The following is a 205499-nucleotide window of genomic DNA, read 5'->3' on the forward strand; positions in this document are numbered from 1 at the left end:
ATTCCTTGGCAATTCGCTGCTGCTGTTCACCATTCTGCTGGGCTTTTCTGGCTGGGCCAGCATTGCGCGCGTCACCCGTGGTCTCGCCATCTCGTTCAGTGAGCATGGTTTCGCCAATGCGGTAGGCGATCTGGGTGCATCGCCGTGGCGCATCTATATGCGCCACATCCTGCCCAACATCGCCTCGACGCTGGTCGTTTCGCTGACGCTGAATTTCCCCGAGGTCATCTTGCTTGAGGCTGGCCTGTCCTTCCTCGGCTTAGGTATCCAGCCTCCGATGACCTCGCTTGGTAGCATGGTGGGATATGCCCGCGATTATCTGCATACCGCGCCTTGGATTTTGCTGGCACCGGCTTTGGTGATCGTCGTCACAACCCTAAGCATGTCGCTGGTCGGAGACTGGCTGCGTGACCGTCTTGACCCAGCTCTCAGATAACAAACTCACCTCATCCATAGGGGCGGTTTTGCCCCGAAGATCGACCAAATAAAGGACCGTGCTTCAATGACTGCCTGCATCACTAGCGTTGGTTTCAACGCAGCTTCAACCGACGGTGAATTCGCCAGCTATGAGCTGGAAATGCGCAACCTCGCCGAAATTGGCGCTGAAGTTGTAGAGATGTGTGTGACGTCCCTCGACCTCATAGCCAACGGTCGCATCATGCCAGAGCGTATGGCCCGCCTAGAGAAGGTCGCGCGCAACTACAAGTTCAAGTATACCGTGCATGGTCTGGTTTCGTCCGATTTCATGGATCCGGATACGCTTGATCGCCAGTTGAAGGTCGCCAAGGCTGTCGTAGAGATCTGTGATCGCATCGACGCTCGCGTGCTGGTGCAGCACAGCGGACGTGTTCGGGCCGACACTCCGCTCAACCGTGCCGGCGCGGACCAGCGCGAAGCTGACGCGTTCTACGAGCTCGCCGAGTTCGCAAAGCCTTACGGCGTTCGCATTGCCGTTGAAAACTGCTTCCTCACCAGCCAGGGCGAATATCGCCGGTTGCCGTCCGAGATCGCGGGGATGCTGCGCGAGATCAACCATCCTAACTTGGTTGGTACGCTCGACTTTGGCCACGCTTACATTGACTGCACCCATCGCGGACTCGACTTCATGACCGAATTGCGTGCCATGGCGCCGGTCACGGGCCATCTCCACGTTCACGACTCCTACGGCAATATGCGCGGCGCGACGCCGTTCTATTATCCGCAGGATGGCGTCGCTCTCGGCTTGGGTGACCTGCACCTGCCGCTCGGCTGGGGTGATATCAATTGGGAAGAGATTTTCTCGGAACTAACCTTCCTGCCCGATACAGCCCTGATGATGGAAGTCAGCAATCGGCGTTTTGGTGCTGAACAGCCGGCAAGCTTGGCGCGTGCCCGTCAGTTGCAGGCGCTGGTCAATAATCGGGTCTAACCCAATAGTGTCAAATGCGCCGGGTAGACCGGCGCGGTGAGGTTAAGAATTGCCCTTGTATCACGCGCTTTTGCAGCTTGGTGGCGCCATCATGATGCTGCTTTGGGCCATCCGCATGTTGCGCAGTGGTGTCGAGCGTGGGCACGGAGCACTGCTGTTGCGCCTCACCAATAACCCTAAGGGCGGATGGCCAACATCCGCCCTCACAGGGCTGCTGACCGCAGCCCTATTGCAAAGCTCCACTGCTGTTGCACTTCTCGTCTCAGCAATTGCAGCAACCGGAACACTACCCTTGGCGTCTGCTCTTGCCATGGTGCTCGGGGCCGATGTCGGATCCGCATTGATCCTGCAAGTGCTTGCAACTGATCTGTCATGGCTTGCTGCTCTTTTGGGCTTGGTCGGCGGAGCCCTGTACCTAGGAGCCTCCAGCCGCAAATGGCGTCAGACTGGTCGGATTGGTCTGTCAATTGCACTGGTCATGATCTCCTTGGGGCTGATTGGGGACGCCACAGAGCCGCTCAGGGATGCACCCATGCTTGTTCCGGCGGTCCAATATCTCAACAGCGACGTACTGACGGCATTTGTAGTGGGTGCTGTTTTTACCTGGCTGGTCCATTCCAGCATCGCTTCGATCCTGCTTATCGCCACCTTCATGGGGCAGGGGATCATTCCATTTGAGTTGGCTGTCGTCTTGGTCTTTGGGGCCAATGTTGGCGGCGGCCTCATTGCCGTCGGGTTGACGCTGAAAGCTGATATTGCTGCCCGCCGCATTGCTTTGGGCAATTTCCTCTTCAAGCTGGTCTTTGCCGTAGCGGCTCTCGCCATCGTTTATCCGTCAGGCTTTGCGGTCGTCGGCTGGTTCTCCAGTCCCACTGGCATCGTGCAGTTGCACCTGTTGTTCAATATCGCGATGCTGGTCCTCGGGCTGCCGATGGTGGGCGTGGTTTCCTCACTAATCCAGCGACTGGTGCCGGATGCTCGCACCACCAACGCCGACGCTGGCGAAAATTCGCGTCTTGATCCGCGTCTGCTCCAAGACCCACGCAGCGCTGAAACTTGCGTAAAGCGTGAGATGTTGGCTATGGCGCGTCATGTCGAGGAAATGCTCCATCCCGTTGCGGAACTGTTCAAGTACCCCGATCAAGAGAAGATCCAGAAGATCAAACAGCTTGAGAGCGAGGTGGACCGACGCCATACGGAGATAAAGCATTACCTCGCCCGCATTGTTTATGACGATGACCAATCGGACAGGGCATGGCGTTGCTTTGCGCTTGCGGACTTTGCCGTGAACTTGGAATTTGCTGCCGATACGATCTCTGGACGCCTCGTAAAGCTGGCGCGCGCATATTCCCGCCAGCCGGATGTGTTTCGTGCCGCAGATTGGGACGAATTGTTCGAAATCCACCAGCGCGTAAGCGAGAACCTGCAATTATCGTTGAACGTCATGTTGAGCGAAGATCATTTGTCGGCGCAACGTTTGCTTGGCACCAAGGAGAAAATGGCCCTCGCCGAGCGCGCCAATGTCATCAACCACATCCAAAGGCTGCGGGCCGATGCCACTCAGTCCAACCGGGCGGGTGACATCCACCTTGAAACCATGCGCGCCATGCGGCAAATCAATTCGATGGTTGCCAGCATCGCTCTACCGTTTGTCGATGACGCTCATCACGGACACCTACGGTTGGACCCCTAATTATTCTCCGGATGGCAAGATTGGATTTCGTCACGACAGAAGCGCGACGGGAGTTATTGCGATAGATCAAACTTGCACCGTACTTTTGCCCTTTCCTGCGAAAGACGCTGAAGGTGAGGTCGGGCTTTGATCAGTGCGGCAGTGGTTCAACGGACATTATCCGGCAACGTTGAGAATATGGTCCATGCGTTGTGTCTGGACGCAACAAGCTGGGTGAGGGGGCCACAAGCGCGGCAGTTGAACAACATTCACCAACGCTGTCTGAACGGTCCTCGCTAATTGTCGGGCGCTTGCAGTGGCACCGAGTATCCGCCGTCAGGTGCTTTGGCGTCGATTGGCGCTACTAGTGGCGTTGAGCATGGCATGTTGTTCCTGTGGTGTATTGCGGCCATCCACCGGTAGAACAAGTTTAAGTTTTGGAATGCATGCCGTTGAGGACTTGCGGCCACTCGTGTGACGGCAAATCTGTGCCTAGCATGGCTGTTCGGCATCAGCACCTGTGTCTCAGAAATGGGTTTGCGATTTAAGGAGAGTTCTGGTCTCGTCTGAGTGACGAAAGACCCAGAATGACGACGAAAACAACGAAGACGAAATCATCCGCAGAGCAGGTTGTGAAGGACATTCGCCGCGCGACACGACGACACTTTTCGGCCGAGGACAAGATCCGGATCGTGCTCGATGGATTGCGTGGCGAGGACAGCATTGCTGAGCTGTGCCGACGTGAAGGCATCGCCCAGAGCGTCTATTACTCTTGGTCAAAGGAGTTCATGGAAGCTGGCAAGCGACGTTTGGCTGGTGACACAACTCGTGCCGCCACCAATGATGAGGTTCTGGATTTACGCAGGGAAGCAAGCGCGCTCAAGGAATGCGTTGCGGATCTGACGCTCGAGAACCGCCTGCTTAAAAAAAGCATGATCGGGGATGGGGAGGATATCGAATGAGATATCCCGCATCTGAAAAGCTCGAGATTATCCGGCTGGTTGAGCAATCGCATCTCCCCACCAAACAGACGCTGGACCGGTTGGGTATTCCGCGGCGAACCTTTTATCGTTGGTACGATCGCTACTTGAACGGTGGCCCTGAGGCGCTGGAGGATCAATCCTCGGCACCAAGCCGGGTCTGGAACCGTATCCCGACCGGTATCCAAGACCAAGTCATCGAGATGGCTCTGGAGCACTCCGAGCTGAGCCCGCGCGAACTGGCGGTTCGCTTCACCGATGAGAGGGGCTATTTTATCTCAGAAGCCAGCGTTTACAGGCTTCTCAAGGCCCATGATCTCATCACCAGCCCCGCTTACGTAGTGATCAAGGCGGCCAATGAGTTCCACACCAAGACCAGCCGTCCCAACCAGATGTGGCAGACCGATTTTACCTATTTCAAGATCATCGGCTGGGGCTGGATGTATCTCTCCACGGTGCTGGACGACTATTCCCGCTACATCATTGCCTGGAAACTGTGCACGACCATGCGGGCTCAGGATGTCACCGACACTCTGGACTTGGCATTAGCAGCTTCAGGCTGCGATCAGGCGCGTGTGCAGCATCGGCCGCGCTTGCTGAGTGACAATGGACCCAGTTACATCGCCCAGGAGCTTGCCGACTATATCGCAGCCAATGACATGGATCATGTCCGAGGCGCTCCGCTTCATCCCCAGACACAGGGCAAGATCGAGCGCTGGCACCAGACGCTGAAAAACCGGATCCTTCTAGAGAACTACTTCCTGCCCGGTGACCTCGAAAGCCAGATCGAGGCCTTCATTGAGCACTACAATCATAAGCGCTATCACGAGAGCCTCGACAATGTGACACCCGCAGATGCCTACTTCGGCAGAGCACCTGCCATCATCAAAAGGCGTGAAAACATCAAGCGCAAAACAATCCAGCATCGACGCTTGATGCACCATAGGCTTGCAGCATAACATCAACCGAACGACGAGCAGTGCTCTCCGCTAATCAAGGCGCAGATCTGAGCCAAAGCATCTGACGACGGACACGCGCCAATGAAGCCATCGACTTCAACCTGACCAGCAACTACCCGGCCTTCATTGCCCGGGCAGAGTTGACCATCCGCGATGCTCAGGACGAAGTCATTGCCACTTTGCCTGCTGTGGCTAATGGCACGGTCACTTGGACCATGCCTGCGGACGGATCGGGTGAGTATTCCTACGTCGCCCGTGTCTATGATGCGCAAGGCCGGTTTGACGAAACCGCGCCCCTGAAATTGGCGCGCACCGAGAACACCGCTCCTTCGGAAACTGCAGACGATGCGATTTCGGTGGGTTGGGGCGAAGATCGTGCCGCGATCCGCACCATTCCTCTGGCTGGCGGCGCTGTTACCATTTTTGGTCGCGATGCCAAGCCGGGCACGCAGGTCGTGGTCCTAGGCGAAACCGTTCCCGTCGATATCAGCGGTTCGTTCGTTATTGATCGTATCCTGCCTGCCGGGCAGCATGAGGTCGACGTCACTATTGCCGATCCGGCCGCGGACACTCTCAAGTTCCGCCGTTCGGTCGCGGTGCCGGACAGCGATTGGTTCTACGTTGCGCTTGCTGACTTGACCCTTGGTGCCCGCTCGCCGAGCGCTCGTCTTGAGCCGGTGACAGGTGGTGAGTTTAGCCAGACCTATGCAAAGGGTCAGGCGCAGTTCTACCTCAAAGGCAAGATCAAGGGCGAATACCTGCTGACCGCGTCGGGCGATACGGGCGAAGGCCCGCTGGAAGACATGTTCCAGGGTGTTTTGTCCAAGGACCCACGTGCCGTTCTCTCGCGTATCGACCCGAATGACTTCTATCCGGTCTATGGCGACGATTCCGAACTGGTGGAAGACGCCCCTACACGCGGCAAGCTCTACGTTCGGCTCGAGCGCGGCAATAGCAATGTCATGTGGGGCACGTTCCGCACGGAAATCGCGAACAGCAAATTCTATAGCGATAATCGCGTGCTCTATGGCGCGTCGGCAACCTATAAGTCTGAGGATGTAACCACTCAGGGTGCGCACAAAACTCAAGTCAATGTGCATGCTGCCTACCCGGGAACACTCTCACAGCGCGACGTGCTGCGTGGGTCGGGGTGGCTCTGCCTATTTCATGCACCGTCAAGATCTGTTGCCGGACAGCGAAACGCTGGCCGTGGAGCTGCGCGACGGCGTAACCGGCGTTGTGCGGTCTCGCAAGACCCTGGTGAAGGGCACTGACTACCGCATCAATTACATGCAGGGCGTTGTCATTCTGACGACACCCCTCAGCTCATCGTCCAGCGCCTCTGGCGTTGCGTCGTCCATCGCTGATACGCAGTATTTGGTCGTGCAGTATGAGTTCACCCCGGCCGCTTCGTCGGGCGATGACTACGCTTTGGCCGGTGCTGCACAATCTTGGATCAACGATCACATCTCCATCGGCGCGACGGCTGTGGGTGAAGATGTTGATGGTGAAAAGACCACTCTGCTCGGCGCTAATGCCCGCCTTCAGGCCGATGAAAACAGCTTCATTGAAGCCGAGGTCATGCGCTCTGAGGGCACGGGCAGCAGCTCATGGGTCTCGCTTGATGGTGGTCTGACCTTCGTTGAAGACAGCGTCGCCAAGCGTATTGATCCAGCCTACGCCATTCGTGTTGCTGCCGAAACCGATCTTGAAGGCCTTGGCCTTGATGGTCGTGTGGGCGCCAGCGTTGAAAAGCGTCAAGCCGGATTTGCCGCAACTGGCTCGTCGACCAAGTACGACCAGCTGTTGGTCAGCACATTTGCTGACATCGCCATCACCGAAAGCACGACGGCAAGCGCCACTGTCGACATCGCCGATCAGGGTGCGCAGGGCTACACGCGCGCCTATGGCGCTGAAGTTGAACACCAACTTTCGCCAGACCTGACCCTACGCGGCGGTATCAACCATATCGATATTGCGTCCACCAGCCAGAACGGACGCCGGACGGATCTGGGGCTAGGCATTGCCTATGTTCTCAATGAAGATCTTGAAGTCAGCGCCTATGGCCGCAAGACCGTCGATAAGGTGGGGACTCTCACTGACGCTGATCGTGTCGGCGTCGGCATCGACTATCGCATCAACGACGCCCTCAGCCTTGAAGGCGAAGTGTCCTACGGCTCCACCGGTGTTGGTGGTCTCATTGGTTTGGTGCATCAGCCGACAGCCGATGAACGCAATTATATCGGTTATCGTGTCAACGCCCCCGACAGCGCAAGCTTAGCATCGTCGGCACGCACCGGTCTGGTTGTGGGCACCGAACGCAAGGTCAACGAAATCGTCGCCCTGCATTCGGAAGCCATTTACAACACCTTCGATCGCAACCGCACGCTGACCCAGACCTATGGCATCACCCTGACGCCGGACGAGTTCTGGACACTGAACGGCGCGTTCGAACGCGGCACGATCTACGATAAGAATGATGAAGATCTGCAGCGCACCGCACTCTCGCTCGGCGCAGGCTATGTGTCGGATGGCCTGACCGGGACAGTGCGTGGTGAAGTGCGCGATGAGAAGTCGACCACTGGAGCGAAGGACGGCCAGTCCTATCTCTTTGGCTCGTCCATGTCTTGGCGTACCGATGATGACTGGCGCCTGATCGGCAGCTTTGATGCTCTGCTCTCGCAGTACAATAACAAGGCCATCTTGGACGGCGACTATGTCGAAGCCAGCATTGGCTATGCCTACCGTCCAGTCGACAACGAACGCTTTAACGCGCTCGCCCGCTATACCTTCCTCTACGACCTTCCCGGCGTACAGCAGGTGACGGCAAACGGCAGTGCCAATGGTCCAGCGCAGCGCAGCCACATCTTCTCCATTGATGGCAATTACGACATCAACGAGTGGCTGACCGTGGGCGCAAAATATGGCGCGCGTATCGGGGAAATCTCCGAAAACCGCGATCCATCGGGGTGGACACGCTCGTCCGCACACTTGGGCATTATTCGCGTTGACGCAGAAGTCGCCAAGGATTGGGATATCCTGCTCGAAGCGCGGGCTATGGCCTTGCCTGAGGCAAAGACGCTCGACCTCGGCGCATTGGCTGCGGTCTACTATAGCGTGGATGACCATGTGAAGGTCGGTGTCGGCTATAATTTTGCTGGGTTCTCGGATGATCTGCGTGATTTGGAACGCGATCACCAAGGCATCTTCTTCAACATTATGGCGAAGTACTAAGTCTGCCCATAAATGCGAACTCAACTGGGCGGAGCCACACTCCGCCCAGTCAGCACGTCAGAGCGGCGCGACGGATATGCCCTCTCTGTCCGACAGTTCCCTCTCAACATCCAACATGACTGAGCCCACCCCACGTGATAGTGACAAACGTCGCTGCCGTAGGACTGGGTTTTGGTGAGGGCGTGATGAGGGTTTTGGTTACGGGCAATGCCGGATTTATCGGCTATCACGTGGCGCGCCGACTTCTGGAGCGCGGCGATGCTGTCGTCGGTTTTGACGTCGTTAATGCCTATTATGATCCCAGCCTGAAAGAAGCGCGCCTTGCGCAGCTAGAGGCGGTGAGCGCCCAGCTCGGCGGTGATTATTCCTTTGTTCGTGGCGACCTGGCAGACCGCGCAGCGGTTGAAAGCCTATTTGCCGACCAAGGCTTTGATCGCGTCATCCACTTAGCGGCACAGGCGGGTATTCGCTTTAGCCTTGAGGACCCGCACTCTTATGTGCAGTCGAACGTGGTTGGCTTTACCCATATTCTGGAGGCCTGCCGCCACCACAAGATTGGGCATTTAACCTATGCCTCCACGTCGTCTGTCTATGGCGGCAATGCCAAAATGCCGTTTTCCGAACACGACGGGGCGGACCATCCGCTTCAGATCTATGCGGCCACCAAGCGCGCCAATGAGCTGATGGCGCATTCCTACGCGCATCTCTTTGGCCTCCCGACAACTGGGCTACGGTTCTTCACCGTCTATGGCCCTTGGGGGCGGCCAGATATGGCGCTGTTCAAGTTCACCCGTAATATTCTGGCAGGCGAGCCGATCGACGTTTACAATTTTGGCAATCACACGCGCGATTTCACCTATATCGATGACATCGTTGAGGGCGTCATTCGCTCTTCAGATACACCCGCGCAACCCAATCCCGATTGGCGCGCTGATGATCCCGATCCGGCCAGCTCAAACGCGCCCTATCGTCTTTTCAACATCGGCAATTCCGAGCCAGTAAAACTCGCGGGCTATATCGATGCGCTTGAAGCGGCGCTGGGTAAGAAGGCCATTCGGAACCTGCTGCCCCTGCAGTCAGGCGACATGGCGGACACATCCTCCGATACCTCTGAGTTGACCAAGGCAACAGGCTACGCCCCACAAATGCCGGTGACTGAAGGTGTTCGCCGCTTTGTCGAGTGGTATCGCGACTTCTATCGCGTTTGAACGTCCCACGTGCAGACGAAAAACCCCGCCACAGCAGTGACGAGGTTCTTATGGTCGGCAGTTACTTCATCGTCGGCATTTGAAACTCTGCGCCGTCTTTAATGCCGCTCGGCCAACGGGCTGTGACGGTCTTGGTGCGCGTCCAAAACTTGATCGAATCCATGCCGTGCTGATTGAGGTCGCCAAAGGCGCTCGCCTTCCAGCCACCAAAACTGTGGTAGGCCAGCGGCACCGGCACTGGCACGTTGATGCCGACCATGCCGATATTGACCCGTGCCGCAAAATCGCGGGCCGCATCACCATCGCGGGTAAAGATCGCCGTGCCATTGCCATAGGGATTGTCGACGACAAGCTGGAGCGCATCTGCATAGCTTGGGGAGCGGACGACACTCAGCACCGGCCCAAAGATCTCTTCCTTATAAATGTCCATCTCGGGCGTGACGCGGTCAAACAGGGTTGGACCGACGAAATAGCCATTTTCATAGCCCTGCAATGACAGGCCACGACCATCGACGACGAGCTCTGCGCCTTGCTCGACACCGGAGGTGATCAACGACTTGATACGGTCCTGCGAGGCTTTGGTGATCACCGGGCCCATTTCGCTTGATGCGTCAGTGGCCGGACCAACCTTGAGCTTTTCGATCCGTGGCTTGAGCGCCTTGATGATGGCGTCGGCGGTGCCGTCACCAACCGGAACCGCCACCGAAACAGCCATGCAGCGTTCGCCTGCCGAGCCGTAGCCTGCACCCATCAGCGCGTCTGCGGCCTTATCCATGTCAGCGTCTGGCATAATGACCATGTGGTTCTTAGCGCCACCAAAGGCCTGCACGCGCTTACCATTGCTTGCCGCCGTGCCGTAGACATAGCGCGCGATCGGGGTGGAGCCGACAAAGCTAATCGCTTCAATCTTTTCATGCGCCAGAATGCCATCCACAACGGACTTGCCACCATGCACAACGTTCAGAATGCCCTTGGGTAGGCCCGCTTCAATCGCGAGCTGCGCAAGACGCACTGGCACAGACGGGTCGCGCTCCGAGGGCTTGAGGATAAAGGCGTTGCCAGCGGCAATGGCTGGTGAAAGCATCCAGAGCGGGATCATCGCCGGGAAGTTAAAGGGCGTGATGCCCGCGCCAATGCCCACTGGCTGGCGCATGGAATACATGTCGATGGCCGGGCCAGCGCCGTCCGTAAACTCGCCCTTGAGCAGATGCGGTGCACCAGCGACGAACTCAGCGACTTCAAGGCCGCGCTGCACGTCACCCTTGGCGTCTTCAACCGTCTTGCCGTGCTCCGCGCTCAGCAGCTCTGCCAGCTCCTGCATATTCTGGTTGATCAGCGCCACATAATTGAAAAACACCCGAGCGCGGCGCTGCGGATTGGTTGCAGCCCATTTGCCCTGCGCGGCAGCAGCAGAAGCGACAGCGGCTTCCAGATCCGCTGGGGTCGCCAGCGCAACGCGGGCCTGCACTTCGCCGGTTGCAGGGTTGAAAACGTCCTGAAATTCGGTGCTGGTGCCTGTGGTTTCGACGCCGTCGATAAAGTGGCCAATAGTGCGCATGAGGCAGGTTCCCTTGTTTTGTAGCCTAGTTGCCGCTACGAAGGGTGAATAGCAACGCCAAGTTTTCGGCATCCGTTGTGCAGAAATTGTAGCTCAAGATGAACTGGGACGACGTTCGTATCTTTCTGGCCGTGGCGCGTACGGGACAGATTTTGGGTGCAGCCCGCAGCTTGGGGCTCAATCACGCCACCGTCGCACGTCGCCTCAGTGCACTTGAAGATCAGCTCGGCAGCAAACTCTTCACCCGTAAAACCAATGGCTCCGAGCTTTCCAGCCATGGCGAACGCCTGCTCCCCCACGCCGAGCGTATGGAAAGCGCCATGCTGGCAGCGCAAGAAGCAGCTGGTGCTGATAGCACGGTGGAGGGCACGGTGCGCGTTGGTGCGCCCGATGGTTTTGGTGTGGGTTTTCTCGCCCCCCGTTTGGGTGAATTGCTGCGCCGTCATCCGGGATTGCGCATTGAATTGGTGCCCGTGCCGCGCTCCTTCTCGCTCTCGCGCCGCGAGGCTGATGTGGCGGTGACGCTGGAGCAACCGCGCGAGGGACGGCTGGTGGCGCGTCGCCTCACCAATTACTCTCTCGGACTATATGCTTCCCCGACCTATCTGAGTGAATTTGGGGTGCCGCAAACGCTTGCCGATTTGGAACGCCATCAATTGGTCGGCTATGTCGACGATCTCTTGTTCACCTCATCGCTCGATTACACGGCAGAATATCTCAAGAGCTGGCGGTCAAGCCTGGCCGTCTCTACGGCAATCGGACAGACAGAGGCAGTGCGGGCCGGGGCAGGGATCGGTATCCTCCACGCCTTTATGGCGCATAACAGCGCCGATCTCGTGCCGGTTCTACCTCAGCATATCCTAAGCCGCGCCTATTGGACGGTGATGCACGAAGACCTGCGCAGCATTCGTCGTGTTGCGCTGGTGTCCGATTTTCTCAGCGAGATTGTGTCCCGCGATCGAAAGCTATTTACTCCTCACGCATAACCTAAGAACACCGCCGTATCGGGATCAATCGGAACGCCATGCTCGGCGCGGTGCGCGGCTTCCGCCCATTCCCGATCGCCCGGAGCCATAATTTGACCGCCCCCTTCGCGCGCAGGCGCACCGCGCAGCGCCGATAGATAGGTCAGCATGGCTTGGCCAAAAGCCTGCGCTCCAACGAACTTTGCCGGATCGATCACCATGACGAAATGGCCCATATTGCGGGGCGTACTAATGTCTTCGCCGCCATACATGGGGATGAAGTTGGGGTCGAGCGTCGTCCCGGTGAGAAGAGCGGAAAACAGTGTCGCGACCCCAGCGAGCCCCGCGCCTTTAAAGCCATAGCTCGCGCCGCCCAAGGGAAGTAGCATTTCCGCCTCATGCGGATTGGTGGTTTCCACCCCGTTCTTATCCGCAGCAACCCCGGGCGGCAGGGGCTCATCGAGTGAACGATGCAGCAGCACTCGGTTCATCGGAATGGACGATGTCGCCATGTCCAAAAACCATGGGCGTGCATTGGGGACTGGCGCGGCAAAGGCGAGCGGGTTCGTGCCGTGGAACCGTTGCGCGCCGTCGTAAAGCGCCACCATGGCGTCGGTATTGGTCGTCACAAAGGTCACAAAACCCTGCTCCGCACCGGCGATGGCATAAGCGCCCGTTGCGCCAAGATGGGATGACTGTTCAATCCCGACCCCAGCGACGCCATGTTCGCGGGCGATCTCGATCCCCGCCTTCACAGCCTCATAGGCCGAGTAGTGGCCCAAACCATTGTCGGCATCAAGGATTGCGGACGAACTCGCCGTGCGGCGCAGGGTGATGTTTGGCGCTTTGTTGATGCGCCCACCCGCCATCATTTTACAATAGTGCTCGGTGAGCCGAACACCGTGGCTATCAATGCCAACCATGGAGGCATGCAGCAGCGCGCGGGTTGTTGCATCCGCCGCAGCAGCAATCGCCCCTGCGTCCACCAGTGCCTTGCGGACACGCGCTTCGACGTCTTTTGCTGCAACCAATATTTGCTTGTCGCTGTGCATGTTTCCCCCCGGCCACTCATCAGCAGTTTCCTGATGGTTACGCGCGCAGGCGGTGAGTGCAAGTCGGATTAGGGCGTTTTGGTCTGGCTTTGCGTACGGCGCATGTCGACAGTGCGGGTAAGGACGTAAGCCAAGAGCCACAGCGCAAAGATACCGCTGCCCAGCATCAGCCCGTCAATCAGCACCGTATCGGTGATGCCTTCTTTCGAAAGCCATGCCTTCACGGCCTGCAAGGCGATGCTCAATACTGTGCCGGTAGCAAAGACTGCCAGCCCCTGCCGTCCCATAATGCGCAAGGGGACGGCCAGACGCGAGGACGCAATCACGCGCATCTGCGGGATCGACGCAAAAACATAAAACACCGCCAACGCGTGCAAGAGACGCGGCAGGCTCAGGAAGGTCTTGTCAAACCAGGTGATGTAGAAGGGCGCGCCCATTTTGCTGATCGCGCTGAGCCCGGCCCGAAACGCTTCCCCAGCCGGTGGATATTTCATCACCACTATGGTGGCGATCAGATAGGCCAAGGCCAGCACGAAAGCGACAGGATGGGCGGGAATGAACTGCTTGCCCTGCTTCATTGCCATGCCACTCAGCACCCCAATGACGAACAGCAATTGCCACGAGAACGGGTTGAAAAACCAGCCGCCGCTATTGGGGAAGTTGGGCAGATTCAAGCGGAATTGACCGGCGATAACCCAGAGCAAGATCGAGCCCGCCAGAACCCAATAGGGGAACTTGCGTCCCAGTAAAATGATTGCGGGAGTAGACACAAGCAGCACAGCATAAAGGGGCAGAATATTGAGATAGCCGAGCTGGTGGGTCAGCAGCGGAATGCCGATCATCGTCGCCAGCGGATCGGCGAACAGCGCCTTGATGTTGTTCTTGGTCAGCAGCTCCGCCAAATCAAAATAGCGCGCTGCGCAGGCGACAATGGCAAGGCAGATGACAGTGATGCTTAGATGCACGAAATAGAGATAGCGCGCCCGTGCCCATGGGCGTGATACGGCCAACCACAGATTATTGCCGGGAGCGAATGCCGATGAATAGGCCAAGCCCGCCGCAAGGCCGGACATAAAAACGAAGGCCTCTGCCGCGTCCGAAAAGCCGAAGTTTCTGTTGGTTACATATTCGTAGACTGTGCCGGGCACGTGATTGATGAAAATCATCACGAGGGCCAGCCCCCGAAAAAAGTCGAGGCGATGGTCGCGCTGTCCGGGGACAAGCCCGACAGGCGCTGGCTTGGTCGCGCCGAGATGTGACGAAACCGGCACGCCCCGCAGCAGTCGTTTATGCATTTTCAGCAGTCAGTTCGAGCACCGCAGGCGCGACCGACACTGGTTGCGGCTTGCTCCACTGTTGCAGGATGCGCTTATTCTCCGCGATCACCGGCACCACTTGGCGCTCCGTGACGATGGAGAAAATGTTCTTCATCAGCGGGCTCGAAGCCGAATGCGAGGTCAGGCGAATAATCAGCGGCGCCAAAACGGCCGGAACGGTTACCGGTAAGAGCCACAGCACAAACGCTGGCGCTTCGACCATCGTGAAACCGATGGTGATGATACCCACCAGCATGATCCACCAACTCGCGCCGATAGCCGTTTTCATAGGAACCACTTGCGCGTCGCGCTCGGTTGCTGGCCAACCACCGTCGAGGCCGAGGAAAATCTGGATAACCGCACGGGTTTGAAACGCCAGCAGGATTGGCGCCATGATTGTCGAGATGACGATCTCACCCAAGGTCGAGAGCAAAACGCGCGCGGTGCCGCCAAACTGAGCATTAGTGCCGTCAAACGCCCCGCGTAATGCGATGGCCAGTTTTGGCAGGAGCAAAACTGCAGCAACGCCAACGCCCAAAATCCACGGTGCAAACTGCAAGCGTTCGCCCGGCGAGTCTGGATAGGCAGTCGCCAGAAGACTGGTGATCATCAACGCCAGCCAGATCGGGGAGGCGAGGTACGCCATAATGCCCTGCAACAGCGTGAAGCGGTTCCAAAACTTCAGCTTTGGTGCCGCGAGCACTTTGTGGTGCTGCAGATTGCCCTGACACCAGCGACGGTCGCGTTTGGCGTATTCAATCAGGTTTTCGGGGCCATGTTCGTAAGAGCCGGGAATGGCTGGGTCCATACGGACTTTCCAGCCACCACGCGACAGCAATGCCGCCTCGACATAGTCATGGCTCAGAATATGCCCACCCCAAGGTGGACGGCCAGACAACACTGGTAGGCCGCAGCATTGCGCAAAGGCGCGGACACGCACGATGGCATTGTGGCCCCAATACGGCCCCTCATCGCCCTGCGCCAAAGCCGCGCCACGAGCAAAGAAGGGCGATAGATAGGCGGCGGAGAACGCCATCATGCGGCCAAAGAGGCTGTCGGCATTGATCACGGTCGGCACGGTCTGCAACAGACCCAAGCGCGGATCATTGTCCATGCGCTCGGCCAGCGCGATCAGCGTCTTGCCTTCCATCAGACTGTCCGCATCCAGGATCACAGCATAATCATATGCCGCGCCAGAATTGCGCACAAAGTCTTCGATATTGCCCGCTTTGCGGCCCGTATTACGCTCGCGGCGGCGATAGAAAATGCGCGCTTCCGCTTCTGGCTCGCGCGTCAACAGCTCGAACGCGTCGATCTCTTGGGCCGCGACCTCAAGATTGGTCGTGTCCGAAAGGATTGCAAAGTCAAAACGGCTGGCGACGCCGAGCGCCACGATCTCGCGGTTCATCGCCGCAATACGTGCGAAGGTCTCGACCGGGTCCTCATTGTAAATGGGAATGAGAACCACGGTTTTGCCGGTTGGCAGCGTTGGCACGCAGGTGATCATGGTTTTGGACGCAAACGCGCCAATCACGCCGACGAGCCCACCAAACACCAACCAAAAAGTGGCGATAAACAGCAAGCCGGCGCGCAAAAAGTCGAGCCAGTTTGGTTCGTCACCACCAATGATGTGCAGGAACGACCAACCTGCGGCAATGGCCGAAACACTGGCAATAACCAGTGAGAAAGCGCGCATAATAGCGGCTCGGCGCGACGCCTGCATTCCAGCCATTAGATTGTCCACCTATCAGCCGCGCTGCCGACCGAGAAACAGGTCAACCAGAACATTGACCAGAGAGCGATCGCGTTCGAGGCGCTGCTTTGGCATCGCCATGGGGGCATCGGGTAGGCCGAAATTTGAAGAAAAAGCGTGTCGTTTCATTCTATTCCTCGCCACTGGTAGATCCACGTTTCCGTAATCGGCTCATTTCCGAGCGCTATGCTGGCTTTAAGCTCGATCAGCGGTTGGTCCGCGGTGTCGATGTCTATGACAAGACGCCAATGTTCATTGGCATCGATGCGAGAAAAAGTAGTCGAAACTATGCTCCCCGCTGAGTTCGTAACCAGAACGTTAAATTCCGTGTCTGGTTCCAGATCGGGAAGGCGACCGCCTGCGAAGTCGATCACAAATTTCCTAAGGGCCGTCGCGTTTTCAACGCCAGAAACGCCGCCCATGCCTGCGCGCGTCTCCGCGACATAGGCCAGAGTTGAGTGCTCTTCGGCGTTCAGATCACCCCAAGTGAGGCGATAGCTAAACTCGCGCGAGCTCCCGGCGGTAATGGCGCCAGCGGGGATCCAGAAGGCGCCAATATTGTCGTCCGCTTCATAGCGAGCGGGGATCTCGATTAGGCGAATAGTGCCTTCGCCCCAATTGCTGATGGGCTCAACCTTGAGTGAAGGGCGGCGCTCATAATGGGCGCCAGCATCTTGATAGGTTTCAAAGTCGCGACCGCGCTGATAGAGGCCAAAGGAGCGAATAGCCTTGTCCGCGAGATAGGTATTGCCCAAAGTTTTGGTGTTGTTCAGCGGCCGCCAGATGACTGTGCCGTCGGATGGTTCAACCAATAGGCCGGTGCTGTCATGGACCTGCGGGCGATAGTCATCAAAGCTGATGTGGTTGGCCGCGCCAAACAAGAACATCGATGTTAAAGGCGCAATGCCCAACTCGGCAATATCGGCGCGGAAGTAGAGCCGCGCGGTCACTTCCATCACGGTCTCTTGCCGATTTTCGCCCGCGGGGCGGATGATAAAGCGATAAGCTCCGGCAACGCTTTGGCTTTCGAGGGCCGCGTATATGGTGATGCTGTCCGAGTTCTGCGGGCGTTCGAGATAGAACTCGCTAAAGCGCGGAAATTCCTCTGGTCCATCGCGCCAGGAATTGATCAGCAAGCCACGGGCACTCAAGCCATAGATATTGTCGCGGCCGAGGGCGCGGAAATAGCTCGCGCCAAGGAAAGAGACCAGCTCGTCGGCACGGTCCTTATCATTGATCGGATGATTGAGCCGGAAGCCTGCTACGCCCGGGAACTCAGCATTCTCGGCTTGGCTCTTCTGGTCTTCGTCAAAATAGAAGTTGAAGTCCGCGCCGGTGAAATTCATTGGGCGCGCTTGCCCGTCATTCACCTCGAACAGGCTCACCGTCTCTTTAAACAGCCAGCCCGGCGGGAAGACATGAACCTGATAGCCATGGTCCTGCTCGGCCCAAACAGCGCGTTTGGTATTAAACTGCACGCGGCGATGACCATCATAATCCAGCCCTTCATAAAAGGCGGATGAGATCAGCTTTGGTGGCGCATAGGGTGCAGCGGCCACATCGCGCATGCGCGCAGAGAAACTGTCATAATTAAATGCGAAGCTATCCGTCCCATCTGCAGCTACAGCGGGAGTAAGGCTTGTGGATGATAGCAAAACAGCGGAGGCGATCACCCCTTGGAGGAGGGAGCGTCGTGAAATTGTGTGGGGCGTTTGAATCTTCATCTTCGGCGCGGTCGGCGTCTGCCCGTTATCCATCAATTAAAAGGAACGTCGCCAAGGCCATAAAGTTGAGTCATGGGTGTTATGCGTAAAACGCATGGCCCATGGCGCGCCGTTGCGACCAAAACTGGGGCCGTGTAACGCGCTTGATTTGGGGCGAAATGATGGTGCACCAACCCAGTTAGCCCGTGATTTTTTTACGGCCAGTTGTTTCAATCGATCGTGGTGCATCGGCTGTGTGCCTATAGTTGTGCACACCTAGAATGTTTGATTATGCAACCGAAAAGCCCGCCGACGATTAAGTCGCAATAATCGATGGTAGGCCTATGAGAACTAACGGTAAGCGCATCCTGATTGTTGAGGATGATCAAACACTAGCAATCACTCTAAGAGATGCCTTCCAGGCAGAGGGAGCAGTGGTCCTTGGGCCTGCTCCGACAGTATTCTGTGCCAGACATCTGATCGGACGGCGCGGGATAGACTGTGCGGTTATCAGTTCCGATCTTCCCGGAGATGAGGGCGAGCATTTTGTCACCCAGTTGGCGTCTTCTGGCACGCCGATCATAACACTCTCGCGCCATGCAAATGCGCATGCCCGGGTTCAAAAAGCCCTCGTGCGCCCGGTGGAAGCCAGCGCTGTGGTTGATTCTGTTGCGGCGCTCCTCACAGTGTACCCAGACGATAACAACCCTATTGAGCTCAAGAGTGAGCGGGCCGTGAAGGCTTTGGGGTTAGACGACAACCCGCATATGCGGGTTGTGCGTATCTGGACCGAGGCTATGCGGCGCCAAGCCGATGAGCAAACGCAGGAGTTCCTGTGAGATAGGCGGGTGAAAACCCGCCAACCGCTTTCAATCCGCCAATATCAGTGAGTGCCACGCGCGATCCTTGCGTTGAGATCAATTTGCGTCGTCGCAATTCTTGCAGTGTCCGGTTCACATGCACGGCGGACAAGCCAAGATAGTGCCCCAGCTCTGCTTGGGTCAGGCTGAAGGTGAACTGGTGGTTCTCTGACAGGCCCATGCGCCCGAGGCGATAGTCGATCTCGCAGAGGAAATGCGCCATCCGCTCGAGCGCGCTGCGGCAGCCGAGCGACAACACCAGTTCCTCGGTCATCGCATTATCAATTGTTAAGTGTGCGAGAAGCGCTGAGAGGATCCGGGGGCGTAGCTCTATCAGCGCCGTCAGTCGGTCGAGGTCTGTGGTCAACACCGTCGAGCGCACCATCGCCACCTGTGTTGTCATCGGCTTGAGGCCGGTGACAAGGCTATAATTACACACATCTCCGGGCAGGATCATGCCCAACAGCTGCCGACGCCCTTCCGGGGTGCGGTTCTCGCGGCAAAGAATGCCCGCTGCGACAATGCTAAAGGACTGATTGTCTTCAAACCTGTCGTGAGGGGCAAGACTCTGCTTGCTCCACGGCAGTTGCGCTAAAGCCAGAGTATCAGTGCGGTCCAAAAGGCCGGTGCTGGTAAAACGACGAAAGAGCGGGGGATCTTTCGGGCGGGTGTTAATCTCAGAGGCGGAGAGCCCCATCATGCTAATCCTTCCGGGACTTTCGCGTGTTGATCCAGTCCCTGATTGTCTAAGTGGCAAGGCCTAACGAGCGATCACATGCTGCGTTGGCGTGAGGGTCCTGCGCTACCGGCCCATCCCTTCCCAAGGGGCTGGTGAGGCAGGTGCTTTAAAAGTGGGCGTGCAGGTGTGCGATGTCAGTTGTGGGAGCGATCCGCAGGCCGCGCGGTTCCGCGCCACAGACGCTGCAAAGCGTTCCGCATCGTGGCAGAAGTTGGCGACATCTTGCGCCAAGCCGTCTCGGTGGGAGGGTAAACGCAGTACCATGCTCTCACTTTCGCTTGTTGTTTCAGCGCCAATGCGCTGAGAAACAACGGCAATCAGTGGGAGTAGTTCCTGCTGTTTGGGTAGATTAAGTCATCGCGCGCCAAGTTGAATTGGCGCGCTGGCTTAAGTGTCTGACAGGGTGGAAATTGGAATTTCTACCAGGATTGGATGCGTATAACTTTTACCACGAGAACGCGGGGCCGTTTGTTCTTGCGCCGAGCAGGAACACGTCGGACATCAGGCGCAGCGGGGCCGCGTCGACATCGCTTTCGTGCTGATCCAACAGATCAGCAAAGCGATCATAAATTCCGGCATACTCAGCGTCGCCATGCTCCAAGATCAACTGGCCATTGACGATCAATCGTCGCCCGCCGCCTTCAAGCTTGATGTCATTGCCAGTGCCAGTAACGACATGGACCGTCCAAATCTCACCGCTCTCTTCGAGCCAATTGAACCCAGCGCTCAGCGCAGGCTTGTGCGCTTGGCCCGATTTGAAGCCGATTTCAACATCGACAGGGGTCATCTTATTGGCCGGGAAGGTGAGGTTGGCGCTCTCGACGAACACGGGGAAGGGCATGATCTTGGTGAAAATCGAAAAGGCATTGATGCCCGGATCGCAGACACCAAACCCGCCTGGCTCCCAAACCCAATCCTGACCAGGGTGCCACTTGCGCACGCTTTCGCGCCAATCGATGCGCACGGACTTTACGCCCTGCTCCGCCAACAGCGCTTTGGTCCGATCAACGGCAGCATTGTATTGGCTGTGCCAGGTTTGAAACAACACGCGATCGAGCCGCTTAGCGTGGGCGATGAGATCATCAAGCTCGGAAATCGTCGTGGTCGGCGGCTTTTCCATCATCACGTCTTTGCCCGCGTCGAGCGCTTCGCGCACCAGCGTGTGGCGAACGCCCGGTGGCGTGCAAATCGAGACCAGGCCAATTTCGGGCATGGCGGCATAGAGCTCGGCTGCCGTGCGGAACACCGGCAATCCGTTATGGGAAACGCCGCGTGAGGATACGGTTGCGGCAAGTTCAAAGTCTTCGGATGCGTCGATCACCGGCAAATGCTGATCGATTGCAATCTTCCCCACACCGATAACGGCGATCTTGCGCTTGCCCATAATGAAACTCCTCTCAGCAGCGCTGGCTATAGAGCAGAGGTCCGCACACCCTGCCAAGCAAAAATCAGCAAAAGTATGATTTTCTTTGCCTATCGAATAAGGATGGCGCGGAAATCATTCACATTGGTGCCCGTTGGCCCGGTGACGAACAAATCGCCTATGGCTTCAAAGGCCGTATAGGCGTCGTTATTGGCGAGATAGGCCAGAGGATCGATGCCCGCCGCGCGCATGCGGCTGGCGCTGGTTCCGTCGACAAATGCCCCGGCATTGTCCTCGGAGCCGTCGATACCGTCCGTATCCGCCGCCAAGGCCGTGACGCCTGCAACGCCATCAAGTTCAATCGCCAGCGAGAGCAGGAACTCGCCATTCCGTCCGCCGCGGCCCTTGCCGCGCAGAGTGACAGTAGTCTCCCCGCCGGAGAGCAAAATCACCGGCTTATTAAATGGCCGATTGCGCACCGCGACTTCTTTGGCCAGTGCTGCATGAACCCGCGCCACCTCGCGCGCCTCACCTTCAATGGCGTCGGACAAAATTGCGCTTTCTACCCCGCGCTGTCGCGCCAATGCCGCCGCAGCCTCAAGTGATAATGCGGCAGACGCAATGGTAGCGCTGGTGTTGCGCGCAAAAACTGCCTCGTCCGGTTGTGGTGCTAGATTCTCGTCCGACGCCAAAAGCGTTGTCGCTGCCGCCGGGAGGTCGAGCCGATACAGCTCCACGAGCCGACGCGCATCGGCTCGGGTGCCTTTGAGGGGGAGCGTCGGCCCTGAGGCAACGAGCGCCGGATCATCACCCGGCACATCCGAGACGACAAGCGTGACCACTTTTGCTGGATAGGCTGCCTGTGCAAGTCGCCCGCCTTTTATGGTCGAGAACTGATTGCGCACCAAATTCATCACCCCGATCGGCGCCCCTGATGCCAGCAGCTGCCGATTGATTTCTTGCTCGTCTTCAAAGCTCAGCCCCTCCGCTGGGGCCGGGAGGAGCGAGGAACCGCCGCCGGAAATCAGCGCGATCACCAAATCATCCGCGCTCAGGCCAGCCACCATATCGACAATCCGCTTGGCCGCTGCGAGCCCTGCTGCATCCGGCACGGGATGCGCCGCCTCAACAATCTCGATGCGTTCACAGGCTTGCCCATAGCCATAACGGGTCACCACCAAACCTTCGATTGGTCCCGTCCAAGCCTTCTCCAGCGCTGCCGCCATTTGCGCTGAAGCCTTTCCGGCCCCAATCACCAAAGTGCGCCCCTTGGGCTGAGCGGGCAAAAAGCGGGTCACCGCCAGTTCCGGCTGCGCTTTGGCGACAGCCTCATCGAACAGGGCGTTAAGCAAGGCACGGTGCATGGGGGATAACTTTTTAAATCGAAGGACAGAAGGGAAAGTGTTGGTCGAATACTGCGCGAAATATTCGACCAGTGCATTCGACTTGTCAAAGCCCGGTCACATAGGTGCAATATTGCGCCGCAAGGAGTTTCGATGGCGCAAAGATTCGCACTGTATTACGCCCCGGCCGTGACCTCCCCGCTGTGGGAGCGTGCTGCGATTTGGTTAGGGCGCGATGCCGCCAATGGCAGTCTCTATGATGGCGCAGTGGCAGGTATCCCGCGCGATCGCCTTCTCAACGTCACCCAATCTGCCGGTCGATATGGGTTTCACGCCACCATCAAAGCGCCTATGGCTTTGGCCGAAGGTAAAAGCGAAACGCAACTGCGCGACGCTCTGGCCGCGTTTTGCGACAACCGGGAGGCCATTGATCTTGGACCTCTCAGGGTCTCAAACCATTTTGGCGTTTTGGCTCTAACGCCGGTCAATCCGACCGCTGCTCAGGAATTCGCTGCGGAACTGGTTGAGCATTTCGAGCCCTTTCGCGCGCCGCTGACCGCGCGCGACAGAGCGCGCCGCCTACCGGGTCTTTCGCCAGTCCATGTCGAACTGCTTGATCGCTATGGCTATCCCCATGTGCTCGATCAATTCAAATTCCACATGACCCTGAGCGACCGTCTCCCGTCCGATGAGCTTGAGGAAATGGCGGTGGCGGCGGAACAATGGTTCGCTCCTGTGCTGGCCACCCCTATGCGGCTCGACCGCATGTCGATCTTTATTGAGCCCGATAATGGCCTAGCCTTCCGGCGTCATACCGATTGCGAGTTCACCGGCTGATGGTGTCTCGCGCCTCAACCAACAGCGGAGGGAAACACCCTTGAACCATCGTCCTCCCGGCGTTTTGGTGCTTGTCATTGGGCCGTCGGGCGTTGGCAAAGACACGCTCATTGCTGGCGCACGCAAAGCGCTGAAGGAAGATCGGCGCTTTAGCTTTGTGCGCCGTGTTGTGTCTCGGCCAGCGGACGCTGAGCGCGACGACTACACCGGCATGGATCCCGAGGATTTCTACGCTGCCGAACAAGCGGGCCGTTTCGCCCTCACATGGCCTGCTCATGATCTGAGCTACGGCCTCCCCATCAGCGTTGACACAGACCTTGCCTTGGGGCGCGTCGTCGTGTGCTCGATTTCCCGCCACGCGGTGCCGCAGGCCATTGCGCGTTATCCCATGTGCCGAATTGTGCAAATTTCTGCGGAGATATCACTGCGCGCTGACCGGCTCGCCAAGCAGGGTCGTGAACATCGCGATCAAATCGTGGCGCGTCTCGCTCGCGTTGGCACGCGCTTACCGGCTGATGTCACGCCAATTGTCATTGATAATTCAAATTCTATCAGTATCGGCATCCACGCGTTTCTCATGTCACTCCGCCAAATCGCCGGCGAGTGAACCTATCGCGCTGTCTTGCGTTAACCGGGCTGGTTTGGACAAGGAGTCTGCGGTGTCCCGGAACGGCCTATATTTTCTCGTTGCGCTTTTGCTTATCGCCTTGGTTGGCTTTGGAATTTACACCTACCAACAAGAGCAAGCCCGTCCAGGTATCGAGGTTCGCGTTGATGAACAGGGGATTTCGATCGATGGAAACGGCTAACCCACGTTACGACGACCGCCATGAAATGATTGCATCGGCAATCGATACCGAAATTGATCGGCAGGCGAAGTCGGGTGCTAACCGCATAGACGTCAACGCACTGGCAGAAGCGGTTGAAGACGCGATTGCGCCCACCAAGCCGAGCTTGGACGGCAAATCGCCCGGCGAACTCAACGCAACGAACGACGATTGATCTAGTAATGCCGAATGCTCATTGAGCCGGTGGCCAAGCCACCGGCCTTTATGCGTTCAGGCCTTCACTCACAGCCTTAACCGCCGCGCTACGTGCCAATTCGACCGTTGGGAACAAATGCCCATCGATAGCGAAGGCGGGTAGCTTCACCGCGACAAACTTGAAGCCTTCTGAAACCGGCACGACAACGCCCTGCGGTTCACCAGAAACCTCTATAACGATTGGCTTGAGCCGAACGGCTCTTGAAAGACTATTTTCCTGCATTGTGGAATCTCCACCTGCGTGCCGTTTCCCCGGCGCATGATCAAAAGATCTGCACCAAGACAAGCTACGCGGGTTCTATCGAAGGTTTGAGACGAGTGTGTGACGGATGATCACATTCGTTTCGAGCGACAGGACCCTTGCCAGCGTTTGGCTACATGTTTGCAGGTTACTACGGTCGTAAACACGGCGCGGATAGTGAAGGTCATCGATGTCGGCATCGTCGTTCCTCTCCTAGCGAGTGTTGGACACGGCTATCGTCCGCTAATGCGGCGCAGTGAAGGCAATTTAGGCTAGGCCTATTAATTTTCCTAGTACTGCTTTGTGCGGATATGGCCAAAAACATAAAAAACCATACCAAAGCAATGAGATTACTGAGGGATTCGGCCTCAACAACGCGTCAGCTCCATCAGATTGCTTGCGCGCTTGGTCACAATCTGGTGTTCTCAGCGTCCGCCGCAATGTCCATTGCTGTTCGACCATTAAGAGGTTCATTTCGTGTCAGATGACGACCAAGCGCCAGTTGCTCGCAGCAAGCGCGGCGTAAAGCCCAGCGGCAAACCGACACTCAAAACCATCGCCGAAATGACTGGCCTGGCCGTCACCACCATTTCGCGGGCGCTCAACAATGCCCCAGAGTTGGCGCAGGATACGCGCGAGCGCGTGCAAAAAATTGCTGCCGAAATTGGCTATCTGCCAGACCGGGCAGCACTTCGTTTGAAGACGGGGCGTACCAATGTCGTCGCGCTGATTTTGGAGCCGGAAGAGACCATTTATGGTTTCGGCACAAACTTGGTTTCAGGCATTACTGAAGCCTTGCGCGACACGCCCTATCATCTCGTCATCACGCCTTTATTCCGCAATGTCGATCCGATCGTTCCGGTGCAGCATATCGTGCGCAACCGTATGGCCGACGGGGTGATCTTTTCGCGGGCAGAGCCCAACGATGAGCGCATTCGCTACCTAATGGAGGAGAACTTCCCCTTTGCCGTCCACGGCCGCAGCGCCTTTTCCGAGCCTCACCCCTTCGTCGATTTCGACAACGAGGCCTATGCCTATCACGCCACCAAGCGCTTGGCGGCGAAGGGCTGTAAAAAGGTGTCGATCGTCCTTCCAGACAGTGCGCTGACCTATACTGAACACCTTAAATCCGGTGTTCTGCGCGGCGCTCAAGAAGCCGGTATCGAGGCTGAGTTCGCGGCTGACGTGAACCTGAGCAGTCATTCCGATGCCATGCGCAGCTATATTATCAAGCGTGCGCAGCGCCCGAACCCACCCGATGGCTATGTTTGCGCTTCTGAGCTCTCAGCGCTTGCCATTATTGGTGGATTGACCGACGCCGGCCACACGCTTGGCGATGACGTTCACGTCGTCACCAAGCAGTCCTCATTCATGTTTATGCAGTTCCAGCCGCAGGCCGAAACCGTGCCGGAGGACTTTGTCCACGCGGGTCGCGAGCTCGGTCAGATCCTCCTGCGCCGTATCAACGGGGAGCAGGAGAACCTGACGCATCTGCAAGAGCTGCGTATTCCCTGGCTTTAGCCTTCGATTTCCTCGCGCAGCATTTCAAGCTCCAGCCATTGCTCTTCGGCCTTGGCCTTCTTGGTTTCCAGCGCTGCTAGGGCGTTGGTCTGGCTGGCAAAACCATTTGGGTCGCGCACGTAGAAATTGGCGTCAGCGAGCTTCGCATTGACTGCTTTGATCTCAGCGTCGAGCTTTTCGATATCCTTGGGCAAGGTTTCGAGCGCGTGCTTTTCCTTAAAGCTCATCTTGCGCTTGGCGGGCTGGGCAGCTGCGGCTGCGGCTTCAGCCTTGCGCTTTTCGGCCTTGGACGCTTTTTCGACGACGCGGGCTGAAACCCCTGCGCCGCGCTGACTGACCATGTCCGAATAGCCACCGGCATATTCAGTCCAGTCGCCGTTACCCTCGGCCATAATGACGGAGGTGGCGACGCGATCGAGGAAGTCACGGTCGTGGCTCACAACCACCACGGTCCCGGCATAGTCCGAAACCATTTCTTCTAAGAGATCGAGCGTTTCGAGATCGAGATCGTTGGTCGGTTCGTCGAGCACGAGGAAGTTTGAGGGCAGGGACAACGCACGCGCTAGGGCAACGCGGGCGCGTTCGCCACCCGAGAGCTTGCCGATTGGCGTATTGGCCTGTTCCGGGGTGAACAGAAAGTCTTTCATATAGCCAACCACGTGCTTGGGTTCGCCATTGATATGGATGGTGTCGCTGCCGCCGCCGGTCAGCGCATCGCGCAGACGCGTTTCGGGCTCGAGCTTGGCGCGGCCCTGATCGAGCATTGCCAGCTCAATGGCGGAGCCAAGTTTGATCGTGCCGGTATCAGGCTCAAGCAAGCCGGTCAGCATTTTGATCAGCGTCGTCTTGCCCGCGCCATTCGGCCCAACAATACCCACGCGATCACCACGCAGAACGCGTGTCGAGAACTCTCGCACTACCGTGCGCTCGCCAAAGCTCTTGCTCACCATGTCGGCTTCGGCAACCAAAGCGCCAGAGGTGCGGCCTTCGCTCACGGCCAGGGTCACGCTGCCCTGCACCTTGCGCTGATCGCGACGATCCTGGCGCAGGCCGGAGAGGCGTTCAAGGCGACCCACATTGCGCTTGCGGCGCGCGGTCACGCCATAGCGCAGCCAATGCTCTTCGCGGACAATCTGGCGGTCGAGCTTGTGACGCTCTTTTTCTTCGTTTTCGAGCACTTCGTCGCGCCAGCCTTCAAAGGCCGAAAAGCCCTTTTCAATGCGGCGCGTGAGACCACGGTCAAGCCAAACAGTGGAGCGGGTGAGGTCCGAAAGGAAACGACGGTCGTGGCTGATCAAGACGAGGGCCGAGCGCATTGAGCTCAACTCATCCTGCAGCCATTCGATCACTGGCAGGTCCAAATGGTTGGTTGGTTCGTCCAGCAGCAGCACATCGGGCTGGGGTGCCAAGACGCGCGCAAGCGCGGCGCGACGGCCTTCGCCCCCGGACAGCGTGCTGGGGTCTTCTTGGCCGGTCATGCCGAGCGCATCGAGCAAATATTGCGCGCGATAGGAATCATCGCCCGGCGCAAGACCAGCTTCAACATAAGCCAGCGTCGTCGCATAACCTTTGAGGTCCGGCTCCTGCGCCAAATAGCGAATGGTGGCGCTTGGCTCTGCAAAGCGCTTGCCGCCGTCGTGCTGAATAAGACCCGCTGCGATTTTCAAGAGTGTCGACTTGCCCGAACCATTGCGGCCGACAAGCGCGATCCTCTGGCCTGGGGACACAATCAGCTCTGCACTTTCTAGCAGTTGCGTACCGCCAAAAGTGAGGGAGATGTCCTGAAGCGAGAGAAGGGGAGGCTGGGCCATTGTGTCGTCCGGTATTGTTCAATCGCGCATAGACCACAGGGCCGATGGCTAATCAATCACGCTAAAAAGGAAAAGGCCGGTCAGGACGTTGAGGATCCTAACCGGCCGAGGAGACGGCAGCAGCAAGCCCCGTCATTTTGGCGCTGCCCCAAGGCCCCAAGGGGGAGCGCCATGCCCCCAATCAACCATGCATAAACATGATTGTCAAACTCATATTTGATTTTCAGATCATTCCGCCGGAATAGCGTTGACGATTTCGCCGTCTTCCGTGGCGTTCACAGCCTCTGTCGTTGAAAGGCCAAGTCGTTCGCGAATAGAGCGTTTACGCGCTGCCAGGTTGGCGATTGTGTGCTTGTCCAAAACGTCAAAGAAGGCGCCAAGGGCTTCCCGCAATGCGCCATTGAGATCGCATTCGCCGATCAGCGGGCAATCCGCGCCTTCCTCGAAGCATTCCGCCAGTGCGAAATTTTCTTCGGTCAGACGAATGGTCTGCAGCAGGGTGATTTGATCCGCTGGTTTGCCCAGCTTAATGCCGCCGTGACGACCGCGCACGGTCTGCAGCAGTCCTGCTTCGACCAATGGCTTGATCAGTTTGAACAGGAACAGCTCAGAAATTCCATATGCACGAGCTATTTCTGCAACCCTACTGAGGCCTGGCTCGTTAACCGCACAGTAAACGAGTGTGCGAATGGCGTAGTTGGATTGGCGGGTAAGTCTCACGGATGGTCTTCCTTAGGGTCTACCTCTGGCGTCGAGGTGTAACACTCCACCCAGATTATAACCATTCTAAGAAATGTCAACATTTGTTGAGCGGGTTCGTCAGGATAAAAAACCACTGATAGGGCTTTTTTAACGCAACCAAAATGCCGTCACGCACGTTTATATTCGTAACAGGAACTTAAATGCCTTAGGAGGTATGAGTGGAAAAGACGGTTACGCGAGCTCTGCTCAGCGATCGCGCTGTCCAAGCAACGGGTTGCTCCCGTCAGGACGCCAGCACTTTGGTTGATCGCCTTCTTGAAATCGTGGGTGAAGAGCTCAGCATTGGCGAGACCGTCAAGTTGACCGGCTTCGGTACGCTGCAGGTGCGTTCGCGTGCCGAGCGCGTTGGTCGCAATCCGCGCACGGGGGTTGAGCATCCAATTGCTCCCCACCAGACAGTCGTGTTTATTCCGAGCGCGCGCTTGCGCGACGCGTTGGATGATCTTGCCGGTGAGAAATCCTAACTCTTAGAAATATCGTCTATAGAGAGCCAGTTCAGCGGCGCCTATTGCGGAAGCAAGGGCGCCGTTTTTGCCTGCGCTGACGCGCGGCGGTACAAAGCGACGAACCGGCAGGCTCTCGAGACATGTTTGTACCTCGGTTGCCAGTCTCTGGCTCAGTTCGCGGCTGAGTGAGCTATCAATGATCACCAAAGGCGTTTCCAACACGGTCACCGTGTTGAAGATGACGCTCGCCATGGCGCGCGCGCTGGCGGCGATCCAGGTGTTGAGCTGCTCTTCATATCCTTCACCGGTCCACTCAGGCGGGAAGGGTGCAAAAATCTCATTGCCACCAATGGTTTTGCGCAAAGCCAGAAGCGAGGCGGTATAGTGGGCCTCAAGTGGTCCGCCGCCTTCTGGATGCACGAGCATCGAGCCTAAATCGGCACCATGTCCCGTCGGGCCTTCCCAAAGTTCGCCATCCCCGACAATGCCGGCGGCGAGAAAGTCGCTGGCGAGCAGGTAGACAATGCTGGCCGGGCGTGGCGTCGACAGCGCGATCAGTTCGCTCCAGCACGCAGCATTGCCGTCATTAAAGACCGTTATGTCCAAAGGGGTTTTGCGCGCCAGCTCAGCCTTGGGGTTGATCTCGCGCCAGAGCGCGATTTGCTCTTCCGGTGCATAAAGCTCGCTCATCCCCCCACCCAAATCGGCGGGGATCGCGAGGCCAACATCGAGCACTTTCTTTCGCCGTTGCGGCGGCAGCGCCCCGAGGGTTTCCTTAATGCGCTCGCCAATCCAATCGAGCAGGCTATGCGCATCGGGATAGGCGTAGGTCAGAGAATGGCTCTGCACCACCTCGGCATGCAGGTTGAGCAGCAGCACCTCGGCGCGGGTCCAGCTAATCTCAACCCCAATCGCCAATCCCCCATGGGGATGGAGCGAAATAGGGGTGGCCGGTTGCCCACGCTTGCCGCGTACAGCGTCCCCCCGCATGATTAGGCCATTGTCTTCCAAGTCGAGCAGAATGGCCGAGACAGTTTGCGGGGCGAGCCCTGAAATGCGTGAAATCCCAGCGTTAGAAACCCCTGGGTTAAACCCAATAGCGCGCATGACCGTTTTGGAATTGGCCTTGCGCAGAGTGTTGTGACGCATTCCGAGCTTGGCCGGAGCAAAAACGTCACGAGTGTGTTGCTGCGATTTAAACATAAATGAGCTCGCGGAAGCGACAGAAACACCCAGCGTCTATCAAATTGGATATGGAGTTATTTCTGTAAAATACTGATTCGTAATGAAAGTTTGCCATCCTCGCAAAGCAGAGCTTTGGCCGCAAGGCCATCATTGCCCTGCTTTATCAAGGAGCTGGTGTTGATCTGTTGTTAACGTCAGTGTTGCGCCGCGGACGAGGCTGGCGAGCTGCCTAATTGTTGTCGCCGATGCTATAGGAGCAGTCACTCGGGGCTGGGCGACGAGCCAGGCAATCGCGACTTCGGCGGGTGTCGCGTCTTGTTCTGCCGCCACTTGATCGAGCGCCGCCAAAACCGCCAATCCCTTGTCATTGAGATACTGAGCCATGCCGCCGCCGCGAGCGGATTGGCCGAAATCGGATGCCTTGCGATACTTTCCGGTCAAAAATCCCGCCGCCAGCCCATAATAGACCACAGCGCCCACATTGCGCTCCAGCAGATAGGGGCGCAGTCCTTCAAACTCAGCGCGGTCATAAAGATTGTAACGCGTCTGACACACTTCATAGCGTGGAACGGCGAGGGACTTTGCGCGCTCTTCGGCGTCCGCAAACATGTCTCTGGAATAGTTGGACGCACCAATGGTGCGCACTTTGCCCGCCCCAATCAGGCGATCATAGGCCTCCAGCGTTTCATCGTGAGGCGTGTCCGCATCGGGCCAATGGCTAAAGTAGAGGTCAATATAGTCGGTCTGCAGGCGCTGCAGCGACGCCTCAACCCCTGCCATAATAGCATCGCGCTTCAAACCGCCCGGCTGGCGGGCCGAATTGACCTTGGTGAAAAGATGGATCTGGTCGCGTCCACCTCTTGCGCTGAGCCACTTGCCAATAATGGTCTCGCTCAGGCCTGGCGGATTGCCCGGCACCCAATTGGGATAGCCTTCTGCGGTGTCGATGGCGGAAAACCCCGCATCGACAAAGGCATCTAATATTGAAAAGGCGGTGGCCTCATCGACGGTCCACCCAAAAACATTGCTGCCTAAAACCAGTGGCATAATAGAAATGCCGCTGCGGCCTAAGTCACGCGCACTCATGCTGCCCTCCCGTTGGACTTGAGGCTCAGTCCACCAGCGTTTTGTCTATCCTGCTTTCAGATAGTTGGCGCGTATGTGTCATGATAATTTCTGTCGTGGCAAGGCGCTGCCGCAAGCTTATCGGTCACAAGGGTCATTGCGCAGCAAGACGATCGATCACGATGACTCGTCCCCAGACGCAATTGCGTGTTTGGAAACGGGCCAAAGGGCTGTGACAAGTGGTAGCAGGCGCGGGAATGCCTGTGATTTTTACGACAGTAACGCACACGTGATTATTGGGGATTTAGACCGCAATATCAGGCGTTTAAGCGATTAAGTGTCGTTGCAATTTTCGTGCAAATGCAGATTTGACCAATTGGTCAGTAATTGGCGTTGCACTTGGGTTTATTCTGAGGTTTTTTATGGCAATGTCCTTTGATTGTACCATCGGACGTCCACTCCCCGGGAGACGCTCTCATGAAATTGATGAAAACCCTGATGGTCGCGACGGCCATGACGGCTGTTGTCGTCGGCACGGCGCAGGCTAAGCAATTGGTCTACTGCTCGGAAGCCTCGCCTTCGCACTTTGACCCTGGTCCGCAGACCGGTGGTAACGATTTCGACGCCTCGGCGCACACCATTTACGACCGCCTGGTTGAGTTCGCTCCCGGCAGCACCGAAGTCGTGCCTGGATTGGCCGAGTCGTGGGAAATTTCGGCTGATGGTCTTGAGTACACGTTCAAGCTCCGTCCGGGCGTGAAGTTCCACACCCAGCCATATTTCACCCCGACCCGCGACATGAACGCTGACGACGTGATCTTCTCGTTCGAGCGCCAGTGGAAGCAGGACAATCCTTGGTACGAATATCTCCCAGGCATGACTTGGGACTATTTCCAGGGCATGGACATGCCTGGCGCGATCAAGTCGCTTGAAAAAGTCGATGACCTGACCGTCAAGCTGACCCTGAACGAAGCCAATGCGCCAATGCTGGCAAACTTGGCGATGCAGTTCGCATCGGTCGTCTCGAAGGAATATGCTGACCAGCTCGCCGCTTCCGGCGACATGGCCTCCTTCTCGACCCAGCCCGTCGGCACCGGCCCGTTCCAGCTGGTTGATTACCAGCTCGATTCCGTCATCCGTTACCAGGCTTTCCCTGACTACTTCGCAGGCAAGCAGCCGATTGACGATCTGATCTTCGCGATCACCACCGATGCGTCGGTGCGCGCTCAGCGTCTGATCGCTGGCGAATGCGATATCATGCCATACCCAGCGCCAGCTGACATTCCGACCCTTCAGGGCAATGACAAGCTGACCGTTCTTGAAGCCGAAGGCCTCAACATCGGCTACATGGCTTACAACACCACCGAAGCACCGTTTGACAACGTCAACGTGCGTAAGGCGCTGTCGATGGCTGTCGACAAGCAGGCAATCGTAGACGCTGTCTACGAAGGCGCAGGTCAGGTTGCTAAGAACCTCATCCCGCCAACCATGTGGTCGTATAACGACGCGGTTGTTGATCACGTCTACGATCCAGAAGCGGCCAAGAAGCTGCTCGAGGAAGCTGGCGTCTCCGGCCTGACCACCGATCTGTGGGCAATGCCTGTTTCGCGTCCATACAACCCGAATGCTCAGCGCGTTGCTGAACTCATTCAGGCTGACTGGGCTGCGATCGGCGTCACCGCCAACATCGTCTCCTACGAGTGGACCGAATACCGCGAACGCGGCAAGCAGGAAGATCGTAAGGGGCCATTCCAGATTGGTTGGAGCGGCGACAATGGCGATCCGGACAATTTCTTCGGCACTCTGTTCTCCTGCGCGGCAATTGGCGTGTCCAACTATGCGTCATGGTGTAACGAAGAGTTCGAAGCTCTGATCCAGAAGGCCAAGGCCACGACCGATCAGGCAGAGCGCACCGCGCTCTACGAACAGGCTCAGGTTCTCTTCAAGCAGGAAGAACCAGTCCTCACCCTTGCTCACTCCAAGGTGTTTATGCCGATGAATAAAAAGGTGCTCAACTACACCATGAGCCCTCTCGGCACGCACTCCTTCGTGGGCGTCGACGTCGCAGAATAAGCCTGCCTCGTTACCTATCAACGGGCTTCGGGGGTAATACCCCGAAGCCTTTCTGCATCATGCCACGTCAAAGCTTTGTTATCTGACCGACGCTTAGCTGAGCTGGAAACAGCGGTCTTTCCAATCAGCAGAGTCATCAAGCTGTGGCCAAGAGAACCCGCATATGCTGAACTATATCCTGCGCAAGTTAGCGCTGATAATTCCGACCTTGATCGGCATTTCCATCTGCGCCTTTGCTTTCGTCCGCGTTCTGCCCGGCGATCCAATCCTGGCCATGGCCGGTCAACACGGCGTCACCCCTGAGCGATATGAAATCCTCAAGGAGCAGTTCGGCTACAACCTGCCGATCTGGCAGCAGTATTTCAACTATGTCGGTGGCCTGCTGCAAGGCGACTTCGGCGTCTCTCTGGCCACCAAGCGCCCCGTGCTGAATGAGTTCTTCACCCTGTTCCCGGCAACGGTTGAACTGGCGCTGATGGCCATGCTCTTCGCCGTCGTGATTGGTGTGCCCTTCGGTGTTCTCGCAGCCGTCAAGCGCGGCTCCTGGATTGATCAGCTCTCGATGAGCGTCGCGCTCGCTGGCTATTCCATGCCCATCTTCTGGTGGGGGCTGCTGCTGATGATGTTCTTCTCCGCCTACTTGGGGTGGACGCCAGTCTCTGGCCGCATCGCGCTCAGCTTCTTCCTCAAGCCCATCACCGGCTTTATGCTCATCGATACGCTGCTGCACGGCAATTGGCCGGCCTTCGTCTCGGCGCTGCGCCATCTTATTCTGCCCGCCATTGTGCTCGGCACCATCCCGCTTGCGGTTATCGCGCGCCAGACGCGTTCGGCCATGCTCGAAGTTCTGGGCGAAGACTATGTCCGCACCGCCAAGGCCAAGGGCCTATCGAGCCGTCGCGTGGTCAACGTCCACGCCCTGCGCAATGCCATGATCCCGGTCATCACCACCATCGGCCTGCAGGTTGGCTTGCTGCTCGGTGGCGCGATCCTCACCGAAACCATCTTCTCCTGGCCCGGCATTGGCAAATGGATGATCGATTCCATTTCCAAGCGTGACTATGTCGCCGTGCAGTCTGGTCTCTTCCTCATCGCCTGTATCGTCATGGTCGTGAACCTTATCGTTGACGTGCTCTATGCCGTCATTAACCCGCGTATCAGGGTGAAATAATATGGCAGCCACACAGAGTTCCCCGACAACCATTAAGCAGCCGAACGCTTTCGCTGAGTTTTGGTTTTACTTCTCGGTCAATCGCGGCGCTGTCATTGGTTTGGCGGTGTTCGCAATACTGATCCTGGTTGCACTCTTTGCGCCTTGGATTGCCCCTTATGCGCCCGAACAGCAGTTCCGCGCTTTCATGAAGGTCCCACCAGCTTTTGCTGGCGGCACCATGCAATTCCCGCTCGGCACGGACGAGCTGGGTCGCGACATCCTCTCGCGCCTCATTCACGGCGCGCGCTATTCGCTCTCGATCGGCCTGATCGTTGTCACCATCGCAGCCAGCGTCGGCATTATTCTGGGCGTTCTGGCGGGCTATTTCGGTGGCTGGGTCGATAACGTCATCATGCGCGTCATGGACATTATCCTCGCCTTCCCATCCTTGCTGCTCGCCCTCGTGCTGGTCGCAATTCTGGGCCCAGGCCTGCTCAATGCGATGCTGGCGATCTCTCTGGTCTTGCAGCCGCACTTTGCGCGTCTCGTTCGCGCAGCGGTCATGGCTGAGAAGGATCGTGAATATGTGGTGTCGGCAAAAATGGCAGGCGCAGGCCACATTCGCCTGATGTTCAAGACCATCCTGCCAAACTGCCTTGGTCCGTTGATTGTTCAGGCAACGCTGAGCTTCTCGAATGCCATTCTCGACGCGGCCGCTCTCGGCTTCCTCGGCATGGGTGCGCAGGCACCAACCCCTGAATGGGGCACCATGCTCGCCAAGGCACGCGAATTCATTTCCAGCGATCCGTGGATCGTCACCTTGCCGGGTCTGGCCATTCTGATCACCGTTCTGGCGATCAATCTGGTGGGTGATGGCCTGCGTGACGCTCTCGATCCAAAACTCAAGCGGAGCTGACCCCAATGTCCCTGCTCGAGATCAAAAATCTCACTGTCGCCTTTGATACCTCCAATGGTCTGTTTAAGGCCGTCGATGGTATCGATATTTCGGTCGATGAACGCGAAGTACTGGCCATCGTCGGCGAGTCTGGTTCGGGGAAATCCGTTGCCATGCTCGCGACCATGGGCCTGCTCCCCGCGTCGGCCCATGTCAGCGCCGACAGCATGACCTTTGCGGGTCGTAATCTCTTGGCCATGTCGGCGGCCGAAAAGCGCAAGATCATTGGCAAGGACATTGCCATGATCTTTCAGGAGCCTATCGCTAGCCTCAATCCATGCTTCACGGTTGGTTTCCAGATCAGCGAAGTGCTGCAAAAGCACCTCGGTCTTTCGGGCCGGGCAGCGCGGACCCGCGCGTTGGAACTGCTGAACCTCGTCGGCATTCGCGATGCGGAAGACAAGCTCAATGCCTTCCCCCACCAGATGTCGGGTGGTCAGTGCCAGCGCGTCATGATTGCGATGGCGATTTCCTGTAATCCGAAGCTGCTGATCGCTGACGAGCCAACCACGGCGCTCGACGTGACCATTCAGAAGCAAATTCTGGATCTGCTCGTGCGTCTGCAGGCTGAAACCGGCATGGCGCTGATCATGATCACCCACGATATGGGTGTCGTGGCCGAAACCGCCGACCGTGTTGTGGTCCAGTACAAGGGCCATAAGATGGAAGAAGCCGACGTGCTCTCCCTCTTTGAAAACCCTCAGTCAAACTACACCCGCGCTCTGCTCTCGGCACTGCCTGAGAACGCCGTTGGCGATCGTCTGCCGACCGTTTCCGACATGCTGTTTGAAGCTGCACCAGGAGTTCGCAAATGAGCACTCCAGTCCTCGAAGTCCGCGATCTTAAGCGCGATTACGTGTCCTCGGGTGGCCTCTTCCGCCCGGCCAAGGTCAACCATGCGGTCAAGGGCGTGTCCTTCTCGCTCGAAAAGGGCAAGACCCTCGCTGTGGTTGGTGAAAGCGGCTGCGGCAAGTCCACTCTTGCCCGCATGATCACGCTGATCGACGAACCAACCGCTGGTGACATCCTCATCGACGGTCACGAGGTATCGGCCGAGAACGTCTCCAAGGAACTGCGCCAAAAAGTGCAGATCGTCTTCCAGAACCCTTATGGCTCGCTCAACCCGCGCCAGAAGATCGGTGAAGTGCTTGCCGAGCCTCTGCTCCTCAACACCAGTTTGAGTGCGGCCGAGCGGCGCGAGAAGGCTATGGCCATGCTGATCAAAGTTGGCCTGCAGTCAGAACACTTCAACCGCTACCCGCACATGTTCTCGGGCGGTCAGCGTCAGCGTATCGCTATTGCGCGCGCGCTCATGCTCAACCCAAGCTTCTTGGTTCTAGACGAGCCCGTCTCTGCGCTCGACCTGTCGGTTCAGGCGCAGATCCTCAATCTCCTCAAGGATCTTCAGGAAGAGTTCGGCCTCACCTATGTCTTCATCAGCCATGACCTCTCGGTCGTGCGCTACATCGCTGACGAGGTGATGGTGATGTATTTTGGTGATGTGGTTGAGCGTGGCACGCGTGAAGACGTCTTCACCAACCCACAGCACGACTACACCAAGACCCTCTTTGCCGCGACCCCGCGCTCCGATGTCGATCACATCAAGGCGCGTCTCGCCCGCAAGAAGGCCGCCGCCTAATCCGGCGTCAAATCGAAGTTTGAAAAAGGGCCTCTCGCATCATGCGGGAGGCCCTTCTTGTTTTCTTATAGAGAGACCTTCGCACCTGCTTTCCCTGAAGCGATCAGAGCATCGATCAGCCGATGGACGTGCAGCGCGCTATGGCCGGTTGAAACCGGCTGACGATCCTCCAAAATAGCATCGGCGAAATCGGCGATCTGCGCCGCATGCCAATCAAATGGGAAAGCCATCGGGTCGGCGCCTCCGCCGCTGACCGCCGGTTCGCCCACACTCTCCACGCGTCCATCATGATAGGAGAGTGTCAGAGTGCCGCCAGAGAGCGTCGCTGTCGCCTTATCAAAGGCCAGCGTTAGGCTTTCCGCCCCGCCGGGATAACAGGCCGTGGTGGCCATGAGCGAGCCCCCAGCGCCACTTTCAAATTCTAGCCCAGCGCTGACAAAATCCTCGGTCTCCATGGTGTGGATTCCCGTCGTCGCGACAAGCGCATTCACCGACTTCACCGGCCCCGTCAGACTGAGCATTAGATCCAGCGCATGAATGGCCTGCGTGATCAGCACGCCCCCGCCATCCTGCGCAAAAGTCCCGCGCCCCGGCTTGTCGTAATACCCTTCTTGTGGCCGCCACCACGGCACGGTCAGATGCACCATCTGCAGCCTGCCCAATTCGCCGCTTTTGACCTTTGACGTTAGCGCCTTGGAGGCCGCGCGGAACCGGTGCTGGAAGATGATCCCCAGTTTTACCCCAGCCGCGTCCGCCAGCGCGACGATTTCCTCTGCCGCCGCCAGCGTCCGCTCAATCGGCTTTTCGCTCAGGATATGCTTGCCTGCCTTGGCCGCCTTCTCGACAATCTCCAACCGCGCATTGGGTGTTGTTACGAGCAACACGGCATCCACCCGTGGATCAGCAATCAACGCATCCAAATCTGTCGCTGCGGGCAGGGCATAGCTGTCGCAGAATTCTTTGAGCTGCGCCTGATCGCGCCGGTAAACGCCAACAACGTCAATCTTGTCTTTAAGAGAGTTGAGCGCCAGCGCGTGTGGTTTGGCCCCCATGCCAGCCCCAATCAGCGCAAGACCAATTTTCCTCTGTTCATCCGCCATTCAGGGCACTCCTTCTATCCCTTAGTTGCGCCATGTTCGCGGCGCAATCTGCCATACCACTTTGCTCGCAGGGGGATTAGCATGAATTTCGGAATTGTCTTGGGTGCAGTTGTCCTCGCCGCTGGCATCGCTGGGGCAGGCTACCTCGTTGGCGATAGCCTCATCACCAGCAAACAGCCTTTGCGGACGGTGACTGTGAAGGGGCTTTCGGAACGCGCCGTCGAAGCCAACCTTGGCTTCTGGCCCATTCGTTTCGTCGCCACCGGCGCAACGCTCGAACAGGCCCGCACCAGCCTCGAAACATCGGAAACAGCGGTCAATCGCTTCCTCGAAGAGCGAGGCTTTGCCGCGGAAGAAATTCAGGTCCAGAACGTTCTCGTTGAGGATCGCGCTGCGGGCTATAACGCCGGCTCCATTCAGGATGAATACCGCTTCGTTCTGACCGAAGATCTGCTCGTCACCACGGATAAGGTGCAAGATCTTGCCGCCGCCTCCCGCGAGGTCGCTGATCTCTTGCGTCAGGGCGTGGTGTTCTCCGCCGACGCCTATAGCGCCGGGGCGAGCTTTGTCTTTACCGGCATCAATGACCTCAAGAGTGAAATGCTCACCGAGGCCACACAGCGCGCCAAAGACACAGCGGCCCAATTCGCCACCGAATCCGGCGCCAATGTCGGCACGATCCAAAGCGCCAATCAGGGTGTGTTTGAGATCCTGCCTGCGGTCGAAATCCCCAACGACCGTCCGGAAAAGCAGATTGATAAGAAGGTTCGCGTGGTGACAACCATCACCTATTCGCTGGTCAATTAAGCCTGCGACGCGCCTTCCACGTCCTCATCGAAGCCATTGTTGACCAGCTCGACAATGGCTTCGAGTGCTTCGCGCGCCTGCTTGCCGGTGGCCTGCACCAAAATATTCGAGCCCGGTCCAGCCCCCAACATCATCAGGCCCATAATGGAATCGCCCGCAACTGAAGTGCCGTCTTTAATGACGGTGATGGTCGCGTCAAAGCATTCCGCTGTCCGCACGAAGCGTGCGGAAGCCCGCGCGTGTAACCCTTTAAGGTTCACGATGGTCAGTTGTTGCGCCAGCGCTCTGCCAGCACCACCAGTTCCGTCCATAGATTAGGATCCGCCGAGGATTGAGTTTGCGACGGTAATATACTTACGGCCCGCTTCCTGCGCTAGAGCCACCGCTTCTGCGACAGGCAAATCGCCCCGCACGCGGCCCAGCTTCACCAGCATGGGCAGGTTAACCCCCGCGATCACTTCCACTTGGCGCGTCTGCATCACAGAGATCGCCAGATTGGACGGCGTGCCGCCAAACATGTCGGTGAGAATGATGACGCCTGCGCCGGTGTCGGCGCGGTCGATGGCAGAAAGAATGTCCTCGCGCCGGGTTTCAGCGTTGTCTTCAGGACCAATCGCTATCGTTTCGATATATTCCTGCGGACCAACAACATGCTCCATGGCCAACTTAAATTCGTCAGCCAGTGCCCCGTGGGTCACCAGAACCAAACCAATCATAGACAATCCCCAGTCGGCGGCTGCTCGCGTGATGACCTGCGAGACATCGCTTCTGCCCCTTGGCCGAACCGATCCAAGATCGGTCGAATAAGAGCCCGCAGTCTTGCCCTCGCACACCCTAGTTGCAAGGGAAATATTATGAGGCTTGTTACACCTTAGCGCTTGCGCGAAGCGCTTCGAGCACCAGAAGCTCTTGGTGGCCAAGACTAATCTGATTGGCCGTCGGCACTGGCGCGCGCGGGAATTGATAGCCCGCAAGCTCCGTCACCAGCTCATCTTCCTCCACCATGCGGATCAATTCCGGCACAAGGTCGATAATCACAGTGAGTCGCGCCCGTTCCGCATGGGGGCGCTGAACAATGCCCCGCCCGCGCAATTCAATAAGGCCTGCCAAGCTTTTGGGTGCCAGCATGATAAGGCCGTTGCCGTCGTCGCTGATATCAATCCGATCGTCAGCAACCAGACGCGCCTCAAGCCCACGACCGTCGAAGCGTTCGAGCAGAGCGAGCGCGAGTACCGATTTGCCAGCACCAGATGGACCGCGCAGCAGGACGCCTGCGCCATCGAGAATCAAACCGGTGCCGTGGATATTGAGTGCTGTCGTCATGCCCCCAATCTACTTTTTGGCGCGCGGTAACACAATGGTGAACACAGCCCCGGAACGATCGGTCCGGTTATGGGCCTTAATCGTCCCCTTATGGGCGTCGACAATTTGTTTCGATATCGAAAGCCCGAGGCCCGAGTGATTGCCAAAGCTCTCGGTTTCCGGTCTGTCGGTATAGAACCGCTGGAAAATCCGAGTGACGTCGCCGGTGATCCCCGGTCCCTCATCGCTCACCGTAATGGTGATCTCGTCCGCATCGGTGCTCACCGCGACGGTCACTGTGCCGTCCTTAGGCGAGAACGACACCGCATTATCGATGAGATTGGCGAAGACCTGCGCTAGGCGGCTTTCATGGCCGCTGATCGTGGTGGTGCCGCGCCCGGTGCGCTTGCCCAGCACAACATTAACATCGCGTCCCGCCGCCATGTCCCGCTGTATAGCCACCATGGCTGTCGCCAATTGCTCGACGTCGACCAGTTCCACGCTTTCGCGCGCCAGTTCAGCGTCGAGGCGGCTGGCACTCGAAATATCGGTAATGAGACGATCAAGACGCCGAATGTCGTGTTGAATAATCTCGTTAAGGCGCTGCTTGTCTTCCTCGCGCTTGGCCAGCGGCAAGGTCTCAACCGCCGAACGAAGCGAGGTGAGCGGGTTTTTAAGCTCATGCGCCACGTCCGCTGCAAAGCGCTCAATCGCCTCAATACGGTTGTAGAGTGCGTCCGTCATCCGGCGCAGCGCATAGGACAAGTGCCCGATCTCGTCCGGACGTTCGCTGAAATCGGGGATTTCCGCGCGCGCGTCACCAGCAGTTTGCACGCGTTCTGCAGCGGCCGCGAGGCGACGCATTGGTCCTGCAATGGTCCCGGCGAGCAATAACGAAAGGACGATTTGAACGCCCGCCGCAATCCCTGCGATCCGCAAGAGGCTCCACCGCTCCTGCGCCACCACAGAGTCGATATCGCCCGGCGCGGTCGAGAGCAGAATAGCGCCCACATAGGCGCGCATGCGCTGCACTGGCACTGCCACCGAAACGACGAGTTGATTGTGAGCGTCTACACGTACGAAATCGGCCGGCGCGCCGAGCAGCGCCGAGGCGACCTCGGGATAGCGCTGCCCTTCATCTGCACCATATTCTTGGTAAGTCGGGTAATTGTCGCCCGGCGACCAGTTGAGCAGCGCATTCCACCAGCTGAGGAGGAAGAACTCCTCGTGGCTCTCGGTGCTGATCGAGGGGCGCAGGACTTCGCCCTTGGTATAGATATTGTCGCTGTCGAGAATGAGCAGGCCCTGCTGATCATAGATGCGCGCGCGCGTGCGCGTCGGCATGATCAGATTGCGCAGCACCGGTGCGATCCGTTGCGGATCAATCGGGAATTCCAGCGAAGGGTCATAATAGGAGAGGGGGGAGACATTGCCCGCCTGACTGTCGAGCAGACGGTCAGGATTGATCTGAATGATGTCGCTATCCACCGTCGCCGATGAGGCGATGGCGGCAGAGATGATTTCCCCCTGCACGCGCAGCGATTGCACGCGCGCGTCGATCAGCCCGGCGCGCCATTGGTTGAGATACAAAATCCCCACCACCAGCACCAGCAGCCCCGCCATGTTCAGCACGACAATGCGGCGTGTCAGGCTCGAGAAGATCGTGAGATCGAGAAAACGCTGAATACCGCTGATCAGCTTGATCAGCGGCACAAAGATCATGCGCCAACCCTTGTTCGATGAGCGCTTAGAGCTCTCAACATGGTCAGGGTTTGCGACGTTCGGTTCTGAAAGGGGCCCCTCGCTCGACACAGAGGTCTTATTGCTCCTTGAAGCGATAGCCGACGCCATAGAGCGTTTCGATCATCTCGAAATCATCGTCAGTAGCTTTGAACTTCTTGCGCAGACGTTTGATGTGGCTGTCGATGGTGCGGTCGTCGACATAGACCTGATCATCGTAGGCAGCATCCATCAACGCATTACGCGACTTCACCACGCCGGGACGCAGCGCCAGCGCTTGCAAAATGAGGAATTCGGTCACGGTCAGCGTCACGCGCTGGCCCTTCCAGGTGCAGGTGTGGCGTTCTTCGTCCATCACCAGCGAGCCGCGCTCAATCAGTGCCTTGCTTGGTGTAGGTTCGCCACCGGCAACGCCAGGTGCGCCGGGCTCGCGCGGGGCCGAACGGCGCAGAATGGCTTTCACTCGTTCTACCAAGAGACGCTGGCTGAAGGGCTTGGTGATGAAGTCATCCGCACCCATCTTGAGGCCAAACAACTCGTCGATTTCCTCATCCTTGGAGGTGAGGAAGATCACCGGCACATCCGATTTCTGGCGCAGGCGGCGCAGCAGTTCCATGCCATCCATACGGGGCATTTTAATATCGAGAATCGCTAGATCAGGCTTGTCCGTGGTCAGGCCTTCAAGCCCGGACACGCCATCAGTGTAGGTCGCCACGGTGTAGCCTTCAGCCTCAAGCGTCAAAGACACCGAGGTCAGAATATTGCGGTCGTCGTCTACCAAGGCGATCTTGGGCATGAGCTGCCTTTCTTCTCGTGGTGCAAGCGAGTCCGTAAACCCGAACTTTATCTACAACTGCCGTTGCAAGCGACAATTACGCATTAAATAAGGCGCATGACCGTCTAATACCAGTGTTCTCCCGAAAACTTCCACTCTCCGACTTCCGTCGTACGACCCATTGCCCGATGGTTTGTGCCGGTCAGAAAGCCGTATTTTCCGCTCCAGACGGCACTCATCGGAGTGTCGGAAAGGAGACGAACAATGTCTGGCTTCGATCACGTCGCCCTGAGAGATGAACTTGTTACTTCTGCCGCTTCTGTCAGCGACAATGCTATTGCGCCCCAGTTGGTCGCAGCATCTCTCGCCAACGGTTATGGCCGCTTGACCGCGCATGGCGCGCTGTCGGTGGAAACGGGCGCCTTTACCGGCCGTTCCCCAAAGGACAAGTTTATCGTTCGCGACGCGCTCACTGCCGACAGCGTTTGGTGGGATAACTCAGGCGCGCTATCGCCAGAGCATTTTGATGTGCTCTTGGGCGATGTGAAAGCCCATCTGGCCGGTCAGGACATGTTCCGTCAGGACCTGCTCGCTGGCGCCGATTCTGAACACCAATATGCCGTCACCGTGCTCACCCCGAGCGCTTGGCATGCCCTGTTCATTCGCAATCTGCTCATCCGTAAGGGTGAAGGTATTGCCGATGGCGACGCCGCAATGGCTGTCACCATCGTTCATGCGCCGAACTTCAAGGCCGATCCGGCCCGCCACGGTTCGCGCACCGATACTGTCATTGCCCTCGATATGAGCCGCAATCTCGTGGTCATCGCGGGCACGCTCTACGCTGGCGAAATCAAGAAGAGCGTCTTCTCGCTGTTCAACTTCCACGCGCCTCGCCACAATGTTCTGCCGATGCACTGCTCGGCAAATCTTGGCCCTGAAGGCGAAGCAGCGCTGTTCTTTGGTCTCTCCGGCACCGGCAAGACCACGCTGTCGAACGACCCGAACCGTCCGCTCATTGGCGACGACGAGCACGGTTGGTCCGATCGCGGCGTCTTCAATCTTGAAGGCGGCTGCTACGCCAAGACCGTAAAGCTCTCGGCCACGGCAGAGCCTGAAATTTACGCGGCAACGCGCGAATTCGGCACCGTGCTGGAAAACGTCATTCTCGATGATCAGCACGTTCCTGAATTCGACGATATCTCGCTGACCGAAAACACTCGTGCGGCCTATCCAATCCATGTCCTGCCATCACTGGCCAAGGGCAGTGTTGGTGGCACGCCAAAGACCGTCGTGTTCCTCACCGCCGACGCCTTTGGTGTTCTGCCGCCGCTCGCCAAGCTGACCCCCGAGCAGGCTGTCTACCACTTCCTGTCTGGCTACACCGCTAAGGTCGCTGGCACCGAGCGTGGCGTCACCGAACCACAGGCAACCTTCTCAGCCTGCTTCGGCGCGCCGTTCATGCCACTGCACCCAACCGTTTACGGCGAAATGCTGGCGGACCGTCTGCGTTCGAGCGGCGCTCAAGCGTGGCTGCTGAACACCGGCTGGACCGGCGGCGGCTACGGCACTGGCAAGCGTATCGACATTGCCTCGACCCGTTGTCTGCTCACTGCAGCGCTTGACGGCTCGCTCGATGATGTTGAGTTCCGTCTCGACCCAATGTTCGGCTTCGCGGTGCCAACCGCTCTCGAGGGCATCGACTCCAAGCTGCTCGACCCACGCCAGACCTGGGCCGACACCGACGCTTACGACACGCAGGCCACCAAGCTTGTGGCCTTGTTCCAGAAGAACTTTGAAAAGTTCGGTGCCGAAGCCGATGTCGGCGCTGGCCCCCAGATGGCCATGGCAGCTGAATAAGCGTCACCAGTCACAGAATATAAAAAGGGCGCCCCGTGCGCCCTTTTTTATTGTCTGGGTTTTGACGCATGCCCAAAAACCGACACCCTCTTTACCTCTCCCTTAGGGGGAGAGGTCGACCGCAGGCCGGGTGAGGGGGCCTTTTTACTTCCACCGACCAAATCCCTCCACAACACCGCTCTACCTCCCTCCCCTTGAGGGGGGACTGTTCATTTGGGACTCCTTATGAGGTGTCTGTTGAAGAACAGATTGAGCGTAATCTCGAGCATCTGCACTGTTTTGGAGACGCGCTTTGTCCGCCGATTGAACCGCGCAAGATTGTCCCTGATTGAGGAATTGGAGGACTCAATCAGGTGGGTTTGCGCCTTTGTTTCCAGATGTGGCACGGTCACGCCATTGCGCTTGAAAGCGAGTGCGTAACAAGAGTTGGCATCGGTAAAGATGGCCCCGATCTCACCCACAGCCTGAAGGGCCAAGCGATAGGCCGTGATCGCACTTTCTACGCCTTTGTCACCGATGTGGTGGGCAACAACGCGGCGCTGTCTTCGGCTATAAACGGTCCAGATAACCGCTCGCTGCTGTTTTTTTGGACGTAGGTATAGATCTCGTCCATCTCAATAATATCGGGCCCGCTCGCTGGCGTACCGCGCTGAGCCGCAATCCGCTCTTGCAAGATGTCGTGCTCCTTGCGGATCCATTTAAGGACCGCGGCTGGGGAGGCCGAAAGGACGCGCCCAATGGCCCTAATGCCGGTGCCGTTGAGATACATCTGAACGGCCTGCGCTTTTGTCTCAGCGCTGAATTTAGGGGCGCGATCAGTAAAGTACCGACCACACTGCTTACAGCTAAATCGCTGGTAACCCGCCTTGAGGCCGCGCTTGACCGTGGCAGTGCTAGAACAATCTGGACAATCCATCTCAAACCCTCCGGCAAATCACCCCCAAGCAGTCAAACTAGAATCCCAAATGAGCAAGTTGTAAACAGTCCCCCTTGAGGGGGAGGGATTGAGGGGGGGGATTGAACGCTGACTTTGGATGAAATCGCGCCGCCCAAAGCTCCACGCCTTCGCCCGCACTGCACCCGAGCCCGAGCGCTCTCTCCCCTGAGCCACCATCCCTCCACAACACCGCTCTACCTCCCTTCCCTTGAGGGGGAGGGAGGTGGGGTGATGGCTAGGCACCAGCACGCGCGTTTTGCCGAACAGCCCCACAAACCCCCAACAAAAAAGGCGCTCAAGGCGCCTCTTTCAAATCCCAATTCTAACTCGCCTCAGTTTGGCGCGTAGAAAATATGGCTATCCACCGCTGCCACCTGATGGAAGGTGTTTGCCCAAGATGGGCGCACGGCAGTGGTGTGGTAGTAGAGTGTCTTGCCCGGAACCGCGCCGATCTCTTTGCCGATGGCAAATTTCTTATAGATGGTCTGGGCAAGATCCTGCGAGTTCGCCCATGCGCGGCGTTCGGTTGGGGTATCGTCACGACCATCGCAAGCGAAGGTGAACTGGCAACGATAAAGACCCTTGTTGGCGTTCTGATAGATCACGCCGCACAGCGAACCCGGGAACTTGCCCGAACGCGCGCGGTTGACGATCACATTGGCCACAGCCTGCTGGCCGCTTGCGGTTTCGCCACGGGCTTCGTGGTAAATCGCCTGTGCGAGGCATTCGCGTTCCGCATTGGCAGTCGCCAGACGCTTCTCGGTCGGCTGATAGCCATTTTCGAGATAGGACGCGAGGATGTCGCTCGAAACGGTGTTCTTGGACACTGGCACCGGAGCGGTAAAGCTCGCGATGGCCGAAAGCGCGGTGTGGGGCTCGCCGACAGAGCCGCGCGAAATATAGCCCATCAGCACGTCATCGGTCAGCTCAGCCTGTGGGCCAGCCAGTGTTACCGAAACGGAGCGCAGCTCTTGCTGGCGCTTGGCATAATTGGCAACGAGCGCTTCGGTCAGCGGCTGTTCACCCGGACGGATGTTCAGCGTCGCGCCCAGAGCGGGTTGCTGGCGCAGCTCGGTCAATGCTTCAGGAATGGCGTGCGGAAGGGTAACTGCGGTCTCGGCGCGGGCCGGCGAAAAGGTAACGAGCAAAGTGAGCGCAAAGGCGCCAACGGCGAGAGCGGCTGAAAACGCTCGGGTCGAATTTTGCTGCCAGCTTTTCTTCAAAGCCCCGTCCTTATCCCTGAGCCCAGCCGGTCGTTGCCGGTGAGCCTTCTCCGTGTCCGCCTAAGCGGCCATCGGTCGTTGTCCTTACACTAGCCAAGGATGGCGCCCGATGGAAGTCGAAATTTACGGCTGCTTAACCATAGCAATTAGCAACTTAAGCTATAGTTAAAGGCCCGAAGGCCTTATGGAAACCTTTGATTTCGCTGAGTTTTAGGGATGCTGAATGAGGGCTTACGCTATTCGATAAAGATTTATCTATTACCGAAAATGGTTAATCCGGGCGACGCCCGGATTCCCCTTATTCGCCGTGGAATGCCGCACGATGAACGTGGTTTAGGCTTTCCATCACAGACACACCCAGCCTGTGGATATGTTCATCGGGGCCGACCATGTCCGGCACCATAATCGTCTGCATACCGGCTGCGTGGGCCGCGCGGACGCCAACATTGCTGTCTTCGAGCGCCAGGCACAGCGTCGGATCGACACCAAGGCGCTTGGCTGCAAGCAGATAGGGTTCTGGGTCGGGCTTGGGGTTCATGACATCGTCGCGGGTGACGATGGTATCAAACAGATCAATCAGCCCCGAGCTCGCCAAATGGTGGTGCGCATGCTTGCGCGATGAGGAGGTCGCGACCGCTGTTGGAATGCCGCGCTCGCGAATCTCACGGAGAAACTCGATTGCACCGGCCTTCACCGGCACCCCATCCGCGCCCATGACATCGATCATCTCAAGGCATCGGTTGTTGAAGGTCTCGTAAGAGAATTCCTTCCCATACGAGTGCTGCAACCACAGCTTGGTGTGCTCGTTGCTCGATCCAACCATGCCGCGATGGATATCATGGGTCATGACATAGCCAAGCTCATCGGCCACTTCATAGACGATGGTCTTAAAGAACATCTCGGTGTCGAGCAGGGTGCCGTCCATGTCGAAGATGGCGGCTTGAAAGGGCGTCAGGCGAATACTATCGAGATCAGGCATCATAGATTGCGCTATATGCTGAAATTTGCCGATACGGAAGCGACAGCTGTGCAAGCCCGACCTGCGTGTCGAACTCAACCCCTCGTGCGAGCATTGGTAGAGCATGACCCAGTTTAGACCCGTGCAAACGCACCAGGCCCTTGGCAATGCCTTCTTTGATCGCGTCGCTCCTGCCGATTTTCCAAAAACCATTCTGCGCCACCGCGATCAGCGGTGGGCCGAACGCATTGGCTTGGACGCACTCAGTGATTCCAAATGGTTAGATCATTTTGGTCGGTTTGAGCCGTTTGAAGGATCGTTTCCCGAACCCTTGGCGCTGCGCTATCACGGCCATCAGTTCCGGTCATACAACACCGATCTCGGCGACGGGCGGGGGTTTTTGTTTGCCCAATGCATCGATCCGGTTGATGGGCGCCTTCTCGATTTCGGCACCAAAGGCTCGGGCAAAACCCCATGGTCGCGCGGCGGCGATGGTCGCCTGACGCTCAAGGGGGGAGTGCGCGAAGTGCTCGCTACCGAGATGCTCGAAGCCCTGGGCGTCTATACGTCAAAAAGTTTCTCGCTGGTCGAGACGGGCGAGCAATTGCATCGCGGCGATGAGCCGTCCCCGACGCGCTCGGCAGTGCTGACACGCCTCAGCCACAGCCATATTCGCCTCGGCACCTTCCAGCGCTTTGCCTATTTCGACGATAAGGAAAATCTCCAGCGTTTGGTGGATCACACCATCGCCCACTATTATCCAGACCTCGCCGAGGCTGAAGATCGCGCGGCGGCATTGCTCGAACGCGTCGTCGCCGAAGTCGCGCGCCTTGGTGCGCAATGGACCGCCGCCGGCTTTGTCCATGGCGTTCTCAATACCGACAATATCAACATCACCGGCGAAAGCTTTGACTACGGCCCGTGGCGGTTCATTCCAACCTATGACCCCACCTTCACCGCTGCCTATTTCGACGAAACTGGGCTTTATGCCTTTGGTCGCCAGCCCGACACGCTCGCCTGGAATTTGACCCGTCTCGCCGAATGCCTCGTCCCGCTGTCGTCGATCGAAAAGCTAGAGCCCGCGCTCAACACCATCTGGCCGCAGTTCCGCGACCAACTGGGCCGTCAGGTGCTCCGCCGCCTCGGCCTAAAACCGCGTGACGTGGACGACGGCACTGCCTTCGTTGCCGCCATGTTCGCCTTCCTCACGGCCAGCAAAGCACCATATGAGCAATTCTTCTTTGATTGGCGCGGTGGCGTCTTGAGCTTTGATCGCGCCGCGGCCAGCCCCAGTGCAGATCTTTACGCCAGCGAGGCCTTCCGCCCGTTCGCCGATCTTTTGGAGCGCTATGGGCCATCGGATGATGTGAACCTCGGTCACGCCTATTTTGCCCAGAAAAAGCCGCGCACCATGCTCATCGATGAGGTGGAAGCCATCTGGGCCCCCATTGCGCAGAGCGATGACTGGTCACTCTTTCATCAAACGCTGCAAGACATTGCCCAGATGCGCGCCGCCTACAACGTCATCGTTTAGATCTGCGACGTACAAGCCCTTGTTGCGTCTTCCCGGACCTGCATAATGTGGTCAGGGAGGACTACAACAATGCCGATTTATGCACTTGATGGCGTCGCGCCCAAAATCGACCCTGAGGTCGCCTGGATCGCGCCAACTGCTGTTCTGGTGGGCGATATTGTTGTCGGGGCCGATGTCGGCATTTGGTTCGGCGTTGCCGCCCGCGGCGACATTGAGCGCATCACCATTGGTCGGCGCACCAATATTCAAGAGAATAGCGTTCTGCATACCGATACCGGTCATCCGCTGGTGATCGGCGAGAATGTCACCATTGGCCACGCTGCCATTGTTCATGGCTGCACCATTGGCGACAATTCACTCATTGGCATGGGCGCAACCGTGCTCAATGGTGCGGTCATTGGCAAAAACTGTCTCATCGGCGCCAATGCCCTCATCACCGAGGGTAAGATTATCCCTGACAATTCCATGGTTTTGGGCGCGCCGGGCAAAGTCGTTCGCGACATCGATGCCGAAGGCGTCGCCGCGCTCGCCGCATCGGCCGAGCGCTATGTGCAAAATGCACGGCGCTACGCCCAAGGGTGCCGCCCAATTTCACCCGACGAACCAAACTTCGAGCCCGCTTGACGTAAAGGGCAAGGGGGCTTGCCGCAAACGCATCAGTTCGCCGCTTGGGACCTGACCTTGGAGAGGTCTATGCTCAAGCAAATAGTTTTATTGCCGGAAGAGGAGCCAGCATGAAGACCCACGAAGTACGCACCTATAAATCGGCTGAGCATCTTCCTCGCGAGGACCAATTGGCGTGGAAGCTCGCCAGTGTTGCCACCGACCCGGTCGCCCTCGACGCCGATGTCATTGAGATGATCGGCAATCGTATCATCGACAACGCTTCTGTGGCCGCCGCCTCGATTGCGCGCGGTCCCATTCGTTCGGCCCGGGCTCAGGCCTTGGGTCACCAATCCCCGCGCGGCGCGCAGGTTTTTGGTCTGCCCGAAAATGTCAAAGTCTCGCCCGAATGGGCCGCTTACGCCAATGGCGTGGCCGTGCGCGAACTCGACTTCCACGACACCTTCCTCGCCGCTGACTATTCCCACCCCGGCGATAATATCCCGCCCATTCTCGCGGTGGCGCAGGCGAAGGGTCTCGATGGACAGGCTCTGCTGCGCGGCATTGCGGCGGGCTATGAAATTCAGGTCGATCTCGTAAAGGGCATCTGCCTGCACGAACACAAGATCGACCATATCGCTCACCTTGGCCCTTCGGCTGCTGGTGGCATTGGTGCGCTTCTGGGGCTCTCGACGGAAATCACCTATCAGGCGATCCAGCAGGCGCTCCACACCACCACCACCACGCGCCAGTCGCGTAAGGGCGAGATTTCCACGTGGAAGGCTTACGCCCCTGCCTTTGCAGGCAAAATGGCCATTGAGGCGGTGGACCGTGTCATGCGCGGCGAAGGCGCACCTTCTCCAGCCTATGAAGGGGAAGACGGCTTTATCGCCTACCTCCTCTCCGGCCCATCTGCGCGTTACTACGTGCCGCTGCCGGAAAAGGGCGAAGCCAAGCGCGCCATCATGGATACCTACACCAAGGAATATTCGGCTGAATATCAGAGCCAGGCGCTTATCGATCTGGCCAAGCGCATGGGCGCCAAGATTGCCGACTTCTCCAAGATCAAATCGATCCTGATCAAGACCAGCCATCACACCCACTATGTCATCGGCACGGGTGCGAACGATCCGCAGAAGATGGACCCGAAGGCGAGCCGCGAAACGCTCGACCACTCCATCATGTATATCTTTGCGGTGGCGCTCGAAGATCGCGGTTGGCACCACGTCAAGAGCTACGCTCCCGAACGCGCCAACCGTCCGGAAACCGTCGCTCTCTGGCACAAGATCACCACCGAAGAAGACCCGATCTGGACCAAGCGTTATCACGCCAAGGGCGAAGACATGGCCTATGGTGGTCAGGTCATCATCACCATGGAAGATGGCACAACGCTCGTTGATGAGCTTGGCGTCGCGGATGCGCACCCCAATGGCGCACGTCCCTTTAGCCGCCCGAACTACATCGAAAAGTTCCGCACTCTCTGCGAAGGCATCGTCTCGAAAGAGGAGCAGGATCGCTTCCTCGCTCTTGTCGAGCGTCTGCCGAGCCTTACCGCCGCAGAAGTGCGCCAGCTCAACTTTGTGGTGACGACGGACCAGCTCGGTCCTGAAGCTCCTGCCGGCATTTTCTGAGGGAGGACGTCATGGAAACGACGTTCAAACCGAAGAAATCCGTTGCTCTCTCAGGTGTTGCCGCTGGCAACACCGCCCTGTGCACCGTTGGGCGCACAGGCAACGATCTTCATTATCGCGGCTATGACATTCTCGACCTCGCAGAAACCTGCGAGTTCGAGGAGGTGGCGCACCTTCTGGTCCACGGCACTCTGCCAACGGTCTCTCAGCTCGCCGCCTATAAAACGCGTTTGAAGGCCATGCGTGGACTGCCTCTGGCCGTCCGCCAATCGCTCGAAGCCCTGCCAGCGGGTGCCCATCCCATGGATGTCATGCGCACCGGCGTATCGGTCATGGGCTGCACTCTGCCAGAGCCGAGCGATCACAACACGGCCGACGCTCGCACCATTGCCGATCGCCTGATGGCCAACCTCGGCTCGATCCTTCTCTATTGGTATCACTACGCCAATAATGGTCGCCGCATTGAGGTCGAAACCGACGACGACAGCATTGGTGGCCATTTTTTACACCTCTTGCATGGAAAAACTCCAAGCCAAGAGTGGGTAAAAGCCATGCATGTCTCGCTCATTCTCTACGCCGAGCATGAGTTCAATGCCTCGACCTTCACCGCCCGCGTCATCGCGGGCACGGGCTCAGACATGTATTCCTCCATCGCTGGGGCAATCGGCGCGCTGCGCGGTCCAAAACATGGCGGGGCCAACGAAGTCGCCTTCCAAATTCAAGAGCGCTACGCCTCGGCCGATGAAGCCGAAGCCGATATCCGCAAGCGCGTTGAGAATAAGGAAGTCATCATCGGCTTTGGTCACCCGGTCTACACCGTCTCCGATCCGCGCAATGTCGTCATCAAGCGCGTCTCCAAAGCACTCGCCGAGCAAGCTGGGGCGAAACGCCAGTTCGACATCGCCGAGCGTATTGAAACGGTGATGATGGACGCCAAGAAAATGTTCCCGAACCTCGATTGGTTCTCGGCCGTTTCTTACAATCTCATGGGCGTCCCAACGGCCATGTTCACCCCGCTCTTTGTCATCGCGCGCACCTCCGGCTGGTCCGCTCACGTCATCGAGCAGCGTCAGGACGGCAAGATCATTCGCCCTTCGGCCAACTACATCGGCCCCGAAGATCTCAAGTTCGTGCCGCTCAAAGATCGCAAGGAGGCTTGAACCATGCCTTATCTCATCAGTGCTGAACTCCCGCGCGAAAGCGCGGGGTCTCGCTTCCGCGCCCTCCTGGATCGTCCGCAGATCCTGCAGCTTCCCGGCGCACACAATGGCCAAGCCGCCATTCAGGCCCGTAACGCGGGCTTTGAAGGGCTCTATCTTTCGGGCGCGGCCATGACCGCGTCGATGGGTATTCCCGATCTCGGCATCATCACCGTCGATGAAGTCTCCTTCTTCATTCGCCAGATTGCTCGGGCCTCCGGCCTGCCGCTCTTGGTCGACGGCGACACGGGCTATGGCGAAGCGCTCAACGTCATGCACATGGTCCGCTCTTTTGAAGAAGCTGGGGCAGGGGCAGTCCACCTCGAAGACCAGCTGCTGCCGAAAAAATGCGGCCACCTCAACGATAAAAAACTTGCCGATGCCCATGACATGGCGGCCAAGGTCGCCGCTGCTGCCAAGGCGCGCCGCGATATGGTCATCATCGCCCGCACCGACGCCGCGGGCAGCGAAGGCCTTGATGGTGCCATCGCCCGCGCCAAGCTTTACGTCGAAGCCGGGGCCGATGCGATTTTCCCCGAAGCGCTCACCACCATCGACATGTTCCGCGACTTCGCCAAGGCGATGCCGGGCGTTAAGCTTCTGGCCAACATGACCGAATTTGGCCGTACGCCCTATCAGACTGCATCTGAATTTGAGGCTCTGGGCTATTCCATGGTCATCTGGCCGGTGTCGTCTTTGCGCGTCGCCAACAAGGCGCAGGAAAAGCTCTACGCCACCATCAAACGCGATGGCGGCACCAAGGCGATGCTGTCCGAAATGCAGACGCGTCAAGAACTCTACGACGTCATTGGCCTGCATGATTATGAAGCGCTCGACGCCTCAATTGTTAAAACCATCGTCCCGACAGCGCTCTAAGACCAGATGTGGTCCCGAGTTAAGTCAAAAATCCTTTGAATCTATTAATCTGATGATGACCTAATTCCCCACGTCGCTTTAAGCGGGGTGGGGAAATCTCAAGCAAAACCGGAATGAAATATTCCCGGAAGCTGATTGGTTGGCATCGCATTGTTGTGGTGCCGATCCTTATTGCTCTGGCACTTCTTGCTGTCTTTGCGTTTCTTATTGAACAGCAAAATCAACAGATTGCCGAAACGCGTATGCGCGCGGAATATATTTCAAAGCTCTCGGTCATTCGCACCAAGCTGGAAAGCAATATTCAGAGCAATCTCCAACTGCTCAAAGGCATGGCCTCCGCCATTGCAGCCGATGTTGAGCTGGACGAAAGCCGCTTTCGGCAATTGGCAGCGGCGACGCTCGACGGCAATAGCCAAATCCGCGCGGTTACCTTAGCCCCTGACATGGTGGTGCGCTGGGCCTATCCGCGCACGGGCAATGAAGACTCCATCGGCTTTGATTACCGCACCTCGCCCGAGCAATGGCCTGCGGTTCAGCGCATGCTCACCAGCGGTGAGTCCCATTTTGTCGGCCCCCTGGCTTTGGTGCAAGGCGGCGTTGGTTTCGTCGCTCGTTACCCCATTTTTGATCCCAATACGGCGCGTCTGTGGGGCATTGTCTCGGCGGTCGTTGATGGTCCAAGGCTGCTCATGGCGAGCGGTATTATCGAAAACCGCGACTTCGACCTCTCCCTCACGCTCTACACGCGCGAGCAGCCGAGCGGGCAGCGCATCTTTGGCCAGGACCTCTCCCCGCGCAATCCGGTCTATGCCGATGTAAACCTCACCGACGGCCAGTGGCGCTTTGCCGTCGTTCCCAAAAATGGCTGGGTTCCAAACCTTGCTGCCACATGGGCCTTGCGCTTCATGCTGGGCCTTGCTGGCGCGCTGATTTTGCTGCCCATTCTCCTCACCGGTCGCATGGTGCAACAGCGCCAAAACCATATTCGCGAAATCGCCGACCACGCCCAAGAGCTTGACGCCCTGACGCGTCGCTTCCACTTGGCCTTGGATGTGTCAAAGGTTGGCGTCTGGGAGATTGATCTCGAAACCGGGCTCGAGACCTGGGATGCCCGCACCAATTACCTCTATGGCACGCCCCATGATGGCAAGCCGCGACGTAATGAGGATTGGCTCGCGGCGGTTCACCCAGAAGACCGCGAGCGCGCCAGCAGTGATTTTAAGGACATGGTCTCCGAGGGGCGATCAGAGTCCACCTACCGCGTGATCCGGCCGGATGGCGACATTCGCTACGTTCGCTCGGTTGGCGCCTTCTTCCGCGAAGAAGGCCGGTCCGACGCGATTATCGGGGTGAATTTTGACATCACCGCCGACGTCGAAATGCATCAGGCGCTGCTCAACGCCAAGAGTCTCACCGAGGCGCGCAATAAGGATCTCGAAGCGGCGCGTATTTCCATCGAACACAACGCGCTCCACGATAGTCTCACCGGCCTGCCGAACCGTCGTTATCTCGATGACATGCTCAAGCAACATCAGCAGGACGGCTATTATGGCGCCGGCTCGATTGCGCTCCTCCATATCGATCTCGATCGCTTCAAGCAGATCAACGACACCCTTGGCCATGCCGCCGGCGATGCCATGCTGGTCCACGCCGCCGAAGTGCTGCGCTTCAACTGCCACGATACCGATTTTGTTGCCCGCATTGGCGGGGACGAATTTGTCATCGTCTCCAGCGCTGGCGCGAGCGATGATCGCCTCACCGCCATGGCTGACAAGATCGTGCACGAAATGCGCAAGCCGGTGCTGCATGAAGGGCACGAATGCCGCTTTGGTGTGAGCGTCGGGCTTGCCGTCAGCCGCTCAGCAAATACCGATGTGAAACAGCTGCTGATCAATGCCGACATCGCCCTCTATCGGGCTAAGGCGCGCGGGCGCAATCGCTATGAGTTCTTCACCCAGGAGCTACAGAGCGAGGTCATCAGTTCCAAGCGCATCGCCGACGAGATCCTGAGCGGCCTCGAAAACCACGAGTTTATCGCCTTCTATCAGCCGCAGTTCGATGCCCGTACTTTGGCCGTCACTGGTGTTGAAGCTCTGGTGCGGTGGCATCACCCCACCGAAGGCCTGTTAACGCCGGATCGTTTTATGCGCATCGCCGATGAACTCAATGTTGTCAGCGCGCTGGATTCTCTGGTGCTGCGTCAGGTGCTGGCAGATCTCAAGCGCTGGGACGCTATCGGGCTACACGTGCCCCATGCTTCGGTGAACGTCTCTTTGCGTCGCCTCAATGATGAGACCTTGGGCGATAGCCTCAAGGCGCTGGACATCGAGCCGGGGCGCATTGCCTTCGAGCTGGTGGAATCCATCTATCTCGATGAAAGCGACAGCGTCGTCTCGTTCAATATCGAGCGCATCAAGCAGCTCGGTATCGATATTGAAAGCGATGACTTCGGCACCGGATACGCCTCCATCGTCTCCTTGCAAAAGCTGCGTCCGCGCCGCCTCAAAATCGACCGACAATTGGTCGCCCCCATCGTCGACAGCCTGAGCCAGCGCCGCCTTGTTGACTCCATCGTCGACATCGGCAAATCCATGGACATCGATATCGTCGCTGAAGGCGTTGAGACCATGGAACACGCTGCGGTCTTGCGAGACCTCGGTTGCGATATTCTTCAGGGCTATGCCCTAGGCCGCCCAATGTCGCGCGAAATGCTGGAGAGCTTCCTGCGCACACCAGCGCTGCGCCACACTGGATAACGCCCGGCCTATGTCGGGATATAAACAAATCTTTATATCCCGATTGATCCGTGCCTTTCCATTCCGTATAGGAATGACAAAACCTTTCTCCTGTGGAGCCGACCCATGACAAACCCAGCGACTGAATATTCGGTCAAGGACATCTCTCTTGCAGATTTCGGCCGCAAGGAGCTCAGCATTGCCGAGATCGAAATGCCGGGCCTGATGGCCATTCGCTCTGAATATGCTGCTGCTCAGCCGCTCAAGGGCGCGCGCATTGCGGGCTCGCTGCACATGACCATTCAGACCGGTGTGCTGATCGAGACCCTCGTTGCTCTCGGCGCAGACGTACGTTGGGTGTCGTGCAATATCTTCTCGACCCAGGATCATGCTGCTGCCGCCATCGCCGCTGCTGGCATTCCTGTGTTCGCGCACAAGGGCGAAACCCTCGAAGAATACTGGGAATTCACCGACCGCATGATGGATTGGGGCAATGGCGAAACCCCAAATATGATCCTCGACGACGGTGGCGACGCGACCATGTACGTGCTCGTTGGCGCCAAGGCTGAAAAGGACATTTCTGTTCTCGACAAGCCAGGTTCGGAAGAAGAAGAAATCTTCTTCGCCACCATCCGCAAGCGCCTCGCCAAGTCCCCGGGCTTCTTCTCCAAGATCCGCGATGCCATCCGTGGCGTTTCGGAAGAAACCACCACAGGCGTTCTGCGTCTCAATCAGCTGGCCGCTAAGGGCGAACTGCCGTTCCCAGCGATCAACGTCAATGACTCGGTTACCAAGTCCAAGTTCGACAACAAGTACGGCACTCGTGAATCGCTCGTTGACGCGATCCGTCGCGGCACCGACGTGATGCTCGCAGGCAAGGTCGCCATCGTTTGCGGCTATGGCGATGTGGGCAAGGGTTCGGCTGAATCCCTGCGTGGCGCTGGCGCCCGCGTGCTCGTCACCGAAGTCGATCCGATCTGCGCGCTGCAGGCGGCTATGGAAGGCTTTGAAGTCGTCACCCTCGAAGACGCTGCGCACCGCGCCGACATCGTCGTCACCGCCACTGGCAATCGTGACGTCTTGATGGTCGATGACATGCGCAAGCTCAAGGACATGGCCATTGTCTGCAACATCGGCCACTTCGACAACGAAATCGACGTGCTCGGTCTGCGCAACTTCAAGTGGACCAATGTTAAGCCACAGGTCGATCTGATCGAGAAGCCAGATGGCAGCCGCCTGATCCTTCTCTCCGAAGGGCGCTTGGTAAACCTTGGCAACGCCACCGGTCACCCAAGCTTTGTGATGTCGGCATCCTTTGCCAACCAGACCCTGGCTCAGGTCGAACTCTGGACCAAGGGCGAAACCATGGCCAAGGCCGTTCACGTGCTGCCAAAGCACCTCGACGAGAAGGTCGCTGAATTGCACTTGGCCAAGCTCGGCGCAAAGCTCACCAAGCTCAACAAAACCCAGGCTGACTACATCGGCGTCGATGTCGACGGCCCATTCAAGTCCGGCGAATACCGCTACTAATTGTCGGTTCTGCCACCAGATATGAGAAAGCCCGCTTCGGCGGGCTTTTTTATGGGTAAGACATGGTAAACCTTATCTAAATTTTAAGCCGCAGTTGAAATGTCTGAGTGAGCGTAAGCCCCACCCGCCTCTCTCCCTGAGACTATCCATGTTCGATCGCCTTCTCGGCAGCATCTCGCGCCGAATGTATATCCTTCTTGCCCTGTTCATCGTTGGCTTTGTCGGCGTAATCGGGTTCCAGCTCAGCCACACCCGCACAAACCTCACCGAACTCAAGAAAACCGAAATTCGCAGCGTCGTTGAAGCGGCTGTTTCAGTGCTCGGCTCCTATGAAGCCCGCGTTCAGTCTGGCGAGATGACGCTCGAAGACGCGCAGGCGGAAGCGCTGCGCTCGGTGAGCGCCATGCTCTATTCCGGCGACGATTATGTCTTCGTGGTCAGCCATGACTACGTCATGTTGGCCAACTCCAATCCCAATGTCGTCAACACCAATATGCGCGACCGTACAGATTCGCGCGGCAAGCGCTTCATCGAGGAATATACCGATGGTGCGCGCCTCCAAGGCTCGATCTTCACCACTTTTGGCTTCAATCCAAACGATGAAGAAGGCGCAGAAGTCGATAAGCTGACCTATGTTCAGAACTTCGCGCCTTGGGGCTGGGCCGCCGGTACCGGCGTGCTCCAGACGGATATTGAAGAGCTTTATTGGCAAGAAGTCATCAGCAGCACAACCATCGCCCTAGCGCTGATTGCCGCCTCGACAGTGCTCGGCTGGTTGATCGCACGTAGCCTTACCCGTCCAATCAATCGCCTGTCTGAGCAGATGGTTGAGATGACCGATGGCAAGTTCGATCTGGTCATTGAAGGCGTGACGCGTCACGACGAGATCGGCGCTATGGCTCGCTCGGTGGAAGTGTTCCGCCAGAACGGCCTAAAAGTCTCGCAAATGACCGAAGCGGAGGCCGCGCGCATTATTCGCGATCAGGCTGCGCGTCAGTCGATGATGAGCGACCTGCAAATTGCCTTCGGCGAAGTTGTCGACGCAGCGGTGGACGGTGATTTCACGCGTCGTGTTGCGGCGAACTTCCCGGATCATGAGCTCAACATGTTGGCCGCCTCGGTCAATACGCTGGTTGAAAGCGTTGAACGCGGCGTCGTCGAAACCGGCGAAGTTCTCGCCGCTCTGGCCAACACCGATCTCACCTCGCGTATGCGCGGCGAACATCGCGGTGCTTTTGCCAAGCTCAAGAACGACGTCAACGAAGTGGCCGATAAGCTCACCATGATCGTCACGCAACTGCGCGGCACATCGGGCACCCTCAAGTCGGCGACCAGCGAAATCCTCGCGGGCGCTAATGATCTGTCTGAGCGCACCACCCGTCAGGCAGCGACGATTGAACAGACTTCTGCGGCCATGGAACAATTGGCACAGACGGTCACCGAAAACGCCACCAAGGCACATGACGCAAGCGCTAAGGCTGGCACGGTTTCTGTCGCCGCCGAACAGGGCGGTGCGGTTATGGGCGATGCCAATGAGGCCATGGCCCGCATCACCGAGTCCTCGGCCAAGATTTCCAACATCATTGGCATGATCGACGACATCGCATTCCAGACCAATCTTCTGGCACTCAACGCTTCGGTTGAAGCCGCGCGTGCTGGCGAAGCTGGTAAGGGCTTTGCTGTTGTCGCGGTTGAGGTTCGCCGCTTGGCCCAGAGCGCTGCAACCGCGTCTGCAGATGTCAAGGTGCTCATCGACCAGAGTGCCGCCCAGGTCTCCACCGGCACACGCCTTGTCTCCGATGCTGCCGCTAAGCTTGTCGGTATTCTCGATGGCGTTCGCGCCAACACAGTCCTGCTCGATGCCATTGCGCGTGCCAGCGGCGAACAGGCTTCGGCCATCGCCGAGGTCAACACCGCAGTGCGTCAGATGGATGAGATGACCCAGCACAATGCGGCGCTGGTTGAAGAGATCAACGCCTCGATTGAGCAGACCGAAGAACAGGCCAATGAGCTTGATCGGATCGTCGATGTCTTCCAGGTAGCCGGTGCAGACCCGGCGCGAAAGGCCGCGATGAACTATCTCGGTCATGCGGTTGAGCCGCGCGCGGCCCGTCCAAAGATTGCGACAAAACACACACAACGCGAAGCAACGAACGACTGGACCGCGTTCTGAACTCAGCTATAAACGCTGGTAGATCTCAGATTTTCCGGCGCTTAGCTCGAAAAATACATGTGAAAGCCCGGGTGATTTGCCCGGGCTTTTACGTTTCGTAAAGGTTTCTGTTTCGTTCACAGTCAAGTGCATTCCTTGCCATTTGCCCGCTCCTCACAGGCAGGAAGACTCTTTTGCCCGATTCCGACCACGGCTAATGTCAGGGTGATTCGGATACTTTGATTTTAAGTGTTCGGATCAGCGAGCGGCAGGAGAGCCATTCTCCGCGTAGGCCGCCGCCAAAGCAGTAAATGCATACTGGCCCCTGTGGGTCGGACCTTGGCGCAACGAACACATGAGGCTTGGCATGGTGCCGGAACGATTCCGGAAACACTTGGGATTCGCAGCACTTAGCGCTGCCCCTCTGTCTCTGCTCGCCGCAGCTCCGGCTGTCGCTCAGAGCGGTGTTCCGGTCAGTCTCGGCGGCATTGCGCCGGTGGCCGTTGTGCTCGGCGCGGGCGCTTTCTCGCTCATCGCCATGGCCGTTGTGCGCTCGATTTTGGTCGACACGCGCGCCGCGCGTCGTCGCGCCTCCTCGCAAATCGCTGACTTGCGCAACATGGTCGATGAATATGAGAGCCTGATCGCGGGCTCGCGTGAGTTGACCGTCTTGTGGACCGACGAGAGCGCGACCCCAGCCGAACCCCGCATTCTGGGCGATGCTTCGGCCGTTCTGCCCGTGGGCCGTCAGCCTCATAGCGTTCTTAATCTGCGCAGCTGGCTCGGTCCTGCAGAAGCCAATCGCCTGCAAGAGCTGCTCGACAATCTGAAGATGCATGGTCATCGCTTCTCATCGAGCCTTAAAACGCTCGATGGTCGTCAGGTCCGTTGCTCGGGTTGGGTCATGGGCGGCGCTATCGCCATGCGCTTGCGCCCCGCCTATTTAGAGCCGGGTGAGGCTGCAAGTGTTGCCGTGGTTGAAGCGGCCGATTGGCAATGCGCTCAGGCCATTATCACCCATATGCCCGAGCCCGCTTTCCTGCGCCTCGAAGATGGCAAGCTCGATTTTGCCAATCCAGCCTTGGTCAATCTGGCGCAAACGCGCGGTAAGTCGGTCGAGAACCTTGATCTCGATGCGCTGGCCGCAGCGGTCAATTGTTATGTGGTTGAGTTTGACGTGCCCGGTGGCATTGGTGGCTATCTGGCGCCACGCAAGTCCATCTCCAATCCAGCGCCGATCCCTGAGGCAGCAGTTGCCCCGATCTCCGGCCTGATCGACAACCTCGGCACCCCGATTGCCATCTTCAACGCCAAGCGCCAGCTGGTGCAGTACAACGAGGCCTATATCAAGCTTTGGGGCTTGGATCGTCTGTTCCTCACCCCCGGCACCGATGAGCGCGCTGTCCTCGATAAGCTGCGCACCGAAGGGCGTCTGCCCAATTCCGTTGACTACCACACCTGGCGTGCCAACCATCTCAAGAGCTACGAGCGCACCGAGCCGTTTGAGGCCGATCCTTGGCATCTGCCGGATGGTCGCACGGTCAAGGTCATTTCCGCGCCCGCCGGCGCTGAAGGCGGCGTCATCTATGTCTTTGAAGACATGACCGAATGGTTGAACATGGCGTCAACCAACAAGGCCTTCACCAACGTGCAGCGCGAAACCATCAATGCGCTGTCTGAAGCTGTGGCTGTGTTCGGCACCAATGGCCGCCTGACCTTGTGGAATCCGCGCTTTGAAGAGCTCTGGTCGCAGGTCAAGTCTGAGCTCGAAACCGCGCCCCATATCGACCAGATCGCCAGCCGCTGCGTGCAAGCGCTGCCCCATGATGGCGCCACCATCTGGCGTGATCTCAAGCGCGCCATCATCGATCTTAATCCGACCCGCACGGACCAGAAGGGCCGCATCACGCGCTCGGATGGCAAGCTCATTGATTTCTCGATCACCCGTCTGCCCGATGGTCAGTCGATGATGACCTTTATCGACGTCACCGAAAGCGCCAGCTATTCCAAGGTGCTCAAGGAGCGTAACGATGCGCTGGTTGCCGCTGATCGTCTCAAGGACGCCTTCGTTGAAAACGTCTCCTATGAGCTGCGCTCGCCGCTGACCTCCATCATCGGCTTTGCCGAAGTTTTGGCCGCCGACGAAAGCTCTCCGCTCACCGCGCAGCAGCGCGATTATATCTCCTATATCCGCGCCTCTTCGGTCAGCCTTGGCGTGCTCATCGACAATATTCTCGATCTGGCGTCTGTCGACGCGGGCATTGCCGAGCTCAATCCTGAGCGTCTCGATGTTCACGCGCTCATCGAAAAGGCCCGTGCGGGCATTTCGGCGACCATGCCCGAAGTCTCTGGCGTCCCGGCAAAGCTGGTGGTTGATATCGAGCCCAACCTGCCGTCTCTTATTGCTGACGGGACGCGCCTTGTGCAGGTGCTCTACAATCTTCTCTCGAACGCGGCGCGTTTTGCCCCGCCCGGCAGCGAGATCCGCTTGGCCGTCACCAGCCGCGACAATCGCATGCTTTTCGTCATTGAAGATGAAGGCCCAGGCCTCACCGACGAGCTGAAGTCGGCGATCCTGACCCGTCTGGATACGCCTGCCGCTGGCGGTCGTCAGCGCGGCGCCGGGCTTGGCCTTTCCATCGTGCGCACCTTTGTGAACCTGCATGGCGGCACCATCTCGGCCGAACGCCGCGAGCCCAAGGGCAGCCGGATCATCGTCAATCTGCCGCGTGATAGCGCCATGGCGGGTGTGGCCGAATAATGGACCTTTTCCTTCCTGACGACGCGGCTACGGCAGAATTTGGCGCAACCCTTGCGGCCGAGCTGCAACCGGGCACCATCGTGCGTCTTGAAGGCGACCTCGGCGCTGGCAAAACCGCTCTTGCCCGCGCCATTATCCGCGCTCTGGCGGGCGATCCGGAGTTGGAGGTCCCATCCCCCACCTTCGCCATTATCCAGCCCTATGACACGCCCAAGGGGCCTGTCCTGCATGCGGATCTTTATCGCCTCGCCGATGAAAGCGAAGCCGATGAATTGGGGCTGCTCGACGATCCCAGCGCTATCGTCTTGGTCGAATGGGCCGAGCGCGCCCCCGATATTGCCAAAGCGGCAAATCTCACGGTCACGCTCACCATTCCCAAGGGTGGGGACGGGCGCTTGGTGCGCCTCACGCTCTGATCAGAGCGCTTCTTGCGTCTCGATCCCGCTGGTGGGGTTGCGCACCACCATAATCCGCCGAAATTCGGAGCCACCATATTTGCGGCGTGGATCATTGCGATCCACCAGTTCGATCCGCCGCCTGTCTGGCCCAAAATATTTGGACGTCTGCACATACATCAGCCGGTGGTTCAGCTGAGCATTGAGCTTGGCGCGCATGAAGTCGACGCTGTCGACGAGGAACAGCACCTCGTCAAACCCCATCTCCACCAGCGGCACCACCTGATGCCGCGGCCCACCGGAGAGCAGGCACACCACTGGCGCAAACCGACGCATCACATCGGGGTGCGAGCGCAGGGCCCGAATAAGCCTGAACTTATTGGCGTCCGGGATCGATCCGTGCACAAGGACGAAATTGAGCCCCTTGGCCTCATTCTCGGCAAAGCGCGGATAATCAATAGTTTCTTGAAATCCGATCTTCTTGCCAAATTCGCGCATCAATTCGCTTGTCGCCTGACCGGCCGCAAAGGTCACAGCGTTGCATTGGGCAATTGTGTCGTCAGTCACTGTCATGATGACGTCCGTTCTCATCAAAAATCAATCAGTGCCCCAGATGGATACTGTATAATTTCTGAATAAAGAGACAGTGTTACGTGAATTTGTTGTTAAGCAGGTGTGATCATCTGCACAACTTGCGCCATTATGGTTGCTTTTGTGTCGTTTTTTCAACAGCGCGAAGCAGCAATGAAGGCAAAAGGCCTGAACAGCTGTCTATGCTGCCCAGGCCTTTTCAATGCTCAATAGGACTGTGCGCTTAGTGCGCCTCGTCCCAGTTCTTGGCTGCGTGCGCGTCCACTTGGATCGGCACGGTCAGGCGCACGGCGGGCTCCGAAGCGGTTTCCATCACCCGCTTGATCACCGGGATAGCCTTATCCTCAGTGCCCTCTGGAACTTCAAAGATCAGTTCGTCATGCACCTGCAGCAGCATGTCGGCCTCGATCCCGGCCTTGGCCAGTTCTGGCTCCATACGGATCATGGCGCGACGGATAATGTCAGCCGCCGAGCCCTGAATGGGCGCGTTGATCGACGCGCGCTCGACAAAGGCGCGTTCGGATGGATTACCCGATTTCGCATTGGGGAACTGGATTTTCCGGCCAAAGATCGTTGTCACATACCCGTCGGTTTTGACGCGCATCTTCTGGGCTTCCATATAGTCCTTGATGCCCGGGAAGCGCTCGAAATAGGTCTTGATATAGTCGCCCGCTTCGCCGCGCCCGATACCCAGCTGATTGGCGAGACCAAAAGCTGAAATCCCGTAGATAATGCCAAAGTTGATCGCCTTGGCGCGACGGCGCACGTCGCTCGGCATGCCTTCCACCGGCACGCCAAACATTTCCGAAGCCGTCATCGCGTGAATATCGAGACCTTCCTCGAACGCGTCCTTGAGCGATCCAATATTGGCGATATGGGCCAAAACGCGCAGCTCGATCTGGCTATAGTCGGCCGAGATCAGTGTCTTGCCTTCGGGCGCGACAAAGGCCTGACGGATCTTGCGGCCGTTCGCCGTACGCACGGGAATATTTTGCAGGTTCGGCTCGTTCGACGACAAGCGCCCCGTAAGCACGGAAGCCTGCTGATAGGAGGTGTGAACGCGGCCCGTCCGGCGATTGATAAAATTCGGTAGAGCATCGGTATAGGTGCTCTTGAGCTTGGAGAGCTGACGCCAATCCACGATGGTGCGGGCCAGCGGAATGCCCTTGGCGGCGAGATCTTCGAGCACATCCGCGCCGGTCGACCAAGCGCCAGTCTTGGTCTTGGTGCCGCCTTCGAGGCCCATTTTATCAAAGAGGATTTCGCCAAGCTGTTTTGGTGAGCCAAGATTAAAGCTCTGCCCGGCCAGCTCATAGGCTTCGGCTTCAAACGCGGCCGCGCGCTGGGAGAAATCGCCCGAAAGGCGCGCCAGCATTTGCCGGTCAACGCTCACCCCACGCGCTTCCATGCGCGCCAGAACCGGCGCCAGCGGGCGCTCCAGCGTTTCATAAACCGTCGTGGCGTTTTCTGCTGCTAGACGTGGCTTGAGCACATGCCAGAGGCGCAGCGTTACGTCGGCATCTTCGGCGGCGTAGCGCGCTGCGGCAGCAATCTCGAGCTGATCAAAGGTCTTCTGGTTCTTGCCGGTCCCCGCCAGCTCACCAAAGGTAATGGTTTTGTGCTCGAGCCAATGATCGGCCAACACATCCATGCCGTTATAGCGCGGACCATCGAGCGCATAAGAGATGAGCATGGTGTCATCAATCGGGGCCATAGCGATCCCGAGATTGGCCAAGATCTCCATATCGTATTTGCAGTTCTGCCCGATCTTGAGAATGGCAGGGTTTTCCAGAACCGGCTTGAGCATGTCGAGCACGGTGCGGATCGGCAATTGCCCATCAACAAGGCCGCCGCCTTCCAACAGGTCGCCAGCCTTGCTGTGACCAACCGGAATATAGATGCCCTCACCAATTTCGGTCGATAGACAGACGCCCACCAAATCCGCCGATTGCGGATCAAGCCCGGTAGTCTCGGTGTCGATCGAGACGAGCCCCTTGTCGATGATTTTTTCGATCATCGCGGCGAGCTCAGCTTCGGTGTTGATGATGCGATAGGCATCATAATTGACCGGAATGGCTTTTACCCGCGCATGCTCTTCAGCGGCGTGTCGCGCAGGGCCGGTGCCCGGAACCACATTTGCCGCAAGCTTGGCCTTGGCGACGGAGAGGGATTTGGATTTTTCTGGCACGCCTTCCAGCGGCGTGTCGCCGCCAGCCCGGAGCTCAGGGTCGGCCTCAAAATCATCTGGGTTGGCATCGAGATGGGCTGCCAAACGCTTGGTGATGGTGGCAAATTCCATCGCCTTGAGGAAAGGGAAGAGGTTGCTCGGCTCCATCGGCTGACGCACCAAGGCGTCGATGTCGAGTTCCACCGGCACGTCCTGCGAGAGCGTCACGAGGCGCTTGGAGATACGGGCCAGTTCGGCATTGTCGATCAGCTTCTGGCGACGCGCAGTTTGCTTAATTTCGCCAGCCTTCTCCAGCAGCGTTTCGAGATCGCCATAGGTATTGATCAGCTCTGCAGCCGTCTTCTGCCCAATGCCCGGCACACCGGGCACGTTGTCGACCGTGTCGCCACACAGCGCCTGCACGTCGATAACCTTGTCCGGGGTCACGCCAAACTTGGTGAACACTTCATCGGGGCCAATCCAGCGCAGCGGCGGCTGGCCGGGGCGGGCGATAGTGTCGAGCAAGCGGATCGAACCATCGGGCTCAACCAGCTGCATCAGATCCTTGTCCGACGAAACGATCGTGACCTTAAAGCCCTGCTCGCGGCCCATGCGGGCATAGGTCGCCAAAATGTCGTCGGCTTCCCAGCCTTCCATTTCAATGGAGGGGATGGAGAAAGCGCGGGTCGCCGAACGGGTCAGCGGAAACTGCGGCACCAGCTCTTCAGGTGCAGGCGGGCGCTGCGCTTTATACTGATCATAAATCTGGTCGCGGAAGGTCTTGCCCTTGGCGTCAAAGATTACGGCCATATGGGTGGGGCGATCGTCCCCCTCCATATCCTGGGTGAGCTTGAACAGCATATTGCAGAACCCCTGCACGCAGCCGACAGGCAGTCCGTCAGATTTGCGGTTCAGCTGGGGTAGGGCGAAGAAGGCACGGAAGATGTAGCCCGAGCCATCAACGAGCAAAAGATGCATGAGACGATTCCCGTTTCGAGATTGGGTCCAGTTTAACCGCGGACGCCTGACTTGGCACTGCTAAATGCCTAACCGTGTCAGTAAGCCCTATCACGTTGTAAAACAGGATGATTTTCCCATAGACGAAGAGCTCGGCCTCTCATAGGCTATAGGTCAGTGTGTTAGCCCTAATGCGCCGCAAGAGCGCGCATGGCTGAGGAGGGGGCGTTCACCTATGACGACGACTGTGGGGCAGGCTACAATTTTGGTGGCCGATGATGATGCATTGATCACCATGAATACGGTGGATCTGCTTGCCGAACTTGGGCACATCGCAATTGAGGCTTATTCTGGCGCCGAGGCGCTGAAGCTGCTCGAAGAACGCGCTGACATCAGTGTTCTGATGACAGACTATTCGATGCCCGGCATTACAGGCATCGAATTGGCGGAAGCCGCGCAAAAGCTCCGCCCGGGCCTGAAGGTTCTTTTGGTCACCGGTTATGCCGAGCTGCCGCACAACCAATCCAGCGATCTACCGCGCTTGGAAAAGCCCTACCAGCTCGACGAACTCGACACTATTCTCAATAAACTCTTGGGCCGCGAGGGCTAAACTTAACGCAGGCCAGCCTTTTCAACGAGGCCGAGACGCTTGGCGTCGTAGTAATAGCCCCGTGCATAATATTGCACCGACCGGTCAGGATCGCCACCAGCGGTCATGTAAGCCCCAGCCAGATAGCGCACGGCATAACGCATATTGGTTTCGGCATCCAATAGGCCTGCGGGTTCGCCTCGGTAGCCCATGCCGCGCGCGGTTGCGTGGCTAATCTGCATAAGGCCGTAATAGGGGCCATTGCGCGCTGCCGGATTATAGGTGCTTTCGCGCACGATCACGCGGTGGATCAGGCTTTCAGGCACGTTGTACTGGGCCGCGTAATGGGTCACCAGCGCATTGATCTTGCCGCGTGTGTCGGCATAGGCCATCACCACATCGGCAGGTGCTGTTGGAACCGCCGCCGCTTTCGGCACATGGCCGGCCGGCGTTGGCGTTGCCACAGCCTGCTCGAGTGCAGCAGCTGCAGTTTGTCCCGCTCGGTTCCCCGCCATTGGCTTAATGCCAGCAAAGGAGCACCCCGCCAGTACAGTGGCTAGGATCAAGGTGGCGGTGATGGTAAGCGGCCGTGCCGTCATTCGCATTCCCAGATTACCCGTCTGTAAAAATGCCGTATGCGCAAAACGCGGCGGCTTTGGGGCGGAGCCACGCGAGCGCAGCAAGTGTGATCGGACCGAGCATTCGGGCGCTTCTTGCGGCCACGATCTCGCCCAGAGTCTTGGATATGGCCAGTAAACCCTAATGGGTTTCATCGTTGCGAGCCATTGAACCTGCCCCGCCCTCTAGGGCCTTAGGCTTAAAGAGGGGTTAAGCGATAGGCCGCGACAGTCCTAAACGTTCCAGCCCGTCTGGAAACACTATACCGAAAGGCCGATCCATGAGCACACCTCAGACCGGCGATATCATTCGCATTCATTACACCGGGCGCTTTCCCGATGGGACTGTGTTTGACAGTTCCGAGGGGCGTGAACCTTTGGAGTTCACCCACGGGGTAGGTCAGGTTATTCCGGGGCTAGATCGTCACGTCGCGCAGATGCGCGTCGGTGATAAGTCCACCGTCACCATTCCGGCGGCCGATGCCTACGGTCCCCATCACGACGAAGCCGTTCAGGTAATGAGCCGCAACTTCGTCCCCGCTGGCATCCCCCTGGAGCTCGGCACGCAGCTGCAGGCCCGTGGTCCCGATGGCAGCCTCGTGACGATTACCGTGATCGATATGGATGATGAGACCATCACGGTCGACGCCAACCATCCGATGGCTGGCAAAGACCTCATTTTCGACGTCGAGCTGGTCGAAGTGCGCGCGCAGGCCTAATTAGGCTTGCCCAAAAGGCGGCGTCGAGCCGCCTTTATTGTCTCTGCGGTGGCAAAAACGCGGCGCGGGCCGCAGCTGCCTTTGCGCGGGTCACGCAGCCTTCATGATGGTCATTGACCAGCCCCATCGCCTGCATAAAGGCGAAGACCGTGGTCGGCCCGACAAACTTCCAGCCGCGTTTCTTGAGCGCCTTTGAAAGGGCAATCGCCTCAGCCGATGTCGTCTGGCTCTGCGGTGGGCTAAGCGTTTTCGCCTCATACTGCCAAACAAAGCCTGCAATCGAGCCGGCCTCTTTGATCAACTCCTGCGCCCGCTGCGCATTGTTGATCACCGCCTCGATCTTTCCCCGGTGTCGAACAATGCCGCTATTCTGCAAAAGGCGCTCGACATCGTCTTGGGTGAACTGGGCGACCGCGTCGATTTCAAAATTGGCAAAGCCGAGCCGAAAGTTTTCGCGCTTATTCAGGATCGTCCGCCAGGAGAGGCCCGACTGAAACCCTTCAAGGCTGATCTTCTCGAACAGCCTGCGGTCATCGACAACGGGGAAACCCCATTCATGGTCGTGATAGGGAAAGAATTCGGCGATTTCCCCGCACCAGCCACAGCGCGGCGCACCATCAGGGCCTGTCACTAGGCTCATCGCTTCCCTCGCATTCCATAAACACCTTGGTCATACTGCAGAAATTGGCACAAGCTGTCAGTAGGTTTTGGGGCACGTGGCCCGTGCTCGGCCATTCCGGGGCCAAGGCTCAGGCCCATAAAGGCCAGCCAAGTGCCAGAGATATGCCCCTCGGCGCCACGAGGTGTGGAGAGAACCCAAGGGGCCACATCGCTGGTTGCGAAAGCGCCATAGTTCCATTAGTTTGCCGCTCATTCATCGGGGTCTACCCCCCGATTCCGGCCTGCACCCGTAGCTCAGCTGGATAGAGCGCTGCCCTCCGAAGGCAGAGGTCACAAGTTCGAATCTTGTCGGGTGCGCCAACACAATCAAGCGGTTAGCTGATTTTCTCTGATCTCTATCTGCGGCAGTGTCACCACAGAGTCACCGTCAGCATGCGCGTGTTGAGCCGGGTCCGACGGATAGTTTTGCCGATGCAGGACGGGTGACGGGGGTAACGCGGTAGGGGATCGCGCGCGCAACAGCGCCTTGCAGCCAGCCCCGCGCTGCTTTCCAGACTTTGGAAGACGACCTTTTATTGCCGCCTACCAGCCCGGACATTGATGTTACCGCCGGCTCTGCCGCTAGGCCTAGAAGGCCGCCTCGGGAAAGTCGCCGGGCAGATAGCATTCTTCCGGTTGCGCAAAGCGGGTCCGTATTTCATCGATCATCAGCCGCCAGCGCACATAAAGCGGCGCCTTGCGACCATCGAGCGGCACGCCAAAGAGCCAGCTGACGGCATTGGAGCCGCCACCCACATGGGTGCTCAGCACTTGCGCGTCGGGCAGGCCGCCGCGGAATAGCAAAGTGCCAATCGCAACCTGCTCATTGTCCCACATGCCCGCGGGCGACCATTCTTGCTCGACCATGAAATCCATTCGATCGGACAGTTCTTCGGCATAGTCGCGCGCGACGATGAAATCGGCCGCGCTCATCATGGCCAAGCTGGTTCCCACCATGCGGCGCGGGAACTTGCCGATGCGCATGCGCTGGCTCAGATGATAGGTGGCGTAGAGACCGAATTTAATGCCGTCCAGATCGGCCGCCGTCACCTTGATCGTGCCATCGCCCAAGTCCTGGATCATCCGGCAGTGCCCGGCATCGATACAGATTAGATAATCTGCATCGGTTTCGTCGGTCGCACGCTTCATCATCTCAAGCTTGGACACGGAGCGCTTGATATGTTGACCAAAATCAGGGCCTTAGCACGCTAGCGCGATCCTTCCTCGCACTACTCATCGATCAGTAACATCGAAGGTGGGCCGAGGAGGCGATTGCAGTTAGTCCCGGTCCTTGTGCAGCAGCCAGGAATCGGGTGTCGGTGGCAGGGACTTGAGGCGGCGCCCGCTGGGTTTGTGCACGACAGGTGGACGGGCCCGGCCGCGGTTGCCGATTGGACGGGGTTGATCAATGGGTCTTGCCGGCGTCAGTGGCTCGGCCTTTGGCAGGACGACGGAGGCTTCAATCCAGGCCTCAATGTCCTCCGGGCGATAGAGGCATTTATCGGTCGGCTTGTAATAGCGCGGCCCCTTTCCGGTGGACGCCAATTTGGCCAGCGTGTGCGGCGAAATGGGGTAATGTTCGGCAACCTGTGTGCGCGTGAGATAGGTGATTGCCACTGACTGCTCCAAAGTCGACTCCATGACTCAAGAGTGGTCGAGACTGGGTCAGATGGCAATATTAAGCGGCTTCACACCGGCCCATTTTCATCGCATCGGCGTTGCGCTGCTGGGCCATTCGAAACCAAAGGATCCGAACGGCCTCGCCGAAACAATCTCAGTCGAACTGTGAAGGCTCCATACTCATCCAGCGTGAAGCTTCTGCATCGACTTCCGGCGGCGACAAGTCCGCCTTCGCGAGCCCCGGATGAGGTCGGTCCGGGGTGCGCACCGTACGCGCTGCTTCAACCGCCACGAGCGCCATGCTGCCCTTGCGGCCCTGCTGCCGAGAGCCATAGCGCTTTTGCGTTGCAGTGCTGGCATGACCGAGTACCATCGCGATGGCTTCTTTCGCATCGCCCCAAAGGTGCTTCAGTTGAGAGGCCAGATAGTGTCTTGCAATATACGCGCAGATGGGCGGCAAACCAGCTTTCTTCGAGGCCGCTGCCATATTCGCGTGAAACGTGCGTGGCTGACGCCTGACCTGCAGGATTCCGCCCTTTCGTGACGCTATTCTCCAAAGCTGACCTGCAAGAGGGGACATGTCGATGTCATAAGTTAGCTTGCGCCAGGGCTGGCCATTGGTGTCGGTGATCTTTGCACCACTGATAAAGATGCTTAGGTGCCGATCATCCACGACACTCACGGTCACACCCATGCCCAGCTCCTCGGGGCGACATCCAGACAGCAGCGACACCAAAACCGCGGGAAGGGCGGCGGTGATCGTATTGTCAGCAACGCTCTTCTGCCAATCCGCAGGGAGCTTTCCAATGCTCGCACGTTTGGATTGCCCTTTGCGGGTGAAAGCGTCCTTCGGCGGCTCTCGGTCAGCGCATCAGCTGATGCCTGCATCAGACCTGCGATCATCTGCCGATTGGCACTGAGGATCTTCTGAATGATAAACTTCCACAGCCCGTGAATTGTCGCCGACCGCGTCAACACGAACTGCCCGGGCGCGGTGAGCGCGACGTAGTCGATATACTCGACGATCCTCAACCCGGACTGGTTTATCAATTTCCATATCCTTCTATAGCGGTCCAGGGTGTTGGCCTTTTTCGGCTTGGCCAGATAATCTTTTGCTTCGCCGAAAATTCGCTTGATTTCGTGTGCCATTTCACTTCTCCGCTTGCTCCTGACCAAGCTAAGCGGAGTGCATGAAAACCGGAAAAGCGGCTGCCGAAAGGTGAGTTTGATGGCCTTCAAGATTGAGATGCTCTTGAGCGCTTCGCCTGGTCATGGCCGCCCGTCGCCGCTGACGCGGGCAGGGCGGCAGGGTCTGACGACCCATGACCACTCAAAGCGACGAATGCTCCTTTCGGCCCCCCTTCGCCCCATGAAGTGGGGCAGGGGGGCAAGCTCTCTTCGCGAGCCGAAAGGACCCTTCGTGGCAGCAGATCGAAAACGATCTCCTGCCTGCCTGCTGGTCAAAACCGACGCCCCCTCAATCCAAGTGGATCAGGGGCGCAAGCTCGCTTTGCTCGTCGATGTTCGCCAACAGGCCCTATTTCCGGAACCGCATGAAGCGCATCCGGAAATAGGAAAAGAGCATCTTACCCGACTGGGGCGAGGCCATCTTATTCGACAGGTGAGGAGCGGTTGGATTAGGATATCCGGAAATTTGAAACAAGCAGCGTAGGCCAACAGCAATTTCGCTTGGTGTCCGGTTAGTAGCGCTGCATCGTCTCATCAGAAGCTTTGTTGGGCTTTGGCACGAACGGAATTTGATGGATTAGTGGGAGTCCGCAGCAATCGCGAAATCAAATGAGAAAGGATAGCTGCATCGGTGAGTCACAGAGCCACGCAAAACCTTATCGACCCTCGCACATTCGTGCCATGTTTTTGGGCAGGATGCTGCTAAGTCCGGTGGCCGGAACATGGATCCGTCACCATGGCAGGAGGCGCTGCGGCAGCGACATGGCCACATCAGTACATCGGTTTCGGCATCGTAATTGATGACCACGAACTTGGGCACCGTAGGCAAATATGATCAGAGACAAGCGGGGAGATGAATGCACCGGGAACAAGCCGCCCGCTATTGCCCAGCACATTCCCCTGAAGTAGGCATATCTACGAGGTGGGCACAGCACCGTGGCAACGGCGGCTCTGATGCGCGTCTCCAGGCGGAAGGGGACCTTAAAGCGAATAGGCCCGCCGGTCATTTGATGCCTTTGGTTCTTGCACGTGCAACGGCGAAGCAACTCGTCCCAATTTTGACAGTCCCTCCCCGGGATATCCGTCTCGCCTCGCGGCTTAGAGACCGCCCAAGCAGCCTGCCGATAAAATTGTCAGGCAATTTGTGCTCGCTTGCCGACTGACGGGCGCGACCCGCCTTAAGGGCGCTAAGCCTGCCCATCAGCGTGCGGACGATGAAAAGCGGAGCCACCAGCGCCGAGAACAGATAGGATTGATACTGTATCTCAAAGCCCGCCTCGCGGAGGACCCTGGCGAGGCTCGCTCTGGTATAGCGGCGATAGTGACCGGCATCCACATCCTCGGGTGACCACAGCCATCTATAGGCTGGAACGGTCAGGTAGAGGTGTCCACCTGGGCGCAGCAACGCGTGTATCTGGGCCAGGGTAGCGCCATCCTCCTCGATGTGCTCGAGGACATCGAACATGCCTACAGCGTCGAGCGAGCCATTCTCGAGATCAAGGTCCTGCAGTGTCGCCTCTATGACGGGCACCTTGCGCCTAACGCATATCGCCGCCGCTGCGGGCCCCGGCTCGACGACGATCGTCGGGAACCCGGCATCGAGCAGCGCCATTGCAACCAAGCCGTTACCGCCGCCGACATCGAGGATCGGACCGGTGGACGAAAATCTCCCCACCGCGTCCGAAAGCACGCGATTGCGATGGCCGAACCAGTAGGAATGGGACTCGATCTCGGCAAGGCTTTCGTGCTGATCGAGGGGAAACGAGACGCTGGCTGCGCTCGGTGTCTTCTAGTGACCGGGACCGACCTGACGAAGCCCTGGAATTCGTGCACACCACGCGTCAAGGTCGCCAGCATCGGTTCGATCGTACATATGTCCTCGCTGCTCCGTCCCTTGCCTATCTATGGTGTTCTACCGCGACGCGCAATAAGCGCGCGGTGGCGCCTCCCTGGATCTCAATAGCACTTGCTTCCCCTAATAGAGCAACGTAGTGAACCGTGCTGTCCTGAACGACTGTGCTTAATGCCGGGTATTTTCCATGACGACTCTTTCCGACCCCGGGCCCCGTTCTCGTTCGATCGCGCTGATCGATGCACTCCATGTAGCCATGGTTGTCACGACAGGACTGCTGATTGCGCTCCTCGCCACCGGAACACCCATACTGCTTTCGATCCAAGTAACGCTCTACAGCGGATTACGAATTCCTCGGTCCGGTAGACTGGAATGACGACGCTATTAACGGCGGACTGAGCTTTCATTTGTTATCCTGAGTGCAGGCAATTGGCGGGCGGACCACATTTGTGTCACGCGACCCAGCACCGCCACCAGGCAGCCTCTGGAGCCATGTGCACGTATAATCTCGCCAGGGTCGACACCATGAACAGTGGCCATCTCTTTCAGAGTTCGCAGGGTGAATCAATTTATTCGCACTACGAAGCTAACGCGATCGCCTGTCAAAGCGGTACTGCTGTGCATGTCGACAATCGCCCGCCGCCACGCCACGGTGGCGATGGACGAACTGCTGTGGCTGTCGGCGCAGGGCTGGCGGGTACCATTGGCAGTAAGCGTCAGGGACGACGAGTGGTATAGATGCTTTCTCCGCCTGCGGCAGCGGAAACCTTCGTCTGCGTGCCGAGCATATTGTTGAGTTAGAAAAACCAGCGAGCTACTCAAATTTAACATTTGTGCAGTCCGCGCAACGGCCTCGAGACGGAAATAGAGCGGCAATTTTGCCTAGTCTTGAGCTCTTGACAAGCGGTTCCCCTGGGCTCGTTGAACTAAAAGATGATGGGTCGGCAGGCCATTGACCAGCTGCAGGGCGACAAAATTGCTCACTACTGCCTGTCTGACTTCACAGATGGATTTGCTGACTCGTCAGGGCTGGACGCGGCGGTGGAGATTTTGTCGCCAGAGCCCGCGCCGCGAGCGGTCTGAAGGATGATCTTGAAGTCGAGCAGCAGCGATTGCAGTTGCAGATATTCGTGGTCGCAGGTGGCCAGTCCTGCCGGGTCGCTCATGTCGATGCCTCGGACTTGAGCAAGGCCGGTAATGCCAGGCTTGATCTCGAATACGCGCCGGGCGCGGCGCTCGATGATCATGTTCGCCTGGTTGGGCAGACAGGGCCGTGGCCCGACCAGACTCATGTCGTTTCGCAGGATGTTGATTACCTGGGGCAGTTCGTCGAGCTTGGTACGCCGTAGAAAATGGCCCAGCGGCGTCACAGCTGCGGCGGGCACTTCATGAGTGCCAACATTGGGCGCTGAGACATACATCGTGCGGAATTTGAGGCAGGTAAAAACCTGTTCGTTGCGGCCGATGCGATCCTGCAGGAAAATGCCGGGACCAGGCGACTGCAACCTAATGGCCGCCCAAATGATCAGCATGGCCCACCACAGCAGCACGATGATCGACAGAGAAAATACTATGTCTATGAAGCGCTTGGCCGTTCTGTAAACGTTGTTGGCACTCTGGTCATCGGCAACGATGACCAGAGTGATTGCCGGGTTCTCGGTCTCTGGAAGGTCGAGAATAGTCTCAGTGATGCGAGCGATACTAACTGTCGGCTTGAGCGACCTCAGGCTGAGCAAGGCGAGTTCTTGTAAAAAGCCAGGCAATCGGCTTACCAACGCCAGTCTGCCCGCTAGTTCGCCACCAACGACCGCGGGCAGGTAGAGCCCCCACTTTTCGATGCCGGAAATGTCGGAAAGTCGCTCAACGGCCAGGCGCTTGGATGTGGCATAGTCAGAGCGGTTGGAATGGTCCAACGCATGGATCGAGGATACGAAAATGAACCGGCGTATACCAAGTGCGCGTGCCTGGCGGCAAAGGTCGACCGGCATGTCGACATTGACGCGCTGAATTTCAGTCGGATCGGCAGCCTGATCATTGTTGATGACCGCCAGATGAAGGAGACTGTCAAAGTCGGCTGCAGCACTCAAATCGGTATAACTGACCACGTTGCACTGCGGAAACGCCCGGCGTAGCGCTTCTGGGTCTCGACCGATCAGTAGGATCTCTACACCCTTATTCCGCAGCAACGGCACGAGTTGCCGCCCGACGAAGCCGCTCGCCCCAGTTATCGCAATTCGCATGCCGGTTGACCCTATGTTTGTTGATACCGGTCGCTCTTTGCGACCATGTCGAACAGGATATGCCGTGCGGCGCTTTCGTCAGTTCGGTCGAGCGCATCGCGCATCTGGATCAGCGCGTCATCCAGCGTTGCGACTGTCGAATTGGTCGAACGCATGATCTTCGGGTGACTTGTTCCCATGGCAGTTGTATCGTCGTAGAACAACTCTTCATACATTTTCTCGCCCGGCCTCTTGCCGATCACCACGATGTCAATATCTCCATCAGGGTTGTTGGTGGTGCGGACCTGGAGACCGGCTAGGCGAACCATATTTTCGGCCAAGTCGGCAACAAGTACTGGCTCGCCCATATCCAACAAGAATACGTCGCCCCCTTCTGAGAGCGAGCCGGCCTGAACGATCAATTCGGCGGCTTCTTTGATCGACATGAAGTATCGCGTCATGGCGCGGTCGGTCAGTGTCACAGGACCTCCCATAGCGATCTGTTCCTTGAACAGAGGGACTACTGATCCATTGGACCCGAGAACGTTGCCAAAGCGGACGGAGCAGAAACGTTGGTCAGTTTGAGCTTCAGCCGCCTTATTAGCGTTGTGCTGGACGATCAGTTCAGCCCACCTCTTGGTGGCGCCCATGACATTAGTTGGGCGGACGGCCTTGTCGGAGGAGATCAGAACAAAATTCTGGACGCCGAGGCGGAAAGCTGTATCGGCCACGATTTTGGTGCCAAAGATATTGTTCTTAATGCCCTCGAGAGCATTGGCTTCCACCAACGGCACGTGCTTATAGGCTGCAGCGTGGAATACAACGTCCACGGAATGTTCGACAATAGCATGCGCAACGCTCGCTTCGTCGGTTACCGACGCTAGAATGGGAACTATTGATAGATCGCCGCCCCTTAATTCGCGCTCGACACTGTAAAGAGCAAATTCATTGGCCTCAAATAGCACCAGTCGCTGCGGATGCCACTGCGCGATCTTGCGGCACAGCTCAGAGCCAATCGATCCGCCCGCGCCAGTCACCATTATGGTCCGACCGACGATCATGCTGCGGATCAACTCAAGGTCGGGGGGCACTGGTGAGCGCCCGAGCAGGTCATCAATCTCAATTTGACGAACTTGACTGACCAAATAATTGCCGGTGACTAAGTCCGTCATGGCAGGCAGAGATTGAACGCTAACGCCTACGCTCATGTTGCTGATCGCGGCAACGATTTCCTTGCGGCGGGAAGAATTGATGGCGGGCATGCAAAGGATAACCTGCTTTACGCCATAGTCTCGGACCAGCGCAGGAAGGTGACCTGGCGGGTGGACGCGCAGGCCGGCTACTTCACGTCGGTGTAGTCCCGGATTGTCATCAAGGAAGCCGGCGATCAAATGTGTCCCGCGTAGGGAAGTCGCCAATTGCATGCCAGCTTCGCCAGCGCCATAAACTACTACGGCAGGCAGGGTGCTGTTTACTGGCACACCGAGGATGCGCTTTGCAGCAAATCGGCTGCCAACAATGCAGACGCAGGCAAGTGCCCAATATATTATTGGAACGGAACGTGGTGTGACGTTGCGGCTGATAAACTGTAATAGAAAAGCGGCTACAACCCACAGTAGGACCGCGAAGGTCACTGCACCCAACATAGTCCAGAGTGCTCGCTCTGGAAGGTAGCGTACCACGGCACGGTAAAGACCCATCCGTACAAAGACCGGAATGGCAACGACTGGCCCGGCCAGAATGATCATCAGTGCTTCAAGGTTATGAGGCAGAGCCCAACGATCAAGACGAAGCGAAAAGCTAGCCCATAGACACAAAGCAAGAACAGCGAAGTCTGCAAAAATCAAAATTGCACGCTTCCACCCGCGTGGCAGTTCGATAAGATTAGATCTTACTTTTTTGATCATGTGGATTCTATGTGGTCCCCTCTTGCCCTGCGTTCTCATGAAACCGCCGTTGGGTCAATATAATTGTATCGCATTTGTCTTTGGTCCCGGAGGCATGGAGTGGATCCCCTTTCGCCGTACGTCGCCAGTTGGGCGACGGGCCTTAGGCATAGGAACTCCCGGGTGAGAGGAACTTGAGCCTGGAGTGCGGGTGAAGTCACAATATGGTACTTCGGATGACGCACGCGCTTTTTCAGCTCCGGAGCATCATAGTAGACTAGACCGCCGCATGCATGTCCTAACGAGCACAGAGGCGCCATCGGCGGTTACCTCCGCCTCGCACTGAAATGGCTTTTCTCTGGCCTCGGCCAAGCGAGGAACAGCTGTGCTGGCGCGTCGCAGGGATAGCAGTAATCCTCAGCCTTGCCGTTTGGCTTTCGGGCCGTCGCTGATAAATCGTCGTTCAGCTTTGTTGACCTCGAGGGGTGTTTTGGACATATACGTGGTCTGCTGATCCCGCGCTGTTGACAGTCTGGGTTGCGTTGTAGTCCCGCCCCCCAAAAGCGCTGTGGGCTCGCGAGAGGTGCTGCAGACTAAACAAGGGACGTTCATGCCCTCGATTTAGAGAATTGACAACCTGGGCTTATTCAAGTGCTTGTCTGGCCGTACTTAGTCGACTATCCATTCCGACCTAGAAGGTGGCTCTCAGCGCTTGGTGCCCAAGCAATGACTTTACAGCCGCCGCAGCGATCTTGGTCGCCTCAAACCATGGAATTAAAACAAGCATGTTCGAGGGAAAAACGCTTCTCATAACTGGTGGCACCGGATCGTTCGGCACCACTGTGCTGCGCCAGATGCTTGATACCGGCATCCGCGAGATCCGGGTGTTCAGCCGCGACGAGAAGAAGCAGGACGACCAGCGCAAGAAGTTTGCGAGCGACAAGCTAAAATTCTACATCGGGGACGTGCGCGACTACACCAGCGTGCTGTCGGCGACGCGCGGGGTCGACTACATCTTCCACGCGGCGGCGCTAAAGCAGGTGCCGTCATGCGAATTCCATCCCATGGAAGCGGTCAAGACCAATGTGATGGGCACCGAAAACGTGCTCGAGGCGGCGATCCAGAACCGTGTCGGCCGCGTCGTCTGCCTGTCCACCGACAAGGCCGTCTATCCGATCAATGCCATGGGGATTTCCAAGGCGCTGATGGAAAAGGTCATGGTCGCCAAGTCTCGCGACTTGGTCGGCACCGATACGGTGATCTGCGGCACGCGCTATGGCAATGTCATGGCCTCACGCGGCTCGGTCATTCCCCTGTTGGCCCAGCAGATTGCTAGCGGCAAGTCGCTGACGCTGACCGATCCGAAAATGACGCGCTTCATGATGACGCTGGGCGATGCTGTGGACCTTGTGATGTTCGCCTTCGCCCATGGCAGCAATGGCGACATCTTCGTGCAGAAGGCGCCCGCCGCGACGATCGGCACGCTGGCTGAGGCCATGTGCCAGGCGCTGCACGTGCCCGATCATCCGATCGAGGTGATCGGCACGCGGCACGGCGAAAAGCTCTACGAGACGCTGCTGAGCCGCGAGGAAATGGTCAATGCCGTGGATATGGGCGACTATTACCGCGTCCCGCCCGACCTGCGCGATCTGAACTACGCCAAATATGTCGAGCAGGGCGAAACGACCATTTCGCGCGCCGAGGACTATAATTCGCACAACACCCACCGCCTCGACGTCGCCGGCATGGGCGAACTGCTGATGAAGCTCGATTTCATGCGCGACCTGGTGGCTGGCCGTGCGCCCAGTCTGGAGGATTGATGACCAGGGTTGGCGTTACCGGAGCCAATGGCTTCATCGGCAAGAATGTCATGGTTCGGCTGCGCGAGGCGGGGCATGACCCCGTTGCCTTGCCGCATGATGCGGATGCGGCCGGCCTTGCCGCCTTGATGGACGGGGTGGAGCGCGTCATCCACCTCGCCGGCGTCAACCGGCCGCAGAACGAGGCCGAGTTCGACAGAGGCAATATTGGTATGACGCAGCGCCTAATCGAGGCTTTGACCGCAACCGGGCAGACGATGCCCCTGGTCTATGCCTCCTCGACCCAGGCCGAATTCGACAATCCCTATGGCCGCAGCAAGCGCGCGGCCGAGGATGCGCTGCGCGCGTTCGGCACCGCGTCGGGTTCGGCAGTGCACATCTGGCGCCTGCCCAATGTGTTCGGCAAATGGTGCCGGCCCAATTACAATTCGGTGGTTGCCACCTTCTGCCACAATATCGCGCGCGGCCTGCCGATCAGCATCAGCGATCCCGCAGCGCAGTTGAAGCTGGTCTATGTGGATGAGGTGGCTACGGCCCTGCTGGCCTTCGTGGCAGGCGACGCGCCGGACGAAGCCATTGCGGTGCAGCCGGTCTATTCTATCACACTGGGTGAACTGGCCGAGCGCATCCAGAGTTTCAAGGACAGCCGGGCCTCGCTGATGACCGGGCCCGTCGGCACCGGCCTGCCGCGGGCGCTGCACGCGACCTATCTGAGCTGTCTCCACCCGGCGGACTTCGCCTATGACCTGGTCGCCCATAGCGATCCGCGCGGCAGCTTTGCCGAAATGCTGCGCACGCCGGATGCCGGCCAGTTTTCCTTTTTCACGGCCCATCCTGGCATCACAAGGGGCGGGCACTACCACCATTCCAAGACCGAGAAATTCCTCGTGGTCAAAGGCCGGGCCCGCTTCGGCTTCCGCCACATCCTGACCGACGAGACCTTCGTTCTCGAAACCTCCGATGCCACGCCGAGGGTGGTCGAGACGGTGCCGGGCTGGTCGCACGACATTACGAATATCGGCGATGACACCATGGTGGTGATGCTGTGGGCCAACGAGGTCTTTGACCGCGACAAGCCCGATACGATAGCTGCAAAGGTACTGACCACATGACGACGCGCCTAAAGGTCATGACCGTCGTCGGCACGCGGCCGGAAATCATCCGCCTGTCGCGCGTGCTCTCGGCGCTGGACGAGCATTGCGAACACCTGCTGGTGCACACCGGCCAGAATTACGACTACGAACTCAACGAGATATTCTTCAACGATCTGGGCGTGCGCCGTCCGGACATTTTCCTCGATGCGGCCGGCGATACGGCTGCGCAGACCATCGGAAATATCATCGGCGGGTTTGACATTGTGCTCGCCAAACACAAGCCGGAAGCGCTGCTTGTGCTGGGCGATACAAACAGTTGCCTCGCCGTCATTCCGGCCAAGCGCCGCAAGGTGCCGATCTTCCACATGGAGGCGGGCAATCGCTGCTTTGACATGCGTGTCCCCGAGGAGATCAACCGGCGCATCGTCGATCATACCGCCGATATCAACCTGACCTATTCCGACATTGCGCGCGAATATCTGCTGCGCGAGGGCCTGCCGCCCGACCGGGTGATCAAGACCGGCTCGCCCATGTTCGAGGTGATCAATCACTATAGCGCGGCAATTCAAGAGTCAGACGTGCGTCAGCGCCTTGGCCTGACCGACGGTGCCTACACCGTGGTCAGCGCACATCGCGAGGAGAATGTCGATTCCGAGGTCAATTTCACCAAGCTGGTGGCGGTGCTCAATGGCGTCGCCGAGCAGTTCGACCAGCCAGTGATCGTCTCAACCCATCCGCGCACCAAGAAGCGGATCGAGGCCGCCGGCGTCAGCTTCCATCCCGAGGTGCAGCTGCTCAAGCCGCTCGGCTTTTTCGACTATGTCAATCTGCAGATGAATGCGCGCGTCGTGCTGTCCGATAGCGGCACTATCACCGAGGAATCGTCAATCCTCAATTTCCCGGCGATCAACCTGCGCGAGGCCCATGAGCGGCCCGAGGGCATGGAAGAGGCGTCGGTCATGCTGACCGGGCTCGATCTGGCGCGCGTGCTGCAGGCACTCTCCCTGCTTGATACCCAGAAGCGCGGCACTGAACGCACCTTGCGGCCGGTGGCGGATTATTCGATGCCCAATGTGTCCGATAAAGTGGTGCGGATCATCCACAGCTATCGCGACTATGTCATGCGCACCGTCTGGAAGCAGGATCCCTGATCATGCGGATCCTCGTCGTCTCGCAGTATTTCTGGCCGGAAAGCTTTCGTATCAACGATCTGGTCGTTGAACTGGTGGCGCGCGGACATGAGGTGACCGTGCTGACCGGCCAGCCGAACTATCCGAGCGGCACGCTCGATGCCGCATTCGCCAGACAGCCGGAAGACTTCGACCGCTATGGTGGCGCCGATGTCGTGCGCGTTCCCCATGTGCTACGCGGCGGCCGCGGGGTTCAACTGATGCTCAATTATCTGACCTTTGCCCTGTCGGCCTCGGTCATCGGTGCTTTCAAGCTGCGGGGCCGCCCGTTCGACGCGGTCTTCGCCTTCGAGCCGTCGCCAATCACCATCGGCATACCGGCCATCGTGCTGAAATGGATCAAGCGCGCACCCATGGCTCTGTGGGTGCTCGATCTGTGGCCACAGACGCTGCAAGCCGTTGGCGCGGTCCGCTCTCCCCTCGTGTTGGGGTCGGTAGATAGCCTAGTCCGAATGATCTATCGGCATTGCGACGCGATTCTGGCGCAATCCCGGAGCTTTATCCGCACCATCCAGAGCCAAGTGAGAGAGCGCGACCACGCCAAGATCATCTATTTTCCCTCTTGGGCCGAGCCCGCGGAGCAGGTGGACTCCGTTCAGCCGGCCGCCGAAATCGCAAGCCGTCCCGATCTTTTTACTGTGCTTTTCACCGGCAACGTGGGCGAGGCACAGGGCTTTGAGGCCGTGCTAGCAGCCGCCGTGCTACTGCGCGATAAACCGGTGCGCTGGGTCATTATCGGGGACGGCCGCCGGTCGGACTGGCTGCGTTCAGAAGTGATCAGGCTTGGCCTGAGCGCGCAAGTGATGATGTTGGGGCGCTTCCCGCTCGAGCGCATGTCTTCATTCATGGCGCATGCCGATGCGCTTTTAGTCTGCCTGCGCGATGAGCCGGTCTTTGCACTGACAATTCCAGGAAAGGTCCAGTCCTATCTGATGGCTGGACGGCCAGTACTGGCAATGCTGAATGGTGAGGGCGCAAACGTCGTTGCAGAGTCCGGCGCCGGCATTGCTGTTGCTGCTGGCGACGCTCTGGGTCTGTCTAATGCAATAACACAAATGTTGACGGCCACCGAGACCGAGCGTGCCGTTATGGGACGGGCTGGGTTAGCATATAGCGAGGCAAATTTCGATCGATCCACGCTTATCAGCCAGCTTGAGCACATACTCTCAAACCTAGCTTACACCGCAATAGCACCGGCCAACTTCTAGCTGGACACCCGCAAAAACTGGGTCGTTGAGTATGCCTCCACGGTGACGGTCGGCCGATGTCAGCGTTTGGTCGATTTTCGGCCCGTGTTTGACCTTCTGCGGTGCCCGGAAAGGGCGTTTTTCCCGTTTCCGGGCAGACACATGGCGTGACCGCGCGCTTCTCGTGGAAGACAAGGCGGTCGAAGTTGTAGGCCAGATTGGCCAGCGTCAGGTTCGCCTCGGCCCGGGCAATGCCGATGGTGCGGCTGAACAGACCGAACCGGGTCTTCTGATGCGCGAAGACATGCTCGACCTTGGCCCGGATCGATGATTTGACGGCATTGGCCCGCGCTGTGGCGATCGGCATCGCCTTGCCCTTGCCCTTGGGCTTGCGCCGATGGATCCGGCTGGTCAGCATGCTATCCCCCAGCCAGGCCTCGTTGCTCTGCGACCGGTAGGCGCTGTCGGCCCAGACCTCGCTGCCGGTGTTTTCCCGATCAATGACCTGGCGCAGCATCCGGCCATCGGGATGGGAAGCCGAAGTCACCGCCGCGGCGCGAATGAAGCCATAGCGCCGGTCGATGCTGATATGGCTTCTGTAGCCGAACACCGCGGTGGCAATCATGGGCAGCGGCTTGCCGTCTGACCGGTATCGCACCTTGCCGCCGATCTTGAGGGTCCAGCGCGTATCGGTATCCTTCTGTGCCGCTTTGGCTGGTTCGTCTGGCCATATCTCCTGAGCCGACTTGCCAGCCTTGATGGCCTCCCGCTCACCGTCGGTATTGCGCTGCTTGGGCGCAGGGACCAGTGAGGCATCAATGATCTGGCCCGACATCGGAATGTAGCCCTTCTTGTGCAATTGCCAGTCGAAGGCCTTCATCACCCGCTTGAGCGTGCCGGTCTCGGTCATGCGGTTGCGGAAATGACGAATGGTGTTCTCATCGGGCGTACGATCGCCAAGCGAGAACCCCAGGAAGCGCATCCAACTCAGGCGATCACGGACCATGAACTCGGTGCGGGCATCGGAGAGATTGTGCTGGGCCTGCAGGAGCAGGATCTTGAACATGGCCACTGGATCGAATGGCGGCCGGCCACCCTTGCTGCCATCGCTATATCTCAGACCCTCAACCAGCCAGGACCGGAAATACTCAAAAATCCACCGTCTGCCCCAAAACCTCGAGTGGATCGCGATGCTGGCTCAAAGCTTCAAGGTGATCGTTCAGGCTGAAAAGCGAATGCTGGTCCATGATGACGCTCCATGATCGGGCACCATCAGTGAATCATGACTGCACCAAAGGTGCGAGGGTTTTTGCGGGTGTCCAGCTAATTTTGCGGTACGCAATCTACGCGCATCTCAACAACACCAATATGCAATCCATTGCTGGTGTCGAGATGCCGAAGGGGCTGATAACGGCTGTGCAGGCCTAACTCGGCTTGTTCCGAATGCGCCCTAACTGTCGGTCGAATTTGCAGCAGAAATTCTGAGTGCGATTGGCCGATCCGGCGGGTTTCTAAAGGCCGCAACCAGGAGGCCAACCAAGACTAAAATCAAGACATATCCAGCTCTATTGGCTGTTATCGTCGGCCCTCCAACCGAGGCCAACACAGAGAACGCAATAAGAAATAGACTGAGAAACCTCGCCTCCCCAGTGAGATGGCGAAAAGAAATCCAAATAAAGAAAGCAAAAAACAGCAAATATCCCGCTAGGGCAAGAAGTCCACCTTGATAGGCATACTCCAAGAATCCGCTGTCAAGCGGCATTTTTGAACCTAATCCAAAGCCCAACAAAACGTTGCTCCAGCCAGCACTAGCCAACTCAGCCGCCATCTCGGAATTGCCTGCTTGTTCAACACCAAAGCGGCCCGCTGAAACGGCAGCTATTGGCCCGCCAGCGTTCAATAGCGCCAGCAACGACTTGAAGTACGAGCCTGAGGGATTCAAAAATAAAGACGATGCACCAATCCAGATCGCAGACGAACTGAGAATTAGAAGGGCCAGCCATCGCCTAGCAAAAAATGCATAAATCATCGCCAATCCAACGCCAAGTACAAAAGTTTTGGAAAGAGAAACACTTCCTCCAATTAAAGAAACAACGAGAAACAATGATGCGATCGTTATATTTTGATTTCGTTCCCTAAATTTATAAACAAAGATAATTGCTGTTATTCCAAAAAATAATCCGGCCTCCAACGGTTGATTGAAAATACCGGGCTGACGTCCGACTGCTCGGCTAGCGCCCCAAACACCGTCCTCCATGACGAACGGATGCAGAAAATGAGCTACAGGCGAAAAAATACTGAGTACCGATATTCCTCCTATGATCGCTGACGTCGTGGCTACAGCGTCTGCTAAGCGCGTCAGCTTTATGTCTTCCCTAGAAATAATGAAAACAAAGGACAAAAAAAGTAACGGAGCCAGAAATATCCGAACGAACATATTTACAATGCCCGCTTCCGCACCCGCCGTACTGAACATCGACGAAGAGATAACTGTCGCCACCACGCCACCTGCGAGGCTGGCCACTGGAATTAGGGTAGTGCGAGATGGTTTTTTTGTTTGCCATATGTATCTTAGCGAAAATACTGAAAAAAGAATCGCCAAAATATGCTCTGCCCTAAATCCATATGGAAAATAGGGAAGAAATGGAACAGTCAGCAGTGCGAATAGGACGCAGTCACCGTTGAGAGTGCGCTGAGAATGACTGGTTTCTTCTATCACCAAAAGATGGTTCCTTTTGAGTTTTTTCCAGAATGGCCGTTTCAATAAGGAAGAAGGCCAGCAACCATAGCTTCATAGATTTTATTCGAGGCGGGATGAAATCACGGCCTGATAAGCGCATAATCCCGGAAACAGTCTCATCAATAGAAAATCTCTTTGCCTTGGCTTTGCATTTGTTACCAATCTCATTTGCCAAATTAAAGTCACTTAGTACTTGCGCGATGCACATTTGCATCTCTAATTTGTTATATTCGTCAATATATTCGTTGTAGGACAGCCCAGGAACATCGCATAGAAATCCATATGTTTGCGGCTGTGCGATGGATTCTATGCCGATCAGCGCGGGGATGCCTAGCGACGCCGCCTCGAGCAGCGCCGTCCCGCTGCCAACAAAAACCGACGCCTCCCCCACGACATCATTGAACTCTGCATAAGGTATCAGTCCCTTGATTTGAACCTGTTTGCTCACATCAAGCTCGCGGATAAGGCTTTCTAGCCGATCATGAGTCTGGCCGGTGCCGTATATGTGGTAGGAAATGTCCGGAAATTGGACGCGTAGAGAAGCTACGATCCTTATAACGTGCTCATTGTAGGTCTTGAAGTCGACCAGATTGCCAACCGAAACAATTCGGAATGGTTTGCGTCTGGCCGACGGCGTGTGGTTTTGTATATCGATACCAATCGGGACGACCGCAGCTTCCGAATAGTCTTTTGAAAAAAAACGCTCGTAGTTTTCCTTGGTGCTTTCGTTGAAAAACACAATGTTCCTGCTTGGCACATCTCGGAAAATGCGCTGCGCTTCTCTAGGGAAGAGGCGTCCCTTAGAGTCATAGAGAAATTCGTTCTGGTGATAGACCCCCACGCTGAGAGTCGGGGTCCTGACGACCTTGCCAAATAGTCTATAGGCGAACATTAGGCCAAATACGCCCATCACATGGACATGCTCGGAGTACTGATCTAGATCGGCAAGGAGCTTGCGCCATTTGATCGGTCCAAAGGTCTGTAGTCGCGAAGGCAGGACTTTGCCGAAACTTGGGACATATTTCCAGAGATAGAAGACTGTGGCATGCTTCTTGAGCTCCTCGTGCAGTTCTTGATCCATATCGTCAAACATCACGAGAACAGCCGGGCGTTTCCCTAGGGTATGCATACGGCGGCAGATTCGCGTCAGGAAGGTGGTGCCGCCATTCATAGATAGCACGTTCGCGATAAATATCACTGGAGTTGGCTCCGGTTCAAAAATGCTGTCCCGCAAATGAAAAAGAAATAGACAAAATACGCTGTGGCGTAAAACCCGCTGAGTGTGTGCAAGTCTGTTCGAGTTGCAACGGCAATATAGCCAGAAACGACCCATAGAGCCATCTGCACAATTTCAGCGGTAATATAGAGGCGAGACTTACCTTTTGCCACAAACAGAAAGCCAACTATGTAGGATGCTAATCTAAAGCCGTCGCCAACAAGCTGAAATGCCAAGATATCGGAAAGTGGTAGGAATTCCTCCGAGAGCAGCGCCTGCAACACCATATCGCGTAACAGAAACAGTGCGACGCAAAACAACAAAAAAGCCGGTAGGGATACCGCCAATTGGCGTAGCATGACTTTGGCTATTCCGGAGCCATAAGTGCGCGCGAGCAGGGGCAGATAGCGGGCCGCCAGATAGACGTTGAAAAATCCGAGATAGGCGGACGAGAGTCGCGTAAGCGCCTGCCACAGGCCGGCCGTTTCAATACCCATGGTCTCGGTGACTTTTGCACGAAGCATTGTTTCCGCCACCGGAAAAGCAACGGCCGAAGCCAAGAGCATCAAGCTGTATTTCGCTAGATTGGAGAAGTCCGCAGCGGTGGATTTGGTCCCAAGGATTTGGACAAAGACGCCCTGCCTGTGCAGGACAAACAGTGCGGGGATGCCCGTTGCCGTCACCGAAAGCCCTAGTGACAGTGCGGCGCCGGGAAGTCCGAAATTAGCCACGAGCCCGAAGGCAATCGGCATCATCACCAAATAGGTGGGGATGGTGATTACGCCGAGCAGGTCAATCCGGCGCAGGCCGTTAGCGATTCCTACCGCGATAACGCCAAGCGAGCCGGCAATCTGGAGGAAGCCTATGATCGGCACGAGCCACCAGTAATCCGGTGAGCCGAAGATCAGTCCGGCCAATGGGACGGCAAGGACGACGCTGGCCAGCAGGATGATCGTCGCAAAGGCGAGGCCATAGACGCTTGCGGCGCGCAGGAAGCTGTTGAGGCGCGCTTTGTCATCGCTGAACTCGGCAACGAACTTGGTCACGCCATTGGCAATGCCGCCGCCGGCCAATATGGCCATGGCGCTAGTAATGCTCATGAAGTTGCCAAGCTGTCCGAGCCCAGCCGTACCCAGATGCACTGCGATGGCCTTGATGATGACAAGGCTGAGGAGCATTCGCAGGCCATGCGAGGACATGATGACCAGCGTCGCAGCTCCCGCCCGAAGCAGACGCGCGACTATACTGTTCCCTGCCGGGAACCTAGCGCCTGGCGTCATAGAACTTTATGACGTGATCGGTGACGTATTCGGTTTCTACCGCTGTCATTCCTGCGAAGAGGGGCAACCTGAGCAGGCGATCTGTATAGCGTTGGCTGTTGGTCAGGGCCTGTCTGGTGTGCAGCGATGAGAAGTAGCGGCTCACTTCAAGCGACAGATAATGCGTTGCCGACTGAATGCCCTGGGCCTTGAGATGCTGCATCAAATCCGTACGTTCGTCTTCGCTCCTACAGACCAAGTAGAACATGTGGGCATTGTTGGTGGCCCAATGCGGAATATGGGGCAGGGCGACTCCGTGGAGCGTCTCTGCGGCGGAGAACCTGTCATAATAATGGTTCCAGGCACTGATGCGCTTGCCCTGGATCGCATCGACATTCTCGAGTTGTGCCAACAAGTAGGCGGCGATCAGTTCGGAGGGAAGAAAGGATGAGCCGACTTCTACCCAGCCGTATTTGTCGACTTCGCCGCGAATGAATTCCGAACGGTTGGTGCCCTTTTCACGGATGATTTCGGCGCGTTTGAAGTCATCAACGTTGTTGATGATAATGGCGCCCCCCTCCCCGGACACAATGTTTTTGGTCTCGTGGAATGAGAAACATCCAAACTGGCCGATACTGCCCAGCGGCCGGCCCTTGAAATAGGAGTCGATGGCTTGAGCGGCGTCTTCAACTACTGGAATGGTATGCGCGTTTGCCAGTGCCATAATGGCATCCATGTCGCAGGCTGTGCCGGCATAGTGCACGACGACAATGGCGCGGGTTCGCGGCGTGATCAGCCGAGCAATGTCGTCGGGATCCACATTGGGATTGTCGGCGCCCGAATCGGCAAAGACCAGTTTGGCACCGCGTAGCGCAAAAGCATTGGCGGATGAAACGAAGGTATAGGATGGGACGATGACCTCGTCACCTGGAGCTATTCCCAGCAAAAGGGCAGAAAGCTCAAGCGCATCCGTGCATGAAGTGGTCAGCAAGACCTTTTTGAACGCGTAGCGATCGACGAGCAGCGCCTGGCATTTCGCCGTGAATGGACCGTCGCCGGATAGCTTGCCTGCAGAAACGGAAGCGGCGAGATAATCCATTTCCCTGCCCGTCAGATAAATTTTGTTGAAGGGAACTTTCAAAGCCGGTTCCTCTGTTGTTCAAGGTATTTTTGTTCCAGCATGAGCAGGTCCTTTTTTCGGTCTTTCAGCCGCCGGGCGGGGACGCCAGCGTAGATGCCCCAAGGCGTGGTGCTCTTGTTGACAAGGGACATGGCTCCCAGTGCCGTCCCTTCGGCGAGCTTCACGCCGGGCAGCACAGTCGAGCCGGCGCCCATGATGACTTGACGCCCCGCATGCACGGGCAGAAAAATCTCCCTCTTAAACTCACGGTCAACCATGGAGTTGACCATGGTTTCGCCGCTGTAGTCATCGGACTGGGCGAAAATCTTCACGCCATAGGCCAGGGTGCAGAAGTGATCGAGGAACACACCCGGTATGCCACCGGCAATTAAGCACATGGCTGTGATGTGGGAATAGTCGCCAATCGTGACAAGTCCTGAGATGACGCAGAAATCGTCGACCCGGCTGTGGTTGCCGATAGAAATCTTTTCAGGATTGTAGATGCAGGCCTTGTCGCTGATCAGCACGCCGGTGCCGACACTCTTCAGCCCTAGCCCAAGAACCTGTTGCTCGGACAAATAAGCCATGTCAGACCGCGAAGCCGCCAACCAAACTCAACATGTACTGGCCATAGTCATTGTTCTTCATTACAAGCGCCGACCTGCGCATCTGCTCGGCCGAGATCCAGCCTTTGTTGAAGGCGATTTCTTCGAGGCAGGCTATCTTATAGCCCTGACGGTGCTGGATCGTCTGGACGAAGGTCCCAGCCTCGATCAGGCTTTCTACGGTGCCGGTATCGAGCCAGGCATAGCCCCGCCCGAGCAGTTCTACTTCAAGCCGGTTTTGCTCAATATAGATCTGGTTGACCGTGGTTATCTCAAGTTCGCCACGCGCCGATGGCTTGATCGACTTGGCGATCTCGACGACCGAGTTGTCGTAAAAATAAAGGCCGGTCACGGCGAAGTTTGATTTCGGTTCGGCGGGCTTTTCCTCGATGGATACGGCGCGCTGGTTTTGGTCGAATTCTACAACGCCAAACCGCTCCGGGTCCTTTACAGAATAGCCGAACACCACGGCGCCCGAAGTTAGAGCGCTGGCATTAGTGACCTTGGCGGTGAGACCCTCACCATGAAAGATGTTATCGCCCAGAATCAGGCAGACCGAGTCATTGCCGATGAATTCCTCGCCGATGATAAAGGCCTGAGCCAATCCGTCGGGAGATGGCTGTTGGGCATAGACCAAGTTTAGGCCGAAGCGGCTACCGTCGCCGAGCAAACGGTGGAAAGAGGTTGCGTCCTCTGGCGTGGTGATGATCATGATATCCTGGATGCCTGCCAGCATCAGGACCGACAGCGGATAATAGATCATCGGCTTGTCGTAGATCGGCAGGAGTTGCTTGGATGTCCCCTGCGTCAGGGGCAACAACCTGCTGCCGGCACCGCCGGCCAGTACGATACCCTTCACTTTGCCACTCTCGCGTTTTGGTCCGCACCAACAATGCCCGCCTGAATCGTAGCACACCAGTCCAGATTGTCGATGTACCAGCGAACCGTCATTGCCAAGCCGGTCTCGAAGGTCTCCTTCGGATGCCACCCGAGTTCAGAGCATATCTTGCTGGGATCAATCGCATAGCGCCTATCGTGCCCGGGACGGTCGCGAACGAAGTGAATCAGGCTTGCATAGCCATCGGCAGGCGCCCGATGGGGCGCCTGCAGTGAAAGCTGGGCGCAGATCGCGTTGACGATGTCTATATTGGTCCTTTCGCACTCGGCTCCGACGGCGTACGTCTGCCCGACCGCACCAGTCCGCAGCACTCGGACCAGCGCGCTGGCATGGTCTTCGACATACAGCCAGTCGCGAATATTTTTACCGTCGCCGTAGACAGGAAGCTGCTGGCCGTTCAGCGCGCGAGAGATGGTTAGCGGAATGAGCTTCTCGGGGTGCTGGCGTGGCCCGTAATTGTTCGAGCAGTTGGTGATGAGGATGGGTAGCCCATAGGTGCGGTGCCAGGCGCGAACCAGATGGTCCGAACCGGCCTTGCTCGCCGAGTAGGGCGAACTCGGTTGGTAACTGCTGTCCTCGTCAAAGCGAGGGTCGCCCGGCTCAAGGTCGCCGAACACTTCGTCGGTCGAGACGTGCAGAAACCTGAAGGCTGATTTCCGTTCCGGGTCCAATGTAGACCAGTAGGACCGGGTTGCCTCTAGCAGGTTTGCGGTGCCCACCAGATTAGTCTGGATGAAAGCCAGAGGTCCATCGATCGAGCGATCGACATGCGATTCTGCGGCTAGATGCATGACGGCACTGGGTGAATGGGTTTCGAAAATGCGAGTAAGGGCAGCGCGGTCGCAAATGTCATGGTGTTCGAACACGTAGCGGCCGGTGGAGGTCAAGCCTTCTACAGAAGCGACGCTGGCGGCGTAAGTTAGTGCATCAATGTTAACGACTGATATTTCGGGGTCAGCTAATAGCTCACGAATGGTTGCAGAGCCAATGAAGCCTGCGCCCCCAGTCACCAATACAGTTCTCGTTGTCATTAAACTACCAGGCCTAAAATTCCAGAGTCCACAATTCTGGTATGAAAGTCCCCAACCGAGATCCACCAGACTGCCAGAGATTAACATCTCGGTCGCAACCTTTAACCCGGGGCGATTTTGCGAGCAATAGCGCCAGCCACCGAAAAGGCAGCTACCGGAAAGGCGCGAAGCGCGGGGCGAAAGCACCGATGACTTTGAAGGGAAGGATTCAGCTTGGTCAGAGACCGCGAGTGGGAGACAGCGCCACCTATTTCGCGATGCTTCTCTGAAGTTTTTGCGAGCAAACTTCTATAAACTGTTCGCCCTCAGTCCGGCCACTGCATCCCTCCTCAAATGCCGCTGACTTTGCACCCGACCCGCTAATGCTGGGCCGGGGAACCAATATTGCGATCGCTGCGCTGCGCGCGCATTGGAGAAGGGAGCCTGGCGGCGGCCTTGACCCAGAAGCAGGCCGCGGACGCCTTCGGCGTTGCCCCAGCGCCGAAGGCCCTGGGGGGGTAATGATACGCGGCCTGTTTCTGCGTCAACCTCGTGCTCGGTTGTCTGGATAAGGACAAAGGGCTTTCCACCACGCGTCCTAATTCGCCTTCTTCTCTGCCCCTCCCTTACGGTCATTGAAAAGAGACGCCCCTTGGGCGGCCACTCACTTGGCGGAGCACTTAACCCGAGCTCTAGCGAGCGGAGTAAGTGGCCGCCAGCATGGCTGGAACTCGGAGGGGACGCCATGCCTCGCTTCTTTTCGACTAGGCGCGGCTTGCTTGCAAACGCATCTTCGGGCCGAACTTCGGGGCCTTCATCAGCAGCCGGCGCCCGAGCCAGGGGTAGAGTGCCGCGATCATCCCGGCATACAGGCGGAGCAGAGGGCGCACCTTGTCCGTGCTGGTGAGCAGGGCATTGAGACGCGCCATAGTGGTAGCGTCCACCGCCGCCTTGATCGACGGCAGAGTGCTGAACACCATCAGCACCAGCGGCGCCCAGTGCAGAGCGTGGCGGCTGGCCAGCAGCGGGCCGAGCCGGCGCTGCAGCTCGCGTTCGATGCTGGGACGCGAGCCAGACTGGTGGGTGATGAAGACCTCCACCTGCGCTACGAAAGCCAGCACCTTGCCGACATCGCTGGCGATGGCGCCGTCGATGCCGGGCCCGCGGATAAAGCGCGCCAGGCGCGTCCAATGTAGACCGACGGGCGCCATACCATGATCCATCGCCGCGGCCTGGCAAATGGCCTGGCGCTCGGCGCTCAGGCTGGCACTGACCTGGGCCGCGAGTTCACGGCGATACCGGCGCTCCCCTTCTGCCCTGCGCAGATTGGGGGGGCATCATGATGACGTCGGTCCCGACCGGCGCCGCCTCCCAGATGTTGTGGATCGGCCGGTCTTTGACTGTCCGTCGTCAGATGTTTTGGCTCAGATTTGCGCTTTAATTAGCGGAGAGCACTGCTCGTCGTTCGGTTGATGTTATGCGGCAAGCCTATGGTGCATCAAGCGTCGATGCTGGATTGTTTTGCGCTTGATGTTTTCACGCCTTTTGATGATGGCAGGTGCTCTGCCGAAGTAGCATCTGCGGGTGTCACATTGTCGAGGCTTTCGTGATAGCGCTTATGATTGTAGTGCTCAACGAAGGCCTCGATCTGGCTTTCGAGGTCCTCGGGCATGAAGTAGTTCTCGAGTAGAATGCGGTTCTTGAGCGTCTGGTGCCAGCGCTCGATCTTGCCCTGTGTCTGGGGATGAAGCGGCGCGCCTCGCACATGCTCCATGTCATTGGCTGCGATATAGTCGGCTAGATCCTGGGCGATGTAGCTGGGGCCATTGTCACTCAGCAAGCGCGGCCGGTGCCGCACATGCGCCTGATCACACCCTGAAGCTGCTAATGCTAAGTCCAGAGTGTCGGTGACATCCTGAGCCCGCATGGTCGTGCACAGTTTCCAGGCAATGATGTAGCGGGAGTAATCGTCCAGCACCGTGGAGAGATACATCCAGCCCCAGCCGATGATCTTGAAATAGGTAAAATCGGTCTGCCACATCTGGTTGGGACGGCTGGTCTTGGTGTGGAACTCATTGGCCCCCTTGATCACTACGTAAGCGGGGCTGGTGATGAGATCATGGGCCTTGAGAAGCCTGTAAACGCTGGCTTCTGAGATAAAATAGCCCCTCTCATCGGTGAAGCGAACCGCCAGTTCGCGCGGGCTCAGCTCGGAGTGCTCCAGAGCCATCTCGATGACTTGGTCTTGGATACCGGTCGGGATACGGTTCCAGACCCGGCTTGGTGCCGAGGATTGATCCTCCAGCGCCTCAGGGCCACCGTTCAAGTAGCGATCGTACCAACGATAAAAGGTTCGCCGCGGAATACCCAACCGGTCCAGCGTCTGTTTGGTGGGGAGATGCGATTGCTCAACCAGTCGGATAATCTCGAGCTTTTCTGAGGCTGGATATCTCATTCGATATCCTCCCCATCCCCGATCATGCTTTTTTTAAGCAGGCGGTTCTCGAGCGTCAGATCCGCAACGCATTCCTTGAGCGCGCTTGCTTCCCTGCGTAAATCCCGAACCTCATCATTGGTGGCGGCACGAGTTGTGTCACCAGCCAAACGTCGCTTGCCAGCTTCCATGAACTCCTTTGACCAAGAGTAATAGACGCTCTGGGCGATGCCTTCACGTCGGCACAGCTCAGCAATGCTGTCCTCGCCACGCAATCCGTCGAGCACGATCCGGATCTTGTCCTCGGCGGAAAAGTGTCGTCGTGTCGCGCGGCGAATGTCCTTCACAACCTGCTCTGCGGATGATTTCGTCTTCGTTGTTTTCGTCGTCATTCTGGGTCTTTCGTCACTCAGACGAGACCAGAACTCTCCTCAAATCGCAAACCCATTTCTGAGACACAGGTGCTGATGCCGAACAATGCGATGACTGTCCGCGCCAAACTGCAATGCGACGTGTTTCGAACACGATTGCGCGGAGCTGGCGGTATTTTGGCAAGCAGCCAGTAAGTCGCCCGAAAATAGGCGAAGACGACTGTCAGGTCGACAGAACTCGCTATTCTCTTGCGACAGGTCAAGCAAGTCGTCCGGGCGGTGACGGGCGCACCGGTGTCGAACAGCCGACCCAAGGTCTGATGGTCCATCGTCGACGGTTGGTGGGTATGGAGTGTACGGATTTTCGGTCTGACCGATTGTGCCATCACATTGTTGCAACGCTCCTGTAGGTGATCGAGTGCCGTGCCTTAGTGATAGGCATGGCCGCTGGGCATGCCAGCTCGCTTAATGAACCTAGTTTGGCGAGACTGTTCTTGCAGCCTGTTGCTGAAAAGGGTTTTGCATACAGGCCTACGAGTGGTGCGTGTGCACGAAAGATTGCGCGCACCGAGAACTTGCAGCGCTGCTCGGCAAGCTGCGGCCACATCTGTTCTGGATGTTTATATGACGTTTTTCTTGGTCGCCTAAGCTTTCAGTACCAAGTCGCGAGAATTGGTCGGCCCTGATTCTAGATTCTATTTATTATGAGTGCCGTAATTACGCATTTCGTATGGGCGCGTGTGCATGATTGGCAGTGGATGTCGTTTGGCTTGTTGTTTTGTCATTTAGGCGCCCATGTCCATGCGGATTTATGCATCGGCAGATCTTACTGGATGTTGCCTAAACGCACCTAAGTTCAGTAAGTTATTCTGACCGACTAACTTTAGACTCTCCTTTTACTTGCTTACTATTTCGTTCTGTCTAAGTTAACGCCCTGTTAACCGCGAACTAGCGGCAGCGGTAATCGGGGGATTGCCTTCCACCCTGGGACGAAGTGGAGGCAAGGAGAGAGACAATGAATCGCTATGCATTAATGGCTGGCGTGGCAGTCGTTGCCTTGGGCGCAACCGGTGCTCTGGCGCAGGACGCTACGTCCAACAACGCTTTCGTCGCGCAACGCGACTTTAGTAACTTTGCCTACCTTGCGCAGGTCGCACTGAATAATGCCGAGGGCAACGACGGCTTTGTGTATCAATATGGTACTCGTAACGTTTTCATGCCGCTGACGAGTAGTAACCTCTCTGAGCCCGGTGTGGCGCAGGATGGCAGCAACACCCTCGGTGTGATGCAGTTCGGCCACGAAAACTTCATCGGTGGTAACTTCATTCAGCAAGGCTCCGATCAGGTCGCGGGTCTGGCCCAGTTTGGCAACCGCAATTTCGTCGGCAACTTCGTTCAGGCGGGCTCAGGTCCTCAACGGGCCTCAATTTTTCAGGGTGGCCACGCCAATGCTGCGAGCAGTACGCAAATCGGCGGTGCTAACAACGACGCTGGCATCTTGCAGGTCAACGGCAATAACAACGCTTTAGGCAATATTGCATTCAACACCCAAATCGACGCCAATGGCTCCAATGCGGGCATAATGCAGGGCGGCTCGAAGAACCTTGCACTCAACGCGCAGATTGACACGGTTAACAGCGACGCGATGGTGTTGCAGCTCGGCTCGGACAATCTGGGAGTGAATAGCCAAAAGGTCTCCGACGTCTACCCGGTCGTGGATAGTGAGGCGTCTATCCTACAAGTTGGCAGTGAAAATAAAGCGTTTAACTTACAAGCCGGTGCTGCCAATAGCGAAGCGTCAATCGCGCAGTTTGGCGTAGACAATAAGGCCACAAACTCCCAAACGGCGCCCACTGATGCAGTGGCCACCATTGTTCAACTTGGACGCGGCAACGACGCGACCAATACGCAAGTGAGAGGTGGCTATACTGGGCACGGCAACGAGGCTTCAATCTTCCAGGCCGGTGTCGAAAATGTCGCCCAAAATAATCAGACAGACGGTGCGCCAAATCAGGCTGCCATAGCGCAGCTGGGCGTTCGGAATGAAGCTATCAACACCCAGGCGGACGGTGGTGCCGATAGCGCAGAAATTTTCCAGGCAGGCCTGGGCAATATCGCCTCCAATAGCCAGAATTCGGGCTACAATCCGGCTGGTCCGCTGAGCGGTGGACCTGGCTCTCAAAACTCCGCCAATATTCTCCAGCTGGGCGTCGAGAACGAGGCGCACAACACACAGGCTGGTGGGACAAAAAATCTTGCAAATGCTGCACAATTCGGCAGCGAAAACTACGCCTCCAACTCGCAGGTCGGCGGCAGCACCAGCGCTGGCAACATTCTGCAGGTCGGCGCTGACAACGACGCGGAAAATTGGCAGCAACAGGTCTTCTACTCAAATGCCAGTATTGCTCAGCTCGGCATTGAAAACACTGCTAAAAATATTCAGGACGATGGCTCAAACTTGGACGCATCCGTGTTCCAGGCGGGCGCATTCAACACGGCTGAAAACAAGCAGGTCGGCACGTTCCACGGTGGAGATTACAACGCTGGAAGCGAAGCAAGCATCACTCAGCTTGGCATTGGCAATCGGGCCAAGAACACACAGGACGATACTGTTGATCAGCTAAGCAACATCTCTCAGTTTGGTGTGGCCAACACGGCTGATAACCGGTCTGAGTGCGGGACCAATATTACAAAGGATATCACGCAAATCGGTGTCGGGAACGACGCGGCCAACTACTCTTTGCAGGGCGGACGTAGCGATCCAGACAAACGAAACACCGCTGACATCACTCAAATTGGTGCGTTTAATACCGCCGATAACGTTCAGCGGGACGAATTTGGCAGTGAGGCTTCTATTGCCCAGTTTGGTGCATTTAACACGGCGATCAACACACAAGACGGCGACAACGAGCCCACGAACAACACGGCGGCAACTTTGCAGATTGGCGTTGGCAACAGCGGCACCAACGCGCAAACCGGTGTTGAGAACAGTGTTGCGACTATTGCTCAGATCGGTCTGGGCAATACGGGCCGGAATACCCAGGACGCCAACTCGACCGAGGCAACCGCAACTATTCTGCAGGTTGGCGCTTCTAACAACGGAACAAACTCGCAGAATAATGTCGATCCGACCTCCGCGACCATTGCCCAGTTCGGTTTCAGCAATGCGGCCTTGAACGCTCAAAGCAATGTCAACGACACCGATGCGTCCATTCTACAGGTCGGTGCCAACAATTTTGCCGTCAACAATCAGCAGAATGTCGGAGCCGAAGTTGAAGGCCTTGATGCGTCGATCATCCAGCTTGGCCTCGACAATTTTGCCGCGAATAGTCAGGTCTCGGCAGAAGGAGCATCAGCGTCGGTGCTTCAAGCTGGAGCCGGCAACTTCGCTGGCAACTTCCAGGAAGGCGCGAACCTCGAAGCCGGGATTCTTCAGGTTGGTGTCTCGAACTTTGCTGGCAATTTGCAGACGTCTAACGATGTAGAAGCCAATATTGCTCAGTTCGGTGAGATGAATGTCGCTGGCAATACACAGAACGACGCGGCAGGCAGTTCGGCGGGCATCCTGCAGGTTGGTTCCTCTAACTGGGGCTTCAACAGTCAGGACGATGTCAGCGACGCTACCGGCCTGATCGCCCAGTTCGGCGTGGGCAACTTCGCCAGTAATCTCCAGCAGTACGAGAGCTCGGGTGTTCTCGCAGGCATCGTTCAGGTTGGTAACGGCAACCGCGCATTCAACGTCCAGGGTGAAGAGCAACATGTTTCGTACACCCTACGGGAGGGGGTGGTTTCAACCGGGAATATCCGTTGGACCGATTGGAAGGGTGAAGTAGCATACGAGTTCGTTGCAGCGGGTACCGACAGCGCTCCTGCTGTATCGTCCGCGGCTGCTGCCTTTCAGGTCGGCAATCAAAATTTGGCAGTAAACTCACAGACAGGAAAGGTTATCGTTGCTGAAGGAATGCAGGTCACGGCTGACACCGAAGTTGTGATCCGTCGCCGGGATAACGGGCAAGTTGTGAACAGGTCCACCTTGAGCAATGGCAGCAAGGTTGCGTATGATGTAGCGAAGGGCGTTTTGGGGCTGGGTGTCAACGCGGTTGTTTCTCCTCTTCTCCTCGTTGCCAATGCGGTGGCCGAGAGTACGCCTGCGTTTGTAATCCCCACTGCCGCTTCTGCTGCCGGTATTGTTCAAATCGGCGATGAGAACTTCGCCGTTAACTCTCAGACCGGCGCCACAGCCTCGCTCGCTCTGGACGTCCAGGTCGGCGACGGCAATTTTGGCATGGTTTCCCAAGAGCTGACCGTCGGCACCATTGGTGCCAATGTGCAGTTTGGTGACGACAACGGTGCCATCGTTCGTCAGGACGCAGCTCTTGCCTCCGCTGCTGGCAACATCCAGGTCGGCGACGGCAACTTCGCTCTGACCAGCCAAACCGGCAATCTTGATCTGACCGAGGTTAGGAGCCTTGAAGATCTGGCTGATCTAACCATTGTCGCCGGGAACCTCGCCCTCACCGCTCAGATCGGCAACGAAAACTTTGCCGTGACGACCCAGACGGCGTCGTTCAGCACTGCAGTGACCATCCAGGCTGGCAATGAAAACTGGGCCGTTACGTCACAGTCTAGCGAAGGCAACAACTCGCTGATCGTCCAGGCGGCCAATAACTCTGGGGCACTGATCCTCCAGGGTGGCACAGGGGGGCACGCGTCCAATGTTGCCCAGTTCGGCGACTACTCGAACGCCTGGATTGTACAGGGTGGCGAGAGCAACGCGTCGAGCGTGATCCAGAACGGCACGGGTGCTGGTTCGGCTCGTAACCATGCCTTCGTTGCTCAGTCGGGAATGAACAACAATTCGCTCATCCTCCAGGCTGGTCGCGGCAACATGGCAGCCGTTGTCCAGTCGAACTAACCGAACTTCTGCGGGGCGTCGCTTCGGCGCCCCGTACACTTCGGAGGACGCAATGTGCGGCCTTGCCCTCGTTCTCCTGACAATCCTCGTTTCCACCAGCACAAGCGAAGCTTCGATGAGTGACCGCATCATAGAAGGTGACATCCTCGACCCGCGCATCTCCGCATGTGGCGTGGCGGTAAATCTCGGCTCCATGGCCTCCTTGAGGTCATTCATCGAAACCTCGTCGGCGCTGTCCGGCACAGTGCGGCTTAGGATTGCGAAACGCTCGGCCAGTGGCGCCAGCCAGACAAGCCAGAGCTGGGGTTTCTCCAGCGGCACACTCGGCACGTCCCGGGTCGACGTCGATCTGCCAGCTCGCTTGTTCCTGCAACTCGATGTCGCCGACAGCGCTGGGCACAGCCTGTGCCGTCTCGAGCAGGAATTGGTGCTCGACATGAATTCCATGCCTGCCTGACACCAAGAATGGGGATGAAAACCATGGTGAAAAAAATTCTGCGTACGCTAGGCGGTGCTGCCCTGATGACGAGCGTTGCGCTTGTTGCGGTTCAGGCCGAACCGCTGACGACAGCGGCTATCGTTGGAATGCCTAACGGGATCTATCCCGAAGGCAGCCAGTATCTAAGTACTGACCCTTCGGTCATCGGTCCTCTCCTTCTTCCAGTCCAGGCTCTTCGCCCGGACACTGTCGGGTCAACGACCATGATTTCCCAAATTGGCGAAAACAACTTTGCCAATGCCGCGATTGCTGGCGCCAACAATGCGGCGATCATCGCTCAGTCAGGGAGCAATAACCGCGCAATACAGGCCATTCAGGGCTCGAACTCGGCCATGTTGCTGGTGCAGTCGGGCAGCGGCAACAACGTGCTGCAGGCGAGCGTGGGTACCAACAATACCCAGTTACTTGGCGTCAGCGGTACACGAAACGACGTGGCGTTCCTCCAAGTTGGCGATGATCTCGGTGGCGCAATGTCCGTCGGCGGCCAGAATTCAGCGGTCGTCGCGCTGCAGGCTGGCGGCCACAACTACATGATGCCAACCGGCATTAATGGTCTGAAAAATCAGGTGGTCGTGATCGTTCCCGGCCGCATGTACGTCTTTAACAAGCCAAATTAGTGTTCAGGAGTTCAATCATGTCGCGACTGATCAAAACAATCGGTCTTGCTGCAATGGTCGCGCTGGTCGCGACGCAATATTCCGCTGCTTCACAATTGATCTATCGACCAATAAATCCCTCGCTTGGGGGAGATCCCATTAATGGGAACTGGCTGCTTGCTTACGGTCAGGGCCAGCGCAAAGGTGGCAGCGATAGCCCTGGGTTCTCAATCGATTTTCCGGATTTTGGTGACCTAGGTCAGGATTGGTGTCACAGATCCTGACGTGCTGCCGCCGGCCGATCAGGTCGGTCAGTAGCTCCAGTGTAGTGGTGGTGTCCTTCGCGGACGCCACCATGTTACCGCTGCGAGATGATCGCAACGTTGCCGATACCTTGCTGCGCAACAAAGGCACTGTGGTTGTTGCCCATCTGGCTAACAGAGGCCATGTTGCGATAGCCGCTCTGCAGTACCATTGCGCTATTGCCTGATCCCTTTTGCAACAGGTTGACGTTATTCATCATGCCCGTCTGCATGACTATGCCGAGATTACCCGCGCCGGTCTGATGGAAGTCAGCACGATTATCGTCGCCGTTTTGCACCAGCAGAGAAGCAGATGACGTCGTATTGCGAAACTGGCTGCGTACACTGCGCATAGAGTTCGCAGCGCCGGTAGCCACGTCACTAACATCCTCTATCGACACCATCTGGTTGCTCGATAGTGGCAGGAGATTTTGGCCAAGTTGATCGACAAAAATGTCAGATGCAGCATGAGCCGAACCAAAAACAAGACTGAAGGCTGTAGCGTATACGGCGAGCTTGTTATTCATCAGTGTCCCCATATGCAGCATCAGTGCTGCTCTCTTGTAAGTGACACTGGCAAGGAAAAAATAACGTCTAGATAAGGCGTTAGGACAATTTAATTTAGAAAATTTCGATAAAATTTTATCTTTTTTGCTTGAGCTCTGCCCTTCATGCGTTAGCGGGATGGTTCACCAATTTTGTAGCGCCACGTCGTTTCATACGCTTGAGCCCACCGGCCGTTTCGGCTCTGTAAAGTGGTGGCCAGTCTTACCAAGTGTTGTCTATGTGAGCTATGACGTCCGCCCTCCTGACTTGTCTGCGCGCGCCGTGCACGTCCTGCCGTCCAAGCGTGTCACGACAGTGTCACGCTTCCGGTGCTACAGTGGGTGCGTGCGCGGTTTCCTCACTGCCGCCTGCCTTTAAAACCGTTGATATCACGGCGGTCAGCCGCGCTGGATCGAATTTTCACGCGCTTTTTTGGAGTAGTCTGGATCAAGTTTTTGATCCGCCCGCGAGAGCAAAATGGCCTCGTGAGAATCTATGCATGATTGGATTTCAATAGAATTATCAGAGGGTTGTTCGGAGAATTCCCACTTTTTCGGTCCATTGCTCAGACTTGAAAATCCGGTGTCCAGCAGAGAAAACCTAGTCGGCCGCTTCAGGTTAACGTTTTGTCAATACCCTCGGGGGTGAGGCCAAGACGATATTGCAGAACATGGCATGCGCTAACGTGCGATAATTCCCCTCAGGCTTTGTCATAGCCGATGAGAGGAATATCGACATGCGTCGCACGTCATCCATTGGTGCAGCAACAATTGCTGCTATCGCACTTTCCCTGACCGGTGTTCTCGGCGCCGCTGCTCAGGACGCTGCTATTTCGGGTACCACGCTCACCGTGTACACCCCGAATGAAGAAGGCATGCTGGAAAGCCTGATCCCTGTCTTTGAAGAAAAGTCCGGTGTTCAGGTCCAGATCATCACCGCAGGGACCGGCGAACTCTACCAGCGTATCCGTTCGGAAGCGTCGAACCCACAGGGCGACGTGCTGTTCGGCGGCGGCGCAGCTCAGGCTGCGGCCCACACTGAATTCTGGGCCGAATATGTTTCGCCAAACAATGAATTCATGGTTGAAGCTGGCAAGAACGCAACCGGCTTCTTCACCCCATACCAGGCTGACGGTTCGAACCTTCTGGTCAACACCGAAGCGACCGCTGCTGCGGGCATCGAAATCAAGTCCTATGCAGACCTGTTGCAGCCAGAGCTGAAGGGCAAGATTGCCTTCGGCGACCCAACTGCATCCTCGTCGGCCTTTGCTCAGCTCACCAACATGCTCAAGGCTGTTGGCGGCGACTACGAATCCGACGCTTCGTGGGATTTTGTTGGCAAGCTTGTTACCCAGCTCAACGGCATCACCATCGGTTCGTCCAGCCAGGTGGCTAAGGACGTTGCTGCAGGCGAATATCTCGTTGGCCTCACCTACGAACCGCTTTCGCTCAACTTCGTCCTCTCGGGCGCGCCGGTCGAAATCGTTTACCCGTCTGAAGGCGCAGCCTTCCTGCCGGCAACGCTCCAGGTCATCAAGGGTGCACCAAACGAAGCTGCCGCCAAGGCCTTCGTGGACTTCATCATCTCTGAAGAAGGTCAGACCATTCTGGCGGAACAGACCGCCGGTCGTCCGCTGCGTGATGGTGTTGTCAAGCCAGGCCTGCCAGCGCTGGCCGACATCCCGACCATTCAGGAAGATGGCGCCTACGTAGCGGCGAACCGCGATGCGATCGTTGCGAAGTACCGCACGATCCTCGAAGCTAATTTCTAAGAACGTTTAACAACCAATAGGAGCAGCCCGGTGACCAGCATCGCGCTGCGCTCTCTGCGCAAAGAGTACAACGGCCAGGTCGCGATCCCAAATCTCGACCTGGACATTCATGAAGGTGAATTCTTCACGCTTCTTGGCCCCTCAGGCTGCGGCAAGACAACCTTGCTGCGCATGATCGCCGGTTTCAATTCCATTGAATCCGGGACGATCTCTTTTGACGATGTCGTCATCAATGATCGTTCGCCAGCGGCGCGAAACATCGGCATGGTGTTCCAGAGTTATGCCCTTTTTCCGCAGATGACTGCGGCGAAGAATGTTGCCTTCGGGCTGCAGACTCGCAAAGTCGAGAAGGCGGAGGCCGCTGAGCGTGTCTCCGTCGCCCTCAAGCAGGTCCACATGGACCATCTTGCGGATCGTCTGCCGGGCCAAATGTCGGGTGGTCAGCAACAGCGTGTGGCGCTTGCCCGTGCTCTGGTGATCAAGCCCGCCGTTCTGCTGATGGACGAACCGCTGTCCAACCTTGACGCCAAGCTGCGCGTTGAGATGCGTGACACTATTCGGGAAGCGCAGCGCGCTTCCAAGATCACCACCGTTTACGTCACCCACGACCAGGAAGAAGCCATGGCCGTGTCGGATCGTATCGCGGTGATGAACCAGGGTGTGGTGCAGCAGTGCGATACGCCTGCAGAAATCTACCGCAACCCGGCAAATCGGTTCGTTGCTGAGTTCATCGGCAAGACCAACCTTATCGAGCGCGAAATTGAAAAGCGCGGTGATCAGACCGTTGTCGATCTCGGCGACGGCGTTGTGCTTGACGTGACCAATCGTATCCAGCCAACGGCAACGGGCAAGGTGCAGATTTCTGTACGTCCAGAAGCCGTGCATGTTGGCGAAAACGGTCTGCCAGCTGAGGTCGTTGAAGAAACGTTCCTCGGCTCCCATTCGCAAATCCGCGCGCGTCTGAGCACTGGCGAAACCGTAGAATTCCTTGAATTCTCGATCCGTGACGCGCTCTGGCAGCGTGGCGACAAGGTATCCTTGGTCTTCAAGGACGACGTTTTGACCTATTTTGATGCCGTCACCGGCGTTTCGATCACGCGGAGCAAGTCCAAGTGAGCGCAACTCGGCAAAAGTTCGACGGTTGGACCACGGTCGCCGTCGTTCTCACCGCTGGCTATTTGTTGATGGTGATCTGGCCGTTGATGACGGTCATGTTCAACAGCTTCAGCGCCGACGGTGAGTTTTCGCTGGCGGGCTTTGAGAAGTTCTTCTCTTCGCGCCTTTACTATTCCACCCTGTGGAACAGCGTTCTCGTCACGGTCTGCGTGACGGTTCTGGCGCTCGCCGTGGCTTTCCCGCTCGCCTATTTCATGACCATGTTCCGCGTCCGCGGTTCGGGCATCATCCAGATCCTTATTCTGGCCTCCATGATGTCGCCGCCGTTCATCGGCGCTTATTCTTGGATCCTCATGCTGGGCAACAACGGCATGGTGACCCAGCTCATCCAGGATGTATTCGGCGTCAAACCACCGAGCATCTATGGCTTCCCGGGCATCATTCTCGTGCTGACCCTGCAGCTTGTGCCGCTGATCTTCACCTATCTCATGGGTGCTTGGCGCACGGTCGACGTGTCGCTGCTCGAGGCGGCTGAAAGCATGGGTGTTACGGGGCTCCGTCGCGCCGTCCAAGTTATTGCGCCGCTGCTCTGGCCAACGGTTCTCGCGGGCTCGCTCTTGGTTTTCGTGCGTGCCTTTGCCGATTTCGGCACGCCAATGCTGATCGGGCAGGGCTTCCGGACGGTTCCAGTGTTGATCTATTCGTCCTTCGTCGGTGAAGTTTCGACCGACCAGAGCTTTGCCGCTTCGGTCGCCGTCATCGTCATCCTCGTGACCATGTCGATCTTTCTGTTCCAGAAATATCTGGCCAGCCGTCAGAAATTCTCGATGACGGCGATGCGCACCATCGAGCCAAAGCAGATCAAGGGTTGGGCAAACTTTGGCGTTCACGCCTATGTCTATTCCTTCCTCTTCCTCGCGCTCGCACCTTTGGTGGTGGTGGTCATTTCCTCCTTCCGCAACACCCTATACGGCCAGTTCGTCGATGGGTGGGGCTTTAAGAACTATGTCGGCTCGCAGCGGGATATCTGGCGCTACATCGGCAACACTTTTGGCATTGGCCTCACCGCCCTCGCCATTCTGGTGGTGATCGCTGTTCTGGTTGCCTATCTCGTTGTGCGTCGTAAAGGCTGGCTCAGCAATGTGCTCGATACCATGACCATGGTGCCTTATGTGGTGCCGGGCTTGGTTATCGGTATCGCGCTGATCACTGCGTTCTCGACCGGCCCGCTGATCCTCACCGGTTCGGCGCTGATCATGGTGCTGTCACTGACCATCCGTCGATTGCCCTATTCGGTGCGCTCGACGACCGCGCTCATGGGCCAGCTCAACCCAGCCATTGAAGAAGCGGCGATGAGCCTAGGCGCGTCCAAGTGGACAACCCTCACGCGCATCATCGTTCCGGCGCTCGGCCCGGGCATTCTCTCGGGCGCGGTTCTGAGCTGGGTGACCATCATTACTGAGCTTTCGACAACGCTCTTCCTTTACAACACCAGCACCCAGACCTTGGCGCTCGGCATCTATGCTGAGGTGATCCGTGGTCAGTTGGGCACGGCCGCAGCGCTCTCGACCATTCTACTGGTCCTGACCATGGCCTCACTCTTCCTGCTGATGAAGCTGGGGAATAAGGACATCAAGATCTAAGCCAAACGCTTATCGAGACTACAAAAACAAACCGGACCATCGCGAGGTGGCCCGGTTTTTTCTTGCGTCGATGCAGAGGGAATTAATCCCAAACGTCGGTCATAGCTTGCGCGACATAGTCGAGATGCGCCGTCATCGCGGCGCGTGCAGCGTCCGCATTCCCGGCCAAAACGGCATCTGCAATAGACACGTGGTCGGAAAGAATATGCGCTCGAACGGCGTCGATATCGCCAAGGTGCCGGTGAAACTGCTCGTCGACCGCTCCCGTCCGCGAGGCCCAAAGACCTTCCAGCGTTTCGCGCAAAACGCTATTGCCGGAAGCTTCAGCCAGCGTCATGTGCAAAGTACGGTCGCTGTCGGACGACCATTGCCCGGATGCTGTCTCTTCGCCCATGCGGATGAGCGTTTGCTTGAGACGTTCCCGACCGGCAGGAGAGATGCCTTGGCTGGCCAAGGCCGCCGCTTCCGGCTCTAAAAGACGTCGCACGGCCATAATTTCAACGGGCGATGCGCTCTGCTCGGGAAGATCGGTTTCGCGGGCCAAAGGCCCTTTAACGAAAGCGCCGACGCCAACACGCACCTCGACCAAACCGGCGACTTCCAGCGCGATCAGCGCTTCCCGCACTGTCGGGCGCGATACGCCCAGGCTTTGGGCCAAGTCGCGCTCTGAAGGCAGCTGTACGCCGGGCGCGACCGCGCCAGCCGCGATCTGATCGCGGATCTGATCGGCAATCTGGATATATAGTTTTCGGTTTGAAACGGCCTGTAGTTTCATGACCACCTCCACAACACACCATAGGTATTACCGGTCAACCTGTCTACTGGTCAGACCACTTGACAGGCGTACTAACATGTTACTATGGTCGGGGCAGGGATAGCTGAGGAGCCTCCCTGAGGAGGACATCACTGTGGCGCAAAATCCGGCTGGGAACGTGAACGCGACGCTTGTGCCGCTGGTCGAGATGACCGGTGTCGACAAGTCGTTTCCCGGCGTCCGCGCTCTCTCCAATGCGCAGTTTCAACTCTTGCCCGGTGAGGTTCATGCTCTCATGGGAGAGAATGGCGCGGGCAAGTCCACGCTGATGAAAATCCTTTCTGGCGTCTATTCTCGCGACGCTGGCAGCGTGCTTGTTAACGGCGCTCACACTAACATCAGCTCGCCGCGCGAGGCCCAGGCGAACGGCATTTCCATCATTCACCAAGAGCTGGCACTGATGCGCGATCTCACTGCTGCGCAAAACATTTTCATCGGTCGCGAGCCGCGCAAGTTCGGCATTCTGGACGAAGCCAAGCTCAATCGCGATGCGGCCGAAATTTTCGCGCAGATGAATTTGAAGCTTGAGCCAACGGTGAAGGTCGAAACCCTTACCATCGCCAAGCAACAGATGATCGAAATCGCCAAAGCGCTGTCTTATCGCAGCCGTGTCCTCATTATGGACGAGCCGACCGCAGCGCTCAACGACGCCGAAATCGCCGAGCTGTTCGCCATCATCAATCGCCTTAAGGCGGACGGTGTTGGCATTGTTTACATCTCTCACAAGATGGACGAAATCAAACGCATTTCCGATCGCGTTACCATTATGCGCGACGGCGAATACGTCGGCACTGTTCCGGCTGCCGACACGCCCATCGAGACCATTATCTCGATGATGGTGGGGCGCGCGTTGACCAATGAGGCGTTGGTCATTCCGGACACGTCAAACGCGCCAGTGGCGCTCGATGTCCGAAACTTCTCTCGTGGTTGCGAAATCCGCGATGTCAGCTTTACCGTTCGCAAGGGCGAAATTCTCGGCTTTGCCGGGCTGATGGGCGCTGGCCGCACCGAGGTTGCACGCGCGATTTTCGGCGCGGATCGTCGTGACGGCGGCGAGGTATATATCAACGGCAAGCGCATCACCATTAATTCTCCCAAGGACGCTGTCGAAGCGGGCATTGGGTATCTCTCTGAAGACAGAAAGCTCTTCGGTCTCGCCACCGGCATGGATGTGCGCAACAACATCGCCCTTGCCAGTCTCCAGCGCTTTACGCGTGCGGGCGGCGTGCTCGATGAGGGCGGCATGGCGGAAGCGGCCAAGGGCTACATTCGCCAGCTCGCCATCAAAACACCGAGCGACGGGCAAGAAGCGCGTCTGCTCTCGGGGGGTAATCAGCAAAAAGTGGTCATCGCCAAATGGCTGCTGCGCGATTGCGATGTGCTGATTTTTGACGAGCCGACGCGCGGCATCGACGTCGGTGCGAAATCTGAAATCTATAAATTACTCAATGCTTTGGCGGCTGAGGGGAAGGCGATCATCGTGATTTCCTCCGAGCTGCCGGAAATACTGCGCTTGGCTCATCGGATCGCTGTCATGTGTGAAGGTCGCCTCACGGGCATCCTTCCCGGTGGCGCGAGCCAAGAAGAAATCATGCGCCTGGCAACCATGCGCGACGGCATGGAGCTCAAGCGCGCGGGCTAAGCCTCCGCGCCAATTGAGGGGGAGAGAAAAACTATGACAGACGCCGCCGTACCCGCACAGAAGTCAGGCATTCGCATTTCGGGCGCCTTCCATCGACTGCTCGCCTTCTCAGGGCTTCTTGCGCTGATCATTGTCTTCTCTTTGGCCTCGCCCAATTTCATGCAGACCCAGAATATTCTGGCCATTCTGCAAGCGACTTCGGTCAATGGTGTTCTCGCCATCGCGGCGACGCTGGTCATCATCACGGGCGGCATCGACCTCTCGGTCGGAACGCTCATGACCTTCTGTGCCGTCATCGCAGGCGTTTTGCTCACCTATCTCGGCTTGCCCCTGCCCGTTGGTGTGGTTGGCGCCATTCTCGCTGGCACCTGCGCCGGTCTTGTTTCCGGCACGGTCATTGCCAAGCTCAAAGTACCACCCTTCATCGCCACTCTTGGCATGATGCTGATCCTAAAGGGCCTGTCGCTGGTCATTTCTGGCACGCGTCCAATCTATTTCAACGATACGCCCGGTTTTACGCAAATCGCGCAGGGCTCATTGGTGGGCGCAGTCATTCCTGCACTGCCCATTCCCAATGGTGTGCTCGTGCTGTTCGCTGTTGCGATCGTGGCTGCCTTCGTGCTGAGCAAAACGGCCCTTGGTCGCTACACTTTTGCTTTGGGCTCGAACGAAGAAGCTGTGCGCCTCTCCGGCGTTAACGTTGATCGCTGGAAGATTGCCGTTTACGCCACGGCAGGTTCGATCTGTGGCGTTGCAGGCATTCTCATTGCCTCGCGCCTCAACTCAGCGCAGCCCGCTTTGGGGCAGGGTTATGAGCTCGACGCGATTGCGGCGGTGGTTATTGGGGGCACTTCGCTGTCTGGCGGCCGCGGCACCGTGCTCGGCACGCTCATCGGCGCGCTTATCATTTCAGTTTTGGCCAATGGCCTGCGCATCCTTTCGGTGGCGCAGGAATGGCAGACGGTTGTCACCGGCTGCATCATCATCTTGGCCGTCTATGCCGACATACTGCGCCGCCGCACCCTTTAGTGGCGACGCTTGTATCGCGCCCCCATCTGGGCGCTGACGACCGGCTCATGTGAGCCAAGACGTGAACACTTGGGAGGAGAAACCCTATGCTTAGACGTACTCTGCTCGGCGCCATCAGCGCACTCGCACTTGTCAGCGCTTCCGGCGTGACCCTTGCGCAGGATCAATATGACATCGCGCTGGTCTCGAAAGGTTTCCAGCATCAGTTCTGGCAGGCCGTAAAGGCTGGCGCAGAAAAGGCTGGTGCAGAGCTTGGCGCGACCATCACCTTTGAAGGCCCAGAAAGCGAAAGCCAGGTTGACCGTCAGCTCGATCAGCTGGCTGCAGCCCTATCGCGTAGCCCAGACGCTATCGGCTTTGCCGCTCTCGACAGCCAGGCCGCCGTGCCACTGCTCGAACAGGCTAAGGCCGCCAACATTCCGATCATCGCTTTTGACTCTGGCGTCGATAGCGACATCCCGCTGACCACTGCCACCACTGATAACCTTGCCGCTGCCGCTCTGGCTGCCGACAAGATGTCCGAACTCATCGGCGGCGAAGGCAAGATTGCTGTTGTTGGTCACGACCAGACCAGCGGCACCGGCATTCAGCGCGTTGAAGGCTTCGTCAACCGCATCAAGGAAGCCCATCCAAAGATCGAAATCGTCACCGTTCAATACGGCGGTGGTGACCATCTGCAGTCGACCGAAGTCACCAAGTCGATCCTGCTGGCAAACCCAGATCTCAAGGGTATTTTCGGCACCAATGAAGGCTCGGCCATTGGCGTTGCCAACGGCAAGCAGGAGTTGAACTCCCAAATCGTCGTCATCGGCTTTGACTCCGGTGCCGCGCAAAAGGGCTTCGTTCAGTCCGGTCTCGTCAACGGCGCGATCACCCAGAACCCTGTGGGCATTGGCTACGAAACCGTCGCCGCCGCGATCAAGGCACTGAAGGGCGAAACCCTGCCGAAGGTCATCGATACCGGCTTCTACTACTACGACAAGGACAACATGGCCGATCCAGAGATCGCAGCCGTTCTTTACGACTAAGATTGTTATGGGGGGCCGGACGAGGGACCGGCCCCTTTCCACTTCATCAGGACCAAAGACATGGCCGATATTTCAGGCAAAATCGTACTCATTACGGCGGCGGCTCAAGGCATTGGCGAAGCCTCCGCGCGGGCCTTCGCAGCGGCCGGGGCCAAGGTTATCGCCACCGATATCAATGCGGCCAAACTGGCTGAGCTCAACGGCACTCCAAATATCACGACGCGCGTCCTCAACGTCCTTTCGGATGCTGATGTTGCCGCTGCAGTCGCCGAGATTGGCCATATCGACGTGCTCTTCAACTGCGCCGGTGTCGTCCATTCCGGCTCGGTTCTGGAGATGAGCGACGCCGATCTCGATTTCGCGCTCGATCTCAATGTCCGCGCCCAAATCCGCACCATTCGCGCCATTCTGCCCCAGATGCTCGAGCGCAAGGACGGAGCCATCATCAATATGGCAACTGTCGCCTCATCCATCAAAGGCGTGCCCAACCGCGCCGCCTATTCCATTTCCAAGGCCGCAGTCATTGGCCTGACCAAATCCATTGCGGGCGACTACACCACGTCCAACATCCGCGTGAATGCGATCTGCCCCGGTACTGTGGAAAGCCCGAGCCTGCACGACCGTTGGCACGCTACAGGCGATTTCGAAGGGGCCAAAAAAGCCTTCATCGCGCGCCAGCCGATTGGCCGTATCGCCCAGCCCCAGGAAGTCGCCGATCTCGCCGTCTATCTCGCGGGCGCCACCTATACGACCGGACAAGTCCACATCATCGACGGCGGTTGGACGGGCTGACCCCACCTGCCCATCGCCACTCAAACTCAGAGCCCCACCTCTCCCTTTGGGGGAGAGGTCGCCGCTAAGCGGCGGGTGAGGGGGCCTTACTGGATCGGTGCAAAATGAAGATCACATCGCTCTCTACCCATGATTTGCGGTTCCCCACTTCGGCCTCGCTCGACGGCTCGGATGCGATGAACCCCGATCCAGATTACTCCGCCGCCTATGTGGTGCTGGGCGCCGATGGCGCGTTGGAAGGTCACGGCCTCACCTTCACCATCGGCCGTGGCAATGAAGTTGTAGTTGCCGCCATTAAGGCCCTTACCGATCGCGTCGTCGGGCTTGACCTTGCTTGGATTGCGGAAGACCCCGGTCGCTTCTGGCGCCATGTGACCGGCGATAGCCAGCTGCGCTGGATTGGCCCTGACAAAGGCGCGATGCATCTGGCAACCGGTGCGGTGGTCAACGCGGTCTGGGATCTTTTGGCCAAACAAGCCAATAAGCCGGTCTGGCTCTATGTCGCCGAAATGAGCCCTGAACAGCTCGTTTCCATCATTGATTTCCGCTACCTCACCGACGCTATCACCCGTGAAGAGGCCCTAGCCATCTTCCGCAAGGCCGAGGCGGGGAAAGCCGAGCGTATCGCTACCCTGCGTAAGGAAGGCTATGCCTGCTACACTACCTCGGCAGGCTGGCTCGGCTATTCCAACGAAAAGCTCACGCGCCTCGCCACCGAAGCGGTCGAAGCGGGCTTTAGCCATATTAAAATGAAAGTTGGGCGCGATCTTGCCGACGATATTCGTCGCCTCGAGATCGTCCGCTCCATCATGGGGCCAGATCGCTATCTGATGATCGACGCCAATCAGGTTTGGGAAGTCGATCAGGCGATTTCATGGGTCAATGCGCTCCAGCGCTTCAATCCCTATTTCATCGAAGAGCCGACCAGCCCCGACGACGTCGAGGGCCATCGCAAAATCCGCGAGGCCATTGGCCCGGTCAAAGTCGCTACCGGCGAAATGTGCCAAAACCGTATTTTGTTCAAGCAGTTCATCACGCGCGAGGCCATTGATATCGTCCAGATCGATGCCTGCCGCATTGGTGGTCTCAATGAAGTGCTCTCGGTTCTCCTCATGGCAGCCAAATATGGTAAGGCCGTCTGGCCACACGCTGGTGGCGTTGGCCTTTGCGAATATGTCCAGCACCTCTCAATGATCGATTATCTCGTGGTCTCGGGCACCAAGGACGGGCGCGTGATCGAGTTCGTCGATCACCTGCACGAGCACTTTCTTGATCCATGCGTGATCCAAAATGCGGCCTATATGCCGCCTGAACGCGCTGGGTTCTCTATCGAGATGAAGCCGTCCTCCATCGCAGAAAACACATTTCGGGGCGCTTAATGGATCTCGGTCTTAAAGACAAAGTCGTTATCGTCACCGGCGGTGGCTCCGGCATTGGCGCGGCCATTAGCTTGGGCCTCGCTGAAGAAGGGGCTATTCCGGTCATTGTCGCGCGGTCGGAGCTGTCGGCAGAGTTCTCCGCCAAAATGTCAGCCCTCGCCCCGAACTACGGCTTTGTCAAAACGGAACTCTCAGATGACACGGCCTGCCAGCGTGCGATCGAAACCGTGGCGCAAAAGTTTGGCCGCATCGAAGGCCTCGTCAACAACGCCGGTTTTAACGACAATATCGGCCTTGAAGCTGGCCCTGCGGCCTTCCGCAAATCGCTCGATGCCAATCTCATTCACTATTACAACATGGCGCATTTCGCCCTGCCGTGGCTGCGGCTGTCAAAAGGCGCTATCGTCAACATTTCCTCCAAAACTGCGATCACGGGGCAGGGCAATACGTCCGCCTATGCCGCCGCCAAAGGCGCACAACTGGCGATGACGCGCGAATGGGCGGCGGCCCTCTTGCCGGATGGCATTCGCGTTAATGCCGTTATTCCTGCCGAGGTGATGACGCCACTCTACCGCCGTTGGGTCGATAGCTTCGATAATCCCGAGCAAAAACTGGCCGATATCACCAAAGCCATTCCGCTTGAGCAGCGCATGACCACCTCTGAAGAAATAGCATCCGACGTGGTTTTCCTGCTCTCCAATGCAAAGTCCGGGCACACGACCGGGCAATGGCACTTCGTTGATGGTGGCTATACCCATCTTGATCGTGCGCTGAGCCTGTCGTGAGTTAAAAATGCTCATTGAGATCAAGTGCTAGGCGCAATCGTGGGTGGTGACTGGGGCTTCGCAAAAATGCTTGCATTCGCCCCCTCCGGCGTGTGACCAATCGCCCATTGATCAAGGAGAGAGTGATGATCGAACGTTTTGAAGCTGGCCCACGCATGAGCCAGGCTGTGTCCTACCCTGCTTCCGGCAAGGTCGTTGTCTTGGCCGGTCAGGTTGGCAATCCAGCAACCGCCGATGTGGTTGAACAGACCAAGGAAGTTATTGCCAAGATCGATAGCCTTCTGGCTCAGGCGGGTGCAGACAAGACCCAGATCGTTTCGGCCACCATCTGGCTGCGCGACATTTCTGACTTCGCCAAGATGAACACCGTCTGGGACGTATGGGTCCCACAGGGCCACACCCCAGCCCGTGCTTGCGTCGAATCCAAACTGGCTCTGCCAGAGCTGCTGGTCGAAATTCAGGTTACCGCCGTCGTTCTCTAAGAGACTAGCTTTGGGCCGGCATTGCTCCGGCCCAATTCCCCTTCCTTCTGCAGCGACAGATATATTTGTTGCGCCCACTGTTTCCGATCCCCTTGAGGCAATGTTCAAGGTCGATCCGTAGATGTGCCCCCAATGTGAGGGCGCTTCCCCCGCTCTATTTTTTATGTAAAGTACCAGTGTCGCTGATGTCAGCGCACAGTTAAGTTGTGACCTAACGTCTTTTCTGTTCGGCCGCACAGTGGTCGAATAACTCGTCAGCGCACTACCTATACACTTGTCATGTAAAGAAAAACCGTTCGAATATGTTCATTTAACGCGTTGTTAAACATCGTTAAGTGTGTGTTTCGGAACGAAAAATTTATTGGTAAGTGGCGCTGGGACGGGATTTGTTAGCATCTGCTTAACTGCGCTGATTAATATTTAGCGACAGAGGGTTCCGGGGTTTGGGTCGCTCGGCACTTTGGTGCGTTTAGACTATGTTCACGTATGGAAGGCCGGCAAGAATGCTGAGTGCGGCACGGCGCAGGCTCACAGTTAAGATATTAGCGTCCATTGGTATGGCGGCGTTTCTAGCTGCCTGTGCGACGACCTCTGAGCTGAAACCCCACGAACCGATGGTGATTGCTCCGGCGCAGTCCATCGTTGTTCCCCCTCCGGGCGGTCCGGCAGTGGTGAGCGTGGTGCAGACGACGTACCCCAATGCCGTCAAACATGACATTTTCCTCGAGACCACGGCCCGCACCACTGGCGAGAATAAAATCTCGGTTATCCGTTTCGTGGGTAAAGGGAGCGATGGGTCCGACGCTGGTTTGAGCGACATTCCGTTCACCCGTGTTAACCTCACCGAAGAAGCGCTCGCCGCTTGGCCCAATTCGGGCATGGCGGTATCGCCCTTCTTCGTGCAGAACAATTATGGTCCCTTCGGCTACGCGATTGCCAAGCCGAGCAATGGCGACGTCTGCATCTATGCTTGGCAGCGTATCGAAGCCACCTTGCGCCCCTCCGGCGCGGTGGATCGTGGCTCCATCAATGTCCGCCTTCAACTGTGCCGTCGTGGCGTCACGGAAGCGCAATTGCTCGAAGTTATGTATCAGCTGCGCCTGAACACCGGGGTGTTCCCTCCAGGCAAGGCCCCTATGCAGATTGGTGCCACCCTGTCGCCTATTCGGCCTCTGGGTGTTCAAGGCTTTGCCGAGGTCATCCCGACCACACGTCCTGCCGCGCAGGCACAGACCGCTGCGCCAGCACCCCAGCCAGCGGCGACGACACGACCTATCGTGCCGTCAATTTCTGGGCCAATTATACCAAGCCCAACCGATAGACCAAGTGGCGTCGGGCCAATGGTGCCGCGTCCACCTTCTGGGACATCGGCAACTGGTTCGACTAACACAGCGCCATCCGCGCCGAGCGTGTTCGTCCCATCCCCTCCAGCAAGCACTCGATAGAGTCTGTGAGAGCGCAGGAGACTAAAATTTCGAAGGCCCTCACAATTTTTGCATGGCTGGCAATCGCGATTGCCACGCTAGCGCTCATTGCCATCCCGGTGAGCCTACAAGTTCACCTGATCATGGCGGTGCTGCTCCTGTCGGCCATGCTTGTCATCAAGCTTTTGAACCTTGGGGGCAATTGGCGGCTGCTGCTGCTGACCTTCGGTACGATCATTGTGCTGCGCTATGCCTATTGGCGCACAACCAGCACCATCCCGCCCTATTACGAGATCGCCGATTTTATTCCCGGCCTGATCCTGTATCTGGCTGAGATGTACTGCATCGTCATGCTGTTCTTGAGCTTGTTTGTCGTGCTCAAGCCAATACCGCCACGCGGCTCGGTCCGTCTTGGACCCAATGATCGTGTACCAACGGTCGATATCTTCATCCCCACATACAATGAAGATTATGAGTTGTTGGCGGGCACTTTGGCCGCTGCCAAGGCCATCGACTATCCAGCAGACAAAATGACCGTCTGGCTGCTCGATGATGGTGCCACCGATGCAAAGCGCTCGCATCCCGATCCTGAACTCGCCGTTGTTGCCCAAGAACGCTACACCCAGCTGCGCGCCTTGTGCGAGGAGCTCGGCGTGTCCTATCTGGCGCGTCCAGCCAACGAGCACGCTAAAGCTGGCAATCTGAACTACGGTCTGTCGCAGTCTAAGGGCGAATTCGTCGCCGTTTTTGACGCTGACCACGCGCCAGCGCGCGATTTCCTTCAGGAAACCGTGCCGTATTTCGATCGCGACCAGCGTCTCTTCCTGGTGCAAACCCCGCACTTCTTCCTCAATCCAGATCCGCTTGAGCGTAACCTGCGCACCTTTGAGGTGATGCCGTCTGAGAACGAAATGTTCTACGGCATCATTCAGCGCGGTCTTGATCGCTGGAATGCGTCGTTCTTCTGTGGTTCAGCAGCGCTGCTGCGCCGTGAAGCGCTTGAACATACGAACGGCTTCTCGGGTCGCTCGATCACGGAAGACTGTGAGACTGCCATTGAGCTGCACAGCCGTGGCTGGAACTCGATCTACATCGATCGTCCGCTGGTTGCGGGCCTGCAGCCAGCAACTTTTGCCAGCTTCATCGGCCAGCGGACCCGTTGGGCGCAAGGCATGATGCAGATCATGTTGTTCAGCTTCCCGCTGTTCAAGCGCGGTCTCAAGATCGAGCAGCGCATCAGCTACATGTCTTCGACCATGTTCTGGCTCTTCCCGCTGTCGCGCATGATCTTCCTGTTCGCGCCATTCTGCTATCTCTTCCTCGATCTGCAGATATTCACCGCTTCTGCCGGTGAGTTCACCGCCTATACGCTGACCTATTTCATCGTGAACTTGGTCATGCAGAACTCGCTCTTTGGGCGCTGGCGCTGGCCGTGGATTTCCGAGCTCTACGAATATATTCAGTCGGTGCACCTGTTCGGCGCGCTGCTGTCGGTGGTGCGCAATCCATCCAAGCCTTCGTTCAAGGTGACGTCCAAGGATGAAAGCGTCGATGTCTCGCGCTTGTCCGAGCTGTCGCGTCCCTTTTACATCATCTTTGTTGTGCTCGTCGCCGCACTGGCAATGACCATCTACAAGATCACCACACAGCCCTATCAGGCCGAAGTGACCATGGTGGTGGGCAGCTGGAACATCTTCAATCTCATTATCGCCGGTTGCGCTTTGGGCGTGGTTGCCGAGCGCCGCGAACAGCGCGCCAGCCGCCGCATCAATGTTGATCGGCGCTGCGAAGTCCAAGGTACCGATGGCACATGGCTGCGTGGCAATATCATCAACGTCTCGACCGGTGGCCTTGCCATACGTTTGCCCAATTCCTCGGGCTTGGGCAGAGGCGCTGGTGCGGTGGTGCGGTTCACCCCTCTCTCGCAAAGTGAAGCGCGAGAGCTCCACATCTTCGTGGCGTCGACAAAATCTGAAGGCAAAGCGGTGGTGTTGGGTGCGCGCTACATGCCCAAGTCTGGCAAGGACTATGAGCTTATTGCAGATTTGCTCTACGCAAACTCTGGCACTTGGCTGCAGCGTCAGAAGCAGCGCCAAATCAATATTGGCCTCATTCGCGGAACACTGCGCTTTGTCGGCATGGCGCTTTATCAAACCGGACGCGGTCTAGGCTATCTGTTGCGGTTTGGGTCGAGCAGGACAAATCCATGAAAAAGCTCATCCTCCTCACCACGGCGCTCCTGACCTCCACCTTGCTCTTAGTTGGGGCGCAGGCCCAGTTCGACATGTCGCCGGAAAGCGATCGTGTCGTGGCAGCACCAAGCCCTGCCGTGCCGCTCCCGCCGACCAGCACGGATGCTGTTCTCGCGCCGGTCAATGTCAGCTTTTCGCGTCCCATTCTGCCAGAACGCACGTTCAATTTGGCAGGCGAAGAAGTGCGCCGTTCGGTTGTCGTCTATCTGACGGCTGAACAGGCCGCGGCCCCAGCCTCGCTCGATCTGGCCTATCTCAATGCGGTTGTTGTCGCCCCTGAGAACAGCTCGGTGAAGCTGCGCATCAACTCGGTTGAAATCGCCCAGTCCCCCATTGCCTCGCCCTCCCAGCCGAGCGCACTGAGCTTTGCTGTGCCGCAAGGCATTCTGCGTCCGGGTCCAAACGTCATTGAATTTGCCGCCAGCCAGCGTCACCGCACTGACTGCACCATCGCCTCGACCTATGAGTTGTGGACCGATATCGAAAGCACCAGTGCACGTCTGCGCTTTGAGGGTGCCAACGTCGGCGTCATCCGCCAATTGTCCGATCTCGGCGCTGTGGGTGTCGATGAGAACGGCACGACGACCCTCCGCGTTATCACAGCGGATCATACTGATAGTCGTGCCCGCACGGCGCTCTTGCGTCTGACCCAGCAATTGTCGCTGGCCATGCGCGTGCCAAGCTTGAAGGTCGAACGCGCCACCGAGCTTTCAGCCCAAGCACGCCCCGGCGTTCTCGATGTTGTGGTTATGCCTGCCGAACGACTGCCTAGCGCGGTTGCCGGCGCAGCACCTCAGGCGACGACCGGTCCCGTTGCCGCAATGATTGCGGTGCAAAGCCAGGCCAATACGCTGGTTGTCTCCGGGCCGGATTGGCAGGCGATCGAACGAGCTGGCGAAGCCATCGCGATCGCGGCGCCCGGCGGCGCCAGCCGTCCGCGCATCGACTTGGCGACACCGCATCCGCGCCTTGAAGGTGGCATGGAAATCTCGCTGAGCGAATTGGGCGTCGAAACCATTGAGTTCAATGGGCGCAATTTCTCGACCAGCTTGCAGTTTGATCTACCGGCAGACTTCTACGCCTACCGCTACGGTACGCTCGATCTGGTCCTTGATGCGGCGTTCTCGGCCGATGTGGAGCCGGAGAGCGAGATCAATATCTACACCAATGGCCAGATCGCCTCGGCCACGCCTTTGCTGCGCACCGATAGCGGCATCCTGCGTAATACGGTCATGCGGATACCCATGACCAATATGCGCCCAGGCCGAAACGTCGTCGACATCAGGGTCAATCTGTTGACGGCCTCCGATGCGGTCTGCCAGCCAGGCTGGACCGGCCAGGCCCCCACGCGTTTCGTTCTGTCCAATTCCACGCTCCTGCGCATGCCAGAGTTTGCGCGCGCTGCCAGCTTGCCAAATCTTGAAGTCTTCACCGGACTTGGCTGGCCCTATTCCGAGCAGCCCACAGTCCCGGTTGTGGTCAGCGATGGCGAAACCGATCTCACCGCAGCCATGCAGCTTCTCGGCCGCGTGGCCGCTGCCGCCGACACGATCTTGCCGGTTGAGGTTATGTCCCAGTCGGCGCTGACCCCCGACAAAAACGCTATTCTTGTCATGCCGCTTAGCGCCATGCCCGTATCCATTTCCGGTCGCACCGGCATTTCGGGCGTATCGGCTCCGGCCCAATCGCCCAATGAGCGGGCGCTCGATCAGTTCGCGACCCCGCAAGCCGAAACCTCGGCTTGGCGCCGCCCTGCCGATTGGCTATCGCAACGCTTGGGTCTGAACTTGGATGACCTGCGCATCCGCGCCCTTGATAACGGCCCGCGCACCATTTCCGCCAATTCTGCTGCGCTCTCCCAAGTGCGTCAGCCAGAGGGTGGCATTTGGACGGTGCTGACGGCCGCCGATAGCGCGGTCCTGCTCGAAGGCTCTGAGCGGATGTTGGTCGTTGACAACTGGCGAAAAATTTCTGGCCGCATCAGTGAAGTGGCCCGCAATGCCGATGGTGTCCAAGTCGTTCCGTTGAGCAATCACACCCTTGTGAACACGCAGCCATTTTCTTTCGCTAACATGCGCCTTGTCGCTGCGAACTGGTTCTCTGGCAATATTCTGTTCTTTGCCGTGGCAATCATGGCCATGGGCGTCTTGCTCATGTTCGCAACGTCGTTTGTTCTGAATGCCGTAGGACGCCGAGAATGAAGTGTCTGCCGCTCGTTGTTCTGGCTTTTCTAGGACTTGCTGTCATGCCAGCCGTCGCTAAAAGCCCACAAATCCACGCCGACGAATGGCGCCTGTATCTCGATAGTTATGTCGAGCAGAACGGCCGCGTCATTGATCGCGCCAATGGCAGTATCAGCCATAGCGAAGGGCAGGGCTATGGCATGATCTTGGCGGTCCTCGCCGATGATCGCGCCAGCTTTGAACGGATTTGGTCCTTCACCGATACCGAGTTGCTGATCCGCAATGATGGCCTGGCTGCATGGCGCTGGGAGCCGACCGCCGATCCGCATGTCTCGGACACCAATAATGCCACCGATGGCGATATTCTGATCGCTTATGGTCTGCTGCTCGCCGCTGAGCAGTGGTCGGACGACGCCTATCGCCAACGTGCGCTCGCCATCATACAAACGGTCGGCCGCACGATGATCGTGCCGAGTGAGGCCGGTCCTGCCATCTTGCCGGGTCAATATGGCTTTATCCCTGAGGACGGTTCGTCTCCGATCCTAAACCCGTCCTATTGGGTGTTTGAGGCGCTTGATCTCTTTGCCAAGGTCGATAGCTCCACCGATTGGGCCGCAATCTCCAAGGCTGGTCTTGATATCCTGCGCCGTGCCGCGGTGAGCAAAGCCGGTGTTCCCGGCGATTGGATCCAGCTAAAAAATGGTGGGGTGGTGCACGCACCCAACCATCCGGCTGAGTTTGGTTACAACAATATCCGTATCCCGCTCTATCTGATCCGCGCTGGTGCCAATCCCGGTTTTCTCGGCCCCATTCGACGCAGTGCGACAGGGGACACGCTGAATAAAATCAACGTCATTAATGGAGCGGCTGTGGAGCCAATTGGCGAGCCAGGCTATCGACTGATCGTTGCCGCCATTGATTGCGTGACAGCGCGCAAACCCATTCCGGTCGAATTACGCAGTTTGCAGGCAACCAGCTACTACGCTTCGACATTACAGTTGTTGCTGCTCGATCATTTGCGCCGCAATGAACCCTTATGCCTGGGCGGAGGCTATTGATGCGTTTTACTATTCCGCTTGTCATTATCGGGCTCATCGGCGGCGTTAGCTATGCTGTCGTGGCCGAGCAGGGCAAGCAGCGCCTCCCGCATGCCGATACACCCGTCCAAACTGTCGTTGCCCAAGCCGAGCCTGTGCCAATGCCACAGCCGAGCGCCGCCCCGGTCCCGCAAGGTCCGAAGGTCGATGAAACGGCATTGCGCTATTTCGCTCAGCAGGGCGACACCGAGCGCATGAACCGCGAAATCGAGCGTCTGCGCGCGCTTTATCCCAATTGGGAGCCGCCCGCAGACCCCTTGGCTCAAGACTTCTCACCAGATCGCGATATTCTTCGCATGTGGGAGCTGTTTAACGCTGGCGATTACGCGGGCACACGCGCCGCCATTGTCGCGCGTCAGGCGACCGATCCAAGTTTCGAGCCAACCCCGGACTTGCTCAAAGAGCTCAATCTGGCCGAGGCGCAGGTCAAGCTGCGCAACGCGTCCGATGTCGGTGAGCACCAGATTGTCATCACCGTGGCGGCCAATACCCCAGAGCTTTTAACCTGCGAGCGCATCGACAATCTTTGGCGCCTAGCTGATGCCTTTGTCGCCACCGATGCCGATGACCGCGCCATCGACGCCTATAAATACATTCTCACCAATTGCACATCTGCCGAAGAGCGCCTGTCGACCATTCAAAAAGCCAAGGCGCATTTTGACATTGCTCAGTTGAGCCCCCTTTTCGAGCTCGAAAAGAAGGACGCCAACGGCGTTGGCGAGTTTGAACCGCTGCGCCTTGATCTGGCCCGTGCGGCCATCGCCTCTTCGCTGGAAGTCGGCGGCGTACCGGTCTCGCCCGCCGACGTGGCTTTCTTTGAACGCTCTATAAATGAGCAATCCTCGGCAGAAGACCTGCGTCTCTTTGGCTTCTACAAGCTCGAACGCGCCCGCCCGAACGAAGCGCGCCGTCTGTTTGAACAGGCGCTCGAAAAAGACCCCTCAGAAGCGTCGGCCCAAGCGCTCGCCGCGGCTCTCTTGCAATTGCGCGATTATCGCGTCGCCGAGGAAATCCTCGCGCCCTATTCCGATCTCAGCGATGAGATGTCGGCCATGTATCTCGACGCCGTAGCTGCAGTGCTGTCGCTCGAACCCCGCGTGTCGCTCGATAGTGATGCTCTTGGACGCATGGTTGATGCCATTTCCTCGACCCGCAATGCCAATGCGGCGCAGGAAATGGGCTGGTATGCCTATGGTTTTGATCAGGTCACGACAGCCATCGAGTGGTTCACCCTCTCGCTGCGCTGGCAGCCAGATCTCGAAAAAGCCGCTTATGGTCTGCTCGTTGCCTCCAATGCTGCCGGCGACCTCAATACGGTTCAGGCGATCAAGGCCCAATGGGGCAACCGTTCTGAGCGCATTGCCGCATTCCCGCGCGTCGTCGACGGTTCGCGCCCCGATACGCAAACGGCGCCGGTACAGGACGTCGTCGCCAAACCGGTCGCTGCGCGTCCTGCCGCAACCCCAAGTTCTGCGCCGCGCACCGCTGCGTCTGGCACGTCCGGCTCCGGTGGTGGAGGCTCTCGCTCCTGTCAGAACCCAGTGCCTGCGGCGTCCCTTTCCCCCGGTGCAGCGCTTAGTCAGGCGTGGTGCCTGATGGGCCTCAACCGTCCGGCGCAAGCCGCTGAAGCCTTTGCACGCGCGCTCCAGTCTTCCGCTGCTGCCACACGCAGCGATGCCGCTTATGGTCAGTCGCTGGCCTATATGCGTATGGGACTGCCCGATAATGCCGCCGTTGCCGCCGCCTCAGCGCCGCTTCCAAGTGCCCGCGCTGTCGAGCTCGAAATCGGCATCATGACGCAAAAGGCCCAAACCGCTTATGCGGCGGGCGACTATGTCAAAGCGATTGAATATCTCAACCTGCGTGGCCAATACGCTCCAGAGCGCAATGACCTTCTGACCCTGCGTGCCTGGAGCTACTACCACATGAAGCTCTACCGCGAAGCGCGCCGCATTTTCAAAGCGGTGGCAGCCACAGGCTTTGGCGACGCTTCCGAGGGCCTACGTCTGTCTGAACAAGCCCTTATGATCTACTAGTTCGAGCGCAATTGCGTCTCGATCACTGTCACCCCCGCCTCCGCGCACAGCTGCCGGATTGCAGGGGGGCAGGCGTCCGTGATGAAGCTATGCGCTTGGCTCAAATGCCCAATTCTCACCGGCGCAGTGCGGGTGAACTTGGTCGAGTCGGACACCACGATGACATGGCGCGCATTGGCGATAATGGCTTGCGCGACCTTCACCTCACGATAGTCGAAGTCCAAGAGCGAACCGTCGCTATCGATGGCCGAAACGCCGATGACGGCAAAGTCGACTTTAAACTGACGGATAAAGTCGACCGCCGCTTCCCCCACGATGCCGCCGTCGGACGGGCGAACCACGCCACTGGCGATCACCACTTCAATGCTGGGCACAACCCGCAAGCGGTTGGCTACGTTGATATTATTGGTAATCACCATCAGCCCGCGATGCTCGCTCAGCGCTTGGCTCACGGCTTCGGTGGTCGTACCAATATTGATCAGCAGCGACGCATTGTCGGGAATGAGCTTAGCAGCAGCCTCCCCGATAGCGCGCTTTTCATTGGTCGCGATTTGTCGCCGCGCCTCATATTCAACATTCTCAACGCCTGAAGGGTGCATCGCCCCGCCATGAGTGCGCTTGAGCGAGCCTCTGTCACACAGAATATTGAGGTCTTTGCGGATCGTTTGAGGGGTCACGCCAAACGCTGCGACGAGGCTTTCAACGGTCACTTCACCCAGCTCGCGCGCGAGTTCTACAATTTTCGCTTGTCGCAGTGAGGGTGTCATCGGCGTGGTGTCCTTCTTTCGTTTTCTCCTTAAACGAAACCAACCGCTCCGTTAAGTCGATCTGTGCTTGCTCTCCTCTTCAGGTCATGAAATCCTAGTACTAGGAGGATGTTGAAATGACCGAAGTTGCGCACCGAATAGCTGTGTCTACATGGTCGCTCCATCGGCTGTTGGGCACCACCTATCCCCACGACCTCGATAGTAATGAGGTTACGGGGATGGCCGAAACATATGGTTCGGGCACCGAAACATTGCTCGGCCTGCCTTCGGTACTTGCCAATCATGGTTATAACCGGCTCGAGATTGTTTCATTTCATTTGCGCAGCCGAGACCCCATCTACCTTGCTGAATTGCGCGATCAGCTCAACATCGCCAAGGTCACGTTACAAACCCTGCTCATTGATGCAGGCGACATGACCGACCCAATCCATCACCAGCGCGATACCAATTGGATTGCCGGATGGGTGGAAGTGGCCAATGCTTTGGGCGCGCAAAACGCACGCGTCATTGCAGGTAAGCAAAAGCCTCGCCCCGAAACATTGGCGGCCTCATTGGCAGGCTTCAAAAATCTTCTCAAAGCCAACAGCGGCGAGACGCGCATCGTCACCGAGAACTGGTACGATCTGCTTTCAACGCCAGAAAGCGTCCACACGCTTCTCGATCGGCTGGATGGCCGTGTTGGCCTCTTGGCAGACTTCGGCAATTTTACTGGCCCCAATAAATACGCCGAACTCAAATCCATCTTCCCACGCGCAGAGTTGTGTCACGCCAAGGCCGATTTCATCGATGGCGTGCTCAATCAAGACGACTACGCTCAGTGCATCTCAATTGCTGAGGCAGCGCGATATCAGGGGCCCTATACACTCATCTTCGATGCGCGTGAGCCTTCGGAATGGCACGGCCTTGCTAAAGAGCGCGATTTCATCCTTTCCAGGTTGGAATGAGCGACAGTCATGGTACCGCCACATAGGGTTTTACCTGCCGCAGCCCAGAACCAGTGGATGGATGGGGCCCTGAGGGACGCAGTGCGTATCTTTGATCACCAGCCCTTCGGGATGATGCTGATCGAGGCAAGCGGTGCCATCGTGCATGCCAATCCCGCCTGTGCCGGCCTCCTGGGCCGTCAGTCATCAGATATGGAGGGTCGGAACCTGTCCGATCTCGTCCATCCCACTGACGATACCGCGCTAGGCCTACAGTTCGAGAGCTTGGTGCGCGGGGAAATATCGTCCCTGCATGGAGAACATCGCCTCAGCCACGCCGACGCCAACCCGATATGGGTTCTGGTCGCCGCACAGCGCTTTGAGGCGACATCTAAGGTGGCGTTGTTCATCCTGCAGCTCGCCAGTATCGACGTACAGAAAAAGGCCGAAGAAGCCCTCATCTATACCGAAAGGCGTTGGCGCTTTGCCCTCCAGAGCGCCCGTCAGGGCGTCTGGGACTATGACTACCGTACTGCCAGCATTTTCTATTCCGCCGCTTGGCGTCTGATGCGCGGCCTTGGTCCGGACGAATGGGTCGACGGCGCCACGGCTGCTTGGCATTCCCGCATTCACCCGGACGATCTGCCTGCGGTGAAAGCCAATATCGACCGTCAGGCTCAGAGCGATGAAACTTTCCAGGGCCTCGAATATCGTGAGCGCCGAAAGGACGGCTCCTATGTCTGGATTCTCAGCCGCGGTCGGGCCGTCGAATGGGATGAGGCCGGCGCGCCGCTGCGGACCATCGGTACTGATACCGACATCACCCATATCAAGATGGTCGAGCAGGAACTGGCTGAGGAAAAGGAGCGCCTGCGCATCATATTGGCCTCGGTGGCCGATGGCATGATCTCGGCCGATGCCGAAGGGCGGGTGGACTTCATGAACGCCGCTGCAGAGCATCTCACCGGCATTAGCGCTGCGGAAGCGCGCGGCCTGCCCGTAGGCGACGTGCTCAACCTCCAGGATCACGCCAGTGGTATGAAGATGGAATGCCCGGTGCAGGCCTGCCTTAAACCAGGCGCGGCCATCCGGGTGGAAGACGATGCCGAGCTCATCGGAACTGACGGCACGCCCCGCGAAATCCGCTGCACCGCCGCCCCCGTCATCGGTAGTGCCGATCAAGTCATTGGTGCCGTGCTGATTTTCCAGGATGTAACGCATAGTCGCACGCTGCAGCGCCAGCTGGCCCATACTGCCAGCCACGACCCACTGACCGATCTCACCAATCGCGCCGCCTTCGAGAAGGCGCTGGCCCGGTCGATTATTGCAGCGCGTGAGACCGAAAAACCGTCCTGCCTGATCTTCATTGACCTCGACCATTTCAAGCCGGTCAATGACACGGCCGGACACGCCGCCGGTGATGCGCTGCTGAAGATGGTCGCCAAGACCATTCGCGATTGCTGCCGGACCCATGACACAGTGGCACGCATTGGCGGCGACGAGTTCGCCATCATCCTCAATGGCTGCTCAAGGGAAAACGGCCTGCGGGTCGGCGAGAAGATCATCCGCGCCATCACAGCGCTTGCCTTTGAATGGTCAGGGCAGGTCCATCGTGTTTCAGCCAGCGCCGGTCTGACACTCATCACTTCGGGTCCCGCATCGGTGCTTGGCTTCATGGGCGAAGCCGATGCCGCCTGCTACGGGGCGAAGGCCGAGGGACGGGGCCGTATCGTCTGCTATGAGGACGGTTTGCCCGCTCAGCCGTAATAGACCGAGATCAACTGCCCGCCAATTTCGTGCACATTGATATCCATTTCATAAATGGGGTTGAGCACTTCCGGCTTGATGATCTCTTTGACCGTCCCCTGAGCGGCGACCTTGCCCAGCTTCATGGCGACGATATGGTCTGAGTACCAAGAGGCGAAGTTGATGTCGTGCAACACCAAAACTACTGTTTTGCCAAGGTCATCAGCGGCCTGACGCATTAGCTTCATCATGCCCATGGCATGCTTCATATCGAGATTATTCAGCGGTTCGTCGAGCAGCACATAGTCCGTGTCCTGCGCCAAAACCATCGCCACAAAAGCACGCTGCCGTTGGCCACCAGAAAGTTCATCAAGGAAACGCCCTGAGAGTGCCTCTAGGTCCAAGTACTTGATTGCGCGGTCAATATGCTCTTTGTCCTGCACATTAAGCCGCCCCTTGGAATGCGGATAACGTCCAAATGACACGAGGTCATGAACGGTCAGGCGCGCCGTCATGTGGTTGTCCTGGCGGAGGATCGAGAGCCGCTTTGCCAGATCATCGCTCTTGGCCGTGGTCACGTCCAATCCGCCGATCGTCACGCTGCCTTTGTCCATCGCCATCAGGCGCGAAACCATGGACAGAAGTGTCGACTTACCCGCCCCATTGGGGCCGATGATGGAGGTCACGCCACCCTGTGGCAGCTCCAGTGTAACGCCGTCGACGACGCAGCTAGAGCCGTAATTCTTGGTGACTTCCGACGTAATAATCATCGGGCGGATCTCCTCAGCACGAGGGCAATAAAGACAACACCACCAAGGAATTCGATGATGATCGAAAGTGCAGTGTCAAATGCGAATACGCGTTCGAGCAGGGTCTGCCCGCCCACCAGAGCAATTATCCCAAGCAGCACCGAAGCGGGAAGCACAAAGCGGTGAAGTGAATTGCCAATGAGCGAGTGCGCAAGCGTCACAACCAGCAGCCCGAAGAAGGTGACGGGGCCGACAAGTGCGGTCGAAACCGAGACGAGGATCGACACTAATACGAGGATGATGGCGATGGTGCGCTTATAGTCCACGCCCAGATTGATAGCGTGCGCGCGGCCCAGATTGAGCACGTCATAGACATGCATCATGCGGAAGCCGACCACACTGACGACGCCGACGATGACGCAGGAAATGCCCAGAAGCGCAGGATCAGTCGTCGAGAAGCTGGCGAACAGCGTGTCCTGCAAGACGTTGAATGCGCCCGGATCCATCATGCGCTGCATGAGATTTGCAAAGGATCTGAACAGCGTACCGAAAATTATCCCAACCAGAACCAAGAGGTGCAGGCTTCTCTCTTCGCCGAGGAACAACCAACGGAAGAGCAGGCCGGAGAAAGTGACCATTGCGACGAGCGAGAAGATGAACTGCAACTCGCTTGAGATCGATGTCAGAGCGCCGACGCCGAGGAAGAAGACAATCGAGGTTTTGATCAGCACGTAAAGCGCGTCAAAGCCCATGATTGAGGGGGTCAAAATTCGGTTATTGGTCACTGTCTGGAACAGCACGGTCGAGACGGCAACCGCATAGGCCACCAACACGAGACCGAGCAGCTTCTTGCCGCGGAACGGCAAGATGAAGCTCCAGCTGCCTTTAGCCCCAAGGGTCATGAACAGCACAACGGACGCAACGGCAAGAACCGAAAGAATAATAAGGACCCAGGCAGGCCGCGAGAGCCGCGCTAGGGGATTGGTCGACATGGCAGCGGTGCTCATTTTGCACCTCGCGGCGTCCGGAGCAGCAGGTAGAGGAACAACACTGCGCCAACCACACCCATAACCACTGAGATTGGGATTTCGTAGGGATAGCGGATGATGCGCCCGACGATATCGCAGGCCAGCACCATGCCCGCGCCGCCAATAGCGACCCACGGCACCGTGCGGCGCATATTATCGCCGATCAGCATGCTCACAAGGTTCGGAACAATCAGCCCAAGGAAGGGAATTGACCCGACCGAGACGAGGACCACGGCGCTCACCACCGAAACAATCAGCAGGCCGAGGAACATCACATGCCTATAGTTGAGCCCAAGATTGGTGGTAAAATCCTTGCCCATGCCTGCTACGGTGAACCGATCTGCGGCGATGTAAGCGAGAACGCATCCGGCCAACCCGAACCACAACAGTTCATAGCGGCCACGGATCACGCCGGAGAAATCGCCCATGTTCCACGCCAGTAGCGAGCCCATGAGATTGGCGCGATAGGCGATAAAGGCGCCAAGCGCGCCAATAATGCCACCGAGCATTATGCCCACCAGCGGTACTAGCAGCACATCGCGCAGTGGTATGGCGCGCAAGACACGCAAGAAGAGAGCCGTGCCCCCCAGTGCAAACAGCGCTGCGACGGCCATTTTGGCCATCAGCGGCCAACCGGGCGCTAAGAGGGTAACGGTAAGGAATCCGAGCGTCGCGCTCTCGCTCGTACCCGTCGTGCCTGGTTCGACAAAACGATTGCGCACGATCATCTGCATCACAAGGCCCGAGATCGCCATAGAGGCGCCTGCAAGGACCAAAGCAATGGTGCGCGGAATACGGCTGATCAGCAGCACTTCGCCCGGACGACCGTCCATCCCACCAGACAACAATGACGTCAGTGAAACATCACTGACGCCAACAAATAAACTGACGATCGCCAAGGCGATCGTGACAAAAAAGGCGGCGATAAGAGCGGGCAATCGGCTTTCCGTTCTTCCGTCTACTGGAAATAGAAAAGGGCCCGACCGGTCTAACCAGTCGGACCCCTGAATGCAAAGCTTAACCGTTGAGGCCAGACAAAACCTGATCCAGCAGCAGCATTACTGCCGAATAGCCATTCATGGTGATGTAAGCGGCCTGTGGGTCAACGTAAACGATGTTGCCTTCCTTGGCAGCAGTGGTCTGGTTGAAAAGTTCGTTGTCCAGCAGAGCCTTCGCGCCACCTTCGTTACCAACACCGGCGTCGCGGTCGACAACGAAGACCCAATCAGGATTGGTTTCGAGCAGGAATTCAAAGGTTACAGCGTCGCCACCGTGGTCGCCGTCATTGACCGCAGCGAGAGCAGATGGCATGCCGACTTCATTGTAGAGCCAGGAAACGCGGCTGTCTGGGCCATATACGCCGAGCTTGCCAGCATTGGTGACGACAACCAGAGCGGTGCCCTTGCCTTCAGCAGCGGCCTTCACTTCGGCGACCTTAGCGTCGACGTTGGCGATCAGCTCAGCTGCCTTGTCCTGCTTGCCGAAGATGTCGCCAAGCTTGGTCAAATTGGTCTTGAGGCCATCGATGATCGCGCCATTGTCGACCGACAAGTCAACGGTTGGAGCGATTTCCTTGGCTGTTTCGTAAGCGTTACGCGAACGAGCGCCTACGATGTAAAGGTCGGCTTCGAGAGCTGCGATGCCTTCAAAGTCTGGCTCCTGCAGCGAGCCAATCTTGGCCGCGTCAGCAGGAATGCTCGGAGCAAGGTAACCAGGAGCGTTCGAGCCCGGAATGCCAGCAACGGTAACGCCGAGAGCGGAAAGATTGTCAAACGCGGCCCAGTCCTGAACCAGTACCTTTTCCGGAACGCCCGAAATAGTGGTTTCACCCTGTGCGTGGGCGATAACCTTATCCTGAGCGATAGCCGAGGTGGCCATCGAAAGAGCGCCAGCAAACAGCGCGGCAGCTACGGCAGTGGAACGGAACAATGTGCTCACGAGATCGATCCAATCGAGGTTGAGTGAACTGAACACCCTTTGTTGAGAGTGCTTGTCCGGTTTCCTAGACTCGCTTTTTCGGCGAGTCAAAGGAAAACATGAGATCGATGTTCTTATTTATGTGTTGGGAAGGTAAGTCTCTCCAGCCAATGCAATAAAGCTTTTCATGGCCGCTGAAAGAGGGGAGGATTTGCGGCGCGCGACCAGCAATTGCCGCATTGCCCAAGGCTCAGCCAAAGGTGCACAGACCAGATCTGTACCAGCCAATAAATGGAGGCTCGTTGAGCGCAAAAAGCCGATGCCAAATCCCGCTTCAACCATGCGTACGAGCGCCGGGAAGCTCTCAACCCGCAGAGCCTCGTTTAGGGTCTTTCCCTGTTCTTCTGCCGCTTCACTCAACAGACGATCAAGCGAGCCGGTCCGGTGGATGCCGACGATTGGATAAGGAAGAGCGTGCTCAAATGCGAGGGCTTTGCGCGGCTCGATCTTTTCCGCGAGGGGATGTTCTGGTGGTGCCAATACCCAGACGCGTTCGTCTTCAAAAGGCCGAATATCAAAACGCGTAAAGTCATAATTGTCCGAGACAATAGCGACATCTGCCTGACCTTCGTCGAGCGCCATCAGCGCCTTGGCCGCGCCCATCTCGCGAATTGCAATTTCAATGCCCGGATACTTGCCGGCAAACTTGGCCAGCAACTCAGGCAACCGCCCAGTTAGTGCAGAGCCAGTACATGCCAGCCGCAGGCTACCGCGCGACCCCGAGCTGAAATCGGCCATGATGGCGTCAAGATCCGCGATCGATCGTAGAACGGTCCGACACCCATCGGCATAGGCCTCACCTGCTTTTGTCAGCTTCACGCCATGAGCGGAGCGATCAAAAAGCACAACGCCAAGGCGCGCCTCAAGGTCCGAAACTCGGCGGCTAACCGCTGAAGATGCAATACCTTCCCGCTCTGCAGCGCGGCCGATAGAGCCGGTCTCTGCCAAGAGCAAAATCAGTCGTGCGGTTACGCTGTCGAATGGTGCCATGGTGTCTCCCTAAGCCACCATAATCCAATGCCATCAAATGTGTGAACCGCTTTTAGCAAAATCCTGTAATCCCACAGGAAATCAGACCCCGCCAACCATCATCAGGCCGCGCACCAAATAATAGAGGCCAATGGCGGTAACGATGAGCCGTGTCCACTTGCGGAATCCCGCGTCCGTCATGCGCTGCAGGATGTGATAGCCCAGACTGGTCCCCGCAAATGCGAAGGGCGCAGCGATCAGCACAATGAGCCAGTCGCCCATTCCCATGGCCGCAGCGAGACCCGAATAGAACACCACTTTGGCCGCATGGGAGATAACCTGCGACGCGGCTTTGGTCGCAATAATCCGGCGGCGGTCCATCTGCGTGCGAATAAAGAAAATGTCGATGGTTGGCCCGGCAACACCAACTGTGAGGTTAAGCCCGCCACCAAGGAAACCAGCGAGAAAGGCGTGAAACGGTTTGCTGGCGTCAAGCTGCAGCCATTGATTGGGGATCCAGACCAAAATCGGCAAAAGCCCAATGACGATGTAAACCGTTGCCAGATCGGGCATGTAGCGAATGGTGAAGAGGATGACGCCAACGCAAAATAGCCCCGCGCAGATGATCGAGAGGATGCGCCAGTCGATATGCTCACGCGATAGCCATGCCCGCGAGCCATTCGCTAGAATTTGGATTGCGCCTTGAACAGCAATTGCTGTCGCTACGGGCAGCAGCGTGAGCAAAAGGGCCAGTAGGATCAGCCCTCCCGCCATGCCGAACACGCCTGAAATAGTCGATGTCGTTAAAACAGCGACGGCGATCAGGGTGATAGTGGCAAACGCGGGCATTGAAGTTTCTCCTCACGCCAAGCCATGGCGCAGCGCAATCTTTCTGGCCATCGCTGCTTAGGCATGGGGCCATGCGTGACCAATATGCCGTCATTCTCCAACAATGCGGAAAAACAGTCATACTTTTGCGCTAAATGCATCTTGAATGGTAAGTCTATTCGGCCTCTTATAGAGAGGCGAGTTGATTTGCCCGATCGTTGGTCGCCGGTTTCCGCCTCCCCTTCGGGCCCCACACTATTTCTGGATTAGTCCCTTGATTACCCTCAAGGCTGGCCGCGAACGTTCACGCGGTGATGCACGAACTCATGTCGCTGCGGCCCATAGTGGCAAGGGGCAAAGCCCCCTGTTGCGTATCGCGATCTATTCTCTCCGTCACTATTGGCAGGCCAGTTTGGCGATCGGCGCGACGTTGATCGCCGCCACCCTGCAATTGCTGATCCCTAGGCTTTTGGGGCAGGCCATAGATCAGGCACAACATGTGCTGACGGTGGCGGGCGAGGGGGCGCAGGAGGCGCTGCTTTGGACAGCGGTAACTTTGTTCGTTGTCTCTGTGCTGCGCGGCCTGTTCACGCTGGTTCAGAACTATTACGCCGAAAGCGTCACCCACTATGTCGGCTATGAGCTGCGCTTGGCCTTTTACGAAAAGGTCCAGCGGCTTTCCTATTCTTATCACGACCGGGTCCACTCCGGCGACTTGATCACCATCGGCCTGCTCGATCTTGAAGGCATCCGCGTCTTTTTCTCGACCGGTATTATCCGCGTCTTTCTGTTCTGCGTGCTGCTCGGGATTGGCGCTTACATGCTGTTCTCGACAGATCCTCTGCTGGCGGTATTGGCGCTGAGCTTCGTCCCGTTCGTCGCCTGGAACTCCTCCATCGCACAGCTCACCTTGCGCTCCACCTGGCTGGTTCTGCAAAAAAAGCTCGCGGTGATGACCCGCGTCATGGAAGAAAACCTCGGCGGTATCCGCGTCGTCCGCGCCTTCTCCGGCCAAAAATACGAAATGGATAAATTCGACACGGCCTCAGCCGAAGCGCTGGCCTTGGCGCATGACCGCGTGAAAATCCGCGTCAAATCCACCTCGGCGATGAACCTGTCTTTCTTCATTTCCATGGCGCTTGTGCTGTGGTTTGGCGGCAATAAGGTCATCGCAGGCGAGATCAGCATTGGCACGCTGGCCAGTTTCCTGACTTTCATGACCATTTTGCAAATGCCGGTGCGCCAGCTTGGCATGATGGTCAATTCCTTCGCCCGTGCCTCCACATGCGGCGAGCGCTTCTTCGGCTTCCTCGATGAAGCCATAGAAATCAAAGACTTGCCCCACGCGACCCCGCTCAAGGTTTCCAAGGGGACGCTGCGCTTTGAAGATGTGCATTTCACCTATCCGGGCATGACCGTCCCAACCCTCAACGGTGTTTCCTTTGAAGCGCACGCAGGTCAAACTGTCGGTATCGTGGGAGCGCCGGGTTCAGGAAAATCCACGCTCGCCCATCTTATTCCGCGCTTTTACGATGTCACCTCTGGCCGCGTCACCATTGATGGGCAGGACGTGCGCAAGGTGACTCTCGAAAGTCTGCGGCGTTCGGTAGCCGTGGTTCAGCAGGATAGCTTCCTCTTCACGACCACGATTGAAAACAACATCGCCTATGGCGACCCGTGGGCCAAGGAGCGCAAGATCGAACGCGCTGCTGAGAGCGCTCAATTGCACAATTATATCGCGGGCCTGCCTGCCGATTACGACACAGTCGTCGGCGAGCGTGGCGTGTCCTTGTCTGGCGGCCAGCGCCAGCGCCTCTCCATCGCCCGCGCCCTCGTATTGAAACCGGCGGTTATGGTGTTCGACGATTCAACCGCCGCTATTGATGCGGGGACCGAACACCGTATTCGCAGCGCTATCCGCCGCTACGCTTCTGATCGTGTCACCATGATAATCGCTCATCGCCTTTCCTCGCTCATGCATGCCAACCTCATCCTCTTCCTTGAAGATGGCCGGATTGTTGAACGGGGCACACATGATCAGCTGCTGGCGCTCAACGGGCGCTATGCCGCCCTTTACGATCTGCAGACCCGCCCCACCGAAGAGTTGGAAGGGGCCGTAGAATGAGCGTCATTGAGACCGACGACGAGCGCGATACCGCCACTTTCCCCGGACAGCGCCCCCCTCGCGCTTCGGTTGGCAGCCATCGCGTCGAAGAAGAAGTGTTTGGTAAAGCCTATGATCCGCAAACCGTGCGACGCATCTGGGCCTATGTCCGGCCTTACAGGAAAAAGATCTATATCTCGGTGGCCTCTGTGCTGGTGTTCACTGGCTCCCAGCTCGCTATCCCACTGATTATTGGCAATGCCATCGACAGCGGCATGAGCGCAGGTGGCAATACCAACAATCTCATCTCCGCCTTAGTGGCTTTCTCCATTGCCATTTTGGTGAACTATGTCGCCTCCTATACGCAAGAAAAGCAGGTCGGTGACGTAGCCGAGAATGTCCTTTTCGACATGCGCCGCGCCATGATGGCCCAGCTACAGCGCGTCTCGCTGAGCTATATGGATAAGACCGAGGTCGGTCGTCTCATGTCGCGCCTACAGGGCGATGTGAACTCGATGCAGGAGTTTCTGGAAACCTCCATCATTTCCGTCGGGGACATTGTTCTGCTCTTCGGCATTGTCATCGTGCTGCTGACGCTTGATCCATGGCTGGGGCTTCTGACGCTTGTCACTATGCCGATCCTGTTTGTCGTCCGCCTCTTCTGGTTGCCTCCGGCCAAACGCGCTTTCTGGGCCGCGCATGAGACTAATTCGACCACAGCAGGCGCTATGGCCGAAGGCATCAATGGCGTTCGAACTGTGCAGAACCTTGATCGTCAGCGGGTCAATTTCGACCTCTATGACGATAAGGCCTATGCCAATTTGCGCACTCAACTGACCGGCTCGAAATATGCGCAGGTCATGGTACCAATCGTGGATAGCCTCACCGGCATTTCCATGGCGACTGTTATCGTCGTCGGCGGCGCCATGGTCCTCAATGGCAATTTGCAGGTCGGCGTCATCGTCGCCTTCCTGTTCTATATCCAGCGCTTTTTTGATCCGATCCGCTCGCTGACAATGCAATATTCCATCATGCAGCGCGCCATGACGTCAGGGCGTCGCATTATGGAAGTCATCGACTTGCCAGTGGTCATCGACGACAAGCCAGATGCCAAAACCCTCGGCGCTGACATGGATGGCTCAGTCGAATTCCGCAACGTCGTTTTCGGCTATGATCCAAAGCGCCCGGTGTTGAAGAACGTCTCGTTCAAGGTCAACCCAGGCGAAACCGTTGCTCTCGTTGGCCCAACGGGTTCTGGCAAAACCTCGGCCATGTCGCTCGTTCATCGCTTTTACGAAGTGCAGGACGGGGCGGTGATTGTCGGTGGTCACGATGTACGCGACGTGACCCAAGAGAGCCTTGGGGCGCAGGTGGCCATGGTTTTGCAGGAGCCCTTCCTCTTCACCGGCACCATTTTCGAAAACATTCGCTACAACAAGTTGACGGCTACCCGTGACGACGTCATTGCCGCTGCCAAAGCCGTCGGCGCGCATGATTTTATCGCTCGTCTTCCTGAAGCCTATGACACCCCGTTGGAACAACGAGGCTCAAACTTTTCACTCGGCCAACGCCAATTGCTCAGCTTTGCCCGCGCGCTAGTGGCCGATGCGAAAATTCTCGTCCTCGACGAGGCGACCGCCAATATCGACAGCTACACCGAACGCCAAATCCAAAAGGCGCTCGAAATCTTGCTCAAGGGTCGCACAGGCATGGTTATCGCCCATCGCCTTGCCACCATCCGTGGCGCTGACCGCATCATCGTGTTGCAAAACGGCGAAAAGATCGAAGAGGGTAATCACAACCAGCTCATGGAGTTGGGTGGGCTGTACTCAAAGCTCTACAATATGAACTACGCCAGCTTCGACGACATTCCCGACGAACTGGTCGCTTCCGCCAATGCCAAAGCGGCAAGCACTTAGCCGCCGCGAACGTCCCGTACCGCCCCGCCCCCTCAACCCCGTCATCACCCGACTTGATCTGGTGGTAAGGACGGTGTTGAGGTTTGGTCGGCCAGGGGTCGGGTGAGGGGGCTGACACGCCGCCCACAAAAGAACCTCACAATTCGGGTAGCGTTCCTTCCAACTCCGGATAGATCAGCACCGAGCACTGGCGATTGTTTGCATCAAGATTGTCTTGCTGTTCGTCATTGAAAACGCCGGAATAAATCGGGTCCCAAAGCTGGTCGCGCTCGATACCTGCGAGCCCACATTGGCAGTAGATGGCGCATTGTTCAGCCGTCGTGCCATTGGTTTCGCAGGTGGTCTGACAGGCCGACAAAAACTCAATCTCCCGGGCCGCCTCCTGTGTCCCTAATGCCCCAGCGAGAGGCGTCAATACGCCCAGTAAAATAGGTTGATGCAGCAGATAGATAAGAAGGCTCCAGCGGCCCAAGAAGGCCAGCCCTCGAGCGACAGCAGCGGTTGAGTTGAGTTGCGCCAAGCGAGCGTCCCATTCGTTGGCGCGGATAGACCGCATCGCTGCTACGCCGAGCAGCGCAACGCCGAGCCATGGAAACAGGGGGACGAGATCATTCGCCGGAGGCGGTACCGCAGAAAATCCGATCCAGCTGGTGATCTTCTGATCAAAGAAGGGGTTGGTGAAAACGAAGGGCAGGATTGCGATGATGAGCCCTGCCAGTCCAGTCAGCCAGAGTGGCGTGAAGAGGAACGGCAGCGCCAAAACACTGACGGCAGCTATAGCGTGGAGAACGCCGAAATAGACGAAGGTGTCGGGAAAAGTGAAGTAGGTGGAAACGGTTATGATGGCCGCACCTGCGGCCACAAAGGCCCAGCGCTTCCAAAATGAACGCCAACGCACACCCGTTCCATGGCCCAAGACCAGCCCTACGCCGACCAGAAACATGAATGTAAACAGTATGGACCGCGCGAAAAACACCCACCCCGGGTCATAGCCTACGTCAACCGGGAAGATGCGAAAGTAAGAGAGGTCCCAGAAGAGGTGGTAGATGACCATAGCGATGATCGCTACGCCGCGCGCGACGTCCACGATCTGGAGCCGACTACCCTTGCCGCTCTTGCCCAATTCCATAGAACACCTTCTCGAATTGCGCCGAGACGCTTTGGATTTGCGAACTGGCCGTGGTTTTAGATGTTAGCGCGAACGACCGCCAAAAAGTCTTCGCCATACCGATCAAGCTTGCCTTGGCCAACGCCGGGAAGGTTCAGCATATCATGAGGGTGTGTAGGCCGTGCGAGAGCCATGGCGCGAAGCGTCGCGTCATGGAAAATCACATATGGTGGAACGCCTTGCAGCTTGGCGAGGCGCAGGCGCTCTTCGCGCAGCGCGTCAAATAGGGGCTGGCATTCGGCTGGTAGCTCAACCGCCTTTTGCAGCGAACGGCGAACCTCAAGGGCCTTCTTCGGGCGGTCCTTGCGCAAGATCACCGTGCGTTCGCGCTTAAATACCAGCCCTGCATTTTCGGAGAGTGTCAGCGCCCCATGGTTGGCGTGGTCGACGATGATCAGACCTTGTGCCGTCAACTGGCGGATGACGGACTGCCAGCTTTTGGCGTCGAGCTCTTTACCTTGACCAAAAACCTTCTGGTGTTGATGGCCAAAGCGTTGGATTTTCTCGGTTTCTTTGCCCGTCAGTACATCGATCACATGGGCTGCGCCGAACCGCATTCCGGTCCGATAGATCGCGGCCAAAGCCTTGATCGCGGCCTCGGTGCCGTCCCAACTTTCGACCGGTGAGCGGCAGGTGTCGCAATTACCGCATTTTCCCGGATGAGCTTCGCCAAAGTGGTTGAGAATGGCTTGTCGACGGCAGCCTGCGGTTTCGCAGACACCGAGCAAGGCATTGAGCTTGCTATGCTCTAGGCGCTTGATCTCGTCGGGCGCATTGCCCTCGTCGATCATTCGGCGACGCTGCACCACATCGGCCATGCCATAGCTCATCCAGGCATCGGCGGGCTGGCCGTCGCGTCCGCCGCGGCCGGTTTCCTGGTAGTAAGCCTCGATAGATGAAGGCAAATCCATATGCGCCACATAGCGCACGTCGGGCTTATCGATGCCCATGCCAAAGGCCACGGTGGCCACAAGACAAAGGCCTTCTTCCTTGAGGAAGGCGTCCTGATGGGCGCTGCGGCGGTCGGAACTCATCCCGGCATGATAGGGTAAAGCCTTGATCCCCTTACGCTCTAGCCAATCGGCAAGGTCTTCAACCTTGGCGCGGCTGAGGCAATAAACGATGCCACTTTCGCCGCGATGGCTGGAGAGGAAATCATAAAGCTGCTCGCGCGCCTTATCGCGCTCGACAATCGAATAGGAAATATTGGGGCGGTCAAAGCTGGTGGTGAAGACCTCGGCCTGCTCAAGCCCCAAGCGTTCGATAATGTCTTCGCGGGTCGACGGGTCGGCTGTCGCGGTCAGCGCAATACGCGGCACGCCCGGAAAAAGCTCAACCAAATGAATGAGTTCGCGATATTCAGGGCGGAAGTCATGGCCCCATTGGCTCACGCAGTGGGCTTCGTCGATGGCAAATAGGCTGATTTCACAATCACCTAGCATCTGCGCAAAGCCCGGTGTGGCCACGCGTTCGGGTGCCACATAGAGCAGGTCCAATTCGCCGCGTCGCAGCTTTCTGCGCACTTCAGCGGATTCTTCGGCCGTGAGGGAGGAGTTCAACGCAGCGGCAGCGACACCGGCTTGTTTGAGCGCTTCCACTTGATCGCGCATCAGGGCGATGAGGGGAGAAACGACGATGCCAACGCCGGGGCGGCAGATGGCTGGGATCTGGTAACACATTGATTTACCAGCGCCAGTTGGGAAGAGAACGACAGCATCGCCCCCGCCAACGACGTGTTCGATCACATCGCCTTGCTGGCCACGGAAGTTCTTGTGCCCAAATATATCGCGCAGAACTGCCAGCGGCGTCGGGCGCTGCTGGCGTTGGGGCGAGAACAGATCATGAGACTCAATGGCTTCCACGTCACCCTTGAATCACGGGTGAGTCTGGGTGGCAACACTTGCAGCGGCCTTGTGATGGATCATGCCCAGATTGCAGCCCGAAGCGAGGCATTACGACTTGGGAAAAGGGCGGCTCAAGAAGGGGGAGCCCATGAGCCCAAAACGCCATGGCACCTCAATGGCCTTTGATAGGCCAATTCTAGGCCCAGTGCTGGCACTTATGGGCTCGTCGGTGGGCACCAAATGGGCATTTGGGGCACAAAGCGGCGCGCCATCGAGAGCTTTGGTCACCCCCAAGGCCTGCGCCAGCTTTCCCGGCCCCGAGCACAATTGCTTGGTGACAATGGTGCCGCGCCTTTCGGCCATTATCTCAATCCCGGTGGTGGGTTGAAGGGCGCGGATAAGGACGGCGTGGCCGCTGTCGCAGACAAAGTTAAGGCACCAATGCATGCCGTAGATGCGGTAGACATAGGCGTGCCCCGGTGGGCCGAACATGGCTTGGTTGCGCGGTGTGGGACCACGAAAACTGTGCGACGCGGGATCGTTGGGCGCGTAGGCCTCAGTCTCGACAATAATTCCGCCAACACCGTTGATGAGCAGGGTGACGCCAAGCAGGGCAGGCGCAACGACCACAGCGGGGCGCATGAAAAAGCTCGGCTCAAGTGTCGGCACAGGTTCTGGTCCTACTTCTGTCGCTTTTGTCATTCGTTTTTGAGGCCGGCTGTGGAGGGGCGTATGCGCATTATACTATCATTGATCGTGGCGTTGGCACTTTGGGCTCCTGCCCAGGCCAAAGAGGTGTGCACACTGGTGAGCGATGTGCAGACCGGCGCGATTGTCTTTGAGCGCGGCGATTGCACGACGCCAGTCACGCCTGCTTCTACGTTTAAAGTCCCTCTCGCGGTGATGGGGTTCGACGCAGGTTGCATCAAAACCCCAAACGAACCCGTTCTGGAGTTTTTCAAAGGCGATCCCGATTGGGGCGCCAATTGGCAAGAAAACACCAATCCGACCCAATGGATGATCAAATCAACGCTTTGGTATTCCCAGCGCATAGCGCGCTTTCTTGGCCCAGAGGTTCTCACCCGCTATGCCCGCAGCTTTGGCTATGGCAATGCCGATTTTTCCGGCGATGAGGGAAAGAACAATGGTCTCGACCGCGCTTGGGTGTCCTCCTCGCTGCTCATCTCGCCGCGCGATCAGGCTCGCTTTCTGCTCGATCTGTTAAAGAACCAGCTTCCCGTGAGCGCGCAGGCACAGGCGAATGCGCGTGCGCTAGTGCAGCCCGGTGGCGCCGTCAATGGCTGGGCTGTTTATGGCAAAACCGGTTCCGCCTATCCTCGTCGCGCCGACCAAAGCTTTGATTACGCGAGGGGCTGGGGCTGGTATGTTGGGTGGGCGCAAAAGGGACAGGAGGCCTATGTTGTCGTGCGCCTCAACCAAGAGACACAGAGACGCTCCGGCAGCATCGGTGTGATCGCGCGGGACGCGCTTCTGGCGGACTTGCGCTTGATCTCCCCTTTTGATGCGCCGTGACGGTAGAACGTCTGTCGTGGATTTGATTGGGTATAGTCTATCGAACGAAGCCTTCGGCGTCGGCCGCTTTGTGTGAACGCCGGAACGGACTACATCAGGGTCAATGATTTTGCCGAAGGAGGCACGAAATGATCGACGCATCTGTCCAGACTAATGTTCGCTCCAAGCCGGTGCTTCCACTGACCACGACGCTTGGTCCTGTCCATATCGCCGTTACCGAACGCAACAAGGCCCTCGCCATCTGGCAGGATGTTGTTGGGCTCGATTTGATCTCGGAAGAGGGTAATCTGCTCACCCTTGGCGCGGGCGGGGTTCCGTTGATTGTCCTTGAAACCGGGGCCAATCGCCCGGTCGTGCCACGCACAATCGGCCTCTATCACGTTGCGCTGCATGTCGTGTCGCGCGCAGAACTGGCGCAGATGGCGGTTCGTGCGCTGCAGCGCAATGTCCGCATTTCGCCGACCGACCACCTTGTCTCGGAAGCCATCTATCTCTGGGATCTGGATGGGAATGGCATCGAGATTACGCTTGAAACACCATGGCGCGGCACGTTGAATGACCCCGATAAGGGCGAGTCCTATGCAGTCACCACCGATGGCAAGCTCCATTCTGGCCGCGACCCGATTGATCTCGATGGTCTTCTTGGCGAGCTTGGCAGCAACCCTGTGCTTTTGCCACGCATGGCTGCGGGCACGCGCATTGGTCACGTCCATGTTCATGTCAATGATCTCAACAAGGCGATGGACTTTTATCGTGACGTCGTCGGCTTTGCCGGGTTCCTGCTGATCCACTCCTATGGGATGGGGGATGTTGGTCTCGACTACATGCCCCACAGTCTGGCGTTTAACGTCTGGGCCGGGCCAAATGCACCCCTGCCCCCAGCGGGCGCTGCGGGTCTGAAATGGTTCACCATCCGTCTGCCGGATGCCGATAGCCTTGCCGCACTCAAGGCGCGCCTTGAAAAGGCAGGGGCTCCGGTTGCAGTGGTCGGAAATGATCTTGAGACCCAAGACCCCTTCGGCAACCGCATCCGTCTCGAACTCGTTGCTTAATGACCCGTTGGACCATCTTCGATATGAAGGTGGTCCAATTTCATTGCCTAGGAGCGTTTTCATGCAGGATGCAAAAGCCGTACTCGATTTCTGGTTCGTCGAGCATGGGCCGAAAGATTGGTTTGGCGGCGATCCTGCCTTTGACGAAAAGCTAGCGGCGCGCTTCACAGAACTCCACGCCGAAGTGGCGCGCGGGGAAGCGTGGCACTGGCGCGAAACGCCTGAAGGGCGCTTGGCTGAGATTATTGTGCTCGACCAGTTCTCCCGCCAATTGCATCGCGGCAAGCCTGAGGCTTTTGCGCAGGACAAGATGGCACTGGCGCTCGCCCAAGAGGCCGTGTCCGCTGGCGCAGATGACGCGGTGGACCATGCTTGGGCGACGTTTTTCTATATGCCCCATATGCACGCAGAAAGCCTTGTCGTTCAGGATGAAGGCGTTCGCCTTTACGGACTTTATGGCGACGAAGGCACGCTCAACTTCATGAAAGAGCACCGCGATACGATCGCCAAATTCGGTCGCTTCCCCAAGCGCAACGCCGCACTGGGGCGCAAGAATACGCCTGAGGAAACGGCCTATATCGAGGCCGCTGGCGACCGCATGTTCTAAGAATGAGAAAGGGCACCTGAGGGTGCCCTTTTTATTAGTCGATTAGGCCTTTGGTGAGTTCTAGCGCCTGCCGCTCAAAGAGACGGCGATAGATGCCGCCGTCGAGGCGGATGAGGGAATTGTGGCTCCCTTCTTCAACGATCTCGCCCTTGTCGAAAACCAACAGACGATCGAGCGCGCGAACGGTGGAGAGACGGTGCGCGATCACCAAAGTGGTGCGCCCTTCCATGAGGCGCTCCATCGCCTCCTGGATCATCACTTCACTTTCACTGTCGAGGCTGGAGGTGGCCTCGTCGAGGATCAGTACGGGTGCATCAGCCAAGAATGCGCGTGCGATGGCAACGCGCTGACGCTCGCCGCCCGACAGTTTCACCCCGCGTTCGCCCACCATGGTCTCATAGCCCTTGGGCAGACGCATGATGAAGTCGTGCGCATTGGCCTGCTTGGCCGCTTCCATCACTTCGCTCAAGCTTGCGCCGGGGCGCGCATAAGAGATGTTTTCTGCCAGAGTGCGGTGGAAGAGGATCGGCTCTTGCTGAACGATAGCGAGTTGCGCACGGAGCGAAGCCTGCTGATGCTCGGCAATGTTCTGACCATCGATGGTCACAGAACCACCGTTGACGTCATAAAGGCGCTGGATCAGCTTGACGAAAGTGGTCTTGCCCGAGCCCGAGTGCCCCACGAGGCCAACCCGTTCGCCCGGCTTAATCGACACCGAGAAATTGTCGTACAGCGGGGTTTGATGCGAGCCATACTGGAAGCGCACGTCGTTGAATGCGATCGCGCCTTCGGTGATCTTGATGGGCGTAGCACCGGGCTTGTCATCAATGCCGAGCGGCTGACTATAGAGATTGACCAGCTCTTCCATATCGTTGACCGACTTCTGCAGATTGCGGATGTGGTGGCCCACGTCGCGCAAATGGCCCGAGAGCAGGAAGAACATCGAGAGCACAAAAGCGATGTCGCCCGGGGTTGCTTCCCCTTGCGTCCACAGCCAGATGACAAGGCCCAGAATGGCGGTCTGCATCATCGCCATCATCAGGCCCTGCACACCACCATTGATGGTGCCGCGCTGCCATGTGCGACGGGTGCGGCTGTCCCACTTGCGAATAACGCCCAAGAGGCGATTTTCCTCGCGGTGTTCAGCGCCAAAGGCCTTGACCACCGAATTGCAGCTGACCGCATCGGCAAGAGCGCCACCCATGCGGGTGTCCCAGGCATTGGCCAGCGTTGCCGCAGGGGCAACGTAGCCGGTGGAGAGGGTAAGCGTGACGGTGATGTAGATAATGGAGCCAACGCCAACGAGCAGGCCCATCACTGGCCACTGCAGACCCAGAATAATGGTCGCGCCAACCAGCATGGTGAGCGAAGGGACGAGTGCCACGAGCAGAGTGTCGTTCATCAGATCGAGCGCCCACATGCCACGCGTGATCTTGCGGACGGTTGAGCCGGCAAAGCTGTTGGCGTGCCAATCGGTCGAGAAGCGCTGGACGCGATGGAAAGCGCTCGAGGCGATTTCGCCCATCATTTTGAGCGTCAGCTTGATGATGTTGAAAAACGTCAGCTGCCGCATGATGACGGAGAACAGATAAAGGCTGCTCATCGTCACGAAGGCCGTGATCGCGGCTGTGACCGCGTCATTGCCTTGACCGGCGACCGCATCCACGAGGCGGCCAGCAAAGATTGGGCTCATCGCTTCGGCCAAAGTGGCCAGCATGACGAGACCCATGATTGTAGCAATACGAACCGGTTGGCCTTTCCAATGCCGGAAGGTGAACCCCAGCACGTTTCTAAAAGCGTCCGCTCGGAAATCGAGTTTCTTGCGAGTCATTTGCGTCCACCGACCCCGCTCTCCGGCGTCGGTTCCTCAAAACGGAATTTTGAATGAGCAGTCGGGGACCGAAGAAACGGGAGGCCAAAGGGCCAATCGGACTGCTGGGAAAATTGGGAAGAAGTGGGCATTAAACATGCCCGGCCGGGGCGTCTTAGCGGAAGCTAATTCCCGGAAGGGAGCGATACACAGATGAGTTCATCAGACGTCTCCCTTAAAAAGAATGAAGCGACACCGGGTTCTAGAACAACCCAGTGTCGCTGCCAAGTGGCTGAAATTTTCTGATCGGCTGGTGATGCAACCGTGTCACAATAAAGGTGAGTGGGGCGGGGCGCAGGTTAGCGTCAGGCCCTGCAGGCACAGAGCCGGCCCACCCCACTCTCATCGCCGTCCCCCCGAACAGCGAAGTTGATCTTTATTGAACTGGCAGCGAACCCGGTGCTGCCATGCCACGCGTCTGGTACTGCACATAGCCGATTACGCCGGCAAAAGTACCAAAAAATGCAAGAACACCAACGATTAAGACTGTCATGCTCATGGCTTTACTCCGTGGTTTAGATGTCCTTGGTTTGAACCTCCCGAGCCCTCGAAACTTTGATTTAAGTCAACAAATTTTCCGATTTCGAAGTGTGGCGTTGTTGGCGCGAGAGCAGTAGGCTCCCCCCAACGATTCAAAAGACGAAGGCACTCCCCGTGAGCAATTCTCCCATCGATCCGGTCAAGCTCGACAAGCTCGGCGAAGTCGCAATCAAAGTGGGTCTGCAGCTTGCTGAAGGGCAGGATCTGGTTATCACTGCACCGATGACGGCAGCGCCACTGGTGCGCCGCATCACCGAGCACGCCTATAAGGCCGGTGCCGGTTTGGTCACGACCATCTACTCCGATGAAGAAGCGACCTTGGCACGCTATCGCTATGGCAATGATGCCAGCTTTGATCACAGCGCTGGCTGGCTCTATTCGGGCATGGCCGAGGCTTACAAGAAGAATGCTGCGCGCCTCGCGATCTCGGGCGACAATCCGATGATGCTTGCCGGCCAAGACCCGGACAAGGTTTCGCGCGCTATGAGGGCCAATTCGGCGGCCTATAAGCCAGCGATGGAGCTGATCACTGGCTTTGACATCAACTGGAACATTGTTTCCTACCCAACGCCGGCCTGGGCCAAGCTCGTCTTCCCCAATGATAGCGAAGAAGAAGCAATCGCAAAGCTGGCGGACGCCATCTTTAAGGCGAGCCGTGTGGATCAGGCCGATCCGATTGGCGCTTGGAAAGAGCACAATGCCAACCTTAAGCGTCGCTACACCTGGCTGAACGAAAAGAACTTCGCTTCGCTCAAATACACCGGTCCCGGCACCGACCTGACCATCGGTCTGGCCGACGGTCATAAGTGGAAGGGCGGCGCGTCGGAAGCCAAGAATGGCGTGACGTGCAACCCCAATATTCCAACCGAAGAAGTGTTCACCACCCCGCACAAGCTGCGTGCTGAAGGCTATGTCGCGGGCACTAAGCCGCTGAGCCACAATGGTGCGCTGATCGAAGAAATGCAGGCGCGCTTTGAAAACGGGCGTCTCGTGGAGTTCAAGTCGGCCAAGAACGCCGACCTCTTCAACAAGGTTCTCGACACCGACGAAGGCGCGCGCCACCTCGGCGAAGTTGCGCTGGTGCCGCATTCCTCGCCGATCTCGGCTTCGGGCATTCTGTTCTTCAACACGCTCTACGACGAGAACGCCTCGTGCCACATCGCGCAGGGCCAGTGCTATGCCGATTGCTTCGTGGACGGAAAGAACCTGTCCAAGGACGAGATCGCGGCGCGCGGTGGCAATGCGTCCAACATCCACATCGACTGGATGATCGGTTCGGACCAGATCGACATTGACGGGGTCAATGCTGACGGGTCGAGCGAGCCAGTGATACGCAAGGGTGAATGGGCGTTCTAACCAACGCCAAACCACAAAGGCCCTCTCGGGATCACCGGGAGGGCCTTTTTTTTATTACTCGCCGTCGAGCTTCAAGAACTCGTCGGCATTGAGAACGAGCTTGTTGTCGATCTTGCCGATCTCTTTGGTGTCTTTGCCGTCATAGTCCAAGCCGTGCAGCACGGTGCGGATAGCATTGAGGCGCAGACGGTTTTTGTCATTGGCGCGAATGATCGTCCAAGGCGCGTGTTTGCTATCGGTGCGCCGGAGCATTTCGTCGCGGGCAGCAGAATATTCATCCCACTTGTCCAGCGCCTTTAAATCGACCGGCGACAGCTTCCACTGTTTAAGCGGATCATGGCGGCGGTCATGGAAGCGTTTGAGCTGCATTTCGCGGCCAATACTCAACCAGAGCTTGAATATTTTAATGCCGTCTTTGGTCAGGCGCTTCTCGAATTCGGGCGCCTCGTCGAGGAAATGTTCGGTCTGTTCTGGGGTGCAAAACCCCATTACCGGCTCGACGACAGCGCGGTTGTACCAAGAGCGGTCAAAAAGAACCATCTCTCCGGCCGCCGGAAACCAGTCGATGTAACGTTGAAAGTACCATTGGGTGGCTTCACGGTCGCTCGGCTTAGGAAGAGCAGCAACCATGTTGTAGCGACGATTGAGGTTCTCAACGAACCGCTCGATCGTTCCTCCCTTGCCGGCTGCGTCTCGACCCTCGAAAATAATAATTGTTCTCGTCTTGGCCTTGCTCATAAACGCCTGATGCAGGACAAGTTGTTTCTGCAGAGCATACATCTGCTCTGTGTATTCCTCGTCGCCTAGCTTATCTTGATAAGGAAAGCTACCAGACGAGAATGCTGCTTTCTTTATGCTGCGCGGGAGTTCTGGATTGTTGATATCAAAGCCGTCGAGATCATCGCTCATCGTGCTGTCGCTCCATTGTCAAATAGAGCGTGATAGAAAGCTCGGTCCCACGCAAGAGGTGGGTATGCAAACGTGAGTCCCCGGCCCAACATGTACGACCAACAAGCAGAAGACGCGCCTGCCATCCAAGCAATCGCAGCGAGGTTGGTAACCTATGGCCCGCTGCTGATCGCCGCAACTTTCGTCACCGCAATTTTTGCCATGCTGGGCGGTCTGCGCCTTGATCTGGCTATGGTCGGTATTGGGCTTCTCTTGCTCTTTGTAGTCTTCCTGCCTGTGCGCACGCTGACCGTGACCAAGACCATTGAGGTCCCCGTCGTGGCCCCACACAAGCCCGTCGGCAGCATGGCCTCGGTGGTCAATGCCCTAGCCGACCCGGCGCTGACGATTGATCGCCGTGGGACTGTTATTCTGCGCAATGACGCGGTGGGACGGCAGTACCCAGGAATGCAGCCCGGCAAGGTTTTGACCTTGGGCTTGCGCAACCCAGAATTGATTGCGGCCATCGATGGCGCGCTCAAGACCGGCGAAACGCGCAGCTTTGAACTGCACGAAACCGTGCCGTCGGAAACATGGGATCGTGTTGTCGTTGCGCCCTTGCAGATCGCCAATGTGAACTGGTTCGCCGACGAAGACCGTCAGTTGCTCATTACCTTCCAGAGCCTGACTGAGCTTAAGCGTGTGGACGCGATGCGCTCGGACTTCATCGCCAATGCCAGCCATGAGTTGCGGACGCCCTTAGCGTCGCTCATGGGGTTCATCGATACCCTGCTCGGCCCTGCGGCCAATGATAGTGTAGCGAGAGAAAAATTCCTCGGCATCATGCGTGCGCAAGCGGATCGGATGAGCCGCCTGATCGATGATATGCTGTCGCTATCGCGTATCGAAATGCATCAGCATGTTTTGCCCACTGGGTCTGTCGATCTCTCTGGGCTTTTGCGTGAAGTGCGCGAAGGGCTGCAAGGGATTGCCGACGCGGCTGAGGTGGAGGTACGACTGAGCCTGCCACAAGACGCTGCGGTCACAACTGGCGACCGTGGGCAGCTCTATGAGGTGTTTGAGAACCTTATCGATAATGCCATCAAATACGGCGCGTCCGGCAAATATGTCGATGTCACGCTGACGACGGTCAATCGTTTGGGTGCGCGCTATTTGGTGTCGGTGGTCGACCGTGGTGTTGGCGTTGAACCAGAACAGGTGCCACGGATGACGGAGCGCTTCTATCGTATCGATGCTGAAGCGAGCCGTAAGAAGAAGGGCACGGGCTTGGGTCTTGCCATCGTCAAGCATATCGTCCAGCGCCATCGCGGCCAGATTGCGATCCGTTCGCGCGCGGCAGAAGGCGAAGGCCTGCGGGTGGAAATCTACTTGCCCTAAGCCAATGCCAAGACGAACAAGAAAGGCGCCTCGTGCGCCTTTTTTATTGTCTGTATGGGCCATTGGAGGGGGCGAACGCGACCGGGACCTCTGCCGCGACACGCCGCTCGAGAATTTAAGGCAAAGAAAAAGGGCGATCGGAGCGCCCTGTATCTTTAATCTTGTGGGATTAGCGCTTGCGCTTTTCCAGCTGGTGATAGGCACGACGCGAGTGGAACTCGCAGTATGGGCCGGTTTCCAGGCTGTGCTGACCACAGAAGTAGAAATCCTTAGTCAGCGGATCGCCGATCGGCCACTTGCAGGTCTGTTCATTGAGCTGCAGGAGGCTGAGGCGCTTATCTTCTGGGATGAAGAGTTCGGCGGCTGCCGGAGCGGTATAAAGTTCCGCTTCCATCTGAGGCTCAATGGCCAGTGCAGTCGCACCCATAACTTGTGGGCGCGGCATTGGTGCCGCTGGGCGTGGCTTGGGAGCCATAGTGCTGATCGGGGTTGCTGCTGGAGCGGCCACGCGGCGAGGTGCCGCTGGACGAGCCGCTGCCGGACGGGCGCGGGGAGCAGTGTTGGTTGGCTTAGCGCGAGCCGAAAGCTTGAGGCGATGGACCTTGCCGATCACGGCATTGCGCGTAACGCCTTCACCGAGTTCTCCGGCAATCTGGCTGGCACTCAGGCCGTCCATCCAAAGCTTTTTCAGCAGTTCGACGCGATCGTCAGTCCAGCCAACGGCCTGTGCTCCTGATGCTACTGTCAAAACAGAATCCTTCATTGAGCTGCCAATACGGCATTAGCAGCCAGTTCGACTCTAGGGCTCGTATGCTTGCCGGGTCCGCCACACGAGATATCGTGCTCCCGATGTCTCAGATACTACGACATGGGCTGAATCAGGATCAAGAGTTGGGCGGGATTTTCCCCGTTTATTCAGTGGTTAAAAAATCGCTAACATTCGTTGAGTCAAATCAGACACTTGCAGTGCAAACATTGACTTTACGGACAAATCTCGCCTAATTCGCATCCCTATTTAGTTTCCGGGGTCCGTGCGTTTTTGCCGTTTGTGGCAGGTTTGCCACGGTGCTCCAGCAACACCTCCAAAATCTGAGGATAATCGCCATGTCTGCGCTATACGGTACCTATGCCCGGTCTGAACTCGCCTTCGAGCGGGGCGAAGGCATGCGACTGTACGATCAGAACGGCCGCGAATATCTCGACTTCCATTCCGGCATTGCCGTAAACGTGCTCGGCCATAACGACCCGCATCTGGTTGGTGCGCTTAAGTCTGCGGCCGAAAAGATCTGGCACACCTCCAACGTCTTCTCCATTCCGGAGCAGGAACGCCTTGGTCAGCGTCTCGTCGACATGACTTTTGCCGACCGCGTCTTCTTTACCAACTCGGGTGCGGAAGCGCTGGAATGCGCCATTAAGACCGCGCGGCACTATCAGTTCTCGAACGGGCACCCAGAGCGCTATGAAGTCATCGCCTTCACCGGCGCGTTCCATGGTCGGACGCTGGGCACAATCGCTGCTGGCGGCAACCCATCCTATATCGAAGGCTTTGGCCCGGCGGCTCCAGGCTTTGTCCATACCGCCCCCGGCGATCTCGATGCTGTGCGCGCACTCGTGGGCCCCGCAACGGCTGCTATTCTTATTGAGCCAGTACAGGGCGAAGGCGGCGTAACGGCCATGACTTCGGAGTTCCTGCAGGGGCTGCGTCAAATCTGTGACGAAAACGGCCTGATGCTGATCTTTGACGAGGTCCAGTGTGGCTTCGGCCGTACAGGTCGCTTCTTTGCGCATGAATGGGCTGGCATTTCGCCCGACATTGTGGCGGTTGCTAAGGCAATCGGTGGTGGTTTCCCACTGGGCGCATGTTTGGCAACCGAGAAGGCTGCGGCCTCGATGGTGCCGGGCACGCACGGCTCGACCTATGGTGGCAATCCTTTGGCTTGTGCCATCGGTAACGCCGTTTTGGACCGTGTGACGGCTCCGGGCTTTATGGAAAATGTTGCGCAGATGGGCCAGCGCCTCGCTTGGCACTTGCAGCAGTTGGCTCAGAAATACCCAGAGTATGTTCTGGAACTGCGCGGCAAGGGCCTACTTGCTGGTATCAAAATTACCCCGCCAGTCCGTGACTTCGTGGCGCGTCTGCGTGACGACCATCAGATGCTGACCATTGGTGCGGGTGATAATGTTTTGCGCTTGTTGCCACCATTGATCCTCACCGAAGAGGATATTGTGGAAGCTATCGGCAAGCTGAGCGCGGCATTTGATGCCATTGAAGCAGAGAATGCTGCCAACGTAGCATCTGGGTCATGAATTATCTGACTTTCTATCATTTTGGGCGACGGCGAGGACGCTGACAAGCATCTGTTAGCTGCCATGACTTATCATGGCAGCGCTTCGCTCACGTACGCCTATAAGTGATATAAAGGACTCCGGCCTCATGACGACCGGCACCCAGAACCATTTTCTCTCGATCGATGATTTCGAATACTCCGAGCTGCGCAACATGCTCGATCAGGCGCATGCTCTTAAGGCGCGCATGAAAGATGGCGATCGCCCGCAATTGCTCAAGGACAAAGTCCTGGCAATGATCTTTGAACGCCAGTCGACCCGCACGCGCGTCAGCTTTGACGTTGGCATGCGCCAGCTTGGCGGCGAGACACTCATGCTGTCTGGCCAGGAAATGCAGCTTTCGCGGGAAGAAACCTTGGCCGACACGGCACGCGTGATGAGCCGCTATGTCGACGCGATCATGATCCGCATCCTCTCGCATGCTGATCTGCTCGAACTTGCCGAAAATGCTACCGTTCCGGTGATCAACGGTCTGACGCGTCGCGCGCATCCATGCCAGATCATGGCTGATTTGATGACCTTTGAAGAACATCGCGGTGACATCAGTGGCGCGAAAGTGGCTTGGGTTGGTGACAGCAACAACGTGCTTCACTCGTGGGTGAACGCGGCTGAAGTGTTTGGCTGCGAGTTGACCATTGCCGTTCCGGATGAATACAGCCCGGAAAAGGACCTGATGCACGACATTAAGCGTGCCGGGAGCAAGGTGCGCTTGATCGAAGATCCGCGCGAAGCTGTTGAAGGCGCTGACCTGATCATCACCGACACATGGGTGTCGATGGGCGATACCGATGCCGCCGAGCGTCGCCGGGTCTTGAAACCTTACCAGGTGAACACCAATCTAATGTCACTGGCGAATAAAGACGCCTTGTTCATGCACTGTCTTCCGGCTCACCGCGGCGATGAAGTTACCGATGAGGTAATCGATGGCCCGCAGTCGGTGGTGTTTGATGAGGCCGAAAACCGTCTCCATGCTCAGAAGGCAGTGCTTTGCTGGGCATTCGGTGTGACAACCAACTAATCTGACGCAAGTCTGAAAAGCCAATTATTGTCCCCCGCGCGGTGCGGGCTTATCGCGATGTTTCGCGAGGGCTCAGCAGTGCGCGGGGCGATTGTTTCAAGGGCCGTCGGGACGAAAATCCTAAAAGTCCTAGCCTTAGGAAAGACCAAGATCATGACGAACGACCCCAAGCAGAACGAGAACCTTCTGGCCGCCATGGGCCTGGATCGCCCTGAAACTGGCGATGATGCTGTTGTGCCGTTCACTCTGGAAAATCTGGATACGCGCGGCCGTGTCGTGCGTCTGGGCGAGGCGATCGATATGATCTTGTCGCGCCATAACTATCCGCTGCCAGTGGCGCGCCTTCTCGGCGAAGCGGTGGTTTTGTCCGCCCTCATCGGCTCGTCTTTGAAGTTTGAAGGTCGCTTTATTTTGCAGACCCAGACCGATGGCCCGGTCAATCTGATCGTCGTCGACTTTGATGCGCCTGATGGCATGCGTGGCTATGCGCGCTTTGACCAGGAGATGCTGGTGAAGGCGGCTGAAGAAGGCAAGACCAGCGCCGCGGAGCTTTTGGGCAAGGGTCATTTGGCGATGACTATTGATCAGGGGCAGCACACCGAGCGCTATCAGGGCATTGTTGCCCTCGACGGCAGCTCGCTCGAAGAGGTGGCGCACACCTATTTCATGCAGTCCGAACAGATCCCGACCCGCGTTCGTTTGGCGGTTTCCCAGATCACCACTAAGGGCGATGTGCGCACGCGTTGGCGCGCTGGTGGCATGCTGATCCAGCACCTTCCCGAGCATGGCCTTGGCGTCAAGGATCTGCCCGGCGACGGCGCATTCGACGAAGTTGAAATCGAACGCGAAGCCGGTGATGGCTGGAATGAAGCGCAGGTTATGCTCAAGAGCGTCAGCGATCTGGAGTTGACGGATCCTGACGTATCGCCAGAACGTCTGCTGTTCCGTCTCTATCACGAGACCGGCGTGCGTGTATTTCCGGCGATGCCACTGGTAGAGCGCTGCTCATGCTCGGTGGAGCGGATCGAGGATATGTTGACGACCTCGTTTACCAACGAAGATCGTGAGGAAATGGCGGTCGACGGCGAGATCGAAGTTGTTTGCGAGTTCTGCTCGACGGCCTATCGATTTAACCCTCACCAATTTCAGAACTAAATAAATTTACGGCGTACACAATATTACATCTGTCGTGTACGCCGTGATACTATTGCAAAGCGCTAAAAATACTGACTAAGTGGGTGTGTGTTCAACGGCGGGGGCTGCCGTAGATGACTAAACACGTCTTGGTATCTATAGACGATCTAAAACAGAAAGAGACACTTGAAGAGCTTTCTCTTTCTGTTTCTCAGGCGATAGAACGATTTGAACTGACCAGCTTCATGTTTGCAGGAGTGCCTGCACCCGGACATGATTTTCAGCCGTATGTTCTGATCAGCAACTGGCCCGAGACATGGCTGAGCCGATATGTGTCGGAACGCTATGTTCATATCGATCCTGTGGTCCAACACTGTTTCTCGACAAACCTGCCGTTTGATTGGCGCGAAGCCCCGTTAGACCGTTCGCCTGAGAGCGGACAGGTTCTCTATGATTTCAAGGTGCATGGCATCGCCTACGGCTATTGTGTTCCTATCCAATTGGCCAATGGTGTGCAGGGCTTTGCCAGCTTTGGCGGGCCGAAGGATAGCGTCGATAGCGCCGGGCAGATCCAGCTGCATCTTTTAGCGCTTCATGTTTACGCGCAAATCCGCAAGCTAAATGTGTCGCGTCACCAACCGCCCAAGCGTCGGGCTATCACCCAGCGCGAAGCCGAGGTGCTCAAATGGGCGGCCTTAGGGAAAACAGCGGCAGAAATTGCTGATATTACTGCGCTTTCGGTGCGCACGGTGAACCAGCATTGCGAGAATGCGCAGCGGCGCTTGGGGACGCATAACCGCATTCACACTGTGGTCGAGGCGATACGCCACAAGCTCATTACACTTTAGTCTACTATTTTTGTTGCATTTTGGGAGTTCTCCCAATACCCCAACGGACGCAACGTGATTTACTGAGACCTTCGCGGAGACGGGGGCGTTTTCAGTGGATAGTCACGTTCTAGCCCGAACCACACGCGGCACATGTCGGACCTCAAGTGCGCAGTACTGCCTTGAAGCTTGGCACCAGAATAACGACGACGGACTAAAGGCGCGCTCACTCGGCGCCGACCAAATAGAAATTACAGCGTGGGGCAGCGATGCCCATGCGCATAACGCGAATTCCGTTGGGATCGTTGAGGGCAGCTTTTTGAGCCCGGGCGAGACCAGCACACAGAACTTGCTGCAGACTGGTTTTTACGGTCTGGCTTTGGGAGCAATCCTGATGCGAACCTCGCTTGGGGCCGATTGGGCGCGATTTATCGTGTTTCTGAATCGATGCGAGGGGCTGTATCGCCTGACCGAGTCTGCAGTCCTTTTATTCTTCCCCTTTTGGCGCCGCCGTAGAGGCCGGGCACAAGGGGAGGCGCATGGCGATAGTGGGCTGAGGCAGCGCATGCGGTGCTTTTTGTCCCCATCGCCCCTCGGGCGCAGATCGAGGCTTTCTCGTAGCCTGTGCTCCTCTCTCTACATAGCTAGAGTGTGAACGAGCGCCATGAGTGCAGCACTTGAGCTCATGGCTGCGCTGATCGGAACCAAGCAAACGCATTACACACCCAAAGCGGCACTCGAGGCGGCTCTGATGACAGAGGTCGACCCGATGCATTGGTGCGCGGTCTATCTCGATATTGCGCCAGCGGAAATCATGAGCCGCGCTGCGCAATGGGTTGGCTTAGCCTTCTTTGATGTTGTGCCGCGTGTCGCCCATGTCGTTCACGACCAGCCGCGCGTTGAGATGTTCGCGAACCTGCGCATGGTGAGGTTCACCATGCTCGACAGGGAGATTGCGGTCGCAGCCCCGGACTTTTTCGCCTTTCTTCATCTGGCCCGGGTGGTGGAGGCTGACCCGGGCTTAAGGGGGCAGCTGCTTATTGTCCCCAGTGCAGCCCTAAGGGATGCGCTGGTGGGGATTCATGAAGAGCACTTGCTTGATGACGCGCGGCAAAGGCTGACGCGGAAGTGGCCATATGCGGCGGCGCAACTCGATCTCACCCGGATGGTTCGGGAAGGGGTTGTGATCACGGTCGCAGTGCTCGTGTTGGCGCTGACTATTGCGCCCTGGACAGGGATCGTTTGGGCCCTGCCGGTCTGGCTGTGGTTGATCATCCTGCCCAGTTGCATTCGGCTCGCAGCGATTTTTACGCCAATCCCCCGTGGGGTTACGGCTGAGCCCATTTTGGGGCCGGATGACTTGCCGATCTATACGGTGATGGTGCCGCTGCGCGACGAGGCGGGCATGGTGGATCAACTGTGCGCAAATCTGCTGCGGCTCGATTACCCGCGCGAGAAACTGCAGATCATGTTTCTCGTTGAAAGCCGCTCTCCCGAGACGGTGGATGCGGTGCGCAAATATCTCGGTGATGCGCGGTTTTCGCTGATTGTCGTGCCCGACGCAGCACCGCGCACAAAACCTAAGGCCTTGGATTTCGGATTGCCCTTTTGCACGGGCGAATATGTGGTGGTCTATGATGCCGAGGATCGTCCCGATCCTGACCAATTGCGTCGCGTCGTGGCCCAGTTTCGACGGCAAACGGACGTTGTGTGCATTCAGGCTCGGCTGGTCATCAGCAATGGCAATGGACGGTTTTTGCCGAGCCTCTTTGCGGGGGATTACGCCGGGCTATTTGCCGTGCTTCTGCCGGCATTTGCCAAGTGGAATATGGTGATGCCCTTAGGCGGCACCTCGAACCATTTCCGCATGAAGGAGCTGCGCGAGATTGGCGGGTGGGACCCCTATAATGTCACCGAGGACGCCGATCTGGGCGTGCGGTTGGCACGGCGGGGCTTGCTCACAGCAACCAGCAATAGCCGGACTTTTGAGGATGCGCCAACCAGTTTCAGGCCGTGGCTAGGACAGCGTACGCGTTGGCTCAAAGGCTGGATACAGACCTTTGTGGTGCACAATCGGCGTCCCAACTTGCTCCTGCGCGACTTGGGGCTGGTCCGCATGCTGATCTTTGAAGCCGTGTTGCTCGGCATGCTGATTTCGCCGCTGCTGCATCTCACTTTTGTGGTGGTGGTCATCGCGCTGTTGATTTCAGGACAGGGTGCAGCGCCGCTAGGGGAAGGGTGGTTTTTCGCGTGTGTTGTCGTCTTGGTGCTGGGGCAGGCTGTGGCCGTCGGTACCAATATTTTGGGGCTCTGGCGGACTGGCCAAATGCAGCTCATGCTGCCGCAACTGCTTTTGCCGTTCTATTGGCTGCTGGTTGGGCTCGCGACGATCTTCGCTTTTCTGGAGTTCGCTCAAAAACCATTTCACTGGTTTAAAACACCGCATTTGGCGAGCAAGCGCAGACCGAAGCGCTCGCGTTAGGAGGAGGGGCCAGTATAGGTCCGGCCCCTCAAGCCTAACTCTTAGTTCAAAGCGACCTGACGAGTTTCGCTGTCGATGAGGGAGCCGGCGATCGCGGCCAGCAACAGCAGCGCGGCGAACAGTCCGATGGCAACGCCAAAGCCTTGCGCGATGACAAGCGCGACCGCAGAGGGTGCCAAGAGCCCGCCGAGGCGAGCCATTGCACCAGCTGCACCCATGCCGGTCGCGCGCGAGGCTGTCGGATAAAGCTCGGGGGTGAAGGCGTAAAGCGCACCCCATGTTCCCAAGAGGGAAAAGCTCATGAGCAAAATGGACGCGCCAATAAGCCAAGCTTCTCCGGCAACAACAAACAGCAGACAGCCAAAAGCGGAGAGCAGCAGGAAGCTGATCAGCGTCGGTTTGCGACCATGCGCTTCGACGCCCCATGCGGCCAGTGCGTAGCCAGGAATTTGCGCCAAGGCGACGAGAACAAGGAAGCCATAGCCGCGGACATAGCCAAAGCCTTCTTCAGCAAGGCGCGCTGGCATCCACGTAAAGACGCCGTAATAGGAGACTGAGACCAAGAACCAACAGACGAGGATCATGACGGTGCGGCGGCGGAACTCGGGAGAGAAGAGCCCAGGCGCCTTGGTCTGGGGCGGAAGATGAAGCTGCTCCTCGGCAGCCATGACCGGTTTCCCATTGGCGGTAAGGACTTGGTTCAGAACAGTTTTCGCGCTCTCGCGATCGCCGCTGTTCAGCAAATACATCGGCGAATCCGGAAGCCAGAACCGCAAGCCCAGCCCAACAAGGGCGGGAAGAGCGGTGACGGCGAAAATCCAGCGCCAGGCGTCTTGTGGGAAGTAGATGCTGGTGATCCAGGCGGCGAGGGCAACGACGACAGTGCCGACCGCCCAAAAGCCTTCGAGCATGACAAGCCAACGCCCACGATTTTTAGCCGGCAGAAACTCGGCCATCATTGCGTAGTCGACCGGTAGCGTGCCGCCGACGGCGATGCCGGTGAGAAAGCGCAGGCCCAGCAAGATCGCAAAGTTCGGTGCGAAAACCGACAAGAGCCCGAAGATCGCGTCGCAGGCGACGGTGATGATGAGGATGCGGCGGCGGCCATAGCGGTCCGCAAGCTTACCAAAGACGGCTGCACCAATCAGCATGCCGAGGAAGAACAGCGTGCCGGTTTGCAGGGCTTCTGGAACGGATAGTCCGAAGGTGGCTGCGATGGAGGCAGCGGTGAAGCCCACGGCCATCACTTGCATGGCATCTGCGGCCCAGACGAGCCCGAAAATGCCCAAAAGCTTACGTTGGAAAGGCCCGGTACCAGCCCGGCTCAAAATGTCTTCGACAGTGCGTTCCATGGTGGACCCTCCAAGCGTGCAGATGCGGCCTATTGAACAGCTACTGATCGATAGACAAGCGTGGAAACACAAAATCCGTCCAGTTCTGTCGCCGGTCGGCTGAGGCACGTTCAGCCGAACGGAAATAGAATTCCAATCGTCCGATCCTTGCAACAAATCAGAAAGCATTCCGAGAGTTTTTTATTATTTTCGTGACGCTCGGAGCGCTTTTGGGGCGCAGAGTGTTGGTGCCCGTCGTTCCTTCTTGAGTCTAACCAATGATCAATTGTTGCAACGGCAGATGGTTATGCCGATTGATCTGCGCGTTTGGAAAATCTTTCGAATGCTTGAGCGCTAGAGGCGGGAATAGAGATTGATGCCGCGGTCGGTCGCACTGGGCGTCACTCTGTGATCTGCCGGTGGGTGGGCGCGCTGACCGCAATCCATACGCGGACAAATTCTGCAGCCGGTGCCGACGGGGACCGCCTTGCTCTCATCATGCAGATCCATGCCGTCGGCATAAACCATTTCCTTGGCGTGATGGATTGAGCAGCCAAGGCCAATGGAGAGATAGCTGCGCGGCGCATTATAGCGGAACCCGCCTTTGGCGACGGAGCGTGCAATGCAGAAATAGCGCGCTCCGTCGGGCATTTGGCTGATCTGAACATTGATCCGGTCAGGCGCTAGGAAGGCCGCGTAAATGTTCCAGCGGGGACAGGCGCCAGAGTGGCGTGGAATGTGGATGCCCGAAAGCGAGAAGCGCTTCGAGATATTGCCAGCAATGTCAGTACGGACAAGGTGAAGTGGAATGCCACTTGCGCCACGGCGTTGCAGGCTGGTCATGCGCTGACACACCTGCTCGAAGCTGGCGGAAAACCGGCGGGCGATCCGGTCCACGTCGTAGCGATACATTTTGCAGGCGGCTAGAAAAGGTTCGTACGGCATGATGAGCGCGGCAGCGAAATAGGCCGCAAGGACGTTCCGCGCCAGAGTGGGGGCGTCGCCTTCCGGTAAGTTCGCGCGGGCGATAATGCTTTCGATTTCCGGCGCACCAACGTCTTCGCCCAAGTGATGGGCCGTCAGAAACAGCGACGTTTCAGCGGGAAGGAGGTCGGATAGGAACAGTGTCCGTCCGTCAAAACGGCGTGCCACCCCCGCAGGAAGCGATGAGAGGCGCGTCTCCCGGCCCATAACGTTAAAGAGATAGGCCTTCAATCCGGCGGCGAAATCGTCGTCCATCGCATCAATGTCAGCGCGAACGCGTTCAGCAGCATCCTCCAAATCAGGGAAGTGATTGGCGGCCTCTTGGAGGAAATCTGAGATGGCCTCCGTTGCGGCGTGGAAGGGGATGCCCTCCGCCTGAGGCATGGGGGAGGGATGTTGCCTGAGATCGCGGAAACGGTCGTAGAGCTGCAGCATGGCTCGCGCGGCCGCGGGGTTGGATTGGGCGAAGTCGCGGATTTCGAGATTGGTGACATCACTATCGGCGAAAAACTCGTCGCCAAAGGCCTCCATCAGGTCGCCGACCAAGCGGCCCTCGTCATTGTCGACCAGCTCACCAGGTTCAATGCCAAGATGCCCGGCAATCGAGAACAGCAGCGGGACGGTAATTTTACGGCGATTGTGCTCGATGAGGTTGAGATAGCTTGAGGAAATGCCCAGCGTGTCGGCCAGATCGCTCTGGCTAATTTTCTTGCTGCGCCGGAGGCGTTTTATCCGAGCGCCGACTTGTTGGCCTATATCCATATTCTGCTCCTCGATTTACAGAATTTACAAAACAGACGCCCGGATTTGACAAGGTTTTACAGCTTAACAGCGCTTAATTGCTATATTTCTTGCATACTGATCGATGTTGTCAAATATTTACATCAACACGAGGAGAGATAAATGCAGCCGCAGCAAAATGACCGCGATGAGTATGTCACCATCTTCGCTAACAGCGCCGCAGATGCCATGGCCCAATATTGGGCGCGGGGGATGGACCGGCAGGGATATCTCATCGCCGGACGGATAGGCCCCCACGAAATCCGCTCGTCGGATGGGTGTGAGGTGTTCTCAACCCAGGGCCTCGTCGCCGCCACTTTTAGCCGGCGCGTCGCCAGCTAACGCCAACCACACCCAACATATGAAATCGGCCGCACCGTTGCTTGAGCAACGCTCGCCCCGTCACGTCTTGAGGAGGACAAACCATGCTCGATAAGCCCCATAAGCCCGAACAATTCCCAGCCCCAGATTATGCGCCAAACCGGTGGGATAATATTGCGCGCAGCTACACTCGTGCCGATGTTGCCCGATTGTCTGGCTCGCTGCCGATCCGGCATACGCTGGCAGAAAATGGGGCCAAGCGCCTTTGGGAACTGCTGCAGAAGGAAGACTATGTGCCAACCCTGGGCACGTTCACCGGCAATCAGGCGGTGCAGCAGGTGAAGGCGGGGATCAAGGCGATCTACCTATCGGGCTGGCAGGTCGCGGCGGACGCCAATTCGTCGGGCAATATGTATCCGGACCAGAGCCTTTATCCCGTCGATAGCGTTCCGAGCGTCGTGCGCCGTATCAACAAGGCTTTGCAGCGCGCCGATCAGATCCAGACCATGGAGCAATCTGACGGCATCTCGACCACCGATTTGGACTTTTTCGTACCGATCATTGCGGACGCAGAAGCCGGGTTTGGCGGCCCACTCAATGTTTTCGAACTGATGAAGGCGATGATCGAGGCGGGTGCTGCAGCGGTTCATTTTGAGGACCAACTGGCCTCCGAAAAGAAGTGCGGGCACTTGGGGGGCAAAGTTTTGGTGCCGACCAGCCAATTTATTCGCACGCTCAACGCGGCGCGCCTCGCGGCTGACGTCATGGACGTGCCCACGCTCATCATGGCTCGCACGGACGCGGAAGCGGCGCGCCTGATCACATCCAACATCGATGACTATGACGCGCCATTCGTGACCGATGAGCGGACCGCAGAAGGCTTCTATGTGCTGAAGGGGGGCATCGACGCGGCGATTGCACGGGGTATCGCTTATGCGCCCTATGCAGATCTGATCTGGTGCGAAACCTCAACGCCGAGCCTTGATGAGGCACGCAAGTTTGCTGAGGCGGTGCGCAAAGTGCATCCCAACCAGATGCTGGCCTATAATTGTTCGCCGAGCTTTAACTGGGCCAAGCACATGGGTGAGAGTGCTATGGCGAGCTTCCAGCGGGAGATCGCGGCCATGGGGTATAAGTATCAATTCATCACGCTGGCCGGTTTCCACAACCTCAGCCTGACGACCTTCAATCTCACACGGGACTATTTGGCCGACGGCATGGCGGGATACTCGCGCTTGCAGCAGGCCGAATTTGCCGCCGAGAAGCATGGGTTTTCCGCCGTGCGGCATCAGCGCGAAGTGGGCACGGGTTACTTTGATGCCGTTTCAATGGCGGTGAGCGGCGGCAAGAGCGCAACCACGGCCATGTCCGCCTCCACAGAGACTGCGCAGTTCCATTAAAGTACTGGCGTCAGAAACACATATTCAAACGCACGGCGGCGACGCTGTGCGTTTTTGTTTGGTCATGCTGCTGGGGAGTTTGGAGCGGGTGAAGGGAATCGAACCCTCGTATTCAGCTTGGGAAGCTGCTGCTCTACCATTGAGCTACACCCGCATAACGGGACTAAATGCGGGAAAACGTGGGCCTCGTCAAGGCACGGATACAGACGATTAACTGAGTTCGTTGCTATTGCTCCCAAATGCATGTGGCATGAAGTATCCCGCACTTGCCCATGCGTTTTTAAGAGTGCAAGAACCCTAACACTGCTTCATGTCCGGCTAACTGCTGCGCAAAACCCTGCGTGGTTTCAGTCTCTTGTGTGTTTCTCGCACAAAGATACCAGTTTGCTTCGAATTGAGCTCCGATTTGTAATGGCGCATGCCTCGCTGCACTGTCTGCGAAGCGTCTGCCACTAGCCAAGGCCGGTCATATGGCAATTGTGGACTTCTTTTTCCATCAGCATGAGCCCGGACTGATCGTCCTAGCGGCCGTGGTATGCCTGATATCGGCCTATACCTGTATGGGGCTGCTCCGGCATGCCAAGCGTGCGGCCGATAAAAAACGTCCGATTTGGATCGCTATCGCTGCGCTCACAGTGGGCTTCGGCATTTGGACCACCCATTTCGTCGCTATGGTCGCGTTCAAGCCGGGCTTTGAGATCGTCTATGACATTGCGCTGACGCTGATCTCGCTGCTGATTGCGATCGTTGTGTGTGGGGCGGGAATTTACGTCACGACTCGTGGCAATACGCGGTGGGATCATGCTCTCGGCGGTGCTGTCGTGGGCTTGGCCATATCCGTCATGCATTACACCGGCATCAGTGCTTCTTTGATGGAAGGAAGCCTGCTCTGGGATCACCAACTGGTCGGATTGTCGATATTAGCGGGCCTCGTGCTGAGCGCGGTGGCGTTTGTGGTGGCAAGCTCCGGGGGCAGTTTATCGGTTCCGCTTGGGGCTATTGTGCTGACGCTGGCCATTTGCGCCGTGCATTTCACGGGCATGGCTGCGGCTGACTTTTCGCTCTGCGGGCCGGTCGAAGGCGCCGGCGAGCTAGATGGCTTTATGCTCTCGCTCATCATTGCCTTGATCTCGGCAGTGTTGGTCGGCGTGGCGGTGGCGAGCATGGTTTTGGAGAACGCTCATTTTCGACGGGTGGCCCGCGAGAACGAGAGGGAGCAGAGGGACGCTAACCGCATCGGCGAAGTGTCTAAGACGCTGCACTTGGCCATGACGAATATGGCGCAAGGTCTGGGTTTCTTTGACGCGAAGGGCGCCTTGCAGCTCTACAATGAGCGGCTCAAGGAAATGCTGATGATCGACCCGCGCTACGATTTGACCGGTGCCGATCTGCGTGAGTTGTGCCGCCTGTCCTTGGTGAGCAATAACGAGCCTGAAGAAAATATTGAGGCCCGGGTCGAGACGTTCCACGCTGAGCATAGCAGATTGGTCAAAGAAGGTGGCCAGATCGAACACCAGCTTGGGGCGGGTCGTGTGCTGCGGGTTTCTCATAGCCCAGTTGGAGATGGATCTTGGGTCAGCACCATTGACGACGTGACCGAGCGCTATAATTCCGAGCGGGCGATAGCACATATGGCCCGTCATGACGTGCTCACGGGTCTGCCCAATCGAAGCCGTTTCGACGAGCAGTTCGAAGCCATGATGGCGACTGCCGACGAGAAGAAAACCAAGCTTGCCGTTGTCGCCATCGATCTCGACCGCTTCAAGGAGGTCAACGATATTCATGGCCATGCCGCGGGCGATATGGTGCTCGAGCAACTGGCCAAGCGGCTGAACGACGTGCTCCGCGACGGAGAAGTGGTCGCCAGAATTGGTGGCGATGAATTCTCGGCCCTCAAACTCTTTAGCACGATGGAAGGGTTGCGCGAGTTCCTCGGGCGTCTGGACGGGGCATTGCATACGCGTATTGAGGCGGATGATCTCAACCTGAGCACAGGCGCGAGTATTGGTGTCGCAATTTACCCCGATGACGGTGAGGATCGCTCAAAACTTCTGAGCAATGCCGATCTTGCCATGTATCGCGCCAAGGGCGAGTTCGATCACCACATTTGCTATTATGAACGTGAGATGGATGAGCTGGCGCGCGAGCGACGCGAGATGGGCCGCGACATCTGGACAGCGCTCGAAACCAACGGTTTTTACCTGGCCTATCAGGTGCAAAAGTCTGTGTTGACGGGCGACGTCACCGGCTATGAGGTTTTGCTGCGTTGGGTTCGACCCGGCTATGGACAGGTGGCGCCAGCCGATTTCATTCCTGTTGCCGAGGAATGCGGCGCCATCAATGGGATCGGGGCGTGGGTGCTGCGCGCTGCCTGCGCTGACGCTGCAGCTTGGCCGCAGCCGCACAAAATTGCCGTCAACGTCTCAGCCATTCAGCTGGGCAGTTTTGATCTCATCGACACGGTAAAACAAGTTCTGGACGACACTGGCCTCGACCCCAAGCGCTTGGAGTTGGAAGTGACCGAAACGGCAATTATCGCCGACAAGTCTCGCGCCCTCCACATCCTGACCGCGATCCGTGCTATGGGCGTTTCGATTGCAATCGATGATTTTGGGACCGGCTATTCGTCCTTGGATACGCTGCGCTCGTTCCCGTTCGATAAGATCAAACTCGATCGGTCGTTCATGAATGAGGTCGAGCAGAACGAGCAGTCCAAGGCAATCGTACGGGCCATTCTCGCATTGGGCCGCAGCCTTTCCGTGCCGGTTTTGGCTGAAGGCGTGGAGACCCCGGCGCAGCTTGAGGTGCTGCGCCTCGAAGGGTGCAATGAAGCGCAAGGCTTCTTCCTTGGCCGCCCCGGCTTTGTCGCCTGGGAAGACGCGGTCGGAACGGCAGCTCAATAGTCAGACGTCAGGATAAGGCCGGAAGTGTTTTGACAGTTTGAGGGTCTGGGCTTGGTAATTCGAGCCCAGATCACGGCCATAAAGGCGCTCGGGCTTTTCGGCCAGTTCCTCATAAATCAACCGGCCAATGATTTGGCCGTGGTTGAGAAGGAACGGCACTTCGCGGCTCCGGACTTCCAGAACAGCGCGGCTGCCTGTGCCGCCGGCAATGGAATTGCCAAAGCCGGGATCAAAAAAGCCTGCGTAATGGACGCGGAATTCGCCAACCAGCGGGTCAAACGGCACCATTTCGGCCGCGTGCGTGGGCGGGACATGCACCGCCTCGTGACTGACGAGGATGTAGAACTCTTCAGGATCGAGAATGAGCTCGTCGCGCTGGCGCGAATACAGCGGCTCCCAGAAATCGAGCACGTCGAGCGCGCCCTTCTTATCCACGTCGATCACCGCGGTGTGACGCTTGGAGCGGAAGCCAATCAGCCCGTTTCGGCCTTCACCGAGCAGGTCAATGGACAACGCCACGCCGTCGCCTACTGGCAATTGCTCGTCGATCACCAAAGTGTGCTCGGCGTGTAGTTTGCGGTGTTGTTCTACGTTGAGGCGGCTGTCCCCACAGCGGAACCGCATTTGGCTCAGGCGCGAGCCACTGCGGACCAATACCGGGAAGGTGCGCGGACTGATTTCGAGATAAAGCGGGCCGGTATAGCCAGCGGGCACTTGATCAAAGCCTTGAGCATAATTGGCGATGACGCGTGTGAAGATGTCGAGCCGACCAGTCGAGCTTTTCGGATTGGCCGAGGCGCTGACGGTGTCGGGTAAATCAAGCGTTTCATCGAGCGGCACGAGATAGACGCAGCCGCGCTCCAGCACAGCGCCCTCACTCAAGTCGATCTGGTGAAGTTTTAGCGCTTCGATACGCTCGGCCACAGTGTGCAGCGGACCCGGCAAGAAGCTCGATCGCACGCGATAGGCTGTTTTGCCTAAGCGCAGATCGAGGCTGGCGGGCTGAACCTGATCGGCGTCAAATGGGCTCGAAACACTAATCGCACCTTCGGCGTGCAGCTTTTCGATCAGTCGGGCCGGAAAGACCCCGGTGGGCCAAGGTTCGCTCATTCGCACGCTCATTTTGTTTTCTGTGTTCTCCTAGCAAACCCGAGGAATTGACGCCACAGCGCTGATGCCGTTTAATCTCGGCTGTGGTGATTTGGCCGGTCGCTTGCAGCCACATGAAACAAATCGCTAAGGACCGTTTGGGATCCGGCCGCCCTATGCGAGCCGGTTTTTCTGTTTAAAGGCGCTGAAATGTCTAGAGACCACAATCCCCTCCTCGATCCAAGCAAGCAGTCGGCAGCGACGCGGCTGGTCCATGGTGGCGGTAAGCGCACAGATTTCAATGAAACCAGTGAAGCGCTGTTTCTGAACTCCGGCTATTCCTACCCCAACTCCCAGCACGCCGAAGATTTGTTCCTCAACAAATTCCCTGGCCATAATTACTCGCGTTTCGCTAACCCGACCGTCGACATGTTCCAAGAGCGTATGGCGCTTCTGGAAGGCGCGGAAGCGGGCCGCGCTTTTGCGTCGGGCATGGCCGCTGTGACCAATGCGGTGATGAGCCAAGTACGCGCTGGCGATCATATCGTTGCCGCGCAAGCTCTTTTTGGCGGCTGCCGTTTCGTTGTTGAAGACTACGCCCCACGTTTTGGCGTGGAATCGACGCTGGTCGATGGTCGCGATCCGGAAAACTTTGCGCGTGCGATGCGCCCGAACACCAAGGTGGTGTTTATCGAAACGCCAACCAATCCAACTTTGGAACTGGTTGATATCAAGGCTGTCGCTGAAATCGCTCACGCGCATGGCGCTAAGCTGATTGTGGACAATGTGTTCGCCACAGCGCTTTACCAGAACCCGCTGACCCTTGGCGCAGATCTCGTCACCTATTCGGCGACCAAGCACATCGATGGGCAGGGCCGCGTTCTGGGTGGCATCGTGTTGGGCAGCAAGGAAATCATTGAAGGTGACGTGCACACCTTCTTGCGCCAGACAGGCGCAACGCTGAGCGCGTTCAACGCTTGGGTTATGCTCAAAGGTCTTGAAACTTATGCGTTGCGTGTCGAACGCATGACCGACAGTGCGGAAAAGATTGCGGCAGCGCTTGCAGACCATCCTAAGGTCAATCACGTGATCTATCCGCATCACCCAAGCCACCCGCAATATGAGCTGGGCAAGAGCCAGATGAAGCGCGGGTCTTCGCTGCTTGCGATCGACGTCAAGAACGGTCAGGACGGCGCATTTGCCTTCTGCGATAGTCTCGCTGTGGCGCTGATTTCCAACAATCTGGGCGACGCCAAATCGCTCATTACCCACCCGCGCACGACCACCCATGCGCGACTGACCGAAGAGGTTCGCCTCTCGACTGGTGTGACGCCGGGTCTGGTGCGGTTGTCGGTTGGCCTTGAAGATCCTGATGATCTGATTGCCGACCTTATGTATGGCCTCGACCAGGTTTAAGTGATCATGCCGAGGCGGGGGATGCGCAGCAGAGCAGGGCAATGGGTTGGGTGTTTCGCGCTCGGCCTGTTCGCCGCTTTCTTGGTAAGCCCCGCCTCGGCGCAATTATTGCCAAATCACGCCGATGCCGATGCGCGTGAAATCTTGCCCGATTTGCAGCCGGTTCCGGCTATACGGTTTCTAACAACGACAGATTTTCCCCCCTTCAACTTCCGCGACAGCGCGGGGGAGGTCGTTGGGTACAATATTGATCTGGCGCGACGGATCTGTACCGAGATCGACATCGCCTGCACCATACAGGCTTGGCCGTGGGATCAGGTCGTGTCGGCCTTGGAGGACAATCAGGGTGATGCTGTTATCGCTGGTGTCGCGATGACGCCAGAGACCGCGGGCGCGATTGATTTTTCAGCGATCTATCTGGCTTTGCCGGGACGGTTCGTCACGCGTGCCGAAGACGTCGACGGCTTTGACCAAAATGCTTTGGCAGCGCTCAAAGTTGGTGTGCGCGACGGTAGCGCCCATGACGCGTTTTTGAATCAGTATTTTCCAACAGCCGCACGCGTCGCTTTTGCCTCGGAAGGGGAGGCGCTTGCAGCGCTCGCGGCAAGCGAGGTCAAAGCCTATTTCGGCGACGCCATGCGCGCGGCCTTCTGGCTCAACGATAACCCCGCCTGCTGTAATTTTGCCAGCGAGCCGTATTTCCGTCCCAACCAGTTTGGCGAAGGTCTGGCCGTGGGCGTGCGCGCCGGACAGGACAAAATCCGACATGCCATTGATTGGGCGTTGGTGCGCCTCAAGGACAATGGCACGCTTGATGAGCTCTATCTGCGTTGGTTCCCTGTTGGGTTCTACTAATCAGGCAGTCTGCGGTGCCGGGCGCGGGCGGCCACTTCGATTGCGGCGGTGGTGAGGCGATCTAGCGTCAGGCGATCGCGCAGCATTTCCAAGAACCGCAGCTCTTCCTGTTCCAACTGAAGATCGACAGCGGTGACCTCAACGGCGAGTGCGTAAGCCGTGTCCTGCAGTTTTGTCGGGATAGCCAAGAGCGCCTTGTCGAGCGCGAGGTCCAGTCCATCGTCGCTATTGAGCACATCAGCACAGTCATTGGCGACGTCGGTGAGGCGGGTGCGATCAAACCCGGCAAAAACCGGCAAGCGACCGACAAGGGCTTCGATCCGGTTCAATTCCCGCTCAGTGATTGTGGCATCCGAGGATGCAGCAATGATCATAATGTGAATAAGCGCATCCTGAATGGGCGACGGCATAAATGGCCTCCTGAGATCGTTGCGCACAAAACTAGGTGCGGTTCGGTCGATCTGCAACCACCTGCGTCATTGACGCGGCGCAGATAGAGTGCAACACACCAAGCCTTATCGTTCCCCGTGTTTTCGAAAGGCCACAATCCCTGTGTCGCCCGCCGCTTTACCTCCACTTGACCCCGATTTCTTCGAGCCCGCACAGACGGCTCGCGCTTGGCCCTTCGAAGAGGCCCGTAAACTGGTCAAACGGTTGGAAAAATCGGGCAAAGGGGAAGCCCTTTTTGAGACCGGTTATGGCCCCTCGGGCCTGCCGCATATCGGCACCTTTGGCGAAGTCGCGCGTACCACCATGGTGCGTACTGCGTTCCGCCTGCTGACCCGTGACCAAATCCCAACCCGTCTGCTGTGCTTCTCCGACGACATGGACGGCATGCGCAAGATTCCGGACACCGTGCCTTCCAAGGAAGCCATGGAGCCGCATCTGCAAAAGCCGCTGACGGCGGTGCCTGATCCGTGGACCAACGAATACAACAGCTTTGGCGAGCACAATAACGCCATGCTGCGTCGTTTCCTCGACACCTTCGGGTTCGACTACGAATTCGCCAGCGCCACCGACTATTACAAGTCCGGCAAGTTTGACGAAGTGCTGCTGCGCGCGGCTGAACGCTATGATGATATCATGGGCGTTATGCTGCCGAGCCTTGGCGCGGAACGCCAGGCAACCTATTCGCCATTCCTACCGATCTCGCCAATTTCGGGCCGCGTGCTTTACGTGCCGATGAAGGAAGTCGATGCCAAGAATGGCACCGTGACCTTCACCGATGAAGATGGTCGTGACACGACCGTCTCGATCAAGGGCGGTAACGTTAAGCTCCAGTGGAAGCCGGACTTCGGTATGCGCTGGGCCGCCCTCGGCGTCGACTTTGAAATGTTCGGCAAGGACCACCAGACCAATCAGCACATCTACGACAAGATCTGCGCGATCCTCGGTGGCACGCCTCCAGAACACTATGTGTACGAGCTGTTCCTGGATTCCGAAGGCCAGAAAATCTCGAAGTCAAAGGGCAATGGCCTGACCATCGACGAATGGCTGACCTATGCGCCGACCGAGAGCCTCGGGCTCTACATGTTCCAGAAGCCGCGCGTCGCTAAGCGTCTGCACTTTGATGTCATCCCGCGCGCCGTGGATGAATATGCGCAGTTCGTTGCTGCCTTCGAAAAGCAGGATGCGGCCGCACGCGTTGAAAACCCGGCGTTCCATGTCCACTACGGCGATGTGCCGAAGATCGACATGCCGATCACTTTCGCACTGCTGCTCAATCTGGCAACGGCTTCCAATCCGGAAACGCCAGAAGTCATGTGGGGCTATATCTCGGCCTATGCACCGGGCGTTTCGGCGGCAACCCATCCGCATCTCGATGCGCTGGTTGGCTACGCCATGGCCTACTTCCGCGACTTCGTGAAGAAGAACTATCGCGCGCCAGACGATGTCGAACGCGCAGCGCTCGAAGCTGTTTCGGCAGCTTTCGCCGAACTTCCTGCGGACTCTTCCAACGAAGACATCCAGAACGCAGCTCTCGACGTTGCTCGCAACATCGAGCGCTATCAGGATCATACGAAGAAGGGGCCAACTGGCGGTCCCGGCGTATCGGGCGACTTCTTCCAGATGCTCTATCAGGTGCTGATCGGCCAGGAACGCGGTCCGCGCTTCGGCTCGTTTGCAGCGCTCTATGGCATTGAGAACACCCGCAAGCTGATCGGCCGCGCTCTCGCAGGCGAACTGCAGAGCTAGGCCCTCGACTTGCAACACCAATCAACGCGCTCGGGTCAAACGATCCGGGCGCGTTTTTTATTGGCTGGCCCAGATGATGCGGGCGATCCAATCGATGTCTTTGAGCTCGAACACGCGGGGCGGATAGTTTGGATTGGCTGAATGCAGCTCCAACTGCTTAGCGGATTGCCGGTGGAGGATTTTTGCCATGACCTCCCCATCATGGGTGCGCACGACAACGCGGTCCCCACGACGGACCTGCTCGGTCGGTGAGACGACAACCCGGTCTCCCTCACGATAGACGGGCTCCATGCTATCGCCATGAATTTCAAGGGCATAGATGCCGCGCTCGGTGGAGACAGGAAGCTCGACTTCGTCCCAGTTTCGGCCCGCAGGGAAACCAGCGCTATCGAAGAAACCGCCTGTTCCCGCTTGCGCTAGGCCGAGCAGGGGGATGACGGCTGGGGGCGGTTCGGCAAAACCGGCATGCTGGCTGTACGAGCCGGAGCCGTTCTCAAAACTGTCGAGCGTTTCGCCAGTCGCCTCAAGGATTTTGGCAATGCTTTCAGTGGATGGCCAGCGTTCGCGACCGTCTTTGCTGACCCGTTTCGAGACATTGAAAGCGGTCGCATCAAGTCCGGCCATTTTCGCGAGAGCGGACACCGAGAGACCATGACGCCGCGCCAGCGAGTCGATCCCATCCCAGATAGTGCGATGTGTGAGCATCAGCGTGCCCTCACAGGACATTGGTCTTATGCCAAGAATTGTGTCCTAGGCTAATCCGGCTCTGAGGCCTTGTAAAGTGGGCGTTTCCCCGCTACCCCGGCACGAACTCCCCCGCGTACGAGCCCCCAAATGTCCCAAGTCAGTCCGAACCTCGAGTTCATTTATAAAGTCGCGACGGAGCAGTCTTATGCTCCTTCCAGAGCGACGGGTTCCTATGCCGGGATGCCGATTGATGCAAGCGATGGCTATATGCATTTTTCGACAATTGATCAGCTCAAAGAAACGCTTAGCCGTCACTTCCGTGGGCAATCAGGGCTCGTGCTTCTGGCCATTCGGACTGCCGATCTCGCCGGGTCGAACCTTGTTTGGGAGCCTTCTCGTGGGGGCGCTCTATTCCCCCATCTTTATAATCGCCCGCTGCCGCTCAGTGCCGTTGCTTGGGAAGCGACCATCAGCGTTGATAGCGAAGGCAATACCGAACTGCCGGAGGCTGCACAGTGATCCTTTCTGCTTTTTCTCCCTTGTTGCGCAGTAAGTTACTCTCGAATTTGACGCTCAATGCGCTGATGAAGATGGATCCGGAAACGGCCCATGGCGCGACGATCACCGCGCTGCGCATGGGACTTTCGCCCCAGCAGCAGGGGCCTGACGCGCCAGAATTGGCGACGGATTTGTGTGGCCTTAAGCTCACGAACCCAATCGGCATGGCCGCTGGTTTTGACAAGAATGCCGAGGTGCCACGGCAGTTAGCGCTTTTGGGTTTTGGCATGACCGAGATCGGTACGGTGACGCCACGCCCACAGGTGGGCAACCCAAAGCCACGCCTTTTCCGCGTGACCGAAGCGCAGGGTGTGATCAACCGTATGGGCTTTAATAACGAGGGGCACGATGTGGCCTTTGAGAGACTCAGGAGTGTCCAAGTGCCGGCATCTTTGGGCGTCAACATTGGCGCGAACAAGGATAGCGAGGACTTCGTGGCCGATTACGTGCTCGGGGTGAACCGCTTCGCCGAACTGGCTGACTATCTCACCGTCAATATCTCCTCGCCTAACACACCGGGCCTGAGAAACTTGCAAACGGACGAAGCGCTGACCCGTCTTTTAGGTGAAGTGCTCGATGCGCGCGCCAAGGCGAAAAAGCGCGTGCCGGTCTTGCTCAAAATTGCCCCCGATCTGGATGAGGCGGCGATGGACGCGATTGCCCGAGTTATTCTGGCGACCGATCTCGATGGCGTTATTGTCTCAAATACAACCATCGGTCGTGATCCGGTGGCGGGCATGAGCAATGCCACAGAAATGGGTGGGCTTTCGGGCAAGCCGCTCTTCTCACTCGCAACACAGCGCCTTGCGCAGATGCGTCAGCGTGTTGGCGATCTGCCTCTGGTGGGTGTTGGTGGGATCCATGACGCGCAGACCGCACTGGCCAAATTTGAGGCTGGTGCGAATGCAATCCAGCTCTATTCGGCGATGGTGTTTGGCGGGCTTGATCTGCTCGACCGGATCAAGGCGGGCCTGGTGAGCGAAGTCCGGAACGCTGGAAAGAAGAACATTTCCGAATTCGTCGGCACCAAGACCAATGATTGGGCGGCTGGTCGCCTTTAAGCGACCAGCTCCAGATTTGCGATTTTACGAGGCGGGGCTGAAAAGTTCCGCCTTTCGCTTTTCGATGGCGAAGAAATAGATGAGGCCACGGGCAACGAACCAGAGGTGCAAAGCGCCCCATAGGCCCCAGTTGCCGATGAGCGGCTGCAAGATCACTGCGGCAGCGCCAAAGACCACCAGAGAGGCCAGCATGCCGTTGCGCATGACGACGTTCTGGGTCGTGCCCACCAGAATGCCGTCATAAACAAACGCGGGCATAAAGGTGATGGTGCAAGCAGCGGCTATCGGCAGATAGTGGAGCGCATAAGCCTGTACATCGGGATTGGTCGTCATAAAGCCGATGACCCATGGCCCCGACAGATACCACGCCAGGCCCAGCACCAGAGAAATGCCAAATCCCCAGAGCATGGAGAGCTTGTAGGCGCTGTCAAAAGCTGGACGCCAATTGGCCCCCACAGCTTTACCTGCAAGCTGTTCGGCCGACTGGGCAATGCCATCGAGGAAATAGGCGATGACCATAAGCAGGTTGAGCAGGACCGCATTGGCGGCAAGGGGTATTTCGCCCATGCGAGTGCCTTGGGCCGCAAACCACCCATAAGCACTCATCAAGGCAACGGAGCGGATGGTGATGTCGCGGCTGAGGCCAAACATGCGTTTGACGGCAACGCCATCGCTCAACTCGCCTGGCGCAATTCGGCTAATGAGGGCGCCGATCCCGCCGTAATATTTGACCAGGATGGAGAGACCAACAGTGGCGGCAATCGCCTGTCCGATAACCGTGCCAAAGGCCGCACCGGGCACGCCCCAGCCGAAGCCGTGAACGAAGAGGACGGAAAGCGTGATGTCGATCAGATGCAGCAGCAATTGCAGCATCATGCCGGTTTTGGCCGAGGCGCGTCCATAGAACCAGCCGAGAAGTGCGTAGTTGATCAGCGAGAAGGGTGCAGACCAGATGCGCCAGTAGAAATAGTCAGATAGCGCTGCAGCGACCGGCGCCTCAGGGGCGAGACTGGTCATCCCGACCCACAGAATGGCCGGTGATAGAACGATCATGAAAAGGCCGATGCCGACGCCCAAAATCAGCGAACGCGACACATGCAAAAGCCCGTCTCGCGGGTCTTTAGCGCCGATGGACTGAGCGACCAGACCCGCTGTGCCAATGCGCAGGAAATAGGCCAGGGAAAACAGGAAGTCGAAGAGCAGTGCGCCCAACACGAGACCGCCCAGCATGGCCGCATCGCCCAAGCGACCGATGACGGCAATGTCGACGAGACCTACGAGTGGTTCGGTGATGAAGGCAATACAGGCGGGCAGGGCAATCGCCCACACGTCGCGGTGGCGAACGGTGAACGGATGTTGGGGGCGGGCAGACATTGTAGAACTCAATAGTTGAGCGTCTGCCCTATCAGGCCGAAGTGGGCCCTGTCACCCTACTGCGACACGTTGAGCTCGATTACGAGGTCTGCGCGGTCACGCGTTTTATCGACGAGGTCAAAGTTTGGCAGATCATTGCGCTCGATGTGGGCGCGATTACGCTCTTCGGTGAAGAGCCCTTCTTCGCCGTGTCGTCTGAGGAGGCGCGCTTTGACCAACTCGCGATCGACGTGAATGAAGACCGCATAATCGAGAAGGTCGCGCACTGCCGACCACGGCGCATCGCCGAGCAGCAACTAATTGCCCTCGATGATGAGCGTGTGAACCTCCGGCGGCACTGTGAATGCCTTGTCCACCGTGTCTTCAATCTTGCGACTATAGCCGGGGACGTCGACGCTACCCGTTGCCGTTTTGAGATCGGACAGGAATGAAACGAAGGCTGCGCCCTCGAATGTGTGGGGCGCGCCTTTGCGGTCTTCTAGTCCCAGCGACACGATCTTGGCGTGTTTCATATGGAAGCCATCCATAGGAACAAGCGCTGACATGCCCGGTTGGGTCGCATTGAGCGCGGCTACGACTTGAGCCGCGATCGTTGATTTGCCTGCACCGGGACCGCCAACAAAGCCGACGGCGATCCGCTTGCCCCGGGCTGCACCCTGCATATTATGGATATGCTGAACCAACCGCTCTATTGTTAGCTGCGGCGTGAGGTGGAGCGTATCGACCATATTTAGCGCGCTTTCGTGAGCCTGATGATGAGCCAGATCGGGACGACGACCGCCGCACCGGTGATAATGTAGGCGACAACCTGTCGCACTAACCCGCCACTATCGCGCAGCGCATCTTCAATCAAGCCCGCAATGCTGTTGAACAGATCGGCAGCGTTAAAACCGAACATGGTCATGAAGAAGCCAGCGAGCGCGGACAGGAGCACAAGCTTGATCGCAACAGATAGCGGCCGACCACCAAGCAAGCGCTCCAGACCGGAACGCGCGTAGGGGGAAGAGTCTTCTGTCATAATGCCACTCCGTTTGGCTTGGATGTCGGCATCATATAGGGTTTTCTTTGCTTTGCAGTAGGTGCTCTTTGCCAAGTTTTGCGACATTTGCCATGCAGTGGTCACAGTTCTGGGAATTCACCGGAACCCGTTTCGGGGGCGGAGAGGCTGATAGTGACTAAAACGCAGCTCCCCTCGATCATTGAAAATTGGTTCACCACACGAGGTTGGTCCCCGCGCCAGCACCAAATGGATGTGTTGGAAAGCTATCAATCCGGCGCGTCGCAATTGCTTATTGCGCCTACCGGTGCCGGTAAAACTTTAGCGGGTTTTTTGCCGAGCCTCGTCGAATTGGTCGATGGGCGGTTTGACGGGCTGCATACGCTCTACATTTCGCCCCTCAAAGCGCTGGCTGTGGACGTGCAGCGCAACCTCTCGACGCCCATTGCCGAGATGGGGCTGCCCATCACAGTGGAAGCGCGCACCGGCGATACATCGGCCGCCAAACGCGCGCGGCAGAGGGCGAAACCGCCCCACATCATGCTCACCACCCCCGAGCAATTGGCGCTGCTGATTTCTCATCCGCATGCGGACTTGATGTTCGGGTGCCTCAAGCGCGTGGTGCTCGATGAATTGCATGCTCTGGTGACGAGCAAGCGCGGGGAGCTTTTATCCCTCGGCCTATCGCGGCTGGCCAAGCTCTCGCCCGATCTGCGCATTACCGCACTCAGCGCGACGGTGGCGCGCCCTGACCTGCTGCGTGATTGGATTGCGCAACCAACGCAGGGGCGGCGGACGGACCTATTGCATATGAAAGGCGGAGCCGCACCAGAGCTTGGAATTTTGGAGACCGAAGAACGCCTGCCGTGGGCGGGACACTCGGCGGCCTATGCGCGAGGTGAGCTTTACGAGATCATCAAGCGACACAAGACGACGCTTCTCTTCGTCAATACGCGCTCGCAAGCCGAAATGCTGTTTCAAGGCATGTGGGACATTAACGAGGAGATGTTGCCCATTGCCCTGCACCACGGGTCACTGTCTGTGGAGCAGCGGCGCAAAGTGGAAGCGGCTATGGCCGAAGGCAAGCTCAAGGCGGTGGTGTGTACCTCAACGCTCGATCTGGGCATCGACTGGGGCGACGTCGATTTGGTGGTGCAAGTGGGGGCGCCAAAGGGGTCTTCGCGTATGCTGCAGCGGATTGGCCGCGCCAATCATAGGCTCGATGATCCGTCGAAAGCCTTGCTGGTGCCGTCCAACCGTTTTGAAGTGTTGGAATGCGAGGCGGCGGTGGAGGCCGTCAGTGAAGGGCAGCAAGACAGCGAGGACCCGCATCCCGGTGGCTATGATGTGTTGGCCCAGCATGTGTTGGGCATGGCATGTGCAGAGCCGTTTTTGGCGGATGATCTTTATGCAGAAATACTGACCGCTTGGCCCTATCGCGAGCTGACGCGTGTTCTGTTTGATCGCATTCTCGATTTCGTCGCGACGGGTGGCTATGCCCTGCGCGCCTATGAGCGCTATGCGCGGCTGCGGCAAGCAGAGGATGGGCGCTGGCGCATTTCTCATCCTCAGATCGCGCAACAATACCGCCTCAACATCGGCACCATCATTGAAGAGCCGATGGTGCGCGTCAGGCTCATTCGCGCGCGCGGATTGAAAAAGGGAAAATCTACCGGGCCAATTGGGGCAGGGGGGCGCGTGCTGGGGGAAATGGAGGAATATTTCTTCGGCACGCTGCTGCCGGGGGACACGTTCATCTTCTCGGGCGAAGTGCTGGCCTTTGAGGGCATGAAGGACAATGAGGCTTTCGTCTCTCGGTCCTTCGATAAAGACCCCAAGGTGCCAAGCTATAATGGGGGACGGTTTCCGCTGACGACCTATCTGGCGTCGCGTGTCCGCCGCATCATGGATAGTCCGGATGAGTGGCATAAGCTGCCCGCGCAAGTGGGCGAGTGGCTGACCCTGCAGAAGGAGGTGTCGGTCCTGCCCAAACGAGACAGCCTGCTGGTGGAGACGTTTCCGCGCGGGGCGCAGAACTATCTGGTGTGTTATCCCTTTGAGGGACGATTGACCCATCAAACCTTGGGCATGCTCCTAACCCGACGCCTCGAACGCATGCGGGCGCGGCCTTTGGGGTTTGTGGCGTCAGAATATTCGTTGGCGATTTGGGGACTGGGTGATCTTTCGGCGTTGATCCGCACGGGACGGCTTTCGCTTGATGAGCTGTTCGACGAGGACATGCTGGGGGATGACCTCGAATCCTGGCTCGATGAAAGCGCGCTGATGAAGCGGACGTTCCGCAACTGCGCCATTATCGCGGGGCTGATCGAGCGGCGGCATCCGGGCAAGGAAAAGACCGGCCGGCAGATCACCATGAGCGCGGATCTGATTTACGACGTGCTCTATCAGCACGAGCCGGACCACATTCTCATTCAAGCGACGCGCCACGACGCAGCGAGAGGGCTCTTGGACATTGAGCGTCTGGGGCAGATGCTGACGCGTGTGCGCTCGCACATCGTGCACAAGCCGCTCGAGCGTGTCTCGCCGCTGGCGGTGCCGATCCTCTTGGACATTGGCAAGGAGCCAATTTTTGGGGAGGGGCGTGAAAGCGCTATGGCGGAGGCGGCCAACGAGCTGCTCGAGGAGGCGCTCGGGGTAATCAAGGAATAGGGCGAGGGAGCTTTGTTCTCCCTCGCCCTTGGTGTTTATGCGCCGAGATCGGCCAGAATGGTTTCGGCAGCGCGTAGGCTTAGCGCGGCGATGGTCAGCGTTGGATTGGCCGTTGCAGAGGTTGGGAAGACTGCAGAACCGGCAATGAAGAGGTTCTTGTGGTCGTGGCTGCGCAGGTGCTGGTCGACGACTGAGGTCTTTGGATCGGTCCCCATGCGGCAGGTGCCGATGATGTGGCCTGAGCCATTAAAATCGTCGGCGTGATGCACTTCCGTGGTGCCCAAAGCATCGAAGATGTCTTGGTGCGCCTTGGCGGCAGCTTCGAGCCCGGCCTTCACATAGCTATCAACCGAATAGGTGATTTGCGGCAGCGGCACGCCGTATTTGTCCTTTTCGGTCGGGTGCAGCGTGATGCGGTTTTCGGGATCAGGCAGTTGCTCGACCAGCGAGGCGAGGCGCACATGGCGAGAGGCTTCGGCCTTGAGAGCCTTATCGAGTTCGGCGCCGCGAAGGCCTTTTTCGACGAGCGCTGAAACCGTGCTGATCGGCGCGCCTGTGGGCCAGGAGTGGCCGTCATTGCCAATTTCGATGCGGAAGGCACCACGATCGGACCGGAATTCGCCAACGCCGAGGTTCTCAATGCCGGAGGTGGAGAGCGGACCGCGATAAGGCCAGACGGGATCATTGGAGCGAGCCCAACTCAATTGGCTGGGGTGATCCATTAGGTTGCGGCCAACCTGATCGGAGCTATTGGCGACGCCGTTTGGCGTGTGTGCGCTGACCGAATTAAGCAGCAGACGCGGGGTTTCCATGGCGTGAGCGGCGATAACATAGAGCCTGCCAGTGGCTTTGCCGGTGGTGCCATCGCGCAGCATGAAGTGAACGGCGACAACATTGCCATCCGCATCGGTTTCAACCGAGGTTGCGGTGGTCGCTGGGTGAACGGTCGCGCCTTTGGTGACGGCTTTTTGCACATGGACCGTGGCATCATATTTCGCCTGTACCGGGCAGACGGGAATGCAGCTGGCCGAGCCGCAGCAACCGGGACGATCATCACGATCAACCGAATTGCGGGCCTGTGGCGTGGGCGTTACGTCGTAGATTGAGCCTGCGAGCTTTTCCTTGAAGACCTTGTCGAGATAGGTCGGGGGAATGGCGGGCATGGGGAAGTCGGTGGAGCGGTGTGCCGAGGGCGGGGAACCCGCCGCGCCGGACACGCCAAGCTCGTCTTCAGCGCGGGCATAGTAGCTTTCGAGCTCGTCATAGCTGACGGGCCAGTCAACGCCCTTGCCATGCTTGGTGGCGAGCTGGAAGTCATCGGGGGCCATGCGGATGGCGGTGCCGAGCCAGTGCCACGTCGTGCCGCCGACCGCCTTGATATAGGTGCTCTTGAACTTATCTGAGCCGTTCTGGCGGTAGTAATAGCCCATGTTCCACGAGAGGGGATGATCGGCATCGGGGCCGACCGGATAGGCGGACTCTGGAGTTTTAATGGCGGCTGCCTGGAAGGTGTCGACGGCGGTGGCGCGATCAACCTCGTCGCCCGCTTCGAGGATAGCAACGCTCACGCCCTTGCCAGCAAGCTGATCGGCGATGAGGGCCCCAGCAACGCCCGAACCAACGATGATGACGTCTGCGGAAATATCGGCCATGGCTTATGCCTCCCCTTCTGGCACTTGTGACCAATACCCAGTTTCCCCGCCGCACCAGCCCATTGGCTTGGTGAAGTCGAGAGCTTCCCACATCAGAGCGTCGGTATAGGTGACGACCGCTTCGCCATCGGCAGTTTGGTGGACGCCGGAATACCAGCCGGTGATGATGCGGTTTTCGAGGGTTTTGTCGGCGGTGCCGGAGATCAGCTGCGCAAGTGCTGCGTCCTGACCATCGGCAACGAGGGCATCGCGATAGCTCTGCCCATAATCGCCGACGAGGCTTGCGCCGTCACGATCCAGAAGCTTACCCGACAGGGTCATGAACTGATCGAGCGTAATGGGTTCTGCTGCCAAGATTGCTTGGCTGAAGAGGAGGGCGAGCGCTGTCCCACCAGTCCAAGCAAGCATGTGTCGGCGGGTGATCCCACCGGGTGTAATTGTCTTAGTCATGGGACACCTCAACTGGCCAAAATTTACAAATCATATGCACGTCAATGTGTTAACCGAGGACTGAGACCTCACGTCAATTTGCATAGATAGCAGCGGGGCGCGACATTTGCCGAACTTCGGTGACGCCATCGAATCTGCTACATTGAGACAACGCTTAGACATCGAACAATTTCCCTTGGTCTGTTGAATTACGCTGCCCCCACGATTGCGATGACGGAGACGCCGATTTTGCGTTTCGCTGGCCACACTTTTGAGCCGCTTCCTTCGGGTGGGCTCTATTGGCATGCGCGCAAGACTTTGCTGGTGGCGGACCTGCATTTCGAGAAGATGGCGAGCTTTGCGCGGCGCGGGCAGATGCTGCCGCCCTATGATACCGGCATGACGCTCACCCGGTTAGAGGCCGATATTGCGCATGTGGGGGCGCAGCGGCTGGTGTCGCTTGGCGATAGTTTCCATCGTGCCGACTCGGCACAGTTGCTGTTGGGCGCTGACCGGGCGCGGCTCGACGCTATTGGCCAGACCGTTGAGTGTTTCTGGCTCTCCGGCAATCACGATCCTGAGCCGCAGGGGATCGGCGGGGTGTCGCTTGAGGAGCTGGAGATGGATGGTTTGGTGTTCACCCACCATCCGCGCAAGGGACGGCCGGGGATGATTGCTGGGCACTTGCATCCTGCGGCACGGGTGGCAATGGCCGGGCGGACACAACGAAAACCCTGTTTCGTGCATGATAATCGTCTGATGATCCTGCCCGCCTATGGCAGTTCAACCGGGGCAATCAACATCCTATCTTCGGCGTTTACCGGGCTGTTTCATTGGCCCTCGTTAGAAGTGACCATGCTCGGACGCGACCGCACTTATCCGGTGCCGACAAAGCGGCTTGTCGCCGGTTAACGGCGGAACAGCACGCCACCTAGCCAGCCGGTAAAGAGGGCGAGGAAAACGCAGGCGATGCCGTAGAGCAGTGGGTATTGCACGGCCGAGAGCGCGACGAACCGTTCAAAGTCGATCTTGCGGACGGCAAAGCCTTCTGACTTGCGGGCGACCACTTGGCCGTCCTTGAACACATAGGTCTGGGCGATATAGGGGCCGGGCGGGGCGCTGCTGGGCAGCTGGAGCTGGGCCGAATAGAAATTATCCGACATGAAGACGACGCCGTTCTCCTGCACGCCGAAGAGCCCTTCTTCGGACATGAGCCGGATCAATTCGCGACCGAAATTGAGGGTTTTTAGAAAACCCGCGCGGTTCGGCACCAGAGCGTAGGACTCAGGCAGAATGGCATTTTGGTTGAGGGTGACGATGTCGGTAATATCGAGCAAGCGCTTGCTGGAGAGCACGTGGAAATAGCTCGGGAAGTTTTTGAACTCGACCTGTTCGGTGTTGATCCAGAACCCAAAATTATTGGTCATCTTGCGCGAGACGCGATCCTGAGTTGGTCCCAAAATGACGATGGCGACTTGATAGGAGCCGCTCACAGTGTTGGTGGGCGCGCCAATGTCGGGAGCGATGGTCCCATAAAAGGTGAGACGTTCGCCTGAAAAGCTCGACGTGATCTGAATGGTGTCGTTGGAAATGCCCGAGATGAGGCGTTCAGCCTGCACTGGGACAACCATCAACACCGCAAGGACAAACGCGAGGAGCCTTATCATCGGATCGTGCTCGTCACGGCCATGGAATAGGGGTCGCCCGGCGTCAGGATCAGTGCCAGGCCAAAGCGGATCGCGACGGCGAGGATTAGGAGCGCGAGGAGCCCGCGCAATTGTTCTCCGCGCAAATGCTTGCCCGCTGCTGCGCCGAACTGTGCGCCAGCCGTGCCGCCGACCATGAGGCAAAAGGCGAGAAGGATATCAACGCTCTGACTTTGTACGGCATGCATGATGGTGGTCGCACCCATCATGGCCACAACCTGCGCCAGCGACGTGCCGATGACAACATTGCCCGGAACGCGCAGCAGATAGACCAGCGCCGGAACCATGATGAAGCCGCCACCGATGCCCAGAAGCGAGCCAACAAAGCCAACGAAAACGCCGATGACAAGGACTGGGATGACGCTGATGTAGAGGCGGCTCTTCTTGAAGCGCACGCGCCAGGGCAGACCATGCATCCATGTGTGCTGGTGGGCCTGACGTTGCCCCACGACAACACCCTTTCGGCGCTTGAGAATGGCACGCACGCTTTCTTGCAGCATCAAGGTGCCGACAAAGCCCAAGAGGATTAAAAAGCCGAGAGAGATGACCAGATCAAGCTGGCCACTGGCCCGCAGCACCGAGAAAACCGCTACGCCACCAAAGGCCCCCAGTATGCTCGAACAGATGAGGTAGAAGGCGAGATGGAGGTCGATGCCGCCGCGTCGATAATGGCTGAGTGCGCCGGAAGTCGAGGCCGCGACCACCTGTCCGGTCACGGAAGCAACGGCGACTGCGGACGGAACACCGGAAAAGATCAGCAGGGGCGTGAGAAGGAAACCGCCGCCAACGCCGAACAATCCAGACAAAAAGCCAACGGCCCCTCCGATCCCGACAAGAAAGAAGAGGCTCACGGAAAGCTCTGCGATCGGCAGATAGATCTGCAAGATCTGGTCCCGTCATGTTGTGTTCGGGACTATCCTAAGGGGACGTCTGTCAACAGAAAGGTAAGAGCCAGTAAAATCGAGCATAAAAACTTACAGCCTCATCCGGTGAGGACGAGGCTGTGATCAAATCGACACAGGGTCGGCGTTGATTAAACGGGCTGGCTGCCCAAAACAGCGAGCAATCGTGGATTGACCTCGCCACTTTCGCTCATTCCGGTTGCCCGTTCGAACGCGCGGATCGCCTCGACGGTTTGTGGCCCAGACTTGCCGTCCGGCGTTCCCACATCAAAACCGAGCTTGGTCAAAGCGACTTGGACGCGTTTGACCGTTTCCTCCGCAGTGATTGCATCGCCAACTTCAAACGCGGTAGACCACGTGCCAATTGGCGCAAAGTTCGCTGCCAAAACCAGCGGTGCGGGCTTCCAGGTGAGCAGCTCAGCATCGACGCGCTGAACCGCATCTGCGGACAGGGAGCGCACGATGTCGGTCTTGGCTAGGCCTGCGTCCTTGTCGCCCGAGAGAGCGGCGAGGGAGAAGTATTTGTAGGACTGTTCGAAATTCTGTTCGACGCCCAAGCCGCGCGCATAGAGCATGCCGAGATTGAACTGGCTATCGACCATGCCGCGATTGGCGGCACGTTCGAACCATTCTGCAGCAAGCTCAAACTGCTGGCCGCCCATATGGCCGCCAGCATAGAGCGCGGCGAGGTTGTGCATCGCCATGCGGTGACCGCCATCGGCGGCGCGCTGATACCAGAGCTTGGCCTGTTCGAGGCTCTTTTCGACGCCAGTTCCCATCTCGTAGAGATTGCCGAGACGATACTGCGCGGGAACGAAGCCTTGGGCTGCCGAGCGTTCGTACCACTTGATGGCTTCAGCGGCATTCGTCGGTACACCGCGCCCTTCGCCGTAAATGGCAGCGACTTCGTATTGCGCTTGAGCATTGCCCGAGGCAGCGGCTTGGCGCAGCTCAAGTGGGCCAACGCCTTCGGCTGGTAGGGCGAAAGCATCGCGCATGGTTTCGGCAGGATTGAGAGCTGCCGTCAAAATCGGATCGGGTGCTGCGGTCGAAACCGGAGCTTCCGCCAGCGGCGGCGGCATGGTGATGTCTGGCAGGACGCTTGGGCGTGAGAAGCTCATGGGAGCGCCTGGATTGATCGAGCCGGTCGATGTCGGGTCGATCATCTCGCTCATATTCGGCGCCGTTAGCGTGTCGGAGAGACCTGCTGCAGGGGTCGGATCGGTGAGGACCGTGACCGGGGCCGCATTTTCAGGGGCAGTCACAGCGGGCGCTGGAGTTTGCGCAACCGAGGTCGGCTCGGCACGCTGCAAGACCAGATTGATCGCGAGCAATGATACGGCTGTCAAAGCTGTGGCCAGCAGAATTGGCCGGCGATAGCGCCGCAGAACATTCTGATGCGTGACGGTTTCGTCCGCGCTTTCGGCGTCGTCAAGCGCTACCGGTGCCTCTTCAGGTTTGTCCTTGAGACGGGCGCGGAAGATCGCGCGCTTTGGCGCTGCGGGTGCTGGTGCCGCTGTTTCAATAACAGTGGGGGGCACGACGCGATCTGGGAGCTCGGCTTCCCGACGCGGGAGCACAAAGGCCAGAGCTTTGCCGATGATGCTATCCGCATCCTCTGGCGTTTCGTCTTGACGGGCGCGCTGGGCGCGGCGTGCTGCCGCCACGAATGTGCTGGTGCTCGACACTGACGGAGCCGCTTCAAGCTCCTTAGTGACCGACGCGCGCGTCTCATCGGCAAAGCCGGGCTTTGGGTCACTGGCCAGACTTGACTGTGGGCGTGGTGGTGGGGTGACCGTCGACGGATCAAACTTAGGCGCTTCGGCGGCGACAGTTTCGGCGCGCATCCGCGATTGCGTCATCCGCTTCTGCGGGACTTCCGCCAGCTTTAGGCTCTGATCGACCAGTGGCGCGTCTTCCGCCGGATTGATCGGCATTGCGTCATTCTTGGTGGCGCCGAGGCTGCTGAGAATGGCTTCAAGCTTTGAGCTGGTGGCGTTAGCCTTGTCAGAAACAGCCTGCTCAAAGGCGTCGTCGGCGTCAAAATCCCTTGCGCTGGACGCAGGGGTTTTTACGAAGGCTACCGGAGCCGGAGCAGGAGCAACAGCTGGTGCAAACTGACGGTTTGACAGAGTGACTTCCAACCGCGCGAGGCGTTCGGCTGTTTCTTTGCCTGCGGTGTTGAGCAGCGCCGTCATGCGCTTTTCGAGCGCGGACAGATTGGCGTCCTGCGCAGCCGTCGCGGCAGGGCCAGCCTTTGCAATGGCCTGAGACGTCCGTTCGGCTACCATATCGGCCAGCGAGGTATAGTCGATTGAGACGTCCTGCTGCTCATACGCGCGGCTGAGCGCGTCAATCTGAGCGCTGGCCTCGTCCATGCGATCCATCAGGGCGCGCAGCTGGGTTTCGACAGCAGAGGTGTCGACCGGAGTGATGCGGCTATTGAGAGCGTCGATCTGGTCTTCGATGCGCGAGAAGCGTGGTTCAAGCCCGGATAGTACCGCATTGCGAAGGCCGACGATTTCAACCTTGAGGGCTTCGACCTCGCCGTTTGAGGTGTCAACGGCTTCCAAACGCTGAGCCAGAAGCTCCACACGCTCTACTAAAACCTGGGGCGAGCCTACGCCGGTTTGAAGGGCATTGGTGAAGGACGCCATCTCGCTGGTGAGACGGTCAAAATCGGTCGATGAGAGCGCGACATTGCGCTCGATCGTATCAATCCGATCGTAGACGTTACGCACGCTCTGCTCGATGGCGTGCATGGACGGGAGCAGGCTTTCTGCGCCCAGCGTGGACTGTGCTTCCACAGCCCGGCGCTCTTCGCGGATCAGCTCGCGCTCCATCTGCTCGGCCTGCAACTCGGCGAGCTTGCCGACGGTGACCGACACATCATCCATGCGACGGCTCAAAACCGACATGTCCGCGCGCGGGCCACGTTCGATCATCACGCCGAGCGCTGCAATCTGCGCTTCTAGGCGTTTGACCTGACCGGTTTCGCCGACTGCGCCAGCGATCAACTCCACGACCTGGGTGAGTTGTTCAACTTGGCTGGCAACCTCGTTCACCTGCGCACCATTGTGGCGCTGGCTCTTGAGCTCGCTTTCGAGGCGTTCGAGACGTTGGCTCATACCGCCAACGAGCGAGCCCAACTCGCGCAGTTCGGGGAATTCGGGCGCGCGGCGCGCTTGCGGCGCTGCGGTCGTCGGACCCTGGCGATGGCGGATTTCGGCGATGGCTGCGGTCAGATCATCGTCAAATAGAGCGTTGGATTGGGTTTCGCGTTCGTTGAAACGTTCGACGGTGCGCTGTACGGAGCGCAAGGCTTCTTCGCGACGTGAGACGGGTTCGGGGCGCGAGACTTGGTCGTGCAGGTCCTGTACGCGGCGCGCCAGGCCCTGAAGTGTGGAGACTGCGGGCTCGGGTTCAGGCGGCACGTAGTGGCTCTCAACCTTGTCGAGCAGGGCGAGAAGCTCACCGCGAAGTGCTTGTAGGTCCCCTGCACCGGGGTCGTTCACCAGATTGGCGAAGTCCGAGTTTGTGTATGCACGGGGCATCGCAGGTCCTGTTACAACGAAACGCACATCGCGCGAGTCGCACGAAGGTATAAAGGCCACTCTTGAGAAAACATGGTAAAGAAGCCGTTAAGGATTCATGGAATAACCATCCCCGCAGATATGAAAACCGTGTACTTACGGGACATTGTCCAGCAGGGCAGGAGCTGACTATATGACTCGCCGTCGCATCATAATCGTCGATGATCACCCGCTATTTCGGGCCGCATTGCGGCAGACATTGGCTGGTGGCGACGCTACAGTGACCGTGGAAGAAGCCGGTGACCTCAATGGGTTAAGTTCGGCGCTCGATGCTGATCGCGATTGCGATCTGGTGCTGCTCGATCTCAATATGCCGGGCGTTCGGGGCTTTTCCGGGCTGCTGCTGCTGCGCGCACAATACCCAGATATTCCGGTGATGATCATTTCCGCTGTGGAAGATTCGACCGTGGTGCGTCGGGCCTTTGAGCTGGGCGCTTCGGGCTATTTGCACAAGTCTGTTGGCCCCACGGAAATTCGTCGGGCCATTGAAACCGTGCTGTCCGGCGAAGTGTTCGTCCCTGCCGGTACCGAACTTGGCGGCGACGACGATCACTCAGCTTTGATGAAGCGTCTCTCAACGCTCACCCCACAGCAGGTCCGCGTTCTGATGATGCTCAGCGATGGTTTGATGAACAAGCAAATCGCCTACGAGCTGACGATTTCTGAGGCGACGGTTAAGGCCCACGTTTCGGCCATTTTGCAAAAGCTCGACGTCGATAGCCGCACTCAGGCTGTTATCGCCGCAGCGCGGATTGAAGAGGGCCAGTTCGAGGCGCTCTTCACCATCACAGACAAGGCATAAGCCCTATGAAGCCTTCTATTTCGATCATCACCATTGGCGTTGATGATCTTGAGCGTGCCTTCGCCTTCTATCGCGCCCTGTTCGACCTGCCGGACGATCAGATTGGCGCTGGCGAAGACAATGTTGCGTTCTTCTTCGACGACAAGTTCACCTTCGCGCTCTATCCGCGCAAGGAGATCGCCGAGACTGCGGGCAAGGGTGACTATGTGGCGGGAACGCCGAGCTTTGTGCTCAGCCATCGTGCCGAAAACGCTGCTGAAATCGACACCATTCTCGACCGTGTTTTGGTCGCGGGCGGGACGATTATCGTCGGCAATACCGAGTCTGAATGGGGCAATTCGGCCTATTTCGAAGACACCGAAGGCAATGTGTGGGAGCTGATGGCAACGCCACCAGCCAACTAATCATAATGCCGGGGAGGCTAGAACCTGCCCCCGGTTTTAAATCCGCTGCTGGATTTGCGGTTGCCCGATGAGAGACCGCCGCCAGCGCTGCCGCCGCCACGAGGCCGCGAGAAACCGCCCCCAGCAGAGCCGCCGCCAAGGCCACCACCCCAAGCGCCACCAAAGCCACCGGGCGTGGGCTTTCGCGGGGCTGCGCCGCCACCAAAGCTGTTATCTGGCCAGCCACCGCCGTTGCCCCAGGGGCTTTTGTTGGTGCCAGCGCGGCGGGTGCTTTTGTAGCCCGAACCCCATTCGCTGCCCGGCGCCCAGTTTTGGCTTTTCCGCCATTGGTCCCAATAGGCCGCGGCCGAAATTCCGCCCTTGAGGAACTCGGTGAGCATGTCCCCGACAAGTCGATCTTGGCTAAAGCTCGAGCCGGGATCGTCAAAATGCTGCTTTTTGAATTCCCACTGAATATCTTCAAGCTCGCGACGGCGCTCTGCTAAGGTCTTGAGCCGTGCGCGCTGTTCTTTGCTCTCGGTTTCTTCTTCGCCGAGGCGGGTGCGGGTTTCGTCGATCTGACCGACGATCGTGTCGTCTTGAGCGGTGCGAGTGCGACGCGCTTCGGCCAGGAGCGTGCGGATGTCTTCGCGCGCGAGAGCGGCGGCAAGATCGGTTGCTGCCCGGACGAACTCAGGGTCTTCCCCTTCAGCCAGACTGCGCAGGGCGTTGGCTGCAGCGTCGCGCTGATCTTCGAGGGCAACAATCTGCTCGTCGAGTTTGGTGATCTCGGCTTGCGTGGTTTCGACAGCATCGCGTAACGGCGCGCCGCCAGCCGCATCGATGGCTGCAATTTCAAGCGCGGCCAGTTCGGCCTCGGCGGCCCGCACATTTTCCTCTTGCAGTTCAGCGTGCTCACGCAAACGCAAGGGGAGTTCATTGAGCATGTGGTAGTTCGGGCGGGCCTTGGTAAAGCCGATGAGCCGAGCGACAAGCCCATCAAGATAGCGGATGAGGCCGCTGGCCTTATACGTGGAGGTGCCGTAGCCAGCGTCCCACAGATAGATGAACAGCGGGTCGTCGCGGTAAGGCTTGCCCTTGGCTTCGCGGTCCGCTTCAGCCTGTTCTGTCTTTTTGAGCGCCTCTTCGGCGATATGATCGAGCTCTTCGGTTTCCTGACGCTTGGCGATAAATTGCGGATCGCTGGCAATTTGCTGCGCGAGCTTGGCTGTGAGCGCAGTGAGGTTTTCTAGCTTGTCTTCAAGCAGGCGGAGTGCTGCTGAACGGTGTTCGAGCAGTTTGGAGCGATTGTCTTCTATGGCCTTGAGCGAGGTCTCTGCCTTGGTGACGTCGCGGGCATGGCCCTTGAGCACATCGCGCGCCTTGCGTTCGGCGGCGGTGATCTCGCCATCGAGTTCGGCCTGAATTTTGGGATCAAGGCGAAGCTTGGCGAGCTGGCGGAAATATTCTGCCTCGGCTTCGCGCAGTTTGGTGATGCGTTCAGACGTGCGGGCGACGCGCCGGGAGATCTCGTCTTCCTCGCGGCGAATGTCGCGCATTGCCTCTTCGAGGCTGGCCAGAGCTTGTGGGCCGCGAATGCTCATGCGCCTACCACCGAGTTACCGTGCCGCCCAGAACGGGCATTGTATATTCAACATCAAGAAAGCCGCTGGATTTGCGGCCAACGGTGTTGGCTTGGATGAGGCCGTCGTCGCGCTTATCGGCAACCACGGCAGAATAAACCGTTGAAGGCACGCGGACGCCCCACATCGAGACCTGTTCGATCTCGCCATTTTCTTCGTTCGCAATGGGTAGGGTCAGGGGATTGCCGTCGATGTCGATGGCTTCGACCACCACATACCAATTGGTCGCGTCGCTGGTATTGTTGGGCGTTGTCCAGAACCCAGAGTCCGCATCAGCGCGATTGACGATGCGCAAAGTGTAAGCTTGGCGCAGCTGATCACGCAGCGCAGTCAAGCGTTCAACAGCATCTTCGGCGCCTTCGCGATTGCCTTCCTCGGCAAACGCTTGACCCCGAGCGAGGAGGTCATCCGCGCGAACGACGGCTTGCTGAACCTTGGTTTCTTCAAAGATTGTCTGGCGCAGAGCTTCCATCTGCGCCGGCAAGCCTTGAGCGACCTCTAGGCGCGCTTGTTCGGCCTGGCCGTGCTGGAACGGCTGGTAGATGCCAAAATATCCAATAGCAGCAACGATCGCTGCAACGAGGAGGGCCGCCACGGGCCGACCCCATTTTTTGCGGGACACATAAAGCCGCGCCAGCGTGGTTTTAAAACTCGGCGCAGGTGGCTCGTAGGTGAAGCGGCTTTCAGCGAGGGCCGAAACGCCTTCCTTGAGAATGCGATCGGGAACTTCAATGCCCTGTGCATGATAGAGGGAACGCAAGCGCTCGATGAGCTGCCGTTCGCGGGCGGCTCCATCCAGTTCACGTGTCACCAAATCCTGCCGGTGACGGAGCGTGTCGACCACGTCCATCGCCAGCATGACTTCATCCAGTTGCACAGCCGATTTGGCCGTTCCCTCACTCATTGGCGAGCCTTGCCCGTTCTATCTTAGTTGCGGGTTTCCAAAAGCAATGCGTTGCCTTCGGTTGCCAAGGTGGCCAGACGACGCTTGCCATCTTCAACGGCGTCGCGAATTTCTGCCGAATTCTTGGTCGAAGCTACACGCATCTCATTGATAATGGTGCGGCTTTTTTCCTGGAAGTTTACGACAGAGTCGACGAGCTTCTGAACGGCATCGGCGCGGATGGTAGGACCGTAACCGGCGCGGACAGCTTCTTCCTGAACCTTGTCACCGATTTCCGAGAGCGCTTCGAGGCTCTTGGACATGCCTTCCTTCATCGCATTCAGCGTTGCAGTGGATTCGTGCAGGCCGAACATGCCGGTGAACGAAGCCGAGAGCGCGGTGAGCACGGTTTCATTGGTCGAGAAGAACGAGATCGACTGCTGATAGACACGTTCCTTAGCGTTGGTCGTCTGCATGAGACGGGCCATCACCACTTCGGACGTGTTGTAAGAAATCGTCAGATTGTCCGAGAGGTCCTTGGCAATCTGATAGCGCTTTTCTTCGTTCTGCATTTCACGCAGACGCTCGTCGCGCGCCATTTCGAGGCGGGCGCGATCAGCAGGCGTTTCGCCGGCATAAGAGGCAAGCTCTTCAGCCGCCTTCTGCAGGATATTTTTCTTTTCTTCCAAGCGCTGTTCAGCGGTGTGCAGCACTTCGAGCGCCATAACTTCAGACTGTTTTAGCGCGCCGCGGAAATCGCGGTAGGCTTCCAAAATGGTCTGTTCGCGGTCGATCTGATCCTTGGTGTCCTTCGACACGGTCAGATAAGTGTCGCGGATCTTGTCAAAGCGGGAAGCGATGTCGCCGCGGCTAACCTTCATCCACACGTTGGAAGCGCGTTCGAGCAGGTCGATTTTATTGTCCTGCAACTGATCGACCATTTTCTTGGCGTCGTCGCGGATAGAATCGAAACCCTTGGTGATGTCTTCGTAGCGCTCACCGATCTGCATTGCTGCCACCTGCTGGCGGACAACTTCGTTGAATGCGGAGGCCTGGCTCAGGGTGCGGCCAATCAGAATGACGCGTGTTTCATCGAGCTCGGTAATCTGAGCGAGAAGCGAGGTGATCGGCTGTTCGCCTTGTTGCTCGGGCCAAATGCCCAGATCGCGGATCGCGTTCACTGCTTTATCAAGATACTGCAAAGGCTTCTCGGTGAGCGCAGTCATCGCATTCGCCTGGGTCGCAGTGGCAGTGGTGGCTGGGTCAGTCATATCTGGCATTCCTCGCTAAGCGGGCTCGTAGGCATACCGCCGTTCACTCCTGATGGGACTCTCATACGGCAACATCAAAGCAAGACAATTGCAACGTGTGCTGGTCCCAACTATTTACCCGATATTGGTGCGAAAAAGACGCACGTAAAGAGTGCGGTTGCGGACAATTTTATCCGTGCGCCTGCCAAGCCAACAAAAGGACGCGATTGAGATGGATTTTGGTGGTCGATATCGTATCGAAGCGTCGCGCTCGGCAGTGTGGACAGCGCTCAACAATCCAGAAGTGCTGAAGGCCGCGATTCCGGGGTGCAGCTTTATCGAATGGTCTGGTCCGTCCACGCTGGACATGGCCATCGCGGTCAATCTTGGCGTTATGAAGCCCAGCTTTAAAGGCGAGCTGTCGTTGTCTAACGTCGATGTGGCACGCAATTACACGCTCTCTGGCAAGGGTAAGGGCGGGTTCATGGGCCTAGCGGAAGGCGCAGCGGACATTTCGCTGGCCGATGATGGCGACGCCACGATCCTGCAATTTACCGCGCAGGGCGGCGCTTCAGGGCAGATTATGAAGCTTGGAAAGGCTTTGATCGGCAATTCCGCTCAAAAGATTATTGATGGATTTTTCGAGCGCTTCGCAACGGCGATGGGTGCCGAAATTACCGCCCTCACGCCGCCAACTGAAGCGCGTTAACGCGTTCTTAACCCTGCGGAAATCGAGCGGGTTTTGGACATGATTTCGCCCCGCGGTAGCAAGTAGGGGTAAAGCCCCGAGCTTCTATTGTAGATTCTGTCATGTCCACACACTCCCGCGATAGTCTCGCGCTCTATGCAATCGCCGCTTTGGCTGTGGTGGTAACGCTTTATGGCGACCTAGGACTAGGCGCGCTGTTCGAGGCAATATTGGCGCGCTGGTAATTGACGGTAGAGAATTTAAGCATTTTCAGCAATTTGCGTGAGCAAATGCCTTAAATTTGACCAGCTGGAAAAGATTCTACGAGTTTCCTATTGCTTGGAACTGGATTGCACGATTTTATCCCCTCTTAGCGCATCCATACCTGTGGCGAAGGGGCCCAGTTGGTATGCTGCACAGGGAGAAAGAACTCGATGAAAATCTCGACCCTCACCAAAGCTATCGCTGGCGGCGTTGCAATGAGCGCTCTGTTGGCCGGTGCAGCCTTCGCTGACGGCGCTCTCGTCTATGACGGCGGCGGTAAGTTCGATAAGTCGTTCAACGAAGCAGCCTATAACGGCGCTGAAAAGTTCAAGGCTGAAGGCGGCGCCTATCAGGACTTGGAAATTTCGGGCGACGCGCAGCGTGAGCAGGCCGTGCGCCAGTTCGCTTCGCGCGGCAACAACCCGATCGTGCTTCCGGGCTTCTCGTGGGAAACTGCACTGCGTGCGGTGGCTCCAGACTTCCCAGACACCAAGTTCACCATCATCGACACCGTCGTTGACCTGCCGAACGTTCAGTCTGTTGTCTTTGAAGAGCCACAGGGTTCGTACCTCGTCGGTATCTTGGCTGCGATGCAGTCCAAGAGCGGCAAGGTTGGCGTGATCCCAGCGTTCAACTTCGACCTGCTTGACGCATTTGCTTGCGGCTACGCACAGGGCGCCAAGTCGGTTAACCCAGACATCGAAGTCATCAAGACTTATGTCGGCACCGGCTTTGAAGCCTTCAACGATCCGGGCAAGGCAACCGAAGTTGCAAAGTCCCAGCTTGATCAGGGCGTAGACGTTGTCTTCCAGGTTGCTGGTGGCGCAGGCGCAGGCGTGCTGCAGGCAGCAGCTGACGCTGGCAAGTGGTCCATCGGCGTGGACAGCAACCAGAACCACCTGCATCCAGGTTCGGTTCTGACTTCGATGCTCAAGCGCGTTGACGTTGCTGCTTACAATGCCATGAAGGGCGTTGAAGACGGTACCTGGGCTCCAGGTCTGATCACTCTTGGTCTGGCTGAAGAAGGTGTTGGTGCAGCATTTGACGATAACAATGCTTCGCTGATCACTCCGGAAATGAAGGCAGCTGTCGAAAAGGCCACTGCTGACATTATCTCTGGCGCTGTTGTTGTTCACGACAGCCGTACCGACAAGACCTGCCCAGCCCTTTAAGACCTACAAGTGAGGTCAGGGCTGAGCCATGACTAATCTGAACTCTCATAATGCTCAGCGGCCCGAAAGGGCCGCTGACACCTCGCTCGCAATTGAGCTGAGCAAGATCAACAAACACTTCGGTGCGGTTCACGCGAACCGAGACATCGACCTGGCCATCAGGCGCGGTACGGTGCACGGCATCGTTGGCGAGAATGGCGCTGGCAAGTCGACACTGATGTCAATCCTATATGGCTTTTACACTGCTGACAGCGGAGAGATCCGCGTTAACGGCGTGGCCCATTCCATCACCGATAGTCGCCACGCTTTGGCGCTCGGCATTGGCATGGTGCACCAGCACTTCATGCTGGTGGATAATTTTACAGTTTTAGAGAACATCGTATTGGGGGCCGAGGACTCGGCATTCCTCAAACCTTCGCTCAACAAGGCGCGTGACCAGCTTAAGGCGCTTGCACGCGACTATGGGCTTGAAGTTGACCCCGATGCGATTGTCGAAAATCTCTCGGTTGGGCAGCAGCAGCGCGTCGAAATTTTGAAGGCGCTGTATCGCGGTGCCGAGACGCTCATTCTCGACGAGCCGACGGGCGTGTTGACGCCAGCCGAAGCGGACCATCTGTTCCGCATTCTCGAAAAGCTGCGTGCCGAAGGCAAAACCATCATTTTGATCACGCACAAGCTGCGTGAGATCATGGCCATTACCGACGAAGTCTCGGTTATGCGCCAAGGATCGATGGTCCAAACACTCAAGACCGCTGATACCTCGCCTGAACAGCTCGCCGAGCTGATGGTGGGGCGTCGCGTCTTGCTGCGCGTAGAGAAGGGTCCGGCCAATCCGGGTAAGGTTATGCTTGAAGTGCAGAACCTGATCGTCACCGACGATTTCAAGGTTCCACGCGTCAAGAACGTCTCCTTCCAAATCCGTGCGGGCGAAATCGTCGGCATCGCGGGTGTGGCGGGTAATGGGCAATCGGAGTTGCTCGAATCTATCGCCGGCATGCGCGACCAACTCGGCGGTCAGGTGCTGGTTAATGGCAAGCCGCTCTCGCTTGAAGGCGATGACGGGGCAGCGCGGGCGCGCCTAGCGGGCCTAGCGCACGTTCCGGAAGATCGTCTGCGCATGGGGCTCGTGACCCAGTTCTCCGCTTGGGAAAACGCGATTTTGGGCTATCAGAACACCTATGGTTCTGGCCTTAGCCTCGACATCAAAAAAGCACGCGAAACGGCAGAAGCTTACGTTAAGAAATTTGACGTGCGCCCGGCCGATCTGGATCTCAAGACAGCTAATTTCTCCGGTGGCAATCAGCAGAAGATTGTCCTTGCCCGTGAAATGGAGCGCGATCCGGACGTGTTGATCGTTGGTCAGCCGACGCGCGGCGTCGACATCGGCGCGATTGAGTTTATCCATAACCAGATCATCAAAATGCGCGACGCGGGTAAGGCTATCCTGCTCGTCTCGGTGGAACTGGACGAAATCCGGTCGCTGGCCGACCGTATCCTCGTGATGTTCGACGGCCATATTGTTGGCGAAGCCGATCCCGCAACGGCGGATGAAACCGAGCTTGGCTTGTTGATGACCGGTTCGCACGCCGACCAAGTGGTTAGCGAAGCGGGCAGCTTGCCCGCGCATGAGACGCCGATCCAGCAGACGCTGGTGCAGATGTCGCCAAAGAATAATACCGGCAGGGAGACCAACTGATGAACGCCTTGCCACGTTGGGCAGACGTTATGCTGCTCCCTGTTCTCAACGTCGTACTCGCCTTCCTTGTGGGCGGGCTGATCGTGCTGGCTGTGGGGCAAAATCCGCTCGAAGCCGTGCGCATCATGCTCTACGGCGCCTTTGGCTACGGCTCGGGCTTTGGCTATACGCTCTACTACACGACCGACTTTATCTTTGCCGGGCTAGCGGTTTCGCTGGCCTATCACGCGGGCCTCTTTAACATCGGGCCTGAAGGGCAGGCCTATGTGGGCGGTCTCGGGGTTATCCTGATCGGTCTGGCGTTCAACGGAACGCACTGGGCGATCATGTTCCCGATGATGATCATCGCGGGGGCTATGTTTGGCGCGACTTGGGCGTTTGTGCCGGGGTATCTGCAAGCCAAGCGCGGCAGTCACATCGTTATCACGACCATCCTCTTTAACTTCATTGCCACCTCGATGATGAGCTACATCATCTCCAAGCAATTGAAGCCTGAAGGTGTGAACTCGGACGAAAGCGCGCCGCTTGAAGCGATCACGCGCGTGCCGCAGCTGCGCACCTTTATCGAACTCTTTAAAAACTCGCCGGTGAACCTGACGTTCTTCCTCGCGCTGATCGCGCTGGTGTTCGTTTATTGGTTGGTCTGGCGCACCAAGTTTGGCTATGCGGTCCGCTCGCTCGGTGCCAATCCGGTGGCTGCGGCCTATGCCGGGATTTCCAACCAGAAGCTGATCATGATCGTCATGGCCATGGCTGGCGCTTTGGCGGCAATGGTTGCGGTCAACAATGTTGGGGGTGTGCAGGGGCGTCTGATCCTCAACTTCGTCAACGGCGCGGGCTTTGTGGGTGTGGCGGTGGCCTTTATGGGGCGCGCGCATCCAATCGGGGTTGGGCTTTCCGCGCTATTGTTCGGCATTTTGTATCAGGGCGGCCAGGAGCTGGCGTTCACCATGCCGGGGATTACCCGCGAGATGATCGTCACCATTCAGGCGCTCGTTATTCTGTTTACCGGCGCGATGGGCGACATGCTGCGCGCGCCACTGGCGCGATTGCTGACGCGATCAGCGGCTCCGGCGGGAGGTAAGTGATGGATCAGTTTATCGTCGATCTAACACTCGTCCTCGACTCCACCACCCGACTGGCCGTGCCACTGATCCTGGCCTGTTTGGCCGGGCTCTATTCAGAGCGTGCGGGCATTGTTGATATTGGCTTGGAAGGCAAGTTGCTGGCGGGCGCTTTTGCTGCCGCTGCCACAGCGGCGGTCACCGGCTCTGCTTGGCTCGGCCTGCTCGCCGGCATCGGTGCTGCGCTGGTGTTTTCGGGCATTCACGGCCTCGCCTCGATCAACTTTAAGGGCAATCAGGCGATTTCGGGCGTGGCGCTCAACTTCCTCGCTGCGGGCCTCACCACCTTCTTGGGCCAATCCTGGTTTAAGCGCGGCGGGTATACGCCTCAGCTTTCGGGCGATCAGCGTTTTAACCCCATCACCCTGCCGTTTGCGGAAGAGTTGAAGGGTGTCCCTGTTATCGGTCAGATCTACAATGAGCTGATTTCGGGCCATAACATCATCACCTATTTCGCCTTCATCGCCGTTCCGGTGACGGCTTGGGTGTTGTTCCGAACGCGATTTGGCCTGCGTCTTCGCGCCGTGGGCGAAAACCCCAAGGCGATTGATACGGCCGGGATTTCGGTGACGCGTCTGCGCTATCAGGCGCTGATCATCACGGCAGTTCTGGTGGGTATTGGCGGCGCTTATCTCTCGATTGCGCAGTCGGCTGGGTTCAACAACAATATGTCGGCGGGCCGAGGCTATATTGCTCTGGCAGCACTGATCTTTGCCAAATGGCGTCCGGGCCCAGCTCTGCTGGTGTGCTTGATGTTCGGCTTCCTTGATGCGGTACAGTTCCGTATTCAGGGGCAGGTCTTCCCGATCATTGGCGAGGTGCCGGTGCAGGCCATTCAGGCTCTGCCCTACATCCTTACCGTCATTCTTCTTGCCGGTTTTGTCGGTCGCGCCGTGGCTCCAAAGGCTTCGGGCATTCCCTACACCAAGGAGCGCTAGCCGTAAGGCTGGCGCAATTTGCCAATGTCTCTGTCTGAAAACGATAAGGCCCTGTTCGCGGCAGCCGAAGCGGTTCGCGGCAAGGCCTATGCGCCCTATTCCAACTTTCACGTTGGTGCGGCCATTCTGGCCGATGACGGCAAGATTTACTCTGGCTGCAATATCGAGAACGCCTCCTATCCGGTCGGCAATTGCGCTGAGCCCAGCGCTATTGCGGCCATGATTGCTGGCGGCGGCAAACGTATTCAGCGCATCTATGTCACGGGTCCCGGCGTTACCCCAGTGACACCCTGCGGCGCTTGCCGCCAGCGTATTCGCGAGTTCGCCGATCTCGATGTGGAAGTGATTTCACACGGCGTTGACGGAACGCCACTGGTGCAGACGCTGGAACAGCTGTTGCCACATAGTTTTGGCCCGGCGTTTTTGGGCCGCTAACGCATACGGACGCGTTTTGTCCGAACCAGTAGGGGGACTGCCCCTTAAGGAGGAGCTATGAGCCTCAAAGTTGTCGACGCTTCGACGTCGCATCCGGCCCACAAGCGCAACCCCGGCTTTGCTCTCGACCTCGATTGGGTCGAACGCGTTCGCATGAACCGTTCGGCACTCGAACGCCGCGCCAACTCCATCGGGGCGCGACGGACGGTGAAGAAGGATTATCAGCTCGCTTGGCTGCTCAAGGCGATCACCATGATCGACCTGACAACGCTCAACTCTGACGATACGCCAGCGCGCGTCGAGCGCCTCTGCGCTAAGGCTCGTAAGCCACTGCGCGCGGATATCGTCGAAAAGCTGGGCGTGCAAGATTTGCGTATTCTGCCCGGCGCAGTTTGCGTCTACCACACCTTTGTCAAAACCGCCGTCGAAGCGCTCGAAGGCACGGGCATTCCTGTTGCGGCGGTGTCGACCGGCTTTCCGCATGGTCTGGCACCGGTCCACACCAAGATTGCCGAGATCGAAGCGTCGGTTAAAGACGGTGCTGAGGAAATCGACATCGTCATCGAGCGCGGCATGGTTCTGCGCGGCGATTGGCAGGCGCTTTATGATCAGGTCCGCGCTTTCCGCAAGGCCTGTGGCGATGCGCATATCAAAACCATTTTGGGCACGGGTGAGCTGGCAACGCAGACCAATGTCGCGAAGGCTTCGCTCGTTTGTATGCTGGCAGGGGCTGATTTCATCAAAACCTCGACCGGCAAGGAAAAGGTCAATGCTGACCTTGTGACCTCCTTGTCGATGATCCGCATGATCCGCTGGTTTGCCGAAGAGACCGGTATTGAGATTGGCTATAAGCCTGCAGGCGGGATTTCGACGGCTGGCGATGCGCTCAAATATATGGCGCTGATGAAGGAGGAGTTGGGCAATCAATGGTTGCAACCGCACCTCTTCCGCTTTGGGGCGTCGAGCTTGCTCACCGACATTGAACGGCAGCTGGAGCATGGCCTCACTGGCCATTACGCCGCCGACTACCGCCAGCCTTTGGTTTGAGGATTTTTGCACCCATGAACAAGATCGCTCAAATCTTTGAAAGCCTTGAATATGGTCCCGCGCCAGAAGGGGCGGATCAGGCCAATGCTTGGCTCGACGCCAAGGGGCCCAAATTTGGCCATTTCATCAATGGCGAATGGACTGCGCCGGGCAAAGTTTTTGCCTCGTCCAATCCGGCCAATGGACAAAAGCTCGCCGATATTACTGACGGTACGGCTGAGGATGTTGATGGGGCGGTGAAGGCTGCACGCAAGGCGTTCGGCGGCTGGAGCAAGCTTTCGGGCTACAAGCGCGGCAAATATCTATATGCCATCGCGCGCATGATCCAGAAGCACAGTCGCATCTTTGCCGTGCTCGAAACCATGGACAATGGTAAGCCGATCCGTGAAAGCCGCGATGCGGACATTCCGCTGGTTGCGCGCCATTTCTATCACCACGCCGGTTGGGCCACTCACCTGGACCGCGAGTTCCCCGATCACGCGCCTTATGGTGTGTGTGGGCAGATCATTCCGTGGAATTTCCCGCTGCTGATGCTGGCGTGGAAAGTGGCTCCGGCGCTGGCGGCGGGAAATACGGTGGTCCTCAAACCAGCTGAGTTCACCTCGCTGACGGCGCTGCTCTTTGCCGATATTTGCGACCGCGTTGGCCTGCCCAAGGGTGTGGTCAATATCGTCACCGGCGAAGGCGACACGGGTGCCGCTATCGTCAATCACCCGGACGTTGATAAGATCGCCTTCACCGGCTCGACCGAAGTGGGCAAGATCATCCGCGAGGCAACGGCGGGTTCGGGCAAGGGCCTGTCGCTCGAGCTGGGCGGTAAATCGCCTTACATCGTTTTTGAAGATGCTGATCTCGACAGCGCAGTCGAGGGTCTGGTGGAAGCCATTTGGTTCAATCAGGGCCAAGTGTGTTGCGCGGGCTCGCGCCTCCTCGTGCAGGAGAGCATTGAAGAGCGCTTCATCGCCAAGGTGAAGGCGCGCATGGCAAAACTGCGGGTCGGCGATCCGCTGGATAAGTCCATCGACATTGGTGCGCTGGTTGCGCCTGTGCAGGTGGAGCGCATCCGCGATTTGATGAAGCGCGGCGTGGCTGAAGGCGCGGTCGTGTACGAAGCTGATGGGGCCCTGCCGGAAAAGGGCTGCTTCTTAAAGCCGGCTCTGGTGACGAATGTGTCGCCTGCTAACACACTTGTTGCCGAAGAAATCTTTGGCCCAGTGCTGGTGGCGATGAGCTTCCGCACGCCGGACGAGGCAATCGCGCTGGCGAACAACACGCGCTACGGGCTGGCGGCGACGGTGTGGACTGAGAACGTCAACCTCGCGCTCGATATTGCGCCGAAGATCAAGGCCGGTGTGGTCTGGATCAATGGCACCAACCAGTTCGATGCGGCGGTTGGTTTTGGCGGCTATAAGGAATCTGGCTTTGGCCGCGAAGGCGGACGCGAAGGCATGGGTGCCTACCTCAAGCCAAACTGGGAAAAAGACCTCAAGAAAGCTGAGGCCGTGCCAGCCATTGCGGCGACAGGCACGAAGAACCCGCTTGATGGCAGGATCGACCAGACGGCCAAAATGTATATCGGCGGCAAGCAGGCGCGGCCCGATAGCGCCTACAACCGTCCGGTGCTTGGGCCGAAGGGCGAGTTGATGGGTGAGGTCGGCGACGGCAATCGCAAGGATATTCGCAACGCTGTCGAAAAGGCCCGCAGTGCTCTGAGCTGGGGCACAACCGCGGCCCATACCCGCGCGCAAATCCTCTATTTCCTTGCTGAAAATCTCGAATACCGTCGCGATGAATTTGCGGCGCGGATCAAGGCGCAGACAGGCGTTGATGGTGGCGAAGAGGTCGATCTCTCGATCGAACGTCTTTTTGCCTTTGCAGGCTGGGCGGACAAATACGATGGGGCGGTGCACAATCCGCCGATGCGGGCTGTGGCTGCGGCCATGGTTGAGCCATTGGGCGTGATGGGCATTATCGCGCCGCCGTCGCGTCCACTGCTTGGCTCTATCGCGCTGATTGCGCCGGCGCTTGCCATGGGCAATAGCGTGGTTCTGGTTCCCTCGGAACGCTCGCCGCTTTCGATGACGGACTTCTATCAAGTTCTCGAAACCTCGGACGTGCCAGCAGGCGTCATCAACATCGTCACGGGCGATAGCGTTGCATTGGCCAAAACTTTGGCTGAGCACGACGGCGTTGATGGGGTGTGGTTCGCTGGCCCCGCCGAAGGCTCGGCCATGGTCGAAAAAGCCTCGGCGGGCAATGTGAAGCAAACTTGGACGACGCGGGGCTTTGATTTTGATCTGGCTCATCCTCGCTTCTCAGGCGAGTATTTCCTAGGCAAAGCCACCCAGATCAAAAACGTCTGGATCCCCTACGGAGCGTAACAAACATGGCCGACAAGATCGAAATCGAGAATGTCGGCCAACCCGGCAAGACCTATCGAGTGGATGCCACAAAGTTCGCAGCTGTGCGTGAGGTGGTCTTGGCTGTTTTGCCGAGCCAAGCGCCGGGCATATCGGTGAGCGAACTGATCGCGGCTGTTAAGCCAAAGCTGCCGCAAGACCTGTTTCCCGGTGGCGAAAAGGCCGGGTGGTGGGTCAAGGCCGTGCAGCTCGATCTTGAAGCAAAAGGGATTATCGCACGGGCAGCAAAACCGCCCGTGCGTTTGTATTTATTAGACTAGGCAGGGCGCAGCTCGGATGGCAGTTCTTCGTCCGGATCGAGCAAGAGTGCTTCGAGCAGAGCCAGTATCAGAATGGCCGCCAGCATCGCGCCGCCAGTCATAACGATACGCTGCAACACCGCTTCGAGCGCGTCGACACCACCGGTGGTCGACTGCAGGATCATCACTAGCGCTGCCGAGCAGGTGTACTGATAGATCAGCGGGCGCTGCTTACCGGTCGTCATCTTATCGACGAGGTAATAGGTGATGATTGTGCAGAGCAGCACGAGCACCGGCATTTCCGGGATCATGCTGTAAATCATCAGGACACCAGCGGCGATGCCTGCGCCAACCACAGTGCCACCACCACGGTCGATGACCTGGTTCATCTGCGTGCCGCGCCGGGGTTCGCCACAAACGAACAGCATCATAATGACGATGGTCATCATGGTCATATCGCCGGTCGAGAACAGCCAGATCATGGCCGGAACATAGATGATCGAGCGGATCAGCAGATGCTTGCCCGCCTGGGTGCTGGCCAGCGGGGCCACCATTTCTACGTGCACGGTTTTGGTCGTGGGCGGGAACAAAAGGTTCAATCCGACCACGGCGATGCCCAAGGCGAGGCCGCCCATAACCATGCTGTCGCGCATGACGACGAGCACATAGTCACTCATGATCGCTGACATGGCCATCATCAGCGGGAAGACGGTGAGCATCATGCCGCCACGCGAACCGCGCATGACCATCAAAGCCAAGCCGCCAACGGCAAGGATGATGTTGACGATGGTGAAAACCATCGGCTCGTTGACGGTGACAGCGGCGATCCAGCTGAACACGATGCCAACGATCGGCAGAACAATAGGCGTCGCAAAGGTGCGCGGGTTCAGCGCACCGCGCTGGTTGGACATAATGCTCATCGCCATCACTACCGGCAGCATGGGCATGGTAATGCCCAATGGCTCGGCGAGCAGCAAACAGATCATGACCGTCAGCGCAGTGCGCAGCGCCAAATAGGGATCGTCTAGCGCACTGACGCGGGGCAACTCTTCCATGGATCGAGGCTCTTAGTTGAGGCCAGAAATGAAGCCATTGATGGTCAGGAGAGCCTGCGAGATGGCGGGGATAAAGCCACCGTTAGGATCAATCAACACGCTGGCTTCCGAGCCGATACGGATATTGGCGGGGAGTTCGGAAAGATCGTCGAGCGCAATACGCACTGGGATCTTGCGGGCAGGAGGGAACCAACGAGTGTCGGTGGTCGGCTGCGCTAGGCCATTGGCGGTCGCGCGGCCCGAATTGATGCCCCAAGCTATGCTTTCCACCGTGGCAGAAAACTTCTTGCCCGGCGCCGCTTCAAAAACCACAGTCGCCTTATCGCCTGGCTCGACATTGATCAGCTGATTTTCGCGGAAGTCCGCGATAACCATCTGGGTCGCCGGGTTGATGAAGGTGAGGGCACCTGCGCCTGCGCCAACAAACTGGCCTTCGGTGAGGCTGACATTGGTCACATAGCCATGGGCTGGCGCGACAACCTTGGTATTGGCGAGAGCGAATTCAGCCTTTTCCAGATTTGCGCGGGCGGTACGGATATTGGGATTGGTCGCGTCAGCAGCGCCGCTCGCGGTCGTTGTGCGTTCCAAATCCGCACGTGCGGCCTGCACGGTCAGCTCAGCATTGGACTTTGCCAGTTCTGCCTGTGCCAGCTTGCTGGGCGATACCAGACCCTTAGCATGCAGCTGTTGCTGACGATCCAGCTCATCGACAGCATTGGCGAGCGCCAACTGTGCCTGATCAAGCTTTGCCTGCGAAGCGGGAATAGCGGCGGCGTTCGACGAGACCGAATTAAGCGCTTGTTCGAGCTGAGCCTTCGCCAGCTCGACATCCATGCGATAGGTGGTGTCGTCGATGGTGAAAAGCGTGTCGCCTGCGCTCACCGATGCATTGTCCCGAATGGTGACTTTGGTCACTGGACCCGCAACACGCGCCGCGATTTGGGTGACGTCTGCGGTGATCGAACCAGCGCTTGCAAACGGTGCGTGACGATCGCTCAGCGGATACCACGCAAAGATGCCGACGAGCACCAGCACCAAGACGAGCGCGATGCGTCCAGCCTTTTTGCGTTTCGCTTTGGCGGCAGCGACGAGTTCAGGAGAGGGTTCTTCCGTGGCGACGGCCGCAGTCTCATCGGTAGAGGCTGGCGTGATGACCGAGAGGTGCGCCTTGCTATCCGCAGCAGGGGTCGAGGACGATTTCGCGGTTTCGCTGGGTGTCACAGCCTGTGCCATGGTGTAGATGTCTCCTTAACAGAGCCCGTTACATAGTGAACCTGATTTAGCTATGCAACAAAGATACTTTGGTGCATAGCTAGAATGATGAGCGCGCATATGACAGAACCCGTCCAACTACCGATCGATGATTTGATCCGCGAACTGTCGTCGGAAATCATGCAAATCCACCGTTGGATGGCCGAACAGGCGGGTCTGAACACCACAGATCTCATGGCGCTCTATTATATCCGTAATGCAGAAGGGCAGGCGGCTCCCAAGCAATTGGCGGAAAACCTGGGTCTGACATCAGGGGCGACGGCCATCCTTCTCAATCGATTGGAGCAGCGGGGCTTCATCCAGCGGTCACCGCATCCGAGTGATCGACGTGCTGTACTTTTGTCGCTCGGGCCAGCGGCGACAGCTGAGGGCATTTTGCACGTGCGCCAATATCTGCGTGAGGCGAATGCAGATGTTTTCGATACGCTAGGGGAACAAGAGCGGGGCATCGTTGTGAAATTTCTTGGCGATATGCTCGAGAACACCCGAAAAGCCTTGCACGACCTGCGGACAAGCTCCGCGTCAAAGTAGCGTCAGCACTTCGTATCCATCTGGAATACAAGAGTGCTTTGTCATAGGCTCGCCCCATGACTCTTATGCCGCAAGAAATCATTGCGCTGAAGCGCGATGGACATGAACTCGATAGTGTCGACATCGCCGCCTTCGTTTCCGGATTTACGGGCGGGTCGGTCTCACATGCACAAGCCGCAGCTTTTGCTATGGCGGTGTATTTCCAAGGCATGACCATGGCCGAACGTGTGGCCCTCACCGTAGCGATGCGCGACAGTGGCTCTGTGCTCGACTGGTCCGATCTTGATGGCCCAATTGCCGATAAGCATTCAACCGGCGGCGTCGGGGACAATGTTTCCCTCATGCTCGCACCCATTCTGGCGGCACTCGACATTTATGTACCGATGATCTCCGGCCGAGGCCTTGGGCATACGGGCGGTACCCTCGACAAGTTCGACGCCATTCCCGGCTATCAGACCAGCCCGGACAACGCCTTGTTTCGCAAGGTCGTGAAGAGCGTCGGTTGCGCCATTATCGGGCAGACGGCCGATCTCGCCCCTGCCGATAAGACGCTCTATTCTATTCGCGATGTGACCGGGACGGTGGAATCCATTCCCCTCATCACCGCGTCTATTCTTTCGAAAAAGCTCGCCGCAGGGCTCGGCGCCTTGGTGCTCGACGTGAAAACAGGGACGGGGGCATTTATGCCCACCCGTGAAAAATCACGCGAGCTCGCGGAAAGCCTTGTGGCAGTGGCCAATGGGGCAGGGCTGCGCACCAGTGCACTGATCACCGACATGAACGAGCCGCTGGCCAGTGCTGCCGGCAATGGGCTGGAAGTGCGCAACGCCGTCGAGTTTCTCACAAAGAGCCATGTTGATCCCCGTTTACGTGACGTGACACTGGCGCTCTGCGCTGAACTGGTGCTGATGAGCGGCAAGGCGGATACCCCTGATGCTGCAACGGCGGCCGTACACCGCGTTTGGGACAGTGGTGCCGCCGCCGAAAAGTTCGGGCAGATGGTGGCAGCCCTTGGTGGGCCGATCGATTTTATTGAGAATATGGACCAGCATTTGGCGGCGGCCCCCATTGTGCGCGACGTGTTCGCGGAGGGTGAGGGCGCTATCGCGGCCATCGATACCAAGGGCGTGGGCATGGCGGTGGTAGCGCTCAAGGGCGGACGCTCGACGCCAGCCGATGTGATTGATTATCGCGTTGGTTTTGATCGTCTTGCGGGCTTGGGGCAAAGTTTGGGGCCGTCAGCCCCGGTTGCCCGTATTCACGCTGCCGATGAGAAGAGCGCCGCCGAAGCCGAAGCTCGATTACGCGCAGCCTATCAGCTTGGGAACGCAAACACGGATCACCCCCTTATTGCAGAGCGGATCAATCCCTCTTAAAGCCAAGAAATTGGGTCGCCGTTGAGGAGCAGTTTATGCCCCGTGCCATAGTGTGTGTTCTGGATAGTGTTGGTATCGGTGGAGCGCCCGATGCGGCGGACTATGGTGACTTAGGAGCCAATACTCTGGGGCACATCGCGCAGTGGGCGGCGGAAGGACGAGCCGACCAGCAGGGTCTGCGTTCAGGGCCTCTGCACCTACCAAATCTTGAGGCGATGGGAATTGGCGCAGCGGTGTCTCTGTCCACCGGTGTCACCCCTCCCGGCCTATCCGCACAGCCTAAGGGCGGGCGATTTGGTGTGGGGCGCGAAACCTCAAAGGGCAAGGATACCCCGTCAGGTCACTGGGAAATCGCTGGCGTCCCTGTGTCCTTTGATTGGGGATACTTTCCCCAAACCATCCCAGCTTTCCCCGATGATCTCATTGCCGAGCTTTGCGCGCGGACTGACGTTCCCGGCATTCTGGGCAATAAGCACGCCTCTGGCACCGATGTGCTGATGGAATTGGGTGAAGAACACATCCGCACAGGCATGCCGATTTGTTACACCTCTGTCGACAGCGTCTTCCAGATCGCGGCGCACGAAAGCCATTTTGGTCTTAATCGGCTTTATGATTTCTGTAAGGTCGCGTTCGAACTGACGGAGCCTTTGCGCATAGGGCGCGTGATCGCTCGTCCATTTGTGGGCGAGAACGCTGCCGATTTCAAGCGCACGGGCAATCGTCGTGACTTTGCCTTGCAGCCCCCTGAGCCGACGCTTTTGGATCGTAATCAGGCGGCGGGCCATCACGTCTACGCTATCGGTAAGATCTCCGATATTTATGCAGGGTCTGGTGTAACCCATAAACTAAAAGGGACGGGCATCCCTGATCTCTTGAATAAAACGCTTGATGCCATGGAGATGGCGGCGGATCGGGCGTTGATCATGACCAATTTTGTCGATTTCGACAGCGAATATGGTCACCGGCGCGACGTTGCTGGATATGCTGGGGCATTAGAACTCTTTG

Annotated in this window: 172 protein-coding genes, 2 tRNA genes, 4 pseudogenes and 1 riboswitch (2 of these 179 cut by a window edge); of the genes and pseudogenes, 98 read left to right on the plus strand and 80 right to left on the minus strand. The window is 57.7% G+C overall.

Translation table 11 applies throughout. From position 1 onward, the window contains the following. From H4N61_RS00600 to H4N61_RS00630, 7 genes are all read left to right on the plus strand, one after another. A protein-coding gene (locus tag H4N61_RS00600) for an ABC transporter permease (RefSeq protein WP_248306622.1) crosses the window boundary here: on the plus strand, positions 1-436 show its 3' portion. 347 nt of this gene lie to the left of the window's left edge; the window shows 436 of its 783 coding nt (coding positions 348-783); its start codon lies beyond the left edge, outside the window; it ends in the stop codon at positions 434-436. Between the two features lie 66 nt (positions 437-502). Beyond that, positions 503-1408, plus strand: a complete 906-nt coding sequence (locus H4N61_RS00605) for a sugar phosphate isomerase/epimerase (RefSeq protein ID WP_182394702.1) — start codon at positions 503-505, stop codon at positions 1406-1408. A gap of 49 nt (positions 1409-1457) precedes the next feature. Next, entirely contained in the window at positions 1458-3101 is a 1644-nt protein-coding gene (locus H4N61_RS00610; RefSeq protein WP_182394703.1) for a Na/Pi cotransporter family protein, read from the plus strand. Between the two features lie 566 nt (positions 3102-3667). Further along, positions 3668-5019, plus strand: a protein-coding gene (locus H4N61_RS00615; protein ID WP_182394704.1) for an IS3 family transposase whose coding sequence is annotated in 2 segments (ribosomal slippage) — positions 3668-4004 and positions 4004-5019 — 1353 coding nt in all. Because the reading frame shifts where the segments join, the coding sequence is not laid out codon by codon here. 140 nt (positions 5020-5159) lie between these two features. Next, on the plus strand, positions 5160-6293 hold the full coding sequence (locus H4N61_RS00620; protein WP_182394705.1) for a hypothetical protein: 1134 nt from the start codon (positions 5160-5162) through the stop codon (positions 6291-6293). Further along, positions 6187-8253: an outer membrane beta-barrel protein gene (locus H4N61_RS00625; protein WP_182394706.1), complete on the plus strand. Its 2067-nt coding sequence runs from the start codon at positions 6187-6189 to the stop codon at positions 8251-8253. Before H4N61_RS00620 ends, H4N61_RS00625 begins: the two co-directional genes overlap by 107 nt. A 185-nt stretch (positions 8254-8438) precedes the next feature. Then, positions 8439-9461, plus strand: a complete 1023-nt coding sequence (locus H4N61_RS00630) for an NAD-dependent epimerase (RefSeq protein WP_182394707.1) — start codon at positions 8439-8441, stop codon at positions 9459-9461. A gap of 61 nt (positions 9462-9522) precedes the next feature. Here the strand turns inward: H4N61_RS00630 and H4N61_RS00635 are convergent, their stop codons facing one another. Continuing rightward, on the minus strand, positions 9523-11019 hold the full coding sequence (locus H4N61_RS00635; RefSeq protein WP_182394708.1) for a CoA-acylating methylmalonate-semialdehyde dehydrogenase: 1497 nt from the start codon (positions 11017-11019) through the stop codon (positions 9523-9525). A gap of 98 nt (positions 11020-11117) precedes the next feature. On the opposite strand from H4N61_RS00635, the gene H4N61_RS00640 reads away from it, so the two are divergent. Then, the gene (locus tag H4N61_RS00640; RefSeq protein ID WP_169196863.1) at positions 11118-12005 is read left to right on the plus strand and encodes a LysR family transcriptional regulator; all 888 of its coding nucleotides are present in this window, start codon (positions 11118-11120) and stop codon (positions 12003-12005) included. Here H4N61_RS00640 and H4N61_RS00645 read toward each other — a convergent pair. The 5 genes from H4N61_RS00645 to H4N61_RS00660 all read right to left on the minus strand — a co-directional run bounded on the left by H4N61_RS00645 (position 11996) and on the right by H4N61_RS00660 (position 17862). Next, positions 11996-13036, minus strand: coding sequence for an Ldh family oxidoreductase (locus tag H4N61_RS00645; protein WP_182394709.1), 1041 nt, complete (start codon positions 13034-13036; stop codon positions 11996-11998). The two genes, H4N61_RS00640 and H4N61_RS00645, sit on opposite strands and share 10 nt — an antisense overlap. Before the next feature lie 68 nt (positions 13037-13104). Continuing rightward, the gene (locus tag H4N61_RS00650; protein WP_182394710.1) at positions 13105-14331 is read right to left on the minus strand and encodes an OpgC domain-containing protein; all 1227 of its coding nucleotides are present in this window, start codon (positions 14329-14331) and stop codon (positions 13105-13107) included. Further along, positions 14324-16084 carry a glucans biosynthesis glucosyltransferase MdoH gene (mdoH, locus tag H4N61_RS00655; protein ID WP_248306544.1) on the minus strand — a complete coding sequence of 587 codons (1761 nt, stop codon included), beginning with the start codon at positions 16082-16084 and terminating at the stop codon, positions 14324-14326. The genes H4N61_RS00650 and mdoH overlap by 8 nt, the downstream gene beginning before the upstream one ends. A 15-nt stretch (positions 16085-16099) precedes the next feature. After that, the gene (locus H4N61_RS18425; protein ID WP_282567609.1) at positions 16100-16234 is read right to left on the minus strand and encodes a hypothetical protein; all 135 of its coding nucleotides are present in this window, start codon (positions 16232-16234) and stop codon (positions 16100-16102) included. Continuing rightward, positions 16231-17862, minus strand: coding sequence for a glucan biosynthesis protein G (locus H4N61_RS00660; RefSeq protein WP_349236484.1), 1632 nt, complete (start codon positions 17860-17862; stop codon positions 16231-16233). The genes H4N61_RS18425 and H4N61_RS00660 overlap by 4 nt, the downstream gene beginning before the upstream one ends. A 290-nt stretch (positions 17863-18152) precedes the next feature. On the opposite strand from H4N61_RS00660, the gene H4N61_RS00665 reads away from it, so the two are divergent. Then, positions 18153-18647, plus strand: a complete 495-nt coding sequence (locus tag H4N61_RS00665; protein WP_182394712.1) for a response regulator — start codon at positions 18153-18155, stop codon at positions 18645-18647. On the opposite strand, the gene H4N61_RS00670 is transcribed toward H4N61_RS00665, so the two are convergent. The 3 genes from H4N61_RS00670 to H4N61_RS00680 form a co-directional block, all read right to left on the minus strand. Beyond that, positions 18604-19368 carry a Crp/Fnr family transcriptional regulator gene (locus H4N61_RS00670; RefSeq protein ID WP_182394713.1) on the minus strand — a complete coding sequence of 255 codons (765 nt, stop codon included), beginning with the start codon at positions 19366-19368 and terminating at the stop codon, positions 18604-18606. The genes H4N61_RS00665 and H4N61_RS00670 overlap by 44 nt on opposite strands. Before the next feature lie 484 nt (positions 19369-19852). Next, complete coding sequence (locus H4N61_RS00675) at positions 19853-20791, minus strand: Gfo/Idh/MocA family oxidoreductase (RefSeq protein WP_169196857.1); 939 nt, start codon at positions 20789-20791, stop codon at positions 19853-19855. Positions 20792-20880: 89 nt separating this feature from the next. Continuing rightward, complete coding sequence (locus tag H4N61_RS00680; protein ID WP_169196856.1) at positions 20881-22134, minus strand: glycerate kinase; 1254 nt, start codon at positions 22132-22134, stop codon at positions 20881-20883. Positions 22135-22266: 132 nt separating this feature from the next. Here H4N61_RS00680 and H4N61_RS00685 point away from each other — a divergent pair, with 132 nt between their 5' ends. From H4N61_RS00685 to H4N61_RS00700, 4 genes are read left to right on the plus strand one after another with little or no spacing between them, the layout of a single operon-like run. Beyond that, the gene (locus H4N61_RS00685; protein WP_169196855.1) at positions 22267-22950 is read left to right on the plus strand and encodes a DUF1045 domain-containing protein; all 684 of its coding nucleotides are present in this window, start codon (positions 22267-22269) and stop codon (positions 22948-22950) included. 40 nt (positions 22951-22990) lie between these two features. Then, positions 22991-23557 (plus strand): phosphonate metabolism protein/1,5-bisphosphokinase (PRPP-forming) PhnN, encoded by a 567-nt coding sequence (gene phnN, locus H4N61_RS00690; RefSeq protein WP_169196854.1) that lies wholly within the window; start codon positions 22991-22993, stop codon positions 23555-23557. A 52-nt stretch (positions 23558-23609) separates the two neighbouring features. Beyond that, a complete protein-coding gene (locus H4N61_RS00695) occupies positions 23610-23759 on the plus strand; it encodes a hypothetical protein (RefSeq protein ID WP_169196853.1) in 150 nt (49 codons plus the stop codon). Beyond that, a complete protein-coding gene (locus tag H4N61_RS00700; protein ID WP_169196852.1) occupies positions 23746-23952 on the plus strand; it encodes a hypothetical protein in 207 nt (68 codons plus the stop codon). The genes H4N61_RS00695 and H4N61_RS00700 overlap by 14 nt, the downstream gene beginning before the upstream one ends. Positions 23953-24000: 48 nt before the next feature. Here H4N61_RS00700 and H4N61_RS00705 read toward each other — a convergent pair whose 3' ends face one another. Continuing rightward, positions 24001-24216, minus strand: coding sequence for a hypothetical protein (locus tag H4N61_RS00705; RefSeq protein ID WP_169196851.1), 216 nt, complete (start codon positions 24214-24216; stop codon positions 24001-24003). A gap of 495 nt (positions 24217-24711) precedes the next feature. Between H4N61_RS00705 and H4N61_RS00710 the strand changes: the two genes are divergently transcribed. Next, on the plus strand, positions 24712-25755 hold the full coding sequence (locus H4N61_RS00710; RefSeq protein WP_248306545.1) for a LacI family transcriptional regulator: 1044 nt from the start codon (positions 24712-24714) through the stop codon (positions 25753-25755). Here H4N61_RS00710 and H4N61_RS00715 read toward each other — a convergent pair. Then, positions 25752-27566 (minus strand): ATP-binding cassette domain-containing protein, encoded by a 1815-nt coding sequence (locus H4N61_RS00715; RefSeq protein ID WP_182394714.1) that lies wholly within the window; start codon positions 27564-27566, stop codon positions 25752-25754. The two genes, H4N61_RS00710 and H4N61_RS00715, sit on opposite strands and share 4 nt — an antisense overlap. 228 nt (positions 27567-27794) lie before the next feature. Further along, a complete protein-coding gene (gene rirA, locus H4N61_RS00720; RefSeq protein WP_169196849.1) occupies positions 27795-28286 on the minus strand; it encodes an iron-responsive transcriptional regulator RirA in 492 nt (163 codons plus the stop codon). 200 nt (positions 28287-28486) lie between these two features. Here rirA and H4N61_RS00725 point away from each other — a divergent pair, with 200 nt between their 5' ends. Continuing rightward, entirely contained in the window at positions 28487-28792 is a 306-nt protein-coding gene (locus tag H4N61_RS00725) for an HU family DNA-binding protein (RefSeq protein WP_169196848.1), read from the plus strand. Positions 28793-28795: 3 nt separating this feature from the next. Here H4N61_RS00725 and H4N61_RS00730 read toward each other — a convergent pair whose 3' ends face one another. Beyond that, entirely contained in the window at positions 28796-29977 is a 1182-nt protein-coding gene (locus tag H4N61_RS00730; protein WP_182394715.1) for an ROK family transcriptional regulator, read from the minus strand. A gap of 129 nt (positions 29978-30106) precedes the next feature. Then, positions 30107-31045: an aldo/keto reductase gene (locus H4N61_RS00735; RefSeq protein WP_182394716.1), complete on the minus strand. Its 939-nt coding sequence runs from the start codon at positions 31043-31045 to the stop codon at positions 30107-30109. Between the two features lie 456 nt (positions 31046-31501). On the opposite strand from H4N61_RS00735, the gene H4N61_RS00740 reads away from it, so the two are divergent. The 5 genes from H4N61_RS00740 to H4N61_RS00760 all read left to right on the plus strand — a co-directional run bounded on the left by H4N61_RS00740 (position 31502) and on the right by H4N61_RS00760 (position 36844). Continuing rightward, on the plus strand, positions 31502-33097 hold the full coding sequence (locus tag H4N61_RS00740; RefSeq protein WP_169196845.1) for an ABC transporter substrate-binding protein: 1596 nt from the start codon (positions 31502-31504) through the stop codon (positions 33095-33097). A gap of 163 nt (positions 33098-33260) precedes the next feature. After that, positions 33261-34268 carry an ABC transporter permease subunit gene (locus tag H4N61_RS00745; protein WP_169196844.1) on the plus strand — a complete coding sequence of 336 codons (1008 nt, stop codon included), beginning with the start codon at positions 33261-33263 and terminating at the stop codon, positions 34266-34268. Position 34269: 1 nt separating this feature from the next. Further along, positions 34270-35166, plus strand: a complete 897-nt coding sequence (locus H4N61_RS00750) for an ABC transporter permease subunit (RefSeq protein WP_169196843.1) — start codon at positions 34270-34272, stop codon at positions 35164-35166. Between the two features lie 5 nt (positions 35167-35171). Beyond that, on the plus strand, positions 35172-36020 hold the full coding sequence (locus tag H4N61_RS00755; protein WP_182394717.1) for an ABC transporter ATP-binding protein: 849 nt from the start codon (positions 35172-35174) through the stop codon (positions 36018-36020). Next, positions 36017-36844: a dipeptide ABC transporter ATP-binding protein gene (locus H4N61_RS00760; RefSeq protein ID WP_182394718.1), complete on the plus strand. Its 828-nt coding sequence runs from the start codon at positions 36017-36019 to the stop codon at positions 36842-36844. Before H4N61_RS00755 ends, H4N61_RS00760 begins: the two co-directional genes overlap by 4 nt. A gap of 65 nt (positions 36845-36909) precedes the next feature. Here H4N61_RS00760 and H4N61_RS00765 read toward each other — a convergent pair whose 3' ends face one another. Continuing rightward, entirely contained in the window at positions 36910-37944 is a 1035-nt protein-coding gene (locus tag H4N61_RS00765; protein WP_182394719.1) for a Gfo/Idh/MocA family oxidoreductase, read from the minus strand. Between the two features lie 81 nt (positions 37945-38025). Here H4N61_RS00765 and H4N61_RS00770 point away from each other — a divergent pair, with 81 nt between their 5' ends. Then, positions 38026-38751: an SIMPL domain-containing protein gene (locus H4N61_RS00770; RefSeq protein WP_169196839.1), complete on the plus strand. Its 726-nt coding sequence runs from the start codon at positions 38026-38028 to the stop codon at positions 38749-38751. On the opposite strand, the gene H4N61_RS00775 is transcribed toward H4N61_RS00770, so the two are convergent. The 5 genes from H4N61_RS00775 to H4N61_RS00795 all read right to left on the minus strand — a co-directional run bounded on the left by H4N61_RS00775 (position 38748) and on the right by H4N61_RS00795 (position 42589). After that, positions 38748-39062 carry an HPr family phosphocarrier protein gene (locus H4N61_RS00775; protein WP_182394720.1) on the minus strand — a complete coding sequence of 105 codons (315 nt, stop codon included), beginning with the start codon at positions 39060-39062 and terminating at the stop codon, positions 38748-38750. The genes H4N61_RS00770 and H4N61_RS00775 overlap by 4 nt on opposite strands. Before the next feature lie 3 nt (positions 39063-39065). After that, positions 39066-39467 carry a PTS sugar transporter subunit IIA gene (locus tag H4N61_RS00780; protein ID WP_169196837.1) on the minus strand — a complete coding sequence of 134 codons (402 nt, stop codon included), beginning with the start codon at positions 39465-39467 and terminating at the stop codon, positions 39066-39068. A 148-nt stretch (positions 39468-39615) separates the two neighbouring features. Beyond that, positions 39616-40074 carry an HPr kinase/phosphatase C-terminal domain-containing protein gene (locus H4N61_RS00785; protein WP_169196836.1) on the minus strand — a complete coding sequence of 153 codons (459 nt, stop codon included), beginning with the start codon at positions 40072-40074 and terminating at the stop codon, positions 39616-39618. Between the two features lie 9 nt (positions 40075-40083). After that, positions 40084-41775, minus strand: coding sequence for a sensor histidine kinase (locus H4N61_RS00790; RefSeq protein ID WP_169196835.1), 1692 nt, complete (start codon positions 41773-41775; stop codon positions 40084-40086). Positions 41776-41872: 97 nt separating this feature from the next. Beyond that, positions 41873-42589, minus strand: coding sequence for a response regulator transcription factor (locus H4N61_RS00795; protein WP_169196834.1), 717 nt, complete (start codon positions 42587-42589; stop codon positions 41873-41875). A gap of 243 nt (positions 42590-42832) precedes the next feature. On the opposite strand from H4N61_RS00795, the gene pckA reads away from it, so the two are divergent. Further along, positions 42833-44425, plus strand: a complete 1593-nt coding sequence (gene pckA, locus H4N61_RS00800) for a phosphoenolpyruvate carboxykinase (ATP) (protein WP_182394721.1) — start codon at positions 42833-42835, stop codon at positions 44423-44425. Positions 44426-44924: 499 nt separating this feature from the next. Here the strand turns inward: pckA and H4N61_RS00810 are convergent, their stop codons facing one another. The 3 genes from H4N61_RS00810 to H4N61_RS00820 all read right to left on the minus strand — a co-directional run bounded on the left by H4N61_RS00810 (position 44925) and on the right by H4N61_RS00820 (position 47567). Then, positions 44925-45341 carry an IS1 family transposase gene (locus tag H4N61_RS00810; protein ID WP_182394339.1) on the minus strand — a complete coding sequence of 139 codons (417 nt, stop codon included), beginning with the start codon at positions 45339-45341 and terminating at the stop codon, positions 44925-44927. A gap of 353 nt (positions 45342-45694) precedes the next feature. Next, on the minus strand, positions 45695-46585 hold the full coding sequence (locus H4N61_RS00815) for a cell wall hydrolase (RefSeq protein ID WP_182394722.1): 891 nt from the start codon (positions 46583-46585) through the stop codon (positions 45695-45697). Between the two features lie 298 nt (positions 46586-46883). Further along, positions 46884-47567: an HAD family phosphatase gene (locus tag H4N61_RS00820; RefSeq protein WP_169196959.1), complete on the minus strand. Its 684-nt coding sequence runs from the start codon at positions 47565-47567 to the stop codon at positions 46884-46886. A gap of 100 nt (positions 47568-47667) precedes the next feature. Here H4N61_RS00820 and H4N61_RS00825 point away from each other — a divergent pair, with 100 nt between their 5' ends. The 10 genes from H4N61_RS00825 to tsaE all read left to right on the plus strand — a co-directional run bounded on the left by H4N61_RS00825 (position 47668) and on the right by tsaE (position 62980). Next, positions 47668-49077: a protein adenylyltransferase SelO gene (locus H4N61_RS00825; RefSeq protein WP_182394723.1), complete on the plus strand. Its 1410-nt coding sequence runs from the start codon at positions 47668-47670 to the stop codon at positions 49075-49077. A 69-nt stretch (positions 49078-49146) separates the two neighbouring features. Continuing rightward, on the plus strand, positions 49147-49701 hold the full coding sequence (locus H4N61_RS00830; protein ID WP_169196957.1) for a gamma carbonic anhydrase family protein: 555 nt from the start codon (positions 49147-49149) through the stop codon (positions 49699-49701). Positions 49702-49811: 110 nt separating this feature from the next. Beyond that, entirely contained in the window at positions 49812-51311 is a 1500-nt protein-coding gene (locus H4N61_RS00835) for an MmgE/PrpD family protein (RefSeq protein ID WP_182394724.1), read from the plus strand. Between the two features lie 11 nt (positions 51312-51322). Beyond that, positions 51323-52471, plus strand: a complete 1149-nt coding sequence (gene prpC, locus H4N61_RS00840; protein WP_182394725.1) for a 2-methylcitrate synthase — start codon at positions 51323-51325, stop codon at positions 52469-52471. 3 nt (positions 52472-52474) lie between these two features. Further along, on the plus strand, positions 52475-53386 hold the full coding sequence (gene prpB / locus H4N61_RS00845) for a methylisocitrate lyase (protein WP_182394726.1): 912 nt from the start codon (positions 52475-52477) through the stop codon (positions 53384-53386). Between the two features lie 113 nt (positions 53387-53499). Further along, positions 53500-56142, plus strand: a complete 2643-nt coding sequence (locus tag H4N61_RS00850) for an EAL domain-containing protein (protein WP_182394727.1) — start codon at positions 53500-53502, stop codon at positions 56140-56142. Between the two features lie 105 nt (positions 56143-56247). Next, positions 56248-57651, plus strand: coding sequence for an adenosylhomocysteinase (gene ahcY / locus H4N61_RS00855; RefSeq protein ID WP_169196953.1), 1404 nt, complete (start codon positions 56248-56250; stop codon positions 57649-57651). Between the two features lie 148 nt (positions 57652-57799). Beyond that, the gene (locus tag H4N61_RS00860) at positions 57800-59824 is read left to right on the plus strand and encodes a methyl-accepting chemotaxis protein (protein WP_182394728.1); all 2025 of its coding nucleotides are present in this window, start codon (positions 57800-57802) and stop codon (positions 59822-59824) included. 346 nt (positions 59825-60170) lie between these two features. Then, entirely contained in the window at positions 60171-62564 is a 2394-nt protein-coding gene (locus H4N61_RS00865; RefSeq protein ID WP_182394729.1) for an ATP-binding protein, read from the plus strand. Next, complete coding sequence (gene tsaE / locus H4N61_RS00870) at positions 62564-62980, plus strand: tRNA (adenosine(37)-N6)-threonylcarbamoyltransferase complex ATPase subunit type 1 TsaE (protein WP_182394730.1); 417 nt, start codon at positions 62564-62566, stop codon at positions 62978-62980. The genes H4N61_RS00865 and tsaE overlap by 1 nt, the downstream gene beginning before the upstream one ends. On the opposite strand, the gene H4N61_RS00875 is transcribed toward tsaE, so the two are convergent. After that, positions 62981-63532 (minus strand): hypothetical protein, encoded by a 552-nt coding sequence (locus H4N61_RS00875; RefSeq protein WP_182394731.1) that lies wholly within the window; start codon positions 63530-63532, stop codon positions 62981-62983. A gap of 241 nt (positions 63533-63773) precedes the next feature. Continuing rightward, a complete protein-coding gene (gene polA, locus H4N61_RS00880) occupies positions 63774-66695 on the minus strand; it encodes a DNA polymerase I (protein ID WP_182394732.1) in 2922 nt (973 codons plus the stop codon). Between the two features lie 214 nt (positions 66696-66909). On the opposite strand from polA, the gene H4N61_RS00885 reads away from it, so the two are divergent. Further along, positions 66910-67284 carry a response regulator gene (locus H4N61_RS00885; protein WP_182394733.1) on the plus strand — a complete coding sequence of 125 codons (375 nt, stop codon included), beginning with the start codon at positions 66910-66912 and terminating at the stop codon, positions 67282-67284. A 2-nt stretch (positions 67285-67286) separates the two neighbouring features. Here the strand turns inward: H4N61_RS00885 and H4N61_RS18300 are convergent. Beyond that, a pseudogene (locus tag H4N61_RS18300) lies at positions 67287-67628 on the minus strand (lytic transglycosylase domain-containing protein); the annotation flags it as partial. A gap of 533 nt (positions 67629-68161) precedes the next feature. On the opposite strand from H4N61_RS18300, the gene H4N61_RS00895 reads away from it, so the two are divergent. Further along, a complete protein-coding gene (locus H4N61_RS00895; protein WP_182394735.1) occupies positions 68162-68599 on the plus strand; it encodes a peptidylprolyl isomerase in 438 nt (145 codons plus the stop codon). A gap of 34 nt (positions 68600-68633) precedes the next feature. Here H4N61_RS00895 and H4N61_RS00900 read toward each other — a convergent pair whose 3' ends face one another. Beyond that, on the minus strand, positions 68634-69239 hold the full coding sequence (locus H4N61_RS00900; protein ID WP_182394736.1) for a DNA-3-methyladenine glycosylase I: 606 nt from the start codon (positions 69237-69239) through the stop codon (positions 68634-68636). Between the two features lie 264 nt (positions 69240-69503). Between H4N61_RS00900 and H4N61_RS00905 the strand changes: the two genes are divergently transcribed. Next, positions 69504-69580 (plus strand) — tRNA-Arg (locus tag H4N61_RS00905). Positions 69581-69847: 267 nt separating this feature from the next. Here H4N61_RS00905 and H4N61_RS00910 read toward each other — a convergent pair. The 7 genes from H4N61_RS00910 to H4N61_RS00940 form a co-directional block, all read right to left on the minus strand. Beyond that, the gene (locus H4N61_RS00910) at positions 69848-70426 is read right to left on the minus strand and encodes a hypothetical protein (protein ID WP_182394737.1); all 579 of its coding nucleotides are present in this window, start codon (positions 70424-70426) and stop codon (positions 69848-69850) included. A 111-nt stretch (positions 70427-70537) separates the two neighbouring features. Continuing rightward, complete coding sequence (locus tag H4N61_RS00915; protein ID WP_182394738.1) at positions 70538-70876, minus strand: helix-turn-helix domain-containing protein; 339 nt, start codon at positions 70874-70876, stop codon at positions 70538-70540. A 157-nt stretch (positions 70877-71033) separates the two neighbouring features. After that, positions 71034-71573 carry a hypothetical protein gene (locus H4N61_RS00920; protein ID WP_182394739.1) on the minus strand — a complete coding sequence of 180 codons (540 nt, stop codon included), beginning with the start codon at positions 71571-71573 and terminating at the stop codon, positions 71034-71036. Then, entirely contained in the window at positions 71564-72028 is a 465-nt protein-coding gene (locus tag H4N61_RS00925; RefSeq protein WP_182394740.1) for a hypothetical protein, read from the minus strand. Before H4N61_RS00925 ends, H4N61_RS00920 begins: the two co-directional genes overlap by 10 nt. A gap of 1042 nt (positions 72029-73070) precedes the next feature. Further along, positions 73071-73757, minus strand: a complete 687-nt coding sequence (locus H4N61_RS00930) for a class I SAM-dependent methyltransferase (RefSeq protein ID WP_182394741.1) — start codon at positions 73755-73757, stop codon at positions 73071-73073. Positions 73758-74902: 1145 nt separating this feature from the next. After that, positions 74903-76159, minus strand: coding sequence for a sugar transferase (locus tag H4N61_RS00935; protein WP_248306546.1), 1257 nt, complete (start codon positions 76157-76159; stop codon positions 74903-74905). Between the two features lie 11 nt (positions 76160-76170). Continuing rightward, a complete protein-coding gene (locus H4N61_RS00940; RefSeq protein WP_182394742.1) occupies positions 76171-78045 on the minus strand; it encodes a nucleoside-diphosphate sugar epimerase/dehydratase in 1875 nt (624 codons plus the stop codon). A gap of 764 nt (positions 78046-78809) precedes the next feature. Between H4N61_RS00940 and H4N61_RS00945 the strand changes: the two genes are divergently transcribed. The 4 genes from H4N61_RS00945 to H4N61_RS00960 are packed head-to-tail and all read left to right on the plus strand — an operon-like array spanning position 78810 to position 83336. Further along, positions 78810-79844, plus strand: a complete 1035-nt coding sequence (locus tag H4N61_RS00945; RefSeq protein WP_182394743.1) for a polysaccharide biosynthesis protein — start codon at positions 78810-78812, stop codon at positions 79842-79844. After that, complete coding sequence (locus H4N61_RS00950; RefSeq protein ID WP_182394744.1) at positions 79844-80956, plus strand: NAD-dependent epimerase/dehydratase family protein; 1113 nt, start codon at positions 79844-79846, stop codon at positions 80954-80956. The genes H4N61_RS00945 and H4N61_RS00950 overlap by 1 nt, the downstream gene beginning before the upstream one ends. Next, positions 80953-82089: a UDP-N-acetylglucosamine 2-epimerase (non-hydrolyzing) gene (wecB, locus tag H4N61_RS00955; protein WP_182394745.1), complete on the plus strand. Its 1137-nt coding sequence runs from the start codon at positions 80953-80955 to the stop codon at positions 82087-82089. Before H4N61_RS00950 ends, wecB begins: the two co-directional genes overlap by 4 nt. A 2-nt stretch (positions 82090-82091) precedes the next feature. Further along, complete coding sequence (locus H4N61_RS00960) at positions 82092-83336, plus strand: glycosyltransferase family 4 protein (protein ID WP_182394746.1); 1245 nt, start codon at positions 82092-82094, stop codon at positions 83334-83336. 151 nt (positions 83337-83487) lie between these two features. On the opposite strand, the pseudogene H4N61_RS00965 reads toward H4N61_RS00960, so the two are convergent. From H4N61_RS00965 to H4N61_RS01005, 9 genes and pseudogenes are all read right to left on the minus strand, one after another. Next, positions 83488-84562, minus strand: a pseudogene (locus H4N61_RS00965) (IS5 family transposase); the annotation flags it as partial. Positions 84563-84765: 203 nt separating this feature from the next. Beyond that, positions 84766-86034, minus strand: coding sequence for a hypothetical protein (locus H4N61_RS00970; RefSeq protein WP_182394747.1), 1269 nt, complete (start codon positions 86032-86034; stop codon positions 84766-84768). After that, entirely contained in the window at positions 85991-87226 is a 1236-nt protein-coding gene (locus H4N61_RS00975; protein WP_182394748.1) for a glycosyltransferase family 4 protein, read from the minus strand. The genes H4N61_RS00970 and H4N61_RS00975 overlap by 44 nt, the downstream gene beginning before the upstream one ends. Positions 87227-87249: 23 nt before the next feature. Then, on the minus strand, positions 87250-88551 hold the full coding sequence (locus H4N61_RS00980; protein WP_349236472.1) for an O-antigen translocase: 1302 nt from the start codon (positions 88549-88551) through the stop codon (positions 87250-87252). After that, complete coding sequence (gene rffA / locus H4N61_RS00985) at positions 88535-89671, minus strand: dTDP-4-amino-4,6-dideoxygalactose transaminase (protein ID WP_182394750.1); 1137 nt, start codon at positions 89669-89671, stop codon at positions 88535-88537. The genes H4N61_RS00980 and rffA overlap by 17 nt, the downstream gene beginning before the upstream one ends. Continuing rightward, positions 89668-90237 carry an acyltransferase gene (locus tag H4N61_RS00990; protein WP_182394751.1) on the minus strand — a complete coding sequence of 190 codons (570 nt, stop codon included), beginning with the start codon at positions 90235-90237 and terminating at the stop codon, positions 89668-89670. Before H4N61_RS00990 ends, rffA begins: the two co-directional genes overlap by 4 nt. A 1-nt stretch (position 90238) precedes the next feature. Further along, entirely contained in the window at positions 90239-91114 is an 876-nt protein-coding gene (rfbA, locus tag H4N61_RS00995; protein WP_182394752.1) for a glucose-1-phosphate thymidylyltransferase RfbA, read from the minus strand. Further along, positions 91111-92184 (minus strand): dTDP-glucose 4,6-dehydratase, encoded by a 1074-nt coding sequence (rfbB, locus tag H4N61_RS01000; protein WP_182394753.1) that lies wholly within the window; start codon positions 92182-92184, stop codon positions 91111-91113. The genes rfbA and rfbB overlap by 4 nt, the downstream gene beginning before the upstream one ends. A 743-nt stretch (positions 92185-92927) precedes the next feature. Then, positions 92928-93374 (minus strand): hypothetical protein, encoded by a 447-nt coding sequence (locus tag H4N61_RS01005; RefSeq protein ID WP_182394754.1) that lies wholly within the window; start codon positions 93372-93374, stop codon positions 92928-92930. Between the two features lie 3 nt (positions 93375-93377). On the opposite strand from H4N61_RS01005, the gene H4N61_RS18430 reads away from it, so the two are divergent. After that, complete coding sequence (locus H4N61_RS18430; protein ID WP_282567610.1) at positions 93378-93506, plus strand: hypothetical protein; 129 nt, start codon at positions 93378-93380, stop codon at positions 93504-93506. Between the two features lie 132 nt (positions 93507-93638). On the opposite strand, the pseudogene H4N61_RS01010 reads toward H4N61_RS18430, so the two are convergent. Then, positions 93639-94989 (minus strand): annotated as a pseudogene (locus tag H4N61_RS01010) (IS3 family transposase). Between the two features lie 994 nt (positions 94990-95983). Here H4N61_RS01010 and H4N61_RS01015 point away from each other — a divergent pair. Genes H4N61_RS01015 through H4N61_RS01030 form a run of 4 tightly spaced genes read left to right on the plus strand, consistent with a single transcriptional unit; the run spans position 95984 to position 101262 of the window. Beyond that, positions 95984-99883, plus strand: a complete 3900-nt coding sequence (locus H4N61_RS01015; protein ID WP_182394755.1) for a hypothetical protein — start codon at positions 95984-95986, stop codon at positions 99881-99883. Positions 99884-99935: 52 nt separating this feature from the next. Beyond that, on the plus strand, positions 99936-100340 hold the full coding sequence (csgH, locus tag H4N61_RS01020; protein ID WP_182394756.1) for a curli-like amyloid fiber formation chaperone CsgH: 405 nt from the start codon (positions 99936-99938) through the stop codon (positions 100338-100340). A gap of 14 nt (positions 100341-100354) precedes the next feature. After that, positions 100355-100999 carry a hypothetical protein gene (locus H4N61_RS01025; protein ID WP_182394757.1) on the plus strand — a complete coding sequence of 215 codons (645 nt, stop codon included), beginning with the start codon at positions 100355-100357 and terminating at the stop codon, positions 100997-100999. A 17-nt stretch (positions 101000-101016) separates the two neighbouring features. Continuing rightward, positions 101017-101262: a curli assembly protein CsgF gene (locus tag H4N61_RS01030; protein ID WP_182394758.1), complete on the plus strand. Its 246-nt coding sequence runs from the start codon at positions 101017-101019 to the stop codon at positions 101260-101262. Positions 101263-101336: 74 nt separating this feature from the next. On the opposite strand, the gene H4N61_RS01035 is transcribed toward H4N61_RS01030, so the two are convergent. Continuing rightward, complete coding sequence (locus tag H4N61_RS01035; protein WP_182394759.1) at positions 101337-101807, minus strand: hypothetical protein; 471 nt, start codon at positions 101805-101807, stop codon at positions 101337-101339. 755 nt (positions 101808-102562) lie between these two features. On the opposite strand from H4N61_RS01035, the gene H4N61_RS01040 reads away from it, so the two are divergent. Genes H4N61_RS01040 through H4N61_RS01050 form a run of 3 tightly spaced genes read left to right on the plus strand, consistent with a single transcriptional unit; the run spans position 102563 to position 106356 of the window. Further along, positions 102563-103597, plus strand: a complete 1035-nt coding sequence (locus H4N61_RS01040; protein WP_182394760.1) for an extracellular solute-binding protein — start codon at positions 102563-102565, stop codon at positions 103595-103597. 30 nt (positions 103598-103627) lie between these two features. Continuing rightward, the gene (locus tag H4N61_RS01045; protein ID WP_182394761.1) at positions 103628-104713 is read left to right on the plus strand and encodes an ABC transporter ATP-binding protein; all 1086 of its coding nucleotides are present in this window, start codon (positions 103628-103630) and stop codon (positions 104711-104713) included. After that, positions 104710-106356 carry an iron ABC transporter permease gene (locus H4N61_RS01050; protein ID WP_169196219.1) on the plus strand — a complete coding sequence of 549 codons (1647 nt, stop codon included), beginning with the start codon at positions 104710-104712 and terminating at the stop codon, positions 106354-106356. The genes H4N61_RS01045 and H4N61_RS01050 overlap by 4 nt, the downstream gene beginning before the upstream one ends. An 82-nt stretch (positions 106357-106438) precedes the next feature. On the opposite strand, the gene H4N61_RS01055 is transcribed toward H4N61_RS01050, so the two are convergent. Then, on the minus strand, positions 106439-107131 hold the full coding sequence (locus H4N61_RS01055) for a FadR/GntR family transcriptional regulator (protein WP_169196218.1): 693 nt from the start codon (positions 107129-107131) through the stop codon (positions 106439-106441). Positions 107132-107318: 187 nt separating this feature from the next. Between H4N61_RS01055 and H4N61_RS01060 the strand changes: the two genes are divergently transcribed. The 12 genes from H4N61_RS01060 to H4N61_RS01115 all read left to right on the plus strand — a co-directional run bounded on the left by H4N61_RS01060 (position 107319) and on the right by H4N61_RS01115 (position 123299). Beyond that, positions 107319-108812, plus strand: coding sequence for a sugar ABC transporter ATP-binding protein (locus H4N61_RS01060; protein WP_182395881.1), 1494 nt, complete (start codon positions 107319-107321; stop codon positions 108810-108812). Positions 108813-108845: 33 nt separating this feature from the next. Continuing rightward, positions 108846-109841 (plus strand): ABC transporter permease, encoded by a 996-nt coding sequence (locus tag H4N61_RS01065; protein WP_169196217.1) that lies wholly within the window; start codon positions 108846-108848, stop codon positions 109839-109841. 86 nt (positions 109842-109927) lie between these two features. Further along, a complete protein-coding gene (locus tag H4N61_RS01070) occupies positions 109928-110869 on the plus strand; it encodes an ABC transporter substrate-binding protein (protein ID WP_169196216.1) in 942 nt (313 codons plus the stop codon). A 60-nt stretch (positions 110870-110929) separates the two neighbouring features. After that, entirely contained in the window at positions 110930-111661 is a 732-nt protein-coding gene (locus tag H4N61_RS01075) for an SDR family oxidoreductase (protein WP_182394762.1), read from the plus strand. A gap of 104 nt (positions 111662-111765) precedes the next feature. Further along, positions 111766-113040: an L-fuconate dehydratase gene (locus H4N61_RS01080; RefSeq protein WP_182394763.1), complete on the plus strand. Its 1275-nt coding sequence runs from the start codon at positions 111766-111768 to the stop codon at positions 113038-113040. Further along, positions 113040-113825, plus strand: coding sequence for an SDR family oxidoreductase (locus H4N61_RS01085; protein WP_182394764.1), 786 nt, complete (start codon positions 113040-113042; stop codon positions 113823-113825). The genes H4N61_RS01080 and H4N61_RS01085 overlap by 1 nt, the downstream gene beginning before the upstream one ends. A 122-nt stretch (positions 113826-113947) precedes the next feature. Then, entirely contained in the window at positions 113948-114307 is a 360-nt protein-coding gene (locus tag H4N61_RS01090; RefSeq protein ID WP_182394765.1) for a RidA family protein, read from the plus strand. Positions 114308-114864: 557 nt separating this feature from the next. Beyond that, positions 114865-115752: a cellulose biosynthesis protein BcsN gene (gene bcsN / locus H4N61_RS01095; RefSeq protein ID WP_182394766.1), complete on the plus strand. Its 888-nt coding sequence runs from the start codon at positions 114865-114867 to the stop codon at positions 115750-115752. 5 nt (positions 115753-115757) lie between these two features. After that, complete coding sequence (gene bcsA / locus H4N61_RS01100; RefSeq protein ID WP_248306547.1) at positions 115758-117941, plus strand: UDP-forming cellulose synthase catalytic subunit; 2184 nt, start codon at positions 115758-115760, stop codon at positions 117939-117941. Further along, positions 117938-120184 carry a cellulose biosynthesis cyclic di-GMP-binding regulatory protein BcsB gene (locus H4N61_RS01105; RefSeq protein WP_182394767.1) on the plus strand — a complete coding sequence of 749 codons (2247 nt, stop codon included), beginning with the start codon at positions 117938-117940 and terminating at the stop codon, positions 120182-120184. The genes bcsA and H4N61_RS01105 overlap by 4 nt, the downstream gene beginning before the upstream one ends. Beyond that, positions 120181-121224, plus strand: coding sequence for a glycosyl hydrolase family 8 (locus H4N61_RS01110; RefSeq protein WP_169196209.1), 1044 nt, complete (start codon positions 120181-120183; stop codon positions 121222-121224). The genes H4N61_RS01105 and H4N61_RS01110 overlap by 4 nt, the downstream gene beginning before the upstream one ends. Beyond that, positions 121224-123299 carry a cellulose synthase gene (locus tag H4N61_RS01115; RefSeq protein WP_169196208.1) on the plus strand — a complete coding sequence of 692 codons (2076 nt, stop codon included), beginning with the start codon at positions 121224-121226 and terminating at the stop codon, positions 123297-123299. The genes H4N61_RS01110 and H4N61_RS01115 overlap by 1 nt, the downstream gene beginning before the upstream one ends. Here H4N61_RS01115 and H4N61_RS01120 read toward each other — a convergent pair. Continuing rightward, entirely contained in the window at positions 123296-124066 is a 771-nt protein-coding gene (locus tag H4N61_RS01120) for a DeoR/GlpR family DNA-binding transcription regulator (protein WP_169196207.1), read from the minus strand. The genes H4N61_RS01115 and H4N61_RS01120 overlap by 4 nt on opposite strands. Before the next feature lie 116 nt (positions 124067-124182). Between H4N61_RS01120 and H4N61_RS01125 the strand changes: the two genes are divergently transcribed. Beyond that, positions 124183-125010: a TIM barrel protein gene (locus tag H4N61_RS01125; RefSeq protein WP_182394768.1), complete on the plus strand. Its 828-nt coding sequence runs from the start codon at positions 124183-124185 to the stop codon at positions 125008-125010. Between the two features lie 81 nt (positions 125011-125091). Next, positions 125092-126756 carry a diguanylate cyclase gene (locus tag H4N61_RS01130; RefSeq protein ID WP_182394769.1) on the plus strand — a complete coding sequence of 555 codons (1665 nt, stop codon included), beginning with the start codon at positions 125092-125094 and terminating at the stop codon, positions 126754-126756. On the opposite strand, the gene H4N61_RS01135 is transcribed toward H4N61_RS01130, so the two are convergent. From H4N61_RS01135 to H4N61_RS01160, 6 genes are all read right to left on the minus strand, one after another. Beyond that, positions 126747-127505: an ABC transporter ATP-binding protein gene (locus H4N61_RS01135; protein WP_169196204.1), complete on the minus strand. Its 759-nt coding sequence runs from the start codon at positions 127503-127505 to the stop codon at positions 126747-126749. The two genes, H4N61_RS01130 and H4N61_RS01135, sit on opposite strands and share 10 nt — an antisense overlap. Continuing rightward, positions 127502-128491, minus strand: a complete 990-nt coding sequence (locus H4N61_RS01140) for an iron chelate uptake ABC transporter family permease subunit (protein WP_169196203.1) — start codon at positions 128489-128491, stop codon at positions 127502-127504. Before H4N61_RS01140 ends, H4N61_RS01135 begins: the two co-directional genes overlap by 4 nt. Further along, a complete protein-coding gene (locus H4N61_RS01145) occupies positions 128488-129450 on the minus strand; it encodes an iron chelate uptake ABC transporter family permease subunit (protein WP_169196202.1) in 963 nt (320 codons plus the stop codon). The genes H4N61_RS01140 and H4N61_RS01145 overlap by 4 nt, the downstream gene beginning before the upstream one ends. A 79-nt stretch (positions 129451-129529) precedes the next feature. Further along, positions 129530-130450 carry an ABC transporter substrate-binding protein gene (locus H4N61_RS01150; RefSeq protein ID WP_248306548.1) on the minus strand — a complete coding sequence of 307 codons (921 nt, stop codon included), beginning with the start codon at positions 130448-130450 and terminating at the stop codon, positions 129530-129532. A 117-nt stretch (positions 130451-130567) separates the two neighbouring features. After that, positions 130568-131479, minus strand: coding sequence for a LysR family transcriptional regulator (locus H4N61_RS01155; protein WP_169196201.1), 912 nt, complete (start codon positions 131477-131479; stop codon positions 130568-130570). An 81-nt stretch (positions 131480-131560) separates the two neighbouring features. After that, positions 131561-132307, minus strand: coding sequence for a sulfite exporter TauE/SafE family protein (locus H4N61_RS01160; RefSeq protein ID WP_182394770.1), 747 nt, complete (start codon positions 132305-132307; stop codon positions 131561-131563). A 253-nt stretch (positions 132308-132560) separates the two neighbouring features. Here H4N61_RS01160 and H4N61_RS01165 point away from each other — a divergent pair, with 253 nt between their 5' ends. Both H4N61_RS01165 and H4N61_RS01170 read left to right on the plus strand, forming a co-directional pair. Continuing rightward, a complete protein-coding gene (locus tag H4N61_RS01165; RefSeq protein ID WP_182394771.1) occupies positions 132561-134411 on the plus strand; it encodes an ABC transporter ATP-binding protein in 1851 nt (616 codons plus the stop codon). After that, the gene (locus H4N61_RS01170) at positions 134408-136309 is read left to right on the plus strand and encodes an ABC transporter ATP-binding protein (protein WP_169196198.1); all 1902 of its coding nucleotides are present in this window, start codon (positions 134408-134410) and stop codon (positions 136307-136309) included. The genes H4N61_RS01165 and H4N61_RS01170 overlap by 4 nt, the downstream gene beginning before the upstream one ends. A gap of 136 nt (positions 136310-136445) precedes the next feature. On the opposite strand, the gene H4N61_RS01175 is transcribed toward H4N61_RS01170, so the two are convergent. The 3 genes from H4N61_RS01175 to H4N61_RS01185 form a co-directional block, all read right to left on the minus strand. Then, positions 136446-137438, minus strand: coding sequence for a heparan-alpha-glucosaminide N-acetyltransferase (locus H4N61_RS01175; protein ID WP_182394772.1), 993 nt, complete (start codon positions 137436-137438; stop codon positions 136446-136448). Positions 137439-137494: 56 nt separating this feature from the next. After that, positions 137495-139339 carry a DNA helicase RecQ gene (gene recQ / locus H4N61_RS01180; RefSeq protein WP_169196196.1) on the minus strand — a complete coding sequence of 615 codons (1845 nt, stop codon included), beginning with the start codon at positions 139337-139339 and terminating at the stop codon, positions 137495-137497. A 90-nt stretch (positions 139340-139429) separates the two neighbouring features. Beyond that, complete coding sequence (locus H4N61_RS01185) at positions 139430-140023, minus strand: DNA-3-methyladenine glycosylase (RefSeq protein ID WP_169196195.1); 594 nt, start codon at positions 140021-140023, stop codon at positions 139430-139432. Positions 140024-140053: 30 nt separating this feature from the next. On the opposite strand from H4N61_RS01185, the gene H4N61_RS01190 reads away from it, so the two are divergent. The 3 genes from H4N61_RS01190 (at position 140054) to H4N61_RS01200 (ending at position 142513) form a co-directional block, all read left to right on the plus strand. Further along, entirely contained in the window at positions 140054-140854 is an 801-nt protein-coding gene (locus H4N61_RS01190) for a class D beta-lactamase (protein WP_182394773.1), read from the plus strand. Positions 140855-140982: 128 nt separating this feature from the next. After that, positions 140983-141906 carry a VOC family protein gene (locus H4N61_RS01195; RefSeq protein ID WP_169196193.1) on the plus strand — a complete coding sequence of 308 codons (924 nt, stop codon included), beginning with the start codon at positions 140983-140985 and terminating at the stop codon, positions 141904-141906. A gap of 61 nt (positions 141907-141967) precedes the next feature. Further along, a complete protein-coding gene (locus H4N61_RS01200) occupies positions 141968-142513 on the plus strand; it encodes a DUF924 family protein (RefSeq protein WP_169196192.1) in 546 nt (181 codons plus the stop codon). Positions 142514-142547: 34 nt separating this feature from the next. Here the strand turns inward: H4N61_RS01200 and H4N61_RS01205 are convergent, their stop codons facing one another. Together H4N61_RS01205 and H4N61_RS18435 are read right to left on the minus strand one after the other, a co-directional pair. Beyond that, on the minus strand, positions 142548-144344 hold the full coding sequence (locus H4N61_RS01205; RefSeq protein WP_169196191.1) for an ABC transporter ATP-binding protein: 1797 nt from the start codon (positions 144342-144344) through the stop codon (positions 142548-142550). A 415-nt stretch (positions 144345-144759) separates the two neighbouring features. Continuing rightward, on the minus strand, positions 144760-144882 hold the full coding sequence (locus H4N61_RS18435; RefSeq protein WP_282567611.1) for a hypothetical protein: 123 nt from the start codon (positions 144880-144882) through the stop codon (positions 144760-144762). Positions 144883-145037: 155 nt separating this feature from the next. Between H4N61_RS18435 and H4N61_RS01210 the strand changes: the two genes are divergently transcribed. Continuing rightward, positions 145038-146279, plus strand: a complete 1242-nt coding sequence (locus H4N61_RS01210) for an aminopeptidase (protein WP_182394774.1) — start codon at positions 145038-145040, stop codon at positions 146277-146279. A 54-nt stretch (positions 146280-146333) separates the two neighbouring features. Here the strand turns inward: H4N61_RS01210 and ppk2 are convergent, their stop codons facing one another. Continuing rightward, entirely contained in the window at positions 146334-147188 is an 855-nt protein-coding gene (gene ppk2, locus H4N61_RS01215) for a polyphosphate kinase 2 (protein ID WP_169196189.1), read from the minus strand. A 90-nt stretch (positions 147189-147278) separates the two neighbouring features. Here ppk2 and H4N61_RS01220 point away from each other — a divergent pair, with 90 nt between their 5' ends. Next, complete coding sequence (locus H4N61_RS01220; protein WP_169196188.1) at positions 147279-148565, plus strand: ATP-binding protein; 1287 nt, start codon at positions 147279-147281, stop codon at positions 148563-148565. Between the two features lie 169 nt (positions 148566-148734). Here H4N61_RS01220 and H4N61_RS01225 read toward each other — a convergent pair whose 3' ends face one another. Beyond that, a complete protein-coding gene (locus H4N61_RS01225) occupies positions 148735-149313 on the minus strand; it encodes a GcrA family cell cycle regulator (RefSeq protein ID WP_282567612.1) in 579 nt (192 codons plus the stop codon). 347 nt (positions 149314-149660) lie between these two features. Here H4N61_RS01225 and H4N61_RS01230 point away from each other — a divergent pair, with 347 nt between their 5' ends. From H4N61_RS01230 to H4N61_RS01250, 5 genes are all read left to right on the plus strand, one after another. Further along, positions 149661-150872 carry an aspartate aminotransferase family protein gene (locus tag H4N61_RS01230; protein ID WP_169196228.1) on the plus strand — a complete coding sequence of 404 codons (1212 nt, stop codon included), beginning with the start codon at positions 149661-149663 and terminating at the stop codon, positions 150870-150872. A gap of 127 nt (positions 150873-150999) precedes the next feature. Beyond that, positions 151000-151929 carry an ornithine carbamoyltransferase gene (gene argF, locus H4N61_RS01235; RefSeq protein ID WP_169196186.1) on the plus strand — a complete coding sequence of 310 codons (930 nt, stop codon included), beginning with the start codon at positions 151000-151002 and terminating at the stop codon, positions 151927-151929. Positions 151930-152124: 195 nt separating this feature from the next. Further along, entirely contained in the window at positions 152125-153084 is a 960-nt protein-coding gene (locus H4N61_RS01240; protein ID WP_169196227.1) for an Hsp33 family molecular chaperone, read from the plus strand. 113 nt (positions 153085-153197) lie between these two features. Further along, positions 153198-153911, plus strand: coding sequence for a LuxR family transcriptional regulator (locus tag H4N61_RS01245; RefSeq protein WP_182394776.1), 714 nt, complete (start codon positions 153198-153200; stop codon positions 153909-153911). A 643-nt stretch (positions 153912-154554) separates the two neighbouring features. Next, positions 154555-156372 carry a glycosyltransferase family 2 protein gene (locus H4N61_RS01250; protein WP_169196184.1) on the plus strand — a complete coding sequence of 606 codons (1818 nt, stop codon included), beginning with the start codon at positions 154555-154557 and terminating at the stop codon, positions 156370-156372. Between the two features lie 41 nt (positions 156373-156413). Here H4N61_RS01250 and H4N61_RS01255 read toward each other — a convergent pair whose 3' ends face one another. Then, positions 156414-157724: an MFS transporter gene (locus H4N61_RS01255; protein ID WP_169196183.1), complete on the minus strand. Its 1311-nt coding sequence runs from the start codon at positions 157722-157724 to the stop codon at positions 156414-156416. A 333-nt stretch (positions 157725-158057) separates the two neighbouring features. Next, a complete protein-coding gene (locus H4N61_RS01260; protein WP_169196182.1) occupies positions 158058-159449 on the minus strand; it encodes a helix-turn-helix transcriptional regulator in 1392 nt (463 codons plus the stop codon). Between the two features lie 141 nt (positions 159450-159590). Here H4N61_RS01260 and H4N61_RS01265 point away from each other — a divergent pair, with 141 nt between their 5' ends. Both H4N61_RS01265 and aceA read left to right on the plus strand, forming a co-directional pair. Further along, positions 159591-159809 (plus strand): hypothetical protein, encoded by a 219-nt coding sequence (locus H4N61_RS01265; protein ID WP_182394777.1) that lies wholly within the window; start codon positions 159591-159593, stop codon positions 159807-159809. 83 nt (positions 159810-159892) lie between these two features. Next, the gene (gene aceA / locus H4N61_RS01270) at positions 159893-161188 is read left to right on the plus strand and encodes an isocitrate lyase (RefSeq protein WP_169196180.1); all 1296 of its coding nucleotides are present in this window, start codon (positions 159893-159895) and stop codon (positions 161186-161188) included. An 80-nt stretch (positions 161189-161268) separates the two neighbouring features. On the opposite strand, the gene H4N61_RS01275 is transcribed toward aceA, so the two are convergent. Continuing rightward, positions 161269-161342, minus strand: a tRNA-Gly gene (locus tag H4N61_RS01275). A 316-nt stretch (positions 161343-161658) separates the two neighbouring features. On the opposite strand from H4N61_RS01275, the gene H4N61_RS01280 reads away from it, so the two are divergent. Then, on the plus strand, positions 161659-164091 hold the full coding sequence (locus H4N61_RS01280) for an EAL domain-containing protein (RefSeq protein WP_182394778.1): 2433 nt from the start codon (positions 161659-161661) through the stop codon (positions 164089-164091). On the opposite strand, the gene H4N61_RS01285 is transcribed toward H4N61_RS01280, so the two are convergent. Then, positions 164092-165201, minus strand: coding sequence for a 2'-deoxycytidine 5'-triphosphate deaminase (locus tag H4N61_RS01285; protein ID WP_169196178.1), 1110 nt, complete (start codon positions 165199-165201; stop codon positions 164092-164094). 73 nt (positions 165202-165274) lie between these two features. Next, positions 165275-165349, plus strand: a riboswitch (SAM riboswitch). A 41-nt stretch (positions 165350-165390) separates the two neighbouring features. On the opposite strand from H4N61_RS01285, the gene metZ reads away from it, so the two are divergent. Both metZ and H4N61_RS01295 read left to right on the plus strand, forming a co-directional pair. After that, positions 165391-166596: an O-succinylhomoserine sulfhydrylase gene (gene metZ, locus H4N61_RS01290; protein WP_169196177.1), complete on the plus strand. Its 1206-nt coding sequence runs from the start codon at positions 165391-165393 to the stop codon at positions 166594-166596. A 21-nt stretch (positions 166597-166617) separates the two neighbouring features. Further along, positions 166618-167451 (plus strand): transporter substrate-binding domain-containing protein, encoded by an 834-nt coding sequence (locus H4N61_RS01295; protein ID WP_169196176.1) that lies wholly within the window; start codon positions 166618-166620, stop codon positions 167449-167451. Here the strand turns inward: H4N61_RS01295 and H4N61_RS01300 are convergent. Further along, on the minus strand, positions 167448-167861 hold the full coding sequence (locus H4N61_RS01300; RefSeq protein WP_169196175.1) for a tellurite resistance TerB family protein: 414 nt from the start codon (positions 167859-167861) through the stop codon (positions 167448-167450). The two genes, H4N61_RS01295 and H4N61_RS01300, sit on opposite strands and share 4 nt — an antisense overlap. 142 nt (positions 167862-168003) lie before the next feature. On the opposite strand from H4N61_RS01300, the gene H4N61_RS01305 reads away from it, so the two are divergent. Continuing rightward, entirely contained in the window at positions 168004-169647 is a 1644-nt protein-coding gene (locus H4N61_RS01305) for a lysine--tRNA ligase (protein ID WP_182394779.1), read from the plus strand. A gap of 57 nt (positions 169648-169704) precedes the next feature. On the opposite strand, the gene H4N61_RS01310 is transcribed toward H4N61_RS01305, so the two are convergent. Beyond that, on the minus strand, positions 169705-170352 hold the full coding sequence (locus H4N61_RS01310; RefSeq protein ID WP_182394780.1) for a helix-turn-helix transcriptional regulator: 648 nt from the start codon (positions 170350-170352) through the stop codon (positions 169705-169707). Positions 170353-170481: 129 nt separating this feature from the next. On the opposite strand from H4N61_RS01310, the gene H4N61_RS01315 reads away from it, so the two are divergent. After that, the gene (locus H4N61_RS01315) at positions 170482-170853 is read left to right on the plus strand and encodes a DUF952 domain-containing protein (RefSeq protein ID WP_182394781.1); all 372 of its coding nucleotides are present in this window, start codon (positions 170482-170484) and stop codon (positions 170851-170853) included. Then, positions 170850-171953: a quinone-dependent dihydroorotate dehydrogenase gene (locus H4N61_RS01320; RefSeq protein ID WP_248306549.1), complete on the plus strand. Its 1104-nt coding sequence runs from the start codon at positions 170850-170852 to the stop codon at positions 171951-171953. The genes H4N61_RS01315 and H4N61_RS01320 overlap by 4 nt, the downstream gene beginning before the upstream one ends. 24 nt (positions 171954-171977) lie before the next feature. On the opposite strand, the gene H4N61_RS01325 is transcribed toward H4N61_RS01320, so the two are convergent. Genes H4N61_RS01325 through H4N61_RS01340 form a run of 4 tightly spaced genes read right to left on the minus strand, consistent with a single transcriptional unit; the run spans position 171978 to position 174345 of the window. Beyond that, positions 171978-173327 (minus strand): MATE family efflux transporter, encoded by a 1350-nt coding sequence (locus H4N61_RS01325; RefSeq protein WP_182394782.1) that lies wholly within the window; start codon positions 173325-173327, stop codon positions 171978-171980. Between the two features lie 56 nt (positions 173328-173383). After that, on the minus strand, positions 173384-173623 hold the full coding sequence (locus H4N61_RS01330) for a hypothetical protein (protein ID WP_182394783.1): 240 nt from the start codon (positions 173621-173623) through the stop codon (positions 173384-173386). After that, complete coding sequence (locus H4N61_RS01335) at positions 173624-174055, minus strand: hypothetical protein (RefSeq protein ID WP_182394784.1); 432 nt, start codon at positions 174053-174055, stop codon at positions 173624-173626. It lies immediately after the preceding gene. Between the two features lie 2 nt (positions 174056-174057). Then, positions 174058-174345: a DUF6460 domain-containing protein gene (locus H4N61_RS01340; RefSeq protein WP_182394785.1), complete on the minus strand. Its 288-nt coding sequence runs from the start codon at positions 174343-174345 to the stop codon at positions 174058-174060. A 153-nt stretch (positions 174346-174498) separates the two neighbouring features. Between H4N61_RS01340 and H4N61_RS01345 the strand changes: the two genes are divergently transcribed. After that, positions 174499-176994, plus strand: a complete 2496-nt coding sequence (locus H4N61_RS01345; RefSeq protein WP_248306550.1) for a ligase-associated DNA damage response DEXH box helicase — start codon at positions 174499-174501, stop codon at positions 176992-176994. Between the two features lie 35 nt (positions 176995-177029). On the opposite strand, the gene H4N61_RS01350 is transcribed toward H4N61_RS01345, so the two are convergent. Then, positions 177030-178646: a GMC family oxidoreductase gene (locus H4N61_RS01350; RefSeq protein ID WP_182394786.1), complete on the minus strand. Its 1617-nt coding sequence runs from the start codon at positions 178644-178646 to the stop codon at positions 177030-177032. A 3-nt stretch (positions 178647-178649) separates the two neighbouring features. After that, positions 178650-179096: a sugar dehydrogenase complex small subunit gene (locus tag H4N61_RS01355; protein ID WP_182394787.1), complete on the minus strand. Its 447-nt coding sequence runs from the start codon at positions 179094-179096 to the stop codon at positions 178650-178652. Positions 179097-179306: 210 nt separating this feature from the next. On the opposite strand from H4N61_RS01355, the gene pdeM reads away from it, so the two are divergent. After that, positions 179307-179987, plus strand: coding sequence for a ligase-associated DNA damage response endonuclease PdeM (gene pdeM, locus H4N61_RS01360; protein ID WP_182394788.1), 681 nt, complete (start codon positions 179307-179309; stop codon positions 179985-179987). On the opposite strand, the gene H4N61_RS01365 is transcribed toward pdeM, so the two are convergent. The 3 genes from H4N61_RS01365 to H4N61_RS01375 all read right to left on the minus strand — a co-directional run bounded on the left by H4N61_RS01365 (position 179984) and on the right by H4N61_RS01375 (position 185237). Continuing rightward, a complete protein-coding gene (locus H4N61_RS01365) occupies positions 179984-180742 on the minus strand; it encodes a TIGR02186 family protein (protein ID WP_182394789.1) in 759 nt (252 codons plus the stop codon). The genes pdeM and H4N61_RS01365 overlap by 4 nt on opposite strands. Beyond that, on the minus strand, positions 180739-181665 hold the full coding sequence (locus H4N61_RS01370) for a sulfite exporter TauE/SafE family protein (RefSeq protein ID WP_169196163.1): 927 nt from the start codon (positions 181663-181665) through the stop codon (positions 180739-180741). Before H4N61_RS01370 ends, H4N61_RS01365 begins: the two co-directional genes overlap by 4 nt. Before the next feature lie 149 nt (positions 181666-181814). After that, entirely contained in the window at positions 181815-185237 is a 3423-nt protein-coding gene (locus H4N61_RS01375) for a peptidoglycan-binding protein (protein ID WP_182394790.1), read from the minus strand. Positions 185238-185409: 172 nt separating this feature from the next. On the opposite strand from H4N61_RS01375, the gene H4N61_RS01380 reads away from it, so the two are divergent. Next, positions 185410-186078, plus strand: coding sequence for a response regulator transcription factor (locus H4N61_RS01380; RefSeq protein ID WP_169196161.1), 669 nt, complete (start codon positions 185410-185412; stop codon positions 186076-186078). 5 nt (positions 186079-186083) lie between these two features. Beyond that, entirely contained in the window at positions 186084-186482 is a 399-nt protein-coding gene (locus H4N61_RS01385; protein ID WP_169196160.1) for a VOC family protein, read from the plus strand. 17 nt (positions 186483-186499) lie between these two features. Here the strand turns inward: H4N61_RS01385 and H4N61_RS01390 are convergent, their stop codons facing one another. Genes H4N61_RS01390 through H4N61_RS01400 form a run of 3 tightly spaced genes read right to left on the minus strand, consistent with a single transcriptional unit; the run spans position 186500 to position 190213 of the window. Further along, entirely contained in the window at positions 186500-188065 is a 1566-nt protein-coding gene (locus tag H4N61_RS01390; protein ID WP_182394791.1) for a hypothetical protein, read from the minus strand. A gap of 4 nt (positions 188066-188069) precedes the next feature. Continuing rightward, a complete protein-coding gene (locus tag H4N61_RS01395) occupies positions 188070-189008 on the minus strand; it encodes a DUF6384 family protein (RefSeq protein WP_169196158.1) in 939 nt (312 codons plus the stop codon). A 23-nt stretch (positions 189009-189031) separates the two neighbouring features. Next, positions 189032-190213, minus strand: coding sequence for a cell surface protein (locus H4N61_RS01400; protein WP_182395891.1), 1182 nt, complete (start codon positions 190211-190213; stop codon positions 189032-189034). 220 nt (positions 190214-190433) lie between these two features. Here H4N61_RS01400 and H4N61_RS01405 point away from each other — a divergent pair, with 220 nt between their 5' ends. From H4N61_RS01405 to H4N61_RS01445, 10 genes and pseudogenes are all read left to right on the plus strand, one after another. Next, entirely contained in the window at positions 190434-190946 is a 513-nt protein-coding gene (locus H4N61_RS01405) for a carbon monoxide dehydrogenase subunit G (protein WP_169196157.1), read from the plus strand. 101 nt (positions 190947-191047) lie between these two features. After that, the gene (locus H4N61_RS18440; RefSeq protein ID WP_282567613.1) at positions 191048-191170 is read left to right on the plus strand and encodes a hypothetical protein; all 123 of its coding nucleotides are present in this window, start codon (positions 191048-191050) and stop codon (positions 191168-191170) included. Between the two features lie 234 nt (positions 191171-191404). Further along, complete coding sequence (locus tag H4N61_RS01410) at positions 191405-192361, plus strand: BMP family ABC transporter substrate-binding protein (RefSeq protein WP_248306058.1); 957 nt, start codon at positions 191405-191407, stop codon at positions 192359-192361. Positions 192362-192389: 28 nt separating this feature from the next. Then, positions 192390-193940 (plus strand): annotated as a pseudogene (locus H4N61_RS01415) (ABC transporter ATP-binding protein); the annotation flags it as partial. Between the two features lie 116 nt (positions 193941-194056). After that, a complete protein-coding gene (locus tag H4N61_RS01420) occupies positions 194057-195145 on the plus strand; it encodes an ABC transporter permease (RefSeq protein ID WP_182394793.1) in 1089 nt (362 codons plus the stop codon). Further along, positions 195145-196119 (plus strand): ABC transporter permease, encoded by a 975-nt coding sequence (locus H4N61_RS01425; RefSeq protein WP_169196153.1) that lies wholly within the window; start codon positions 195145-195147, stop codon positions 196117-196119. The genes H4N61_RS01420 and H4N61_RS01425 overlap by 1 nt, the downstream gene beginning before the upstream one ends. A 30-nt stretch (positions 196120-196149) precedes the next feature. After that, a complete protein-coding gene (locus tag H4N61_RS01430) occupies positions 196150-196554 on the plus strand; it encodes a cytidine deaminase (RefSeq protein WP_182395893.1) in 405 nt (134 codons plus the stop codon). 57 nt (positions 196555-196611) lie between these two features. Beyond that, entirely contained in the window at positions 196612-197601 is a 990-nt protein-coding gene (gene deoC / locus H4N61_RS01435; protein ID WP_182394794.1) for a deoxyribose-phosphate aldolase, read from the plus strand. A 14-nt stretch (positions 197602-197615) separates the two neighbouring features. Beyond that, positions 197616-199982 carry an aldehyde dehydrogenase family protein gene (locus H4N61_RS01440; protein ID WP_182394795.1) on the plus strand — a complete coding sequence of 789 codons (2367 nt, stop codon included), beginning with the start codon at positions 197616-197618 and terminating at the stop codon, positions 199980-199982. A gap of 5 nt (positions 199983-199987) precedes the next feature. After that, positions 199988-200281 carry a hypothetical protein gene (locus H4N61_RS01445; RefSeq protein ID WP_169196150.1) on the plus strand — a complete coding sequence of 98 codons (294 nt, stop codon included), beginning with the start codon at positions 199988-199990 and terminating at the stop codon, positions 200279-200281. On the opposite strand, the gene H4N61_RS01450 is transcribed toward H4N61_RS01445, so the two are convergent. Both H4N61_RS01450 and H4N61_RS01455 read right to left on the minus strand, forming a co-directional pair. Beyond that, positions 200278-201315, minus strand: coding sequence for an FUSC family protein (locus tag H4N61_RS01450; RefSeq protein WP_169196149.1), 1038 nt, complete (start codon positions 201313-201315; stop codon positions 200278-200280). The two genes, H4N61_RS01445 and H4N61_RS01450, sit on opposite strands and share 4 nt — an antisense overlap. A 12-nt stretch (positions 201316-201327) precedes the next feature. Next, positions 201328-202548 carry an HlyD family secretion protein gene (locus tag H4N61_RS01455; protein ID WP_169196148.1) on the minus strand — a complete coding sequence of 407 codons (1221 nt, stop codon included), beginning with the start codon at positions 202546-202548 and terminating at the stop codon, positions 201328-201330. 99 nt (positions 202549-202647) lie between these two features. Here H4N61_RS01455 and H4N61_RS01460 point away from each other — a divergent pair, with 99 nt between their 5' ends. The 3 genes in view from H4N61_RS01460 to H4N61_RS01470 are tightly spaced (at most 56 nt apart) and all read left to right on the plus strand, a layout consistent with a single transcriptional unit that may run on beyond the window. Further along, the gene (locus H4N61_RS01460) at positions 202648-203118 is read left to right on the plus strand and encodes a MarR family transcriptional regulator (protein WP_182394796.1); all 471 of its coding nucleotides are present in this window, start codon (positions 202648-202650) and stop codon (positions 203116-203118) included. Positions 203119-203174: 56 nt separating this feature from the next. After that, positions 203175-204494 (plus strand): thymidine phosphorylase, encoded by a 1320-nt coding sequence (deoA, locus tag H4N61_RS01465; protein WP_169196146.1) that lies wholly within the window; start codon positions 203175-203177, stop codon positions 204492-204494. 35 nt (positions 204495-204529) lie between these two features. Further along, on the plus strand, positions 204530-205499 hold the 5' portion of the coding sequence (locus tag H4N61_RS01470; RefSeq protein WP_169196145.1) for a phosphopentomutase. Its footprint extends 248 nt past the window's final position; 970 of the gene's 1218 nt are visible here — the first part of the coding sequence; its start codon is at positions 204530-204532; the stop codon falls past the right edge of the window.

It is taken from the genome of Devosia sp. MC521, from assembly GCF_014127105.1.
In the GTDB taxonomy this organism is placed as follows: domain Bacteria; phylum Pseudomonadota; class Alphaproteobacteria; order Rhizobiales; family Devosiaceae; genus Devosia.

Bases quoted from the DNA above. Each gene is read 5' to 3' on its own strand.
- H4N61_RS00745 (WP_169196844.1), top strand. From the start codon at position 33,261: ATGCTGAACTATATCCTGCGCAAGTTAGCGCTGATAATTCCGACCTTG.
- ppk2 (WP_169196189.1), bottom strand. From the start codon at position 147,188: ATGAGCGATGATCTCGACGGCTTTGATATCAACAATCCAGAACTCCCG.
- H4N61_RS00895 (WP_182394735.1), top strand. From the start codon at position 68,162: ATGAGCACACCTCAGACCGGCGATATCATTCGCATTCATTACACCGGG.
- prpC (WP_182394725.1), top strand. From the start codon at position 51,323: ATGGAAACGACGTTCAAACCGAAGAAATCCGTTGCTCTCTCAGGTGTT.
- H4N61_RS01125 (WP_182394768.1), top strand. From the start codon at position 124,183: ATGACCGAAGTTGCGCACCGAATAGCTGTGTCTACATGGTCGCTCCAT.
- H4N61_RS01035 (WP_182394759.1), bottom strand. From the start codon at position 101,807: ATGAATAACAAGCTCGCCGTATACGCTACAGCCTTCAGTCTTGTTTTT.
- H4N61_RS00635 (WP_182394708.1), bottom strand. From the start codon at position 11,019: ATGCGCACTATTGGCCACTTTATCGACGGCGTCGAAACCACAGGCACC.
- H4N61_RS01250 (WP_169196184.1), top strand. From the start codon at position 154,555: ATGAGTGCAGCACTTGAGCTCATGGCTGCGCTGATCGGAACCAAGCAA.
- mdoH (WP_248306544.1), bottom strand. From the start codon at position 16,084: ATGGCTGGAATGCAGGCGTCGCGCCGAGCCGCTATTATGCGCGCTTTC.
- H4N61_RS00975 (WP_182394748.1), bottom strand. From the start codon at position 87,226: ATGAATGGCGGCACCACCTTCCTGACGCGAATCTGCCGCCGTATGCAT.
- metZ (WP_169196177.1), top strand. From the start codon at position 165,391: ATGTCTAGAGACCACAATCCCCTCCTCGATCCAAGCAAGCAGTCGGCA.
- H4N61_RS00775 (WP_182394720.1), bottom strand. From the start codon at position 39,062: ATGGACGGAACTGGTGGTGCTGGCAGAGCGCTGGCGCAACAACTGACC.
- H4N61_RS01315 (WP_182394781.1), top strand. From the start codon at position 170,482: ATGTCCCAAGTCAGTCCGAACCTCGAGTTCATTTATAAAGTCGCGACG.
- H4N61_RS00830 (WP_169196957.1), top strand. From the start codon at position 49,147: ATGCCGATTTATGCACTTGATGGCGTCGCGCCCAAAATCGACCCTGAG.
- H4N61_RS01335 (WP_182394784.1), bottom strand. From the start codon at position 174,055: ATGGTCGATACGCTCCACCTCACGCCGCAGCTAACAATAGAGCGGTTG.
- H4N61_RS01265 (WP_182394777.1), top strand. From the start codon at position 159,591: ATGCAGCCGCAGCAAAATGACCGCGATGAGTATGTCACCATCTTCGCT.
- H4N61_RS00835 (WP_182394724.1), top strand. From the start codon at position 49,812: ATGAAGACCCACGAAGTACGCACCTATAAATCGGCTGAGCATCTTCCT.
- H4N61_RS00960 (WP_182394746.1), top strand. From the start codon at position 82,092: ATGCGGATCCTCGTCGTCTCGCAGTATTTCTGGCCGGAAAGCTTTCGT.
- H4N61_RS00790 (WP_169196835.1), bottom strand. From the start codon at position 41,775: ATGATCTTTGTGCCGCTGATCAAGCTGATCAGCGGTATTCAGCGTTTT.
- H4N61_RS01080 (WP_182394763.1), top strand. From the start codon at position 111,766: ATGAAGATCACATCGCTCTCTACCCATGATTTGCGGTTCCCCACTTCG.
- H4N61_RS00990 (WP_182394751.1), bottom strand. From the start codon at position 90,237: ATGGCTTATTTGTCCGAGCAACAGGTTCTTGGGCTAGGGCTGAAGAGT.
- H4N61_RS00640 (WP_169196863.1), top strand. From the start codon at position 11,118: ATGAACTGGGACGACGTTCGTATCTTTCTGGCCGTGGCGCGTACGGGA.
- H4N61_RS01195 (WP_169196193.1), top strand. From the start codon at position 140,983: ATGATCGACGCATCTGTCCAGACTAATGTTCGCTCCAAGCCGGTGCTT.
- H4N61_RS00825 (WP_182394723.1), top strand. From the start codon at position 47,668: ATGACCCAGTTTAGACCCGTGCAAACGCACCAGGCCCTTGGCAATGCC.
- H4N61_RS01260 (WP_169196182.1), bottom strand. From the start codon at position 159,449: ATGGATATAGGCCAACAAGTCGGCGCTCGGATAAAACGCCTCCGGCGC.
- rfbB (WP_182394753.1), bottom strand. From the start codon at position 92,184: ATGACAACGAGAACTGTATTGGTGACTGGGGGCGCAGGCTTCATTGGC.
- H4N61_RS00765 (WP_182394719.1), bottom strand. From the start codon at position 37,944: ATGGCGGATGAACAGAGGAAAATTGGTCTTGCGCTGATTGGGGCTGGC.
- H4N61_RS00920 (WP_182394739.1), bottom strand. From the start codon at position 71,573: ATGGGTGTGACCGTGAGTGTCGTGGATGATCGGCACCTAAGCATCTTT.
- H4N61_RS01390 (WP_182394791.1), bottom strand. From the start codon at position 188,065: ATGAGCATTCGCGGCCCACAAGCTCTGGCCAGCCTCGAAGAGGCAATG.
- H4N61_RS01070 (WP_169196216.1), top strand. From the start codon at position 109,928: ATGCTTAGACGTACTCTGCTCGGCGCCATCAGCGCACTCGCACTTGTC.
- H4N61_RS01285 (WP_169196178.1), bottom strand. From the start codon at position 165,201: ATGAGCGAACCTTGGCCCACCGGGGTCTTTCCGGCCCGACTGATCGAA.
- polA (WP_182394732.1), bottom strand. From the start codon at position 66,695: ATGCATCTTTTGCTCGTTGATGGCTCGGGCTACATCTTCCGTGCCTTC.
- H4N61_RS00740 (WP_169196845.1), top strand. From the start codon at position 31,502: ATGAAATTGATGAAAACCCTGATGGTCGCGACGGCCATGACGGCTGTT.
- H4N61_RS01015 (WP_182394755.1), top strand. From the start codon at position 95,984: ATGAATCGCTATGCATTAATGGCTGGCGTGGCAGTCGTTGCCTTGGGC.
- H4N61_RS01055 (WP_169196218.1), bottom strand. From the start codon at position 107,131: ATGAAACTACAGGCCGTTTCAAACCGAAAACTATATATCCAGATTGCC.
- H4N61_RS01185 (WP_169196195.1), bottom strand. From the start codon at position 140,023: ATGACAAAAGCGACAGAAGTAGGACCAGAACCTGTGCCGACACTTGAG.
- H4N61_RS00750 (WP_169196843.1), top strand. From the start codon at position 34,270: ATGGCAGCCACACAGAGTTCCCCGACAACCATTAAGCAGCCGAACGCT.
- H4N61_RS01110 (WP_169196209.1), top strand. From the start codon at position 120,181: ATGAAGTGTCTGCCGCTCGTTGTTCTGGCTTTTCTAGGACTTGCTGTC.
- H4N61_RS00875 (WP_182394731.1), bottom strand. From the start codon at position 63,532: ATGACAGTGACTGACGACACAATTGCCCAATGCAACGCTGTGACCTTT.
- H4N61_RS00820 (WP_169196959.1), bottom strand. From the start codon at position 47,567: ATGATGCCTGATCTCGATAGTATTCGCCTGACGCCCTTTCAAGCCGCC.
- H4N61_RS01355 (WP_182394787.1), bottom strand. From the start codon at position 179,096: ATGACTAAGACAATTACACCCGGTGGGATCACCCGCCGACACATGCTT.
- H4N61_RS01460 (WP_182394796.1), top strand. From the start codon at position 202,648: ATGACAGAACCCGTCCAACTACCGATCGATGATTTGATCCGCGAACTG.
- deoA (WP_169196146.1), top strand. From the start codon at position 203,175: ATGACTCTTATGCCGCAAGAAATCATTGCGCTGAAGCGCGATGGACAT.
- H4N61_RS01105 (WP_182394767.1), top strand. From the start codon at position 117,938: ATGAAAAAGCTCATCCTCCTCACCACGGCGCTCCTGACCTCCACCTTG.
- H4N61_RS00900 (WP_182394736.1), bottom strand. From the start codon at position 69,239: ATGAGCCTAGTGACAGGCCCTGATGGTGCGCCGCGCTGTGGCTGGTGC.
- csgH (WP_182394756.1), top strand. From the start codon at position 99,936: ATGTGCGGCCTTGCCCTCGTTCTCCTGACAATCCTCGTTTCCACCAGC.
- ahcY (WP_169196953.1), top strand. From the start codon at position 56,248: ATGACAAACCCAGCGACTGAATATTCGGTCAAGGACATCTCTCTTGCA.
- prpB (WP_182394726.1), top strand. From the start codon at position 52,475: ATGCCTTATCTCATCAGTGCTGAACTCCCGCGCGAAAGCGCGGGGTCT.
- H4N61_RS01140 (WP_169196203.1), bottom strand. From the start codon at position 128,491: ATGAGCACCGCTGCCATGTCGACCAATCCCCTAGCGCGGCTCTCGCGG.
- H4N61_RS01295 (WP_169196176.1), top strand. From the start codon at position 166,618: ATGCGCAGCAGAGCAGGGCAATGGGTTGGGTGTTTCGCGCTCGGCCTG.
- wecB (WP_182394745.1), top strand. From the start codon at position 80,953: ATGACGACGCGCCTAAAGGTCATGACCGTCGTCGGCACGCGGCCGGAA.
- H4N61_RS01325 (WP_182394782.1), bottom strand. From the start codon at position 173,327: ATGTCTGCCCGCCCCCAACATCCGTTCACCGTTCGCCACCGCGACGTG.
- H4N61_RS00925 (WP_182394740.1), bottom strand. From the start codon at position 72,028: ATGGCACACGAAATCAAGCGAATTTTCGGCGAAGCAAAAGATTATCTG.
- H4N61_RS00755 (WP_182394717.1), top strand. From the start codon at position 35,172: ATGTCCCTGCTCGAGATCAAAAATCTCACTGTCGCCTTTGATACCTCC.
- H4N61_RS01425 (WP_169196153.1), top strand. From the start codon at position 195,145: ATGGATCAGTTTATCGTCGATCTAACACTCGTCCTCGACTCCACCACC.
- H4N61_RS01005 (WP_182394754.1), bottom strand. From the start codon at position 93,374: ATGGCGCCCGTCGGTCTACATTGGACGCGCCTGGCGCGCTTTATCCGC.
- H4N61_RS00685 (WP_169196855.1), top strand. From the start codon at position 22,267: ATGGCGCAAAGATTCGCACTGTATTACGCCCCGGCCGTGACCTCCCCG.
- H4N61_RS01380 (WP_169196161.1), top strand. From the start codon at position 185,410: ATGACTCGCCGTCGCATCATAATCGTCGATGATCACCCGCTATTTCGG.
- H4N61_RS01400 (WP_182395891.1), bottom strand. From the start codon at position 190,213: ATGACTGCGCTCACCGAGAAGCCTTTGCAGTATCTTGATAAAGCAGTG.
- H4N61_RS00730 (WP_182394715.1), bottom strand. From the start codon at position 29,977: ATGTTTAAATCGCAGCAACACACTCGTGACGTTTTTGCTCCGGCCAAG.
- H4N61_RS01200 (WP_169196192.1), top strand. From the start codon at position 141,968: ATGCAGGATGCAAAAGCCGTACTCGATTTCTGGTTCGTCGAGCATGGG.
- pdeM (WP_182394788.1), top strand. From the start codon at position 179,307: ATGACGGAGACGCCGATTTTGCGTTTCGCTGGCCACACTTTTGAGCCG.
- H4N61_RS00630 (WP_182394707.1), top strand. From the start codon at position 8,439: ATGAGGGTTTTGGTTACGGGCAATGCCGGATTTATCGGCTATCACGTG.
- H4N61_RS00735 (WP_182394716.1), bottom strand. From the start codon at position 31,045: ATGAGTGCGCGTGACTTAGGCCGCAGCGGCATTTCTATTATGCCACTG.
- H4N61_RS01300 (WP_169196175.1), bottom strand. From the start codon at position 167,861: ATGCCGTCGCCCATTCAGGATGCGCTTATTCACATTATGATCATTGCT.
- H4N61_RS01365 (WP_182394789.1), bottom strand. From the start codon at position 180,742: ATGATAAGGCTCCTCGCGTTTGTCCTTGCGGTGTTGATGGTTGTCCCA.
- H4N61_RS01310 (WP_182394780.1), bottom strand. From the start codon at position 170,352: ATGCTCACACATCGCACTATCTGGGATGGGATCGACTCGCTGGCGCGG.
- H4N61_RS01135 (WP_169196204.1), bottom strand. From the start codon at position 127,505: ATGATTATTACGTCGGAAGTCACCAAGAATTACGGCTCTAGCTGCGTC.
- H4N61_RS00665 (WP_182394712.1), top strand. From the start codon at position 18,153: ATGAGAACTAACGGTAAGCGCATCCTGATTGTTGAGGATGATCAAACA.
- H4N61_RS01440 (WP_182394795.1), top strand. From the start codon at position 197,616: ATGAACAAGATCGCTCAAATCTTTGAAAGCCTTGAATATGGTCCCGCG.
- H4N61_RS00625 (WP_182394706.1), top strand. From the start codon at position 6,187: ATGCACCGTCAAGATCTGTTGCCGGACAGCGAAACGCTGGCCGTGGAG.
- H4N61_RS01175 (WP_182394772.1), bottom strand. From the start codon at position 137,438: ATGGAATTGGGCAAGAGCGGCAAGGGTAGTCGGCTCCAGATCGTGGAC.
- H4N61_RS01190 (WP_182394773.1), top strand. From the start codon at position 140,054: ATGCGCATTATACTATCATTGATCGTGGCGTTGGCACTTTGGGCTCCT.
- H4N61_RS00885 (WP_182394733.1), top strand. From the start codon at position 66,910: ATGACGACGACTGTGGGGCAGGCTACAATTTTGGTGGCCGATGATGAT.
- H4N61_RS01280 (WP_182394778.1), top strand. From the start codon at position 161,659: ATGGCAATTGTGGACTTCTTTTTCCATCAGCATGAGCCCGGACTGATC.
- H4N61_RS00700 (WP_169196852.1), top strand. From the start codon at position 23,746: ATGGAAACGGCTAACCCACGTTACGACGACCGCCATGAAATGATTGCA.
- H4N61_RS18430 (WP_282567610.1), top strand. From the start codon at position 93,378: ATGATCCATCGCCGCGGCCTGGCAAATGGCCTGGCGCTCGGCGCTCAG.
- H4N61_RS01170 (WP_169196198.1), top strand. From the start codon at position 134,408: ATGAGCGTCATTGAGACCGACGACGAGCGCGATACCGCCACTTTCCCC.
- H4N61_RS00770 (WP_169196839.1), top strand. From the start codon at position 38,026: ATGAATTTCGGAATTGTCTTGGGTGCAGTTGTCCTCGCCGCTGGCATC.
- H4N61_RS00660 (WP_349236484.1), bottom strand. From the start codon at position 17,862: ATGGATAACGGGCAGACGCCGACCGCGCCGAAGATGAAGATTCAAACG.
- H4N61_RS01085 (WP_182394764.1), top strand. From the start codon at position 113,040: ATGGATCTCGGTCTTAAAGACAAAGTCGTTATCGTCACCGGCGGTGGC.
- H4N61_RS00715 (WP_182394714.1), bottom strand. From the start codon at position 27,566: ATGGCCCAGCCTCCCCTTCTCTCGCTTCAGGACATCTCCCTCACTTTT.
- H4N61_RS01155 (WP_169196201.1), bottom strand. From the start codon at position 131,479: ATGGCACCATTCGACAGCGTAACCGCACGACTGATTTTGCTCTTGGCA.
- H4N61_RS00935 (WP_248306546.1), bottom strand. From the start codon at position 76,159: ATGCGAATTGCGATAACTGGGGCGAGCGGCTTCGTCGGGCGGCAACTC.
- pckA (WP_182394721.1), top strand. From the start codon at position 42,833: ATGTCTGGCTTCGATCACGTCGCCCTGAGAGATGAACTTGTTACTTCT.
- H4N61_RS00860 (WP_182394728.1), top strand. From the start codon at position 57,800: ATGTTCGATCGCCTTCTCGGCAGCATCTCGCGCCGAATGTATATCCTT.
- H4N61_RS01255 (WP_169196183.1), bottom strand. From the start codon at position 157,724: ATGGAACGCACTGTCGAAGACATTTTGAGCCGGGCTGGTACCGGGCCT.
- H4N61_RS00705 (WP_169196851.1), bottom strand. From the start codon at position 24,216: ATGCAGGAAAATAGTCTTTCAAGAGCCGTTCGGCTCAAGCCAATCGTT.
- H4N61_RS00945 (WP_182394743.1), top strand. From the start codon at position 78,810: ATGTTCGAGGGAAAAACGCTTCTCATAACTGGTGGCACCGGATCGTTC.
- H4N61_RS18435 (WP_282567611.1), bottom strand. From the start codon at position 144,882: ATGAGCATGACAGTCTTAATCGTTGGTGTTCTTGCATTTTTTGGTACT.
- argF (WP_169196186.1), top strand. From the start codon at position 151,000: ATGACGACCGGCACCCAGAACCATTTTCTCTCGATCGATGATTTCGAA.
- H4N61_RS00785 (WP_169196836.1), bottom strand. From the start codon at position 40,074: ATGACGACAGCACTCAATATCCACGGCACCGGTTTGATTCTCGATGGC.
- H4N61_RS00760 (WP_182394718.1), top strand. From the start codon at position 36,017: ATGAGCACTCCAGTCCTCGAAGTCCGCGATCTTAAGCGCGATTACGTG.
- H4N61_RS00795 (WP_169196834.1), bottom strand. From the start codon at position 42,589: ATGCCCAAGATCGCCTTGGTAGACGACGACCGCAATATTCTGACCTCG.
- H4N61_RS18440 (WP_282567613.1), top strand. From the start codon at position 191,048: ATGTCCACACACTCCCGCGATAGTCTCGCGCTCTATGCAATCGCCGCT.
- H4N61_RS00680 (WP_169196856.1), bottom strand. From the start codon at position 22,134: ATGCACCGTGCCTTGCTTAACGCCCTGTTCGATGAGGCTGTCGCCAAA.
- bcsN (WP_182394766.1), top strand. From the start codon at position 114,865: ATGGCGGCGTTTCTAGCTGCCTGTGCGACGACCTCTGAGCTGAAACCC.
- H4N61_RS01025 (WP_182394757.1), top strand. From the start codon at position 100,355: ATGAAAACCATGGTGAAAAAAATTCTGCGTACGCTAGGCGGTGCTGCC.
- H4N61_RS01445 (WP_169196150.1), top strand. From the start codon at position 199,988: ATGGCCGACAAGATCGAAATCGAGAATGTCGGCCAACCCGGCAAGACC.
- H4N61_RS01375 (WP_182394790.1), bottom strand. From the start codon at position 185,237: ATGCCCCGTGCATACACAAACTCGGACTTCGCCAATCTGGTGAACGAC.
- H4N61_RS00810 (WP_182394339.1), bottom strand. From the start codon at position 45,341: ATGGATTGTCCAGATTGTTCTAGCACTGCCACGGTCAAGCGCGGCCTC.
- H4N61_RS00950 (WP_182394744.1), top strand. From the start codon at position 79,844: ATGACCAGGGTTGGCGTTACCGGAGCCAATGGCTTCATCGGCAAGAAT.
- H4N61_RS00780 (WP_169196837.1), bottom strand. From the start codon at position 39,467: ATGATTGGTTTGGTTCTGGTGACCCACGGGGCACTGGCTGACGAATTT.
- H4N61_RS01240 (WP_169196227.1), top strand. From the start codon at position 152,125: ATGGGCCTGGATCGCCCTGAAACTGGCGATGATGCTGTTGTGCCGTTC.
- H4N61_RS01420 (WP_182394793.1), top strand. From the start codon at position 194,057: ATGAACGCCTTGCCACGTTGGGCAGACGTTATGCTGCTCCCTGTTCTC.
- H4N61_RS18425 (WP_282567609.1), bottom strand. From the start codon at position 16,234: ATGAAACGACACGCTTTTTCTTCAAATTTCGGCCTACCCGATGCCCCC.
- H4N61_RS01160 (WP_182394770.1), bottom strand. From the start codon at position 132,307: ATGCCCGCGTTTGCCACTATCACCCTGATCGCCGTCGCTGTTTTAACG.
- tsaE (WP_182394730.1), top strand. From the start codon at position 62,564: ATGGACCTTTTCCTTCCTGACGACGCGGCTACGGCAGAATTTGGCGCA.
- H4N61_RS01075 (WP_182394762.1), top strand. From the start codon at position 110,930: ATGGCCGATATTTCAGGCAAAATCGTACTCATTACGGCGGCGGCTCAA.
- H4N61_RS01030 (WP_182394758.1), top strand. From the start codon at position 101,017: ATGTCGCGACTGATCAAAACAATCGGTCTTGCTGCAATGGTCGCGCTG.
- H4N61_RS01060 (WP_182395881.1), top strand. From the start codon at position 107,319: ATGACCGGTGTCGACAAGTCGTTTCCCGGCGTCCGCGCTCTCTCCAAT.
- H4N61_RS00675 (WP_169196857.1), bottom strand. From the start codon at position 20,791: ATGGGCAAGCGCAAGATCGCCGTTATCGGTGTGGGGAAGATTGCAATC.
- H4N61_RS00980 (WP_349236472.1), bottom strand. From the start codon at position 88,551: ATGACGCCAGGCGCTAGGTTCCCGGCAGGGAACAGTATAGTCGCGCGT.
- H4N61_RS01340 (WP_182394785.1), bottom strand. From the start codon at position 174,345: ATGACAGAAGACTCTTCCCCCTACGCGCGTTCCGGTCTGGAGCGCTTG.
- H4N61_RS01120 (WP_169196207.1), bottom strand. From the start codon at position 124,066: ATGACACCCTCACTGCGACAAGCGAAAATTGTAGAACTCGCGCGCGAG.
- H4N61_RS01450 (WP_169196149.1), bottom strand. From the start codon at position 201,315: ATGGAAGAGTTGCCCCGCGTCAGTGCGCTAGACGATCCCTATTTGGCG.
- H4N61_RS00605 (WP_182394702.1), top strand. From the start codon at position 503: ATGACTGCCTGCATCACTAGCGTTGGTTTCAACGCAGCTTCAACCGAC.
- H4N61_RS00940 (WP_182394742.1), bottom strand. From the start codon at position 78,045: ATGATCAAAAAAGTAAGATCTAATCTTATCGAACTGCCACGCGGGTGG.
- H4N61_RS00645 (WP_182394709.1), bottom strand. From the start codon at position 13,036: ATGCACAGCGACAAGCAAATATTGGTTGCAGCAAAAGACGTCGAAGCG.
- H4N61_RS01395 (WP_169196158.1), bottom strand. From the start codon at position 189,008: ATGAGTGAGGGAACGGCCAAATCGGCTGTGCAACTGGATGAAGTCATG.
- H4N61_RS00650 (WP_182394710.1), bottom strand. From the start codon at position 14,331: ATGCATAAACGACTGCTGCGGGGCGTGCCGGTTTCGTCACATCTCGGC.
- H4N61_RS01205 (WP_169196191.1), bottom strand. From the start codon at position 144,344: ATGACTCGCAAGAAACTCGATTTCCGAGCGGACGCTTTTAGAAACGTG.
- H4N61_RS00850 (WP_182394727.1), top strand. From the start codon at position 53,500: ATGAAATATTCCCGGAAGCTGATTGGTTGGCATCGCATTGTTGTGGTG.
- deoC (WP_182394794.1), top strand. From the start codon at position 196,612: ATGAGCCTCAAAGTTGTCGACGCTTCGACGTCGCATCCGGCCCACAAG.
- H4N61_RS01040 (WP_182394760.1), top strand. From the start codon at position 102,563: ATGCGTCGCACGTCATCCATTGGTGCAGCAACAATTGCTGCTATCGCA.
- aceA (WP_169196180.1), top strand. From the start codon at position 159,893: ATGCTCGATAAGCCCCATAAGCCCGAACAATTCCCAGCCCCAGATTAT.
- H4N61_RS00865 (WP_182394729.1), top strand. From the start codon at position 60,171: ATGGTGCCGGAACGATTCCGGAAACACTTGGGATTCGCAGCACTTAGC.
- H4N61_RS01385 (WP_169196160.1), top strand. From the start codon at position 186,084: ATGAAGCCTTCTATTTCGATCATCACCATTGGCGTTGATGATCTTGAG.
- H4N61_RS00670 (WP_182394713.1), bottom strand. From the start codon at position 19,368: ATGATGGGGCTCTCCGCCTCTGAGATTAACACCCGCCCGAAAGATCCC.
- H4N61_RS01350 (WP_182394786.1), bottom strand. From the start codon at position 178,646: ATGGCCGATATTTCCGCAGACGTCATCATCGTTGGTTCGGGCGTTGCT.
- H4N61_RS01410 (WP_248306058.1), top strand. From the start codon at position 191,405: ATGAGCGCTCTGTTGGCCGGTGCAGCCTTCGCTGACGGCGCTCTCGTC.
- H4N61_RS01115 (WP_169196208.1), top strand. From the start codon at position 121,224: ATGCGTTTTACTATTCCGCTTGTCATTATCGGGCTCATCGGCGGCGTT.
- H4N61_RS01245 (WP_182394776.1), top strand. From the start codon at position 153,198: ATGACTAAACACGTCTTGGTATCTATAGACGATCTAAAACAGAAAGAG.
- H4N61_RS01065 (WP_169196217.1), top strand. From the start codon at position 108,846: ATGACAGACGCCGCCGTACCCGCACAGAAGTCAGGCATTCGCATTTCG.
- H4N61_RS01455 (WP_169196148.1), bottom strand. From the start codon at position 202,548: ATGGCACAGGCTGTGACACCCAGCGAAACCGCGAAATCGTCCTCGACC.
- H4N61_RS01220 (WP_169196188.1), top strand. From the start codon at position 147,279: ATGTACGACCAACAAGCAGAAGACGCGCCTGCCATCCAAGCAATCGCA.